The organism is Oceanipulchritudo coccoides, from assembly GCF_010500615.1.
Lineage (GTDB): Bacteria > Verrucomicrobiota > Verrucomicrobiia > Opitutales > Oceanipulchritudinaceae > Oceanipulchritudo > Oceanipulchritudo coccoides.
In genome coordinates this window covers 755,202-985,887 of sequence record NZ_JAAGNX010000001.1, presented here as the reverse complement: position 1 = coordinate 985,887, position 230,686 = coordinate 755,202, and the positions used below count along the sequence as shown (strand labels likewise).

Annotated in this window: 167 protein-coding genes, 4 tRNA genes and 1 other RNA gene (2 of these 172 only partly in view); 70 read left to right on the top strand and 102 right to left on the bottom strand. The window is 54.2% G+C overall.

Features of this window, described 5'->3' with window-relative positions; genetic code table 11:
- On the top strand, positions 1-605 hold the 3' end of the coding sequence (locus tag G0Q06_RS03875; protein WP_163962643.1) for an alpha-mannosidase. It extends 2,209 nt beyond the left edge of the window; the window shows 605 of its 2,814 coding nt (coding positions 2,210-2,814); the start codon falls outside the window, past its left edge; it ends in the stop codon at positions 603-605.
- A gap of 64 nt (positions 606-669) precedes the next feature.
- Positions 670-1,986 carry a glycosyl hydrolase family 28-related protein gene (locus G0Q06_RS03870; protein ID WP_163962641.1) on the top strand — a complete coding sequence of 439 codons (1,317 nt, stop codon included), beginning with the start codon at positions 670-672 and terminating at the stop codon, positions 1,984-1,986.
- Between the two features lie 25 nt (positions 1,987-2,011).
- On the opposite strand, the gene G0Q06_RS03865 is transcribed toward G0Q06_RS03870, so the two are convergent.
- On the bottom strand, positions 2,012-3,427 hold the full coding sequence (locus G0Q06_RS03865; protein ID WP_163962639.1) for a sulfatase: 1,416 nt from the start codon (positions 3,425-3,427) through the stop codon (positions 2,012-2,014).
- A gap of 9 nt (positions 3,428-3,436) precedes the next feature.
- Entirely contained in the window at positions 3,437-4,831 is a 1,395-nt protein-coding gene (locus G0Q06_RS03860) for a sulfatase family protein (RefSeq protein WP_163962637.1), read from the bottom strand.
- Positions 4,832-4,945: 114 nt separating this feature from the next.
- Here G0Q06_RS03860 and G0Q06_RS03855 point away from each other — a divergent pair, with 114 nt between their 5' ends.
- From G0Q06_RS03855 to G0Q06_RS03845, 3 genes are all read left to right on the top strand, one after another.
- A complete protein-coding gene (locus tag G0Q06_RS03855) occupies positions 4,946-6,943 on the top strand; it encodes a sodium:solute symporter family transporter (RefSeq protein WP_163962635.1) in 1,998 nt (665 codons plus the stop codon).
- A gap of 20 nt (positions 6,944-6,963) precedes the next feature.
- Complete coding sequence (locus G0Q06_RS03850) at positions 6,964-8,502, top strand: hypothetical protein (RefSeq protein WP_163962633.1); 1,539 nt, start codon at positions 6,964-6,966, stop codon at positions 8,500-8,502.
- Between the two features lie 83 nt (positions 8,503-8,585).
- The gene (locus tag G0Q06_RS03845; protein WP_163962631.1) at positions 8,586-10,373 is read left to right on the top strand and encodes a glycoside hydrolase family 99-like domain-containing protein; all 1,788 of its coding nucleotides are present in this window, start codon (positions 8,586-8,588) and stop codon (positions 10,371-10,373) included.
- A gap of 60 nt (positions 10,374-10,433) precedes the next feature.
- Here G0Q06_RS03845 and G0Q06_RS03840 read toward each other — a convergent pair whose 3' ends face one another.
- The 3 genes from G0Q06_RS03840 to G0Q06_RS03830 form a co-directional block, all read right to left on the bottom strand.
- Positions 10,434-12,728, bottom strand: a complete 2,295-nt coding sequence (locus G0Q06_RS03840; RefSeq protein WP_163962629.1) for a GH92 family glycosyl hydrolase — start codon at positions 12,726-12,728, stop codon at positions 10,434-10,436.
- Positions 12,729-12,805: 77 nt separating this feature from the next.
- Positions 12,806-15,361 carry a glycoside hydrolase family 2 TIM barrel-domain containing protein gene (locus G0Q06_RS03835; RefSeq protein WP_163962628.1) on the bottom strand — a complete coding sequence of 852 codons (2,556 nt, stop codon included), beginning with the start codon at positions 15,359-15,361 and terminating at the stop codon, positions 12,806-12,808.
- Positions 15,362-15,421: 60 nt separating this feature from the next.
- Positions 15,422-16,756: a sugar MFS transporter gene (locus G0Q06_RS03830; RefSeq protein ID WP_163962626.1), complete on the bottom strand. Its 1,335-nt coding sequence runs from the start codon at positions 16,754-16,756 to the stop codon at positions 15,422-15,424.
- 619 nt (positions 16,757-17,375) lie between these two features.
- Here G0Q06_RS03830 and G0Q06_RS03825 point away from each other — a divergent pair.
- The 5 genes from G0Q06_RS03825 to G0Q06_RS03805 all read left to right on the top strand — a co-directional run bounded on the left by G0Q06_RS03825 (position 17,376) and on the right by G0Q06_RS03805 (position 29,945).
- On the top strand, positions 17,376-18,158 hold the full coding sequence (locus G0Q06_RS03825) for a PEP-CTERM sorting domain-containing protein (protein ID WP_163962624.1): 783 nt from the start codon (positions 17,376-17,378) through the stop codon (positions 18,156-18,158).
- A 210-nt stretch (positions 18,159-18,368) separates the two neighbouring features.
- Positions 18,369-20,696 (top strand): GH92 family glycosyl hydrolase, encoded by a 2,328-nt coding sequence (locus G0Q06_RS03820; RefSeq protein WP_163962622.1) that lies wholly within the window; start codon positions 18,369-18,371, stop codon positions 20,694-20,696.
- 46 nt (positions 20,697-20,742) lie between these two features.
- Positions 20,743-23,349: an outer membrane protein assembly factor BamB family protein gene (locus G0Q06_RS03815; protein WP_163962620.1), complete on the top strand. Its 2,607-nt coding sequence runs from the start codon at positions 20,743-20,745 to the stop codon at positions 23,347-23,349.
- A 17-nt stretch (positions 23,350-23,366) separates the two neighbouring features.
- Positions 23,367-27,068 carry a glycoside hydrolase family 2 protein gene (locus tag G0Q06_RS03810; protein ID WP_163962618.1) on the top strand — a complete coding sequence of 1,234 codons (3,702 nt, stop codon included), beginning with the start codon at positions 23,367-23,369 and terminating at the stop codon, positions 27,066-27,068.
- Positions 27,069-27,149: 81 nt separating this feature from the next.
- On the top strand, positions 27,150-29,945 hold the full coding sequence (locus G0Q06_RS03805; protein WP_163962617.1) for a glycosyl hydrolase 115 family protein: 2,796 nt from the start codon (positions 27,150-27,152) through the stop codon (positions 29,943-29,945).
- A gap of 229 nt (positions 29,946-30,174) precedes the next feature.
- On the opposite strand, the gene G0Q06_RS03800 is transcribed toward G0Q06_RS03805, so the two are convergent.
- The 4 genes from G0Q06_RS03800 to G0Q06_RS03785 all read right to left on the bottom strand — a co-directional run bounded on the left by G0Q06_RS03800 (position 30,175) and on the right by G0Q06_RS03785 (position 34,698).
- Positions 30,175-32,880 carry a PQQ-binding-like beta-propeller repeat protein gene (locus tag G0Q06_RS03800; protein WP_163962614.1) on the bottom strand — a complete coding sequence of 902 codons (2,706 nt, stop codon included), beginning with the start codon at positions 32,878-32,880 and terminating at the stop codon, positions 30,175-30,177.
- 188 nt (positions 32,881-33,068) lie between these two features.
- The gene (locus tag G0Q06_RS03795) at positions 33,069-33,215 is read right to left on the bottom strand and encodes an SDR family NAD(P)-dependent oxidoreductase (RefSeq protein WP_163962612.1); all 147 of its coding nucleotides are present in this window, start codon (positions 33,213-33,215) and stop codon (positions 33,069-33,071) included.
- A gap of 92 nt (positions 33,216-33,307) precedes the next feature.
- Positions 33,308-33,799, bottom strand: a complete 492-nt coding sequence (locus tag G0Q06_RS03790) for a hypothetical protein (RefSeq protein WP_163962610.1) — start codon at positions 33,797-33,799, stop codon at positions 33,308-33,310.
- 116 nt (positions 33,800-33,915) lie between these two features.
- Positions 33,916-34,698, bottom strand: a complete 783-nt coding sequence (locus tag G0Q06_RS03785; RefSeq protein WP_163962609.1) for a YqjF family protein — start codon at positions 34,696-34,698, stop codon at positions 33,916-33,918.
- 205 nt (positions 34,699-34,903) lie between these two features.
- Here G0Q06_RS03785 and G0Q06_RS03780 point away from each other — a divergent pair, with 205 nt between their 5' ends.
- The 11 genes from G0Q06_RS03780 (at position 34,904) to G0Q06_RS03730 (ending at position 54,446) form a co-directional block, all read left to right on the top strand.
- Positions 34,904-36,697 carry a right-handed parallel beta-helix repeat-containing protein gene (locus G0Q06_RS03780; RefSeq protein WP_163962607.1) on the top strand — a complete coding sequence of 598 codons (1,794 nt, stop codon included), beginning with the start codon at positions 34,904-34,906 and terminating at the stop codon, positions 36,695-36,697.
- A 17-nt stretch (positions 36,698-36,714) separates the two neighbouring features.
- Positions 36,715-37,140, top strand: coding sequence for an EF-hand domain-containing protein (locus G0Q06_RS03775; protein WP_163963320.1), 426 nt, complete (start codon positions 36,715-36,717; stop codon positions 37,138-37,140).
- A 56-nt stretch (positions 37,141-37,196) separates the two neighbouring features.
- Entirely contained in the window at positions 37,197-38,978 is a 1,782-nt protein-coding gene (locus G0Q06_RS03770) for an alpha-1,3-galactosidase-related protein (RefSeq protein WP_163962605.1), read from the top strand.
- A 104-nt stretch (positions 38,979-39,082) separates the two neighbouring features.
- Complete coding sequence (locus G0Q06_RS03765) at positions 39,083-42,016, top strand: TonB-dependent siderophore receptor (protein ID WP_163962603.1); 2,934 nt, start codon at positions 39,083-39,085, stop codon at positions 42,014-42,016.
- 85 nt (positions 42,017-42,101) lie between these two features.
- Positions 42,102-43,802 carry a right-handed parallel beta-helix repeat-containing protein gene (locus G0Q06_RS03760; RefSeq protein ID WP_163962601.1) on the top strand — a complete coding sequence of 567 codons (1,701 nt, stop codon included), beginning with the start codon at positions 42,102-42,104 and terminating at the stop codon, positions 43,800-43,802.
- A gap of 22 nt (positions 43,803-43,824) precedes the next feature.
- Positions 43,825-46,497, top strand: a complete 2,673-nt coding sequence (locus G0Q06_RS03755) for a right-handed parallel beta-helix repeat-containing protein (RefSeq protein WP_163962599.1) — start codon at positions 43,825-43,827, stop codon at positions 46,495-46,497.
- The gene (locus G0Q06_RS03750) at positions 46,494-47,966 is read left to right on the top strand and encodes an MFS transporter (protein ID WP_338045112.1); all 1,473 of its coding nucleotides are present in this window, start codon (positions 46,494-46,496) and stop codon (positions 47,964-47,966) included. The genes G0Q06_RS03755 and G0Q06_RS03750 overlap by 4 nt, the downstream gene beginning before the upstream one ends.
- A 176-nt stretch (positions 47,967-48,142) precedes the next feature.
- Entirely contained in the window at positions 48,143-49,339 is a 1,197-nt protein-coding gene (locus tag G0Q06_RS03745) for an autotransporter outer membrane beta-barrel domain-containing protein (RefSeq protein ID WP_163962595.1), read from the top strand.
- 290 nt (positions 49,340-49,629) lie between these two features.
- Positions 49,630-50,772 (top strand): PEP-CTERM sorting domain-containing protein, encoded by a 1,143-nt coding sequence (locus tag G0Q06_RS03740; protein ID WP_163962593.1) that lies wholly within the window; start codon positions 49,630-49,632, stop codon positions 50,770-50,772.
- A 67-nt stretch (positions 50,773-50,839) separates the two neighbouring features.
- The gene (locus G0Q06_RS03735) at positions 50,840-52,546 is read left to right on the top strand and encodes a sulfatase family protein (protein ID WP_163962590.1); all 1,707 of its coding nucleotides are present in this window, start codon (positions 50,840-50,842) and stop codon (positions 52,544-52,546) included.
- A gap of 61 nt (positions 52,547-52,607) precedes the next feature.
- Positions 52,608-54,446, top strand: coding sequence for a right-handed parallel beta-helix repeat-containing protein (locus G0Q06_RS03730; RefSeq protein ID WP_163962588.1), 1,839 nt, complete (start codon positions 52,608-52,610; stop codon positions 54,444-54,446).
- Between the two features lie 55 nt (positions 54,447-54,501).
- On the opposite strand, the gene G0Q06_RS03725 is transcribed toward G0Q06_RS03730, so the two are convergent.
- The 3 genes from G0Q06_RS03725 to G0Q06_RS03715 are packed head-to-tail and all read right to left on the bottom strand — an operon-like array spanning position 54,502 to position 58,909.
- The gene (locus G0Q06_RS03725) at positions 54,502-55,965 is read right to left on the bottom strand and encodes a sulfatase family protein (RefSeq protein WP_163962587.1); all 1,464 of its coding nucleotides are present in this window, start codon (positions 55,963-55,965) and stop codon (positions 54,502-54,504) included.
- The gene (locus G0Q06_RS03720) at positions 55,952-57,574 is read right to left on the bottom strand and encodes a hypothetical protein (protein WP_163962585.1); all 1,623 of its coding nucleotides are present in this window, start codon (positions 57,572-57,574) and stop codon (positions 55,952-55,954) included. Before G0Q06_RS03720 ends, G0Q06_RS03725 begins: the two co-directional genes overlap by 14 nt.
- 12 nt (positions 57,575-57,586) lie before the next feature.
- A complete protein-coding gene (locus tag G0Q06_RS03715; protein ID WP_163962583.1) occupies positions 57,587-58,909 on the bottom strand; it encodes a hypothetical protein in 1,323 nt (440 codons plus the stop codon).
- 143 nt (positions 58,910-59,052) lie between these two features.
- Between G0Q06_RS03715 and G0Q06_RS03710 the strand changes: the two genes are divergently transcribed.
- Positions 59,053-60,144 carry a LacI family DNA-binding transcriptional regulator gene (locus G0Q06_RS03710; RefSeq protein WP_163962581.1) on the top strand — a complete coding sequence of 364 codons (1,092 nt, stop codon included), beginning with the start codon at positions 59,053-59,055 and terminating at the stop codon, positions 60,142-60,144.
- A 20-nt stretch (positions 60,145-60,164) separates the two neighbouring features.
- Here G0Q06_RS03710 and G0Q06_RS03705 read toward each other — a convergent pair whose 3' ends face one another.
- The 3 genes from G0Q06_RS03705 to G0Q06_RS03695 are packed head-to-tail and all read right to left on the bottom strand — an operon-like array spanning position 60,165 to position 64,563.
- Positions 60,165-61,724, bottom strand: a complete 1,560-nt coding sequence (locus tag G0Q06_RS03705) for a sulfatase family protein (protein ID WP_163962580.1) — start codon at positions 61,722-61,724, stop codon at positions 60,165-60,167.
- Positions 61,725-61,726: 2 nt separating this feature from the next.
- Positions 61,727-63,223, bottom strand: coding sequence for a sulfatase-like hydrolase/transferase (locus tag G0Q06_RS03700; RefSeq protein ID WP_163962579.1), 1,497 nt, complete (start codon positions 63,221-63,223; stop codon positions 61,727-61,729).
- Positions 63,220-64,563, bottom strand: coding sequence for a sulfatase (locus G0Q06_RS03695; RefSeq protein ID WP_163962577.1), 1,344 nt, complete (start codon positions 64,561-64,563; stop codon positions 63,220-63,222). Before G0Q06_RS03695 ends, G0Q06_RS03700 begins: the two co-directional genes overlap by 4 nt.
- A gap of 219 nt (positions 64,564-64,782) precedes the next feature.
- On the opposite strand from G0Q06_RS03695, the gene G0Q06_RS03690 reads away from it, so the two are divergent.
- The gene (locus G0Q06_RS03690) at positions 64,783-65,187 is read left to right on the top strand and encodes a hypothetical protein (RefSeq protein WP_163962575.1); all 405 of its coding nucleotides are present in this window, start codon (positions 64,783-64,785) and stop codon (positions 65,185-65,187) included.
- Between the two features lie 190 nt (positions 65,188-65,377).
- Here the strand turns inward: G0Q06_RS03690 and G0Q06_RS03685 are convergent, their stop codons facing one another.
- The 3 genes from G0Q06_RS03685 to G0Q06_RS03675 all read right to left on the bottom strand — a co-directional run bounded on the left by G0Q06_RS03685 (position 65,378) and on the right by G0Q06_RS03675 (position 69,890).
- Positions 65,378-67,993 (bottom strand): RCC1 domain-containing protein, encoded by a 2,616-nt coding sequence (locus G0Q06_RS03685; RefSeq protein WP_163962573.1) that lies wholly within the window; start codon positions 67,991-67,993, stop codon positions 65,378-65,380.
- 380 nt (positions 67,994-68,373) lie between these two features.
- Positions 68,374-69,297: a nucleotidyl transferase AbiEii/AbiGii toxin family protein gene (locus tag G0Q06_RS03680; RefSeq protein ID WP_163962571.1), complete on the bottom strand. Its 924-nt coding sequence runs from the start codon at positions 69,295-69,297 to the stop codon at positions 68,374-68,376.
- On the bottom strand, positions 69,294-69,890 hold the full coding sequence (locus tag G0Q06_RS03675; RefSeq protein ID WP_163962569.1) for a type IV toxin-antitoxin system AbiEi family antitoxin domain-containing protein: 597 nt from the start codon (positions 69,888-69,890) through the stop codon (positions 69,294-69,296). Before G0Q06_RS03675 ends, G0Q06_RS03680 begins: the two co-directional genes overlap by 4 nt.
- A gap of 282 nt (positions 69,891-70,172) precedes the next feature.
- Between G0Q06_RS03675 and G0Q06_RS03670 the strand changes: the two genes are divergently transcribed.
- The 3 genes from G0Q06_RS03670 (at position 70,173) to G0Q06_RS03660 (ending at position 73,499) form a co-directional block, all read left to right on the top strand.
- Positions 70,173-70,247, top strand: a tRNA-Arg gene (locus G0Q06_RS03670).
- Between the two features lie 17 nt (positions 70,248-70,264).
- Positions 70,265-70,705, top strand: coding sequence for an arsenate reductase ArsC (locus G0Q06_RS03665; RefSeq protein ID WP_163962568.1), 441 nt, complete (start codon positions 70,265-70,267; stop codon positions 70,703-70,705).
- Between the two features lie 79 nt (positions 70,706-70,784).
- Positions 70,785-73,499 (top strand): phosphoenolpyruvate carboxylase, encoded by a 2,715-nt coding sequence (locus G0Q06_RS03660; RefSeq protein WP_163962565.1) that lies wholly within the window; start codon positions 70,785-70,787, stop codon positions 73,497-73,499.
- Between the two features lie 9 nt (positions 73,500-73,508).
- On the opposite strand, the gene G0Q06_RS03655 is transcribed toward G0Q06_RS03660, so the two are convergent.
- From G0Q06_RS03655 to G0Q06_RS03610, 10 genes are all read right to left on the bottom strand, one after another.
- The gene (locus G0Q06_RS03655; RefSeq protein WP_163962563.1) at positions 73,509-74,102 is read right to left on the bottom strand and encodes a TM7S3/TM198-like domain-containing protein; all 594 of its coding nucleotides are present in this window, start codon (positions 74,100-74,102) and stop codon (positions 73,509-73,511) included.
- Positions 74,103-74,191: 89 nt separating this feature from the next.
- Positions 74,192-75,442, bottom strand: a complete 1,251-nt coding sequence (fabF, locus tag G0Q06_RS03650) for a beta-ketoacyl-ACP synthase II (RefSeq protein WP_163962562.1) — start codon at positions 75,440-75,442, stop codon at positions 74,192-74,194.
- Positions 75,443-75,511: 69 nt separating this feature from the next.
- Positions 75,512-75,769, bottom strand: coding sequence for an acyl carrier protein (gene acpP / locus G0Q06_RS03645; protein WP_163962560.1), 258 nt, complete (start codon positions 75,767-75,769; stop codon positions 75,512-75,514).
- Between the two features lie 37 nt (positions 75,770-75,806).
- Positions 75,807-76,553 (bottom strand): 3-oxoacyl-ACP reductase FabG, encoded by a 747-nt coding sequence (fabG, locus tag G0Q06_RS03640; protein ID WP_163962558.1) that lies wholly within the window; start codon positions 76,551-76,553, stop codon positions 75,807-75,809.
- Positions 76,554-76,613: 60 nt separating this feature from the next.
- Entirely contained in the window at positions 76,614-79,055 is a 2,442-nt protein-coding gene (gene pheT / locus G0Q06_RS03635) for a phenylalanine--tRNA ligase subunit beta (protein ID WP_163962556.1), read from the bottom strand.
- A 37-nt stretch (positions 79,056-79,092) separates the two neighbouring features.
- On the bottom strand, positions 79,093-80,133 hold the full coding sequence (gene pheS, locus G0Q06_RS03630) for a phenylalanine--tRNA ligase subunit alpha (RefSeq protein WP_163962554.1): 1,041 nt from the start codon (positions 80,131-80,133) through the stop codon (positions 79,093-79,095).
- A gap of 111 nt (positions 80,134-80,244) precedes the next feature.
- Positions 80,245-80,607 (bottom strand): 50S ribosomal protein L20, encoded by a 363-nt coding sequence (gene rplT / locus G0Q06_RS03625; protein ID WP_163962552.1) that lies wholly within the window; start codon positions 80,605-80,607, stop codon positions 80,245-80,247.
- A 69-nt stretch (positions 80,608-80,676) separates the two neighbouring features.
- Entirely contained in the window at positions 80,677-80,871 is a 195-nt protein-coding gene (rpmI, locus tag G0Q06_RS03620; RefSeq protein ID WP_163962551.1) for a 50S ribosomal protein L35, read from the bottom strand.
- Positions 80,872-80,992: 121 nt separating this feature from the next.
- The gene (locus G0Q06_RS03615) at positions 80,993-82,042 is read right to left on the bottom strand and encodes a hypothetical protein (protein WP_163962549.1); all 1,050 of its coding nucleotides are present in this window, start codon (positions 82,040-82,042) and stop codon (positions 80,993-80,995) included.
- Between the two features lie 273 nt (positions 82,043-82,315).
- A tRNA-Phe gene (locus tag G0Q06_RS03610) sits at positions 82,316-82,391 on the bottom strand.
- Positions 82,392-82,521: 130 nt separating this feature from the next.
- Between G0Q06_RS03610 and G0Q06_RS03605 the strand changes: the two genes are divergently transcribed.
- From G0Q06_RS03605 to G0Q06_RS03590, 4 genes are all read left to right on the top strand, one after another.
- Positions 82,522-82,598: transfer RNA gene (locus G0Q06_RS03605), tRNA-Pro, on the top strand.
- Positions 82,599-82,604: 6 nt separating this feature from the next.
- A tRNA-Gln gene (locus tag G0Q06_RS03600) sits at positions 82,605-82,678 on the top strand.
- Between the two features lie 101 nt (positions 82,679-82,779).
- Positions 82,780-83,961, top strand: a complete 1,182-nt coding sequence (locus tag G0Q06_RS03595; RefSeq protein WP_163962547.1) for an efflux RND transporter periplasmic adaptor subunit — start codon at positions 82,780-82,782, stop codon at positions 83,959-83,961.
- Positions 83,958-87,095 (top strand): efflux RND transporter permease subunit, encoded by a 3,138-nt coding sequence (locus G0Q06_RS03590; RefSeq protein WP_163962545.1) that lies wholly within the window; start codon positions 83,958-83,960, stop codon positions 87,093-87,095. The genes G0Q06_RS03595 and G0Q06_RS03590 overlap by 4 nt, the downstream gene beginning before the upstream one ends.
- A gap of 24 nt (positions 87,096-87,119) precedes the next feature.
- Here the strand turns inward: G0Q06_RS03590 and G0Q06_RS03585 are convergent, their stop codons facing one another.
- Positions 87,120-87,986: a PstS family phosphate ABC transporter substrate-binding protein gene (locus G0Q06_RS03585; RefSeq protein WP_163962543.1), complete on the bottom strand. Its 867-nt coding sequence runs from the start codon at positions 87,984-87,986 to the stop codon at positions 87,120-87,122.
- Positions 87,987-88,089: 103 nt separating this feature from the next.
- On the opposite strand from G0Q06_RS03585, the gene hpt reads away from it, so the two are divergent.
- Positions 88,090-88,644: a hypoxanthine phosphoribosyltransferase gene (gene hpt / locus G0Q06_RS03580; protein ID WP_238710243.1), complete on the top strand. Its 555-nt coding sequence runs from the start codon at positions 88,090-88,092 to the stop codon at positions 88,642-88,644.
- On the opposite strand, the gene G0Q06_RS03575 is transcribed toward hpt, so the two are convergent.
- The 3 genes from G0Q06_RS03575 to lysS are packed head-to-tail and all read right to left on the bottom strand — an operon-like array spanning position 88,641 to position 92,066.
- Positions 88,641-89,327 carry an ABC transporter ATP-binding protein gene (locus tag G0Q06_RS03575; RefSeq protein ID WP_163962539.1) on the bottom strand — a complete coding sequence of 229 codons (687 nt, stop codon included), beginning with the start codon at positions 89,325-89,327 and terminating at the stop codon, positions 88,641-88,643. The genes hpt and G0Q06_RS03575 overlap by 4 nt on opposite strands.
- Positions 89,324-90,565: an ABC transporter permease gene (locus G0Q06_RS03570; RefSeq protein WP_163962537.1), complete on the bottom strand. Its 1,242-nt coding sequence runs from the start codon at positions 90,563-90,565 to the stop codon at positions 89,324-89,326. The genes G0Q06_RS03575 and G0Q06_RS03570 overlap by 4 nt, the downstream gene beginning before the upstream one ends.
- A gap of 25 nt (positions 90,566-90,590) precedes the next feature.
- Entirely contained in the window at positions 90,591-92,066 is a 1,476-nt protein-coding gene (lysS, locus tag G0Q06_RS03565; RefSeq protein ID WP_163962535.1) for a lysine--tRNA ligase, read from the bottom strand.
- Between the two features lie 160 nt (positions 92,067-92,226).
- Here lysS and G0Q06_RS03560 point away from each other — a divergent pair, with 160 nt between their 5' ends.
- The 4 genes from G0Q06_RS03560 (at position 92,227) to G0Q06_RS03545 (ending at position 97,913) form a co-directional block, all read left to right on the top strand.
- Positions 92,227-93,153 (top strand): hypothetical protein, encoded by a 927-nt coding sequence (locus G0Q06_RS03560; protein ID WP_163962533.1) that lies wholly within the window; start codon positions 92,227-92,229, stop codon positions 93,151-93,153.
- Between the two features lie 49 nt (positions 93,154-93,202).
- The gene (locus tag G0Q06_RS03555; RefSeq protein ID WP_163962531.1) at positions 93,203-96,343 is read left to right on the top strand and encodes an alpha/beta hydrolase; all 3,141 of its coding nucleotides are present in this window, start codon (positions 93,203-93,205) and stop codon (positions 96,341-96,343) included.
- A 4-nt stretch (positions 96,344-96,347) separates the two neighbouring features.
- Complete coding sequence (locus G0Q06_RS03550) at positions 96,348-97,292, top strand: carboxypeptidase-like regulatory domain-containing protein (protein WP_163962529.1); 945 nt, start codon at positions 96,348-96,350, stop codon at positions 97,290-97,292.
- 144 nt (positions 97,293-97,436) lie between these two features.
- On the top strand, positions 97,437-97,913 hold the full coding sequence (locus G0Q06_RS03545; RefSeq protein ID WP_163962527.1) for a DUF456 domain-containing protein: 477 nt from the start codon (positions 97,437-97,439) through the stop codon (positions 97,911-97,913).
- On the opposite strand, the gene G0Q06_RS03540 is transcribed toward G0Q06_RS03545, so the two are convergent.
- Positions 97,892-99,004 (bottom strand): tRNA-queuosine alpha-mannosyltransferase domain-containing protein, encoded by a 1,113-nt coding sequence (locus G0Q06_RS03540; protein WP_163962525.1) that lies wholly within the window; start codon positions 99,002-99,004, stop codon positions 97,892-97,894. The genes G0Q06_RS03545 and G0Q06_RS03540 overlap by 22 nt on opposite strands.
- A 105-nt stretch (positions 99,005-99,109) precedes the next feature.
- Here G0Q06_RS03540 and G0Q06_RS03535 point away from each other — a divergent pair, with 105 nt between their 5' ends.
- On the top strand, positions 99,110-99,523 hold the full coding sequence (locus G0Q06_RS03535; RefSeq protein WP_163962523.1) for a PGPGW domain-containing protein: 414 nt from the start codon (positions 99,110-99,112) through the stop codon (positions 99,521-99,523).
- A 17-nt stretch (positions 99,524-99,540) separates the two neighbouring features.
- Here G0Q06_RS03535 and G0Q06_RS03530 read toward each other — a convergent pair whose 3' ends face one another.
- The 5 genes from G0Q06_RS03530 to ggt form a co-directional block, all read right to left on the bottom strand.
- Positions 99,541-101,391 (bottom strand): ABC transporter ATP-binding protein, encoded by a 1,851-nt coding sequence (locus G0Q06_RS03530; RefSeq protein ID WP_163962521.1) that lies wholly within the window; start codon positions 101,389-101,391, stop codon positions 99,541-99,543.
- A gap of 4 nt (positions 101,392-101,395) precedes the next feature.
- Positions 101,396-103,240, bottom strand: coding sequence for an ABC transporter ATP-binding protein (locus G0Q06_RS03525; protein WP_338045103.1), 1,845 nt, complete (start codon positions 103,238-103,240; stop codon positions 101,396-101,398).
- A gap of 84 nt (positions 103,241-103,324) precedes the next feature.
- Complete coding sequence (locus tag G0Q06_RS03520) at positions 103,325-104,095, bottom strand: DUF7901 domain-containing protein (protein ID WP_163962519.1); 771 nt, start codon at positions 104,093-104,095, stop codon at positions 103,325-103,327.
- A gap of 217 nt (positions 104,096-104,312) precedes the next feature.
- Positions 104,313-104,681 carry an RNA recognition motif domain-containing protein gene (locus G0Q06_RS03515; protein ID WP_163962516.1) on the bottom strand — a complete coding sequence of 123 codons (369 nt, stop codon included), beginning with the start codon at positions 104,679-104,681 and terminating at the stop codon, positions 104,313-104,315.
- 199 nt (positions 104,682-104,880) lie between these two features.
- Positions 104,881-106,536, bottom strand: a complete 1,656-nt coding sequence (ggt, locus tag G0Q06_RS03510; protein WP_163962514.1) for a gamma-glutamyltransferase — start codon at positions 106,534-106,536, stop codon at positions 104,881-104,883.
- A 100-nt stretch (positions 106,537-106,636) separates the two neighbouring features.
- Between ggt and G0Q06_RS03505 the strand changes: the two genes are divergently transcribed.
- From G0Q06_RS03505 to tyrS, 3 genes are read left to right on the top strand one after another with little or no spacing between them, the layout of a single operon-like run.
- Positions 106,637-107,047, top strand: a complete 411-nt coding sequence (locus G0Q06_RS03505) for a (deoxy)nucleoside triphosphate pyrophosphohydrolase (RefSeq protein ID WP_163962512.1) — start codon at positions 106,637-106,639, stop codon at positions 107,045-107,047.
- 49 nt (positions 107,048-107,096) lie between these two features.
- Positions 107,097-107,636 carry a DUF5069 domain-containing protein gene (locus tag G0Q06_RS03500; RefSeq protein ID WP_163962510.1) on the top strand — a complete coding sequence of 180 codons (540 nt, stop codon included), beginning with the start codon at positions 107,097-107,099 and terminating at the stop codon, positions 107,634-107,636.
- Positions 107,633-108,811, top strand: coding sequence for a tyrosine--tRNA ligase (tyrS, locus tag G0Q06_RS03495; protein WP_163962508.1), 1,179 nt, complete (start codon positions 107,633-107,635; stop codon positions 108,809-108,811). Before G0Q06_RS03500 ends, tyrS begins: the two co-directional genes overlap by 4 nt.
- A 7-nt stretch (positions 108,812-108,818) precedes the next feature.
- Here tyrS and G0Q06_RS03490 read toward each other — a convergent pair whose 3' ends face one another.
- Together G0Q06_RS03490 and G0Q06_RS03485 are read right to left on the bottom strand one after the other, a co-directional pair.
- On the bottom strand, positions 108,819-111,308 hold the full coding sequence (locus tag G0Q06_RS03490) for a YbcC family protein (RefSeq protein WP_163962506.1): 2,490 nt from the start codon (positions 111,306-111,308) through the stop codon (positions 108,819-108,821).
- 18 nt (positions 111,309-111,326) lie between these two features.
- Positions 111,327-112,724 (bottom strand): NADH-quinone oxidoreductase subunit L, encoded by a 1,398-nt coding sequence (locus tag G0Q06_RS03485; RefSeq protein ID WP_163962503.1) that lies wholly within the window; start codon positions 112,722-112,724, stop codon positions 111,327-111,329.
- 47 nt (positions 112,725-112,771) lie between these two features.
- Here G0Q06_RS03485 and G0Q06_RS03480 point away from each other — a divergent pair, with 47 nt between their 5' ends.
- Positions 112,772-113,677, top strand: a complete 906-nt coding sequence (locus G0Q06_RS03480) for a LysR family transcriptional regulator (RefSeq protein ID WP_163962501.1) — start codon at positions 112,772-112,774, stop codon at positions 113,675-113,677.
- Positions 113,678-113,686: 9 nt separating this feature from the next.
- Here the strand turns inward: G0Q06_RS03480 and G0Q06_RS03475 are convergent, their stop codons facing one another.
- The gene (locus tag G0Q06_RS03475; RefSeq protein WP_163962499.1) at positions 113,687-114,952 is read right to left on the bottom strand and encodes a glycosyl hydrolase family 17 protein; all 1,266 of its coding nucleotides are present in this window, start codon (positions 114,950-114,952) and stop codon (positions 113,687-113,689) included.
- 137 nt (positions 114,953-115,089) lie between these two features.
- Positions 115,090-115,479 (bottom strand): DUF4440 domain-containing protein, encoded by a 390-nt coding sequence (locus G0Q06_RS03470; RefSeq protein ID WP_163962497.1) that lies wholly within the window; start codon positions 115,477-115,479, stop codon positions 115,090-115,092.
- Between the two features lie 185 nt (positions 115,480-115,664).
- Between G0Q06_RS03470 and G0Q06_RS03465 the strand changes: the two genes are divergently transcribed.
- Positions 115,665-116,546 carry an NAD(P)-dependent oxidoreductase gene (locus G0Q06_RS03465; protein ID WP_163962495.1) on the top strand — a complete coding sequence of 294 codons (882 nt, stop codon included), beginning with the start codon at positions 115,665-115,667 and terminating at the stop codon, positions 116,544-116,546.
- Positions 116,547-116,646: 100 nt separating this feature from the next.
- Here G0Q06_RS03465 and G0Q06_RS03460 read toward each other — a convergent pair whose 3' ends face one another.
- From G0Q06_RS03460 to G0Q06_RS03410, 11 genes are all read right to left on the bottom strand, one after another.
- Complete coding sequence (locus G0Q06_RS03460; RefSeq protein WP_163962493.1) at positions 116,647-119,205, bottom strand: beta strand repeat-containing protein; 2,559 nt, start codon at positions 119,203-119,205, stop codon at positions 116,647-116,649.
- 250 nt (positions 119,206-119,455) lie between these two features.
- Positions 119,456-121,333, bottom strand: a complete 1,878-nt coding sequence (locus G0Q06_RS03455) for a sulfatase-like hydrolase/transferase (RefSeq protein WP_163962491.1) — start codon at positions 121,331-121,333, stop codon at positions 119,456-119,458.
- A 62-nt stretch (positions 121,334-121,395) separates the two neighbouring features.
- Positions 121,396-122,838 carry a sulfatase gene (locus tag G0Q06_RS03450; protein ID WP_163962489.1) on the bottom strand — a complete coding sequence of 481 codons (1,443 nt, stop codon included), beginning with the start codon at positions 122,836-122,838 and terminating at the stop codon, positions 121,396-121,398.
- 40 nt (positions 122,839-122,878) lie between these two features.
- Positions 122,879-124,447, bottom strand: coding sequence for a sulfatase (locus tag G0Q06_RS03445; RefSeq protein ID WP_163962487.1), 1,569 nt, complete (start codon positions 124,445-124,447; stop codon positions 122,879-122,881).
- Positions 124,448-124,459: 12 nt separating this feature from the next.
- Positions 124,460-125,845, bottom strand: a complete 1,386-nt coding sequence (locus G0Q06_RS03440; protein WP_163962485.1) for a sulfatase-like hydrolase/transferase — start codon at positions 125,843-125,845, stop codon at positions 124,460-124,462.
- 25 nt (positions 125,846-125,870) lie between these two features.
- Complete coding sequence (locus G0Q06_RS03435; RefSeq protein WP_163962483.1) at positions 125,871-127,331, bottom strand: sulfatase family protein; 1,461 nt, start codon at positions 127,329-127,331, stop codon at positions 125,871-125,873.
- A 28-nt stretch (positions 127,332-127,359) separates the two neighbouring features.
- Entirely contained in the window at positions 127,360-128,754 is a 1,395-nt protein-coding gene (locus G0Q06_RS03430; protein ID WP_163962482.1) for a sulfatase-like hydrolase/transferase, read from the bottom strand.
- An 8-nt stretch (positions 128,755-128,762) separates the two neighbouring features.
- Complete coding sequence (locus G0Q06_RS03425) at positions 128,763-131,945, bottom strand: glycoside hydrolase family 2 TIM barrel-domain containing protein (RefSeq protein ID WP_163962480.1); 3,183 nt, start codon at positions 131,943-131,945, stop codon at positions 128,763-128,765.
- A 37-nt stretch (positions 131,946-131,982) separates the two neighbouring features.
- A complete protein-coding gene (locus G0Q06_RS03420; RefSeq protein ID WP_163962478.1) occupies positions 131,983-133,413 on the bottom strand; it encodes a sulfatase-like hydrolase/transferase in 1,431 nt (476 codons plus the stop codon).
- A gap of 18 nt (positions 133,414-133,431) precedes the next feature.
- Entirely contained in the window at positions 133,432-134,970 is a 1,539-nt protein-coding gene (locus G0Q06_RS03415) for a sulfatase family protein (RefSeq protein WP_163963316.1), read from the bottom strand.
- Positions 134,971-135,145: 175 nt separating this feature from the next.
- On the bottom strand, positions 135,146-136,240 hold the full coding sequence (locus tag G0Q06_RS03410) for a substrate-binding domain-containing protein (RefSeq protein ID WP_163962476.1): 1,095 nt from the start codon (positions 136,238-136,240) through the stop codon (positions 135,146-135,148).
- A gap of 169 nt (positions 136,241-136,409) precedes the next feature.
- Between G0Q06_RS03410 and G0Q06_RS03405 the strand changes: the two genes are divergently transcribed.
- The 5 genes from G0Q06_RS03405 (at position 136,410) to G0Q06_RS03385 (ending at position 145,111) form a co-directional block, all read left to right on the top strand.
- Positions 136,410-138,440: a beta-galactosidase gene (locus G0Q06_RS03405; RefSeq protein ID WP_163962473.1), complete on the top strand. Its 2,031-nt coding sequence runs from the start codon at positions 136,410-136,412 to the stop codon at positions 138,438-138,440.
- A gap of 34 nt (positions 138,441-138,474) precedes the next feature.
- On the top strand, positions 138,475-139,977 hold the full coding sequence (locus tag G0Q06_RS03400) for an MFS transporter (RefSeq protein ID WP_163962471.1): 1,503 nt from the start codon (positions 138,475-138,477) through the stop codon (positions 139,975-139,977).
- A gap of 24 nt (positions 139,978-140,001) precedes the next feature.
- Complete coding sequence (locus G0Q06_RS03395) at positions 140,002-141,498, top strand: sulfatase family protein (protein ID WP_163962470.1); 1,497 nt, start codon at positions 140,002-140,004, stop codon at positions 141,496-141,498.
- Positions 141,499-141,521: 23 nt separating this feature from the next.
- A complete protein-coding gene (locus G0Q06_RS03390) occupies positions 141,522-142,997 on the top strand; it encodes a sulfatase family protein (RefSeq protein ID WP_163962468.1) in 1,476 nt (491 codons plus the stop codon).
- A 98-nt stretch (positions 142,998-143,095) separates the two neighbouring features.
- On the top strand, positions 143,096-145,111 hold the full coding sequence (locus tag G0Q06_RS03385; protein ID WP_163962466.1) for a beta-galactosidase: 2,016 nt from the start codon (positions 143,096-143,098) through the stop codon (positions 145,109-145,111).
- Between the two features lie 28 nt (positions 145,112-145,139).
- Here G0Q06_RS03385 and gnpA read toward each other — a convergent pair whose 3' ends face one another.
- The 9 genes from gnpA to G0Q06_RS03340 all read right to left on the bottom strand — a co-directional run bounded on the left by gnpA (position 145,140) and on the right by G0Q06_RS03340 (position 165,094).
- A complete protein-coding gene (gene gnpA, locus G0Q06_RS03380) occupies positions 145,140-147,293 on the bottom strand; it encodes a 1,3-beta-galactosyl-N-acetylhexosamine phosphorylase (protein ID WP_163962464.1) in 2,154 nt (717 codons plus the stop codon).
- Between the two features lie 187 nt (positions 147,294-147,480).
- Entirely contained in the window at positions 147,481-150,855 is a 3,375-nt protein-coding gene (locus G0Q06_RS03375) for a TonB-dependent receptor plug domain-containing protein (protein ID WP_163962462.1), read from the bottom strand.
- 184 nt (positions 150,856-151,039) lie between these two features.
- Positions 151,040-151,822 (bottom strand): PEP-CTERM sorting domain-containing protein, encoded by a 783-nt coding sequence (locus G0Q06_RS03370; protein ID WP_163962460.1) that lies wholly within the window; start codon positions 151,820-151,822, stop codon positions 151,040-151,042.
- Between the two features lie 341 nt (positions 151,823-152,163).
- Entirely contained in the window at positions 152,164-156,213 is a 4,050-nt protein-coding gene (locus G0Q06_RS14440) for a sulfatase-like hydrolase/transferase (protein ID WP_238710240.1), read from the bottom strand.
- Between the two features lie 154 nt (positions 156,214-156,367).
- Positions 156,368-157,360: a hypothetical protein gene (locus G0Q06_RS03360; RefSeq protein ID WP_163962458.1), complete on the bottom strand. Its 993-nt coding sequence runs from the start codon at positions 157,358-157,360 to the stop codon at positions 156,368-156,370.
- 155 nt (positions 157,361-157,515) lie between these two features.
- Positions 157,516-160,014 (bottom strand): hypothetical protein, encoded by a 2,499-nt coding sequence (locus G0Q06_RS03355; RefSeq protein WP_163962457.1) that lies wholly within the window; start codon positions 160,012-160,014, stop codon positions 157,516-157,518.
- Between the two features lie 32 nt (positions 160,015-160,046).
- Positions 160,047-162,551, bottom strand: coding sequence for a beta-galactosidase GalB (gene galB / locus G0Q06_RS03350; RefSeq protein WP_163962455.1), 2,505 nt, complete (start codon positions 162,549-162,551; stop codon positions 160,047-160,049).
- A gap of 42 nt (positions 162,552-162,593) precedes the next feature.
- Positions 162,594-164,024 carry a sulfatase-like hydrolase/transferase gene (locus G0Q06_RS03345; protein WP_163962453.1) on the bottom strand — a complete coding sequence of 477 codons (1,431 nt, stop codon included), beginning with the start codon at positions 164,022-164,024 and terminating at the stop codon, positions 162,594-162,596.
- Between the two features lie 77 nt (positions 164,025-164,101).
- A complete protein-coding gene (locus G0Q06_RS03340) occupies positions 164,102-165,094 on the bottom strand; it encodes a LacI family DNA-binding transcriptional regulator (protein ID WP_163962451.1) in 993 nt (330 codons plus the stop codon).
- A gap of 248 nt (positions 165,095-165,342) precedes the next feature.
- Here G0Q06_RS03340 and G0Q06_RS03335 point away from each other — a divergent pair, with 248 nt between their 5' ends.
- Positions 165,343-167,376 carry a sodium:solute symporter family transporter gene (locus G0Q06_RS03335; RefSeq protein WP_163962449.1) on the top strand — a complete coding sequence of 678 codons (2,034 nt, stop codon included), beginning with the start codon at positions 165,343-165,345 and terminating at the stop codon, positions 167,374-167,376.
- Between the two features lie 6 nt (positions 167,377-167,382).
- Here the strand turns inward: G0Q06_RS03335 and G0Q06_RS03330 are convergent, their stop codons facing one another.
- Complete coding sequence (locus G0Q06_RS03330; RefSeq protein ID WP_163962447.1) at positions 167,383-167,631, bottom strand: energy transducer TonB; 249 nt, start codon at positions 167,629-167,631, stop codon at positions 167,383-167,385.
- 290 nt (positions 167,632-167,921) lie between these two features.
- On the opposite strand from G0Q06_RS03330, the gene G0Q06_RS03325 reads away from it, so the two are divergent.
- Complete coding sequence (locus tag G0Q06_RS03325) at positions 167,922-169,466, top strand: glycoside hydrolase family protein (protein WP_163962445.1); 1,545 nt, start codon at positions 167,922-167,924, stop codon at positions 169,464-169,466.
- Positions 169,467-170,278: 812 nt separating this feature from the next.
- On the opposite strand, the gene G0Q06_RS03320 is transcribed toward G0Q06_RS03325, so the two are convergent.
- Entirely contained in the window at positions 170,279-170,971 is a 693-nt protein-coding gene (locus tag G0Q06_RS03320; protein ID WP_163962443.1) for a TonB family protein, read from the bottom strand.
- A gap of 69 nt (positions 170,972-171,040) precedes the next feature.
- Positions 171,041-172,153, bottom strand: coding sequence for an aldose epimerase family protein (locus tag G0Q06_RS03315; RefSeq protein WP_163962441.1), 1,113 nt, complete (start codon positions 172,151-172,153; stop codon positions 171,041-171,043).
- Positions 172,154-172,289: 136 nt separating this feature from the next.
- Between G0Q06_RS03315 and G0Q06_RS03310 the strand changes: the two genes are divergently transcribed.
- From G0Q06_RS03310 to G0Q06_RS03300, 3 genes are read left to right on the top strand one after another with little or no spacing between them, the layout of a single operon-like run.
- Complete coding sequence (locus G0Q06_RS03310) at positions 172,290-175,532, top strand: hypothetical protein (protein ID WP_163962439.1); 3,243 nt, start codon at positions 172,290-172,292, stop codon at positions 175,530-175,532.
- Positions 175,533-175,555: 23 nt separating this feature from the next.
- Positions 175,556-178,609, top strand: coding sequence for a dienelactone hydrolase family protein (locus G0Q06_RS03305; protein ID WP_163962437.1), 3,054 nt, complete (start codon positions 175,556-175,558; stop codon positions 178,607-178,609).
- A 33-nt stretch (positions 178,610-178,642) separates the two neighbouring features.
- Positions 178,643-178,990, top strand: a complete 348-nt coding sequence (locus G0Q06_RS03300) for an EF-hand domain-containing protein (RefSeq protein WP_163962436.1) — start codon at positions 178,643-178,645, stop codon at positions 178,988-178,990.
- A gap of 101 nt (positions 178,991-179,091) precedes the next feature.
- On the opposite strand, the gene G0Q06_RS03295 is transcribed toward G0Q06_RS03300, so the two are convergent.
- Genes G0Q06_RS03295 through galK form a run of 4 tightly spaced genes read right to left on the bottom strand, consistent with a single transcriptional unit; the run spans position 179,092 to position 183,217 of the window.
- Positions 179,092-179,982: an alpha/beta fold hydrolase gene (locus tag G0Q06_RS03295; protein ID WP_163962434.1), complete on the bottom strand. Its 891-nt coding sequence runs from the start codon at positions 179,980-179,982 to the stop codon at positions 179,092-179,094.
- Between the two features lie 30 nt (positions 179,983-180,012).
- Positions 180,013-180,990 carry a UDP-glucose 4-epimerase GalE gene (gene galE / locus G0Q06_RS03290; protein WP_163962432.1) on the bottom strand — a complete coding sequence of 326 codons (978 nt, stop codon included), beginning with the start codon at positions 180,988-180,990 and terminating at the stop codon, positions 180,013-180,015.
- Between the two features lie 25 nt (positions 180,991-181,015).
- Positions 181,016-182,029: a UDP-glucose--hexose-1-phosphate uridylyltransferase gene (locus G0Q06_RS03285; RefSeq protein ID WP_163962430.1), complete on the bottom strand. Its 1,014-nt coding sequence runs from the start codon at positions 182,027-182,029 to the stop codon at positions 181,016-181,018.
- A 6-nt stretch (positions 182,030-182,035) separates the two neighbouring features.
- On the bottom strand, positions 182,036-183,217 hold the full coding sequence (gene galK, locus G0Q06_RS03280) for a galactokinase (RefSeq protein ID WP_163962428.1): 1,182 nt from the start codon (positions 183,215-183,217) through the stop codon (positions 182,036-182,038).
- A gap of 112 nt (positions 183,218-183,329) precedes the next feature.
- Between galK and G0Q06_RS03275 the strand changes: the two genes are divergently transcribed.
- Entirely contained in the window at positions 183,330-184,475 is a 1,146-nt protein-coding gene (locus G0Q06_RS03275; RefSeq protein WP_163962426.1) for a XylR family transcriptional regulator, read from the top strand.
- A gap of 26 nt (positions 184,476-184,501) precedes the next feature.
- Here G0Q06_RS03275 and G0Q06_RS03270 read toward each other — a convergent pair whose 3' ends face one another.
- The 5 genes from G0Q06_RS03270 to G0Q06_RS03250 form a co-directional block, all read right to left on the bottom strand.
- Complete coding sequence (locus G0Q06_RS03270; RefSeq protein ID WP_163962424.1) at positions 184,502-185,320, bottom strand: hypothetical protein; 819 nt, start codon at positions 185,318-185,320, stop codon at positions 184,502-184,504.
- 24 nt (positions 185,321-185,344) lie between these two features.
- Positions 185,345-186,301 carry a hypothetical protein gene (locus G0Q06_RS03265; RefSeq protein ID WP_163962422.1) on the bottom strand — a complete coding sequence of 319 codons (957 nt, stop codon included), beginning with the start codon at positions 186,299-186,301 and terminating at the stop codon, positions 185,345-185,347.
- Positions 186,302-186,305: 4 nt separating this feature from the next.
- The gene (locus G0Q06_RS03260; RefSeq protein WP_163962421.1) at positions 186,306-187,232 is read right to left on the bottom strand and encodes a ParA family protein; all 927 of its coding nucleotides are present in this window, start codon (positions 187,230-187,232) and stop codon (positions 186,306-186,308) included.
- A 415-nt stretch (positions 187,233-187,647) separates the two neighbouring features.
- Positions 187,648-187,905, bottom strand: coding sequence for a GIY-YIG nuclease family protein (locus G0Q06_RS03255; protein ID WP_163962419.1), 258 nt, complete (start codon positions 187,903-187,905; stop codon positions 187,648-187,650).
- The gene (locus G0Q06_RS03250; protein ID WP_163962416.1) at positions 187,902-188,318 is read right to left on the bottom strand and encodes a YchJ family protein; all 417 of its coding nucleotides are present in this window, start codon (positions 188,316-188,318) and stop codon (positions 187,902-187,904) included. The genes G0Q06_RS03255 and G0Q06_RS03250 overlap by 4 nt, the downstream gene beginning before the upstream one ends.
- 241 nt (positions 188,319-188,559) lie before the next feature.
- Between G0Q06_RS03250 and G0Q06_RS03245 the strand changes: the two genes are divergently transcribed.
- The 3 genes from G0Q06_RS03245 to G0Q06_RS03235 all read left to right on the top strand — a co-directional run bounded on the left by G0Q06_RS03245 (position 188,560) and on the right by G0Q06_RS03235 (position 189,711).
- Entirely contained in the window at positions 188,560-188,838 is a 279-nt protein-coding gene (locus tag G0Q06_RS03245; protein WP_163962414.1) for a BrnT family toxin, read from the top strand.
- Positions 188,762-189,118, top strand: coding sequence for a hypothetical protein (locus G0Q06_RS03240; protein WP_163962412.1), 357 nt, complete (start codon positions 188,762-188,764; stop codon positions 189,116-189,118). Before G0Q06_RS03245 ends, G0Q06_RS03240 begins: the two co-directional genes overlap by 77 nt.
- Positions 189,119-189,189: 71 nt before the next feature.
- Positions 189,190-189,711 (top strand): hypothetical protein, encoded by a 522-nt coding sequence (locus G0Q06_RS03235; RefSeq protein WP_163962410.1) that lies wholly within the window; start codon positions 189,190-189,192, stop codon positions 189,709-189,711.
- A gap of 49 nt (positions 189,712-189,760) precedes the next feature.
- Here the strand turns inward: G0Q06_RS03235 and G0Q06_RS03230 are convergent, their stop codons facing one another.
- The 3 genes from G0Q06_RS03230 to G0Q06_RS03220 form a co-directional block, all read right to left on the bottom strand.
- Positions 189,761-190,567 carry an SDR family NAD(P)-dependent oxidoreductase gene (locus G0Q06_RS03230; protein WP_163962408.1) on the bottom strand — a complete coding sequence of 269 codons (807 nt, stop codon included), beginning with the start codon at positions 190,565-190,567 and terminating at the stop codon, positions 189,761-189,763.
- Between the two features lie 36 nt (positions 190,568-190,603).
- A complete protein-coding gene (locus tag G0Q06_RS03225; protein WP_163962406.1) occupies positions 190,604-192,376 on the bottom strand; it encodes an SLC13 family permease in 1,773 nt (590 codons plus the stop codon).
- A gap of 104 nt (positions 192,377-192,480) precedes the next feature.
- Positions 192,481-193,014 (bottom strand): GyrI-like domain-containing protein, encoded by a 534-nt coding sequence (locus G0Q06_RS03220; protein WP_238710236.1) that lies wholly within the window; start codon positions 193,012-193,014, stop codon positions 192,481-192,483.
- A 155-nt stretch (positions 193,015-193,169) separates the two neighbouring features.
- Here G0Q06_RS03220 and G0Q06_RS03215 point away from each other — a divergent pair, with 155 nt between their 5' ends.
- Complete coding sequence (locus G0Q06_RS03215) at positions 193,170-194,906, top strand: family 16 glycosylhydrolase (protein WP_163962402.1); 1,737 nt, start codon at positions 193,170-193,172, stop codon at positions 194,904-194,906.
- Between the two features lie 15 nt (positions 194,907-194,921).
- Here the strand turns inward: G0Q06_RS03215 and ahr are convergent, their stop codons facing one another.
- The gene (gene ahr, locus G0Q06_RS03210; RefSeq protein WP_163962400.1) at positions 194,922-195,926 is read right to left on the bottom strand and encodes an NADPH-dependent aldehyde reductase Ahr; all 1,005 of its coding nucleotides are present in this window, start codon (positions 195,924-195,926) and stop codon (positions 194,922-194,924) included.
- A 111-nt stretch (positions 195,927-196,037) separates the two neighbouring features.
- On the opposite strand from ahr, the gene G0Q06_RS03205 reads away from it, so the two are divergent.
- Entirely contained in the window at positions 196,038-196,529 is a 492-nt protein-coding gene (locus tag G0Q06_RS03205) for a hypothetical protein (RefSeq protein WP_163962398.1), read from the top strand.
- Between the two features lie 7 nt (positions 196,530-196,536).
- On the opposite strand, the gene G0Q06_RS03200 is transcribed toward G0Q06_RS03205, so the two are convergent.
- The gene (locus tag G0Q06_RS03200; protein ID WP_163962397.1) at positions 196,537-197,526 is read right to left on the bottom strand and encodes a 50S ribosomal protein L11 methyltransferase; all 990 of its coding nucleotides are present in this window, start codon (positions 197,524-197,526) and stop codon (positions 196,537-196,539) included.
- Positions 197,527-198,591: an SMP-30/gluconolactonase/LRE family protein gene (locus tag G0Q06_RS03195; protein WP_163962395.1), complete on the bottom strand. Its 1,065-nt coding sequence runs from the start codon at positions 198,589-198,591 to the stop codon at positions 197,527-197,529.
- A 159-nt stretch (positions 198,592-198,750) separates the two neighbouring features.
- On the opposite strand from G0Q06_RS03195, the gene G0Q06_RS03190 reads away from it, so the two are divergent.
- Both G0Q06_RS03190 and G0Q06_RS03185 read left to right on the top strand, forming a co-directional pair.
- Positions 198,751-198,975: an antitoxin gene (locus G0Q06_RS03190; RefSeq protein ID WP_163962393.1), complete on the top strand. Its 225-nt coding sequence runs from the start codon at positions 198,751-198,753 to the stop codon at positions 198,973-198,975.
- Positions 198,972-199,379, top strand: a complete 408-nt coding sequence (locus G0Q06_RS03185; RefSeq protein WP_163962391.1) for a PIN domain-containing protein — start codon at positions 198,972-198,974, stop codon at positions 199,377-199,379. The genes G0Q06_RS03190 and G0Q06_RS03185 overlap by 4 nt, the downstream gene beginning before the upstream one ends.
- A gap of 53 nt (positions 199,380-199,432) precedes the next feature.
- On the opposite strand, the gene G0Q06_RS03180 is transcribed toward G0Q06_RS03185, so the two are convergent.
- Together G0Q06_RS03180 and G0Q06_RS03175 are read right to left on the bottom strand one after the other, a co-directional pair.
- Positions 199,433-199,939 carry a hypothetical protein gene (locus G0Q06_RS03180; RefSeq protein ID WP_163962389.1) on the bottom strand — a complete coding sequence of 169 codons (507 nt, stop codon included), beginning with the start codon at positions 199,937-199,939 and terminating at the stop codon, positions 199,433-199,435.
- A 2-nt stretch (positions 199,940-199,941) separates the two neighbouring features.
- Positions 199,942-200,121 carry a hypothetical protein gene (locus G0Q06_RS03175; protein WP_163962387.1) on the bottom strand — a complete coding sequence of 60 codons (180 nt, stop codon included), beginning with the start codon at positions 200,119-200,121 and terminating at the stop codon, positions 199,942-199,944.
- A gap of 113 nt (positions 200,122-200,234) precedes the next feature.
- Here G0Q06_RS03175 and G0Q06_RS03170 point away from each other — a divergent pair, with 113 nt between their 5' ends.
- The 4 genes from G0Q06_RS03170 to G0Q06_RS03155 all read left to right on the top strand — a co-directional run bounded on the left by G0Q06_RS03170 (position 200,235) and on the right by G0Q06_RS03155 (position 203,599).
- Complete coding sequence (locus G0Q06_RS03170; protein WP_163962385.1) at positions 200,235-200,645, top strand: VOC family protein; 411 nt, start codon at positions 200,235-200,237, stop codon at positions 200,643-200,645.
- Between the two features lie 81 nt (positions 200,646-200,726).
- Complete coding sequence (locus G0Q06_RS03165; RefSeq protein WP_163962383.1) at positions 200,727-201,230, top strand: ATP-dependent zinc protease family protein; 504 nt, start codon at positions 200,727-200,729, stop codon at positions 201,228-201,230.
- Positions 201,231-201,270: 40 nt separating this feature from the next.
- Positions 201,271-202,524, top strand: coding sequence for a RimK family alpha-L-glutamate ligase (locus G0Q06_RS03160; protein WP_163962381.1), 1,254 nt, complete (start codon positions 201,271-201,273; stop codon positions 202,522-202,524).
- Positions 202,517-203,599 carry a succinylglutamate desuccinylase/aspartoacylase family protein gene (locus G0Q06_RS03155; RefSeq protein WP_163962379.1) on the top strand — a complete coding sequence of 361 codons (1,083 nt, stop codon included), beginning with the start codon at positions 202,517-202,519 and terminating at the stop codon, positions 203,597-203,599. Before G0Q06_RS03160 ends, G0Q06_RS03155 begins: the two co-directional genes overlap by 8 nt.
- Positions 203,600-203,604: 5 nt before the next feature.
- Here G0Q06_RS03155 and G0Q06_RS03150 read toward each other — a convergent pair whose 3' ends face one another.
- The 3 genes from G0Q06_RS03150 to G0Q06_RS03140 all read right to left on the bottom strand — a co-directional run bounded on the left by G0Q06_RS03150 (position 203,605) and on the right by G0Q06_RS03140 (position 206,939).
- Entirely contained in the window at positions 203,605-204,651 is a 1,047-nt protein-coding gene (locus G0Q06_RS03150) for a hypothetical protein (protein ID WP_163962377.1), read from the bottom strand.
- A 104-nt stretch (positions 204,652-204,755) separates the two neighbouring features.
- Positions 204,756-206,270: an ATP-binding protein gene (locus G0Q06_RS03145; protein WP_163962375.1), complete on the bottom strand. Its 1,515-nt coding sequence runs from the start codon at positions 206,268-206,270 to the stop codon at positions 204,756-204,758.
- Positions 206,271-206,939, bottom strand: a complete 669-nt coding sequence (locus tag G0Q06_RS03140) for a response regulator transcription factor (protein WP_163962373.1) — start codon at positions 206,937-206,939, stop codon at positions 206,271-206,273.
- A 143-nt stretch (positions 206,940-207,082) separates the two neighbouring features.
- On the opposite strand from G0Q06_RS03140, the gene G0Q06_RS03135 reads away from it, so the two are divergent.
- Positions 207,083-207,526 (top strand): hypothetical protein, encoded by a 444-nt coding sequence (locus G0Q06_RS03135; protein ID WP_163962371.1) that lies wholly within the window; start codon positions 207,083-207,085, stop codon positions 207,524-207,526.
- 22 nt (positions 207,527-207,548) lie between these two features.
- The gene (locus G0Q06_RS03130) at positions 207,549-209,069 is read left to right on the top strand and encodes an Lcl C-terminal domain-containing protein (protein ID WP_238710234.1); all 1,521 of its coding nucleotides are present in this window, start codon (positions 207,549-207,551) and stop codon (positions 209,067-209,069) included.
- A 64-nt stretch (positions 209,070-209,133) separates the two neighbouring features.
- Here G0Q06_RS03130 and G0Q06_RS03125 read toward each other — a convergent pair whose 3' ends face one another.
- Positions 209,134-209,901, bottom strand: coding sequence for a hypothetical protein (locus G0Q06_RS03125; protein ID WP_163962370.1), 768 nt, complete (start codon positions 209,899-209,901; stop codon positions 209,134-209,136).
- Positions 209,902-210,420: 519 nt separating this feature from the next.
- Between G0Q06_RS03125 and G0Q06_RS03120 the strand changes: the two genes are divergently transcribed.
- Entirely contained in the window at positions 210,421-212,091 is a 1,671-nt protein-coding gene (locus G0Q06_RS03120) for a choice-of-anchor J domain-containing protein (RefSeq protein WP_163962368.1), read from the top strand.
- Between the two features lie 61 nt (positions 212,092-212,152).
- Here the strand turns inward: G0Q06_RS03120 and G0Q06_RS03115 are convergent, their stop codons facing one another.
- The 4 genes from G0Q06_RS03115 to G0Q06_RS03100 all read right to left on the bottom strand — a co-directional run bounded on the left by G0Q06_RS03115 (position 212,153) and on the right by G0Q06_RS03100 (position 216,064).
- Positions 212,153-212,854 carry a pseudouridine synthase gene (locus G0Q06_RS03115; protein WP_163962366.1) on the bottom strand — a complete coding sequence of 234 codons (702 nt, stop codon included), beginning with the start codon at positions 212,852-212,854 and terminating at the stop codon, positions 212,153-212,155.
- 12 nt (positions 212,855-212,866) lie between these two features.
- The gene (locus tag G0Q06_RS03110; protein ID WP_163962365.1) at positions 212,867-214,483 is read right to left on the bottom strand and encodes a SulP family inorganic anion transporter; all 1,617 of its coding nucleotides are present in this window, start codon (positions 214,481-214,483) and stop codon (positions 212,867-212,869) included.
- Positions 214,484-214,596: 113 nt separating this feature from the next.
- Complete coding sequence (locus G0Q06_RS03105) at positions 214,597-214,968, bottom strand: rhodanese-like domain-containing protein (RefSeq protein ID WP_163962362.1); 372 nt, start codon at positions 214,966-214,968, stop codon at positions 214,597-214,599.
- A 64-nt stretch (positions 214,969-215,032) separates the two neighbouring features.
- Positions 215,033-216,064: an ARPP-1 family domain-containing protein gene (locus tag G0Q06_RS03100; protein WP_163962360.1), complete on the bottom strand. Its 1,032-nt coding sequence runs from the start codon at positions 216,062-216,064 to the stop codon at positions 215,033-215,035.
- 274 nt (positions 216,065-216,338) lie between these two features.
- Here G0Q06_RS03100 and G0Q06_RS03095 point away from each other — a divergent pair, with 274 nt between their 5' ends.
- Positions 216,339-217,160, top strand: a complete 822-nt coding sequence (locus G0Q06_RS03095) for a hypothetical protein (RefSeq protein WP_163962358.1) — start codon at positions 216,339-216,341, stop codon at positions 217,158-217,160.
- 71 nt (positions 217,161-217,231) lie between these two features.
- On the opposite strand, the gene G0Q06_RS03090 is transcribed toward G0Q06_RS03095, so the two are convergent.
- Positions 217,232-217,801, bottom strand: a complete 570-nt coding sequence (locus G0Q06_RS03090; protein WP_163962356.1) for a restriction endonuclease — start codon at positions 217,799-217,801, stop codon at positions 217,232-217,234.
- Between the two features lie 227 nt (positions 217,802-218,028).
- On the opposite strand from G0Q06_RS03090, the gene G0Q06_RS03085 reads away from it, so the two are divergent.
- Both G0Q06_RS03085 and G0Q06_RS03080 read left to right on the top strand, forming a co-directional pair.
- Entirely contained in the window at positions 218,029-218,880 is an 852-nt protein-coding gene (locus tag G0Q06_RS03085) for a PEP-CTERM sorting domain-containing protein (protein WP_163962354.1), read from the top strand.
- Between the two features lie 69 nt (positions 218,881-218,949).
- The gene (locus G0Q06_RS03080) at positions 218,950-220,068 is read left to right on the top strand and encodes a tetratricopeptide repeat protein (protein ID WP_163962352.1); all 1,119 of its coding nucleotides are present in this window, start codon (positions 218,950-218,952) and stop codon (positions 220,066-220,068) included.
- Here G0Q06_RS03080 and G0Q06_RS03075 read toward each other — a convergent pair.
- The 4 genes from G0Q06_RS03075 to G0Q06_RS03060 form a co-directional block, all read right to left on the bottom strand.
- Positions 220,065-221,339 (bottom strand): tetratricopeptide repeat protein, encoded by a 1,275-nt coding sequence (locus tag G0Q06_RS03075; protein WP_163962350.1) that lies wholly within the window; start codon positions 221,337-221,339, stop codon positions 220,065-220,067. The two genes, G0Q06_RS03080 and G0Q06_RS03075, sit on opposite strands and share 4 nt — an antisense overlap.
- Before the next feature lie 89 nt (positions 221,340-221,428).
- Complete coding sequence (locus G0Q06_RS03070) at positions 221,429-222,043, bottom strand: hypothetical protein (protein ID WP_163962348.1); 615 nt, start codon at positions 222,041-222,043, stop codon at positions 221,429-221,431.
- The gene (locus G0Q06_RS03065; protein ID WP_163962346.1) at positions 222,036-222,602 is read right to left on the bottom strand and encodes an RNA polymerase sigma factor; all 567 of its coding nucleotides are present in this window, start codon (positions 222,600-222,602) and stop codon (positions 222,036-222,038) included. The genes G0Q06_RS03070 and G0Q06_RS03065 overlap by 8 nt, the downstream gene beginning before the upstream one ends.
- Positions 222,603-222,651: 49 nt before the next feature.
- Positions 222,652-223,716, bottom strand: a complete 1,065-nt coding sequence (locus G0Q06_RS03060) for a hypothetical protein (protein ID WP_163962344.1) — start codon at positions 223,714-223,716, stop codon at positions 222,652-222,654.
- A gap of 119 nt (positions 223,717-223,835) precedes the next feature.
- On the opposite strand from G0Q06_RS03060, the gene ssrS reads away from it, so the two are divergent.
- Positions 223,836-224,019, top strand: a non-coding RNA gene (gene ssrS, locus G0Q06_RS03055) — 6S RNA.
- Between the two features lie 9 nt (positions 224,020-224,028).
- On the opposite strand, the gene G0Q06_RS03050 is transcribed toward ssrS, so the two are convergent.
- The 7 genes in view from G0Q06_RS03050 to G0Q06_RS03020 are tightly spaced (at most 56 nt apart) and all read right to left on the bottom strand, a layout consistent with a single transcriptional unit that may run on beyond the window.
- Entirely contained in the window at positions 224,029-225,054 is a 1,026-nt protein-coding gene (locus G0Q06_RS03050; RefSeq protein ID WP_163962342.1) for a Gfo/Idh/MocA family protein, read from the bottom strand.
- Positions 225,055-225,079: 25 nt separating this feature from the next.
- The gene (locus tag G0Q06_RS03045; protein WP_163962340.1) at positions 225,080-225,535 is read right to left on the bottom strand and encodes an acyl-CoA thioesterase; all 456 of its coding nucleotides are present in this window, start codon (positions 225,533-225,535) and stop codon (positions 225,080-225,082) included.
- A gap of 51 nt (positions 225,536-225,586) precedes the next feature.
- A complete protein-coding gene (locus G0Q06_RS03040) occupies positions 225,587-226,597 on the bottom strand; it encodes an NAD-dependent epimerase/dehydratase family protein (RefSeq protein ID WP_163962339.1) in 1,011 nt (336 codons plus the stop codon).
- Entirely contained in the window at positions 226,594-228,210 is a 1,617-nt protein-coding gene (locus G0Q06_RS03035; RefSeq protein ID WP_163962337.1) for a fatty acid CoA ligase family protein, read from the bottom strand. Before G0Q06_RS03035 ends, G0Q06_RS03040 begins: the two co-directional genes overlap by 4 nt.
- Positions 228,207-229,346: a 5-(carboxyamino)imidazole ribonucleotide synthase gene (locus tag G0Q06_RS03030; protein WP_163962335.1), complete on the bottom strand. Its 1,140-nt coding sequence runs from the start codon at positions 229,344-229,346 to the stop codon at positions 228,207-228,209. Before G0Q06_RS03030 ends, G0Q06_RS03035 begins: the two co-directional genes overlap by 4 nt.
- Positions 229,343-229,843, bottom strand: a complete 501-nt coding sequence (gene purE / locus G0Q06_RS03025) for a 5-(carboxyamino)imidazole ribonucleotide mutase (protein ID WP_163962333.1) — start codon at positions 229,841-229,843, stop codon at positions 229,343-229,345. Before purE ends, G0Q06_RS03030 begins: the two co-directional genes overlap by 4 nt.
- Before the next feature lie 56 nt (positions 229,844-229,899).
- Positions 229,900-230,686, bottom strand: the 3' portion of a protein-coding gene (locus G0Q06_RS03020) for a DMT family transporter (RefSeq protein WP_163962331.1). Its footprint extends 146 nt past the window's final position; 787 of the gene's 933 nt are visible here — the last part of the coding sequence; its start codon lies off the right edge, out of view; its stop codon occupies positions 229,900-229,902.

The following is a 230,686-nucleotide window of genomic DNA, read 5'->3' as shown; positions in this document are numbered from 1 at the left end:
TTCGTCCACAAGGGGTCTTTTGCTCTGTCAGTGACGACCAGTCGGGGCTCTCTATTGTCAACAACTGCCTGACGGAATTCCAGCTTCTGGACGATGAACGAAGGACCATTGCCCTGACCCTTTTCCGCGCGGTAAGAAACCGGATCTGTACGGAATCCCGGGTTTCCGCGGAATTCCCCGATCAACTGGGAAGCCAGATCCTGCAAACCCTTGAATTCGAATATTCCATCTGTCCCCACAAAGGGTCATGGATTGAGGGGAAAGCCTATCCCGAGGCGGACCGGCTCAACGCCAGACCCGCGGTTATGCAGATTTCCAGAAATGCCGCCGGGGACCTCCCCCACTCTGTTTCCCTTTACGAGATTGATAACGACTCGATCATCCTCTCAACCTTCAAGAAAGCGGAAGACGAGGAAGCCATTATTCTCAGGATTTTCAATCCAACGGCGACCAGTCAGAGCACAAACATTCGATTGGGCTTTCCAGTCAAGCAGGCCACGATGACCAACCTGAACGAAGTGGATTTGGCAACGCTACCGGTTGAAAACAATCAACTCTCCGTAACCTTGGAAAAGGGCAAGATCGTGACGATCATGCTTAAGTGAAATCAGAACTCATCACAAGAATCGTCCAAAGGATTGGACTGACAAAACCAGAGTAGAACATCCCATGAATAAAAGAAAACTTATTGCACACTTATTGATCCTCGTTTTGGCGGGCCTGCCCGGCTACGCCATTGGCTCGACCCCTCCAACGCAGATCAATGCGAAAGACTTCGGGGCCGCCGGGAACGGTGAAAAGGACGACACCAAGGCGATTCAAGCCGCCCTTCATGCGGCCGCCAAAGGTAACGGAGTCTGTTACCTGCCGGAAGGCCGTTATCGCCTGGATGGCTCATTGACTGTTCCGGACGGGGTGACCCTCAGGGGCTCCTATGAATCCATTCCACATCCACAACACCCCGTTGGGACAGTCCTCTATATTTACGGCGGAAAGGGAGACGAAAACGCCAAGCCGGCCATTACCTTGAAATTTAATGCGACCATCACACGCCTGATGATCCACTACCCGGAACAGCAGGCACCACCCAACGTCATTCCGTATCCCTGGACCATCCAGATCGACGGCGAAATGTGCCAGGTCGTCGATGTCGCCATGACCAATCCCTACAAGATGATTGATGCTGGAACCAAGGTTAATGAGCTGCACTACTTGCGCAATATTTTCGCCTGTCCGTTGAAGATTGGTGTTTACGTCGACCAATGTTATGACGTCGGGCGGATGGAGAATATCCATCTGAATCCCAACCTTTGGAAACGGATTGGCCTGGATCCCAAACTGCCTGCTCCGCCCGCGGATTATGAAGGTTCGGAAGACAGCTACTGGAACGAAATGCTGATTCCCTACCTCAAGGCAAACCTGATCGGTTTCAAGATCGGCAAGACCGACTGGGAATATATCAGCAACTGCTTTGTTATTTTCGCCAAGATCGGCTTTCTCTTTGATGACTTTGGCCATCGCCCTGGCAACGCACTTGTTGTACAGTCGGGCGGGGATGTTGGGCCGGTTGCCGTGCAGATCAACCAGGTACAACCCCACGCCGGGGTGCAATTTGTCAATTGCCAGTTCATGGGAACAGTCAAGATTGGTCCGGAGAACAAGGGTCCGGTAAAAATCTCCAACAGCGGATTCTGGGTGATCAAGGATACTCCCGAGCAGATTGTCCAAGAAGGGGCATCAACCCTCATCGTGAATGGATGTCACTTCTATAACTGGGATATGCTTGAGGAAGGGCTTCCCTGCATTCGGGCGACAAACGGGCGGATGATCCTGACAGGCTCCGAGTTCATGCAACCCTCCAAGAAACTGATTTCCCTCGAAGGCGATTTCATAGCCGGGACAATTACCGGTTGCCTCTTCAGGAATGATCAGATCTCCAACACTTCCAACGCGGAAGTGGAAATGTTTGCCAACGTCTTTGAGTAGCCAAGAGAGCAGGAATTAGACAATATCAATGGGCTTCTTGGTTTTTGATAAACCCCTCATACAGTAGCTGCTTCATGTGTTTGCGGACGTTTGAGTGTTTTTCCGATTCAGCGAGATTGTAGTATTCGCCGTCATCCGATCGTTTGTTATACAATTCGATGCCTAATTCACCCGTCTCTCCCCACTCGGTATACCGCCAGTCACGTGTCCTTACGCTCCTACCATATACCTTTCCCCTGTTCACTTGGGTAAAGGCGGCTTGCTTCCCGGGCAAATCCGGATCATCAAAAACCGGTCGTACGGATACACCGGACAATTTATGCGGGCTGTTCAGTCCCGTCAGGTCAAGGAGGGTCGGATAGAGGTCGACAAATTCAACGATGGCATCCGTTGAACGGCCCATCCCTTTTGTCCCGGGAACCCAGATTGCCATTGGTGCCCTTGCTCCAAGTTCATAAACAGTCACCTTATTCCACCAATCATGTTCACCTAAATGGTAACCGTGGTCTCCCATTAGAATAACGATTGTCGTATCCCAAAGATTCAGTTTGTCCATAGCAGAGAAGACCTTTCCGATCTGCGCATCCGTGAAACTGACACATGCCTGGTAGGCCCGCTTGAATTCCTTGCGCTCCTTGTCCGTAAAGCTGCTGAAATCCCTTTCGTTTGGGATGGCATGCCGAACTCTCGGTGATCGGTTATCCGGTTCAATAGCCAGTTTAACATCTTCCACCGGATAAAGATCAAAGTACTTTTTGGGAGCGATAAATGGATCATGAGGCTTGTGAAAACCAAGACCGATAAAGAAAGGTCGATCACGCTTTTCGTTCAGAATCTTAATAGCAGCCTTTGCAAGGAGCCCATCAGCCTGATCCTCATCATCGCCATTGGCGGCCAGCCATTGGCACCATCCGAGACGCCCGTCTGTCAAGTTCCTGCCTTCTCCAGTCTTGCCCAGTTTAGACGCATCTGGTCTTGCATCATAAAAGATATCAAAGGACTGGGGGTCTTCAAAAAATGTGACCTCTTGATCAGCGTTCAATCCAAGGTGAAAAATTTTTCCAAAGCCGGCCGTGAAATAGCCATTCTCGCGGAATATCTGGGGAAGGGTCACAACGTCCGGCCAGACTTTCCGAAGTGGAATATTGTTCGTCACTATTCCCACTTCGTTGGGTCGCCAACCGGTCAGCAGCGATGCCCGGCTGGGATTACAGACAGGGTACTGGGCATAAGCATTATTGAAACGCATGCCTCGGCTGGCCAACCGGTCGATATTCGGCGAGACCACCTCACCAACGCCATAACAGGATAGCTCCGGGCGTAGATCATCCACCATAATGAGGAGTACGTTTAAGGGAGCCTTCTCCTCGGCAGAAACCGGTATTAGAAAAACAAACCCGGACAGGAAAATGAGCGAAAGGAATCTGGTTGGACTGGTCATTATTATTTCCTATTTTCCGCGTTTGGGAAGCGCTTTCTCGAATGCCTCCAGTTGTGCCCGGTATTGTGCGGAGATTTGAGGAAATTCAGCAGCGAGGTTGTTCGATTCGGATGGATCTGAAGCGAGGTCGAACAACTTGAATTGTCCCCGCCGAAGGTGGGCCTTCCACTGCTCGTCACGCAGGGCGGACCAACCGGGTCGATCATTCCAGAACAGGGGTTTTCCACGTTGGACCACTTCTCCCATAACAGCAGCAGTCAGGTCGACACCGTCCGTCATGATTCCTTCAATACTCACGCCTGCCATATTGGTAAGGGTCGGAAGGAAATCCACTCCCCCGAGCACTGTGCTGTCATTCACCATGCCCGCGGGAATCTTTCCTGGCCATCGCAGGATGAGCGGGGCGTGAATTCCCCCGTCATGCAGGGATAATTTGCGGTCACGGTATGGGCCGGCAGAGCCGGTATTGTTGAGCAAGGTGGGGTGCTCAACATACCGGCCCGCCAGATCCTGGTTGACGATCGGCCCGGGCCCGTTGTCGCTTGTGAAAATTACGACCGTTCGCTCATCCAGATTCATATCCTTCAATGCCTTCATGAGCCGCCCAAGCTCCGTGTCCATCGCCGTAATATCGGCACAATAGGCGCGTACCGCTTTCTGTATGTCCCCGTGCTGGGCAACAAATTCGAGGAATTCCCGCTGCAGGGGATTCTCGAAATCGTTGATGTCCACGTCCAGATCCTCATAAACCGCGAGCATTTCTTCAGTCGGATCAATGTAGGAGTGGGTTGGGTAAAGCCACAAATTGATGAAAAATGGGCGATCACGGTTTTGCCCGGCAAACGCGATGGCTAAGTCAATATAACGCGCCGTCGTCTTCTCCCGGAAATGAGGATCATTGCGCTCTATTGGCGACCATGTCGGTCCATTGCCGTTGGTAATGAGCGCTTCATCAATTCCGTATTGCCCGGGAGTCGGGGCAGGCGCGTTTTTCCCTCCCAAATGCCACTTGCCAAAATGCGCTGTCGAGTAGCCAGCCCCCTTCAGGAGTGAAGTGAGGGAGGGCTTTTCAGGGGACAATTCCCGGTTGATATTGAAGCCCCGGGCTGGATAAACCCCGCCCATGATTGCCGCCCGGCTTGGCGCGCACCAAGCCCCCGACATGTACGCCTGATTGAAGCGCAGGCCCTCTTCAGCGAGCCGGTCAATGTGTGGCGTTCTGGCATAAGGATGCCCCGTTACCCCGAGGTCACCATACCCAAGGTCATCCGCCAGAATGAAAATGATATTGGGCCCCACCCCGGCTCGCCCATCACCCGGATCCGCCCCCAGTGTCCATAAAAAGGAACAGGCAAACCCCATCCACAGAATAATCCAGAATACCCTCTTTTTCCTTAATCCCATTTCATTCCTTTTTCCTTGCATGAAGTGGATAAACGTTTTTTCTACAAGCCTAAACTCCCTCCTGTGGAATTAAAAATTCCCAATTAAGAAAAGCCCTACTACCTTCAAATACTGATGCTCACACCTCTTGATTACACCATCATCGTTGTCTACTCACTAATACTCGTTGTGATGGGGGCCCTTCTGGCAAAGAAGGCAGCAGGCGGACTGGAGGAATACTTTCTCGGCGGTCGCAAACTTCCCTGGTATTTTCTTGGCTGTTCCGGGATGGCCAGTTGGTTCGATGTGACCGGCACGATGGTGATCACATCCTTTCTTTTCATGATCGGGCCGAAGGCGCTGTTCATTGGATTCCGCGGGGATGCGGTGTTGATCCTGATTTTCCTGCTTTGCTTCACTGGCAAATGGCACCGTCGCTCAGGAGTACTGACAGGTGCGGAATGGATGCAGTTCCGTTTTGGGCAAGGGCGCGATGCCGATGCCGCACGCCTTTTGACAGCTGTCGTGGCCATCCTTCCGGTAATCGGTTTGATTGCTTACTTGATGAAAGGAACGGGTTTGTTTCTTTCGATGTTCTTTCCCTTTCCACCCGAGGTCTGCGCGGGGGTTCTGATAGCCATAGCCGTAGTTTACACGATGATGTCCGGCTTTTACGGGGTCGTTATCAGTGATGTAATCCAATCCCTGCTCATTTTTGTTTCAGCATTGGTCCTTGGTGTTGTTGCCTTTACCCTGATTGATGGAATCGAATCGGTTTCGGCGCTTGCAAACTCGGTGAACGGGGTGTCCGACTGGGCCGGATCACTGCCACAGATGGAAATCACCTTTCCCCAGACTGCCAACGGCTCGGAATATGATGTTTACCGCTTTCTTGGGCTGGCTATGGGATTCTTTCTCCTACAACAAACCGTGTTTGGCCTCGCTAGTGGAGCAGATCCCAAATACTTCGCTTCGCGCTCTGACAAGGACGTCGGCAAATTGAACCTTCTCATTAGCGGGATGATTGCCATTCGCTGGCCCATGATGATCGGGCTCGCTGTGCTCGGGCTATTCCTGGTCAATGATACCTTTGAAGACCGCACCGTCATTGCTGAGGCCGCTCAGACAGTCCGCGCTTACTATCCGGACATGGACAAGACAAGCTGGCACTCGACCACGACTCAGTTGATCGCCCATCCGGATGAGGCCGACCCCACGCTCATCAGCAACTTGGAAACTGTTCTCGGGGAGGAATGGCGGGCCAAGCTTCCCCTCGTAGGCTATGAAGGAATCACTGATCCAGAGCGCATTTTGCCAGCTGTCATCCTGAGCTATGTCCCAGCGGGACTGCTTGGAGTCATTCTTGTGACAGCCCTTGCGGCCACCATGTCCACCTTCGACTCAACCCTGAATGCGGCTTCCTCATTTGTCGTGAAGGATATTTATCAACGCTGGATGAGGCCGAAAGCGGGGGACAAGGAACTGATCAGAGTTGCTTGGATTACAACCGTTGCTGTGGCAATTGTCGGCTTTATAGCCGGGCTGAATTTTTCCAGCATTAACCACGTTTGGGACTGGGTCCTCATGAGTTTGATGACGGGCCTGTTTGTCCCGAATTTCCTTCGACTTTACTGGTGGAGGATGAACGGCTGGGGCGTCGCCTTTGGAATGGCCTTTGGGGCTGTTGCAGCCATTTCTCAAACTATCTTCTTTCCGGATTTTCCCTACTGGGGCAAGTTTCTCTACGTCGCGATCATCGCCTTCACGGGGACTATTGGCGGATGCCTCATCACCAAGCCAACTGAAATGGATACCCTCGTTCACTTCTACAAAAAGACCCGACCATTTGGATTCTGGGGGCCCGTCCGGAAGTATCTTCTTGAGGAACAGCTCAGTTACATCGACTCCGAAAATACCCGGGATGTTATTTCGGTACCGTTTGCCTTTTTCTATCAGGTCATGCTCTTCCTGATACCCATGCAAATCATCATCCACAGCTTCACCTCATTGTACTGGAGCTTGCCCATCTTCGTTGTGGCCTGCCTGGGCATGTACTTCATCTGGTACAAAAATCAAAGACCCGACCGGGACATGGAAAACGAGCCAGATCTACGCGCCTCTCATAACCGTTAAAATTTAAAACACCTGTAACAATGAATTCTGTATCCAGACTTTCCCTTTTCCTGGCCTTCCTGACACTCGGGGTGTCCGTTCTAGCGGCAGCCCGAACCGCGCTACCCGGCGACGATCTGCAGGCTGTATTAAACAAGGGAAAAGACCTTGTGCTTCAGAAAGGGGCTGTGTACGAGATCACAAAAACGCTCCGCTACACCACAAAAGGGCAGAAAATTTATACAGCTGAGGCGATGTATCCATCGGAGTACGCGACCCTCAGGTTGGCAAGCAAGGACCTCATGATGCTGATCAGTGCGGGAGGCGCTGAAAACGCAATCCTTGAGCGTGTCATCTGCGATGGTGACCGATACAACCTCTCAGTCGTTCCAAAACCACGAATTGGCGGAGGCGGGCAACCTGCGCTTGTACACTTTGGTGGAAAGGGAGGAGATGGACAAATCGTTCGTCATTGTGTCTTCATTAACACGCGTACTTGGGCCACGCTTAAAATGCATGAAGGGGCTTCGAATATGCTGACCGAAAACAATTTGTTTTTTGGTGCTGGTGTGGATCCCAGGGGTAATGGCCGTGACCTGAATGAAGTTCCATTTGGCTGGGCTGACCTCATTTCCTGCGCGGCCTCCGACTCCATAATCCGCAACAACTTGATGATTGATCCAACCGATGTTGGGGTCGTGCTATACTGCGCTCCGGGAACCATCGTGGAAAATAATGTGGTTGCCTCGGTTTCCCGTGAGTCACTCGGTGGGATCAATCTGGTGGATGCCCTCGATTATTATAAAATCGAAAATTCAGAGAATCTTTTTGATTACCGGGGAGTCAAGGTAAGGGACAATTTTATCGATGCCTTTGGCGCACGTATCCACATGGGCATACCGGTGGGTTGTGTTGTCTGGGTCCCCCACTGGCGTGGCAGGATAACGACAGGCGGGGAAATCACCGGAAATACCATCACTGGAGGCGCCGGAGCATATGGCATTGTCGCGCATGGTATTCGTGACTGGAAAATCGTGGGCAACCACAGCACCGCATCCTATTCCGGGCTGGCGGAATATGGGAAGCATCCTAACCCGCCCGATGAACCAGGCGCATTCATTTATGATGCCGATAGTGTAGTGGATTGTGAGCTACAGCCGGAATTCGTTAAGAGCAAGCGCCATATCGAACATCTGCTTCGCACCCAGTTTGCTCCCGAAGATGCCAATGGTTACCAGATGCATGATTACGGGCATGAGGAAGTTGCCGCAGTTGTAAATGCGGCCTACCTGGAAATGCTCAGGAGAGCTCCCACCGAGTTTGAGTTCAACAACTCAGTCGAACTGTTGAGGAGTCGGCAAAGAAATGCCGATGGCCTGCGACGGCAGCTGATGAACAGTAAAGAATTCCGGGATCAGCATGGAGACATGTTTCCTGCAGACCTGCACCCCTTCCGCGTCAAACTCTGGTTCGATATCTGCGACCAATTGATGCGCGAAAACGGTGGCATGTACAAGGTCTCCAAACTCTATCAGGACGCCTTGGCCGCCCTGCATGCAGACACGCCGGTAAATAATTAATATCAGGCACGCCATTTGGTTTGAAAAGCATGTGAAGGCAGGGGGTTACCTTCCTCTGGATAACCGTAACCGGGATATCGAAATTGAATACAAAAAATATTGAAAAAACAGGAAGCACAGACCGGATTTATAGCTGGGCGACTATAATTTTTGCCTTGTTTCTCGTATGGGGAAACACTCCGGCAATTGCGGAGAAGACCGGGGTTCTCTGTTCTAACAACGCAACACCGGCCAGCTTGCATGAGCTCCAAATCGGGGCCTACTATTACCCATGGTATGGCTCGGATGGGCGGCATTGGAATGAGGGCTATTTTCGCGGTGATTTACGACCGCAACAACTCCCGCTTTTAGGCGAGTATGATTCACGGGATGAAGCGACAATCAACCAGCACATCGAATGGGCGAAAGATGCCGGCATTGATTTCTTTGCCCTTTCGTTTTGGGGAGAGGATACATGGGTCAATCAGACAGCAAAAAATTGCTTCACCAAAGCCAGCGCTTTAAAGGATTTCAAATTTACAATTTTGTACGAAACCGTCGCGGACAAGCTTCTCGTACCTTATAGAGTCAAAGGAGACCTGACCTTTGAGTTGGGGAATGAACTGGAACAAAGGTTTATCGACTCCATTGATTATTTGGCAGAAACCTACTTCAGCCATCCATCCTATCTGCGGATTGATGATAAACCCGTGCTGATAATCTATGTCACGCATCAATTTGCGGGGGATTATAAGGGAGCTATCCAACGACTTCGCGCAACCATCCGCGAAAAGCACGGTATGGAATTGTTTCTTATTGGAGATGAAGTGGATCCTATCAAGCCCCCTGTGGAAGACCGCATCGCCTGCTTTGACGCCATTACACCTTATATTCAATATGCCAGCCCTATCCAGACACTTCCCGATACCGCCTTAGGATATGCAGATGATGTCTGGATACTCCAGAACGCCCGGATGAAAAACACCCGCTTCAAAGCCATTTCTGATCGTTTGGGAATTGAATTTGTCCCCAACGCCTTACCGGGGTTCAATGATCGGGGAGTTCGTTTGGACGTTAACCATTACTACCTGCCCCACCGGCGAAATGCCCATGATCCTCGCAAATATGGCCTTTTTGAAGATTATCTGGACATGGCCGGAGAGTTTATGAATCCGGATTTCAAATTAATGATGGTCACCTCTTGGAATGAATGGCACGAGGACACTCAACTGGAACCTGACTCAGGGGTACCGACAAGGGAGCCTGCGACGCACACTGTCGGTTTGAATGTTGAACCGTACGGCTTTGACCTGTTGAACATCCTGAAAGAATTCAAAAACACTTATTCGGGTCCGAAATCACTGCCTTCAGTAAAGAAGATCAATATCACAGAGCTTTGCCTGGCCGTTAACGGGAACAAACAAGCTGGCTACATCGAACTCCATAACCCGGGAAGTGAGTCTGTTGATCTACAGGGAATGCGGCTCTGCCTCCGGTCCCGGCATGATAGCTTTGAGCGAGATAATTTCTATGTTAAGCTTTCTGGCTCCATCCCGGCGGGCGAAAACTACCTTGTCGCTACCCCTGCCGCACGTGATTTTCTTAAAGAAAAAGAGCAGCTGACTGTTGATCAGACAACGACCGCAGCAGTTTTGCCCAGGATTTCCATGAATAATGGACAAATTGCCTTGAGAGATCAGGAAGGTCGAATCGTCGATGCCTTTTCCTGGACGGCTGAGTCGTCGTTTGATGGGGATTACGTAGAAAAGGATAACTTCAAAATCGATACGGTACCAGCACCCAATCAATCAATAATCCGGCGGAGCCACAAACAAGACCGGAATAATAACGCGCTGGACTTCACGATCGACCTGAGCAGCCCAAAGCGGTGAAGCAATTACCTGAATCTGGTTTTTGCTGACAACAAGATTCAAACAGGCTGAGAACTAGTTCTAGTTAAGCTTTTGAAAATCAATCGTCCTCGAAAATGAATATGGTGCGTCTGCCTTAGCAATACCGCGTTTTTTATTAGGTTTATCGCCCATTTCAAATTCGATCACCCCACCCTGACGCAATTGTTCCAACGTAATGTAATTCCTGGTTGTGACCTTGCCGTTGACTTTGACGCTCTGGACGTAGCGGTTGGTATCGCTGTTATTCGGCGCATCGATAACTAGCGTTTTCCCATTCTCCAATTCGATGCTGACCTGTCGAAACAGAGGAGCCCCCAGAACCAGTTCTCCGGACCCCGGACAGACCGGATAAAAACCCAAGGCAGACCAGACAAACCAGGCGGATGTTTGACCATTGTCCTCGTCCCCACAATAACCGTCTGGCGTTGGGGTATACAAGCGATTCATCACTTCCCGAACCCAGTACTGGGTTTTCCAAGGTTCGCCCGCATAGTTGTAGAGGTAAATCATATGCTGGATGGGTTGGTTACCGTGCGCATAATTTCCGAATCCTGCTACCTGCATTTCGCGGATTTCGTGGATAACGGTGCGATAGCCTCCTTTATCAAACGCTGGGCCCATACTGAATATACTATCAAGTTTCTCGATGAATTTAGCGTCCCCCCCCATTAAACCGATCAGGCCTTCAATATCGTGAAAAACCGACCATGTATAATGCAGGCTGTTACCTTCAGTGAAGTCACCGCCCCAAGATATGGGACTGAAATCCTCATTGAAAGAACCGTCCCTATTTCGCCCAACCATCAGACCGTGCTCGGAACTGAACAAGTTCCGATAATTCTGGGAACGTGCAGCATATAGGTCGATCTCCTCTTTCGGGCGATTCAAGCTCTTTGCGAGTTGCCATATACTCCAGTCGTTAAACGCATACTCAAGTGTTCTGGCCGCACTCTCCTTCGCACTTTGCCGGGAGACGTATCCAAGTGCGTTGTAATCCTCCCATCCCTTTCTTCCCACCGATTCAACCGGCCCCTGATCATTGGCACCCTTGAGCATAGCCTCGTAAAGCCTTTCAATTGAAAAATTGCCACGGATACCGCTCAGCCATGCATCTGCCACAATAGAGGTTGAGTTGTTTCCAACCATGCAATTGCGGTGACCGGGAGTTGCCCATTCAGGTAACCAACCACTCTCATTATAACAATTCTCAAGCCCCTCAGTCATGATGGCGTTCATGGAGGGGAAAAAGGTGTTCAGGAGAGGAAAGAGGGACCGGAAAGTATCCCAGAAGCCGGTATCGGTGAAATAGTATCCGGGTTCCACCAAACCCGCGTTTGGACTATAGTGCATTACTTCGCCGGCTTCGTCGATTTCGTAGAACTTCCTCGGAAAAAGGGTGGAACGATAAAGGCAGGTGTAGAACAGCCGCTTCTGGTCGTCCGTTCCTTCCACTTTAAACCGCCCAAGGAGGTCATCCCAGCTCTGCCTGCCCTCGTCGCGTAGCTCCTCGAAATCGCTGGTATGAATTTCCTTGAGATTTCTCTCGGCTTGTTCGAAACCAATAAAAGAGGACGCGACACGAAAGTGAACCTCTGTTTCTGGTTTAGACGATTCAAATTGGAGAATGGCTCCAACATGTTCACCTTCCACTTCCAGTTTACCCACTTCTCCTCCCCAAGTTTCAGACCCGATGAAAGGGGTGTCGAAAGCAAAGACAAAGTAGTTTTTGAAGTTTTTAGCCACACCGCCAGCATTCTTGGTTGACCATCCAATAACCTTTGCCTCCTCAGGAAGCACCTTAATGTAAGATCCCTCATCGAAGGCATCAATAACCAGATAGGACTGATTCGCTTCGGGATAGGTCACTCGAAAGAAGGCCGCCCGGTCGGTGGGGGTCATCTCCACCGTGGTGTTATGGTCTGCTAAAAAGACACGGTAGTAATGGGGCAAAGCCGTTTCTGCCTTGTGCGAAAAGTAGCTGGAACGTTCCTTCTCGTGAAAGGTCTTTTGCCCTGTCACCGGCATGACTGAGAACTGACCATAGTCCCGAAGCCATGGACTCGGTTGATGCGTCTGCTTGATCCCGACAATCTTCATTTCGTCGTATGTATAGATCCAGCCGCTACCCATTTCCCCTGTCTGCGGTGTCCAGGTATTCATCCCCCAAGGGCGGCTGATCGCCGGGTACACGTTGCCTGCTGAGAATTCCCGCGAACTGTCTGTCCCCATCAGGGGCATGACCATTGAAGTGTAACTCGCCGCAAAAGCTTGACTGGTAAAGGTCAGTAGCAACGCCGCCAGATTCCATCCAATGGTCAATGAGTTCTTCTTCATGCTTTCGTTCTCCCTGAAGGCCCAAAGAGAACTACCAGAACAAATTTGGAACGATAGCTTATCAAAGTGCGATCCCCTTACAGTTCGGTCGTTACAATGATTTCTCCACTTTCGAATTGGGTGGAATGAGGAGCCGTCTTCTTTCTCCCGGTGACCTCCACACTGGAATAAACATCCTCTGCTGTTATCCGTGCAGGCACTCCTTTCACCCGCACAGTGATTGAGCCGGGCTTGCCGTCTATTCCGCGAACAATGGCGAGGCACTTCCCATTGAAAGCCCTGTATGTCGACCCGCCTTGCATGGGCGTAAAGTCGGTTGGATTACCGCTACCCAGGGCCACAAGTTCGCCTTCCCCTTCAACGGAAAACTCAAGCGTGCCGTTGAATGTGGGAACAAAACGCCCGGCATCGTCTACCGCATCAACGGTGATAAAGGAAAGATCCTCATAGTCGGCCCGAATTTTTTTCCGGTCAGCCGTCAGCTGCAAACGGGCTACCTCGCCCGCTGTATGAATTGCATTCTCCGCTATCTTTTCACCATTCTTCCAGGCGACAACTTTGACCTCCCCTGGCTCGTAAATCACATCCTCCCAGATCATACGATTCGTAAACTTCGCTAAAGATCCTGCATCGTGTCGACTGAAACTTTTTACCATTGTATTCCCCTCACCTTTGCGCCGCTTGCCGTGGGACTTTCCGTTCACGAAGAGTTCAGCTTCATCCCCGTTCGTGAAGACATGGATAGGAGTGAGTTTGCCTTCCCGCCCCGGCCATGTCCAATGCGGCAAAATGTGAACCATATCATAATTTGGTCGCCAAGCTGACTGGTAGTTATAAAAAATATCTTTTGGAAATCCGCATAGATCAATCAATCCGTAGTAGGACAGTGTTGAATCTTCTTCGTACGGCCAGGGTTCTCCAATATAATCAAAACCAGTCCATATGAATTCACCGGCCAAAGAAGGGCTTGTGGCCTGACGCATCAACTCCATATCGGGCGGCAATCCATAGTGGGGCGCTCGCATAACGTATGAGCAGGCTTGGTTTTCAGGACCGTTTAAATTCGGTTCACCATAAGGGAACCGGTAGTAACCCCGCGAGCTTTGGGTGGAAACCGTTTCCGTAGCGATCTGGGGCTTGTCCTTGAACTCGGGCCGTGCACGGAAGTCATTATACCAGTCCCCGAACTTCGTCGCGTAATTCCAGCCAACCACATCGACCGTATCAACAAAGCCATTTTCAACCGCATCTTTATTCAAATTGAAGCCAGCCGTCACTGGGCGCGTTGGATCGTACTTATGAAATTCATCCGTGATTTCCCGACTGAGTTGAGCCAGCTTCTCATGTCTCTGCTCGGGAATCTCGTTTCCCGAAGACCACATGATGATACTCGGATGATTTCGGTCCCGCCTGACAAACGTTTTAAGATCTTTTTCCCACCAATCATCCCAGTGCTTTGGTGTGTAACCTTCATCATGTACGCCCTTGGGAATCGTCCACGAATCAAAGAGTTCATTCATCACCAAAAAGCCCATACGATCACAGAGATCCAGCAATCCCGGAGCAGATGGATTGTGGCTCGTGCGGATCGCGTTGCATCCCATCTCGCGCAAAATCTCAAGTTGCCGCTCAGCCGCGCGAAGATTGAAAGCCGTTCCCAATGGGCCCAAATCGTGATGGTTATTGACCCCATAAATCTTGACGTGACGCCCATTCAAAAAGAATCCCTCATTTGCGTCAAATCTGAAGGTCCGGATACCAAAATTTGTCTCAAGCTCATCCACCCTCATTTCATCGATCTTTAGCTTGGTCACCAGCTTGTAGAGATATGGATTTTCAATATCCCAGAGATTCGGCTTTAGAACTTTTAGTTCCTGTTCCACCGATATTGTCTCACCGGCGCGAAAATCGGCAACACGCTTCCCTTGCGCGACGACTTCATCTTGCGAGTTCAGGATAAAGGCCTCCACCAATCCTTTCCCACTAAAACTGGCAGCACTGCTTATCTCAGTCTCCACATTGACAATGGCATAGTCATTCTGAACCGTTGGCGTTGTGATGAATACCCCGTCATGTACAAAGTGAGTCGGATTTGTTTTGATCATCCACACATCCCGATAAATGCCCGCACCTGTATACCAACGGGTGAATTTTTTAGTTAAATGCAATCGCACTAGAAGTTCATTCACTTCTCCCTCGCCGAATTTCAGGTACGGCAGCAAATTCACTGGAAAAGAAGTGTATCCATATACCCATCGGCCGACTTGTTCCCCGTTGAGATATATCGTCGCATCCCGCATAATGCCTTCAAAGTACAGACTGATCAATTTATCCTGATCCTCTTCAGGAAGAACAAATGACTTCCGGTACCAATACGTTCCCGGCAAAGGGTAATGCCCGTAGTTCTTCATTGATGCCCCCTTTACGGGTCTCTGACTGATGGCCCAGTCGTGCGGCAGACGCACCGGTTCCCAGAGTTGCTCTCCAGCCTCGCCGATCGTCTGAACCGTGAAGTCCCCCTTCATCATCTGCCAGTCTGCATTGAAGGATGTCCGCTCCCGGTCAGTGTCTCCATGACAGGCACACACTGAAAAAGCTATGGCTAATAGAAAGATGCTATATGATAGATTCATACTTATATTGTAGGTTGAAAATTATATCCAGGATAACCCGACTTCCTGGTCAGGTTTCGATTATGATTGGGTTTGTAATTGGTTACCGGAGCTCCGCGTGAAGCCATAAAACGCGATGTAGCCGTAGCACAATGCTGGAACAATAAAGGCGAAGACAAAGCCAATGTTATCGGCAAACAGACCAAATAGAGGCGGAAAGACCGCCCCGCCAACAATTGCTGCACACAAAACCCCCGAGCCCTGCGAGCGACTGTGGGGAAGACTGTTTGTGGCCAAGCTGAAGATTGTGGGGAACATGATCGAGTTGAACAACCCGATTGCCAACAGGCTCCACACGGCGACGAAGCCCCCGGAAGTGGCGCTGACGACACACAGCAGGGCCGCAATAACCGCATAAACCCCGAGCAGGATCGAGGGAGGGATGATGCGGGAAAGTCCCGCCCCAATGAACCGCCCGATCATCGCACCGGTCCAATAAAAGGCAACAAAGGTGCCGGCAATGCGCGAAGGATTCAGCTCCTCTATCGACCGGTTCGCGAGGGTCTCGATCCAGCCTGTGACACGCCCGCCTGACGACTGGACCAGTGCCGGTATGTCCATGTGAAGAAAGTAATTTACGATATAACTGCCAATCGTGACTTCCGCCCCAACATAAACAAATATTCCAAGTGCACCCAGCATCAACCCTCTATGCTGAAGAACAAATCCATACCCTCTCTGCTCGCTTGCTTCAACACTGGATCTGACTTCCGGAAGACGGATGAACAAAAACCCAACAGCGACAACAAGCAGAATCAGGCCCAAGGCTAAAAACGGGGCGCGGACGGCCTCCGCTTCCATGATCCGATAGGTCGTCAGCGCATCTGGCGTAAGTGCCGCTTGCTCAGTTTCTGCCATCACCTCCGTTCCAAGGATCATGCTCGCCGCCACCAACGGGGCAATGGCTGTACCGAGGGAATTGAATGCCTGAGATAGATTCAAACGACTGGATGCCGTTTTCTCAGGGCCAAGCGCGACAACATACGGATTCGCGGCCACTTGCAGCAGCGTCATTCCTCCAGCCAGAATAAAAAGGGCGAGAAGGAAAAGCGGAAATATGCGCAGGGAGGCCGCCGGAAGAAAAGCAAGGCAACCAATGGCCATCACGGACAGTCCGATAACAATACCTCGCTTGTAGCCCACCTTGGAAATGATCGATCCACCGGGAAGCGAAACCGTGAAATACGCTCCGAAAAACGCTACCTGAACCAGCCCCGCCTGGAAATAGGTCAGCGTGAACACATCCCGGAGCCTCGGGATCAAGGCGTCCACCAGAACCGTGATGAAGCCCCAGATGAAAAACAGGCTCGTGACGATTATAAAGGCGGCCAGATACGGATTCTTCGATTTTCTCATGCTTCGGTTCAATCTGCCGGGAAAAGGGGTTGGTTCTTGCTCCGCCGAAGAGGCGGATATTCTAATTGATATACTGGACGAGCGAACCTCAGAACTCCGGAAAAATCAAGTTAAACGTTTTACTTGTTGGTGGAATATGCCACCTTTCATGACTGGGTTACTCTGGATCTCCATGAATAATGGGGAAGTTGCCTTGAGAGATAAGGAAGGTCGGATCGTCGATGCTTTTTCCCCGGAGGATTGAGTCGTCGTTTGAGGGAGATTACGCAGAGTCGGACAACCTCAAACTGAAGGCGACTCCTGCTTTGAATGAATTAATGGCACGACAGGATCATCGCCTCGACTCGGACAACAATTCCCGCTACTTTACAATAATTCTCCGCAGCTCCCCCCCCCAAAAAAAACTAAGCCCATTTTAGTAAATCAGCCGCAGTCATCCACTTTTCCCCTCTTTTCATCGGCAAGGGCTTAATCAAATGCACTCTTGCTCGGCAAAGCTGCAGGCGTGAATCCACACGTTTATAAACTAAATATTCGGTGGTTTTCCATTTTTTTCTTGCCTTCATCCCATCTGCCAGAAAAACGTTTAACCGCACATTAGATATTTTGGCCACTACCCATGAATAATATAAAACAACTCCTACTGGTTGGTAGCTTGCTATCCACCATATCCTCCTACGCCCAAATTGTCGTCAATTTCGACGTGGACCTGAGCCCCGACGCACAAAGTTTTGCCGCCGCTGGTGCGGCCTCACTAGCCCTCAACTTCACGATTGATGGGTCCGGCAATATAGCGCTCGACGCGGTTGCGCTTGGGAGTGGTGGTGGTGCAGCCTCTCCCGCGAGATGGAATCAAGTAGATAATGCGACCGCGGGAACGACGACCGCCGCGGCTCTATACAATACCTCCTTCACACTGACCTTTTCAGGATCCGCTGCCCCAAGCCTTAATTTTCCGTCGTACGATAATGCCGGTTCTGGCGCTGTCTTAGTAACGCAAGGAGAAGGCAATGCCACAGCACTGGAAAGTGGTGAATTTGTCACATTCTCCGTATCGGGAACGGCAACCGCGGTCACTGGATTCTCCCTGGATTTGGCCAATTTCTCGTATGGTAGACGCCTTGCGAATGGAGGATCCTCTTTCGGGGTGGAGGACACAAGTGGCACGGTTATCGAGCAGTTGATACCCAACACATCCACATCAGGCACTATCTCTGGAATCGGCATCTCCCTTTCTGCCGGTGAAGACATGACGTTCCGCACAATTACCGGAAACGCCGGAGGTGCTGGCCTGAGTGGTTTTGAATTCTCCGTGTCAGCGGTCCCCGAACCCTCCACTTATGCGTTGATGGCGGCAATTGCCACATTTGGTTTTGTCGTCTGGCGGCGCAGGCAACGTTAAGAGGTCTCTTCGGCCAAACAAGGTTTATTTCCAAGCCGCACACAATTCCTGTGCGGCTTTTTTTATGACTCCCGACAGTTTTGCAATACTTTCAGGAGTGTCCGATTGACAGAAAGATTTCCCAAGAGAACCACATATTTTTGCAACTCTCGACCAGGCAGACCAAGTTTAGCCATACGGGTTAAACCTTTCATTCCACAATAGCACAAAATGCCACTGCGAAGTCTGAAACGAATTAATTTCTGTCTGGGAATCCTGCCGGTAGTAATCGGGGCCCAATTGTCTCAGGCTTCAAACGGTGTGGACCATGCCAACTTGTTTATTGGTACGGGCTATCATGGGCACACCTTCCCCGCGGCGACGCTTCCCTACGGGGCAGTGGCCCCGGGACCGGACTGCTCGGTCATGGGATGGCATGCGGCCTCCGGATACCATTACGACAAGCCGACGATCATGGGGTTCAGCCAAACTCACCTGAGCGGAACGGGACTCATCGAACTGGGTGACTTCATGCTCATGCCGACGGTGGGCCAAATACAACTCGAACCGGGAAAAGAGGAACAACCGGAAACCGGTTACCGTTCGCGCTTCTCCCATGATGATGAAACCGCCAATCCCGGTTATTATCAAGTCCGACTCACCGATTATGACATCAATGTTGAGCTCACGGCGACCACGCGCGTAGCTCTGCACAGGTACACCTATCCTGAAGGGAAGCAGCGACAGGTGGTGATGGATATGGAGCATCACATTGGAGTACCAAACTCAGTCAAGCATGCCTACCTGCGGGTCCACGATCCTTACACGGTGACGGGCTACCGGATCACCGATACCTGGTGGGCCAAGAGCCGGTTCATTTATTTCTGTTTGAAGTTCTCCGAACCAATGACGGGCCACAATATACATGACAGGATACGCAAATTGGATTATCCTAACATTCCTGAACAGGCCTCATCGAAAATGGTCGCAGTGTTTCAATTTGCTGAAAATTCGGACAAGCCTCTTCTGGCAAAAATTTCCGTCTCGCCGGTATCCATGCGGAATGCCCGTGAAAATCTAGAAACTGAATTACCGCACTGGGATTTTGAGAAGATCCGGCAGGCCGCGGGGGAAGAATGGGCAGCCGAACTTGGCAAGATCGAAGCCAGTGGTCCTGATAGGGAATTGGAGATATTTTATTCGGCCTTATACCATACCATGATCCATCCGGATATTAGTGAGGATGTGAATGGGGAATACCGGGGGATCGACAAGGAAATCCACAAGGCGGAGGGTTACACAAACCATACCGTGTTCTCGCTTTGGGATACATTCCGGGCCGTGCATCCCTTGTTCACAATCATACAGCAGGAACGAACCAAGGATTTCATCGCCTCAATGCTCGCACACCAGTCCCAGAGCGCCTTCAACATGCTCCCGTCCTGGTCGATGCACCATAACGAGAATTTCTGCATGATTGGTTACCACGCGGTGCCAGTGATTGTCGACGCATGGCACAAGGGGCTTGTCGATGCACCGGACGAAGTGGTCCTGAAAGCTGTTCTGGAGACAACCACACAACCGGGAGCGCCACGCTTGAAATTCAGGAACTACCCCCAGTGGTATGGACAACAGCACTACCTCAGGCTTGGATATTTTCCAGACGAGCTGACCCCGGCCGGGACTTCAATTACGCTTGAGCATGCTTATGACGATTGGACCGTCAGCCTGATGGCGGAGACCATGGGCAATGTGAAAGTCGCGAAGGAATACCAGTCGAGGGGACAAAATTACCGGAATGTCTGGGATTCCAAAACCGGTTTCTTCCGCGGAAAACTGGAGAATGGCAACTTCTTTGAGCCATTCTCCCCGCGAGCATACCACCGGGAGGATCACAATGATCGCGAATTTACGGAAGGAAATGCCTGGCAATATCTCTTCTTTGTGCCCCACGATGTATATGGCTTGATTGATCTTATTGGCGGCCCCGAGGAATTCAGCCGGAAACTGGATACCTTGTTTACGCTGCCCCCAAATGATGATGGTACTGCAGTCGGCGATGTGTCCGGGTTGATTGGCGACTACGCACACGGCAACGAGCCGTGTCATCACGTGGCCTATCTGTACAACTACGTTGGCCAGCCATGGAAAGCCCAGGAAAGGATCCATGACATTGCGAATCGGTTCTACCATCCGACCCCGGAAGGTCTGATTGGCAACGAGGACGCTGGGCAGATGTCCGCCTGGTATGTCATGAGTGCCATGGGCTTCTATCCCGTCAATCCGTGTGGTGGAATTTATGTTATCGGATCCCCTCTCCTCCCGGGCTTCACAATTAACCTGGAGAATGGGAAGCAGTTTGAAATAACGGCAAATGGTTTATCCGAACAGAATATCTATATCCAGTCAGTGCGCTTGAATGGGAATCCATTGAAGAATGTATGGATCACTCACGATTCCATTATGAACGGCGGTTCGCTGGAATTTGAAATGGGGCCGGAGCCAAGCAACTGGGGTGCTGGATCAGATCTGGTTCCGTTCGCGAGTGGGAAAATTTAAATATAATACACAGTTAGTCTATAATTCCTTACCCCACTGAATCCTCTTGAAGTTAAAGCGTTACCTGTCCCTGTTTGTCCTCGGATCGTTGGCCGCATCACCTTGCTTGCACGGCTTCCAGAACACCGGTGTTGAAGAGATCGATTCGACAAGGCAAAGTGTCTTGGAGACGCCGACCCACGCAGGGAATGCCATCCATCGGCAATCAGTCCTCTTTTCATGGATTCGGCACATGATCAACCGTGGAGTCGATTTGCAGAGCCTGCACGAAGAGGGATACGTGCTCGCCAAGTGGGGTCCGGTTCACCCGGAAAACTACCCTGTGCTGGACAAGGCTTACGGAAAAATGGAGGCCCTTCAGGATGAACCGGTTTTTATTCAGGAAATTCGGGGGCCGGAGAGTGCGCCTTTTTCAAACCCAACCGGGTGGCCGGTGTTCGGGGGCAGCCAAATGCAGTCCGGTCTCTCCCCCGACCCGGGCCCAATGACGGGTGAGATTGCCTGGAAATTTCCAAATGGGCATTCATGGTATGCTTCCCCCTCAGTGGAGAATGGGCGCGTTTATATCACCTCTCCGGGGATGCGGTCCCTTTTATACTGTCTGGATGAGGCCACCGGTGACGTGACCTGGAAGACCACACAGGATGGCCTGCAGATGTATTCAACGCCGAGAGGGGCCTCGAATGTTCTTGTCCTCAATGACCGGATAGTCATGCGGGCAACCAGCGGAAGCTGGGAGTTCACGGATCCAGTAAGGCACATTTTCCAGATCGATAAGGAAAGCGGGAAGGTATTGAATCAAGTCGATGCTGGCCGGATCGATTATCGCAGGGGAACTACTTCTGTAACGGGAAACGAACAATATATTGTCTACCCTTCCGGTCGCTTGGACCTCAAGAAGAAACCACCTACAACCATTCTCCAGGATACCGTAGTCGTCAAAAGAAACAATGGACAGCGCTGGTGGGAGTTCAGGGTCGGTCAATTGTTCGGGGAACTTGTTCTGCATGAAGAGCTGATATTTGCGGGCACGAATAAGGGACTCCTGTACGCTCTCAATTTGGAGGGCGGGAACCGTATTCATTGGGTTTTCAATGCCGGATCCCCGATCCGCACAACGCCCGCGGTGGACGCCAACACGGTGGTAACCACCACAGAGTCGGGATTTCTAGTCGCATTGGACCGGTCAAGCGGTACGGAGATTTGGCGCACCCAACTCAACGAGGGTAATGCCCGTGCTTTCCAACTGTTCTCCAGTCCGGTTATCCACAACGGCAAGGTTTTCATTGGTTCCGCAACAAATGAGCTCTATTGCGTTGATCTCGCTACCGGTCAACTTCTCTGGAAAGCAACCTCAGACGACTGGATCCGGTCAAAGCCCTTGGTCTTGGAGAACCGCCTTTATTTCGCAACGCTCAGCGGGAACGTTACGGCACTGGCTTTTGACAAAAATGGATTCGAAAAACTTTGGAGCAAAGGGACCGGACACCACCAGCTATTTGCGGACCTCGCGGGCAACGAAAATGGTATTCTGGCCAGCAGTTCCGAGCTGTATCTCTACTCATTAAATCCCCTTACCGGAGATATCCAATGGAAACAGAGCCTGATCGAGTGCTCATACGAAAACGGAGAAAGGATCCTCGCTGATATCGTTGCGGGTGGTGGCGATTTTCAAAGCCCGCCAACAGTCGCCGATGGCATTGTTTATATTGGCAGTCCATCACGCTTTGTCTTTGCAATGGACTCGCTGACCGGCGAGGAAATCTGGCGTTTTGAAACTTCAGGACAAGTGTCCGGGGCGCCAGGGGTACAGAACGGTCGGGTCTACTTCGGTCAGCAAGGCGGCAACCGCGAAATGTACTGTGTAGATGCCAAGACCGGGGATCCTGTCTGGTCAAGCAAGGTTGGCTGGGTGTGGACCTCCTGTATGCCTGATGGGGCTAAGGTCTTCACGGGAACCGTAGAAGGCGATATCATCGCCCTTGAACCCGATACCGGAAAACGCCTCTGGACTCACCAGACCAATGGCGGCATCTACCCTGCCCCGGCAGTCGATGACAAGCGGGTCTACACCGGTTCGTGGGATGGCAGTTACTATGCACTCAACAAGGAAACAGGATTGCTCGACTGGGCATATTCCTCGTTTGGAGGGTTGCCCGACTCGGCGGCAGGAGTCCTTTGGCAGGGCATGTTCATTTGCCGTACCAATCGTGAGTTGTGTGGTTTGGACAAGAATACAGCCAAGAAGCTTTGGGGCTTTTCGGATCCCCGGAAACACCTCGGTAATACGGTCATGAATGCCACTCCCTCCAACTCGGGAAATCGAACCTTTGTCTCAACTTCAATTGACCACGACGGAGCTGCTTTAGGAGCGACGCTCTATTGTATCGATAATTCGACTGGAGAGGAACTTTGGCACTACACGGGTGCGGGTGGATGGACCGGGTCTTCCTGCACGGAAAATACCGTCATCTGTGGCTCCTCGACCGAGCGTTTCGTGACCTGTCTCGATGTCGCCGGCAATCCTGACGGAACACCAAGGATTATCTGGCGCACCAGAATTGGTGGTATTCTTGAGGAAACGATTCCAGCAATTTCCGGAGATATGGCCTACCTGCTCTGCACGGACGGATACCTCTACGCGTTCCGGTAACAGGGGATGAAAGATTTATGAAAAAATATTTCTACCCGATCATCTTGGTAACCTTACTCGTCATTGGCACACTTTCATTTGCCACTGAGACGATAGATCCGTCTGGATCGAGTCTTCTGTTCGAAGATTCTTTTGAAGTGGATCGGCTTTCGGGTGGAACGTGGTCTACGTTCAATAACGGAGAATTTGTCGTTCAAGATGGGGTTCTCCGCGTGACAGATGGATGGGCGGTTGCCGGCGGATCCGACTTGAGCGACTACATGATGAAATTTCGCGCTCGAAGTCCCGAGGATGCTCGGCAAGTTCAGATCTGGGCTGGCTTCCGCCATCATAATCGTGATTTCCGGTATGTCGTGGCCCTCCGTGGGGGGGCAAACAACCACCTTTATCTCGCGCGTTACGGTGCTGAGGGATACGATAAGATTCTGGATCTAACACCGCTCGATTTCTCACCCGCTCCCGGGACATGGTACGACATTACGGTCGCTGTGATGAGGAATCGGATAGCCGTGTATCTCAACGGGGAAGATCAGCCACGAATTCTTGTCCATGATAATGAAGCCCCTATTTCGGCGGGTGGCATTTCCTTGGGAGGAAGTTACTTACCAACAGAATTTGATCAGGTTACGGTTTCCAAAATAGATAAATCCTTTTTCGATGGAGTAGAGAAGCACACTCCGGTCGAACTCGTGGCAGAACAAAGAGAAACAAAACGAAAAATGCAAAGAGCGGAATATCGGCCGTTTTATGTTCCGCTCCTCTATAATCCTAGAAATGAATTCCTGCTCAATGGGAACTGGCTCTTCATTCCCGATTACGAGTCGGAAGGAATGGATGTCTTTGCCAAGGATTACGATGATCGCAAGGCACATGTGATCGATGTACCCAACTTCTGGGTACCCTTTGCGGCCTGGCTCGAAGGGGAAACCATGAGCCGCGGATTGAACAAGGGCCAGAACGACAAACTTCACCGCATCGAAGAAGCACGTTGCAAGAAATACACCTTTGATTCCCTCAAGACACAGTCGGCATGGTATCGCCACTACATTGATTTCCCTGAAGATATTCATTCCAAGGAAGTGGTGATAGACTTCCAGGGAATTGCCCTCGTAAGTACGGTTTATTTTAACGGCGAGAAGATTCATGACCACATCGGCATGTACTCGCCCCAAAAAATCAATGTTACCGACCTGGTCAAACCGGGCCGTAATGTGATTGTCGTCCAGTGCTGGAAAAAATGGGAGGATGACCTCTCAGGCAATATATCCCCAATGATCGATCAAAACTATACCGACGCATGGAACATCATTGATGGTGAGGACGAGGTAGAAAAGTTAGATCCGGGAAAGAGTCACAAAGCTAAAAAATTGCTCCATCAGCATATTCCGCACGGGTTCTACAATAACAGTCCGGCAGGAATCTGGCGCGACGTGAAGTTGGTCATCACTGAAAAAATCAAGATAGACGATTTTTACTTTAAACCGTCGCTGGAGGGTGCGGAGATTGATCTTACCTACACGAACCATGGAGAAAAGGCAGAGGTAGTAACCCTCCACTATGAAATTAACAACAAAACCTCCGGGGAACGGCTTTGCGGAGGTATCGTCGAAAAAACGGTTTTGGATGCGGGGGAGAAGCGAACAACAACCTTTCAAACCCCGACCGTCGCACCAGAACTCTGGGCCCCGGGCGCTCCCAATCTCTACAGGATTTCATTCCAGCTGACCCGGAATAATGATGTCATTGATGAAATGACAGGTCAGGTCGGGTTTCGAACCATCGAGGTGGAGGGTGCGGAAGTCCGATTGAACGGAAAGCCGTTCTGGATCCGTGGTGCGAATCACACCCCTGGTCATATGAAACCGTATGATGAACCTCTTGCCCGCAAGTTTATGAAACTTGCCCTGGAACACAATGTCGTTGCCACCCGCACCCACTGCAGTCCGTATTCAGATATTTGGTTGGATGCGGCGGATGAGATCGGAGTATTGATTTCCTTTGAAGGTCCATTCCCCTGGTTGATGTTGCGTGACATGCCAAGCGATGAAGCCATCGAGATATGGAAAAGGGAAATGGGCGAATTGGTGAAGGCGAATCGTAACCGTCCTGCGGTATTCCTGTGGACCATGAACAATGAAATGAAATTCTATGTGAAAAAAGGACCGGATAATGAGGTCTTGGAAAAGGGCATCGCGTTATCAGAAGGAATAAAATTGGTTCGAAAGCTTGATCCGACACGCCCGGTCATTGCGGATTCTTCATATTACCGTAAACATGTGATGCGAAGTGGACGCTATGAGCGGATCATTCAAAAATATGATTTGGATGATGGGGATTTGGATGATCCACATGCCTATTTTGGGTGGTATAATAGAAGTTTCTTTCATTTCCAGAAAGGAGAGTTTGCTCGTGAATTTCACACGCCAGGTCGCGCCTTAATGGGGCAGGAAGTGTCCACCGGTTATCCCCGCGCAGATGATGCCTTGCCCAGTCGGTTTTATCTCTTCGATCATCAAACGCCCCAGACGACAGTGGGGAAAGATGCCTATGAGGAAAGCAATCCGGAGTTCTTTATCGAACGGCACAGTATGCTTACAAAGGGGTTGGTGGAGATGTTTCGCCGGGTAGAGCATACAAGAAGCAACGGGCTCATGGTCTTTGCCTTCCATACATGGTTTTATAATAACCATGAAGTGAATAGGATTTCGCCCACACAAACCGCAATGCGCCTGAAACTGGCTTACGAACCGATTCTAGCGAGTGCCGAACTTTTGGGGCGTCACCTCTATGCCGGAGATACCTTGACCAGCGATATTACGCTCCTAAACGGGGATGAATCTTTCCGTAAGCTTCATAAGCCCGTCTTACTGTGTCAGTTGGTAAGTGATGGCCGAATTCTTACGGAAAAAGAGCTCCCGTTTTCAGATTTGCCGTATTACCAAAGTGAGAAGAAGACCCTTACCCTTCTGATTCCCGAGGAATTGGGTGCAGATCGTCTTCATGCTATGTTAGTCTTACGAGTACTGGAAGATGGTCACCAAGTTTCAAAAAATGAATATGACCTCACTTTAGCTACCAGGCAATGGGCGCAGTCGCCAGAGCTTAAAGCAACGGGGCCTTACTACAGTATTGAAGGTGACACCCTCGCCCAACGCCTCGGAACGCATGTGGGTCTTTCTGTACAGCGCGTACCCACCGTTGAAAGTTTGGTTGGCAGAAAAGGAATCCTACTCGTTGCACAAGCGGATAAGATTTTTGATTATGATAAAATCAAGACCTTTGCGGAAGCGGGAGGATATGCAATTTTACTGAATAATCGCGAAAAGGTCATCGGGTTAGCCCCGGAATTGGTTCAAGCGTATACGCCCTTCCGACAGGAGATCGTCACGATGAACCGTAAAGAAAGTCCTGTCTTTTCCGGACTCCAACCTTTGGACCTCGCCTGGTTTTCTGACAACCGCAATGTCCCCTTTGCAGCCACCGGACGCTTCTCCCTGGACCGCTTTCACGCGAATGTCACTGCTTTGGCAGAAACCCTGGAATGGCACGGCTATCTTCAAACACCCCTTGATTATCGAGAAATTGGTGGCGTGCCGCTTTTTGAACTTAAATGTGGAGATGGAAAACTGCTGGTCAGCGAACTCCGCACGGATGCCATTGATCATGATCCGATCAATGCCCGCGTCATAGCCAACATCCTCAAATATAACTTTGAATAAGATGCAGTCTTAAGAGGGACCCTATCTTGGGTGAACCAAGTTGTCCCGATTTCAGTCACTCGTTTCTGGAAATTTTAAAAAATGAAAATTAAATTGTGGTTTATCAGCATCCTATTTGGTTCCGGGTTGGGCATTGAGCAGGTTCTGCTTGCAGAATCGAACTTCTCAATCTTCCGGTCGAACGTATGTGTTCCCATTTTATTCAGCACAAATGACTCTCCCGTAGTTGAAATAGCCGTTACGGCATTGGCAGGCGATATTTCGGCCATTACTGGAACCACACCAACAATAGGGAACAAAGAGCTTTCGTCATCGAGTGCTATTATTGCTGGAACACTTGGACAGTCAGAGTTGATCGACCAACTGGCAGCGTCGGAGAAAATCTCCACGGTCGCCCTTGACGGAAAATGGGAGACCTTCGCCATTCAGGTTATTGAAAAACCACTTTCAGGATTGGATCAAGCTCTCGTCATCGTCGGCAGTGACCCACGCGGAACAGCATTTGGCGTTTTCGAACTATCGAAGCGTCTTGGCGTATCCCCTTGGATTTACTGGGCGGATGTTTTACCCGATCAAAAGGAGGAACTAAGCATTTATTTGGACGACGTACTGATGGGGCCACCTTCCGTCAAGTATCGTGGTATCTTCTTAAACGATGAGGACTTCGGTCTCCGGCCCTGGGCAATGAAAAACATTGACCCAACTCATAATGATATCGGTCCCAATACCTATGCAAAGGTCTTTGAGCTGATGCTGCGTTTGAAGTCCAACATTATTTGGCCAGCCATGCACTTGGGAACTCGTGCTTTTTTTGGATACGAAGGGAACCGAGAGATGGCCTATCAATACCAAATTGTCATTGGATCCTCTCATTGCGAGCCAATGCTCCGCAACAATGTGGATGAATGGAACCTGACCTACGAGGATGAGTACGGAAATGAACCCGGTCCGTGGCGTTACGACACAAACAGAGAGAATATTCGGCGTTACTGGGAAGACCGGGTTATTCAGACCGAAGAGGATGACGTCCAAGGTGCGTTCACTCTGGGTATGCGTGGGATTCATGACAGTGGGATTCGCGGGGGAAAATCGGTGCAGGATAAAATTAAAATCATGAATCAAGTCTTTGCGGATCAACGAGCGATGCTCGAAGAACACAAAAGCGAAGCTCTGACCGAAATACCGCAGGCTTTTATTCCGTATGCAGAAGTGCTCTCTCTTTATCAGGCAGGAGCGGTCCCTCCCGAAGATGTCACCATCGTCTGGGCCGATGATAACCACGGTTACATCCGCAAACTTTCCAACCCCGAAGAACAAAAACGGTCAGGTGGGAGCGGTGTTTATTATCATTTATCCTACTGGTTTCCAGGACAGGATTGGCTCTGGCTGAGCAGCATTTCCCCCTCCTTGATCTCCTATGAAATGTGCAAGGCCTTTGATTATGGTGCGGACCGTATGTGGATCTTTAATGTGGGAGACCTGAAACCCGCAGAAATGGAGATTCAATTTGCAATGGACCTTGCCTGGGACATTAACGCGTGGCGTCCTGAACGTGCACCAGACTATGCTTTTAGTTGGGCAAAAGAAACTTTCGGACCTGTAGTGGCTCAAGAAATTGCCGATATTAAAGCAGAATACTATAGATTGGCAGCCTCTGGAAAGCCCGAGCATATGAATTTTGTTCAGCGCACAAAAGAGGAGTTTGAGGATCGGTTAACGGCCTACGAGTCGCTTCTCTCAAAAACCGAAGCGCTCCAACCCCGTATCCCCAAGCACCTGCAGGACGCCTATTTTCAATTAATTCTATACCCGGTCAAAGGAGCAGCCAAGTTGAATGAAAAAATCATTTCACTCGTTCTCAACGATCCCCCTTCGGCCGTTGAAGCATATGATGAAATCGCCGCTATCACTGAAATTTACAACACAGGTATTGCAGATGGAAAGTGGAACGGGATGATGGATGATAGCCCACGCGAACAGGCTGTCTTCCTTAAGCCTTCCCTTCTTCCTGGTCTTCGAATCGACCTAGCCGTTGACCTCATGAGCATTCAAGCTCCCATGACACTCAAGGACAACATGCTCTATGGGGAGGCCCCGGAGCGTTGTGATGAATCGACTGGTGGAAACGCTATCTATCGATTTCACTCTGATATCAAGGCTACTCGCATGCTGACTTTCTATCTCAAGTGCCCAACACCTGACGAAGATTCCTTTTTCGTCCGGATTAACGGGAAACTACTGGTCGCAAACAACATTAGCACGGGTGAGCATTGGCGCTGGAGAAACATCGGTTTGTTCGACTTGGAAAAAGGAGATAACACGCTTGAGATCATCCAGCGCGAACCCAATGCCAAAATAAAAGCCATACAGTTTGGAACACTCCCCGAGCAAATCCTTCCAAAGCAGATTCTTGTCAAAAAGCCAAATCCCTCCGTCACCCTGCCAGCAAGATCATTCACCATCGCCGATGCCAAAAATCTTCAACTTGTTCAAGGCTTGGGAGTTGAGGGAGCATCACTTTCACCCGTCAAGTTTACAGGCAAGGGGTGGACGCAAGCGGAAAACGCCCCATCTGCATTCACTATCGTTGATCTGCCAGCCGGACGCTTTGAGGTGAAAATTCACTGTGTTCCAACCTTCCCCATCCATGAAGGACGGTCACTTAAAATCGGTGTTCGCCTTGGGGAAGGCAGCTTCAAAATCGCTGACATGAACACACTCTATCGCTCGCCAACCTGGTTCGATAATGTCTTCCGCGGATACTCTGAGCAGATTGTCGTGGTAGATCAGCTACACCCTGGGCCGGTACAACTCACAGTAGCGATTCTGGATCCAGGCACAGCACTGAGTCGAGTCGAAATCGTGCCGATCAAATAGACCCGACGCCCTGTAAATTAAATAACCTTCAAACGAAGATCTGGCCTCCAAACCCAGACTGACCGGAAATTTTCAGGACCGCAAATACCTCCCTATCGCCTGTGTAGCCGGAAGTAGACTACCCCGTGATATGCCCGAGGCTCGAATTTTTTAAAGGGTAATGGACTGCTTTAATTCGAGCGAGCCGGAAGATGTCCTGATTGTGAGCGATCCTATTTTATTCAAGAAGTTATTCGATGGCATGGACGTATCCATCCCCGGCCAGCACGTATACCTTGTCCCTGTAAATGCAGAGGGTCGCTTCCTCCACCCGCTGGCCGAGCTTGTAGATCCAAAGCGGCTCGCCGGTAAAGGCATCCAGACAATAAAAGAGCGGAGTATTGCCCGACCCGATGTAGACCCGGTCACTGGCAATCGCCGGGGCGGATAGACCACCGCCATCCTCAAAAGTCCAATGGATCGCCGCCGTCTTGGAATCGACACAATATATACGGGATGCCGCCGGGACGCCTCGCAGTCCTGCCCCAACCCGGGCCGTGTAGTAAGCACGGTCCTTGAAGAAGGCCGGTGTGGCGTTGAAATTGGAAAAGTTTCCAGTGTGGGCGGGGTTCGAATTGCCGCGGCTGATAATCTCCCCGTCTTTCGCATTAAAATACATAAAGACACTGCTGTGGTGCGGCAAATAGATGCTCCCCTCAAAGGCAATCAGAGTTCCGGAATCAAGACCGATCCCGCTCCGTTTCCAGACGATTTCCCCGGTCTTCTTATCAAAGGCATAGAGCGTTCCACTCCATGAGCCAAAGTAGACCAGGTCTCCGTCAATCGCCGGTTCTGCCGGGACGGATTTTGCCGTTGGATACATCCAGATAATATTGCCTGTCTTTGCATCAAGGGCGACGCAGTAGCCGCTCACGGTCGGCACATAAACAATTCCATCGTCGTAGGCGGCCGAGCCCCAGACCCAACCGCCGGGAATAGTCTGCTTCCAGACAAGTTCACCCGTGTCGGCATCGACAGCGTAAAAGAAGCGCTCCCCACCCTGCTGACCCGCGAATACCTTGCCATCCCCAATCGCTGGCCCAACAGAGATCGCTCCGCCCATTTCGAATTTCCAGATCTCCTTGCCGGTCTCCGCGTCAACACTGAAGAGGAAACCCGCAGCGTTGCCAAAATAAACTTTCCCGGTAGCGGCCGTCGGCTTTGACTGATAATAAGTCCCACCTGAAAGGATATCCGTGAAGATACGCTCGCCCGCTTCATTCTCATAGGCATTGAGCAGGCTGCGCTTCCAGAGCAGATTCCCCTTCGCATCCAGTCGGCGAAGCCACAGGTCGCTGTCACTGACGAGAACAGAATTCCCTGCCACAACCAAGTCGGCATAAATTTGATGTGTGGAGACCTGTTGTGTCCACTTGGGAATACCCTCTTTGCTGAGACACGTTAATTGGCCGTCGACCGTTGCCACTACAAGCCCCTCTGAGGTCATTCCAGGTTTGGCGCGTATCCAATCAGAGAGCGCGGTTTGCCATTCAACCTTCCCGGTTTCCGCATCAACGCAGTAAATGTGTTTATTGGCGCTCCCGAAGTAGAGTTTGCCCTCGAAATACAGGGGAACGGTGAATTGCTTGCGCGCACCGGATTCCGGTTCGGAAATTTCTGTCTGCCAGACAACTTCGCCTGTGTGTTCACTCAGTGAATACAGGGTCCCTCCGTTTGACCCGAAGTAGACCTTTCTGTCAACCAGCGTGACCGACGTATTCACAGCACCGTTTGCCTTGAAGGACCATGCCACCCGCTGGCCGGCACTGTGATCCCATGTTGGATCCATCAAGGGGCTCCGCTCACCGGATAGATTGACGGCATACAAGTACCCATCAGTCGTTCCTTGAAAAACCAGGTAATCGGTCAGGACGGGTTCCGCCAGTACGTCGATATCCCCCACATTCAAGTCCCACAGGGTGCGATTATTATCGACGTCCGCACAAATCAAGCGGTTGAGGTTCTGGCAGATCGCCGGCGTGCCATAGATGTCGTGCACCCCGAATGGATAGACGGTATATTTGCCGTTGCTGGCGACGGGGGCGACTTGCGTCCGGTAGTCGATGTGACCGGCATACTTGCGGGCCAGCGTCTCACCTGTTTCCTTGTCGATGTAGACTAGATTGCGGGCCTGTCCTTCGTTGCCTCCGTGGCTATTGACCTCCCGGTAAATGAGTTTGTCCTCGAGAACAACCGGAGTCGACATGAGAGCGGGGTACTTATAAATGCCAAAGAGCGGATGGCTCTGTGTTGATTTCCAGATTTCCTCTCCTGTCTCCAAATCCAGGCAAAGGCTGGTCGTGTGCATGCCGGGTGAAGCCACGTAAACGCGGTCGCCTTCAACCACCGGTCGGGCATACCAGCCAAGGCCCACTGGAAATTTCCAGGCCAGCTCACCGGTCCTCGGTCCCGGAGCCTCCGTGTAGCCGGTGTTGTGCTTGTTCGCTTGGAACATCGGCCAATCCGCGTCCATGTCCCCACCCTCTGGAAACCCGACCGGATCGCCCTTGAATGGTTCGTGGATAGGTCCCTCCTCCTTCAATTTTCTGGAGATGCCCTCCAGCACCGCATACCCCTCATCGACAACGCCGCCGACTTTCCCCAGCGCCCGTTCCCTGACCAGTCCCGCTCCCCGGACGATCTGGGTCTCCAGCGCGTAATAGGCCTTGTCCGTGTCGAAAAACGAGTGCGTGTCCGCTCCCTGTTGCTGCAGGCTGCCCAGCCACACAAAGAGCAACACCGACCGCTCACGGTAATTCCCGGCGGTCGTCGGGTCTGCCACAATCTCCTTCCTCATCGTGTCGATATCTTCACTGCCACTCGGATGAAAGACCGCACTGAGGCCGGAATGGGTGGCCATTGCCAAAAGAATTGCAGTGATAGATAGGCTTTTCATGAGCAGGGCATACGGGGTTCACTCGTTATAGATTAAACGTTTATGCATAAATGCGCCGTTTCGACAAGGCTAAACGAAAAGCCATCCGCCTTTAAACAACCGGGCTCAAGCAAGAAAGGCAATTTGAAATACAATTCAATTTTGTAGCCATTTTAACGCTACAAAATACAACTGCAACAGGAGCTGATTCAAGTTTTCAGGAAACCGCCCACGGCCTCGCGGCGCCCGGTGATCACCACCGTCGCCCCATTCTTCGCCAACAGCTCCGCCGTCGCCCGGCCAATGCCCGATGTCCCGCCAGTTACCAAGGCGACTTTTCCTGTGAGTGTGCTCATATGCTGATTTTCTGCTGATTATAATTCAAGGGACCCTCCCCTTAGCAGTTGGAGGGTCCCTCCTAAAATGGGATATATTTCCGATTCGCAACCTAGTCCTTCATGGTCCATTTGCCGTGCCAGCGAATGACCTGGCTGCCGTCGGGTTGCATGGAAATGAGTTTGCTGGTGCCCCCGCCTTCCATGCCTTCGTACTTGCCGGAACCGCTCATAAACCCCCATTCGGAGCCACCTTCAATGCCTCGCCACCAGATGTACATGACGTCGCCGTCTGGATCAACGGTATGCAGATAGCCTGCAGTTGTGAGCAAATTGCCGTCTGCATCCATCACAAGGGTGCCAACGGCTGTCTGGGAGCCAAGGTGGAAGGGAACTGTTTCGTCATCACAGACGACCACCGACTTGCTGGTTTGGATAACGGTCACGGTGCCGTCAGGATGGGTCGTGGACTCCGAGTCCGTGACGATGTAAGTCGCGCTGCCACCGGCCTCATACGCCTTCGCGGAGAGAACGGCCGGAGCAGTGAAAAGGGCCAGCAGTGAAATAGCGGCAATGGATTTTGAGAACAGGGACGATGTCTTCATGGATATTCCTGGATTGAAGGTTATTTGATGAGCACACAGATCGGCGGAGGAATTGGGTCTGCCCGCCAGATGGCGCTCAAAAATGCTCAGTATATTAGAAAACCTTGTCAACCGCATTAGCAGGGCACCTGCTCCAGTCCGTAGACAGTGACATTCACGGATGGGGCCATGAGCGCATGATCGAAGGGGCGTCCCGGGTCGGCAAAGCCGTTCAGTCGGAACAGGTCGCGACTGAAGGCGGAGACTTCCGCCTTAAAAAGTGGATAAGGTGCATGATGCACACGACCCATGAAAAGCGACTGGCTTTTTTTCCGATAGGAAAACAACAGGTAGCGCTCGACGAGAAAGTGTTCCAGTGAACCCGGATCCGCGTGGCCGATGGAATCCCCCGCAGCGTAAGCAAAGCTTTGCTGGGGCTGACCTCTCCGGGTGGAGTGGAGCTCGATCGGTTTGCCGGGTCGCGTCTGCGCCGACATTTCCGCATACACATAGGGCAACGAAAACACCGTCTGGGCAATCTTGACCGCTATGGCCTGGTTGGCATCCAGCGAATAGAACCAGACCCCCGGCCGCCCGTGCCGGTCATGCACGTAGGTTCTTAAGTTGAGCTCAAGGAAGTTGGATAGCCCGGGAACCGCCGGACAGAAACGGGGCCTCAACCCCTTCATGAAGAAAGGCACTACCCCGAGCCATGCCTTGTTGTCGTACGTGTCCACATACAGTCCTGGTGGGAGAGTGGCCTGGATTGTCTCCGGAGATACCGCCCAGTGCAGGAAAAGAAGATTGGCCCATTGCTGGAACATCACCGGTGAACGGTTCTCGGGCCTGCGCGTCAGGGCAACACGTCCGGCAAGGTCCGGTGCTTTGGGCACTGAGGCATGTGAGGAATCAGAGGACATACCTACAACTGTTAGCACCGTCCAACCGGATTTGCAATCAGGGTCCAGTGAGCACGCCCCCTCAACTTGCCCCATGTTACGTATCAGAAGAGTTGCACAGAGGGGGACTGTCAAAGCAGTTGGATTTTGTTCTTTTACCAGATATGACAATATACCCCAGCGCCATTCTATGTGACCTTGGAATAAAAACGAAGACGGACGAAGCATGAACAGGCCGGCACTGAAAACCCTGAGCAAAGTCCTTATTGGATCCATTTGTGCCGCGATGGCCATTCCGGCATCCCTGAAAGCCGAAAGCGAAAGCAAGGCGGATATCCTGAACGTGGCGGACTACGATGTCCTTCCCGACGGCGGGGATTGCACCCCTGCCCTGAGGAAAGCTCTCGAAAAATGCCGGGAATCGGGTGCCACGACATTGCTTTTCCCTGAAGGCCGATACGATTTCCATCCGGATCTTGCCGAGGAGATTTACCTGTACATCAGTAACAACGACGAGGGCCTGAAGCGGGTCGTCTTTCCGCTGGTCGGCTTTGAGAACCTGAAGATTGACGGACAGGGCTCTGAATTTGTGTTCCATGGCTTTATCAGCCCCTTCCTCGTCGAGGACTCCTCAAACATCACCCTCACAAACTTCTCGGTGGACTTTGACCGCCCCTTCCACAGCGAGGCCATCATCATTGGATGGGATGAGGATGGAATGGAAGTTGAGATCCCCCAGCAGTTCCCGTATGAAGTCCGCAACGGGCTCCTGACCTTTACCTCCGGCGAGAAAGAAACGGGACCGCTCACAACGGTGAGCAAGGGAACGGTTTACGGTAGTGGCCACATGCTGGAGTTTGACACCGAAAAACGTGAGACCGCCTATATGGCGCGGGATTACTATTTCAAGACGACTGCATCCTACCCGGTGAAGAAACTGGATGGCCGCAAGGTCCTCCTGCGAATTCCCAATCTTGTTGGAACGCCGGGAAACACACTCGTTTTCGGACCCAACCACCGGAAACATCCGGGATTTGTCCTGACCCGCAGCTCGGACATCACATTCGAGTCGGTGACAATCCACCATGCAGGTGGAATGGGCATCCTGGGGCAGCTCACCCACAATATTTCGATCAACAACTGCAAAGTCACTCCGTCGAACGGGCGCATGCTCAGCACGACGGCCGATGCGACCCACTTTGTGAACTGCACCGGCTACATCAAGCTGACCAACAACCTGTTTGAGAACCAGAAGGATGACGCGACAAACATCCATGGCATCTACGCTCAAGTCACAAGGAAAACCGCCCCGAACCAAATCCTCATCCAATTGAAACACCGCCAGCAGCACGGGTTCGACTTGCTTCGCCCGGGGACTGAGGTGGAGTTCGTGACAGGGAAGAGCCTCATCTCCTACGGGCGCGGTATCGTCAAGGAATTCAACCGGATCAACAAGGAGTACATGCAGGTCACCCTTGAAGAAGAGGCCCCGGCGGAGCTCGTACCGGGGGATGCCATCGCGACTATCCGGGATTATCCTGAAGTCACCATTGCGAACAATATCATCCGGAACAACCGGGCCCGCGGCATGCTGCTTAACTGCCGGGGAAAAACTGTCGTGGAAAACAATACCTTTCATACCCCGGGCGCAGCCATCCTTTTCGAGGGAGATGCCTTCTTCTGGTTTGAACAGGGCGGTGTGACGGATTGCGTGATCCGCAACAACATTTTTGAGAACTGCCTCTTCGGCGTTTGGGGCAAGGCTATCATCGACGTCAAGGCCGGCATCCATGAGCGCAAGGAGGAGAGCCGGTACAACCGGAACATCCGCATCGAGGACAATACCTTCCGCGTTTTTGATGATACGCCCCTTCTCAATGTTTACTGCGTGGACGGCCTGACATGGAAAAACAACACCGTGGAAAAGACGGACGCTTATTCACCGACCCCGCGCAAATTCGACGCCTTCAACGTGACATACAGTGACAACGTCTCTATTGATACAAAAAACCCATATTAACCCATCACAAAAAAATTATGAAAGCAAAACGCACCATCATTGCCCTCCTTACACTCACCCTTGCCACTGCATCCCTGTCGGCAAACAAGAATGACCTCAACCGGGACAAGAGCATCAGCTGGGACGAGTTTGAAATTCTGCATAAGGCGCGGGCCGCCGAGAACGGAAGGGAATACAAAGAGCAGCAGATCAAATGGCTTTTTGAAGACAAGGATAGCGACGGGGACGGTGTCCTCAGCTACAAGGAATTCGGGGCCCATCCGGTAGACCTCGACCAGGACAAGTCCATTTCCTATGAGGAATTTGCCGCCATGCACAAGAAACGCGCAGAGCGCAATGGCCGCACGGCCAAGGATGGCTGGATAAAGGGTGTCTTCGAAAAGAAGGACCTGAATGGCGACGGTTCCCTGTCCTACAAGGAACTGGCCAAACCCATCAAGTAAGGGACCGGGATATTCTGAAAACGCCAAAAAAACTCCTTTGTCTTTGGAGCTTTTCCATGACCTGCCTCACCGGCTCTTTTGCCGGTGAGGTGGCTACCCTTTCATTCAGCCCGGGTGATGAAGATGCTACCGAGGTTGTGCGTGAAGCACTTGAGGCGGTTGAGGCAAGCCACGTCGTTCTCATCTTTGAACCGGGTCGATACGAATTCGGCAGGGACAAGGCCTCCGAGCAATACCTGGCCATCACAAACCATGATAACGGACTGAAGCGTGTCATCTTTCCAATGGATCGCTTTGAATCCGTTAAGATTGAAGGCAACGGGGCTGAGTTTATCTTCCAAGGGCGCGTCCTGCCCTTTCTTTTCAAAGGATGCAAGCGGGTTGAAGTGTCCGGTTTGACCATCGACTGGGACGTCCCCCTCTATTTCCAGGCCACCGTCAAGCAGGTCAATTCCGATGCAGGATGGATCGACGTGGAGCCTTTCAAGGAAGGCTTTTCATGGTCGGTCCGCAGGGAGAGACTGCTTTTTCCCGATATTGAAGGCTTCTCCTATTCGCACATGGGCGAAACCCTTGCCTTTGACCCGGCTCACCGGCGCGTCGCTCACGGTGCATGGGACATGCACCTCGACTCTCCCCGGGTAGAGCAGCACCCTGATGGGCAGCTGAGAATACATGCGCGTTCAAGGCACTACCCCGACGAAGGAAACGTGATCGTTTCAAAGGGAAAGATGGGCGAGAACCGCTATGCCCCCGCGATTTACGGAGTTCGTTCAAGCAATATCCTGATCAAGGATGTGACCCTCCACCATGCTCCGGGAATGGGATTCCTTTTTGAACGCTGCGACACGGTCACCCTGTCTGACTGTGGCGCCTTTGTCCGGCCCGATTCCAACCGAATGGTTTCTCTCCTCGCCGACGCGACCCACTTCTGCAACTGCAAGGGAGAGGTCCTTATCGAGAACAGCCGCTTCCAGCACATGCTGGACGATGGCACGAATGTCCACGGGGCATACGTGGTCGTGGATGAAGTCCTCGATGACCACTCGGTGCGGGTAAAGCTGATGCACTTCCAGCAGGCAGGCTTCCACTTTGCCGATCCCGGGGACCAAGTCTGGCTGATCCATGCGCCCGATCCATCCCGCGGCCAGCTTAAGACCGTTAACCGCTTCAGACAACTTAATGAAACGTATTCGGTAATCACCTTTGAGGAACCCCTTGGGAAATCCCTGAAGGACGGGGACCTGCTCGAGAACAAGACATGGAATCCTTCCTTCACCATGCGGGGTTGCACCATCAAGGATCACCGTGCTCGAAGTGTTGTCCTGAAAACACCACTACCGGTCCTTATCGAGGACAACACCTTTTCTTCCATGATGTCGACGATCTTCCTCCGGGGAGAATCATGGTTCTGGTTTGAATCAGGAAGCGTCGAGGACGTGCTCATTCAGAACAACCGCTTTGAATACTGCGCATACAGCGGCATGGAACATGCCGTCCTCAGGGTCACCCCGAGATTGGGCCGGCAGTTTGATGCCTCCTCCACCTATGACCGGAATATTCGCTTTGTCGGTAACCAGGTCCATACCTTCGGTAACCGCATCGTCTGGGCAGAGCGCGTGGAGGGCTTGGAAATTCTTCAGAATACCATCATGCAGACCAATGAGGCGCCAGTCCTTCATCCCGGTTCCCCGATGATTGAGCTCACCTTCTGCCGCAATGCGCGGATCGAGAGCAATACCTACGAGGGCGAAAACACGCACACCCTATCCACTGACGAGACTTCGGCTGCTACCCTCACCTTGATCGATAACGACGGGTTCCCTCAGCACCCCTGACCACGCAGTCGCCTGGTGTTACGTATCATTGATCCTGATTGCTCCGACCTGTGCAGGCGGGAAGGATCTCGTATAGTTTCCATAACTACCCAATGAATTCCATTATGAATCCCCAAAGAATCACCCCATTATTATTGATCCTTTCCCTTCCTGCCAGCGGCCTCCTGGCCCAGGAAACTGAACAGAAGGAGGAGGAAGTTGTTGAACTCAGCCCTTTTGTTGTCAGCGCGGACTCAGAAGTCGGCTACGTGGCGACAGAGACCCTTTCGGGCACACGCATCCGCTCGAACCTGGGCGAAGTGGGTGCTTCGCTGGATGTCCTCACGAGCGAGCTCCTCGAGGACATTGGTGCGAATGACGCCACCGACGCGCTGGATTTATCCGGCAATGTGACGACTTGGGACAAGAGCGGCGACCAGGATGCCGTGCAGAACCAGATCTGGTTTTCCAATCCCTATAATTCGCGTGGCTTCCTGAGCACCTCCGTCCTTGCGGATTTCTTTGAACTGGGCGTGCAGCCGTTGGACTTTTACAGCTTCACACGCCTGACCATTGCCAAGGGCCCCAATGCCGTGCTGTATGGTATTGGCTCTCCTGGCGGCGTGCTGAGCCTCGAGAGAAAGAAGGCGCGCTTCGGGAAAGACACAGTTGAACTCCAGGTACAGACGGATTCGGAGGAAAGTTTCCGAAGCACACTGGATGTGAGCCGTGAAGTCATCGAGGACAAGTTGGCCTTCCGTACGGGGGCGTTGTATTTCGATAAAAAGGAATTTCTCGAGCCGGCGGGCCTGCTGAGAAAAGGTGTATTCGGAACCCTCACCTGGCGTCCGAGCCGAAAGACCAGCGCGACCCTTTTCCTTGAAAAGGGGAACGAGAAACGCATTTTCCGCTACGGTTGGGTAAGCTATGACTGGGTCACTCCATGGATTGAGGCGGGAAGGCCGACATATGCCAACGTGGGCGATCCCCTTGACGCCAGTCCGGGCACCGGCCTCGATCGTGACGGGAAGCTGACCGTCCACGTCCAGGGCCAACCGGAAATTGAGGCAACCACCTGGCGGGGTATGGCCCGCGGGGAGGCAAATGAAATCCCCGGACATCCCGATATCAATGAGACCCGTATAAAGTCCTACACGGAGGACAACGCCATCTACGATGTCGAAGGTCTCCAGTTGATGGGCGACGGGCTCAAGCGTGACCTTGAGTGGCAGGATTTCATGGTGAACCTCCAGCATCAAATCCTTCCAAACCTGAACATTGAGCTGGCCTACAACCGGAACTGGACAAAGCACCGCACGGTGCAGGCCTTCCCGGGAGGCCAACTCAGAATCGATCCCAACGAAGTGCTTCCCAATGGAGCTCCGAATCCGAATTTCCTTTCCACCTATATCGAAACCACCCGCACGGAGGTCGTGGGGGCCCAGAATACGGCTGATACCTACCGGGCCACGGTCACCTATGAGCTGGACCTTCGGGACCGGAAACTATTTGGGCGTATTCCTGTAGGCCGTCTTAACCTGGTGGGCATGATCGAGCGTCGCGATGTCCGTTCGCTTTTTGCCGGATTTCGACGGGTCAATACGACCCCCAGCCTCCTGGGTAACTTTCCTGGAGACTTTCCCAATGATTTGCGCGACTGGTCCAACAAGCTCTCCACCAGAGCCTACATTCGGACCGATTTAACACCGGACGGGGCTTTCGCTATACCCTACTACCAGTCCAACTTCGATCTGATCGACGATCCCGGGGTCACCTCGGGCTGGATACGGCACACCTCTCCAAGAGATATTGATGAAGTTCGTGAAACCTATCTTCTGGCGGCTCAGTACTTCACCTGGCAGGCCCGGGAAGGGTATGAACGCCTGATCCTCACCGCCGGAATCCGCGATGACAAGTCGTCATCCCGCCGCACAACGTTTCCATTTGTTGATGGGAACATATACGCGGGAGAAAACTTCCGGGGGTCCCCATGGGATGTTGGTGACAAAATCCTCTACGACGGAACATTCAATTACGGAACCAAGGATCCCAAGGAAGTGACGGACGAGGACCCGACATCGACCTATTCCGTCGTCTTCAGGCTAAACCGGAACTGGATGGTCTTCTACAATTTTTCGGATGTCTTGATTTCCTCATCCGCCCTCTTCAAGGACATCTATGGAAATGCACCTCCGCCCACCCTTGGTGAAACCCATGATTTTGGCATTCGTGCCAACCTGCTGAATGATAAACTCAACGCATCCCTGACCTTCTTTGAGACATCAGCCGTCAACCAGCGCGAAAGCAATATTCGCGGACAGATGACGAACTGGATCAACGACATGTGGGATATAGTGGATCCATCCTTGATCATTGAGGAAGAACGCTGGGTCACCTTCCGTGACGACCAGTCAGAGGGATTGGAATTCAGCCTCGTCGGTAACCCGCTGCCGGGTTGGAACCTCCGCTTGATCGTAAGCAGGATCGAAACAACCATTGATTCACGTCTGCCCGTGACAGATCGGTATATCGCCCAATACCTTCCAACCTGGGAGGCGAATCGTGATGCGCCGCTTGATGACTCGGTGAGTTTCTCGGAATACCAAACCGTTGGCGATGCCATCGACCGCTTGCAGGCCTACGTAACAGACATCCACGCAACCGAGGGCATTGCCCCGCGTGTCCAACGGGAATGGAAGGTCATCCTGAATTCGGTTTACACCGTCCGCGAAGGCCCGCTGAAGCGCTTGGCGATCGGGGGCGGATTCCGCTGGCAGGATGAGGACGTGCTTGGCTTCGCCATTGACGAGAATGACATTCTGGATCCCAACCGCCCCTTCCGGGGCGAGGAGATTTTCGTCATGAATGCCATGCTCCGCTACCCGATTTTCCTTGGTTCCAAGACACTGGTCCTGCAGCTGAATGTGGACAACCTGCTTGACGACCGTGGGACCTTCCCTCGCCGGGCAATCGACGATTTGTCGGGGAATCCTTACTTCACCGCCCAGCAGATGAAAGCCCCCCGCTCCTTCACCCTGATGGCCACCCTCCGCTGGTAATTTGGATCGTCGAAAGGAAGTCGCCGGAATGCAGCATGCAGAGAAAACTGTCCGAACTCTACCAGACCAGGACAACCTGGCCTCTATGAGTGTCGAGCAGTTCGGGGTTGTCCCTGATGGGACCGACGCGACGCCGGGAGTGTTGGCAGCATTGCAATATTGCCAGACCCACAATGTTTCCTGTCTCGTTTTCCCCAATGGAAGGTATGATTTTTTTCCGGATTTCGCGAAGGACCTCTACCTTTACCTGTGCAATAACGATGCAGGATTGAAACGGATCGTCTTTCCGTTGATCGACTTTGAGGAGTTCACCATTGACGGACAAGGATCGGAATTTGTCTTCCACGGCCTGATCAACCCGTTTTTTGTATCCAAATCCTCATCCATCACCCTGAAGGAGTTTTCTGTCGATTTTGAACGGAGCTTCCACAGTGAGGGCCGAATACTCAGCGTCGACGATGAAGGAATGGACCTGCACATTCCGGAGCATTTCCCGTACAAAATCTGCGGCGGTCTGCTTCGATTTGTCGGGAATGATTCAGCCGTTGAATCTTCTAATTCCGCAGCAAGCAGGCTTGTCTACGGCAGTAATCATCTCCTCGAGTTTGATACCACTGAGCGGAAGACTGCATTCATGGCCAAGGATTACTATTTCAACGGAACGGCCTCCTACCCTGCCAGGGAAATTGGGAAACGGACTATACGCTTATCGATCAAGGGCCTCACGGGTAAACCAGGAAACACCTTGGTTTTCGGCCCCAATCACCGGAATTATCCTGCCTTCGTTTTAAATGAGAGCAGGGACATATGCGTGGAATCCATTACGATTCATCATGCCGGTGGAATGGGAATTTTGGCCCAACTTTGTCACAACGTCCACATCGACAAGTGTCGGGTGACGCCTTCCAAGGGTCGTATTCTCAGCACGACGGCTGATGCAACACACTTTGCAAATTGCACAGGTCTCCTGAGCCTTACCGACAACCTGTTTGAGAACCAGGGAGATGATGCGACCAATATTCACGGGGTCTACGTCCAGATCGCCCGAATGATCAGTTCACATGAACTTCTCGTAAGGCTGGTTCATCCCCAGCAGATTGGATTTGATTTCATCCACGAAGGGTTGGAAATCGAATTTGTTGATGGAAGAAGCCTCCAGACAATTGGTGAAGGGAAAGTCATTCGCAAAAAGCCGCTAAACAAGGAATTCACCCAAATTGTCCTCGAAAAGCCCATCCCAGAGGGATTGACAGTTGGCGACGCCATCGCCGCCAACCGGGATTATCCCGAGGTAAGGATCAGCGGGAACACGATTCGCAACAACCGGGCAAGAGGCATGCTCCTGAATTGCCGGGGCAAGACGCGTGTAGAAAATAACTATTTCCACACTCCCGGGGCAGCGATCCTCTTTGAAGGGGATGCCTCCTACTGGTTTGAGCAGGGTGGAGTGAGCGACTGTGTAATTCAGGGAAACACTTTCGACAACTGCCTCTTTGGTGTCTGGGGAAAGGGAGTCATAGACGTTCAGGCAGGTATCCATGAAAAACGGGAGTCCTCACGCTATAACCGGAACATAGTAATCAAGGATAACCGGTTTATCCGCGGCAACCAATCCCCGCTCCTTCATGCCTTCTGCGTGGACAATCTCCAGTGGCGGGACAATCAAATTGAAGCATCCCGAATTGATAATCCGGAAAGCCCGTTTATAATTTCATTCTGCAGCAACGTGTCCATAAAAGATGAGCTATATTGCGAAACTGACCCCTTGCCGAATTTAAATACCTAACCCTTCCCCCCCTGAACCTTTTATGATGTATCGCATCTTGACTTTTATAGTCTCAATTGCCGCGGCCGAACTTGGAGCCCAGACCGTTGTTGCCAGCTATGGCAGCGATTTTAACACCACCGGGGCCCCGACAGCAGGCTGGAGTTACCTCTGGAACGCTCCTGACGGCTGGGGAATTGGCGTTACGGGTGACCAGGCCAGCGGCTTCATAGGGGCACCCGCTTCCTATGTCCCCCTGATTCTTGCCAGTCCATCCTACACAGCGGATGGCGACCTTGTGGGCGGAAACAATCCTCCATCGGGATTTATGCGTCTCTCCTCTGGAGGGGGGCATCCCGGCGTGTCGGTGGGCGGTTCGAACATGAGGGACCGCTATGCCATCGCCGCGTACACAGTTCCCTCAAGCGGCCACTACGCCATCGCGAACAGCTTCATCACAATGTCGAACTCGAGCAGCAACGGCGTGGAAGTGCTCGTCTTTCCAGGCATTTCAGAGGCCGTCCTCCGACATGTTTCTGATCCTTTTTCCACCACGTCCTTTGACACCGAAATCGGCTACCTCGATGCGGGACAGACCATTTACGTCGCCTTTGGACCCAATGGGTCGGCCACATCAGATTCTTTCTCGATGGATTTTGATATTGTCCGTACGGACCGGCTTTCCTTCCGAGACCAGTTTCTGAATGGACTAGCTTCGGGAGCGGATGTTATCACGATCACTCCGGGTCGCTATTACGCCAACCCGTCCTCCACCTACGTGTATAGGGGCAACTTCAATCCCCCGACACCGGTAACCGTCATTGCTGACGGCGTTGAACTGATCAACCAGTCCGACAACCGAACGATCAGCCTTGTCAACTGTAACAACCTCACCCTTCGTGGCCTCTCCATTGACTATGACCCGCAACTCTACCGTCAAGGAACCGTAGAGAGCAGAAATTACTCCACCGGCACCTTTGAGCTCCGGCTCCACGAGGGGTATCCACAGACCCTCTCTACCACCGCAACCAGTGGCATTACCTACGAGCCGTCGAATCTGACGATGAAGCAGATGACGAATACCATCTATCCAAATGGTAATGTCACTGAAATCGAACCGGGCCTTTATCAGGTCAACGCCAATTTCAGCAACATGGATGTCGGAGATTTCGTTTCCCTGACGGTATCAGCAGGTATTCCGCACGGGATTTATCTGGAAAATTGTACAGGTGTTCGCCTTGAAGATATCGAGATCCATGGCGCGCCGGCATTCGCTGTACTGAGCGTAAACGGATTTCAAATCAGCCTCGAAAATGTCCAGATCACTCCGGGGGCGACTCCCTTGCGTGCCTCGATCCCTCGATTACTTTCCAGCAATGCGGACGGCCTGCACTTCAAGCACTCATACGGCGAGATCAACATTAACAACAGCCACACAGCGTACACCGGTGACGACGGCATTATCCTCACGACCGCCTACGCTCCCATCCTCGAGAAAAACGCCGCGAATGCCATTACGGTCGCCACAAAATCTTCGAGCGAAACTGTCGAAGTGGGTGACGAATTATATATTTATGATCCGGTCGCGGGAACAAGGGAAAGCGCCATCATCCAGACGGTATCGCCAGTCGCTATGAGCGAAACCGCTATTCGCGCAGAAATCAGCATTTTGTTCCCTGACGCAAACCTGACAAACTCGACTTTTGAGCAAGCCTTCCTCCTTACCCTTGATACCAACGTGACCACCGGTACGGGTGGTATAGTGGCCAACCGGTCAGGCGACAGCTCCGGTTCGGTCATATCGAATTGCACAATCGATAACACCCGCGCAAGGGGCATCCTCATTAAGGCTTCCAATGTAGTCGTCCGTAACAATTCCGTCTACAATTCCTTCCTGCCCGGCATCCAGGTTCGCCCGGACGCCTTTTACTGGATGGAAGGAGACTTTGCCCATAATGTGATCATCGAGGACAATGAGCTCACGCGCTGTTCCATTGCGAGAAGCAATGGGTACACTCCAATCTATGTCAGTGCGAGGGGCTTTAACAACTGGACGCCCGGAACCGGACACTCCAACCTCACCATCCGGCGCAACAAGATCACAACCCCTGCCAGTGGCGGCATATTGATCGAGTATGCAGACGATGTGAAACTTCGGAGCAACACCACTACCAATTCACATAATTTCACGAGCGCCTCCCCTTTCTATGATTCGGTCATCCGTCTTGAGCGGGTCAACAACGTGAGCATCTACGGGGTGAACCTTGTCTCCGGTATCAATGAGGCCAATGCCAACATGTCCGCCCTTATCGATACGGGACCGCAAGTGACCAACCTCAATGTTGTCGCCGGCCTGTTGCTTGATCAGGACACAGATCAGTTGCCGGACGATTGGGAAATCGATAACTTCGGATTTACATCCGTCGTGGATGCAAATGATGATACGGATGGCGACGGCCTTACGGAAGCGGAAGAATTTATCGCTGTGCTGAATCCTCTGCAGCAGGATTTCTTTCAAGCCAAAATCGGGATGTCCGGCGGACTCCACCTCAACTGGACGCCGAAAGCGAATCGCTTTGTTACTGTATATCAGAACGAAACCCTGGACACTTCCTTTTCCATCCTCGAACAGGATATCCCCGCAGAAGACGGAACATTCGATTTACCACCCTTGGTTGAGGGCAGCATCTTCTACAGGATCGCAATCACCGAATAAACCGAACACACGGAGACACCCCTATTAAACCCCACACAACACACGTCACCTCGCCGGAGGACAAGGTCCCCTTCTGGCGCAAGGCCGGATACGGCACTGGAATGCTGGGGTACGCCCTTTTGATCCAGGTCTACATGCAATTCTACAACCCGGTCTTTAACGATACACTTGGGCTGAGTCCGGTGCTGATTGCCTGGATCATTTCCGCTTCGCGTATTTGGGATTCCATTACTGATCCCTTGATGGGCAACCTCTCCGACAATACATTCTCCAAATGGGGGCGACGCCGGCCCTGGATTGCCCTTGGTGCCCTGCTCTGCGCCTTGAGCTTCATCGCCATCTGGTGGTTCCCGCGTGGCATGGATCCGTCATTCTACTTCTGGTGGCTCCTGATCTTCTCCCTTGTCTTTTACCTCGCCTTCACGGTCTTTTCCGTTCCCTACATCGCTCTCGGGATGGAGCTGTCACCCGATTATCACGAACGCACCAGTGTGATGACCACCCGGACGGTGATTGAACAATTCGGCTTCTTCATCGTTTCCAGCCTCTTCTTCCTCACTAGCCTTGAGGTCTTTTCCGACCGTGCCGAGGGCATGCGCTATAACAGCCTCTGGGTGGGCCTTGTTATCTTTTTCGTCATCATGGCCCCGGCCGTCTTCGCCCGCGAACATCCGTCCTTTCTTGTTGCGCGCAACAAGGATACCGAGGCAAAGGGCAAGCGGCTCAAGGTTCCCCTTGTTACCAGCGTTAAGGAAACCCTTTCCTGCTGGCCCTTCCTCAATCTCGCACTGATTACCGTCATCAGCTATCTCGGCGTCATCACCGTAGGATCACTCGGTTACTACGTTACCGTGTACCACCTCTTCGCCGGGGATAAGACCGTGGCCTCCGGAACAGTGCTGACCCTTGTCGGCTACTGCATCCCGATCTCGGCCATGATCGGGCTACCGCTGATGAACAGCCTTTCCCACAGAATCGGCAAACGCAACGCCCTCATTGTCGCCTTCGGCCTCACCATCATTGGGGCCGCCCTGCGCTGGCACTTGTATACCCCCGAGAATCCATACCTTTCCATGATTCCGACCATCCTCTTTGGAGTCGGAACGGCCGGGGCCTACCTCTTTATCAACGCCATGATTCCGGAAGCCGTCGATGCCGATGAATTGCGGACCGGCGAACGCCGGGAAGGCATGTTCAGCGCGGTCTATGGATGGACCTACAAACTCGGTGCCGCCCTCGCCATCCTCCTCTCCGGTTATGTCCTCCAATGGACCGGCTTTGATACCGCGCTCGGCGGTGACCAGGCCCCCGAGACCATCTACTGGTTGCGCGTCAGCTTCGCATGGATCTGTGCCATCGCCATGCTTGTCACAACCCTCCTCGCATTCACCTATCCGATCACCGAGAAAAAGGCTTACGAGATCCGACAGCAATTGGCCGAAGCGCGCAAGAATAGGCAACCGTCCTAAGGGCCGCCAATCCGCAAGCCTTCTGCACTGTCCGCTACCCGTTCCATCAGCAGCAGATGCCCGCTCTAAATGTTACGTATCAGACTGTCACGCCTATTGCCCTTTGTCTTTTTCCAGAGCGACCTTTGAATGAGAATCTGTTCAATCAATACACAACCTTATTAATGTAACATCCCATGAAATATCTATCCCTAATCACAACCTCTTGCCTTGTGCTTCTGGCATTCCAAACCTCCCAGGCCGTAGACTATTCCTGGGACAACGGTGAACCCGGCTCCAATGTGTGGGGTGATGCCGCAAACTGGAATCCCGACGGCGTTCCTACGACCAGCGCCGATACGGCCGGCTTCTTTGGCGGCTCAGACCTCGCGATCAACCTCGTTGCCGGAAGCTATACAATTAGCAAATACACTGACGGCTTCGGCGGTGAAGGATTTGTGCATACAATCTACGCCAACGCCGGTGGCAGCCTGACAATTGATGTCAATAACGCCGGAAACGCAGATGGCATCGTAAACGCCACCGGCAGTACCGGCGGCACACTCCGGTTCAATAACATCAATCTCAACGTCAGCAACTCGCTTGGCGGCATCACCTATTTCAAGAATAACAATGCCGCTGGCAATGTCATGCTCTTTGATACGACCAGCAATTTGACCGTAAACACCCTTGTCCAGATAGAGCAGGCCGCTGGCGGTGCATATCAACTGAATGGCATCCTGCAACCCAGTTTGGCGGCCATTCGAATCGCCTCGTCAAACGTTTCCTTCGGAGTTGGCCACAACAGCTCGACTTTCGGGCAGGATTTTGTTCTTCTTGGTGCCGCCAAGGTCGCTGTCGACGGCGGTACCGTTCTGAATTCGGGCCGGAAATTCCAAGTCAACACGAGCACTGCCGAACTGGAGCTGAATGCCGCCGACGCAATAAACGGCGCAAACATCAGTATCAGCGGCACCAATAACTTCCTCGTCGATGTAAATGCATCCCAGACAAACATGGGTGACATCGTTGATATTGGCGGAACGCTGACCATCGATCTGGCTCCCTCTGTCGGTGACCTCGCTTTCAACAACAGCTCATCCCACGAGGCAGCATGGGCCGGCGGTTCCGTTTCAATCGTGAACTTCCGTAACAAGGTCATCCGCTTCGGAACCGATGCCACGGGGCTCACTGCAGCCCAATTGGCTGCGTTCGGTGCAGGCTTCTTCCTCGATGCCGATGGCTTTTTGCAGAACAATTCATTCCCTGACCCCGTTGTCATCACCGTTTCCCTTGAAAAGAGCACCGATTTGATCAATTGGGAACCAGCCGATGAGGGTGACTTTCTGGTCTATCCCGGGGAAGAGCTGTTTTTCCGGGCACGGTTTGAGTAATCGGTAAATTCAACCTGTTATCCTCAGGAAAGGCGCCCACCCCTTTCCTGAGGGATAACATGAATCTTGACCCCCTTCCTCGTCACGAATTTTCCGGGTTTTATTCCCGGTCAAGGTAATGCTTCTCCGGCTGGAAACTTTCTTCAGAAACCGCCTTGCCGGAGTGCCCATTTATATCCGCCGAATGCTACGTAACATACAATTCCGCAGATCGCCCTTCTCTTTGCCTATCTTTGGACTTGAGTGGAAATCGAGTCACAAAGAAACCAATCCAAAGCTCCTAGCAAATCATGAATAGAATAACCCTTATCACAACCTCATCCATCCTTCTTTTGGCCTTCCAAACCTCCCATGCCTTAAGCTATTCCTGGGACAATGGTGAACCCAGCTCCAACGTGTGGGGCGATGCCGCAAACTGGAATCCCGACGGAGTTCCCACGACCAATGGGGATACAGCCGGTTTCTTCGGCGGTTCAGACCTGGCGATCAACCTTGTTGACGGCAATTACACGATCAACAAATACACTGATGGCTTTGGCGGTGCAGGGTTTGTTCATACATTGTACGCTAGCGCCGGTGGTAGCTTGACCGTCGACATCAATACCGCTGCCAACGCCGATGGCCTCGTAAACGCAACCGGCACTTCCGGCAGCACGCTTCGGTTCAATAACATCAACCTCACCGTGAATAACACTCTCGGTGGCATCACCTATTTCAAGAATAACAATTCCGCTGGCAATATCATGCTTTTTGATACGACCAGCAGGCTGACCGTAAACTCCCTTGTACAGATAGAGCAGGCTGCTGGCGGCGAATATCAACTGAATGGTATCCTGCAACCCAGTTTGGCGGCCATTCGAATCAACTCGTCGAACGTTTCCTTCGGGGTTGGGCACAACAGTTCAAATTTCGGACAGGATTTTGTTCTTCTTGGTGCCGCCAAAGTCGCCGTTGACGGAGGTACTGTCCTGAATACGGGGCGGAAATTCCAGGTCAACACGAGTAATGCCGAACTGGAGCTGAATGCCGCCGACGCCGTAAACGATGCAAACATTGTTGTCTCCGGCACCAATGCTTTCCTGGTCGATGTGAACGCAGACCAGAATAACATGGGAGACCTCATCGACATCGGGGGAACGCTGACCATCGATTTGGATCCTTCCGTCACCCTGCTCGCCTTCGATGACAGTTCCGCCTTTGAGTCGAATTGGGCTGGCGGCACTATCGCCATTACCGGCTTCCAGGAAGGGGTCATTCGCTTTGGAACAGATGCAAACGGACTGACTTTAAATCAACTTACAGCCATCGACGGCGGCGCATACTCCCTTGATAGCAGTGGCTTCCTGACAGCCGTTCCGGAGCCCTCCACCTTTGCCCTGCTGGCAGGAGGATTGGCCCTTGGCTTCATTATGGTGCGCCGCAAGCGCCGCTAAAACAATTGCTGCTTCCAGCTAAGTCCTTATTCAGGTTGACTGTCTTAACACTCAACAGGGCCAATCTATGTCTAATCTTCTAAAATCGTTACTTCCCTGCCTGCTGGCAACCGTATCCCTGCAAGCCGACCAGCCAAATGTTGTGCTGATCATGGCCGATGACATTGGAACGGGATGGTTTCCCTTCCATGCGGACCGCCTGCAGGTGAACGATCTCGAGCCGGAAATCCTCGCTTCCTACGCGGAAAAGCGGGGCCATCTGGGAGAAGTCGATCCGATCGAGCACATCAAGGCGGCGCGTAACTGCATGCCGTTCCTGGACAAGTTGGCCGATGAAGGGATCATCTTTGACAACTGTTTTTCCACAGCCTCCCTGTGCGCTCCGAGCCGGGCGGGATTATTGACCGGCACCTTCCAACAGGAATGGGGCGCTTACTGGAACCGGGATGTTGACGACTATGGCATACCAGCTGACCGGGTCGTCATGGCGGAGCCCCTGAAGGCGGCAGGGTACACCACAGCGATGATCGGGAAATGGCATGTCGCGAAGAAGGACCCTACACTCATCGAAAAGGCCTGGACCGAAGAACTGGGCGAATCCCTGCCGATTCCTCAATTCTACAAAGGCCGCTGGCCAGAATTGAGGAACATTCTTAAAGGATCAGGATACCAGAGCTCCTCCTTTCCCGGGCAACATCCCCTGGACAGGGGATTTGATTATTACTACGGCTTCAACAGCCACGACAGCAAGTATTTCGAGGCGGAGGAACTTTGGGAAAACCATGAGCGCGTACCGCCCCGTCCGCCCGGGGAGTTTTTGACCGATTTGCTGAGCGACAAGGCCACGCAATTCATCGATTCGGCCATGAAGGAGGACAAGCCCTTCTTCCTCTATTACGCCCCCATGACCCTCCACGGCGGGATTGTTCCCCCTCCAAAGCACTACAGCGAAAAGTTTGATACGGGAAACCGGTTCACTGACGAGTATGCCGGCCACATGCTGGCCATGGATGAGGGCATCCGCCAAATCTTCGCTGCCCTTGAGGCAAATGGCGAATTGGAGAACACCCTGTTCCTCTTCACGACCGACAATGGGTGCACGTTGTATGACGTGCCGCCCTACAATGCACCGAACCGTGGAGGCAAAGGGACCGGATGGTTTGGCGGATTGAATGTTCCGCTCGTTATCTGGGGAAAAAGCATCAAACAGACCGGCATCACTGAGGAGATTATCAGCCTGGCCGACTTGATGCCGACCATCCTCGACCATGCGGACGTTGCCATACCCGATGGCATAAGCGGCAAAAGCTTTATCCCTTACCTTACTGGTGAAGAGGAGGAAGGTCCACGCGATTTCCTCAACTCCGTAAGCATCCAGTCTTCACGCTGGTCATACTACTACGAAGGAAATGGTGAAAACAATACGCGCGACGGCATAAAGGCTCCCTTGTACGCCTGGCATTTTGACGGGACGCACCTCTTCATGCGCGTCACCCCCACCCGGGCCGGCTTGTATGAAAGCCTCCCGGACGGCCTTCCCGCCCAAGTTATGCTTTACGACACCAGTATGGACCGGCAGCAACGCTACAATGTGGCGGCCAAGCATTGGGACAAGGTTGAGGCAATGGACGAAGTCATGCGCGAATGGCTTGCCGGATTAAAGGAACCTGTCACCAGCCAACAGGATGATTATCACATGCTGTTGACCAAGGTTGAGAAAGAGCCCTTTATCCCCGAATCCGGAAGCAGCGGACCGGATAAATCAGTCCGCTAGTCCGACGTTCCGGACTTCGTCGTGATTCCAATTAGCGGGCTGGGTGAAGAAGCGAAAAACTATGAAAGCCAGCCTCAATAGCTTGATGGTATTTACAGCGTGCCTCCCCTTCCAAGCCACCGCGGCCACGGTGAATTGGGATCTGGCTGACTGGGGAATTTCCGAATCGGGATTCGACAGCGCCATCACAGCTGCGCATGACCATTTTTTGACTACACCGGATGACACGATCATCATTCACATACCTGCGGGAACCTATGACATTACCGGGGCTGATGGAAGAAGCATTGATCTTAGAAACGGCTACCTCCTTGGCCCTGCAGACGAAGGTCGGCTAATCTTTCAGGGTGCGGGAATGGAGGAGACCGTGCTGGTTTTCTCCGACACTGACACTACTCAGATTTACGGTAGAAACTTGGCGCACGTCACCTTCCGCGACATGCATATGACGCGGGCCCAGTATACAGTCAGCCAAGGCACGGTCGTGGCAGTGAACTTGGATGCGAACCCTGATTACATCGATCTGGAAATCCATGACGGCTTCCCCATGCCGGATGAGATTGTTCGCTGGTCGGCTCCGCAGGGATTGTATTTGCGCCGCTACACGGCCAGTAAGACAGACCCGCTCGTTATTACCGACGGAAAGAATGAACAAGTGAGATGGTCGGAAACCGATTCATACGCATTGTCCACGAGCCCTGAGGGAATTGTGACCTGGCGCATGGTCAGAGCCTTTGCAGGTGAATTTACCAATTATGAAATTGGCGAATACGTTGCCATCAAATCCAAGCACACCGGAAACACTTTCTGGTTCAGTGATTCGGATGACATTATATTTGAAAACATGAAGTGGACACATTCGACCCGCGGTGTTTTTCGCCAAGGAACCAGTAATGTGCGCTTTACCGGTTGCCGTTTCGAACGTTCACCGCCCATCAACGGGCAAACGCCCTGTCTGTCATCCCCCGCGGGAGGCCCACAAATGGGCCAGCCTTCACCTGATGCGGTGTCCACGAACATGGTAGTTGAAAATTGCTACATCGAATCGACCGGGGATGATTGTGTGGCCTTCTTCAATGTGAATGGCGGTGTTGTTAGAAACTGTGTCTTCCGCGACAGCTTTGCGCGGGGCATCCTGATGACAGAAGAGGCCAGCAATATTCGCTTTGAGGGAAACGTCATTGTTTCACGCGGCCCCATCGAAGGGGCTGGTGATGCTGGTGCAGAGGCGATTGCCCCTGCCCAACCGATCGGGCTTTCGCTGGTCGATGGCTCCGGTACCTGCCGGCTGAGCTGGGATGCAAACACAGAGCCAGACCTGCATTTCTACCAGATCTACCGGCAGCTGAATGGAGTCTGGTGGGAGTATGCCATCACAACGGATACAGTTTATAACGACCTCTGGGCACTGGACGGAATCATCCACAGCTATTACATCGAATCGGTGGATTTTTCAGGAAATCATTCAGTTGCCTCGGAAATCGTTTCAGAGCCCCCCGACTATGCGATCTGGATCAAGGGACATGGAGTGACCAGCCAGGATGCTCTTGAAACTGCCGATCTGGAACCTGATGGCTTCAGCAATTTCATGGAATATGCGCTGGGGGGTGATCCCACCATTCGGGATGCCTCAGTTATCCAACCTGCCTTCAAGATGACTGCTGAATCAGGTTCTGTTTATTTGGAATATGTTTACCGGCGTCGTCGAGATCATGTCTCTCGAGGGATCAACTATCGGGTGGAGGCGACTGAAGCCTTACTCCTCGAGGGCTGGGACACCGATCGCGTCAAAGAAACTGGCAGCGAGACTATCGGTGATGGGCTCTTCGAGAAGGTGACGAACCGTCTTTCAGTGGGTGAATCTTCGGCGCAGTTCATGAGGTTGCGCATCGGTCAGTGACGGCTACTTGTCCAGAAATTGTATCATCAACTGGAAGCGGGAGCGGAACTTAAGCTTAATTCCGGACTTCGTCGTATTCCGGATTAACGGCCTTGTCCCCCCACCGGTCAATGACCGCCCGGAGGGCGTTTTCCGATTCAGGGAAGCGACCCTTGTCATCAGTTTCAAGAATCCAGCGATTGAGAATGTCCCTGTGCTCAGCAAGGGCGACAGCATGCTCCCGTTTAACCGAATGCACGAGATTAATGGTCTCATGGGGATCTTCCTGCAGGTCGTAGAACTCCTCAGCAGGCCTTTCAGGCCCGGCAAAATGCGCCTGGATCTCGTTGAGTTCGCCCTGCTGATACAATTCCTCAAGAATCTGCATTTCCGGCCAATCGCTCCGGTAGTTCGGCTGCAGATAAGGGCGATCCGTCATGAAGTTGCGGATATACTTGTAGCGCTTGGAGGTAACCGCACGAATGCGATCAATGGTGAAATCGCAGCGGTCGCGGGCGGCAATCACGTAATCCCGATGAAAGCCATCCGCCAGCATGTCCATGCCGTGCATGTTGTCTGGCACGGGAATATTCGCCAGCTCAAGGGAGGTGGCGCTGATGTCAAGGGAGCTGACGAGATCGTCGCGGACCTTTCCGGCGGGTACCTTCGGACCAGCGAGAATAAACGGGACGCGAATGCTTTCATCATAAAGAAACTGTTTGTGTCGTGGCAGATTGCATCCGTGGTCCGAGAAGAAAAAGATGACCGTGTTTTCATACAGGCCGTCCCGCTTAAGGGCTGCCACGATTGTCTCCAACTCCTTGTCCAGCTCGAGGATTGTGTTGTAGTGATTTGCCGTTACTTCCCGGATGATCGGATGGTCCGGATAGTAGGGATGCACCTGGACATCCTCGGGTTTCACAACCGGTTCCGGATTCTTAAACTTCCCTCCTATTAACTGGATCTGCCCGAAGAAAGGTTGGCCCGGCTTGCGGCCGGTCCATTCGGTCCCGTTTTCGGCCCCCTTGAACCCCATTTTCTCGGCGTGCCGATGATAGAGTGTGTCCGGGTCGAAAACAAAATTGTAGTGAAATTTTCCCTCATTGAATGTGTAGTAACCCGCGGCACGGAATATCTCCGGCAGGGTCTTAACACCGAGATGGTTGGGGTCCCACACTTCCATCTTGTTCCCGCGGAACATGGAGAAGGAACTGTAGTGTTCGTGCGCCCCAATGGAAGTCTGGTACATTCCCGTGATAATGGCCGAGCGCGTCGGCGAACAGACTCCCGATGTCATGTAGGCCCGGTTGAAGCGGATTCCCTCACCGGCCAGCTGGTCAATATTCGGGGTCTGGATCACCGTGTCCCCGTAGCAACTCATCCACGCATTCGTGTCCTCGATGTATATCCAAAGGATGTTGGGTTGCCCGGGACTTTCAACGGGCTCCAGCAAATGGGAGTTGTATGCTGCTACAGCATTGATCGAAAGGAACACTGCGCTCCAGACGAATACCAGGAGCGTTCCCTTAGTTGATTTCATGATTTGTCTCAAAATTCTCACAAAACTTCACCTCGATGGCGTCGGTTTGGAGCGTGCCGTCCATTGAGCGGATCTCATTGGAAGAAACTTTCCCGTTTCGTACCGACTGGATGTTGACCGCGGGAAATACGCCGGTCTGGATCGAATTGTTGATCACATCAATATTCTCGTGTCCGGGATGCGGGCCAACGCCCTTAATCGAAATGGCTTCCCTGCCGGGATTGATGATCCGGTTCCCCTTAACGACCAGATTCCGGCTGAATCCCGATTCAAGCCAGTGGTACTCCGGTGAGATCTTGATGGATTGCATGTGGGTGTTGACAATGAGATTTTTACTGATTTCTCCTTCGCTTGCCTTGATCAAGATTCCCCGGGATCGCACATTGCCGAAGGTACAATTCATCACCGCAAATCCGTTTCCCTTCCGTTTAGTCGAAGCCATTACGCTGCCGGGCGGCAGGTCCACATCGTGGTCCAATTCAACCGAATAAACAGCTCTCATGCTGTTCTTAACCTTTTGGTTTAAATTGAGAGCGTTGAAAAAGGCCCGGTCCTTTGCGCTGACCTCTCCCTCCTTCTCCACGGAAATTACCACCGCATCCGGCAGGCGCTTGCCCTCAGGGGTGACAAGTTCCAACGGGTCACCCGGTTTCAGATGAAATTCCCTGTTCCCGAGAAGCCGCCACTTGCGGCCCTTTCCGCTCGCAACCAAATAGTAGTCCCCGCAAATGTTCACGCAGTCGTCAGACTGCCACATGGCTTTGCAGTTTACTATCTTTGGTCCGACTTCCGCATGCTTGCTGTGAAAGGCATCCGCATTCAGTGACCGCATGCGCCCTTCCCTGCGGTCAATGACACAGTTCATGTAGACTGATTCGGAAGAGGCGACTTCGAAGAACCCGAAACAAGGGGAACTATAAAGCGTCACCTCATAAAAGACCGTCCCCACTGAGTTTTTCGTGATGATCGCATGGGGAATGTAGGGCCCATTCAAGTGCTGCGCTCCAACAACAACGGTGTCGCCGATTTGCTCACCTCCATCCACGTGGGAAGGCAGACCAAAGATCCTGAGGCGCTTCGGGGAAAGGACTTCCAGTTGAAAGCGGTAATAGTTCCCGAAGCGAAGCTCACCCTCCGGTGTATAGACGGCATGCTTGAAGACATAGGCCTTGTCCGCAGGAGGAAAGCCATCCGTGATCTCAATAACGTGGGACTTCCGGTCCTCCGCAATCTCCACGATGCGGCCCTGTGTGAAAGGGAGTGGGTCGTAATCAACTGTCAACCCGACGATACGCAGGTTTTTGCAGTTTAAAATATTCACTGCCACCGTGGTCTCGGTGCAGACAATCTCCACATCGCGTGCGTCGATAGTCACATCCTTCAAACCAGCAAACCTAAGGTGTGATCCATTGACCGGTGCCAACTCATAGCGCCCAGCCGGGAGCTTGATCATCGTCTGTCCACTCTTCACCGCCTGGTCGATAGCCCATTGCAATTTATTCGCTGAGACCGGAGACGCCAACAGGAAGCAAAGAAGGCAGAGAACCAGAGTAACTGGACCCTTCTTGGCAGGATTAAAGAAAGGGAAGGAAAACTTGGGGTGTTGCACGTTTGGGCTTATTTAAAACAGAAATAACCAGGAAGCTGTCTCCCCCGAAATATCAAAAGGCAGGTAAACCCAATTTTCCAAGGTGGAACTGTATCCATAATCCGTGCCATCGACGACGGATATGTCCAGGGCCTCCAGATCATAGAAGTAAATCCAACCTCTTCCCCGGACACCAACTGCTTCGTCCATGTAGGTCCAACCGATATTCTCAATCCCGATGAAGGGCGCCGTGTTGACGTAAGCATTCTCGTCAATCCATGGACTCAGGGAAACCCATCCCTCTGCATCGACTTCAAATCGGGCCCAATATTCAAAAGCTGCCTCAGTAAGATAGCCATCGGGAGAAAGGCTGTAAATACCGCCATTAATGGCCGACAATTGCTCACTGGTGAGCCCGGCGCCATTTACTCCGAAGCGGATGGTATTTTCCTTGAAGCCCGTGATGGTCACGGTCCCCGTACCCCATTCACGGAAAAATGAGCTGGCAAAGTTGACTTTGGTCACAGCCGGGTCGACATCAAAACTGAGCGAACCAGTTGTCATAACGAATCCACCCAGATCCTCTTGGTCGGAATTAATGTCAACCAGCAGGTCATTTGATCCGGCAATTGAAAAGAAGGCCCCGTTCACCGAGTTTGCACCGTTGAGTTCGAGTTTGGTGTTGGTCCCGTTTACCTGGAACTTTCCCGCAGGCGCGAGGACTGTGCCACCGTTGATTTTCAGAACTCCGCCATTGAAGAAGACCACCGAGTTCAACTCGGTGCTGTCATGTCCCTCATTGAAAGTCGGGTTGTTTGATCCGATAAAGAGCGGACCTCCGCTCACCTTGCCATTGAATTCAATAAAACCGATGTTTCCTCGTGTTGTCAGACCCGTCGTGAGGATCAGATTACTGCCGGGATTGAAGCGGAAGACATTCGAGGCACTGTTCGAGTTGCGGATGATGGTCCGTCCCGCACCCGAGTTGTTGACTTCAATATTGCCGTTTACCTGAAGAAAATTTCCAGCATTGCCGGTCGCATTATCAAGCCCCTTCGTCTCGGCTGCGGAGGCAACGTCCACCGTCAGTGTGCCGGTTCCGCCAAGGGTTAAGCCGCCATCGGCAAATCCGTCCAGCAACGACCTGATGGTATAGTCCCCGTCAATGTCGATGCTGCGGTTTTCAGCTATGGAATGACGGGCTTCCTCGGATGCCGCCGGGACAGATCCCGTGTCCCAGTTCGCCCCGTCACTCCAGAGACCACCATCCGGGCCTATGAAATTCGCGGCATTTGCGCTCAGGGCAGCCATCAATGGCAGTGTGTATACAAGGATTTGTTTTGGGAGATATTTCATGAGTCAACTAGAGGTTCTTTATTGAGGTTGGGGAACAGGGTTCCATTAGGGAATTATAGAGTTATTCAAAAGGCTACGTATTTGCCATTGCAATCTTGATTCCGCTTTGGGAATGTTACGTATCACCCCAGGAGAAAGTCCCCATGAAAGTCCATTTAAGCGACATTGCGAAGAAAGTCGGCGTATCGAAGATGACGGTATCGCGTGCCCTGCGTGAGGAGCCGTCGGTAGCGGAGACGACGCGCAAGAAGATACAGAAGGCGGCGGAGGAATTGGGCTATGTGCCGAACCCGAAGCTTGCGCGGTTGATGTACGAGATGGCGCAATCGCGTGGGAGCCCGAACGTGCTCGGTGAGCTGGCGTACATCACGACGGACGAGACGGAGGATTCGTGGCGGAAGTATTACCACGAGAGCGGTTGCTACGAGGGAGCGAAGGCGGAAGCACAAGCTTACGGCTATAAATTGCTTCCGGTGTGGGCAAGAAGCCGGCGCTTTGGCAAAGGGAAGCTGACAAGTTTTCTATGGTCACGCGGGGTGGACGGCATCATTATTGCCCCGCTGGGGAAGGAAATGATCGGAAAGCAGCTGGATATCGACTGGGATAAGTTTTGCTGTGTACAGATTGGCGCGACCCTCTCCTATCCGAAACTCGATCTGGTCCGTCACAATCACTACATGGGGATGGCGCAGTCCCTGGCCGGGCTTGAAGACCTTGGATACAAGAGGATCGGCCTCTGTATTTCCTCGGTGACAGATATGCGTTCCTACCACCGGTGGACTTCCGCCTACCTTCATTGGAGAACCGTACGCCAATTCACGAAGCGGACCTTGCCGAGCCATTACTATCATTCGGGTAATGTGGACAGGCGGGCCTTCAAGGAATGGCTTAGCCGACACAAGATCGAGGCGATCATCTCAATGGATTCAGAATTGATGGAGACCTGCTCCAAGCTGGGCATTAAAATTCCCGAAGACCTTGGATTCAGCGTGCTGGACAAACCGGGGGATGAAAGTGAGATCGCCGGCATTGACCAGATCGCCAGGCAGATCGGCAGAAAAGCGGTTGATGACTTGATCGTCTCCGTCCGCAAGGGAGCCTCGGGCATTCCGGAGCATCCGATTCAAACAATTGTTGAGGGAGAGTGGCAGGAAGGGAATACCGTGCGAAGAGTTGGCCTGCCGGTCGATCGGCAACCGACAACGGAACTCGAAAATATCGAGGGGAGTTTCTAGCGGGTATTGAGCAGCAGGACTTAATTCCGGACCGCGCCCCCCAATTCCTCGCGATCCGATTGGCGTGCTGTGTTATCTCCTACTTCCGCGTCAAGCAGGGCCCGCAATTCCTGCACCTTGGCAGGATAAATGCGGGCGACATCATTTGCTTCCCCGGGGTCTTCGGGAAGATAAAACAAGGCTCCTGGTGGAGTAATTGTATTGGTATAGAATTTTCCGATACTCCCGCGGTTTGTCACGTCTCCTTCAGGAATGTACTTCCATGGGCCTTTCCGGATCGCCTCCATCTTGACACCCTGCTGGATCAGGTAATCCCTGCCATCCTCGGACTTGCCAAACAGGGCGTCCGAAAGGTTTTGGCTGTCCAATGCTTCCTCCTGGGGAAGTTCCGCTCCGGTCAAGGCTGCAAGGCTTGCCAGCAAATCGACCTGGCTGATCAGGGCATCCGAAAGTCCGGGCTCTACCGTTCCCGGCCAGCTCAGGATGAAGGGCATGCGCGTCCCGCCTTCCCATACACTGTATTTGCCTCCCCGCCATGGCCCGGCAGGCTTGTGATCCCCATTTAATTCCCTCGCGCCGTCATAATAGCCGTCGTAGAGGACAGGACCGTTGTCGCTGGAAAAGATGACGATAGTATTCTCCGAGAGACCATTCTCCTTCAGTGTCTCCATCAATCGACCGATGCTCCAGTCCATCTGCACGACGGCATCTCCACGCACCCCGAGGCTGCTTGAGCCACGGAAGCGCGGGTGAGGAATGCGGGGAACATGGTTTTCATGCATCGCATAAAAGAGAAAGAAGGGCTCCTCCTTGTTTTCCTCCACAAATTCGATGGCCTTGTTGAGAAAGACATCCGGCATTTCCTCGTCGGTCCAGCGGGCATCCTCACCACCACTCATCCAGCCGATGCGGCTGGTTCCGTCGACGATGGTCTTGGCATGCTGCTCGTCGGCCTGCGTTTTCAACATTTCCGGATGGGATATTCCGGTTGGGTCATCTCCCACGGCTTCCAGATAATTCACAGTAACCGGATCCGATGAGTCGAGGCCGACAATCCTTCCGTTTTCGATGAAGACGGAAGGCACCCGGTCACCTGTCGCTGCCATGTGGTATGAATAATCAAATCCGACCTCCTTCGGTCCCGGTGCAATCAGCTCATTCCAGTCAAGCGGCTCGGTGGGGTTTCCGAGTCCGATGTGCCACTTCCCGACCAGACCTGTTGAATAACCCTGTTCCCTCAGGACAGAGGGAAGGGTCGATTGGGTGATGTCGATGATAAGGGGAGCGTTGCCCGGAAGGATCACCGCATTCTTATTCCGGAAGGCATACCTTCCGGTCAGCAGTGAATACCTGGACGGCGTACAGGTTGAGGCGGTCGCGTAGGCCGAGGTGAAACGAATTCCGTTTACCGCGAGCTGGTCGATGGCTGGCGTGTCCACAGCGGTGGCACCATAACAGCCAATGTCGCCATATCCCACGTCGTCCGCGTAGATTATCACAATGTTCGGTAGCCTTTCCGCCAGGGAAGATACTCCCGCGAGGCAAAACAGGCAGGTAAGGGTCCAGATTTGTTTATTCATGGTCAGGTAAGGGTTTCTCCCCTTTGGGATAATTGGGTACGTAATTCAGAATGAAGGTCGTTTATCAGCGCATCGGTGTGCGCAGCGTCTCCGCGTTGAATCGGGCGGAGCTGGTGGGGATCCTCCTGCAGATCAAACAGCAAATGGTCACTCACACGGCCCAACGTATCCCGGCAATAGACAACTTCGCGCCCGCCCAGGTGTTGGCCGTTGAGATTCGTCACATAGGTGTATCGTTTGGTACGGAATCCGCGGAAATTCGCATAGCCGATGTAGGCCAGTTCAGGCTCTGCGATGGAGCAGTTGCCTTTCAAATAATCGGAATGGTCCAATCCGTCCACGCCGGTATGCTTGCAGCTCACGCCGGTCAAGCCCATCAAAGTTGGCAGTACATCCGGGCTGTTGAACAAGCGATCCTCATTGCCTCCGTCCAGACCTGGAACATAAACCGACAGCGGAACTCGGATCGACTCCTCAAAGCAAACGCCCTTCGTCATGAGTCCGTGCGAGCCGAGCATTTCGCCATGATCGGAGGTGAAGACGACAATCGTATCATCCTCCAGCCCTGATGTTTTCAAGTAGGCGAGCAAACGCCCGAAATCGGCATCAATCGCGCTGCAGGCACCGAGGTAGCCGGGGACGGCACCAAGCGCGGATTCCGTCTCTCCCGGCACATCCCCGCCTGAGACACGAACAGGCTGGATGTTTTGCCGGATGTCCTGCTCTGACAAATCCTTGTAGGGTTCTTCAAATTCAGTCGGTGCGTAATAGCCGTATCCGCCCTTCCGGTGACTGTAGGCGCCCGGCGTATGCCGCTTCTCCCCGAACCCGGGATAGCTCCCGTTGTGGGGCGGGCCAAATGAAAGCACCATGAAGAATGGAGTCTCCCGCGGCTCCTTCATGTACTCGATGGCCTTGTCCACTTCATGGTCCGGTTGCCATGCCTTGCCGTTGTCCACCATTTTCCCGTTGTCGTCGTATTTCAGACGAAAATGCGTGTGATTCTCAGTACGATACCAGTAATCAAAATCCTGCTTTAGAAAGTCCGGTGTTGGCTCTCTACGCGGGTAAGCTTTGCCGCTGAGGTGCCACTTGCCGATATACGCCGTTGAATACCCGGCATCCTTGAAGTTCCTCACAAGGATCTGGTCCGCTTGAACATGAGCCGCTTCGTTCTTCATGACCCCGTGGTTCTGGTGAAAGCGCCCGGTCATCCAGCAAGCCCGGTTGGGACCGCAGACAGGTGTGCTGGCAATGGCATTGTGAAAATTGAAACTCCGGGAAGCGAACGCATCCAGGCAGGGCGTCTGAACCGGATCCTGTTTCACAAATCCCTGTGCGTGATAGCGCCACTGGTCCGTCATGACAAATATGACATTCTTCTTGCTGCCGGCGAATGAGGAGTCTGTCGCCATGGGATGCCCGACCAGTTTCCCTCCCAGCATACCGCCCAATACGGTCGCTCCTGTCTTCTGAATAAAGTCTCTTCTGTTCATCATTTGTTGAATCCTGAGTACTGCATTACACCCATTTCTCTTTCCCAATCAACCAGCATCGCTTTCATCTCTTCCGTGCGCCCGGGAAACTCGCTTGATACATCGCTGCTCTCCCCAATGTCCGTATCGATCTTGTACAGCTCAAGCTTCCCACTGCGATACCCAAGCAGTTTCCAGTCACCATTGCGAACCGATGCATAGAGGTCCTCGTAGGCGCGGTAACCAAAAATGGGCCTTCCACGCTCCAGTTGCGTATTGTTACGAAGCACGTTTAACAACGAGACACCATCAACATCTGGATACTCCCCGGGATCGCCCCCGGCAATTTCCACCAAGGTGGGAAAGAGGTCTGTCGACTGGACAATACTGGTGTTTTTCACCGGCTCAGTCACCCCCGGCCAGTAAAACAGGAACGGCACCCTCGCCCCGCCCTCGAACAGGGTGTCATGCATCTTTCCCCCGCGAAGGGGTTTGTTCTCAAAGTAGCTCCCTTGGTCGGACAGGAAGATCAGGATGGTTTCATCGGCAATGCCCTTGCTCTCCAAAGCCCCCCGAATGCGCCCCACCGAGTCGTCCACGGATTTAATCATGGCAAGGTATTCAGCGTATTTCCCCTCGAATCCCTTCTTCTTGAAGTGCTCCACATAATCCTTCCGTCCAATGTGCGGGGAATGGACGGAATAATACCAGAAGCTCAGCATGAAGGGCTGCGGCTTGTCATAGCTTTCAATGAAACCCACCGCCGCATCGGTCAGCTTGTCGGTCAGATAAGCACTCTCTTCTTCCTCGAAAACTTCCGAATCAGGAAAATAATCCGGATAATAGGAGCCGGGATGGCCGCGATTGGTTGTCCCGATCTGGCTATCGAAACCCTGCTCAACCGGATGGTATGGCTCGTGCCCGAGATGCCATTTGCCGATAAACTGGTTGTAGTAGCCAAACTCCTTCAGGGCCTCCGCATAGGTGATGTGCTCAAGCTCCATCCAGTTGCGTGAAGGAACCTGGGCAGGATCAGTTTTCCAGTAGCTGAATTCCTCCTCCGGTCCCCCTGAGATGTGGCGGACCAGTCCCAGCCGGACCGGATGCTTGCCGGTCAACAAGGTGCCCCGGCTCGGGCTGCAGGTGGGCGTCGCAATCGTGCACTGCTCAAAGTCCATCGCCTCACGGGCCAGCTGATCGATGTGGGGTGTCTCCACCACCCCGGGATTGCGATAGCCAAGATCCGACCAGCCCAGATCGTCCACAAACAACAGGACAATGTTTGGGCGACTTCCTGCAAAAGCTATCTGACAGCAGCCAAGGATCAGCGGAACCAGCAGCTTACAGGAGTATGTGGGGATCATTCTCACCAATAAAATCAGTATCGATTGAGGCACAAGCGCTTGTCCATGCAGATGACGGGACCTTGTTGTTACGTATCACCATCCGCCCAGTGCAAAGACAGACAGGAGAATGGATTGGGTCAGGATTTTCATAATCGTTAGGTGTTTCCTCCATCGAGGCCGGGACAGCCACTTCCCGGATTGACGGAGGGGCGCGTGCTTGTTAGGCTTTGGGGTACCATGAAGCTTAATCCACTTATTTTGCTGGTTGTCGCCTGCGTGCTGATGGGTGGCTGTACCACGACTGTTCCGACACGTTCGGGACACACCTCTTCCGGTGTCGACTTCGGGACGCCGGTTTCCCAGATGGAAGCCGAGCAACTTGCCGGGGAATGGCTGAGCGAAAACCTGAATATGGAGTCTCCCAAGTACACATGGGGCGACCTCCGTCTGGCCTCCGAGGGAATCCCCTATCCGAGTCGTCCAGAGCGCGCTTACGGTTACGAGCTGCGGGGACGGGCCGAGGTGATCCACGGATACTGGACCTTTGTTGGCGGACAGCCCTACTCCTTCCTGATCAATTCGGGCAAGCTCGTTCTTGTAAGGCAGCTGCAGCCGGACGGCCAGTGGGTGCAGCTGAATTAGCAAAGGCCAGAATAAGAAGATTTTGTAGCGATGTTGTCATGCGCCTGAGTTAGCTGGAATAGGCCGATTTCGCCGAACAGGGTTACAAATCCGGGTTACAAAAAAAGCCCTGAACCATCGATGATGGCCCAAGGCTGAAAGTGTCACGACAGGGGTGGCTTTAGCGGGGCGTCCCCTGCCCTTCCGTCCCTCAATCCCCGAAGCGGAAGAACTTCTTCCCGGGACTGGGGGCTGGCAAGGTCACGCTTGAGGTTTCACCCGTATCAAACCAATTGATCAGGTCGTCACTTTCCTCGACCCTCATGTTGATGATCGCATCACCGCCGATGATTTCAATCATCGCGCTGCCCGGGCGCAGGTCGGCGATTTCGGATAAATAGTACAGGGAATAGGAAGCCGGAGCCGCGAGGACCTGGTCGACGCCTTGGGTGATGCCCTGAGTAATGCCTTCTGCCTCTCCCACCGAGAGAATCGCGGAGACATCGGTTAACGGATTCCCTGTCAAATTAAAGCCTATGGTGTCGGAAACACCGTCACCATTTGAATCGGAATCCAATCGGTTGGAACCAAAGCAAAAGACTTCATCAAGATCAGTGATGCCGTCCCCGTCGCTGTCGATCGGATTAAACAAGACGGTGCCAAGCGCCTGCACCTGCACCGGGGTGGACTTGTTAGCCGTCGTCCCGTCGCCCAATTCGCCAAAGGCGTTGTATCCAGTGGCCCAGACCGTCCCGTCGCTTTTCAGGAACAGGCTGGTGCCAGCCGAGGCGTCGATGGAAATGACATCGCTGAGCACATGCACCGGGGTCGATTTGTCGACGGTCGTCCCGTCGCCCAGCTGGCCCTCGAAATTTCTTCCTGCGGCCCAGACGGTCCCGTCGTTTTTCAGGAATCGGCTTCCATCGCCCCCGGCGGCAATGGAAACGACATCGCTTAGCACCTGCACCGGGATCGATTTGTTGGCAGTTGTCCCGTCGCCCAGTTGACCGCGAGTGTTTCTACCAGTCGCCCAGACCGTCCCGTCGCTTTTCAGGAACAGGCTATGGCTTCCCCCGGAGGTGATCCCTTTCACATCGCTTAGACCCGGCACCTGCACAGGAGTCGATTTGTCTAATAGAGTCCCATCTCCCAACTGTCCCCAGAAATTTGATCCCGTGGCCCAGACCGTCCCGTCGCTTTTCAGGAAGAGGCTGTGAGCTTCGCCCGCGGCGATGGAAATGACATCGCTGAGCACATGCACCGGGGTCGATGTGTCGGCTAAAGTCCCGTCGCCCAACTGGCCATTGCCATTCCATCCGGTGGCCCAGACCGTCCCGTCGCTTTTCAGAAAAAGGCTGTGCCAATACACTGCTGAAATGGCAACGACATTTGTCATTCCACTCACTTGGACCGGAGTGGTCCTTTTAGTAGTGGTGCCGTCGCCCAGCTGGCCGTAATCATTCCTTCCCGTGGCCCAGACCGTCCCGTCGCTTTTCAGGAAGAGGCTATGGTCACTCCCGGAGGTGATCCCTTTCACATCGTCAAGACCCGGCACCTGCACAGGCGTCGATTTGTTGGCAGTCGTCCCGTCGCCCAGCTGGCCGAAGAAATTTGATCCTGTGGCCCAGGCCGTCCCGTCGCTTTTCAGGAAAAGGCTGTGGATACCCCCGGCGGCGATGTAAATGACCTCGCTGATCACCTGCACCGGGGTCGATGTGTCGACTAAAGTCCCGTCGCCCAGCTGGCCGTTGACATTCAATCCCGTGGCGCAGGCCGTCCCGTCGCTTTTCAGGAACAGGCTGTGGGAGTTACCTGCAGCGATCGCTACAATATCGCCCAGCACCTGCACCGGGGTGGGTATGTTGACGGTCGTCCCGTCGCCCAGCTGGCCTGAACCATTGTATCCGGTGGCCCAGACCGTTCCATCGCTTTGTAGAAAGAGGCTATGGTCGTTTCCTCCAGAGATGCTAACAACTTCGGCCACTTCGCTAACCTGAACAGGGATGCTTTTGTTGTTGTTGGTACCGTCGCCGAGTTGGCCATAGAAATTATTTCCTGTCGCCCAGACTGAGCCATCACTTTTCAGAAAGAGGCTGTGAGCACTGCCGCCACTGATTTCCACGACATCTGTCATTCCACTCACCTGGACCGGAGTGGTCCTGTCAGTCGTGGTGCTGTCGCCAAGTTGGCCAAATACGTTCCATCCTGCACCCCAGACGCTTCCATCGCTCTTCAGGAAAAGGCTGTGGCCGTTAAATCCAGCGATAGCCTTAACATCAGTCATTATCTGGACAGGTGTGGACCTGTTGGTCGTGGTGCCGTCACCGAGCCCCCCAAAGAAATTGTAGCCGGTAGTCCAGACGGAACCGTCAATTTTTAAAAACAGGCTGTGAAAGAAGCCTGCTGCTATTGACTTCACACCCGTCATTACCTGAACAGGGGTCGACTGACCGGTCATCGTGCCGTCGCCGAATTGACCGAACCCATTGTCGCCTGCGGCCCAGACGGTGCCATCACTCTTCAGAAACAGACTGTGGTAGAAGCCTGCAGCAATTTCCGTAACATTGGTAAGTCCGCTCAGCACCACCGGGATAGACTTGTCAGTGTAGGTGCCATCGCCGAGTTGGTCATATAGATTGCTCCCAGTGGCCAAGACTGTCCCATCGCTTTTCAGGAGCAGGCTGTGGGAGCCACCTGCTGCCGTGTCGACCACCGGATTGGGAACCGTCAAGGTCTCTGCGGTCAGCAAGCCGGTGGGCAGCAGGCAACACGTCAAAAGCACGAGAGAAGTGAGGAAGCGGAGGGTCGGAACTTTTGGTAAGTACATGGAATTCCTTTCAGAATAATAACTAAAGGAATCGGCATGAATTACCTAATCTAATGACTTTAATTAAAAATATTTACGTAAAAGACCCCCACCACGAAGTCAAATCGATTTCCCCCACCTTTATATCGCGGCTCCGTTTTCGGATTGCCATGGCCCGCGCCAGCTCAATTCTCTTCACTTTTGCAGCAGGGATTTACCCTGCTGGCTGCCTGTCCCCATAGTTCAATGGATAGTACCGAGGCCCTTGGCCGCCATCCTTCCAATGGTTTCCTAACACGAAAGGGGTGTTTTTGCTGGGATTGGCGGGCGTGAGCTGGAATGGTCTCATTTCGGAGCGCCGGGTTACAAAAGAGAGTATTTTTTCCCTGTTTCCAGATGTCTCACGGTACCCGCTTGAGTAGTTCCCAACCGCGGCCAGAAATCCAATGCTTCTCACTGATTGATGCCTCGGTGATGACCGGCATGAGAAAATCCGAAATCCGCGTAACAATTTCTGGAAGCTGGGTGGATTGATCTAATCGATTCTTTCTGAGAAATGCGTTCCATTGAGTCTGACTTTGAGGATTTTCTGAAAAGCCTTCTGACAACCCCACCGGAATGCCAACGGGCAATTCTGTTTTGCGCCTTCTAAATGTCTGGTGAATCGCCTCCCGAAGCTCCTTTCCTGAGTAATGAAATTTCCGCGACAAGTAGTGTATGTCGTAGTAATCCTTCATTCGCGTGTTGCGGAACTCAAGTTCAACCATTGCCTGAAATTTTTCGGCTATCACCGTCTCAGTGGGATATGCCCTGATTCGGGGAGCAGAAAACTCAAGCACCGGAGGGAATTCGGTCCACCCCGGTTCAGGGTATACCGAATCCCCCAGGCCGACATCAATCTGTAGCGGTACTCGTCCATTTCCCAAGTAGCATATCAGCTTGACCCGCAAACCTCCATAGGCGTTCGCTTCGCGGATTTCCTCAACGGTAACGGATTCCGGATCAAAAAACAATCCGTCACCGGAAACAGCCGTTGAGCAGACCTCCTTGAATATCCGCTCCAGCTCGCTCCGGTCATGCCGGGGAATGAATAACAGATCCAGATCCTTGGTTGGCCGATGCGGATGCTGCTCCCAGAGCACAAAGAGCATGGCGCCTTTGAGATAGAAATCTCGGCCGTAGGACGATTTTGAGAGCCGGTACAACACCCGTTCCATGACAAACCGGGTTAGCAGCGCATTGAAATCAAGCCGGTTATTCCGGGCATAGTTGTTCAGCCGCTGCATTACCGATGCAGCCAAGTTCTTGACCGGGCCTTTGCTCACAATATCGCCTCCAGGTAGGGAGTTATAATCTTCTCCACACGGCAAATCCGCGCATACCGATCCAGCTCTTTAACGGTAATCCGCTTCATGCGCCAACCTTCCCGGAGTGCCTCGACCGCTACATCCAGACCAAACTTATTCCGGTACTTGAAGCAATCAGCAACCGTCTTTGCCTCATTATATACCCGAATGGGAAATGGCCCTTCAATCTTTTCAATGCCTTCTTCCAGCGCACTGCCGGAAAAGCGAACGATGCGAATTGGCGGATAATCGACCTTGGGCATCCTGGCTTTGCGGTCGATCGCCATCCACACCTCATGGGGGTTCTGGGTTCCGATTTCATGGTAGGCCAGCGCTGAGAGCAGGCATACCACCCCGCCGGGAACTTTCTGGCAGGCCAGCGCCAGACTGTAATGTGGTGGGATGTCTGCTTCAGAATGCATGTACACGCCACGGGTCTGTTTGATCGCTTTCCCACGCTTCTCAAGCTCGCTGAGATACGATTTCGGAAATCCCATCGGGACAAGATCGGCGACCCGCAGAATGCCACGCTCCTTCAGTTCTTGTTCCAGTTCTTCAAGACGACTCTTCATTTAACTATAGTAGACACTTATGGTAAATATGCCGACTTTAGTTAAAATACCGAAGGATGCAAGCCTATCTATAAAGTGACAATACACGGAAATAATCCCATGCTGAGTTTGTATACCACACTAAGCTGCCATTCGAGATTTTCTCCCTTGCCTGTCCCTCCTCGCCTCGCATAAATGGCCCATCTGTTCAATCCACTGGAACCCTTCCTTGAGCCACCAGGTTACAATAACGGGTTACAACAAGAATTGGATGAATTCCACAAGTAATTGATAAACAACAACGTCCCCATAGTTCAATGGATAGAACAATGGTTTCCTAAACCGTAGATCTGGGTTCGATCCCCAGTGGGGGCACCATTAAACCGATTTACTCCATGCCAAAAACGAAAGTCCTGATCCTTTGTACAGGAAACTCCTGCCGAAGTCATATGGCAGAGGGCATCCTGCGGCATGCCGCCGGGGATATCGTGGAAGTCTTCAGCGCCGGATCCAAGCCGGCGGGATATGTCCACCCGATGGCCATTGAGGCGCTGAAGGAAATCGGGATTGATATTTCCGGGCACAGCTCGAAGCACCTGGACCAGTATTTGGACGCGGGTATCGACACGGTCATTACGGTCTGTGACCATGCCAATGAGTCCTGCCCGGTTTTTCCGGGGAAGATCAACCGCTATCATTGGGGATTTGAGGATCCGCCAAAGGCGGCCCGGCCGGGCGAGAGCGAGATGAATGCCTTCCGGCGAATCCGGGACGAAATCCACAAGGTCTTTGAGGCGTATGCCGCAGGGCTGCGCAGCAGCATTGTCCACGGCTGAGCCATCCGGGGACAACAAGACCCGGCTTTCCTGAATCGTGATTTGACTGAGCACGGAATTTGCATCCATTAATGCGTGTATGGCGGCAAGGAGTGGAACATGGGAACGCGTCCTCAGGGACGGAATTGCAAAAATCGATCAGGATTACAAATTCCTCATCGACTGTCTACGGGAGGTGCTGGAAAGCCTTGGTCACAAGGATTTGGTTCCCCTGTTGCCGGGTTATCTGAAAGCCGGCGAGGCGGGCCCCCTTCCCGAGCGCGGCGCTCAGGCCATCTCGATTGCCTTCCAGTTGCTCAACCTCGTGGAGGAGAATGCCGCCCAACAAGCTATCCGTGCCCGCGAAATGGCGCTGGGTGAGAAGCACCAGTCGGGCTTGTGGCCGCATTACCTGAAGCAATTGAAGGCCTCAAAGGTCGGGGCAAAAAAGATTCTCGGGCGTATTGCGCAGCAATCAATTGAGCCAGTCCTCACGGGGCACCCAACCGAAGCCAAGCGCTGGACGGTCCTCGACCAGCACCGGGAGCTCTATGTCCTTCTCGTGCAATTGGAGAACCGGATGTACACCGACAACGAGCGCTTGCGCATCCGGGAAAAGATCAAGGCCGTCCTTGAGCGTCTATGGCGGACCGGCGAAATCCTCATGACTAAACCGGATGTCCGCTCGGAGCGCCTCAACGCACTCTATTATTTTCGTGAACGCTTTCCGATTATCCTTGAGCAACTGGATGACCGTTTCCGCTGCGCGTGGGAACAGAGCGGCTACGCACAGCGGTCGCCATTAAGCGTCTCCGATTACCCACGACTACGATTTGGCTCATGGGTCGGAGGTGACCGTGACGGCCATCCACTGGTTACCGCGGAGGTCACCCGGGAAACCTTGCTGGAGCTCCGTACAAGCGCTCTTGAGGTCCTTGACAGCCGCCTGAAGCGGACCCAGGGCCGTCTCGGGCTATCGAGCTTTGTCCAACAGGTGCCACTGATGCTGGAGGACCGGATCAAATCATTGCGCAAGGCCTGCGGCCCGCTTGCCGCTGAACGGCTTGAGCACCACCAGGAAGAACCCTGGCGCCAGTTGGTGATCCTGATTCGCGCCCGCCTGCCCCTTTCCGGCAATGCGGGCATCGAATCCCAGTACACGATGCCTTCCGAGGTGCAGGAAGATGTGGATATCCTCGATGCCTCCCTGCGCGAAGTGGGGGCCAATTCCCTTCTCCGTGAAGATATCCTTCCCCTGCAGAGGCTGATCCAAGTCTTTGGCTTTCACCTGGCGAGTCTCGATGTGCGCCAGAATAGCGCCTTTCACGACAAGGCCGTGGCCCAGTTAATGGAGGCCGCCGGACTGGACGGCTCCCGTTTCTTAAACGGCACGGAGGCAGAGCGTATCGAGTTTCTCAATACAGAGCTGCAGAGCCTGCGCCCCTTTGTCCGGCCGGAAATGGAACTGGGCCCGGAGGCGCGGAATGCGGTCGATACTTACCAGACGCTGTATGCCCATTACAAGGAATACGGCGATGCGGGGCTCGGCGCCCTGATCGTCAGCATGACCCGCTCGGTCAGCGACTTGCTCGCGGTCTACCTGCTCTGCCGGGAGGCCGGCCTGATGATCAAAACTGAGCAGGGTCCCGCCTGCCTGTTGCCCGTTGTGCCTTTGTTTGAGACGCTGGATGATCTTGAGAACAGCTCCGGCATCATGGACACCTTCCTTGCCCATCCAGTTACCCGGGCCAGCAAATCCAACCGGCAGATGATCATGCTCGGATACAGCGACTCCAACAAGGACAGCGGTATCCTCGCCAGCCAGTGGGCACTCCAGGCCGCACAGGAGGATTTGCTCAAGACCGGTAAACGCCATGGTGTGGAAATCCAGTTTTTCCACGGACGCGGAGGCACGGTCAGCCGCGGAGCTGGTCCAACCCATCGCTTCCTCGAGGCGCTTCCAGAAGGCTCCCTCCTCACGGGTCTGCGCGTCACGGAACAAGGGGAAACCGTGGCCCAGAAGTTCACCAATTTCCGGACAGCCACCTACAACATGGAACTGCTCATGGCCGGCACCACCGGAGTCTCCCTCCTCAATCTCAACCGGAAGCCGTCCGATGACCTCAGCAAGGTCATGAGCTTTCTTGCAAGTTCAAGCCGTCGCACCTACGAAGCCTTTTTACAGGATCCCGACTTCATCACCTTCTACCGGCAGGCAACGGTCATTGATGTCCTCGAAGTCAGCCGCATCGGCTCGCGTCCGGCCCGCCGCACCGGCCAGATGAGTCTGGATGATTTGCGCGCCATTCCCTGGGTCTTCAGTTGGACACAAGCACGGTTTTATTTCCCGGGCTGGTATGGTGTCGGTTCCGCCATCGCGGATTTGAAGAAGCAGGAACCCCGCCTCTACAAGGTATTGTGCGAAGGCTACGCCGACTGGCCTTTCCTCCGCTATGTTTTGTTCAACATCGAAAGCGGCCTTGCCAGTGCCAACCCAAAATGGATGAAAGCCTACGCGGAATTAGTCGATGATGAGACAGTTCGACAAAAACTGATCCGCCGGATCATCCGCGAATACAATCGCACTGAACGGGAAATTGATACGATCCTTGGTGGCGCTTTGAAGGCCCGGAGACCGCGTTTCCACAAGACATTAATTGAACGCGAGGACGACTTGGATATTCTACACGCAGAGCAGATCCGTCTCCTGAAGGATTGGCGCTCCTGCTCAACGGATCGTGAACGGAACGCACGCCTCCCTGCCCTGCTCCTTACCGTGAACGCCATCGCCAGCGGACTGCGGACGACCGGGTAGACTCTGGGACTATTTCGCCCCCCGTCGCTGGATCAGGAAGCCCAGCAGGCCAATTCCCAACGCGGCCCCTGCAACCGTCAGATCCATGTCAAGAATCAGCGTCCAGTCTTCGCCATCCTGTATCGCTTGGTGGATGGTCTGCCCGGTTGTGAAATACAAGACACTGAGCACTAAAAGGGACGCTCCCAACATCGCCGAGGCCAGCTGGATCATCAAATTGGTGACCATGGTCGCGATAAAGGCGGCAAGGATACAAGCCACGCCAAGAATCGACCATTGCATCCAGATATCGAACCCCTGGACCCATGGCATCAGGCTTGTTGCCGCGAAAAGCGCACCCATTGTAGCCACAGCAAGGGAATAGAAAAACAAAGCCAGCACACCGCCAACAATGGCCCCGATGACCAGACCGCCAGCCGACCATAAAACCGGTTGCTCTCCATACTCAAACCCTGCCCAGGCCAGTGTCGCCGCCCCGGCCACGGCAAGGATGGAAATGACAATCAACTTGAACAGTCGATAGCCGAAAAAACAACTGATCAGGCCAAGAATGCCCGCTCCTCCATACACGAGGGGCAAATAGTAATCCGGTATCTGCGGCATGGATGAATAGCCTGCGATCAAAGATTTATTAGACAATCCTAAAGCAGGGCGTCTTGAGGCCGCCTGAAGCGGGAATCCCACCCACGCCCTTAGGCCTCGAATCCCTTGAAGGCGATCGTCGCGTTGTGTCCACCAAACCCAAGGTTGTTGCTGATAGCCACCTTGACGGGGGCTTCAATCGCCTTGTTGGGAACATAACTCAGATCGCATTCCGGATCCGGGTTCTCGTAATTGATGGTCGGGGCAATCTTGCCCGTGCGGATTGATTGGATGCAGGCAATCGCTTCAATCCCTCCGGCAGCACCCAACAGGTGGCCCGTCATGGATTTAGTCGAGCTGATCTTCAAGCTGTGCGAATGCTCGCCAAAGACCGCCTTGATGGCCGCGCTCTCCGTCTTGTCATTGTATGGAGTGGATGTGCCGTGGGCATTGATATAATCCACGTCCGTTTCCGCCAGTCCCGCATCCTTCAAGCAATTGCGCATACAGGCCTGCAGACCGCGTCCAGAGGGATCGGGCGAGGTAATGTGATAGGCGTCGCACGTCGCCGCATGCCCGACCACTTCACAAAGGATATTGGCACCGCGTGACTGGGCGTGTTCAAGCGTCTCGAGGACAAGGACCCCTGCCCCTTCACCCATGATGAATCCGTCACGTTTTGCGTCAAAGGGACGGCTCGAGCGGGTGGGCTCATCATTGAAACTGGTGCCCATGGCCTTCATGTTACAGAAGCCGGCATAGCCAAGCTGTGTAATGCTTGCCTCGCTACCGCCCACGAGCATGACATCAGCTTCTCCGGCACGAAGAATGCGCAGGCAATCCCCGATGGCATGGCTGCCTGTCGCGCAGGCACTGACAACTCCGTAATTGGGCCCCATGGCCCCAAATTCAATTGCCACGACTCCGCTGGCCATATTGCCGATCAGCATGGGAATCATGAACGGCGACACCTTGCGCGGACCCCCATCAAACAACCGGAATGTCTGCTTTTCAATCGTGTCCAGGCCACCGATCCCCGACCCGATAATACAGCCGAAACGGACCGGGTCGGCCAGATTCTTCACATCCAGATTCGCGTCAGCCATCGCCATCCGGCTGGCGGCCATCGCCAGCTGGGTGTAGCGGTCGTTGCGCTTGGCATCCTTGGGATCCATCCAGTCAGCCGGATTGAAGTCAACAACCTCTCCCCCAACCTTGCACTGGAAGGAGGTCGCATCGAAGGCCTCCACCTTGCGGATTCCGCTCCGTCCGGCAACCAGGCCATCCCAGAACTGTTCAACATTATTCCCTAATGGGGTGATCGCCCCCATTCCTGTTACCACAACGCGTGTCTTGTTCATACTCAAATCCGGATATAGAAAGAGGCCTCGAAAGGCCTCTTTTAAATTTAACTGATTGGTTTGATCGCCTTAGCTTTCAGACTTGCCCTTAATAAAGGTAATGACTGCCCCGACAGTCTGTAGCTTCTCAGCTTCAGATTCCGGGATCTCTCCATCAATCTCATCTGAAAATTCCTCTTCAAATGCCATTATGAGCTCAACTAAATCAAGCGAGTCAGCGCCAAGATCTTCCTGAAAGGAAGCCTCCGGAGTAACTTGCTCTTCGTTTACGTTGAGCTGGTTGACAATGATGTCTTTAACGCGATCTTCGATGCTCTTATCTGCCATGGTTGTATTTAGGTAAAAGTTAAGTCTCAAAAGTTCTTCACATCACCATTCCCCCGTCAACTGTAAAAGTCTGACCGGTGATATATCCTGCCTCTTCAGAGGCTAAAAAAGCGACCATATTGGCAATGTCCGAGGCTTCGCCAAGGCGTTTTAGCGGAATTTGCTGTAAAATCGCCGAAGTGACCTCCTCGTTGAGGACTTCCGTCATGTCCGTCTTGATGAAACCCGGAGCGACCACATTGGCGGTGACATTCCGCTTGGCGTACTCACGGGCAAGGCTTTTTGTGAAACCGATCATCCCGGCCTTGGCCGCTGCATAGTTGGCCTGTCCGGCGTTCCCCATCAGGCCGATGACTGAACCGATGTTGATGACACGGCCCCAGCGCTTGCGCGCCATGGCCTGCATGAGGCCTTTGCTCCAGTAAAAACAGCTGTTCAGGTTGGTCCGTAAAACGTCGTCCCACTCTTCATCCTTCATCCGCATGAGCAGCATGTCGCGCGTGATCCCCGCGTTGTTGACGATTATGTCAATGGCCCCGTGCTCCTTCAGGATCGCATCCGAAAGGACTTGCACGGCTTCTCCGTCACCCACATCGACGGCATGCGACTCGGCGGAATGCCCGGCGGCCTTGATTTCTTCAGCAGCAGCCCCACAGGAAGCGGGATTCTGGCTGACACAGACAACATGCACACCTTGCTGGGCCAGCTCCATGGCAATGGCTTTGCCGATGCCACGACCAGCTCCCGTAACGAGGGCTTTGCGGTTTTCAAAGGTCAATTTCATGCCCAAAGAAAACGGGATGAAAGGGCCGGGTGGCAAGCTAAAGTGGTCCAGTCGACCAACCTAGCGCCGGACGCTCATATCCTCACGGTCATCCAAATCACTCTGGATGCTCTGGAAGACCATATTGACTTCCTTGTCCGTCAGCGTGCGCTCGAGATTGCGGAAAATCAATTTGCAGGCGATGGACTTGTGCCCTTCGGGTAATCCCTTCCCGGCGTAGATGTCAAAAACCTCCACCGATTCAAGGATCAGCCCCTCCGTCAGTTGCTTTACCGTAACGCTCCTCAGCACCTCCTCAACCTTGCCCGCTGGCGTGCTTTCCGGAACAACCAGAGCAAGGTCCCGGATAGCCGGCGGAAAGAGGCTGAAGGGCTTGTAATTGGCACGGTTGCGCGGCTTTTGGAGGTATTCCGGAAGAAAGACCACTTCTCCAGCCAGCACCGGGCTTTCAATATCCCATTCGCGGGTCATCCCGATATCCAGCAAGCCAAATCGCGCGCCATATCCGCTTTCCAAGGCACCTGTTTTCGCTGCATGACCGGACTGCCAGGCGGCCTCCCCTTCAACCGGCTCAATCTGCCAGGAGTTCACCAGAATCCCCGCCTCTTCGAGCAAGTCGGTGACAATGCGCGTGCTGGTATAGTAGTCCGGCTTGTTGCCTTCCTTCCAAGAGGCTTTGCCCTCCTGGGTGATGACAAAACCGACCGAAAAGACTTCGTAGACCGTCCCTTCGAATTCGCGGAAAACCCGCCCGCACTCAAAGAGCCTGCAGGCTTCGTTATGCCGGGCGGCATTCAGTTTCAAACAATCCAACAAGGCCGGGATGATGGACGTGCGCAAGTGCGAGGCATCGCTGGCAAGGGGATTGGCAAGGGAGAGGTCATCCGATGGTGCCTCGCCATTCCAGCGGGTCATTTCCTTTTCATCCCTTAAGGAATAATGAACTGTTTCCTGGAATCCTTTACCCGTGAGGAGCGACGTTGCCCGCCGCTGGTAGACCGGCACCGCATCATCTTCCCGCAATGTCACCGTCGCCTTGACGGTTCCCTCAGGGATGCGGTCTGACCCGAACATGCGGACGACTTCCTCCACCAGATCAATCGGCCGGTAGAGATCAAGACGGTAGCTGGGAATGCCCACGCGGAAGACAACCTTGTCGTCGTCATCCTCGCTCTTTGAAACATCGAGTTCCAGACGGGACAGGGAAGCCTCCATTTCGTCATCGGAAATCTCAAATCCCAGCTGCTCGCGCACCCAGTCGGGTGACAACTCTACTTCCCGCTCCGTCAATGGCGGTTCGCCTGCCACGAGCTCCGGACCCAGCAATTCACCACCGGCAAGCTTTATGATGAGGTCAAGGCAACGCAGGGCAGCATATTCGGCACCCTTCGGATCCACACCTCGCTCAAAGCGGTAGGAACTGTCCGTCGACAAGCCCAGTTGCTTGCTTGTCCGGCGGACGGAAACCGGATTAAACCACGCTGCTTCAAGAAAAATATCCTGTGTGTTGTCATCCACTTCCGCATCCACCGAGCCCATGACTCCGGCCACCACAAGCGCGCGATCAGCATCCGCAATGACAAGATTCTCAGGCTTTAAAACGCGTTCCTTGTCATCGAGCGTGACCAGCTTCTCGCCAGCATTTGCAGAGCGGACAATGATCTTTGATCCGCGAATCTTCGAGACGTCAAAGGCATGCAAGGGCTGGCCTGTCTCGTGCAGGATATAATTGGTCGCATCGACCACGTTGTTAATCGGACGCAGACCGATGGCCGTGAGGCGCCGCTTGAGCCATTCGGGGCTATCACCGACAGCCACCCCACGGAGGTTGTAGCCGCGGTAATGCGGGCATAATTCGGGCTCCACGGATTCAAGGGTCTCAACGAGCTTTCCTTCCTTCGCCTCGGATGGATTGACCTGAAGCTCCGGATAACGCAAGTCGCGCTTGAACCAGGCCGCCAATTCACGGGCAATACCGATATGGCTCAAGGCATCCGGCCGATTGGGAGTGATCTCGATGTCGAAGACCGAATCGGGTTCAGGATACAGCTCATTGACCGGCGTCCCAATCGCCGGGCGTGCTTCCAAAATGGCAATGCCGGCATGGTCATCCCCGATTCCCAACTCGCGTTCCGAACAGAGCATCCCGTTGGACACCACGCCGCGGAGCTTGCTCTTCTTGATCTTGAAATTTCCCGGCAGGACGGATCCCGGCAAGGCGGCAATCACGCGGTCCTTTGCGCGAAAATTCTTGGCGCCACAGACGATGGTCTGGAGCTCCCCGGTCCCGACATCAACCTCACAAACAGACAAGCGGTCCGCATTGGGATGCTTATCGAAGGAAGTGATCTCACCCACCACGACATGCTCCAGCTGGGCCAAACCCGCTTGGCTGATTCCTTCCACTTCAAAGCCCACCATTGTCAGGGCATGGCTGATCTCCTCGACCGAGAGGCCGGATAGATCAACATATTCATTCAACCATTCTAAACTGACTTTCATTGGATCCTGTTCCTTAAATTAGCTGTTGCAGGGTGCCTTATTTAAACTGCGAAAGCAGCCGGACGTCGTTCTGGTAAAGGTACCGGATATCGTCGATGCCGTAGAGCGTCATCGCAATACGCTCAATTCCAAGGCCGAAGGCATAACCGGTCCACTCCTTGGGATCATATCCCACTTCCTCGAAAACCGCCGGATCAACCATTCCGCATCCCATGATCTCCATCCACTCGGAACCCACTTTTCCGAGGTGACGGGCCTTCAGGTCGACTTCAAAACTGGGCTCCGTATAACTAAAGTAATGCGGGCGGAAGCGCGTCTCCGCATCCGGACCCAGCAGTGAGCGAAAGAGATAATCCAAATCAGCTTTCAGGTCACGGATAGTGACCCCGCGGTCGACGTAAAGGGCCTCGATCTGGTGGAAATTGGCCGAATGTGTGGCATCAGCGGTATCACGCCGGAAGCAGCGCCCGGGCGCAATGATGCGGATGGGTGGCTTTTCTTCAAGCATGGTCCGGATCTGCACGCTGGAGGTATGGGTCCGGAGAAGATAGCGCTCGTCCGATTGCTGGGAGATATTCCCAAACGGCGTTTGCTTTTTCACATAATACGTATCCTGCAAATCCCGGGCCGGATGATCCGGTGGCGTGTTCAGCGCATCAAAGCAATAGTACTCCGTTTCCACTTCAGGTCCGTCAGCCACCACAAAGCCGATCTTGCGCAGGATGCTGACAATCTCCTCGCGAACCTGCGTCAGCAGGTGGCGGGTCCCTTGTGGCAATTCCGGGCTGGGCAGGGTCGCATCGACCGGAGGACCGAGCCGTTGGCTGAGGGCTTCCTGCTCAAGGCGCTGCGTCGTGCTGTCCCAGATTGCCTGCAGCTTCTGCTTGTACACATTAATCAACTTGCCGGCCAGTGGACGCTCCTCCACCGGCAATTTGGCGATTTGCTTGCTCAAGGCCGTGAATTGGCCCTTCGGTCCACTAATCTTTGCCTTGAATTGCTCAAAGTCGGCTGCTGAGACGACGGCCCCAATCTCCTTTTCGACCGCCGCAATAATAGTTTTCAGTTCTTCTTCCATTTCTCTTCTCCAGAATTTCAAAAAAAATCCGCTACCGGAATAATCCGGAAGCGGAAGCTGGTAAATTAAACTGCCAAGTCCGTTTGCTGGCAAACGGTGATCCCGGGGGATCTAGGCGGATGTCAGCGCGCTCTGCGCTTTCTCGACAAGCGCCTTGAAGGCGACTTCATCGTGAATGGCCATCTCAGACAGGGCTTTGCGGTCCAGCTCGATTCCGGCTTTGTTCAGACCGGCGATAAATCGGCTGTAGGCCATTCCGTGCTGGCGGCAAGCGGCGTTGATGCGAACAATCCACAACTTGCGGAATTCGCGCTTTCTGGTTCTCCGGTCGCGGTAAGCGAATACCCCAGCGCGGTCGGCCGCTTGCTTGGCATAGCGGTAGAGACGGCTGGCATTTCCGAAGTATCCTTTGGTCGTGCGTAAGGTACGCTTGCGACGCTTGCGGGATGCGGCATGATTTTGTGCTTTAGGCATGTTGGTTTCTTTATATTTTGGTGGCTGCCGGGTCGCCAAATGTCACCCGGTCGAGCCGCGTTACTGTCTTTAGAACTTGTTCGGGCAACCGATCTTGACGATCTTGGCTACTCCCGGGGAGCAGCTACGGTCCTGCCCCATGCGACGCTTCTGCTTAACAGTCTTGTTACGCAGGAAGTGGCGCTTGCCGGCAGAGCGACGAAGTACCTTACCGGTACCGGTCACCTTGAACTTCTTAGCAATGGATTTGCGTGTTTTGATCATGGGAAAAGAGAGGAAAGAAACGGGCTCCAGCGCCCTTGTAAAGTCAATTCCTCAAAATACTTGAGGAAAAGAAACGCCCCACCGTGAAGTGGGGCGCCTTGTGACAAAATATATTGGGCGATCAGGTAGCCGGATTTCGGAAATTATTGGTGACCCAGCCACTGCCATTGTTGCTCTGGAATAAGCCACCCCAGGTACTCTTGGTGTAGATCCATCCCAAAGTCGGGCTGTAGAACCAGTAAGCATCCTCAGATGGAACAGACTGGTAGAGGTACATCCAACCGAAGGAGGCTTGATAGACCCAAGGCAGATTCAATGTCATGAATCCCATGTAATAGGAGTAGGCCCATTCCGCATTGGCGCCATACATGTATCCCAGCGAGGTCATGGACCATTGGCCAACAACCAGTCCGCCGGATATGACGGAATCGGAGATGTCCGGAATCCCATCCAGATCCACATCAGGAATGCCGGTGAGCTGGATTTCAAAGAGCAGGGACTCGTACGCTGCTCCAGCGGTCATGTTGGTAACCGTCCCGTAAAAACGGCCCCCATCGCGAAGCAGGGTCGTGCCGGACAATTCGTAAGTGACCGGACCGCTTTTCGTCAGCGTAAAGTCATCGAGCAGGATCGTGTCTTCATCTACGACCTCATAACCAGCTGTGCCATTAAACTGTTCCAGACCCTTGGTCAGGGACAAATCCAATGTTCCGGAGGCATAATCCCCAGGTCCTGAGGAACCCCCGACGGAGGTTTCCGGAAATGTGAGGTCCATCCAGCTTCCCGCCCGCTGAACAACACCAACAATGGGAGAAGCGACGGTTCCCTGGGGAAGCGATGACCCGGATGGCATCTGGAGAAAAAGCACTCCAGCATCCTGAGTTACTCCAGTATTGACATTGATTCCCGTGTAAGGGCTGGCGTAATTGAGCGTGTCGGGCTCCAGCGGGGAAAGGCTCTCAATCAAAATGTGTGTGCTCTCGTTTGTCCCCGGAGCAGGAAGAAGCTCACTGACGAGCAAATTCAAATCAGAGCTTTCCGTTATTGTGAATCCGCCTCCAGGCGCACCAAACCCGTCAATTGAGACAGTCAGTTGGTCCGCATACAGGGCCGGTGGGGAAAGCGCCAAAGCAAGCGCAAGGGGGGCTATACAGCATTTGTTAATAATCATTTGAAAACTAGGTGGAATATTGGAATTAGCCTCTAAATAACCAGCACGAAGTCCATCTCGCAAGAAAAATTGTCAATCAAGCAGATTTCGGACAAATCGCGGCGAAAAGCGGTCTGCGCAGGTGACCTTTACCGATTCAATTGCCAATTGCCTTGGCCACAACAAATGGAACATCCACCCAAATAAAAAGTGGTGGCCAGACCCAGAATTGAACTGGGGACACAAGGATTTTTCCCGCCATGCGGGACTCACCAACTGAGGCGATCCTTAAAGTGGTGGCCAGACCCAGAATTGAACTGGGGACACAAGGATTTTCAGTCCTCTGCTCTACCAACTGAGCTATCTGGCCCAACACAAAGTCCGCGATATAGAAGAAGCTTTTTTCATTCGTCAATCGGGTTTTCCAAAAAAGTTACGCAACGTCTTTTTGTTTGACGGTTAAAGCCATGTCGATACCGCTAATTCCCTTGTTAATTTGTCGGGGCGTAGCGCAGCCTGGTAGCGCGCTTCGTTCGGGACGAAGAGGTCGCAGGTTCAAATCCTGTCGCCCCGACCAATTTACAGGCCCGTGGTGTAACGGTAGCACAGAGGATTCTGGTTCCTTCAGTCGGGGTTCAAATCCCTGCGGGCCTGCCAAATGAATGAATTTGCTGGAGTTAGACCTTCAGGCGGTCTCCCAAAACGCGCCACTATTCTGTTTACGGAAATAAAGTAGACGGGTATAAATGCCCATACTGATGAAAATTTCCAACAAATGGCTGAAGATCATTCTTCCTCCCCTTGTCATAATAGGGGCGCTGCTCCTCTCCGCGATCCTCGTGGCATTAAAGCCCGAACAAGAGCGCAAGGAGCCGGCACCGGTTCACCCGAAGATTGAAGCGCACTCAGTAGTGGGAAGCAATGAGCCGATCGTCCTGAACTCGGAAGGAACGGTCCGGCCACGCCAGCAAACCCGCCTGACATCGCGAGTCTCCGGCCACATTGAAGCGGTATCGCCCGACTTTTATGAGGGCGGTTCCTTTCAGTCGGGTGACATTTTGTTGCGCCTTGATCCCCTTCCCTACAAGGGCGCGTTGGCGGAGGCGGAGGCCCGGTTAGCGTTGGCGGAAGCCACTCTGGCGCAGGAACGCGAAGCGTCCGAGCAAGCCCGGTTGGACTGGGAATCCATTGGATCCGGAGGTTCCCCAAGTCCGCTAGTCTTGAGAAAGCCACAACTGATGAAAGCCGAGGCCGAATTAAAGGCCGCCAAAGTTGCGCTGGAAGTGGCTCAAGTGAATCTGGACTACACGGAGATCCGTGCACCGTATGATGGCCGGGTGGATGCCAAATTCGTCGATGTGGGCCAAGCCATCACTGGCCAGGCCACCATTCTTGGTGAAATCCATTCCTCCAATGCACTGGAAGTTCCGGTGCCTCTTTCGCTGGAGGATTTTTCCTTTATCGGGAATCCTGAAGCCAGCGAAATAGAACCGTCCAAGGCGATCCTCTCCATTCAGATCAATGGAATTGAGCACCAGTGGAACGGATTCATCGAACGCACCTCCGCTTCCGTCAATTCGCAATCGCGCATGATTACGGCGATCATCCGGGCGCAGGCTCCCTTTACCAGCGAGAATGGGATGAAGCTCCGCCCGGGGATGTTCGTGAAGGTCGAAATCCAGGGCAAGGAACTGGGCAAGGTTCTCGAAATTCCCCGAAATGCCTTGCATCCCGGTGACATCGTTTACCGCCTCACCGAGGACAAGCGGCTCGAATCAAGAAAGGTGGAGATTCTCTATACAAACGCTGAATCAGCAGTGATTTCCGGGGGTATCGAAGAAGGCGACCAAATATGCCTCACTCCGCTTCTCTTCTTTGTCGAGGGAATGCATGTGCAGCTTGCCGGGGATAACCTCGAAACAGAGGGGTCCGGACAATGATTCGCTGGTTTGCCCGCAATGGTGTCGCGGCGAATCTGGTCATGCTCATCATCGTGGTCGGAGGCGTTGGGGCCCTCTTCAGTATCAAGCAGGAACTCTTTCCTGAGTTCTCACTGGATACGGTGGTGGTCCGCGTCCCGTATCTTGGCGCGGCCCCGGAGGAAGTGGAACAAGGGGTAATCCTTCGAGTTGAGGAAGCCGTTCAGGGCGTGGACGGCATCAAGGAAATTCAGTCACGGGCCTCGGAAGGCTATGGCCAAGTCAGTATTGAAATCTCGAAAGGGGCGGATATCAGCCGGGTCAAGGACGACATCAAGGCCCGGGTGGATGCTATCACGAGTTTTCCCGTGGAAACAGAGCGGCCCATTGTCGAGGAACTCCTCCTGCAACGCGACGTTGTATGGGTTTCCGTTTACGGGGATACCTCCGAGCGGAACCTGAAGGAGATGGCGGAAAAGGTCCGGGATGACATCACCCGCATGCAGGGCGTCTCACAAGCCTTTGTGCAAGGTATTCGTTCATACGAAATCTCCATTGAAGTATCGGAATTTTCACTACGTAAATATGGCCTGACATTCGACCAGGTGGTGCAAGCTGTTCGTCGTGGATCACTCGATGTTCCGGGCGGATCCATCCGAAGCGATGGCGGGGAGATTCTTCTCCGGACAAAGGAACAGGCCTACAACAGGAACGAGTTTGAAGGCCTTGTCGTGAAAACCCAACTGGACGGCACACGGGTCCTTCTTCAGGACATTGCCAATGTCGTGGACGGATTTGTCGACGACCCGGTCATCACGACCTTCAACGGCAAGCCAGCGGCACTGGTGCTGGTACGGGAGGTCGGGCGCGAAAGCCCGCTCGTGATCTCGGAGCAAGTCAACAAATACATCGAGGAAGCGCGTGAAAGCTGGCTCCCGGAATCCATCTCCCTGGATGCGTGGGGGGATTCATCATACTACTTGCGCGGTCGGTTGAACATGCTCATCGAAAACGGCCTCATCGGGTTTGTTTTGGTACTGCTCTCCCTGTCGCTGTTCCTGCGTCCATCGCTGGCCTTCTTTGTTGCGATCGGAATACCCGTGAGCTTTCTGGGGACCTTTCTCGTTGCCCCGTTTGTGGGTATTTCCGTCAACCTGATTTCCCTCTTTGCCTTCATCCTGGTCCTGGGGATTGTCGTTGATGACGCCATCGTGGTCGGGGAAAGCGTTTTCAGCGAATTCCAGAAAGTCGGCCCCGGGGTGGAATCGGCAATCCGAGGGACGCATCTGGTTTCGACACCCGTCACCTATGCGGTGCTGACAACAATGGTCGCATTCCTGCCGGTTTTCATGCTTCCCGGACAGCTCGGCAAATTCTTTGCCGCCATCCCGATGGTCGTCATCCCCACCCTTTTCTTTTCCCTCGTCCAGAGCAAGCTGGTACTGCCTTACCATTTATCTCTCTGCAAGGTGGGGGACCGTAAGCACCGTGACCAGCTTAACGTCTTTTCCCGCGCTCAAAGATGGGTTGCCGACGGCCTGGAATCCTTTGTCCATAAAATCTACCGCCCCACCCTTGCGTGGTGCCTTGAGTGGCGCTACCTGACCATAGCCGCATTCGTCGGCTTTCTCATCTTGATGGGCGGCCTGACGAAAGCCGGCTGGGTCAAGTTTTCACCGTTCCCGAATGTCCCCAGTGACTTCATCGCCATCAACCTGAAGCTCCCTGAAGGAACCCCGATTGAGCAAACCCAGGAGGCGCTCGACAAGATTGGCCGGTCTCTGGACGAGATTGTCGCGGAGGACATGGAGGCCGGCAAATCTGATCCCATCAAGCACTTTGCCCAGTTCATCGGCTTTGGCGCAGGACAACAGGGAACCAACCTCGGCTTTTTCTTTGTCGAACTGACGAAGTCCGAGCTGCGCGACTCGGATGCCGAGCAAATCTCCAAGCGCTGGCGCGAAAAGATCGGCACCATTCCCGGAGCACGGGAACTCACCATCAGTGCCTTTGCCGGACCCCCAACTGGCCTGCCGGTCGACATCCGCCTCACCGGGCCCGACTTTGAACAGCTGCGGATCGCGGCCAAGGAGGTCCGCGAAGAGCTAGCCGAATTCCCAGGGCTTTTCGATATCCGGGACACATTCTCCGAGGGAAAGCGGGAAATCAAGTTGAAGCTCAAACCCTCAGCAGAGTCGCTTGGTATCCGTGTCGAGGATCTTGCCCGCCAGGTGCGGGCGGCCTTTTACGGGGCGGAGGCACAGAGAATCCAACGGGGACGGGACGACATCCGGGTCATGGTCCGCTATCCCTACGAGGACCGGGTTTCCCTGGCCAATTTTGAAAATATGCGCATCCGCCTTCCGGGAGGAACGGAAATCCCCATCAACGAGGTGGCTGAATTGGAAATCGGGGAGGGCTTTCCGACCATTACGCGGATTGACCGGCAACGGGTCATCAACATCCAAGCGGACGCCGACAAGTCGGTCGCTGACTTTGCGGCTCTTAATAAAGCTCTTTACGATAGCGGTGGCGGCTCCAAAAGCGTCCTCGAGGAGATTCAGGAAAAGTATCCCGGTGTCACGCTGGTGAAGGGAGGCGAAGCGAAGGACTGGGAGGAAACAAAGGCATCCCTTCTTGGCGGAGTCATCCTTGTCATTTTCATGATCTACGCACTGTTGGCCATTCCTTTCAAAAGTTACCTCCAGCCGCTGATTGTCATGTCGGTGGTCCCTTTCGGAATTGCCGGGGCGGTTCTGGGACACTTCCTGACTTTCCAGACCCTGAGCCTACTTTCGATGCTTGGGATCATCGCCCTCTCCGGTGTGGTTGTGAATGATTCGCTCGTCCTCGTCGATTACATCAACCGCCGCCGGGAGCATGGTATGGATCTTATGGATGCCGTGCGGGAGGCAGGCATTGTGCGCTTCCGGCCGATTCTTCTGACCTCTCTGACAACCTTTATGGGACTTGTCCCAATCTTGCTGGAACGCAGCCTTCAGGCGCAATTTTTGATCCCGATGGCCACCTCACTTGGGTTTGGCGTGCTCTTTGCCACCTTCATCACCCTGCTGATGGTCCCATCCATTTACATGGTTCTTGAGGACGCCATTCACGCCTTCAAGCGCTGGCTGCATCTGGTCAAGTCCATCTAAGCCTCTTCCCCCGGGATAAGGAGATTATTCGTATTGGGCAAGGACTGCCCGTTGCTCGGGTTCGGGCACCGGAACGCAATCGACTTCAGCAAGGGCAGCCGTCACGGCATCCGAGTAGATAATTTGCAGAAGTGTGCTAAGTGTTGAATCATCCATGCTATCCGCAACAACCAGGTAAAAAGGCAGCCGCAGGGGATAATCGCCGAAGAAAATATTGTCCCGACTGGGCGTGTAGGCCTGGCTGCCTTCGTCCGCCTTGATGGCCAACGCCTTGACGGGCTGCTCACCAATCTGGATTGCTGGAGTAAGCGCCAATGCTGAGGCGTCTGCAATGACTGCGTTGACCAGCGAGTCATTATCACCAGATAAAAAGCGCAGATCGACATTATAGGACGAACCCTGCATGACCAAGGCATTAAAAAGCTCCAAAGTCAGGGCATTCTCACGGCGCGAGGCAATCAGGCTGATATTGCGGTCCTGCCATGCCGGGGCATCGGTAAAGGAAGACCACTTGCTTAATTCTCCGCCCTCCTTGAAGAGATCGCTCAGCTGGGAATAGGTCATTTCCGTGACAGGATTCACGCTATTCACAAGGAAAGTGACTGTCTGGTAACCAAGCGGAAAAACCCGCAGGGAATTGGCATCCCGCCCCGCATCGGGGATGGCCAGGAGGCTTGCATCAACGGTACCGGCGGCCAGATCCCGCTGTCCCAGAAGGGATCCGTCAAATTGGATCTCCACATCCAATCCAGCGGCTTCGAAGGCAGCCAACAAGGTGCTTTCCATCTCTCCCTTGAACAGATCGGAACCGGATATGACCAGAGCCTGACTTGGCAAAGCCGTTAACAGAGAGGTTGTTGCGAAGGTGGCTAGGAATTGAGTCAATTTCATTTACTTAATGTATTGAAGGGTCAACTCGGCTCTGGCAACCCGTTTCATGATTGATTTGACAAGCCCCCAACACCCCCCACTTTGTGCTCCTTTGGTAGCAGCGATGTTTGAAGATCTTGAATCAATATTGGTCACCGAGCAGGAAATCCGCGAACGAGTGGCAATTCTCGGGCAGGAAATCACGGAAACTTACCGTGATGCAGATGAATTGACGGTTATTGCCATCATCAATGGCGCACTCCTCTTTACCGCCGATTTGATTCGTCAAATTGACATGCCGGTCCGTGTGGACTGCATGCGGGTCTCCAGCTACAGGAACAACACAAGCCCGGTCCAGGAGCCGGAGATTATTGACATGCTCCGCCTGGATCTCCGGGACCAGCATGTGCTCATCATTGATGATATCCTCGATACCGGGCACACCTTCATGCGGGTTGTGAAGGAGATCAGCAAACTCAAACCGGCAAGCATCCGATTTGGCGCACTCCTCGAGAAGGAGGGGCGTCGGGAAGTCGAAGCCCACCCGGATTTTGTCGGTTTCAGCATTCCGGACCAGTTCGTGGTCGGCTACGGATTGGATTTTGCCGAGCGATACCGCCAACTCTCCTGCATTGGCGTCCTCAAGTCGGAGCTGCAGAATCCGCCGAGCTGGGCCTAGGCCAGATTCCCGTCAACGAGGCGATATTGCTTCTGTGCCCGGGCCGCAAATCCGGGATGATGCGTGACCAGCACCAACGCCGCCCGGTGGCGATCCACAACAGTCAGCAACTGGTCAATGACGCGCTCAGCCGTGTGCTCGTCCAAATTTCCGGTTGGCTCGTCCGCTAGAAGGATCTTTGGTTGGTTGATCAGGGCACGCGCGATGGCGGTCCGCTGGCGCTCCCCTCCGGAGAGTTGCTCCGGACGACTCTCCAGCCTGTCCTGAAGTCCCAATTCCTCTAACAATTGAAAGGCTCTTGACCGGGCCTCCTTCATGGAAAGACCCGCAATGCGCGCGGCAATAAGGACATTCTCGAGCAGGTTCAGCTCTGGAATCAAATAAAATGACTGAAAGACAAATCCCAGGAATTCGGACCGCTTTTTCGGCCGGCGTGATTCAGGAAGCCCGCTTAGCAATTGGCCATTCCATGACACATCTCCGGCATCCGGCATCTCGATCCCGGCGAGCAAATTGAGCAAAGTACTTTTTCCGCTACCGGATTCTCCACGAATGCTGATCGTTTCCCCCGCTTCAATGGACAGGGAAACCCCTTGCAGGACTTCAATCTGCCGATGGCCGCTCTGGTAGGATTTTTGCAGGCCTGTCGCTGCGAGGACGGAAGTTCCAGCCAGTTCGCTCATTGCTCAATCCTCAAGGTTTCAGCTGGTTTTAGACGGGCTGCACGCCATGCCGGGAGCAGGCTGGCAAGGGTTGCAAGGGCAGTGGCAAGGAGCCCGATACCCGTTATTTCCCGCACATCAAAGTCCACCGGCAGGTTGGCAAAGTAATAATACTGGATCAGGGTGTCTCGCGAGCCAGTCAACTCCGCCAACAGGTTGATGATCGGGTCTCGGAAGGACAATGCCAGCAGCGCCACCCCGATGCCGAGTGCCGCGCCAAGGAGCCCGATGAAAAAGCCTTGAAAACAATACAGCCCGAGCACTCCTGTGCGGCTCCCGCCGATGACCGCCAGCAGGCCGATTTCGCGGGTCTTGCGCACAACGGTCAGGAGTTGCGCGATGGCAATCGCGAAGGCGGCCACAGCGACAATGAAGAGGTTCAGGAAGAGCATCATTGTCTTCTCCAAATCGAGTACCCACAGGAAGTCGGCCCACTTTTCCTTCCAAGTGAGGACTTGCTTGCCACTGGAGAGCTCCGCCTCCAGCTCGCTGGCAACAGCAAATTCATCCGCATCATCAACGAGCCGGATGGCCACTCCATGGACGGCATCACCAAGTCCATACAAGTCCTGCATCGTCCGCAATGTACAGAGGATGCCGGGCAGGAATTCCTGATTCCAGTCAATGCTGTAAATGCCGGCCACGGTCAACTCGCGGGGCAGGACCACTTCGTCTGATTGTAGTCGCTCAATCATGACAGGGCTGAACACCTCGATATTGATGCCAACCCAGACTCCCAACTGTTGGGCAAGTGACTGGCTGATCAAAACAGTATCGTCATAGAGCTCGTCCAGCGAGCCCGCGGTAAGATAGGGACTGATGGCAAAGACAGGATTCTCCTCGTAGGAAAGGCCATAAATTGCCGGAAATACGGGCACATTGCCACTGCGTGCCATGACAAATCCGCGCGCGTACGGCGTCACTTGTACCACATCCTCCCGCTCACGAATGGCATCAGCCAGGGCATAGCCGCCTTGAAAAGGATAGCCTCCTTCAGTGACATCCAAGTGACCGGATGTATCGATAATCCGCTCGCGGTGGACTTGTCCAAAACCGCCCATCACGCTCTGCACAATGACCAGCACAGCCACGCCGAGGGCCACCCCGAGAACGGACAGGAAGAAAAAGACGGACCCCAACCGGCGGCCGCTTGGCGCCAGCTGCCGCAAGGCAAGATACATGTACCAGGGCAGTCTCATTTCCTGCAAACAGTCCGGAGTGGAATTACTGGTCCTTGGGGATTGGTTTAAGTGAAGGAAAGAGAATCACGTCGCGAATACTTGGTACACCGGTCAGCATGATGATCAGGCGATCGATCCCCACACCCATTCCACCTGCCGGTGGCATGCCATGCTCAAGCGCCAGAAGGAAGTCCTCGTCAATTTTCTGCTGCTCCTCGCCGGCCTGCCGTTCCAGCTGCTGGCGCTGTACTGCCGGATCATTCTGCTCACTGTAGGCCGGGGCAATTTCCTGCCCGTTAATGCAGAGTTCAAAGACTTCCACGGTGTCAGGATCGTCAGGCGAAATTTTCGCCAAGGGCACAAGCTCCTTGGGAACATGTGTGACGAAGGTCGGCTGGATCAAAGTCGGCTCAATGCGCTTCTCAAAGACAGCGTTGGTCACCTCAAAATCCTCGCGGTTGGGATCCACCTCGATTTCCTCCTCCTCGCACCAGGCCAGCTTCTCCTCCTTGCTCCGGCTGAACCATTCCGGGTCACCGGTCTTTTCAATAATCAAGTCCTTGTAACGGGCTTCCCGCCACTCACCACCCAGCTCAATGACGGTCTCGTCGTAACGGGTGATTTTTGTTGTCCCAAGCACTTCCTCACAAATCGCCTGCACCATTCCGTGGATCAATTCCATCATGCCCCGGTAGTCGCTGTAGGCCTGGTAGACCTCCAACATGGTAAATTCAGGATTGTGACGGCGCGAAAGGCCCTCATTGCGAAAGTTGCGACCAATTTCGAAAACCCGGTCCATCCCGGCGACCAGCAGGCGCTTTAAATACAACTCAAGGGCGATGCGCAGGTAAAACGGACAGTCAAGGGCGTTAAAGTGAGTCGTGAAAGGCCGGGCTGCTGCCCCACCCGCCTCAGAAGTAAGGATGGGCGTCTCCACTTCCGTGAAATCCTTTGATTCGAGGTAATTGCGGATGCAACGGATGATCTTGCTCCGTGTCTGAAAGACTTTTCGCGAATCTTCGTTACTGATCAGATCGAGGTACCGCTGGCGGTAGATCTGGTCATCATCCTGCAGGCCGTGCCACTTTTCCGGCAAGGGCCGCAGCGACTTGCTGACAAGGGAAAACTCCTGCACGCGCAAGGTGATTTCGCCCGTCTTGGTCTTGAACAATGTCCCCCGCATTCCAATGAAATCACCCAAATCAAGCGACTTCTTGAAGAGATCGTAGGCTTCCTCGCCGACAATGTCCTTCTTCATGTATATCTGAAGGGTTCCAGCGCGGTCGAGAATACGGGCAAAGCTGGCTTTACCCATTTTCCTGATGGCCACAAGGCGCCCGGCACAACTGACAACGGGGCTGTTCTCCTCGTCCTCAATCCATGCTCCTGCTGCCTCGGCACTCGTATGTGTCTGGTCCCAGTTTGTCCGGAAGGGATCAATCCCCTTACCGCGTAGTTCTTCCAGCTTGGCCTGGCGTACGGCAAACTGGTCGGATGTTTCGATTTGCTGATCCTTCATCTGAATCAGCCAAGTTGGGTGCTTTTATCTATCATGGCAACCGGTTTTCCCCTTAGGGACAGACACTTTTAAAATTGCCCCGAAAGCCGGGCTCAAAACACCTAATTTTGACCGTTTATACGCCTTGGAGCATTTCTCCCGTAACTTCATAAACTTCCTTATGAATGCCGCCCTGACCGCCCTTAATGGATTTCTACTCGCTCTCTCATGGTATGCGGAACAGGGAACGACTTACACCGTGCAGACATCCGGAAACCTGGTCGATTGGATGACCTTGCCCTTTGTCTTTACCGGCCGGGACTCCATTGAGTCCCTTGCGCTTGAGGCAAACCCGTCTCCCGTTTTCACCCGGATCCGGTCCAATACAAATGGTGACACCAATGAGAACGGGCTACCCGATGTCTGGGAGCAGCAGACTTTCGGCCGGCTCGATATCAATGCTTCCAGTGACCCGGACGGGGATGGATTGAGTACTTACATTGAATGGCTGAACCAGACCGATCCACTCGATTACTACAATGGCGACCAACCAAGCATCCACCTCTCCTGCGGAAGCGAATGGCTTGTTCGAGCAAATCAGCTCTCCACCCAGTCCCTCTCCCTTTCCCTGCTGGACAAAACCGGGCGGCCGATCGTAGGCGCGCCGGTCTGTCTTCGTCTGCAGAGCGGAAGCGACGGGCTTCTACAGAAAGGAGATCCTGTGAGTTCAGCTGTTCCCGAGATGCTTGCCTACACGGATGATCTGGGACGACTCCATCCAAGTCTGCATGCCATTCACTACGCGGCCAGCACGCTCCCCGATCAGGATGAAGTCCTGATTATTGAAGCAGGTAAGGCTTCCGCGGAAATCCGGATTCATGTCATTCCGGGCGAAGGGAATGGGCCCCCGCGTGGAATCATGCGGACCGTGCTGGCTAATCAAACCCTCTTCACCTGGAAGGGCGACGCCGCCGATGCCCTCTCATTCCGCGTGGAGGAAAAGGCAAGCTCCGGGGATTGGATCCCTGTTCTTGAGCTGACTGATCAGGAAATACCCGATGCTGATCCGCAAACAGGCCTCTACGCCTTTTCCAGCACCGCTCCCTGACGCCCTCACCGTATCCAGAAATTTCAAACTGTCTTCTCCTCAAAGCCCCATGCCCCGATACACCGTTTTGATCATCACTTTCTGCCTCCATTGCGCATCAGTTGCGGAACTACCTTATGGACCCATTCGCGCTGCGTATGAATTTACCTACGGCGACGCCTACTCCGCGGCAGTAGAACTGCCAGCTTACCGGATTGTCGACCTGGGAGCCGGTATCACGCCCGTGTCCATCAACGATTCCATGATGATCCTGATGTCCACAGATGACAAAAAGCTCATCCAATGGGGTGGCGGGGAGCGATCCATCATGAATGACAACTTCAGGTATTCAGACTGGGCCCGCCTCAATGAGGAAAAATCCGTCGTCACCACCAGCATGACGCCTGAGAATGAATTTGAAATGCGCTTCTGGCTGGAGGGAGACGCATCTCATTGTCTTGTCGAAAACGAAGACTGCCTGCCCTACCCGCCCTATTACTGGTGGCCTTATGCCTTTAATGATCAGGACCAACTGGTTTTACACCAGGAAGCTGAATCCGGTTTCTTTGCCTTTGCGCCCTACACGCTCCGTATCGAGACCGATCTGCTCAACCTGCGATCCGGCACATGCGAGGAGCTTTCGTCATATGAATATTATATCGATGAGAACTATGACCTGCATCAGGGCGGCATCCTGTACACGGTGAATGACATCAACAATTACGGCGAAACAGTCGGCGAGGTCTACTCGGACAGTGCTTTCTCGGACGACTCTGGCATCACCTACTACCATCAGGATCAATATTTCGCACTCAACAAGGAGACCGTCCTCGACTTTGAACCGCTCCAGATCACGGACATGGGAACGGTTCTGGGCCGTTCCCTCGGGCCGCAATTCGGTCTGGTGATTCTTGATCAATTCGGGCAGCGGTCGATAGGTCCTGTCCTGACCGAGCTTGAATCCGTGGTGCCCTGCATCAGCAACCCACTCGACGGGCTGGAGGAAATTGTCATTGAAAACCACTACTGGAAACGCATGTCGGAAACGGACTTCTCAGGCAGGCCCACCGGACAGCCATCACCTGACTTCTGGGAGGGCAGCATTGATAACCTGATCATGGATACGGGGTCATGGGCCCAACTCAAGGCAACCTGTATCAGTGCAAGCGGAAGGATTGCAGGTACAGGCCGCTTCTTTGACTGGGCCACCTTCCAATGGGAAGATCGCGGCTTTCTCTTGATGCCCCAGCTGCTCGTCCCCGATTGGGACCGGAATGGAACGATTGATATTACGGATCAAAAACAGGCGGCAAAGAATTTCCCGTGGTACTTCTGGGTGAATGACGATGATGATTCCGGTGACCTCGCCCGGTCATGGGCAGATGACATGCCGGAATCCGCCGATGCGGACTGGGAGTCCCCCGGCGTCGACGGATTACGGGATGTGGTCGACTTCTTTCCGGTGCACTTGGACATTCAGGACTTTCTGGCCGCCGTCGAAAACATCGATGATGTGGAAGTCAGTCTTTCCCAGGCCGATGCCGCGCTCAATTTTGTCTACACCAGCCTTTTGCCGGAAGAGATGGGAAAGATTCATGAATCCCGCCTGGAGACCGGTTTTGGACCCCTTTTCTCATCTCCTTTGGAGAGCGCCGAGGTGCAGGCCATCTCCTCCCAGGCAACGATACTGTCAGCTGCATTTATTCGCCGGATCCGGGATGAGAACCGTGGTGTTCTCCTGATGGAAGGGGCTCATCCATCGACTGAACCACTTGTCATGAATTACCACTACAGAGGGGATCTGGTTTTCTCATGTGAGCTCCCATTATCCATTTCTCCAGTCGGGGAGATGTTCCGGGTTGCCAACTTGCGGAATGTCGATCCGAAATTCTCACAGGCTGATCCCGGCCCCTGGCCCACCGATCTGGGCGAGCCACCCAACCTGCCCGATGCATATCTGAGAAGCTTCAAGGACAGCCTTCCCACCCTTGTGCATATCCATGGCTACAACTGGGGCGGAGATCAGGCACCGGCAGCTCATGCGGAAATTTTCAAGCGCTTTTTCCAGACAGGCTCCTGTGCCCGTTATGTCGGCGTCACTTGGTTTGGCGATGAAGGGACGCTCGAGCTCATTGGCACATCCTTTGACTACAATGAGAATGTCATCAATGCCTTCATCACGGCTGGCTACCTGCCGGAGGCATTGGCAACCCTTGCCGCACCCCTCACTTCGGTCTTCGCACACAGCTTGGGGAACATGGTCGCCTCCAGCGCCATCGTTGATCATGGATGGAATGTCCTCAACTACTTCATGCTCAATGCCGCTGTCCCGACCGAGGCCTACCTCGGAGAGCAGGAGGATCGCCGCAAAATGGTCAATCCGGATTGGAAAGACGAAGGGTCAGACCAATCGGATTATCCGGAATTCCTCATGCCGTCCTACTGGTCAGCCCTCTTCCAGCCGGATGATCACCGGTCACTGTTGAGCTGGAAAACCCGCTTCGGCGGCGTTTCAGGGAATACAATCTGCCATAACTTTTTCTCGACCGGGGAAGACATCCTCCGTTCAGGCAATGGCGATCTGCCCGCACTCTTTGAGGATATCTGGAAGACCGAACTGATCTGGGTTTACAATGAAATGGTCAAGGGAACGAGTACCCTGGCGACAAGCCTGACCGGCGACGTTCACGGTGGCTGGGGTTTCAACTTTTCCCACATGGACTGGATCAACCCCGGAGGGGCGGCACATCCTCCCGCGGGGGAATGGATCCGGATGCTCCCGGCAGAAGCAGCCTTGATCGATCCGGAAGAGCTGATCACAGAGCCATTTTTCAGACCCTTTTCCAGCGGTGATTCCGATTTTCCGGATTGGTCAGATGGTTCATGGCTTTATGGGAACAAGGAGGAAGCCAATGCCCACCTGCCTCCCGCTTCCTTTGTTGGTGCCTCTCCCAATGCCATCAAGAATCACGCGAAGATTCTGGCCGAGGGGTTGCCGGCCCATTCCGCACCAGCTGGTTCAAACAGCCTGCCAAAACTCCCCCTGCTTCTGAACTATGATCTGGATAAGGTCATCCGCCAGGCCCTCTTCTGGCCATTTAGGAGTCCGGCGGAGAAACAGGACCGATGGCTCCACAGCGATTACCTGAATCCTGCCCTGCCCTTTGTCGCCGAACTTTACCGAATCTGTGTTAAATCCATAAACCCGTAAATACATGAAAATCCCGATACTCTTCACAACTATTCTAGCCCATATGGTCCTCGTTGCCCAATCCCCCTCCAACTTGCCAAGCCTTGAGCTGACAACAGTGACGTTTACCGTTGTAGACCCGGCAGGCCAACCCGTTGAAGGCGCACGGATTGAAGCATCGCGCTACGGGCCGGGCAATGCTGAAGGAAAGACCGATGAAAGCGGGCGTGTCTCCCTGCAACTCTCAAAGGGTCGAAGCCTTACCGTGTATGTATCCAAAGATGGATACTACAAGACCGGCGGAGAGCTGTTTCGCGGTGGACTTTATAAAGGTCCGGAGAGAAAACTGATTCCACGGGAAATCGCTGACGCCTATACGATTGAATTGAAGCCGGTCCTGGATCCGGTCTTCATGCAGCATCGCCGGATCAGGGGAAACGCCCCCGCGGTGGACAGACCGGTCGGATTCGATTTACGGGTCGGTGACTGGGTCGGGCCGCTTGGAAAAGGCGTGACGGAAGACATGTTCTTTCATTTCCACGATGTCTATGTTGATGGAGAGACGTTTGCCGGAACGATGACAATCACCTTCCCAAACGAAGGCGATGGAATCCAGGCCTTCCAGGCGGCGCGTCCCTTTTCAATGGAATTTGGCAGCAACCTTGCCCCGCCCAACAGTGCTCCCCTGGATGGCTATGAGGCGCGGCTCTCCTACTCCATGGCACATCAGGAAGGCGATCCCTACCAGAGTTATCAGGAGAAGGATCGTAACTACATCCTGCGAACCCGGACTAAAATGGATGCCAGCGGCCGGATACTGGAAGCCTGCTATGGCTGGATCCAAGGCGAGATTGAGTTTGATCCGCGAGGAGATGAGGGCCCGGAGCTTGTTTTCAGCTACTTTTTCAACCCGGATACCGATCCGGATGCCCGATCCCTTGAATATAACCTGCACAGGCCCCGCAAATAGCTGGTGGCAGTGAAGCCTAAAGTTTGGTTGATTCCACCAAGAGTGGATTGAAACGGGAAATTGTTTAAATTCCTAACTTTCTATTAACCAATGCTTTACAGGTATTCACCTTCATTGTGGCACGGAACCTTCTAGTAGAATTGCATGCTATCATTGATTCTTGCCACCAGCCTGATTGCCCTTGGGCTTCTGGGGACACTTTTGCCCATCCTTCCGGGAACCGTCATCGCGTTTTCCGGTATTGCGGTTCACAAACTCCTTCTCGGGGAAGCGTCTGTCTCGTGGGAGTTTGTCGCCATTGCGCTGGGAATAACGCTTCTCACCCTTGTGATTGACGCATGGTGCACATGGTGGGGAGCCCGCCGCTTCGGTGCCTCATGGAAAGGGGCCCTTGGGGCGGTCCTGGGCGGGATCTTCGGGCTGCTCTTTTTCAGCCTGCCGGGCTTGATACTCGGGCCCATCGTCGGGGCTGTCCTGTTTGAACTGCTGGACAACCGGTCCGGACCCGAGGCGGCCCGCGCTGGTGCGGGAACAGTCGTTGGAGCCCTGATCGCGTTTGTCCTGAAAATCGGGCTCACCACCGGAATGGTCGCCGCCTTTTATATTTCCCTCATGGCCTGATCATATGCCGGAGCCAGTTCGCTCCAGTCATATTGCCTGAGTTGGCCGCTGAGTGGACACGGCTTCCGCCAGTCGCCGGAAGTGATCAAGTCCACAAGCATTTCAATGGCGTCTGATTCCGTCTCAAAGAAAACAGGCGCGTCCGCAAAATGCTCCGGATAGGCAAGCCGATTGGGCAGGACGGGGTGGCATCCACAGTAGACTGCTTCGACGACGCTTCCCCCGAAAAAATCCTGGATGGCCGTAACAGGGAGAATGTCCGCCTCCCAGAGCCAATGAGCATAGTCCGAAGCACTCTCGACAGCACCCAGATGGAGGACGCGGTCACCCAGGCGCTTGATCTTCTCCATAATCCCCTCGTCTGCCTCTTCGAGTTTCTGCCCGAGCAGGGCGATCTTGAACGGAATTTGCCGGTTCTGGAGCTCCAGGAGAATGTCCATGAATCCCTGAGGGCACTTGTCGAATTCCCAACGATGATTCCAGAGGAGCAAGGGTTCCCTGTTCACTGGTTTGTCCTGCCCTGGCTTGAGCTGGTCCAGTGCGTGCAGGTCCATGCCGAGCGGAAGGGCGCGTGACTTTTGTTCGATGCGCGCGATCGTCTCCATGTTCTGATGGTCCGGAAAACGGCCAAGGAATGCCGGGAGGGATTCAAGGAATGAGCGCCGATGGAATTCAGAATTAAAGAAGACTGCCGAAGAAGCCAGGGCAGTTGTGTAATTGATATATCCGTAATGCAGGTCACGCCCCGCTTCCCTGTCGGTATCGGATGGGGAAAGCGGATAAGAGATCTGGTTCTCATGAAAGTAGCTTGCCACGGGAGATTCAATCCCGGCTTCCCGTGTCAGGGAAATGAATACAGCGACATCCATCAGGTCATTCGCAAGGATCAGGTCATACCTTTCTCCTGACTCAATCAACTGGCCGGCAAAACTCACCGCGGCCCCGTGCATCCGCCATTTCCAGTGCCGGGGCGGAAGGGACAGGATATCCACCCTGTGACTGGAAAACCGCTTGTATTCATCCGCCCAACGACGATGTGAGCCACCATAATAGGGCTCAAGAAGGCAGATTTTTAAACAGGCACTATTCATTGAAGGCATTCCGCTTAGAGGATGGACGCATTGGTGTCCAACAAATGCCACCGGAAACCTGTGTTTCGATTGCCTGAACAGGCTGGATGAGCCATACTATTAAGCATGGGGATTCTGGATTGGATCAAGGCCAATGAAGTTCTGCTCAGCTTGCTGGGGGCTGCCAGCCTGCTCATGTTCCTTGGATCGCTGCTGATGATACCAATCATTGTCGCCTACATACCGGAGGACTATTTCCTTCGTCTAAAACAGAATAAATTTCCCCGCAAGCCGCTACGCCAGATTGGTCATATCCTGAAAAACCTCATGGGCGGGATTTTACTTCTAGCGGGTATCTGCATGCTCCTTCTCCCAGGACAAGGAATCCTGACCATGCTCGTCGGAATCAGCCTGCTTGATTTCCCGGGAAAGGCACGGCTGCAAATACGTTTGGTCCGCCTGCGAAGGGTCCGCAAATCAATTGCCTGGATCCGGCACAAAGCCGGTCGCAAGCCGCTGATTCTGCCAGATAGTGACTAAGAACCAGAGGGGATCGGCTACCCGCCCACGCGGTCCAGGACACTGGCCTCGGTTTCCGTACGGAACTGCCGCGTGTAGAGCGCATAATACGGGCCCTTGCGCGACATCAGTTCCGAATGGGATCCGTATTCAAGGATTTGACCACGTTCAATAACGAGGATCTTGTCGGCCGAGCGGATTGTTGAAAGCCGGTGAGCAATAACAAAACTGATCCGCCCATGCAGGATCGCGTGGAGGCCAGCCTGGATAAGCGCTTCGGTTTCGGTGTCGATGGAAGAGGTTGCCTCATCCATGATGAATATCTGCGGATTCGCCAGAATGGCCCGGGCAAAGGAGACCAGCTGCTTTTGTCCGGTGGAAAGCCGGTTGCCGCCCTCGCCGACATCCGTCTCATAGCCATTTTCCAGCTTTTCAATAAAGGCGTGGGCATTGACCAACCGGGCCGCTTCCTCGATTTCCTCCTGCGTTGCATCCAAGCGCCCGTAGAGAATATTCTCCTTTACGGTTCCGGCAAACAAGTGCGGAGACTGAAGCACAATCCCCAAGTTGGATTGGTACCAATCAAGGGAACGTTCACGATACTCAATACCATCAATATAAATTCCGCCACCGGTTGGTTCGTAGAAGCGTGCAAGCAGGCTCACAATGGTGCTCTTGCCTCCGCCGCTCGCCCCGACAAGGGCAATGGTCTCACCGGGATTGATGAGGAAATTGAAGTCCTCAAGTATTGGCTCGTCCTCCTTGTAGGAAAAACTGACGTTGCGGAATTCTATCTGCCGGATTGTTTTGGAGTGGCCATCCTCCGCCAGCGTGGATTCAGGGGCGCTCGCCTCGCTGGTGCTGAGCCGGGAGAGGACCGCGTCGCTGTCACGAATCTTGGGCTCCGTCGCCAGCAGGCTCAGCACGCGCTCCCCAGCCGCTTGCGCACCCTGTAACTGGACAAGGATTGCGGCAATCTGGTTGATGGGATCAAAAAACTGACCGGAATAAAATATAAACGCGATCAGGGTCCCCAAGGTAAGGGATTCCGCCAGATAGTCCCCTCCCCCGATCCAAAGGACCAGACCCGCGGCAACACTGCCGATCGTCAGGACAATCGGAAGGTAAATGGCCGACTGGATCGCGTTCAGGACGGAATAGTCGTACATCTTATCCGAGAGTGTGGAAAACTCCTTCAGGTTGGTCTCTTCGCGCACGAAGGTCTTGGTTGTTTTCAATCCTTGGATTCCCTCGCTGAATGAGGCTGTGATAAAGGAATTGTACTGCCGTGTCTTCCGCGAGCTCAGGAGAAGCCGCTTCTGGAACCATGAGCTGATCATCATCAATGGCGGGACAACGCTGAGGACAAGCAATCCAAGTTTCAGGTTCAGGGATAACAGGATCACCGAGATGGCCAGAATAAGGCTGCTCGCCCATACCAGATCCAGAAAGCTCCAGGCAATGATTCTCGAAAGCTTGTCACAATCACTGGTCAGCCGCGATATCAACCAGCCGGTGGGCCGGTGATCAAAGTAGGCAAACTCAAGCTCCTGGAGCCGCTTGAAGGTATCGCGTCTTATATCGTGACTCATGTGATGGCTCAAGCCGCCAGCAAGAATGATAAAACCCCAGACGCCCAGGACAAGCGTCAGGGCCAGCCCCATGTACGCCGAGACATAGGGAAGCACACTGAAGCCTTCTTCCATGCTGGAGACATCGTCGATGGCCCAGCGGGTCACGAGGGCAAAGCAGGCTTCACAAGTGGCAATGGTCACCGCAAGCAAAGCAATTCCCACCAGAAAGCGCTTGTATGGGTAGGCATGCCGGAGCACCTGATGCCAGAGCTTCCAGTCGAGTCGGTTATGAAATGTGTCTTCTTCGAGATGCATGCCGTCAGTTCTTCATTGTGAAGGGTTCCATCCCTCCCGGTTCCTCCTTGTTCTGGATGTGCCAGAGGCGGCGATACAAACCGTCGCTGCGACAAAGCTCTTCATGAGTACCTGACTCGACGATTTTCCCCTGGTCCATGACGATCACCCGGTCGGCATGCGACAACGTCGACAAACGGTGGGCAATGACAATTGTCGTCATCTTTCCATGACGCTTCCGCAAGGCATCAAGAATGATTTCCTCGGTCTCGGTGTCGACCGCACTCAATGCGTCGTCCAGCAACAAGACCGGCGCCTCGCGCAAGAGCGCCCGGGCAAGGGCGACGCGTTGCCGCTGGCCGCCAGACAGCGTCACTCCACGCTCGCCCACCAAGGTCTTATAGCCGGAAGGAAAGCTGTGTATGGTTTCATGAATATGGGCCATCTGGGCCACCCGGGTAATTTCTTTCTCACGGGCGGATGGACGGCCGAGCCTGATATTCTCAATGATAGACTTGGAAAAGAGAAAGGGTTCCTGCATGACTGTCGCGAATTGTTCACGACACCAGATCCGGTCCAGCTCCTTCATTTCAACACCATCAAACTGGATGCTCCCGCTCTGGTAATCATACAGGCGTAGAAGCAAATGAATCAAAGTGGACTTCCCGGATCCGGATGGGCCGAGTATGGCAAGGGTTTCCCCGGGCCTGACTTCAAAGGAGACCTTCTCCAAGGCGACCTGCCCTTCCTGGTGGGAGAAGGTTACATCGCGTGCCAAGATATGGCCGCGACCGGTTGGAAGGCCATGATCAGGCGTCCCTCCCTCCTCAGCCTCCTCAAGGATTTCCTCAATGCGCCCGATGGCGACGGTTGATTTACCCAACTCAGTCAAGGTTCTCCCCATCTGGCGGACCGGCCAAAGGACGAGGTTCAGCAACATGATGAACGCAAAGAGCGTCCCCACAGTCAGTGAACCAGAAGAGATAAAGTGTAGTCCAATTCCAAGGACAAGCGCGTTTTGCGACAAGGCGACAAAGTCCGAAATGGACCAATAGATTGCCATTAAGCGGATGAGGCGCAGCCCAAGATCGCGGTAATTCTGGTTGGGCCCACTGAATTTCTCTATTTCGAAAGCCTGACGACGAAAGGCCCGGACAACGCGCAAACCGGTCAGGTTCTCCTGTACCACGGCCGTCACTTTGCCCTCCGCTTCATCAAAGAGCTGGAAGAGGTAGCGAACGCGCTTGATATAAAAATACCCGAAGGCGATGAGTGGTCCAATCAAGGCAAAGCTGACAGCGGCCATCCGTGCATCAATCATGAACATGAGCGGAATCGCCGTTCCCATCAGAATGAGAGCATGACTGACCTCCACCACTTGCGTGCTGATGGCCATCCGTAGGGTTTCCACATCAGAGGTGCAACGCTGGACGAGATCACCCGTCTCAGCCTTGTCGAAAAAGCGCATCGGAAGGCGTTGCAGGTGACCATAAAGCCGGTTTTTCAATTTCCGGGCGATCCCGTCAGATGCCTCGGCGGCAAGCTTCCCCTTCATGAAATTGAACAGGCCGGCCCCGCAGGTCAGCCCGAAGATCACCAGACCAGCCGCCCAGAGATGACCAGCCAGCCAGTCCTGCTCGACGGTCCTGCGGAAAAAATCCACCACACGGCTCTGACCGGTCCCGCTCTGGAGGGCATAATCAATGGTCCCGCTGGCGACCAGCGGTACGAGAAAGCGCAATCCGGTCCCCGCCAGCATGCACAGGATGGCCAAAATGAACCGTGTCCGGAATCCAGCCATGAGCGACCAGGCAATCCGGATGACCTCCCGGACAGGGCGCGTGTTTGAACTGCGATTTTCTGAATCCACTCCTCTTGCCTTCAAAAAAAACGGTCCGGACCTATCCAGACCGAACCGATTTTTTTTAACTGTAATGATTAGGTCAATGCCCAACTAGCGCAGTCGACGTTTGAGCAAAACCAGTCCTGCAGCAAGGAATCCAAGAACCAGCGCAGCCAGTCCCGGCTCAGGCACAATCACAAAGGCCTGCTGCAGGGAAGTTCCGGTTAGTGGATCAAACAATTCCTCCCACAAATCAGCCGGAGGCAGGAAGGAAACAGAATCGTCATTCCATGCATCCAGTGAAGTCTTCCAACCAAACTCCAGCCCCTCGGTCGTGATGACGTGAATTTCCAACCAGTAAATGGTGCCTTCCTGCTGAATAAACTGAGCGTTCGGATCAATCGAAACGTTGTACTGGAAGTACTCGGAATGATCGCCGGGAAGGACCAATCCTTGCTGTGGATCATACCAGCCCTGTGGACTCGGAAGCTCGTTGCGTATACTTACCAGAGCAGGATCATGATCGGAGGTCTGGTATTGCCAGAGGAAAAATGACTCAGGGTGGCTGTAAGGCAAATCCACCCCAGCCGGTACGTCCGGGTAGATGGTTAACTGAATATTCTGAAGATCCAGCAGCGGATCCACAAAAACATCACCTCTCCAAGACCCCCAGAAGTGAATATCCGTGATCGGACCACTTTGTGTGCAGAGAAAATCATCCGCCACAAAGTTATTCTGGCTTACTTTAATATCCCATCCGACTGGATCCGGTAATTGTGGAAAGTGCATCTTATGCACGTCTCCCACCATCCAGTCAGCTTGCAAGGTTCCACACAATATAACCAGTGTGGAGCCGATTATTACCCGTACCATCGCATTCATCCGTATACCCTTCGTTGAGTTAGTGCGCGATGAAATCTAATAATCCCATTGCCTGATGGAGACAAGGGATCAATGGGGGGCCGAGCGGTTTATTAGTCCCGCTCGGGTATGGCATGATGGAGCCTAATTGGGAATGGAAGACGCAAAAAAAGGAGTATTCGGTTACCCGAATACTCCTTTTGATTATTAAAGGCTGATTAAGCCTGAACCGGAAGATTTAGCGATAACGCTGACGGCCACCATCGCGACCACCAAAGCCGCCACGGCCTCCGCCGCCGCCACCACGCTTGAAGCCACCGCCTCCGCCGCCGCCTCCGCCGCCACCGAATCCACCGGACCGGGGCTTGCGCTCTTCAGCTTCGCGGACGCGCAACGGGCGACCTTGCAGTTCGTTATCGTTGAGGCCCTCTACAGCAGCCTCAGCTTCTTCACGGTTTGGCATTTTAACAAACCCAAACCCACGGGAGCGGCCAGATTCGCGGTCCATAATGACCCGAGCTGACTCTACTTCACCGAATTGTGCAAACGCCTCATTCAGGTCTTCGTCCTGAACTTCATAGGCTAGATTTCCTACATATATATCCATTTAATCTACTCTAACTAAGATGCGCACCTTTTGAAACGGCTCCAGCAGGCGATGCGCATCCTGCGTGAAGCAACTTGATTATTCGATCGATGGGCCCCACAGGGTTCCGTTTCCGGACTCTCAGAATTGCCTATTAATCGACTGAACGCCATTAGATGCAGGAAAGAGCCCGCCCTGCAACTGTAATAATCAGCTTTATTCAGTATCCGGCCGCCTGCCCATCCTTGCGGCTTTCACTGGCTCCGGCATAGACGCCGGTTTCCGGATTCCGCCAGATGGCCTGATATCCCCCAAACTGGCCGCTCCCCGCTTCCAGGCAGTGGCCACGATCCTTGAGAGAGTCGATGACTTCCGGGCTAAAACCGGTCTCAAGGACCACAATACCGCCATTCTCCATCAATCCGCCCCGCGGGTTGGAATCACCGGAATGGACCACCCGTGGTGCATCACCAGCCTCTTGGAGTCCCAGTTTGAAATCAACCAGGTGACAAACAATCTGGGCATGGGCTTGCGGCTGGGTATCGCCTCCCATCACCCCGAAGGCGCAGAGAGGCTTTCCTTCCCGGGTGATGAAAGCGGGAATAATCGTGTGAAAGGGCCGTTTACCGGGCGCATAGACGTTGGCATGGCTTGGATCCAAGGCAAAGGAAGCACCACGGTTCTGGAAGCCAAACCCGAGTCCGGGCGGGCAAAGCCCTGACCCGATTCCCCAGTAATTGCTCTGGATAAAGGAGACCATGTTGCCCTCAGAATCCGCCGTACAGAAATATACCGTATCCCCACGCTTCAGCACTTCAGGATCCGGGATGACCGATGGGGCCGCCTTGTCCATCATGATTTGCCGGCGCTGGGATGCGGCATATTCCTTTGAGAGCAAGCGCTCCAAAGGAACATCGAAAAAGTGCGGATCGGCGTAGCAGCGGGCCCGGTCAGCAAAGGCCTGCTTTTTTGCCTCAACAAAAAGGTGAACAAACTCAGCCGATCCGAATCCCATCCCGGCGAGGTCGTAACCTTCAAGAATGTTGAGCATCTGCAATGCGGCCAAGCCCTGTCCATTGGGAGGTAGCTCCCAGATATCGTAGCCGCGATAATTTGTGGAAATTGGATCCACCCATTCGGACCGGTGCCCGGCAAAGTCCTCCTCGCGGAGGAATGAACCGCTTGCTTCCAGAAAGCCTGCCATTTCCCGGGCCAGTTTGCCGGTATAGAATCCGTCACGCCCCTCGCGGGCCAGGAGTCGGTAGGTTTCCGCCAATGCAGGATTGCGCCAGACCTCTCCCTTGGCGGGGGCCCGTTCACCATCCACGGTGAAAGTGTCCAGAAAGCCGGGAAAACTGGCGCGCAACTCGATGCTTTTATTCCAATAATAGGCAATGACCTCAGAGACCGGAAAACCCGATTCAGCATACTCAATGGCCGGGGCAAGAACCCTCTCAAAGGGGAGATGTCCGAATTTCTCGTGCAGGGTGAACCAGCCATCCACACATCCGGGGACAGAGACGGAGAGAGGGCCCAACATGGGGATGTGCTCCTGCCCGGTCTTGCCAAGAGCCGACCGCATATCGTCAAGGCTGGCACTGCGCGCGCTGCGTCCGCTTCCGTTCAGCCCGTGAAGGGATTGTGACTTGGCATCCCAAACAATGGCGAACAAGTCGCCACCGATACCGCAACCGGTGGGTTCCATCAGGCCAAGGCAGGCATTGACGGCAATAGCGGCATCCATGGCACTGCCGCCTTCGCGCAAAATTTGCAGGCCCACCTGGGTGGCAATGGGTTGGCTCGAGGCCACCATGCCATGTTGGGCTAACACCTCACTTCGGGTTGCAAACGCCTTTCCTGAAATCCGATCTGCCATGCGAAAAGGATGCCTTGGAATTCATCTTTCGCAAGGTCCAACCCGTGAAAGAAAGGCTTGGCATCAGGATGGGATCCCCAAGCATCAGGCCCAACCCGAAATGGAATTAAAGCACCTCAAAGTCGTATGTGGAATTATTGTCCACAAGGACCGGATCCTCGCTACCCGCCGGGACCCGGGCCGGGCCTTTCCCCTGCTCTGGGAGTTCCCCGGAGGCAAGATTGAGGCAGGTGAGTCCGGTGAAGAGGCATTGCATCGGGAACTTCTGGAGGAGTTGTCCCTCAAAGTGAAGATTGTTCAGCCGCTGGAACCGGTTGAGCATCGGGAGAACGGGCATCATCTGATCTTAATTCCATTCCTCTGCAAGCCAGCACAGGAACAAGCGCCTGTCCTTCATGAGCATGTGGAAATGCGTTGGGCCAATTTACAGGAATTGCGCAGGCTTGAATGGGCCCCGGCCGATATCCCAATTGTCGAGACCCTCCCCCAATTCCTTCAATCCTCCAGTTGATTGCCTCCTCAATTTGCATTTTTGGAGAAGCCGCATACACGTTTCCTCCATGACAGAGAGCTACACATTTCATGTCCCGCTGAAGGAAATCTGGGTCAAAGCCGTCAAGCTTTACCAGGATGGCAATCGCGACAGCAGCACCTATTTCAATACTGGGGAAACAGCCTTTCTCGAATCAATCGGCCACACTGCCCAGGAGGTCTTCGACTTTGCCGAGGACTTTGTGAACGGGGGCGAGCCTGATTTTGAAACCTTCCTGCTGGTCGCCTCACTGCGCCGATTCTACTTTCTACACGTCATGAAGGGCGATAAGAGCGATGTTGTCGTCGACACGGGAGACCTCCCGGCGAAAGATCTCTCGGTGGCCGGAATCGACTGGTTGCCGCGGATCATGCCCAAGGCACGGGCCAAGCTGCGCGGGGAGATGTCCGACGATTTGATGTACGGCTGCGGCGGTGACCGGAAGTTTTTCAAGGCCAACAACCTGCATCCGGCCGAATTCCTCGCTTTTGTCATGCAAAATTTTGATAACGACGAGGCGATTATTGACTTCGTGGCCAGCGGTTCGAAAACTGCTGCCCATTCATGAAGCCAATTGAGTTGATCAAACAGAACGCGGAGGCCCTCTACGGAGAGGAGCAACTGCTCGAGAAGCTGGCCACCGGGAAGCGCCTGAAAGTGAAACTGGGTGTGGATCCCACGCGCCCGGACCTGACTTTCGGCCACATGGTGGTCTTCAACAAGCTCAGGCAGTTCCAGGACCTCGGCCACGAGGCCATTCTCATCATCGGGGACTTCACCACCTTGATCGGTGATCCATCTGGCCGGTCCTCCACCCGGCCGGTCCTTACCGAGGAGGAAATAAAGGCCAACGCGGAAACGTATGTCAATCAGGCCTACAATATCCTTGATCCCGACAAGACGACTGTGCGTTTCAACTCGGAATGGTTCAACGACATGTCATTCAAGGATTGTCTGGGCCTCGCGCGCAAGATGACGGTGGCCCGCATGCTTGAACGGGATGATTTCTCCAAGCGCTTCGGTTCCAATACGCCGATCTCGATCATTGAATTCCTGTATCCGCTGGTTCAGGGCTACGACTCGGTAATGATCGAGGCGGATGTCGAGCTGGGCGGAACCGACCAGACTTTCAACTGCCTCGTCGGGCGCCAGCTCCAGAAGGAGGCCGGGCAATCCGAGCAAGCCGTATTGACCCTTCCACTACTTGTTGGAACCGATGGAACCAAGAAGATGTCCAAATCGCAGGACAACTATATCGCCTTTAATGATTCTCCCAAGGAAATGTTTGGTAAGATCATGTCGATCAGCGATGAGGTCATGTGGGACTATTACCATCTCCTCCTCCTGAAGGCGGATGAAGAGGTCAAGGTGCTCAAGGAACAGCATCCAATGGAGCTCAAGAAACAACTGGCATCAATCCTCACTTCCATGATTCATGGCGAGGGGGTTGGCGAACACGAGCGCGGTCAGTTTGAACAGGTTTTCTCGCAGAACAAGCGACCGGACGAAATGCCGGCCTTTAACTGGGATGAGCTTGCGGATGAGGAATCACAATCGCTCTTGAACCTGCTTGGCAATTCCAAGCTGATCCAGAGCAAGAAGGAGGCTCGGCGCCTCATCCAGCAGGGTTCGGTCAAGGTCAACGATGTGAAGGAAACCGATCCCTTCAGCATGCTCAGCAGGCCTGATGACCCGATGGTGATCCAAGCCGGCAAGCGGATCTTCCTCGAGATACGTCCCTAGAAGGGTTTCAGCCTTTCCGGGATTGGACAGCTGGATGCCAGCCTTCTGACCCACGCCGGGAGACAGGAGTTTCCCCTTCATCAAGCTGGTAGAGGTGTATCCACTTGTTCATGACAAGTTGATGAACAACCTCGTGGTCTTCAATGACCTTGTCGATAGCTTCCCTTGGGGCCTGGATAAACACACTCAACCGGACAGGCTCGTGAATCCACTGCTTGCCATCATGCAGGGATTGCAGGGAAAGTCCCGTCCGGAGGTCGCCCCCATTCCCGGTGAAAACCCCGATTGTCCCGCCAACGACATTATGCAGGACCTTGTTTCCGCTCCCATAGCGCTTGTTGTCCACAGTGGAGGCGTAATACTGCATGTTGATCCAATGGGTGACGATCATCGGGGCTGTCATGATCAGCTCAAGCACTTGAAAGCCCGAATCACGTTTCCAGTCGTAATCATGAAGAAAGGACCGACCAGCAAGATCGAGGTGGGCCGTTCGTTTGCGGGGGGCGACAATAAAGCTGGAATTGTTGGCCAGTCCCCATTCCGGTCGGACTTCCGACCAATCACGGCTGCGACGACGATACTTGCCGAGCAAGCCGGGTTTTCCCGCCGGTAATTGAAGGCTTTCAGCCCGCTCTGCCCGTGCACGGTCCCCGGCCTCTTTCAACCAGTGCTCAAGCTTCTGGACAGATTGGACCCATTGGGGACCGACTTCATCAAGATCAAACAGGCGGACCTCATCGGTTGTGGTGTTGTGCAGGCCAGCTATGAATCGTGTCGACTCAGGAATGTGGATTGCCTCCTTCTCCAGCCCGGAACGGACAGATGGTTCATTGAGAAGCGCGGCGAGCACCCGCGCATTGACTTCCCCGGTCTGGCCGCAGCAGGCGCCACAATCAAGCCCGGCTGCATGCGGGTTGTTATCACTCTGGCTTCCGTGACCTGTCAGAAGCACAAGTTCGGGAAAATCTTCGGTCAGGGACATGGCTCGAAGAATCCGGGCGGCAAGGGCCACGCGTCCGGAGATCTCTTCTGGACTGCCGTTGCCAACCAGACGCGGCTTCAATTGCGCCGCCTCACGCTCACGCAGGCCCTTGACAGCCTGACTGGCGGATCCGCCGAGCAGACCGTCCTTGATGAGCTTGAAGGCGTACAGGAGACCGGCTGCCTCGACGTAGGAGAAAAACGCCGTGCCGGCCGTTTTCAGATGCCCGGCTATGGAGCTCCCGATCAGTCGCTTGCGTCGCTTTCCGGCAATCGTATGACAAACTTCATCGCCTTCGCTGCAACAATCCCCAGCCTTCAATACCGGGGCAAGTAATCCGGGTAGTTGTGGTTTCACTACATCAAGGCCCGCGCCCTGGTAACTCAAGGGCAGCCCGAAAAAGCCGGCAAACCCGCCTGTGCGGATGCGTGGATCGACTTGTTCAAGGGCCCGCCTGAAAACTTCTGAGCGCACATCAATACAGAAGAAGGCGCGCAGCTCCGGTTTAATTTCATTGCTTGACTTGGGCACAGGCAGGGAAAGGCGGTTTACGAGCTGCTTCTGAACGGAAATTTCGAGTGCCCTCTGCCATATCCAATCCAGCTCCTGAGACTCGCGGCACATCGGCTTGAGGGCTTTCCATGACTCAACATTGCCCAACCATCCATAAGCTAATCCCTCCTGCTCAGCGTGTCGAAGAAGCACCCATTCCCATGCAAGGCGAATCGCCAGCAAGCCGATCAGATGGTTGCTGCTTCCCTCATGGGAATTGTCAAGGCGGTCCTGCCAGCGCAAGTAAGCACACCAGGAGGCCCAGCCGTTGATACTCAACAGGAGCGCTTCCAGGTAGTCCTGTTTTGCGGCGCAAGGAATCTCCAGCGCATCAAGGCTCTGTGCAATCAGCTGCTCAGGATCCATTGGCAAATCCTCAAAAATGGAGCCAATACCCGAGACGCCCATCAACAGCCCGATACCCCGCTCATGTCGAACCATCTCAAGCCAAGTGGCATAAATGTTCGATTCGGTCGACATTCCCCAGCTCGCCTGACCCCGGTCGAAGTATGCCGCGCAAAACTGGCTCATCTGGTGGGTCACTTCATTCTGCCACGACATGTTGTGCTCAAGGTCCCGTCGCATGTCGATGAAATGAGTCATCAAGCGCATGCTGACAGTAAATGACGAAGTCTGCAGATGGGCGGAAAGCTCATCTACCTTCACGCCGATTCCGCATTCCCGTGCAGCAGCCAGCAATTCAGATTGCCCGATGGTCCCGTCATTCCACTTCGCCCGATAATATTTGCGCGGCATCAGAAAGTTGGTCCCTGAGAAGAAGGCTATCTGATTGGAACACTCTTGAAAGGGTGTATCAATCCGTTCCCACCACGGGTTCACCGCAATGAACTGATCCAGTGGCCAGACCGGGGCAATCCGCTCAACGGCCGCCTTCGCTGCTTTTAGGGAATCGCTGTGGCGACTGGCCTGATTTGATTGATTGAATTTGTCGGAAATCTGCATGAATCGAAATTTCGAAAGTTATGACCGGGCTTGAGGCCAGATGCGAAGCGTCAGGAAGGTGAAAATCTCATCAAGATAAAGTCCGTGATAAAGCAATGCGTGCAGGCGCTGGACTGCCGGCGTGCGAGGATTCAAGCGAATCCACATCAGCAACCCATAGGTCAACAGAAAGGCTACCAAAACAAAGCCGACCGCCACAGGAGATGGTTTTCCGAGCGGTATCAACGGGGCATACCATTGAGCGAACAAGTGGTGCCAGGTAAAATACAGGCCACTCATGCCAATCGATATCCCGGCAAGGAGTGCCCATGAACGGAACTCGCGCAAGGCCAGCCCCTCGGCAAGCACCGTGGCCGTGGCCACGGCAAGAATTGTTCCGATTGCCCAGATTGCTGGCTCGTGGGCTGGACTGACACCAAATAGCCAAGCCACAAGTGTGACAAGGACTAGTGCAAGCGCCAGGGCCCCAACCCAGTGGACTGGACGGGATTCCTTGCGGGGATCCACGGAGAGCTTTTGCAGGGTTTCCGTGACCGTCCTCCCTGCTCCAAGAAAGGACCATGCCTTGTACAGTGAATGTGCTACCAGATGCAGAAGTGCCAGGGAGTAGGCACCCAGGCCACACTCCATCAACATAAAACCCATCTGTGCACAGGTTGACCAGGCAAGCATCACTTTGATGCTGATCCGGGTCATCATGATCATTCCGGCAATGACCGCACTGGTCGTGCCAAACAGGATCAGGAGCCACTGCGCCAACTCAACTTCCATGATAAGCGGGGAAAAACGGATCATCAGAAAGCCGCCAATATTGATGACGCCGGCATGCAGAAGCGCTGAAACCGGAGTTGGGGCCTCCATGACCTGGATCAACCAGCCGTGAAAGGGCAATTGCGCACATTTGAGGACTGCTGCCAATACAAGCAGAATAGAGGCTGTCTGCACAGAGCCGGGCAAATTGCCCGTCATGCCGGTAATCTGACTCAGGATGATCCCAAGATCAAAAGTCCCGAACTGCATCCCCAGTAATGCAAAACCACTCACCAGGAAAAGGTCCCCGGTTCGGCTGATTAGAAACTTCTTGTGCGCCGCCAGCATCGCCGCCGGCCGCTCGGGATAAAAGGTCAGCAGGCGGTGCAGGCAGAGGCTGGTTCCAATCCACGCTCCCGCCAGCAACATCAGGTGGTTCGCTGAAACCAGCACCACCACGCAGCTGACCGTGCCCAGAAACCAGCGGGTGAAACGTCCCTGGCCGGGATCACCGGCAAGATAGTTCCGGCTGTACCGGAATATGATTAAGGCGATCAGGCCGATCAGGCCGAGCATCGTCACGCTCAGGCTGTCCAGCCGGATCAATCCCCATAGATTTGTTCCATCCATTTCCATTGAACGCCTACTATAGGGAATAATTGACATTAAGTATAATATATTATTTTGTTTATTTGGTTCTATTTTATCGAACTATGAGACGGCTCAATTACCACCACCTGCACTACTTCTGGATGGTTGCCCGGCAGGGCAAGCTCACCGAAACCGCTAAATTGCTGAGCATCTCCCAATCGGCCCTCTCGATGCAGATCCGGCAGCTCGAGGAAGACCTTGGACATAAGCTCTTCCACCGGAAGGCGAGGAAGCTTGAACTGACCGAGGCCGGACAGATCGCCTTCTCGCATGCCGATGATATTTTCCGCCGCGGCGATGAACTGAGGACCCTCCTCGTCGAGGGACAACAAACGGACCTTCAGCATGTCCGTATTGGTGCCGTCGCTACACTTTCAAGAAATTTCCAAGAGGCCTTTGTCCGCCCGATCATTGACCGCGAGAACGTCCACCTTGTCATGCAATCCGGGCGGTTGGAGGAAATGCTTTCCCGTCTGGCCACCCACTCGATCGATCTCCTGCTTAGCAATGTTCCTGTGCAGGGAGACGAGGAACATCCCTGGCGAAGCCGCCTGATCGCGCGCCAAGCCGTGAGCGTTATCGGACGAAAGGAAAAGCGGAAGCGGGCCTTCAGGCTACCGGAGGACCTGCACGACTGCCAAGTGCTCCTGCCAGGTCAGGGAAGCGAGATCCGGAATGCCTTCGAACTTCTTTGTGAGCAATGGGAGGTCCATCCGCGGATCCTCGCGGAAGTCGATGACATGGCCATGCTGCGCCTGCTGGCCCGCGATTCAACCGCCTTCGCGATCATGCCCAAGGTCGTTGTGCGCGATGAAATCAACAGCGGTTTCCTGGTCGAGCATGCCACCCTTCCCGGCGTATTTGAGAATTTCTACGGGGTCAGGGTACGACGCCACTTTGAATCGCCCATCATTCGTGAACTGATGCGCCGACCGGCTGAGGACTTTCTTAACCCGGATATTGAATGAAGCCGCTCGCTACGGAACGAACTTAAAGATGACAGGCGCTTCCACTGTATCAAGAAGTCGGTCCATGTCTCCATCGAACGTCTTGGTGACTGGGTTTCCGTTACGCCCCAGGCCTTCAAAAACACCGGCATCAACCAGATCCCAGATGACTGCCTTGGCCTGACCCTCGTTTGTAAAGAGTCCGAAGTGGCTTTCTGATCCATCGGGGGTCGAGCTCTTCCATGGCTCGTTGAAGGCTTGGAAGTAAAAACAGCTGATGCCGGCGGAATCCGTCCATTCACGCATCGCATCATGAAATAGCTTGGACGTGTATTCATCGGCAACCTTCGTGCCTTCAGGTCCGTAGTGCGAATCGTCGCGTGTCGCCCATCCGGTCTCCCCGATATGGATCTGCTTGTGGATCCCGTTCTCCGTCATGTAAGCGCGGGCTGCCTCCAGCTCGCTTTTCTGGTGGGCGATGGATCGCGCGACAGCGCGCTTGCGCTGTTCAACAACAGGCAAACCAGCATCGCCTTCAACAGCCCACTCGAAGGTCGGCTTGTAATAGGAATCGTGGAAAGCATAGGTGTGCAGGGAAACATAATCAACAGCGCGCAGAAGCTCCAAAAGGTCGTCGTTGTGATAACTTTCCTCTCCACCAAGGGCTGCCCAGTTGTCCGATGTCGTGATCCACAAATCCTTCGAAAGTCGCCCGTCCGCGCGTGCCTCGCGCAAGACATTCACCCAATTCAGGATAATTCCCGGGGCCACATGGTGCGGCTGCCAGGTCACCATGGCCTCGTTACCGACGGCAATGATTTTCACTACCTCCGGATAGGCCTGAGCCAGCTCGATCGCCCGCTCAATCTCGAGCCGGTTAAATTCCGTATCGCCACGGGAGTGGTCGGCACTGTCACTGTAGACGCCTGCACATTGGATCCATGCCCCCAGCATTACATACATCTCAAAATCAGGATCCTCCTCCCGTAATTCCTCGATCGCTTGTAAGGTGTGCGCCACCTGCGGATACCTCTGGGTGTTGTAAGTCCGGAAAATCCGGATCCCCATCGCATGGATCAGGCGCAGATCCTCTTTCAGTTCCTCCACAGTGGAGGCAAGCTCATCTGAACGCTCTGTGGTCCGCCAGGCGGAAAAACTGATCGCCCGGTAGTCAGGATTGCCAAGGATTTGCGCTGCTGTTACTTCAGCCCGGTCGCTCCGTCCGGAAGTGGCACAACCTCCAAAAAACAGGCATGCCAGCGCTAACAGGGTAAGATATAATAAGGAGACTTTCATGGCTTTTGTCTTATCGGATTCAGAGACAAAACTCGTCCCCAAGCCCGATTTTCGTCAATACAATAATCTGCGATTGCGTGCAATTATTGTGGGAGGTTAATATCCCGGTTTACCGGTTGTTCCGGACAAATCCTGTCTTAGCCCAGTGGATTCGGCACCTGTGAGGAATGATGGTGCAGAATCGGCGCTTCCTTGGACAGGTCAACAATTATACTGAAGCGCGCCTCGAAGGCCGTCTCTTTTCCGTGAAGCAGAAAGTGCCAGGTATAGAGGCCACTGACCGAATGCAGGCTCTCACATAGTTTCTGTTTGATGAGCGGATCCCTGCTCAAGTCCACCCTTAGGCCTTCGCGGCTGCTCAGTTTCTCAAAGTAGCCCCGAATGCCTTTGGGCCTGCCAAGAAAGCCAGCGCTGAAGGTCGGCTGAAGGATGGCCTCCCTGTTGTATAGAGCCAGGACGCCTTCCGCGTCACCGGCATTCACCAGATCCAACCAGGCGTGAAGAAGGGTTTCCGAGGTATCAAACATGGTCATAGCGAGCTTGCCCGTTTTCTACAGTTAGATTGGAAAGGGTCAAGGCCCCAGGATTCGAGATTCGCGGAAATAATTGGAAAACCTTCAGGACAGACTCTTGATCAAACGCCAATCAATTTGGACATGTTGAAAATGTCATTGGCGTTGCCTTTGAAAAGAGACCCATCACGTTTAAGCCCATGAAGATCACGCCGGAATCAGCATCAATCGGCTTCATTGGGCTTGGGGTCATGGGGCGCAGCATGGCGGCCAATCTCATGAAGACGGGCTACCAACTTCACGTGCACACGCGAACCCGGGACAAGGGACAAGCCCTGATTGAAGCGGGGGCCCAATGGCACGATTCGCCAGCCTCGCTGGCACGAGTTTGTGACGCGATAATCACGATTGTCGGCATGCCGGAAGACGTCGAATCGGTCTATCTAGGCAAGGATGGACTTATTGCCAATTCCCGCCCAAGGACGCTGCTCATTGACATGACAACGTCCAGTCCCGCCCTTGCAAAACGGATCTTTGAGACCGGTCAGGAGAAGGAGCTGGCCTGTCTGGACGCGCCGGTGAGTGGGGGGGACATTGGGGCCAGGAATGCGAAACTTTCCATCATGGTCGGAGGGGAGGAAGACGCTTTTAATACCGCCCTGCCCCTGTTTGAGACGATGGGGGCAAATTGTGTGCGGCAAGGCCCCGCGGGGAGCGGCCAGCATACCAAAATGGCCAACCAGATCGCCATTGCCTCCGGCATGCTCGGGGTCTGCGAGGCGATGGCTTATGCAAAGCAGGCCGGACTCGACCAGGAAACGGTCCTCAAGAGCATTGGTAGCGGAGCCGCGGGGAGCTGGTCCCTGAGCAACCTCGCCCCGCGGATGATCGCGGGTGACTTTGCCCCCGGGTTCTATGTGAAGCACTTCATCAAGGACCTGCGGATAGCCATTGAATCCGCAAAGGACCTGGGCCTCGAGGCACCGGGGCTCGAACTGGCCATCCGCATGTATGAGAAACTGGCCGCAGAGGGAGGCGAGAACCTTGGCACGCAGGCGCTGTATCGGCTCTACCAGGGTTAGTGAGTACGGATTGAATTTCATTCCCTCTCAGATTGCAAAAAAGGGCCCGATCATTTACGACCGGGCCCCGTCAATCCAGATAATCCAGGTGGAAAGAGAATTATGGGGCAAGCGAGATGACGGTCACACCCACTTGCCGATAGAAGATTTTTTCACCCGGAGCAAGGGAACCGACATTGGCCGTGATGTCCGCGCCGGCACCTGTCCATGTCCGGTTAAGCGATGTCCACGGAGCCGCTAAAGTTGCGCTGGACTCGACGGAATAAACCCGGCCAAGTTCACCAAACCAGCCAATTTGAAGAGTCCCTGCGATATCCTGTATGGAATCGATGGATTTGGTATCAGCTGTGTCGTACGTGATCGCGAAGGCTGAGTAGTCGCCCGGTGTTTGTGCAACGCCATCAATGGTGATGAGTCCGGCGTCGATAAAGCCCTGCAAGTCGGTTGTGTAGTCAAGGCCGGCATTGACGACAACCAGTTTGCCCGTGCTGCCAGCTGGGAAATTAAAGGCATGCGTGCCGCCATTCGTTGTGTAAACGAGGCTTGAGCAAACAGCCGTCCCGCCGGAAAGATTATAGGTACCGCCACCGTTGTTGTTGGAGCCTACACCAAACTGGAAGCCAACCGAGGGAACGCCGACTGTTCCAGCAGTCTGATTGAAGATCCCATCGCTCTTGCGCCCGAGAAGCAGGCTCAGTCCGCCAGGAATAAAACTACCACTGGAATTCCAGTTGATCTCCGTGGCAGGCTGGCCGGTGTCATCCCGTCCAAGGGCAATCGCTCCACCAGCTGTCCAAGTGGATGCTCCGCTGAACGTGATCAGCGCGTTGTCGAGGCGAAGACCCGCTGAATCGTAGTGGGCATTTTGAATGAAGTTCGTGGTGATACCGTCAAGTATGCTCAGGTCTCCACCGCCTGTGACAACCGTGAAGCTGCTACCAACTTGAGCGGTATCTCCTGAAACAGGAACGACTCCACCAACCCAGTTAAGGGCGGAAGCCCAATCGTGGTCCTCGACAAACACACCAGGATTGCCGATTGGATCTGGTTCAAAATCAGGTGCCAAGTCATTAAATACGATCGGTGGGGGCCCGGGGAATCCGGCAAAACTAATGGATGTTTCAGTCCCCGAATAGACAATATTGAAAAGGGCGTAATTCCCGGGATACGCGGCCCCGTCAACCGTGATCTTGCCCGAGTCAATGAAGCCTTGTAAAGCTGCCGTGTAATCCGCTCCGCCGTTTGCAACGACAAGGGTTCCTGTGCTGCTCGGGGGGAAATTAAAGGCGTGTGAACCGAGATTCGCGGTGAAGACCAAAGTCGAAGCACTTACCGTACCGCCCCAAAGATTATATGTTCCATTGCCGGAATTTCCGGCCCCGGATCCGAACTGAAGGGGGACAGTGGCCGATCCGACTGTGCCGCCAGTCTGGTTAATTGTCCCGTCGCTTCCCTCACCAATCACGAGTGCCGTCGGCGTGAATGTTCCCGTTGAGATCCAGTCAAGGGTTGCTGATGTAGCCCCTACGTTTTTTCCAAGTGTGACAGTCACCCCGTCGTTCCATGCGGATCCCTGACTAAAGGTGACAACCGCATCGTCAAGATCGATTCCCGACGAACTGAGAATGGCTGTTCCTGAAATATTTGTAGTGACACCGTCAAGCACATCGACATCGCCGCCACCGGTCACAACCGCGTAGGCCAATCCGACATTCGCAATGTCACCTGTTGTCGGCACAACGCCGGAGTCCCAATTCAACGGGCTTGTCCAAAGGCTGTCCGCCACTTCCCCGTCATTGAAATTGACCGGTGCGGGACCTGCATATCCTGACAGGCTAACCGTTGTATCGGTGCCTGAATAAGCGATTGTGAAAGCTGAGTAATCACCGGGCGTTTGCGCGACTCCAGCAACTGTGATGTTCCCAGAATCGATAAACGCTTGGATGGCGTTCGTATAATCCAGCCCGAAGTTCGAGATAATCAGCTGGCCTGTGCTGCCGCTGGTATAGTTGAAAGTTTGAGCTCCAAGGTTTGCCTCAAAAATCAACTCGAGACCGACCGCGGATCCGCCCGATAGATTATAAGTTCCAGAACCAGAATTGAGAGCACCTGTCCCAATGCGGATCCCGACCACGGGATCACCGACCGTCCCAGTTGTCTGGTTAAGTGTGGCATCATCAACCCGCCCAATAAGCAAATTTGTGCCACTCGGGGTTAATGTCCCCGTTGAATCCCAATTCACGATAACCGATGAAGTTGCTCCATCACGCCCAAAGGCAAGGCCACCAGAGGCTACCCAGGATGAGGAATCACTAAAGGTAAGGACCGCATCATCCAGTCGAAGGCCCGCACTTGAATAAGTCGCGCTTCCCGAAAAATTCGCAGTCAGCCCATCCAGCAAATTGAGATCGCCTCCACCTGTTTCAACCAGGAACGTCCCACCCACATTCGCCGTGTCACCAGCAACCGGCAGCCCGTTGTCCCAGTTCAGGGCAGATGACCAGCGGTGATCCATTACAAAGACACCAGGATTCCCGATTGGATCCGGCTCGTAGTCCGGCGCAAGGTCATTGAAGTTTGTCGTGACTTGCCCAACCAGGGGCTGGACAAGGAATAAAGCGGCGCAAAGGCCAACCATCGGGGTAAACGGGTTTTTCATGATTTTTGAGTAGGGTTGGAGAATGTGGTTCGTATTCCCACTGAACAACAGCCGGAACAGTTACATTTACGCAGGTACAAATACGGATAGTCAACAATATTTTTGATTTTTGTCTGATTAAACAAACAGATATCAGATTATAAAGTAAAACGGGCACACAACAGCCTTGGCACAGTAAAAAAGAGCCCGTTTCAGAGGTCGACGGGGAGCTTGTTTCAGACGCGCTGTAGCGCTGGAAACCTGAAGGGAATCAGTCCTTGTTGATGTAGGCGAAGCGGCGGGTCACATTGGACTGCCGGTGAGCAAGCCATTCGGCCGGGACCCATCCCGGGTCGAGCTTGAAAGTGTATCCACGGCCGGAATCGTGGAGCAATGTAATCGTGTTCAGAATCAGGGCGGCCTCCTCAAGCGACTTGGCCTGCTTCAGGCAATCGGTCAGGACAGGACGAGGATCCTCAAGACCGGTCAGCGCGAGGAATTCGGCGGACCGCATGCGGACAAGATTGTCTGGGTCGCCTGTTGCCATTTCACGGGCCCTGCCAGCAAATGATTCCGCCTCCGTGCCAAAGCTGCTGCAGGCGATAAGGGCCCAATAGCGTTTCAGCGGATCCTTTGACTCCAAAGCCCTGGCAAGGCCCTTACGCGCCTTCTTGAATGGCTTCAGGCTGAGATCGGCGGTGCCCACGAGGCGCGCAATCTGCTTCTTCTTGTTCTGCCCGTAGGCGCTGGGATCGTTGGCGGCTTCCGCAAACAATACCGGTTCGGGAATAAAACTGAGATCGGGCATGGACTTGACCTGCTCCTGCAAGGCCTCCCGCATCGATTTCAGGACTTCCCGGTATTTCCGATCGCCGGCCAGGTTCTTCAATTCAAAGGGATCCTGGTCGAGGTCGTAGAGGGCTTCCACCGGGCGTGCCTCAAAGAATTGTGCCTGTTCGGAGGTCAGCTTGCCCGCTTTGTAAAGCTCGCGCCATTCTTCATAGGCCAGCATCTGGAAGCGGTAATTATTCTGCAGGCCGTCCACATTGAACGGCTGGTAATTACGCATATATTTGTACTGACCTTTCCGGATGGCGCGGACCATGTCATACTTCTCGTCGAAGCGGTCGGCATAACTGAAAACCGTGTCGCGGGACTCCAGCTCGTCATGATTGACGCCCTTGCCGAGGAAGGGAAGGCCATCCATCTGCCCGGGAACGTCAACACCGGCAAGATTCAGGACGGTCGGGGCAAGGTCAACAAACTGGACAAAACCGTCCACACGCGTTCCGGCCTCGACCGGAAACAGGTCCTTCCACTTTTCCGGGACATAGACCACCATGGGCACATGCAGCCCGCGCTCATAAATGTACCCCTTGCTCCCGGGCAGAACCCCGCCGTGGTCGCCGTAATAGAAAATGATCGTCTCCTCCATCAGGCCGTCCTTTCTCAACGCCTCTATGAATTCCCCGATTTCCCGGTCCAACTCCATGTGCAGATCCCGGTATCTGGCGTTGGTGTAACGGAAGGACGCCGTATCCGGATGTATTGGAAAAACAGCGACAGTCTCCGGATCGGTGACAGTCGGCTGCGACTCCATCTCTTCCCTTTTGAAATGTAGCTGTCCCTCATGAGTTGCCCCGTAATTCTGCACATGAAAAAAGGGCTGGCCGGGCTTCCGGTTGCGGTAGGAAGCCTTTCCGGATGAATCATCCCACACGTCGTTTCCCTTGATGAAGTTGTAATCCTCCTTGCTGTTGTTGGTCGTGTAGTATCCGGCGCGTCTCAAGTAGGCGGGAAACATCTCCAGGCCCTCCGGCAGCGGGACGAGCACGGACCTCCGGTGAAACTGCGTGAACACGCGCGGCCCATAGCACCCGGAGATGATCGAGCTCCGGGCGGTCGAACAGACCGGGGAATTGGCAAAGGCATTGTTAAAGACAATGCCCTGTTGGGCCAAACGCTCCACATTCGGCATGGGCGCCCCACCCTCGTCATACAACCGGAGGTAATGCGTCGAATTGTCCTCGCTTACCAGCCAGACAATGTTGGGCCGTTGGCTTTCAACCGTTGACGCCTGAAGAGGATTTGCAATGAGCGCTGTAATGAGCACGGCGATCATCGGCAAGATTTGGCAGGGTGTTTTCATAATACGGTCGGAAATGATCTCGAGTATTCTATTGGGGTGTGGACGTCTGTATCACGAATGGCTTATTTTCTTTGCGGTCTATCCGCGCTGGAGACTATGCTCCACTCTTGGATCTCGTCAGTCCAGAGCGGCGCTTCTTCTTTCGGAAGAAAGGCCGACATGCGCTCCTTGACGGAGGCAAAATCCGGATTGTCGGCGAGATTGGTCCATTCATCCGGATCATCCAAATGGGCATAGAGCTCCTCGCTCCCGTCGAAGTAACGGATGTAGCGGAAATCTGTATCGCGAATGGTGTAGTTTCCCCTGCCCCATGTGCAAATGGAAGGGCCGGCCACCGGGGCAGACGGATCCTTCAACTGCGGGACCAGGCTGTATCCATCCACGTATTCAGGAGTCTTGTTGCCGATCAGCTCGGCGAGCGTTCGGTAAATGTTGATCAGGGAAACGCCGTCCTTGACGGTCCGGCCTTCATCCGCGCAATGCTCGCGGGTATCCCAGATGATGAACGGGACGTGTGTCGTGTCTTCCCACAGGGCGAACTTCCGAAAGTGTCCCTTTTCCCCAAGCGCATACCCGTGGTCGGACCAGAGGACAACAATCGTGTTATCCGCGTACTCGCTCTCCTCAAGCGCCTCGAGAACTCTTCCCACATTGTAGTCCACCCATGAAATACAGGCCAGATAAGCCCGACGGACCCGGTCCCACGCATTGTCCTGGTTGAACTGATTATTGTCCCGGCGCTTGATGAAGGACTTTCCCACCCACGGAATATCGTCAATGTCGTCCTCCAGAATCCGCGGAGGATCAACCGGATCCGGGTAGAGGTCGAAGAAGTCCTGCGGAGCAAGGAACGGCAAATGCGGTTTTACAAGTCCCACCGCGAGGAAGAAGGGCTTCTCGTGCTTTTTGGAAAGCACCTCCACCCCGTAGGTCGCAACCTTGTGGTCGGGATGTTCCTCGTAGGGATTCAAGGTCGGCCCAAAGGAGGTTTTAAAGTCCCCGCCCACCTGGTAAAGCTGCTCCATGTCCATTTTCAACTTGTGTCGCGTCGGCTTGTGATAGTCTGACCACTCCTGCGGAAACTCCCTTGATCCGTGGTGGATCTTTCCCGCACCAAAGGTCTCGTAGCCATTCTCCATCAGGAATTCCGGAAGGCTGGTATACTTCTCAATCAGCTCGTCGTGGATGGAGTGTCCGTAGAAGGCATAGAGGCCCGAGTTGAATGGCTCCACGCCGTAGAGGATGGCATTGCGACTCGGAGAACATCCGGGGGCCGGACACTGGGCATTGGGAAAGTTCACGCCCTTCTTCGACAGGCTGTCCATGTTCGGCGTGATGGCCTGCGGGTGCCCGCCAAGAAAACCAGTCCAGTCGTTCATGTCATCGATAGCGATCATCACGATGTTGGGCGGCCCGCTGGCCTCTGCAAAGGCAAGTGTTGAAAGACCAAGGAAAAAGGCGGCCCCTATCGCACTCTTAAGGTTCAATGTAAGCTGTTTTTTCATGATTCAATTCTTTCGAATAGGTGTTACAGGAAGGGGAATTTCAGTCGGTTGATCGCAGGCTTAGCATCTTCTCATGCAGGGACTTCTTCAGGTCCTCGTGCTCGGGAAGTGTGGCCAGATTGTTCCATTCATATGGATCGTTGTTGTGGTCATAGAGTTCTTCATCGCCATTGTTGTAGCGGATGTAGCGCCAGCGCTCAGTCCTCAGTGACCAGTGCTGCCTGTCGGGATTCCATTTGTCGTCGCCTTGGAGGCCTGCCCAGATCATCGAAATCGCGGCCTCGGGGCCTTCCCATTCACCGCAGGCTGGATCTTCAAGGAACGGCCGGACACTGAAGCCATCCAGAGGCGCTCCCTCGTCATTCTTGCGCGTGTCGCCCTCAAGACCGCAAAGGTCAACCAGGGTCGGATAAAGGTCGATCAGCGAAATTGGCTGCCCGGCAACCCCTCCAGCCTTCGCCACGCCAGGCGCCCGGACAATAAAGGGGACCCGGGTGCTTTCCTCCCATGGGGAATTCTTGAAGAGATAATCCTTTTCACCCATGTTCCAGCCGTGGTCGCTCGTCACGATTATGATCGTATTCTCCTTCAATCCACTGTTGTCGATGGCGCTGATGACCTGCCCGATACAGTCGTCGACAGCCTTTACCGAAGCGAGGTAAGCTTGTGTAAAGGCCCGCAAAGCGGCATCAGTTGTCGGGTAGGACTCGTTGAGGGTGCGGAAATATTTAAGGCCTTTCTGGTTGTCATCAAATACATCTTTGTAATGGGTATCCTCGGCATCACCCGGCTTGACCACTGGCAGGATGATTTCATCCTGGGGGAACATGTCGTAGTATTTCTTCGCTACATGCAGGGGTGTGTGCGGGCGAATGAAGCCCACGGCCAGGAAAAAGGGTTTACCATTCTCGTCCTCCGCAAAGTCGCGAATGCGTTTCTCCGCCCAGACGGCGTTCCGCTCATCCGGTGTCAGGTCCTTCTTCCCATCCTCCAAGTAGTGGAACGGGGTGACATCCTTGCCCCACTTGCCATAGATCCAACCACTTGTGGGATCCTCATCATCGGCAAATGGCACATCCTCGAGGGCGGCAAATGATCCATCAACAGGTCCGTTCCCGCCAAAGGGCATTGGAACGGATGGATGGGCCACCCGGTCGGTCCCATTGTAGGCGAATGGACCGTAATCGGTATCGTGGCCAAATTCACTCCAGACATCACGCTTTGCATGGTGCATCAACTTGCCGGAACCGAGCACGTGATACCCGTTGTCGCGGAAATGCTCCATGATGGTCTTGGAGTTTTTAAGAACCGGGTTCTCAAACCACTTGTTCCAGAAGAGATTCCCCGAGGTATGCGCGTAGATCCCTGTCAGAAAACTTGAACGGGAGGGAGCACAAACCGGGTTATTGCTGTAGGCGCGTTTAAAGGCGACCCCTGAATCCGCAAGACGGGCCATATTCGGGGTCTCCGCTTGGGGATGGCCGCCAAAGCCGGTCACATAATCATTGAGGTCATCACAGACGATGAGGACAACATTCGGATGATCCGCTGCGGCGAACGCCTGGAGGATTGATCCAAAAAGAAGGGTGATAATAAGGAATGCTTTCATGATTTTATAATTCTATTTGTTGCGGTTTCTCTGCCAGCTCTCCGAGTGGATCAGCCCAAGGAAACGGGGATCCATCAATTCCGAACTCCATTCAAGACGCATCTCGTCCAGCTCTTTTGCAATGTCCTTGTGTGAGGAAAGGATATTGCGCTGTTCCCCGATATCCTTCTCGAGATTGAAAAGCAGCGGAGCCTTGTCCGGTCCGGGAATTACCAGTTTGAAATCATCCTTTCGGATTGCGTAGCGTTGCTGGTCAAACTTCCTCAGGTAGATTGCCTTGTGCGGCGTACAGGTGTTGTCTCCGGTCAGGAACGGCACCAGGTTCACACCGTCAAGGGGCCGCTCGGGACTGACTGGGGCCTGAGACAACCCGGTGATCGTCGCGAAGATATCCAGCGAGCTGACAGGCTTGTCGTAGGTCTTCCCGGAAGGAACCTTCCCAAGCCATTGCATCGCGAAGGGGACGCGGAAACCGCCTTCCCAGGCATCACCCTTTGCTCCCTTTAAGGGCGTGTTACGGGAGGCGTTTTTGGAAATCGGACCTCCGTTGTCTGAAAGGAAAAAGACCAGCGTGTTCTCCTCCAGCCCGTTCTCGCGAAGAGTGGTCAGGACACGCCCTACCCCGTCATCGACAGCGCTCACCATGGCGGCGTAGGTCCGGCGCTTCTCATCCTTGATATCGGAAAATCTCGCGAGGTACTTTTCAGTCGCCTGAAGGGGAAGATGCGGGGCGTTGTAGGACAAAAACAAGAAAAACGGCTTGTCCTTGTTCACAGAGACAAACTCAACCGCCGCATCCGAAAATTCATCCGTGAGATATTTGGTCGGCGCAACCGCCTCATGGTTCCGGAGGATCCATGTCCGGTAGCTCTCCTGCTCATCCGTGGCAGAATAACTGTCCTGAATAACCAGGTCCTCGGGCATATACCGGTGACCGCCTCCAAGGTGGCCGTAAAAGAAATCGAATCCACGATTCAGCGGATGCAAGTCCGGATGCGCGCCCAGGTGCCACTTGCCAACGATCCCAGAGGTGTAGCCGACCTTCTTCAACACGGTCGCCATCGTTTCCTCCTCAAGGGGGAGGCCCATATTGGGATCACCCGGTTGGTATTGTGGATTTCTTTCGAACCCGAAGCGTTGTTGGTAGCGACCGGTCATGAAGCCTGCACGGCTCGGTCCACAAACGGCATAGGAAACATAGCCGCTGGAAAAACGGACTCCCTGGTCGGCTATGGAGTCAATGTGCGGAGTGGGGATGTCTGTACATCCGTTAAAACCGACATCGGCATAACCGAGATCATCCGCCATGATGACGATCAGGTTGGGTTGATCAGCCGCCTCCATGGAGAAAGCGGCAAGGCACAGGCTCAGGCTGGGAATAAGGAATTTAGGATTCATTGGTTTTCCTGTTAACAGTTTTCAATTAGTCAAATTTGAGATTGTTCTTTTTTAGAGCCGGTTCCTTGAAGGCTTTCATTTGGGTGACCAGTGAATTCTTGAGCCGTTCACCGATTTCCTTGTAGTCTGGATTTCTGTAGAAGTTAATCAGCTCGTCCGGATCTTTCTCAAGATCAAAGAGCCAGGGCTTCTCACTAGGTGAGATGACCAGCTTATAGCGATCATCCACCGCCGCCACCCATCGGCTTCCGGCATTGGTGATATAGACAATTCGGTCCCCGGTTGATGCGCATTCCGGTCCGAGCAGCTCGGAGGATCCGTTCAAACCGTGGAATTCCCTGCCTGAATCAACCCCCATGATCCCGAGGACTGTCGGGGCGAAGTCAACCGTACTGTAAGCAGTATGGACCAGCTTGCCCGGCTTGATCTGTCCGGGGTACTTTATAATGAAGGGAATCCCGGCCGAGGTTTCCCATGGCGTTCCCTTGTTGTGCTTGGCATGCTCGCCCATCGAGTCGCCGTGATCCGAAGTGAAGACAACTATCGTGTTCTTTTCCAGGTCATGATCTTTTAGATACTTCAGAATTTTTCCGACGTTATCGTCGATGCATTTGACCATCCCGAAGTAATCCGCCATCTGTTCCTGCTTGAGTGTTTGAGCAGAATTCTTTCCGGTCACCGAGCTCCATTTGGGGGAACTTTTCAATGCAGCCCTCAAAGTCCTGGGCTCTTCAAACTTGAGGTGTGAATACATCGAGTCGTACGGTTCCCTGACCGAGTTGGGGCCATGCGGGTCAGGCAGGGAGAGCATCAGGCAAAACGGCTTTTCCTTGTCGCGATCGATTATTTCAATGGCCTTGTCGGCGAGAAAATCGGTGGCGAAGGATTTGTCCGTTGCCGTGGAGATATCGTACCGGTAGCGCTCGTTTTCCGGATTGTAACTGCCGCCGACTTTTGGCCCGTCACCTGTTTCCTCAAAAAGCTTCCAATGACCGCGGTTGAACATGTACCGGTTATCTTCAAACCCGAACTTGCGTGCAGGTGCCCACCCCGGCTTGGCATCCCCGTCAAGATGCCACTTGCCGATATAAGCGGTAGCGTAGCCTCCGTCCTTGAGGATTTCGGCGAAAGTCACCATGTTGTCATGCAGGGGCATGTCGTTTCTCGCGGAGCCAGTGGCAACCGGATACAACCCGGTAACAAATGACGCCCGTGAAGGCGTGCAGACCGGGGAAGCGGCATAAAAGCTCGTGAACAAGGCACCATCCCTGGCGATGGAATCGATATGCGGAGTATCCACCTTCACCCCTTTTCCCCAGACGAAGGCCTGGTCTTCGGGCAGTTGGTCGCGATAACATCCGAGCGTGCGGAAATTGTGCTCATCCGTGTGGATGATCAGGAGATTGGGCTTCGTCGAGGAGGCGAAGGCATTGGAACCGGGCATTGTGGCCGCTCCAATGAGCAATATGTTAAAGAGCGATTTCATAATTGTGTCTTTCAAGGTTTGAGTGGAATCAATCCCACCAGTTATAGTTGTTTGCGGGAAAGGCCAACGGCTTCAATTGCGCCTCCCAATTATCCCAAGCAGTCTGCAGTTCATTCTTTTCCTTCTTCATCGAGGAGGAAAGGTCCGTGCTTTCCACCATGTCACGGGCAAGGTCATACAAATCCGCCTTCTTCTCCTTGGTCCTGGAACGCACCAGCTTGATGTCGCCTTTGCGAATTGCCCAGTCGTCATTCTGCAGTGTGCGCCAGAACAGCTGCTCATGCGGCCTTTCCTCTTTCTCCCCGGTCAGGAAAGGAATCAGATTCACGCCGTCAAGCGGCCGCTCGGAAGATACAGGAGAACCGGACAACTCCGCGATTGTTGGAAGAATATCAAGTGAAATGACCGGGTGGTCGTAATCAACCCCGGCTGGAAGGTGGTTTTTCCACTGAATGGCAAACGGGACACGCACACCGCCTTCGAACAGGGAGGCTTTCCAATCGCGCAATGGAGTGTTGTCCGATGCATTCTTCGAGGATCCCCCGTTGTCCGAAAGGAATATGATAATCGTGTCCTCCATCAATTCCTTCTCCTCTAGTGCATTCAATAACAGCCCTACCCCGTCATCCACGGCGCTGACCATGGCGGCGTAAGTGCGCCGTTTCTTGTCCTTGATGTGCTTGAATCGTTTGAGATATTTTTCCGTCGCTTGAAGCGGCGCGTGTGGGGCATTATAGGCAAGATACAGGAAGAAGGGCTTCTCAGAGCAGGCCTGCCGCTCGACAAAGCTCACCGCCTCCCGGCTGAATGCGTCTGTGAGGTATTCTGTCTCCTCGACCCGCGTATGATCACGAAGCAGTTTTGTCCTGTACCATTCCCACTTTTTGCTGACTTCAGAGAGGTCGTTGAGGGTCAGCTCGCTCGGGAAATACTGGTGCCCACCAGCGAGGAACCCGTAGAACTCATCAAAACCGCGGTTCAGGGGATGGTTTTGCGGATGTGATCCCATGTGCCACTTGCCGATGATCATGCTTTGGTAACCGGTTGGTGAGAGCACTTCGGCAATGTTCTTTTCCTCGAGGGGAATGCCGGCATGGGGCACTGATGGGTCGATCGTCGGATTTCGCGTGAACCCAAAGCGGTCCTGGTAACGCCCGGTCAGCAATCCCGCCCGGCTGGGTCCACACACGGAGTAGCTGACATAGCCGTTGGTAAATCGGATTCCGTTGGACGCGATCGTGTCAATATGAGGGGTCGGTATCTCCGTTCCACCATTGAAACCGACGTCATTGTAGCCTTGGTCATCCGTCAGGATGACAATCAGATTGGGGTTCTTCGCGAAAAGGGGCTGAGTTGCCAGAAGACCCAGTCCCGCAAGACAGAGCAGTGAACGTGGCAGGTGTATATTTAAGGTGTTTTTCATTGTCTGGATTAATCGGGCTGGATGGGTTCGACGTAGTAACTGTATCGATAAGATTTATCCTCGAGACGGTATTCGGGATGGCAAAGCTGTCCCCAGCTGTTGTCACCGCCCACGCCCATCTGGGCGTGGTCAATGTTCAAATAAACGCAATCCGGCTTCGGAAGCTGCCAGCTGTATGCCTTGCTGCCAATGTCTGCCTTGCTGAAGTGGGAAATATTACAACTGAGAAGATCATCACCAAGGACGCGCAGCCCAAAGCCTTCCCTGTCTTTCACTTCAATCCAGCGGACATCCACTTTGTTGCCGTTTTCCTGCGGCTTGGAATACTCAATCCAGTTTTCACGGACGGTCGTCGAGTAAATCCCCACGGGTTCCCAGCGACGATCGGAATAAGTCGGATCAGGCCCGCGGCCATACCACCTCACAATATCCATTTCCTTCGGCAAAATCCACTCGGTTCCGATCCGCGGAATCATTGGCAGGACTTGGTCAGTCTTATACGAAAAATCGACTTTGATGCGTCCACAGGGAGCCACTGTGTAGACGAGGTCAACCTTGGCACTGCCATCAAGGACATCTCCCTGAAACGAGATCCGAACCGATCCATCAGCTTTGTCTTCAAGAACCGCATTCTTCGGGGACCAGGTATCCATTGCATTCAACCAGATCCGGCTGGGCTCGAGGGCAACACGTTTTGGATTATAATCCCGTCCACTTTCCAGAAGTTCAGCGCCTCGGTCGTTATCGGTCGGGGCGCGCCAGAAATCAGGAAGAGGTCCTCGCTCGATCAAATCCACGCCCTTGACTGTCCAACGGGTAAGGCTCCTGTCCCTCTTGCTGAAGGAGAGACTCCAATCCTGTCCGGACACGTTAATCGTATGCCTGTCATGATTACTGATCAGGGAGGATTCCGCAGCCTCAGGCATGGGAACTGACCACTTGCCACCGAGTTTCATTTGTTCCCAGGCAAGTTCATAGCCGATGTCCCACCATGGGCTTGCCTCTTTTGTCCTGAATGATAGCCGGAGCCATGTTTCCTCTTCCAGGTCCTGCATGCCCACAGCATCGGGAAGTGGAATTTGCGTGCTTTGGCCGGCACCGATGAAGGGCAATTCGAGGATTCCGTTTTCCACAGATCTCCCTGCTTTCAAAACCGACCAATAAAGGACAAACTGCCCGGACAATTCCAGGAAATCATACCTGTTGAGGATCGAGACGGAGAGACCGTCAGGGGAGAGCACTGCCTGTACAGGTTGCTGGAAATGCTTGAGGGCGCGCAGACCGGGATGAACGGTCCAGTCCGAGCTGATCAGGCCGTTCATGCAGAAATTGTTGTCGTTGTGGATGCCCAGCCGGTTTTCCCACCAACCTCCATAGGCGAAGAATTCCGTCTCACCCCAAGGCCCTATTATTCCGTAGGGAATCGGTTGGCGCAGCCCCTGGTCCATCCAGTCCCAGACAAATGCCCCTGCGATGCGCGGGTTGGTCCAGATCTTGTCCCAGTAAGCATCAAGATTGCCATTACTGTTGCCCATTGCATGGGTGTACTCAGCCAGCATGATGGGCCTTCCGGGACCCCAGTAATCAAGGGTTTCCTCAAAATCCTCCGCGACGAGATACATCCTGGAAATGATATCTGTGCCGACTCCCTCTCCCTGCGGATGAGTGGAGTTTTCGTAATGAACAATTCGTGACGGGTCGCGCCGGGAAGCCCACGCATAGCAGGCATTCGTATTGGGCCCGTCTCCCGACTCATTTCCGAGCGACCACATGACTATTGACGGGTGATTGAAGTCGCGCTCGACCATGCGTTGCACGCGGTCAACGTGAGCCTTGCGGAATTCCGGATTCAGGTTCATCCCGTTTTCGCTTCCCCGACCGAACCCATGGGATTCAATATTCGCCTCGTCGATCACGTAGATTCCATACTTGTCACACAGGCTATACCATTCAGGGACATTCGGGTAGTGGGAGGTTCGCACGGCGTTGATGTTGTGCTGCTTCATCAGCTTGATGTCCCGCAACATGCTTTCCGTATCCACCACATGGCCCATGTCCGGATGGTGCTCATGGCGGTTTACCCCCTTCAGCTTGACGCCAACGCCGTTGACCAGGAACTGGGAATCGCGGATTTCCACACGCCGGAAGCCGATCCGCTGGGCGACTGCTTCCTTGACTTCCCCCGACTCGCCAGTGACGGACATAACCAGCGTGTACAAAAATGGATCTTCCGCGCTCCATGGGCGCACGCTCTCCAACTCAATTGAAGCAGCAGCCTTCCCCCCCTCGTTCTCAAGGCTCATTGCAATCGCCGGAATCGTACCTGATGGATCGATCAACTCGAGGAGGAGATCAGCCTCACCGGACAGAGAGGCCCCGACCGTCAGCGTCCCCGACCCGTCAGAGAAGTCGTAATCACCAACAACATTGAAATTCCTCAATCCCTCGCTTGTCCCTTTCCACAGGTAGACATCGCGGTAAATTCCGCTCAGCCGCCAGAAGTCCTGGTCCTCAAGAAGGGACCCATCGGAAAAGCGGTACACTTCGACCGCAATATGGTTCGTTCCCTGTATCAGGTATTCCGATACATCAAACTCGGCCGGCGTACGGCTACCCTGACTGTACCCCACCCTTTCGCCGTTGATCCACAAATAAAAGGCGGAATCCACTCCCTCGAAATGCAGGAATACCGGCTCTTCAGCGCAGAGGGATCCCCACCATGATTCCGGCAATTCAAAACTTCTTCGATACGAGCCGACCGGGTTCCAGTCGTGCGGGGCCCTGAACTCATCGGCAGGAAACGGGTATGGGATATTCGTGTAGATGGGAAGACCGAACCCTTCCGTTTGCCAATTGCCGGGGACCTTGATCCGGTCCCAATCCGCATCCGCATATTCGGGAAGAAAAAACCCATTAGGTCGTTTGGCTGGAAATGGAGACCACTTGAATGCCCAGCTACCGGAAAGGGTCATGTAACGGGAGGAAGCTTTCGGGTGATCAATATCCCCAAGCGCAGACTCCCTGTCGGGAAAGGGAATAAAGGTCACGCGCGGGGCTTCCGTGTTCACCTGGATGACTGCCGGGTTGTCCCACTCCGGGCGTACTTCGCCAGCATTGACGCCATTCTGGCATGAAATTGCCAGAAGGGATAGCAGGATGGCTGTTGGGTTGGGTAACTGGAATTTTATCATGGGGGTAAGTGTTCGACTCAGAATGGGAGTCCGGTGTTCAGGGTGCCTTGGACTTCCAGTCCATTTTCTGGTCGGGGTTCAAGTATCGTGGCTGTTCGTTGTCCATCAGGGCGCGATGAATCTCATAGGTGACGCTGCTCCAATCCTCTCCCTCCAGCCACAAGGGAACGACTTGTTCGCGATCCCATGCAATCAGGGATTTCTTCATCAATTCAAACTCCAAAGGATGGCTTTCACGAAGGTCCACGCTCTCACCCAGATCAGTCCCTAGATCATAGAGGCGGTAGCCGAAGCCCTCCAGCCGGATGAGCTTGAAACTGCCATGCCGGGCAGCTGCCATCCGGTCTTTCCGCCAGAAAAGCATCTCATGGGGGGGGCGCTCCTCCTCGCCAAGCAGGTAAGGCAGCAGATTGACTCCATCGAGCGGCTTACCGGGGGTCTCCTCAAGTCCGGAAACGGCGAGACAGGTGGCCAGGACATCGAGGGAACTGCTGAGCAGGTCAAACCTTTGCCCCGATGGAATGGTTCCTTTCCAGCTCACGAGAAAAGGCACGCGATGACCACCCTCGAACTTGTTCCCCTTCCACCCCTTGAGCGGATCATTCCGTGACTGGTTGTTATGCATCCCGGCCCCGCCATTGTCGCTCAGGAAAAAAATCAAGGTGTCTTCCATCAATTCCTTTGATTCAAGGAACGTCATGATTTTCCCGACATTTTCATCTAGGGACCATGTCATGGCGGCCAGCTTCTGGCGCGGGTGATTCGCAAACCTTTCAAGGTCAGCCTCCTTGGCCTCCATTGGCGTGTGCACGGCATTGTAGGACAGGTAGATGAACCAAGGCTGGTCCACGGTGCTGTCCATGTACTCGATCGCCTTGTCCGTGAAGACGTCCGTCAAGTAGCCCTCAAAGTCAACCTGCGTGCGGTTGTGGAGGATCGCCCGGTAATTCTCCGGCTGGTCAGCTCGTGTATCCGGGAAATAACTACGACCTCCTTCGAGAAACCCCCAGAAATCATCAAATCCGCGGTTGTTCGGATGATACATCGTGCGGTTGCCGAGGTGCCACTTCCCGATACAAATACTGCGGTAACCAGCGGCTCCCAGAACGTCCGCCATGGTCGACTCAGCCGGATCCATCCCCGTGTCGTCGGGCGGGACATTGCATTCGTGGCCAAATCGCTGCTGGTAGCGACCGGTCATCAGCCCGGCCCGCGAGGGGCTGCAGACCGTCGCCGTGACATGGGCATCCGTGAAGATGGTCCCCATTGAGGCCAGCCGGTCAAGGTTGGGCGTCGGAATATCCGGCGATCCCATGAATCCAAAGTCATTGTAGCCTGCGTCATCGACCAGGATCACGAGCACATTCGGCCGCGTATCTGCCTGCACTGCCGAAATTGCCAGACAGAGGGTTGCCAGTCCCGCCAACAACGGCTTTGAGGCTGCATTATTTAAACAGAATGGTCTCATCGTGGTTTATCTCTATTCTCAGGGTCGTTCAATCGCTCCTCCCATCAGGTCCGCTTCCTTGTCATCGTGACCAATCCCGCCCAGCTCACGCTCGAGAAGCGATTTCATTTTCTTCACCTTCTCGGGATACAACCCCGCGAGGTTGTTCTGCTCGCCTGGGTCTTCCGGAAGATAATACAAGAGGCCGGGCGCGGAAATACTCTGCTTGTCTACAATGCCAATTTTCCTGCGGTCCCTCATGACTCCCTTCGGGACATATTTCCACGGCCCATCACGGAGGGATTCAATTCCAACTCCCTGCTGGACCAGATACTCCCGCCCGGTCTGAGACCGTCCAGTCAGGGTCTCGATCATATTCAAACTGTCACGTGCTTCCCCTTCCGGGACTTCCGCGCCAGCAAGGGCAGCAAGGCTGGCCAGCAGGTCAACCTGGCTGAACAGGGCATCCGTCACTCCCGGCGCGATTGCTCCAGGCCACGAAACAATAAAGGGCATGCGGGTCCCACCTTCCCACGCACTGTATTTGCCGCCACGCCATGGGCCCGATGCACGGTGGTCGCCATTCATCTCATAGGCTCCATCATAATACCCGTCAAAGAGCACCGGCCCGTTGTCGCTTGAGAAAATAATAAGCGTGTTTTCTTCCAGCCCGAGCCGATTCAAGGTTTCCAGCAGAATTCCAACCCCCCAGTCCATCTGCACAATCGCATCACCGCGTACTCCCAACCCGCTTGAGCCGCGAAAGCGTGGGTGCGGAATTCGCGGGACATGGTTTTCATGGGTCGCATAATACAGAAAAAAGGGATTCATCTTGTTCGATTCAATGAATTCAACCGCCTTTCCCAAAAAAATGTCCGGCAATTCCTCATCGGTCCATCGGGCGGAATTCCCCCCGCTCATATATCCGATCCGGCTCGTCCCATCAACGATTGTATAGGCATGCTGATAGTCGGCCTGGTTCTTCAACAGCCCGGGATGAGTGTGGCCTGTCGGGTCTGTCCCAACCGGGTCCTGATAGCTGACTTCAACCGGGTCCTCCGCATCCAAATCCACAATCCGCCCGTTCTCGATATACACACTCGGTACTCGGTCACCCGTCGCCGCCATGTGATATGAATAGTCGAATCCCACTTCTCGAGGGCCAGGCGCAATCTCCCCGTTCCAATCCAGCGGCTCACCCTGCCCGCCAAGGCCAAGATGCCACTTTCCAACCAGCCCGGTCACGTAGCCTCGACTCTTTAATAACGAGGGTAGCGTGGCTTTCCCGGTGTCGATTATCAACGGCGCGTTGCCACGCAAAATGTGCGCCTCCTTGTTCCTGAAGGCATATTCCCCGGTCAGCAGGGAATAACGGGATGGGGTGCAGGTAGAGGAAGCCGCATACGCCGATGTGAAGCGTAATCCGCCTTTAGCAAGCAGGTCCAGATTCGGCGTGTCCACACCCGTCGCACCGTAACTCCCAAGGTCCCCGTACCCAACGTCATCCGCATATATCACTATGATGTTCGGCGACCCCACTCCCAAAAGCGATGCGCATCCAAACAGCCACAGGCCCATCCCAAAACAGCATTCCCAGGTCACTTTCTTCAGATTCCTCCCCTTCACTCTTTCTCCTCCATACGCGCATTTTCCTGTCATCCGTTCGCTACGCAACTCTAAACTTTATTCCGTAAGAGTTTAGTTTTGGCCGGCGGACGACCATCAGCTAATGTGCGGCAAATCCCATTTTTCCCTATCCGGAGAGGCGTTCAATAAGGAGCGGGGCAACCCTCACCAAGGGGGATTCCCCCTCAGACGACTCCGCAATCTGCCCGACGCGGGCAATGGCCATCTGGGCAATCTTATCCATATCCTGCTGGATGGTGGTCATCGGCGGACTGGCCATACCCCCCATCTGTGCGCCGTCATACCCGATGAGCCGGAGCCCCTCAGGAATGGACACATCCATGAACCCAAGCACCTCGAGGAAGGTCACGGCGAGCCGGCCGTCGGTGACAAAGAAGTCACTTTTCGGGGGGTGCGACTTCAGGTAATTCTGTATGTTCAGGGCAACCTTGAAATTATTTTCATCCCATTCAATGGGCGCGACGGTCAGGGAGTCCTCGGGGCGGCCAGCTTCGAGCCAGGCCAGACGAAAGCCATCAATGCGGGCCTTGATCCTCGGATTATTCTCAGACCCGCCGAAGTGAGCGATACAAATGCTTTTTGATCCCTGAAGGATGAGGCGTTCGGCTGCCATGCGCCCACCCTGATGGTGATCGGTGACAATATTCGCAAAGTAGCGGTCGCTGTAATCCGCATCGAGCCCGATCACCGGAACATCGAAGCCCTTGCTGTGCTTCAGGAGTGCGCTGCTGCTGCGACTGCCAATCAGCAAGGCATCACAATCTTTCCAGATGGATTCCGGAGGCTCCTCCTCAAGCGGGAGCAGATTGATCTCAAGTTCCAGATTGTGATAGTCGCACTCCTTCTTCAAGGCATCCGCAAGGCGGCGAAAACCGGAGAAATAAATGTACTTGTTTCCCGAAAAGACCGCGCGTACCCGCAGGGAGCGCAGAATCTCCGTGTAAACGTCATCCGAGACTAAATAGCGCTTGTTTGCCTTCGGACGGACCCACTTTTCCTCCTGCAAGACCCGCAAGGCACGCCAGACCGCATCACGGCTGATATCCAGGTGTTCCGAAAAGGCGCGAATCGGCGGCAGCAATTCCCCTGGCTGCATTCGATGGGAGCGTATGTAATGTTTGATCTGCTCGCTGGCAAAATCCCGCCGGTTCGTCTTTGTTGTCACCTGTTCAGGGCGGTTGCTGTCGATCGGATTATTCATATGTCATAAATGCTGAGAAGTTTCAGACAAACACAGTTTAAATCAGACAAAATGGCAAGATTCTTGTGCGCAATCTTTTCTCTTGCAAGTTGCGACAGAATTCAGACTAATTCTTGGCTCAATCGCCGTGCCTACCTATCCCCGAGGGGATCAACAATACCCTTTCCCAATGCGTAAAATCCATCTGACCCTTTCTATTCTTGGAATCCTGAGCCTTTCGGCGATACCTGCGGCAGCCGGTCACACTCCCCCAAAAAGCGGCGGTGACCTATGCCTCAAGGAACTGTCCCCGGAGCGCTATGAGGTGACCCTGAGAGGCGAACAAGGGGAAGGGAGAATTTTGTTTGATTTCCAAAAATCTCCGTTGGATTTGTCTGATTTCTCCCATATGGCGACCCAATTGGAGAACCTTACGGGTACTGAACTGGATATCCGTCTGCACGCGACCAGCGAGAAGGAGAAAAACGACCACTACATCAACGGGCGCTATTTTGTGGCGGGTGGCGAAGACCGCTTGATGAGGATCCTGATCAATCGGGATTATTTTCCTGAAGACCATCCTTGGACGAAAACATTCGGGCGGATCCGCGGCCTCCCTGGTGGGCACCAGAGCAACTGGCGATACCTCGATCCCTCACAAATGAGAAGCGTCGAACTGAAGATATCCTGGAAGGGGTTGACCGGCGAAATAAGGACAGTTCACCTCTCCACACCCCATGGATCCGGTGCTTACACGACGGACAAGCTCACCCCTGATGACCTCCCGCAACCGCTCATTGATTCAATGGGGCAATTGATTGACGGGAAGTGGGAGGGCCGGGTGACCGATCCTGACGAACTCACGGCTGACGGGAAACGTGATCTTGAAAAATTCACCGGTCAACCGGTGCTAAAGGGATTATCCGAGTATGGTGGATGGATGGACGGGCCCCGGCTCACTGCCACCGGACACTTCAGAGTCGAAAAGGTCGATGGCAAATGGTGGTTTGTTGACCCCGACGGATACCTTTTCTGGTCGCTCGGGGTGACTGGCGTTGGAGGAGGGGCTATGACGCCGACTTCCGGGCGCGAACACTTTTTCACAAAGCTCACGGGAGCGGAATTCTGGCGCGAGGAAAACTTCAAGCGCGGATATGATTTCACCCTGGCCAACCTGCACCGAAAATACGGGGCCAACTGGAGGGAAGCAAACCAGCAAGTGACGTTTGGCAGGATGCGTTCCTGGGGGCTGAACACGACCGGGGCGTGGTCAGTTGAATCGGTTCTCGGCCACGGGATGGTGCCCTACACCCTGATCCTCCACCCTCGCCTGCAGGAACTGGGGAAACTGGACAAGATACCAGACCCATTCTCGCCCGAGTTCCAGAAAAGCCTGGTGAGGGATGTGAAAGAGGCGGCGAAATCCTACGCCGGAGACCCTTGGAACCTGGGCGTGTTCATTGACAACGAGCTCCATTGGGGAAGGGGCATCCAGGTGGCCCGGGAGGTCATTGGACTGGATTCATCCGTACCCGCCAAGAACGCCATGATCAACCTCTTCAAAAAGAAGTATGGAAAAATTGATTCACTAAACACAGCATGGGAAACCAACTACAAAAGGTTCAAGGAGGTCGGTGTTTTGCCCAAGGAAAAGGAAACACCAGCCTACCTGCAGGATCTTGCCGAATTTTGTGATCATCATGCGGATACCTATTTCTCCCAATGCAAGGCTGCCTTGGAGGAATTCATGCCCGGTCACCTTTATCTGGGTTGCCGGTTTCACGGGGCAATCTACGACGGAAAAAACCCGATTGTCCAGAAAGCCGCCTCCCGGCACGTGGATGTGATGAGCTACAACATCTACAAGAATTCCATCCACGACATCGAGACCACTTCGGAGGTGGACCGCCCGATCCTGATCGGGGAATTCCACTTTGGCACTGGCTCCCACGGTGTATGGGGGTCCGGATTGGTCCCTTGCGACTCATTGGAGGACCAGGCCAGACTGTATAAGACATATGCCATGGAAGCGGCAGCCGATCCAAACTTTGTCGGGGTCCACTGGTTCAAGTGGGCCGATCATCCCACAACAGGGCGCTACGATGGCGAAAACTACCGTATTGGATTTGTCAACATTGTCGATCGCCCGTACAAGACTCTCACCGAAGCGATCAGGGATGTCTCCTCGCATATGTATCCGCTTCGCTATTCAACTGAATAAGCCATCCCCCAGCCTCCCCAACCCACATAAACCCATGCCAGACAAGACCCCTTCAGAAAATAATCCGCTCCCTCAACCGACTGCGGCCGTTTCATCAGATACTCCCGGCGCAGCATCCCCGGAAACAAAGGAAGTCAACGTTGTTCCATTCCGCGAAAAGGTCCTTGTTGGGATGGGGGGCATGACCATGTTTCACGGGAATACCACCGTCAAGGCGACGGCGATGCCCTTCTTTAACATGATCCTTGGCGTGAACCCTGCCCTTCTTGGGCTGGCCCTCGCCATACCACGTATCTGGGACGCTTTTACCGACCCCATCATGGGTCGCATATCCGACCGGTTCCACTCCAGGTGGGGAAGGCGGCGTCCCTTTATCGTGCTGGGTGCCATTTTGATGAGCCTTTCCTTCGGGATGATCTGGATGGTGCCCACAACATGGAGCGAAGGCGGAATCATGGCCTGGTTCCTCATTGCCTCCCTGATTTTCTATACCTGCTTCACTATATTCGCGGTCCCTTTCACCAGCATGACGTATGAGCTCACGCCCAATTACAACGAGCGAACAACGGTCATGGGCTATGTCACCCTGTGGACGAAAGTATCCGAATTCACCTACCAGGGCCTGATCCCCGTCGCGGGAATGCTGGTTGCATGGGGACTTTTCGGAACCCAGGTAAACTCAATCCGGGCGGTCATGTGGGGCGTGGCCATCCTGATGATCCTGGTCTTTGGCATGATGCCCGGAATCTTCGGCCGGGAACGCTACTATAAAGTGAAGGTTAAAGAGGAGGCTCACCTCGTTAAACGGATAGGCTTCTGGAAAACAGTGGGCCAGACTTTCAGTAACCGGGCCTTCGCGGTGCTGATTTCCCTCACCCTTCTGCAGATTATCGCCGGCTTCTTCGGAAGCACCCTCGATTACTACCTTCTCGTCTACTACATGTTCGACGGGGATATTGTCACGGGCTCCCTCTGGAAATGGTATTTATCCATGGCCTACGCGGTGTGCGGATTTGGCGGAATCCCCGTCATCCTCTGGCTGAGCAAGCGTACCAGTAAATTAATTACACTCCGTATTGTCTATTGTCTTGTTATCTTCAATGGAATTGTCCGCTGGTTTGTCTACAACCCTGGCAATCACCATTTCATCTTTGTCGACGCGATTTTCGGTTCACTTTATTGGATCGCAGTCGGAACAGTCATGCAGTCCATGATGGCTGACATCTGCGACGACGACGAATTCAAGCACAACGAGCGCCGTGAGGGAATGTTTGCTGCCGTTTTCGGCTGGGTCACAAAAGCAGCTGTGTCAGCCGCCATGCTCATCGGCGGTGTCTCCCTGGTCATGGTCGGGTTTGATTCCGAACTGGGCGGGAACCAGACCGCCAGCACCTTCCTCGGCATGCGCCTCGTAATGGTCCTTGGAGGGATGATCCCGAACGCCACCGCACTCGCATTATTGACGCTTTATCCAATTACAAAGGCCAAGGCTGAGGAAACTCGACGACAGCTCGAGGAACGCCGGGGCAAGGTTTAATTCTATAGAAAAGGAACAAATCCGATGAAACTGTTGAAATCATTAACGATCGCAGCCTTTTGCCTTCTCTCCGGGAGCTTGTTTGCGACCTCGCTGCCCAATGTTGTCTTCGTCTTTGCCGATGATATTGGGCCGGGAGACATCGCCTACTATCACCGCCTGCGAACCGGAAAGGAGCCGATCGTCCCGACCCCGAACATGGACGCCTTGATCCGTGAAGGCATCCGTTTCAGCGATGCCCACTCCTCGGCGGCCCTCTGTGCGCCTTCCCGGTTCAGCGTCATGACGGGCAACTACCCTTTCCGCTGCTACAGCCAGTATGGAGTTTGGGGTGTGCAAAGAAAAACCGGAATTGATCCGAAGTACACAACAGGTGCCCGTATAGTTAAGGAAGCCGGCTACAGGACAGCCTTTCTTGGCAAATGGGGCCTGGGAGGACGCCTGTTCAAGGAGGGAAGTGACGAACTGTATGACGGATGGGGGCTGGACGGGGCCGATATCTCGAAGCTCGCCATTGCTGCCAATGATTACGGATTTGATTATTCACTTGAGCTGCCTCAGGGGATCCAGGGAGAACCTTTCGCCTTTTACGAAAACAAAAAATGGATGCCTCTCGGGGAGGATTCCATTCTCACTCAGTTAACACCGGTCCAGACGATGTATTACATCTCGCGCAAGGAAAAGGACCGGGCCGGCAGAGGCGACTCCAACTGGGATCCTTCCCTCGCAGGAGAAGTCCTCACAAGCAAGGCGGTCAAGTTCATTGAGGATCACCGGAAAAACCACCCCGATAAACCGTTCTTCATGCATTACAGCACGCAGGCCGTGCACATCCCCCATACCCCGCCAGCAGAGCTGGATGGAGTGAAAATCGCCAACTCCACACCGGGTGTTCACGGGGACATGGTCCGGGAACTGGATGTCCAGATTGGCATCCTTCGTCGTGCCTTGGAAGAAAACTGCATGGCCGAAAACACATTGTTCATCCTGACTTCCGACAATGGGGGCCTTGTGCCGGATCCTGCCATGGAGAAATTGGGGTATGATTCCACCAACGGGTTTCGCGGTATCAAGGGAGGCATTTATGAGGGCGGACACCGCGTGCCATTCATCGCGGTTTGGCCAGGAAAAATTAAGCCGGGAACAGAATCCTCGGAACTCGTCGTGACGCATGACATTGTGGCTACACTGGCAGCCGTATCAGGGCAGGAGCTGGACACATCGAAGGTCCTGGATTCCAACAACCTCGCCCCCCTCTTCCTTGGCGAACCGGAGGCAAAAGGACACGACTTCCTGCTTCATCAATCCGCCACGAAAAACAACTACGCGATCCGCGATGAAAAATTCAAGCTGATCGTGAATGTCAAAAACCAGAAGAGCTTCAGCGACTTCAGTCCCCGGGCGCTCTTTGATATGTCTGACAATGTACTTGAGGTTGAATCCAAGAACCTCGTCAATTCCAAGGAACATGCCCCGGTCGTTAAACAGCTGATGGCAACCTTGGAATCGGCCGTAAGGTAGCCATAATCAACTACGCCCAGGGAATGAAAAAACCAAACTTCATCATCATCTATGCCGACGACTTGGGGTTTGGAGATCTCGGTTGTTACGGGGCATCCGGCATCCCCACCCCGAATCTTGATAAGATGGCACAGGAGGGGCAGCGCTTCAACAATGCCTATGCCACAGCTGCGACCTGCACGCCTTCACGATACAGCCTGCTGACAGGGTGCTATCCGTGGCGTAATCCAAGGGCGAAGATATTGCAGGGCGACGCCCCGATGATCATCGGGAAGGACGAGCGCACCCTGCCGGGCACATTGAAGGAGGCTGGCTATAGATCTGCGGTGATTGGCAAATGGCACATTGGCCTTGGGGACGGGAAAATCAATTGGAACGGGGAAATCCATCCCACCCCGCTGGATGTTGGATTTGATGAATCCTACATCATGGCTGCCACAAACGACCGCGTGCCCTGTGTCTATGTGGACGGGCGCACGGTCGAAAACCTTGACCCGTCCGACCCGCTTGAGGTGTATTACGGTGGCGAGAATCCCTTTCCGGAAGTTCCGACCGGAAAAGACAACCCCGAGCTGCTCCGGATGAGCCACAGCGATGCTCAACATTACGACACCATTGTCAACGGTGTTGGCCGGATCGGTTTCTGCCGTGGAGGCAAGGCCGCCGAGTGGGATGACGAGACCATGACCGACATCTTCCTCGAGCGTAGCAAGGATTTCATTACACGCAACAGGGACAATCCCTTCTTTCTGTATTACGCGCTGCACCAGCCGCACGTTCCCCGCATTCCCAGCCCGCGCTTTGCCGGGTCGACCGAAAAGGGTCCCCGCGGGGATGTCATTGCCGAGCTCGACTGGTGTGTGGGGGAGGTTCTGGCACACCTGAAAGCGGAAGGCATTGATGAGGACACCATCGTTGTCTTTTCCAGCGACAATGGGCCAGTGATCGACGACGGGTATCTCGACCAGGCCGGCGAACTGTGTGGTGACCACAAGCCGGCCGGGCCTCTGCGCGGGGGAAAATACAGCCTTTTCGACGGTGGCACCCGTGTCCCGATGATCCTCCGGGCCCCGGGGAGAGTTGCCCCGGGAGAGAATTCTGCCCTGATCAGCCATGCCGATTTCCTTGCGAGCTTCGCCACAATGGCGGGGGTGACCATTCCACGGTCCGAGACGGCGGACAGCCTTGACATGAGCGCGCAGCTGCAGGGGCTCGAGCCGGTTGGCCGGGATAATCTCGTGACGGAAGGGTTTGGCACCAAGACCGTGGTGCGCCAGGGCAACTGGGTCTACATTCCACCCCATGAAGGACCGCCAATGATGGAATCGAAAGGGATCGAAACAGGCAACCTGATGAGCCCGCAGCTCTACGATCTCGGGACCGATATCGGGCAGCGGGCAAATGTGGCGGAAAAACATCCCGACATCGTCGCCGCCCTTGATGCCCTTCTGGAAGAAATCCATGGCGAAACCATTCCCGACGGACACAGAAATGCCTGATAGAGAAACAAATAGCCGGAAGAGGCGATTGCCAATCCCTTAGTCCCCTTTTATAACGCAATTTGAATCAGCAAAAATCCTAACGTATCGACCCGATTATGAAAAAGTTCGTGCTTCCCAATCTGTATTTCGGCGGCGACTACACGCCCGAGCATTTCCCGCGGGAGGTCATGCTCGAAGACATGCGCCTGATGAAGAAGGCCGGCGTCAACATCGTCACCATCAACGTGTTTAGCTGGGCACAGCTTCAACCGAATGAGGACACATGGACCTTTGAGTGGCTTGATGACATAATGGACACGCTCGCCAAAAACGGCATCTTCGCCGACCTCGGAACGGCCACGGCCTCGACCCCTGCCTGGATGGCAAAAAAGTATCCGGAGATCCTGCCCGTCGATGCCAACGGGATCCGCTACAATCATGGATCGCGTCAGACCTTCAATCCAAACAGCCCGAAGTACCGTGAGCTGAGCCATATACTTGTCAGAACAATTGCTGAGCGCTACCAAAAGCACCCGGCCCTGGCGATGTGGCATGTCAACAACGAGCTCTCACAGCTTGTGAATTATGACTACAGCGAGATCACCGCCCGCAAATTCCGGGATTGGTGCAAGGATCGCTTCGGGACCTGCGAAAACATGAACCGAAAATGGGGCCTGCATTTTTGGGGAAACAACATCTACGAATGGGACGAGCTGATGCCGCCGATGAAGACGGCCCATCAGGTGAATACGAGTCTGCTGCTCGATTGGAAACGCTTCACCAATGAATGCTACATGGAAGTCGCCCGTGAAGAGATCAAGATCCTGCGCGAGATTACACCGGACATCCCAATCACGACCAACTTCCTGTACGAGTTCAAGATGCTCGATTACTTCGCCTGGGCCGACCTGATTGATTTCATTTCCGTCAGTTCCTTCCCTGACCCGAAGATAACGAACCACCCGGGTGAGGCCGCCCTCAGCCATGACATCATGCGCGGACTCAAGGACCAGCCATTTGTCCTGCTCGAGCAGGCCCCTAGTCAGGTCAACTGGCGACTTGCCAACGTAAACAAGAAGCCCGGTGTGATGCGCCTGTGGAGCCACCAGGGAATGGCACACGGCTCGGATAGCTTCCTCTTTTTCCAATGGCGTGCGTCTGTCCATGGATCCGAGAAATTTCACTCGGCAATGGTCCCGCACATCGGGGAGAACTCCCGCGTCTTCCGTGAGATGTGCCAGTTCGGAAATGAACTGCCCGGCCTCAAGGAGGTCGTCGGGGCAGACGTGCAGGCAGAGGTGGCCATTGTCATGGATTACAACAATTGGTGGACGGTTGAGTTCACCCCTGGCCCAACAGCCTTGCTGGATTACCTCCAGATGTTGAAGGACTACCACTACCCGCTCTTTGAACAGAATATCACGACGGACATCGTTCCCTGTGACCGCGACCTGAACCGGTACAAGGTGGTCATCGCTCCACTGCTCTACATGGTGAAGCCCGGCTTCAAGGAGTCAGTTGAGAAATTTGTCTCCGAGGGAGGAACCTTCATCACCACTTTCTTCAGCGGGGCAGTGAACGAGTTCGACGAGGTATTCGAGGGCGGCTATCCGGGTCCACTCAGTGACTTGATGGGCCTGAAGGTCGAGGAATTCGAGGCCATGAAACCCTATGTCAATAACAGCCTTGTCATGAACGGGACACTGGAGGAATTGACAGGTGAGTTTGAATCAAGGTTGTGGTGCGACATCCTCCAACTCGGCACAGCCCAGCCGTTGGCGGTATACGGTAGCGACTTTTTCAAAGGCACACCGGCCTTGACCGTGAACGAATTCGGCAAAGGCAAAGCCTACTATGTCGCCACCATGCCGGAGCACGGGTTCCTGCGGAATTTCCTCAAGAAGGTCTGCGCAGACCAAGGGGTCTCACCGGTTGTCGAGGCACCCGACAATGTTGAGGCAGTCGTTCGTTCAAAGGATGGAGAACCGTTCCTTTTTGTAATGAACCACAACTACGAGGCCGTTGAGGTGACTCTGCCCGAGGGAACTTACATTGACCTGCTGACACAGGAAAAACTGACTGGGACGATCTCCATGGAGTCCGTCCAGTCAGTTATCCTGAAAAAGGTCTGATCAGTAAATCTCCGGGTTCCGGAGTTTCTTAAATCTTCACCCACTTCATCTCGTATGGATCAAGTGAGATTTCCTGCCCGTTCCCGTCGCCATCATAGAGGGTCGTTTTCTGTGCGTCAGCAGACTGGTTGGTCACTGCGCAATATCCCGCCTCGACAAAAGCTGCGCATTCCGTGGCAGGATTGGAGGTGTTCCAGCGCGTGAATTCCTTATCCTTTCCAGCAGCCCAATACAGGGCGCGCTGAACCAGGCGGATGTTGTCAATGCTCAGCGTGAAGCCCGCCATGTAGACCGACCGGCCCTTGCCAAAGCGGTTGGCTGCGAGCGTGATATTGTCACCTTTGGTACTCAGGACTTCCACCTCGGGGTTTGCCGCATAGGTCACCCCGGCCAGCTCACCGAGATCAACCGTGCCATTCACATCCGCTGTAATGAAGTGCTGGGATGGGCGCTTTCCGGTAATGACATTATTGCTTCGAACATTCGACGGAGTGGAACGCCAGACGCCGAGGACATCCTCAAGCTGCAGGAGGCGTCCCTGATGCTCAATCGCAGTTGGTTCGCAGACTCCAAAAAAGCCCCCTCCGCCCGCAATGAAGGCGCGTACGGTTTCGACCACCTTGGGATCTGTCCAGTAAGTCCCGCCGCTCCAGGATGATCTGGCCTTGCCGTAATTGATCAGAACGGATGTATCCTCTGGCAGACCATCCTTCTTGAGTTCATCAAAACTCATGAAGTGGACATCCACCTGAAGTCCGGAAAGAGCTTCCAGAAATCCTCCGGATGGCCAGTCTTCCCCGATCATCCATGAGCGGAGTTTTCCCCATGCGGTCACGATCACCACCTTGCCGGGCATGGCATAGGCGGCCCCCTTGTCAGCATGATCAAGAATCTGGCGAAACTCGTTTGCAACGACCTCAACGGAATCCAGAAACTCCGGAAACTTGACGGCAAGATTGAGGTAACCTCCGTAGCCGATCCGGTCCACGCCCTTTCTCAACATGGCCCGGCGTGCCTTGGCCCAGTACTCCTTGCACTCGCGTACGGGATCTCCGCCCTCCCCGACAAACAATGGTTCCCCAACCAGATTGACCGGGAAGAAATAGGGGTAAAAACGGACTTCCTTACTGATCGAGGTCGGGGCGTCCGACATGCGGCGGAGTTCGGTCCCGTTGATCACCGGATTGACCAGTCCATCAAAGCCCATGCTCTCAAAGCGCTCCCCGTAAGGCTCAGTACCAATCCAATGGTCGCAGAAAAACATGACTGCCTTTTTGCCGCGGGCATGGACTTTCTCCACCCATTCGCGGGCAAAATCGGTCGTGAACTCGTTTACGAAATCGACCCAGTCGCGGTAGGCCTTCGTTGGCAGACGGTCCGTGGCATTGTAGTAGCCAGCATCGACGAGATCCTCAGAGCGCAGACGGTACCCCTTTTTCTTTTCAAAATCATCAAGGGCCTTCGCGGAAATACAGTCACGATAGCTGCACCAGTCCTGCCAGCGGGTCTCCAAGGCCTCGTTTTTCACGATGGGGAACTGGTAGGCCACTGAGGTGAATCGCACGATGTCCGTATTCGGATGCTCGTCCAGCCACTTGTCCAAGTACTCGAGCAGGTGCGCCCGGGTCTCCGGCTGGTAAGGATCAATGCCCAGCTGGTGCGGGCTCGTCCAGTTGTTCGTGATGTGGTTGTACATCGAGGTGCTCTCCCAAATCTGGAAAACGAGGAAATTGACCGTGTAGACATGCCATGGGCTCGCACCCGTTATGGTCACAGTGCCGTCCGCCGCGGAAAGGCTCCATTTCGAGGGATCGACGACCTCCCCGGTTGTCCGGTCGATGACATCCCAGTACTTTTTTGCATCGTTTACCGTATCCAGCTCAAACTGGTCCTTGCTGTACCCGCTCATCAGGTCGATCACCAGCGTGTCCGCTTCCGCCGTCCGCGGGTCCGACATGAGATACTTCTGTTGGCAGTGATGCTTATGGGACCGGTTCCAATCCTGGTCGGCCCGGATCATGCAGAGGGTGGACAGAATATCAAAGTCCAGCTCCGTGATTTCCGGTGATAACACCGTCCCATCGCTGTCGCGAATGGCGTCTGCCCCCCACTTTTCAGCGAGTTCGAGGGTTTCCTTTTCCATGCCCGCTTCGGCGGGGAGTGTGAATCGTCCGTTTTTCATTTGATTAATAATTTAAAGAAGGGGGTTTATCTACATTGATGTTCGGAGCAATAAAAGATTAAAAATACATCAATTTTCCCCATTCAAGAAAGTTAGTGAACTGTCTTGCAAACAATTTTCAGACTCATTGAACCGTTAAAAAAAGCCCGCCGGAAAACTCCCGGCGGGCTTGAAAAGATTCTAAAGACTAGAACCGGAAGGAGTTGGAGATGCTCCACGTCCTCTCCGGAGGGATCCGGGCCGTACCAATACTGCCATCGGCATTGGCAATAATCGGAATCAGCTCATCATCCGCAAAGGCGTTGCGGACATTCAGGCGGACGGTCCAGTCGATCTTCTGGCCAAAGGCCTTGAAGGTCGTGCCGTACCCGACTCCGAGATCGATGCTCAGTTGGTCATCCCCGTAGTACGGATTGTCGACATCCCCAATCAGACTGCCGTCCAATCCAGTAATCAGCGGATACCCAATCCCGATTTTATCCTGCCAGCGAACCGCGCCCGTGACGTTGAATCCTTCAAGGAATCCATCCATGAAGCGGTAGCGTGTGACCAGGTTGACCCGCCATTTGCGGATTTCCGGGGTCTTCTGACCGGAAAGGGCCGCCTGTGTGATATTCTGGCGCACGGTAGAACTTCTGTACTGCTCCATCCAGGCACCGTCATTTGAGTTGGGCTGGCGGTGGATATTAAGGAGATCCCCATTGTAGATGGAACCAGCCCGCTCCAGCCATGCCTCGGAAAAAGCCACTTCCTCCTTTGCGATACTGGCCAGAACAGCCTCGTTCTTGGCCGCATTGAGGGAGATTCTCCACGCGCGGGTTGGATTCCAGACAAGCTCGTATTCCCAGCCTTCAGAAACCACATCGCTCAGGGAAGCAACCCCCGTGACATTGTCTGCTATGTAGGCGAAGGAGTCACCCGTGCCTTCAAACCGTGGTTCAAAGTTGTTCTCGGGGCCAATGTTGGCCTGCATGCGCAGGGGAATGGATTCATAAAAGGCCCGTGCTACCTCCTCGAATGTCTGGAAGGAGTTGGGACCGTTCGACCAGGCCAGGCCGTCTTCATCAAGGGGATCCAGCGACGGATCCTGAGGAGTGAGGCCTTCATTGTGGGCATTGACCATCCGGTTGATCATCGTGTTGATATACCCGAAGGGATTATCGATGGCCACATCACCACGGACATTCACGTTGTTGATCGTTGTTTCGAAGCGGTTCACGCGGAGGTCCAGCTTGCCATCAAACAAGCTCAACATGATTCCGTATTCTTCTGTCTCCGCATCCGGTGATCCGACTTCCTCGTTCCAGACATTGCGGCGCTGGCCAACGGGATCGAAGTTTTCGGAGGTATTCCAGTAGAACCGGAGATCCGAGTCAAACGGCAGGTCGAAGAGGTAGGCTTCCGGGAATTTCACGACAACGCTCTTCGTCAAGCTCTCCTTGGTCTGGGAGGAGGCCGGGAACAACCGGAAGTCGGACATGTCCAGATTGCCATCCGCAAGCGGGCTGGGATCCGAGGAAGTGAAGGCATCCGAGGAGTCTTCACGCCATCCGAAGAGGGTCACAATGTGGTCGTCGAGGAAGAAACTCTGCAGGGCGAGTGCCACGGATTCAACCTCTTCCCGCTGGTCGCGCGCCGTTGTGAGGATGCGTTGCGGAGTCGAGGTGCCGGTGACAAACTGCCGGGCCTCCGGATCCCATACCCGGAGGGTGTAGGTCTGGCCGATGACTGGACGGTTTGAAGTAATTGGCGTGAGCCGGACATCTTCTTCCCTTTCAACACCAACAAGGGAATCCCCAATGTAGAAGGCCCCATTTACCCGGAGTCCTGCTCCCTGCCCGGGAACTGCACCAAGGATTGTTTCCATGTCCAGGTCACCACCGGCCCAGGTGCTGGAATAGCCACGATTGCTCGTGAACTGGGTCGTTTCAAAGAAGAGTCCGGACAGAGTGTGGCGTCCCAGAAGACGACCCAGCCATGAATCAGAATTGGTGAAATCCTTTTTCACAAAGGCCGAGGCTTGGAAGGATTCAAACTCGTCCACGTTGGTCTGGTCGCGGAAAGCGTCACGGGTCACGATAAAGGGACGGCCGTAATTCGGATTTGGGATAAACTGATCCTCAAGCGCTCCACCGGTATTGAAAGCATCCGTGCGCACGGAGAGAATGGAATTTGTATCGATGGAAATTTCATCCTGCCCGCGAACCGGCAAATCGCGCATCTGTTCGAAATACTGGTAATTGTAGGCAATCTCAAAGCCGGCGTTTCCATTCATCAGCAGCTGGTCCATGCGGATATCAACGGCCTCGAAGTCCTGCGCCCGGCTGTCAAATTTTCCAGAGATCAGGTTTTTGTAGAAATCAAAGATCTTGCGGTCGAACAAACGCGTGCGTTGAAAACCGTCATCCTCCCCATTGCGCCAGAGGTCACCGGTTGAGCGAAGCGCTCCGCGGGGACTGCCCGCTCCACCGGGAATGGTCCCTTGGTGACCCTGAATACCGGCCAGGTCGCCGGGAAGGTTCATGTTTGCCTCAGGTGAGCTTGGATCGGCGAAGACAAGCGCTACGTTCCGGAACAAGGGGAACCCGGGAATCGTCAGATTGTTGGCAATCTCGTTTCCGTCTGCATCAAGGGTCGTGCGCGTTGCACCATTGTATGACCAGTACGGGGCTTCGTAGGGTTCACCATCCCGGGGATCCGTTCCCGGAAACCATGACTGCATGCTCCAGTCCGGCGTCAGGGTAGTCGGGGGAATTCCCTCGATCTGGCCGAATTCCGCGTTGGCACGGATTGTCGTGGCGCCCCAGAATGCCTTAGGGTTGTTTTTGCGGAGCTTCACTGTAGTGGCCATGTAAATACGGCGGTCTTTCTCAAAGGCCGGCTCCTGGCGGAAATTCCGGTCCTCATGCATCGCGTCGATCCGGAAGGCCAGGAAGTCGTCGATCAAGACGCGGTTCCAGTGGAATTCCTCACGGTGCGAATTGTGCTCGCTGTAGCGGAATTCAATCCGGGTCGAATCCCTGAAAACGGCCTGCTCCAGAGCAGCGTCGATAATCCCTCCTGCGCTGCCGATACCGGCGAGGACCGCGTTCGGTCCGCGGCTGATTGTCACGGAGCTGAAATTGTAGCCGTCCGACGGCAGAGCGGACTCAAAATAGTTTCTTGTCCGGGTCGCGTTCGACAAGGCCCGCACACGGTTGATGGCCGAGGGGTTCCCTCGCACTTCATCGTCGTTGCGGCCAGAGATCGACGAGTAATTCCCGTCAATTCCCCCGCCCTCGGTCGAGGTCGTGTAGGTCAGGATGTCCTCGATATCGGTCGCGTCGATGTCTTCAAGAAATTCGCCAGTGTAGACCGATACCGCCGCGCCGACTTCCTTCAGCTGCGTCTTCAGGCGGGTTCCCGCCAGCGTGTTGGTCGCCATGTAGCCGACATCTTCAGAGGCCTCGACCACAAAGGGACTCAGCTCAATTATGTCTTGTTCATCCGCAGTCGCGTCTTGCGCATGCAGAAAAGTACCCAGCAGGGCACCCGGGATTAACGTCAGGAGGATTTTTTTCATTTTAATTTGGGGTTTGGTTGTGGAGATTAATCAGCCGAGCTTCCGAGCGGTCCTGACCTTGTTGATATCGGCAATTACTCGTCCGATAAAGCCATTTGAAATAAACTGGAATTTCTTAAAGGAAAGGGACCCGGCCGTTCCACGACCCGGCCCCTTATTTAAAGCGATGGAAACAGAGACCTGATCAACCGCTGATCACGCGTCGGCGAATCATCACGAATCCAAGCGCCAGGATACCAAGGCTCAAGGCGTAGGTCGAGGGCTCGGGAACGCCGACCGCCAAGGTGTTGCTCGTGATAATCCAGGAATCAGCTGCGTCTTTAAGGATGCCGGTACCAAGCAACGAAGCAAAATCGAAGGGTGATCCAGCGTTGGTGACTGTGAGTAGACCTGTGCTTCCTGCGGTGAAGTTGAACGTGCCGTTAACAATCCCGAATGTGCCTGTGGTCACATTTCCACCGGAAAGCGTATAAGTGCCAACAATGGTCCCGCGACCAATGGCCAGCGACGACGGGGCGACAACCCCTGCACTCTGGCTGAGCGTACCCGTGGCATCACGGCCGACCGTCATGACACCGCTGGATAACGTTCCGGCAGAGTCCCAGTTCAGGGTACCGACATCCGCAACAGTACCTCGACCAATCTGAAGCGCTATTCCGGTGGTGAGATTACTCGATCCCTGGAAGGTATGCGTGGAATTTGCGATGCGAACGGCTGCCGTCGTGTTCAAGTGGGAGTCGCCCGACCATGTCACTGTTGTGCCATTCAGCGAAGTCGCCAAAAGTGTCGTAACCGTTCCCGTGGGAACAATGCCCGGATTTCCTGCATTGTCGGGAAGGCCATTGTCCCAATTTCCAGCAGTGTTGAAATCTGTATCAACCAAGCCGGTCCATGTCGTGACCTGCGCGGAGGCGATTTGAAGAGCAGCCAGGCAAAGGCCGGCCGTAAGGGTTTTTCTATATTTCATTTGTCGATGTAGGGTTGGAATGAATCCGTGAGGAAAGTCTCAGAATCAATTTCGATGCTTGCACAACAGTTACGGCTGTCAAGGAACTTTCGCTATTTCAGGCAAAATTGTCTGTTTTTTGTCTGCATTAACATGAATAATAGATATTGTCCTTATTTGATCCCAAAGCCCCTCAGGGGTTTTACGAAAAAAAATTCCCCTCCAACGGGAAGGAAACTCTCTGAGTTTTGTCTGTTAAAGAGAAAGGCCCGACCAGTTTGGCCGGACCTTCCTTAACTCAATCCCAGAGCTAACCTCAATCACTTAGTCAAAAAGGGAATCATGTGCCTCGAAGCAGGGAACTACTGACCGATGACGAGGCGGTAGAAAACGGAAGTATCGGGACCGCTTGGCGGATCAAGGAGGGCTTCCTCTTCCAGGCCGGTGCCGATGATGGGGCCCGGGAGGGGAGTCCATGAACCGGGCTGAAGATTCGGACTGGTCTCGATGGTGTAAGACCGGCCACTTTCGGCGAACCAGCGCAGAAGGAGGTTGCTGCCATCCGGCGAGAATTGCTGGATGACGCCGAGCATGAGGGTGCTGAAGCCGATGTTGTCGATATAGGAGGCGCCGGAACCGGAGGCGTTGGAAACGGAAATCCGGAAGACGGCGGATTGTCCACTCTCGAGGACAGTATCGGCAAGGGAACTGGCGAGGACGCAATCAAGATCCTGGAAATCGGTACGGTCAGCGGCGACGACCGGCTGGTTAAGGAGGGAACCGACCTCGACCGGGCCCGCGTCATCGAGATCACCCGAGAGATAAGTCGCCGTGACATTGGCCGGGGAGCCAACCTCGTCGCGATTAAAATCGAGCCAGAGATTCTCCAGCATCAAGGGACCCCCGGTCTCGTTGAGGATGCTGACATCGATAAAGTCCCCGTCAAAAAGGGCGAAGGCGCCTGCCGTGGTGGGGGCGACCGTGTTGTAGGTCCCGTAGGATCCGTCGGTCGATCCGTGGATGGAACTGGAGCCGGCAGTGGTGGTCAGCTGGGCGTTGATCCCGCTGATACTGACATCCGGGAGCAGGCTACCCGAGTCCCATGCGGTGGTGAACGGGGCAAACTCCCCTGCCACATACAGGTCGACGGCAATTTCATCCATGTAAATGGAAGACGCAAGGCTACCACCGGCTAGGCCGTAGACGAAGATCTTCTTGATCTCGCTGACCCCATTCTGGATTGTGCCGGAAGCAGTATATCCGTCGAAGTCGACGGTCACAAACTCACGGGTCAACCGCACCTTCAGTGGGCGAACATTGGCATCGTACTGGTCCCAGCCGCTGACCCCGTCGGAATTATCGCGCGGGGTGAAGGGAACCGGCGTATCAAAGGCTGCGCCATTCAACAGCGTCCCGACATTGGTGCCTCCCCAGGTGACGCTGGCAGCAACGGTCCCTGTACTGTCCTGAAACTCGACCCGGATGCCGTTGTTGGGCGCCTCGTTGATGTTAAGAAACTGCGTGTAGACCTGCATCAGGGTCGTGGCGTCGAGGGTGACGGCCACGTCAAGCGTAAGACCAGCCAGAAGCTCGTCCGTCGTTGGCGAAGCGGCGACCGTAATGTCGAGCGAGTGGTCGCCCTGGTCATTCGGATCGTTGTAGGAGCCGGCAGGATTCAAGGTCCATGTCCCCATGGTCGGGCTGACGTAATTGCCCAAGCCCGTGACGCTTCCGTCATCATTGGGGGTCAGGACATTGATCATGCTCTGGTTTAAAAGAGCTTCCGTAACAGCGCCACCCGGCAACTGGTCAAAATATTCTTCACTGACATCGGTGATACCGAGGAAGACCGGATCAATCAATCCGGTAACCCATGTATCGCGCAGGGCGAGCAGCTCGGCAAGGCGGGTCGGGTTGGATCCGGCGAGATCGGTGTCCTCATGAACGTCCGTCGCAATGTTAAAGAGCTCATTGGAGGTCCCCTGCTTGACGAACTTGAAATCATCATCGGCGCTGATCACCGCATAGCGTTGCTGCTTTTCCTTGCGCAAGTATACCTCGTCGTGCGGAAAACCGGGCTCGAGACCGGACAGGAAAGGAACGATGTTCACCCCGTCGAGCGGGCGTTCAGGATTCGTCGGGGCACCCGCAATTGCGGCAATCGTCCCAAAGATATCGAGCGACATGACCGGATCGTCGAAGGTGATTCCCTGCGGAATTGCTCCCGGCCAACGCACCGCGAAGGGCACCCGCATACCGCCTTCATAGGCGTCGCCTTTGTCTCCTCTCAAGGGATCGTTATTCGCACCGGTACCGATTTTCCCCCCGTTGTCGGAAAGGAAAAAGACAATAGTGTCATCCTCAAGTCCGAGGGTGTTAAGCGCATCCAGAATAAGCCCGATGCCGTCATCCATGGCGCTGACCATGGCGGCGTAGGTCTTGCGCGGGTATCCGGAGACATCGGTCAGGCCAGGGAAGCGGTCAAGGTAGCGCTGAGGCGCTTCCATCGGGGAGTGTGGCGCGTTGTAGGCCACATAAAGAAACCATGGCGAGGCAGCATTCTGCGTGATGAAGTCGACCGCCTGGGCTGAGAACTCATCGGTCAGGTACCATTCCTGCCCGCCGGGGCCGACATAAGTGGAAGGGTCGATCGGCGTATGGTCGTCAAGGATCCAGGTCTGGTAGCTCTGGGGCTCATTCTTCGCCTTGTAGGAATCCGGCATCGCGTATTGGTAACTGCCGTTGTTGGGATTTGTCAGGAGGTACTTGTGAGATCCCCCAAGGAACCCGTAGAATTCGTCGAATCCACGATTGAGCGGATGACCCTCCTCGGTCGATCCCACGTGCCATTTGCCAATGGCCCCGCTGTGGTAGCCCACCTGCTCGAGGGACTCGGATATCATCATTTCAGAATGCGGAACAGCACCCTGCGGATCGGCGTATTGCGGATTCCGCTCAAATCCAAAGCGCTGCTGGTAGCGGCCAGTGAGCAGTCCGGCCCGGCTTGGACCACAGACAGAATAAGACACATAGGCCCGGGTGCAATTGACCCCGAAGTCGGCAATGCGGTCAATGTTGGGAGTCGGGATTTCGTTATTGCCCGTGTTGAAGCCAACGTCGGCATATCCCTGGTCGTCACTTAAAAGGACGAGTAAATTCGGCGCACGATAAGCAATGAAGCCAATGTTGTCGATAAAGGCCGAACCGGATCCGGATGCTCCGGAAACAATGATGCGGAAAGTCGCGCTTTCCCCGTCATCGAGATACGTGTCGGAAAGTGAATCCGCTAACACGCAATCCAGATCGTGGTAATCAGCAAGGTCGCTACCCAGTACACTTTGTCCCACCAGCGAGCCGACACCCGTTGTGGCGTCATCCAAATCCCCGGAGACATAGCTCACGGAAACATCCACCGGCGCATCAGCTGTGCGGGGATTGAAGTCCAGTAAAATACGGTTCAAGTAAACCCGCCGTCCAGCATTGTTGCTCAGGACAATATCCAACGACTGGTTGTTCGACAGCTGAAAGGCTCCACCTGTGGCCGGCGCAGCCGGGTCAGCAATCAGCGATCCATACGATTCATCGTCCGATCCGTTGCTTCCATTCGTCAGGATTGTCCCTGAGAGGGTTGAAGTCACCCCGACAAGTGCCGTCTCCGGAGTGGCCGATCCGGAAGTCCAGGTGATCGCCGGTGCGGGAATGGACGAAGCCGGGGGCTCAGGCGGCGTCGCCACGGTCCCCGTAAAGGCCAGGTTGTCGATGAACAGGGAATCATGCGCACCACCCAATCCACCAGATGCCTTGATCAAAATCTCAACGGTCTCCCCAGCGGCAAGGTCGTGGTCCGCCAGCAGGGTCAGGTCGATGTCCGCATCAACATAGTCCCCTCCGCCAGAGCCAACCACGGAGGCAATCGGTCCGTACGATGCAAGCGCTGTCCCATCCGCAATGCCAAGGCTCCCGCTGACATAGGTTACGTCGATGTTCGTCGGCGGGTTTACCCCGTCCGGCTCTCGATCATAATCAAAGTGCATCCCCGTCAAATCAACCACAGCGCCCGTTCCGTTGCTCAGGGTGATCCGCAGCTCGCTGCGCAGGACGTTGCTCGTCTCCGTCGCCCACGAGGCAATGACACTCGGCAGGCTTCCAGCCGGTATCGCCACCGTTCCAAAGGTGTTATCCGTTGATCCATCCCCTCCCGGGGTGTTGTTCCCCGTTCCGTTGCCGTTGCTGATCTGCCGCGTAATGCCATCCGCGACTCCGCCAAAGCCACTCACCGAATAGTCCGGGCTGCTGTCCGTTCCGGTCCCGTCGTCGTTGCTTGGCGTGTGCCAGCCGACAAGCACTTCTCCCGGCAAGGTAAACGGGATCTGGGTTAAGACAAAAATCAAAAGAGTGGGGCGTATTTTCATGACAAATCAGATGAGGGTCGAAGGAGTTCCGCGAAAAGCCACTAAGCATCCGTAACTCTTCCGGCTGTCAAGGAACTTTTTTTTGCAATTGATAAAAGAAAGGCGATTCGCCCACCTGGGTGGACGAACCGCCGTAAAAGGAAGGAGTTACTGCTCAGGGTTTAGTAACATACATCCAGGACCCCTGCGGGGTGACGTAGGATTCAGGGAGGTAGAGCCAGTTATCGAGACTGTAGCTGTATGTCCAGTCCGGGAGAGCGACATTCAGGGTGCCGATCCATCCCATGGTATCGACATTGCCTTGATCATCGACCTCATAGCCGGCCCAGAGGACGGGACCGGAACCATCGGACAGCTGGATGCTGGTCCCGACGCCGGCGGTGTAAGTGATAAGGAAGCCGGAGTAATCACCGGCGGTCTGCACCTGGCCACCAATGGTGATGTTGCCTGCGTCGATAGCGGCCTGCAGGTCAGCGGTCGCGTCCGCAAAGCCAAGGGCGGCATTGGAGATATTGACGACCCCTGTACTGTCGACAGTAAAGTCCAGGGCGCCTCCTGCGGCCTGAAAGGCGAGCGTACTCGTCTCCACTGCCCCTCCAGCAAGCGTATAGAGCCCGATGCCGTCGTTGGTCTCATTGGCAAGATTCCCACCGATGAGAACATCACCCACTTCGACGATTCCTGCGGTCTGGACCATGGTACCGTTGGCCTTTCTTCCTACAAGAAAGGGGGTGCCACTATTGGAGAACGAACCGGTTGAATTCCAGTTCATGACGGAAAAGGTGTCATCTACAAGGTCACGCCCGAGGGCCACAGCGCCGGTTGTCTGCAAACTGCTCGAGTCTTCGAAAGTGATGATGTTGTCATCGAACCGGAGCCCGGTGGCTGTCCAGACGGACGCCCCGGAAACGGTGACGATCGTGGAGTCCATCAGGTTGAGGTCCCCTCCACCGGTGGTGACGGCGGCGTCCTGAATGATCCCCGGATTATCCCGGGTCGGGAGTCCTGCGCTCCAGTTGGTCGGGTCGACCAGGGCGCCACTGGTGGCACCGGTGAAAGTCGTGACTGCCGAGGCACTGGTTGCGCCAAGGAGAAGGGCTGTACTTGCGCAGGCGAGCAAGGTCTTTGAGCGGGTATTTTGAATCATGAATTTCATAAATGGAGAATATTTACATTTTTAGGGGGTTGAACGATGAGGGACGACCAAGCAGGAAACTTGATTCCCACAATGAATCTAAAATATCAGACAAATTTGCAACAAAATTCTTTCAGGAATTACGCAACAAATGTGCAAGAGGGCATTCATGGACTGATGAGACGGACCCTGAAAAAGTCGGCGGGACCATTGAGGGCTGGAGCGAAGGCATGCTCAAGGCCGACCTCATCGTGCTGCGGGGAAAAGCTGTCCAATGGCGACCAGGCACCATGTGGGGTGAAAGCGTGCTCGAGGATGAAGGTACGACCACGGATTACCTGTGAAGCGGAAAGGGTGAGGGTGAGAGGTTTGTCGGGATCGCTGGTCAGGCCTATTCGCGGAGGGCTGGTGGAGAAATCAGGAGAGCCGACCACGAGCAGGGCAGCAGCTTCGGGAGCGAGACGGGTTGTTTCGCCGGACCCATCGCCTTCAAGAAGATTGGAATTCTCCTCCTGGACCATCAATTCAAGTGAATCCTCGTCGAGCGAACGGAAGCGGAGGACGGCCGGGTCGCTGTCGTTCTCAGTCTGGATGGAGGCGATGAACCAAGGTGGCGACTCAAACCTTTCCTGAAAGGCCACGGTCCTCCAGTCATGAACCATCTGTGGTCCGGTGGAAAAGGAATGGAAGGCAGTCTGGTGAAGTATCCCGCTTCCCATGGCGACGGCGATGTAGCTGGCCTCAGCGTAGGGATGTTCTCCATCATTCCCCGTGACCCGGTCCGGGAGCATTTCCTCCTCGCTGAGTCGCAGCTCAAAGCGGTCGGTGGCGATGTTACGGATTCGCGGAACCACGGCAGTGTCACCATTGTCGTGTATCTGCAGGAAAAGGCTGGGTGCTTCGCGGAAGGGACGCTTGAAGCGATGGGGTTTCCACCAGAGATGATTGCTCTCGAGGAAGCCCGCCTCCCAGACAATACCCCCAATCTGATGTCTCCCCTCGGGAATGGCGATCCAGTTAAAGGACTCATTGGAGGCATGCCTACCATCGAGGTATTCCCACTCGGAAATGCGGTATTCAAAGCCAGTAGCGGTGACAGTGCGGACGCTGACCCAGGCAGGATCCGGCCCGTTGTCGCTGAGGGGGCCACAGACCACGACGGGGGGAAGATTAAAGGGCCGCGCGAAAACAACGCCTCTCCAATCACCCCGACCGGAGCTACTGGCCGTTACCGTGCCGGTTTCCATCCGGTATTCGCTCCTTTTCAAGGTCAGGCGGGAAAAGGACCAGGCGGGAGCAGTGAAAGTGATGAGTCCTGAGGGATCCATTTCAAGACTCCGGGAATCAAGTACCGGGTTCCCACTGATATCCCGGTTCTCCGCCGAGTAGGAGACGATGGAGATTTCGTCTGCGGAAAATCCCCCTGCATCCACGGAGAATTCGGTATCAACTGCCCCTTTGAGAAGCACATAGATTGTCAATTGCTCACCGCAAGGACTGGCCATCGCAACGACGGGATTCCGTTTATCCGATGCGGATGACGCAACCACATGGTGACCCGCCACGGGGGAGATCAATCGCAGGACATGATAGGTCGGGTTTGTCTGGTCTTCTTCAAACACCGAGCGGTAATTGCCCAGGGATCCAGGACCGAGCCAGCGGGCCGGCCAGATGGTGGAGGCATCCAATCCCGCTTCCACGCATTGCAGGAGAATTTCCGCATTCATGAGGCTGATCTGAAAACGGGATGGCCAGTCGACCGGATCATCGGAGCTAAACGGGCCAACATTCCACTCGAGCATTCCCAGTTCGATATGCCCAAGCCCCCGGGCCGCAAATCGTGCTTTCATATCGAGAATATTCTCGAGGTAGGACTTCTCGTTGAAGACATCGTTCATGGAAAGGGGTGTTTTGCCTGTCCATGCCGCCCATGTCACATTTCCCCAGTTCCAGTAGCCATGGAAATCAATCATGTCGATGTTCTGCCCGGCGATATCGAGCAGGGTCGCATACGATGAGCTCCATTTGTGCTTCCAGTTGGCGACAATTTTGATCTCCGGGTCAACTGCCCGCATGGCATTGGCATAGGCATTGATGTAGTTGCCATATTCAGCCGCCGTCATGCCACCCGGAATCCGGCTTATATCATGATAGCTTTCGTTCCCGACATACCAGTACCGGACCGCATCGCCGCGCTCGAGGGCGTGCTGGACGAAGGCGGCGGCCTCCGCAATGCCATCCTCGACACGGTTGTAGACATGGCCCGAGTCCACATTCACGCCGACAAGCGGTTGCCCGCCAACGGAATCAAGACGATCCATATATTCGGCGTAGCCCATCCATGCCGAAGCAGGCTCGGGCGAGGAATTGCCACCCGGCGCCCAGGTGTCCCGCCAGCCGACCCCGTTGGGATCGGCCCAGTGGAAATAGTCCGTCACCTCTCCGCCAGGATAGCGGATGAAGGAAATGCCCAATTCCTTGTACTGGTCGATAAGGTCACCAGATTCCCATGGCGCATCATCCTCATGCGAGTAAACCACGTTCGCGCCGAGGATGTTGTCCCCCACCCGACGAAGAAAACTGTCCGGCTGGATCTCCACCATGACTTGGGAACAGGCGACACTGGTGGCAGCGAGGCTCATCATCGCAATCGCATGCCCGTCCATTATAAAAATCCAGATTATGTAGTCAAAAACGGTTACATGTTGGAATCAATGGTCTCGATGGAGAGCTCGGCGGGTTCCAGGCCGGGACTTGTCACGCGCAGGGTCGCCGTGCCCGGGATCCCCTTCGATCCCCTCAAAATGACGAGGGCGAGCCCGTTGAAGGCCTTGCGGGAAGGCGTGAAAAAGGGGGTCCAGTCCGTGGCATCCCCGTTGTCAGCGGCGACAAACTCCCCCGCTCCAATCACCTCGAATTGCAGCTCCGGATCAGCGTCGGGAACTAAGCGCCCTTTGGCGTCCAGTATCTCGACCTTGAAGAAGGCCAGGTCCCGTCCGTCGGCCGTCAATCTGGACCGGTCCACGGAGACTTTCAGCTGTGCGGCTTTCCCGGATGTCTCCCGGGCGGTGGTTGCCCATGGCTCGCCTTCCTTGTATGCGATCACCTTCAATTCGCCTGGCTCGTAGGCGACATCGGGCCAGATTAAACGGTATTCGCGTGGTCCCTTCCGCTTGCGACCGAGCGATTTCCCATTGAGGAACAATTCAGCCTCATCCCCATTGGTGTAGACATGCACCGGGGTGATTTCCCCTTCACGCCCTTTCCAGTTCCAGTGGGGAAGAACATGCGCAACAGGATGATCCGGACGCCAGCGTGATTGATAGAGATAGAACCGGTCCTTCGGGAAGCCGGCGAGATCGATGATCCCGAAATACGAGCTGCGGCTGGGCGCGCCTGATCCAAGGCGCTCGAGCTCGGCCATCAGGGCCTTCCGGTCGTCCTGGTCGGAAAAATTCAACAGGTTTGTGGAGTCCCTGTTATAGGGCGTAGGCTCACCAAGGTAATCAAAGCCGGTCCAGACAAACTCGCCTGCCAGCGCGGGGTATCGGTCCTGCGAATCGAATTCAATATCAGGCCGGTAGGCCCATGGAGGCGCAAACCAGTCATACGAACTGACTTGGAAATCAAAAAAGCCGCCGTTCTTGGCTTCATTCAGCGGGAAAAAGTATTCACCCCGTGAACTGACGCATGATGAGGTCTCCGCCCCGTAGGCTGGCTGCGTCGGGTTCACCCTGAAGTGAGTTGCATAATTGGGTGACTTCGCGGCGACCGCTTTGTAGTTATAACCCGCTACATCAAAAATCTGGGCGAAGCCGTTGATGATCGCCTCCCCCTTGCTCATGCCTGCGGTTGCCGGGCGGGTTACATCCTCCTCCCTGGTTAATTCTACCAGCCGGTTCGCCCGCTCGAAGCCCCCGTTTTTCCCGGATTGTTCCCGTACCTCGTTCCCGAGACTCCAGGCGATCACACTCGGATGGTTCCGGTCACGCCTCACCCAGTTGCGGAGATCCCGTTCATGCCACTCCTCAAAATCGCTTCCATAGTCAGCCCGTGTCTTGTTCAAGGCCCATGTATCGAAAAGTTCATTCACCACGAGGAAGCCCATCCGGTCGCAAAGATCCAGCAACCCCGGGGCGGGCGGGTTGTGGGCCATGCGGATCGCGTTGCAGCCCATCTCGCCCAGAATCTCCAACTGGCGCTCCGCCGCCCGGAGGTTGAAGGCCCCGCCAAGGGCGCCAAGGTCGTGGTGCTGGCAGACGCCCTTCAGCTCAACCAGCTTGCCGTTCAGGAAAAAGCCCTGGTCAGAAGTCCACTTGATCGTTCGGATCCCGAAAGAGCTCCTCCATTCCTGGTAAACGGTATCCCCGCAAAGAACTTCGCTTTTGCACGAATACAGGACCGGTGATTCAATTCCCCATAACTGCGGTGAGGAAATCAATACAGTGGCCTCTTGAACCTTGGATTTTCCCTTTGGAACCCTGACGGGATCAGTGACCACCGAGGCAACCTGCTTCCCGTCCGGCTCATAAACCGTATGCCGCAGCCGAACTTCCGCATCAGAGCAAAGACGATTGAAAATGGTCGATGAAATCTCCACCCGGGCGGAATCCACGGCCACCTCCGGGGTCGTGATGAAGGGGCCCCATTCGTCGAGGGTAACAGCCGCATGCCGGACCAGCCAGACGTCCCGGTAAAGGCCACCCCCGGGATACCACCGGGAGGATTCCCGCGGATTGTCGAGGCGGACGGCCAGGATGTTTTCCCGCCCCTGCATGAGGGCCGGAGTCAGGTCGATGAAAAATGTGGAATATCCATAGGCCCATTCGCCGACAAGCTGACCATTGAGCCAGATTTGTGGATGCGACATGGCTCCTTCAAATTCAACAAGCAGGCGTTCGCCTGGTTCCAGTTCCGGCCCGGGGAAGCTTTTCCGATACCAGCCAATACCATGCCACGAAAGTTTGCCGGTCCGGTTGGGCAGGTCCGGCTGAAAACTGCCTGCAACTCCCCAGTCGTGGGGAAGGTTGAGGGATTGCCAATGCTTGTCCTCAAGATTGGGCTCCTGAAGTCCAGCGGGCTCCTCCCGGGCGGATTCGAATCGGATAAACTTCCACTCCTCGGAAAGGCGCATGCGGGCCTCCGGAACACCGGCGGCAGATGTCCAGACGGGAATGGATCCGGCACTGACTAGAAGACTCATTATGATCTTTTTCAGAAATGGGGTTTGCATAAGGGAAAAACGCTACCTGACAAGGTTGAAGGTGTCGCGGCTCGCCTGCGATTGAGGCAACCCGGCAAACGGATAAAGCGGGCTTGGCGTGCGAGCCTCGTTCAGGATCGCCGCCATCTCCGTCACAACCAGCGGATGCGCCGAGGCCACATCCGTGGTTTCAAATGGATCCGACCCGAGATCGTAAAGCTCAATGGCGGAACCTGCACCATAGCGGACCGCTTTCCAGTCCCCTTTTCTCACGGCTTGTCTGAAGCCCCCGTCGCTAAGCCGGCGATTCCAGCCGTCCAACTGGAGCTCCCAGTAAAGATATTCATGGCTTTTCTGGGGCTGGCCCAGCATCTCCGGCATAAAGGATATGCCATCCCCGATGACCGGGCTCCCACCGGAAACTTCCGAAAAGGTCGCCATGATGTCGCAGAAGGCCGCCAGGTGCGTCGATAAGGAGCCTTCCTTGATGTGGTCCTTCCAAACCGCAATTGCGGGGACGCGAATCCCTCCCTCATACAGGTCGCGCTTGTATCCGCGCAATCCGCCCGAACTGTCGAAAAAGCGGTAATCGTGACCGCCTTCGGAGTGCGGGCCGTTGTCACTCACAAACAGGATCAGGGTATTGTCCAGCTCACCCTGCTCTTCCAGCTTGGCCAGAAGCCGCCCAACCTGCTGGTCGAGCATCGTGATCCGCGCCGCATGACGCCGGTCCACTTCCTTCCAGCCACAGTCAGCATACATCTCCCTGTCCCGGATCACGTTCTCCCGCGTGTGCGGCGTCCGGTAAGACATGAACAAAAAGAGCGGCTTCTCCCGCGTGCGACCGTCAAGATATTCCAGAATCAGGTCCGTCCGGAAGGAATCTATGCAGTCGTTCTCCCGCCAGTCATACGTGACAGAGCGCTCCTTGTTCCCGAAATAATGGATATCCTCATCGTAGGAATACCCCTCAAAGCGCGAGGGCCAGTTTGGCTGGACCGCAAAGTCAAAACCGCGCGCAAAGGCCCAGGTCGTCGGATCATCCGGATCATCCAGATGCCACTTCCCGATGAAGGCCGTCTCGTAACCACTCCGCTTCAGCATCTCTGCCAACGTCTCTTCGTCCTTCCTCAAGGGAACCCGGCTCCACTTGCCTCCACCATAATACCCCGAGTTGCCCCGCACCGTCGCATGTCCACCGTGCTTGCCCGTCATCAGGACCGACCGTGAGGGTGCGCAGACCGCCGCTCCCGCATAGAAATTTGTGAACCGCATGCCAGTCGCTGCCAATCCGTCCAGCACAGGCGTCTCGATCGCTTCCTGCCCGTAACTCCCCAGCTCCCCATACCCAAGGTCGTCCGCCAGCAATAACACGATGTTTGGCGCCTTAGCCGATGCACTTGCCACCAGACAAACCGCCATCACGATCCCGGTCAGCACAACCCCTGCTCGTTGTCTGGAAAGGTTACTCATACACTCAGGCCGTAACTGTTTATTAATGGATGGCAAACAATTCCGCAATTTCATGGAAAAGAATCCCTTTCCTCCAGTTAGACAGATTCGCGCTCAATGAGCTCGACCGGGAAGAGGACCTGACGGGTCGGCACTTTTTGTCCTTCAGAGAGGGCCAGGACCATATCGGTCGCCGCCTCCGCCATCTTTTTGATGGGCTCGTCGATGGCGGTCAGGGGCGGGGTCAGGAACTTGGAAATTTTCTCATTTTCCCCGCCGATGACAGCGAGGTCCTCTGGTATTCTGAGGCGCATGACATTCTTGATAACATGGAGGGCTTCAATCACTTCCATGCTGACACCAGGGACAAAGACGGCGTCGGCTTTCTGCCGGACGAGGCGGCTGACGATCGAATACAGACTCTCGCCAGCAGGAGCAAGGGCGAGGAGCCGCTCGTCGGCGGTTCCTCCAAATTGATTGATGCCGTCCCGGAAGCCACGCAGGCGTTCCTGCATGGGATCGGCCTTGTGGGTGGCGATGGCGAGGCGTTTGCGACCTCTCTCAAGGAAAAGCTTGGCGGCCTGAAATCCGGAGGCGTAGTGATCGGAGGAAACAACATACTGCCTGGAATCGGCGGCAAAGTTATCGAGGTAGACCACAGGCACGCGGGATTCCATTTCTTTGAGGAAGTCCTTGAGCTCGGGCCCCCAGGTAACGGCGATGATGCCATCAAAGAAGGATCCCGAAAGAAGGGTCCGGGGATCGGACGGGACGATGATGCCAACCCCCTTTTTGGCCAGGGCGAGGGAAATGTTGGCCGTCATGGCGGCAGCGTAGCCCACCACATGATCCCGGTAAGTCGGTTCGCTGATGATTGCAATCTGGTGAATCCGGACTGCCGCCTGAGGCTTGAGCCCGATGCGGTGAGCCATGTCGAGGATTCGCTCCCGTGTTTCAGCGCTGACCATCGGACGGTTGTTCAAGGCCCGGCTGACCGTCCCTGTCGACACCCCCGCCATTTCGGCAAGGTCGTAAATGGTGGGGCGGCTCTTCTTCGAGGACCGCGTTTTTTGAGGATTATCCGCGCACATGTGAGTCCCTAAATAAGACAGTGAATTCAACTTGGTCAATATATATGCAACACTTGCGATCGGGAATCGCAAGGTTTCGAGAAGGATGGCATGAATTTGCACAGCCTGCCGGCTACCTCCGTTCGTAACTTTTTCGTTTGTATTACAACAGAACTTCACTTAAGGAAACGAACGAAAGCCGGCACAGGCTCTTGCTGCCGCCCAATTCTGAACGAGAACTCCCCAATACAACCATACAAAACCCCATCATGAGCATCCTTGACCTGATTGTATTCTTCGCGTTTGTCGCGGCTGTTGTCTCCATCGGGCTATATAAAAGCCGCGGCGAGGACCTGAAAGGCGAACACGCTGCCAGTGACTATTTCCTGGCTGGCCGCGGACTGAAGTGGTGGCTGATCGGCTTTTCGCTGATCGCCGCCAACATCTCCACCGAACAATTCGTGGGGATGTCGGGCAACGCGGCGAGCCACATTGGCATCGCGATTGCGAGTTACGAGTGGATGGCGGCAATCACGCTGGTCGTGGTGGCTTTTGCCTTCCTCCCCTATTTCCTGAAGGCGGGCATTTACACAATGCCGGAATTCCTGGAATACCGCTACAATTCGGGGGCCCGCATCATCATGGCCGCGGGAACGGTATTCATTTATTTACTACTTCTGGGAGCGGTCACATACTCGGGTGCCCTCACCATCCGGACAATCGCGGCTGAGCGCGGCGTCGATATTTCGCTTCAGCTGGGCGCGCTTGTGATTGGTTTGATTGCGATGATCTACGTCATCGCCGGTGGGCTCAAGGCCTGTGCGTGGGCCGACCTTATCCAGGGCAGCGCGCTCATCATCGGAGGCGGTATCATCATGTATTTTTCCTTTGGGATGCTGGGCAGCGCCGAATCGCTGGCAGGCATTGCCGATGTGAAGACCGGCGAGGTGGTCATCCGTACTTTTAGTCCGGAAACGGGCGCCTTTGCCCGCTTCATGGAGCTGAACAGTACTCGCCTGAACATGTTCCTGCCGGCGACCGACAGCACCTTGCCATGGACGGCCCTGCTGCTCGGCCTCTGGATTCCCAATTTCTATTACTGGGGACTAAACCAGTACATCACACAACGGACACTCGGCTCGGCCTCGCTCGCTGAAGGACAGAAGGGCATTGTCTTCTCGGCCTTCATGAAGCTCCTGATCCCGTTTGTCATCGTTGTTCCCGGCATCATGGCCTTCAATCTGTTTGCCGGCAACATGCACATTGCCGCTGGCAAGGATAACGGCCCGGTCCTTGCAAAGTATCTTGCCGCCAACCCGGCCAGCGCAGTCGTCAGCGTGGAAATGGCCCCCTCGGTGGAGCAATTGGCTTCGATCCCTGACAGCCGCTATGTCCTGGCCGTCTACCCGGATCTCGACAGCGTCAACAGTGCAAAAATGCTCAACGGGCACGTGTTCCCGCTCAGCCAGGATCAATTCAATGCGGCTCAGGCCAGCGTCTCCGCAGCGGTCGTCTTTGAGAGCGACGACTACGCTTTTGCCAGCGCCAATCCAGCCCTGGCGGCTGAGCTTGCCGTCTACAACGAGACAGTCAGGGCATCCAATGCCTCTGTATCCACGGAAAAACTACTTGGATACAAATACGACACGGCCCTCGGACAGCTGCTCTCCAATGTCCTCCCTCAGGGAACCGGCCTCCTCGGCTTTGTCCTCGCGGCTCTTCTTGGAGCGGTTGTCAGTTCACTTGCCGCCATGCTGAATGCGGCCTCGACCATTTTCTCGATGGATATCTTCAAGCAGCACATCAACAAGAACGCCTCCCAGAGAACGATTGTCGTGCTCGGCCGGTCCAGCGTGGCGGTCTTCGCGGTCATTGCCGTCGTCCTTGCCCCGATGCTGGGAAATCCCAAGATCAGCAACAGCATCTTCACGGTCATCCAGGAAGGCCAGGGCCTCATCTCCCCGGGCATCCTCGCGGTCTTCGCCTTCGGATTGCTGTTTCACCGGGGACCCCGCATATGCGGTGTAGTCGGCCTCCTAACCAACATCATCGCCTACCCGGCCCTGAAATTTGCCGCGCCAGACATCAACTTCCTCAACCGCATGGCAATCTGCTTTTTCCTATGCATTCTGGTCATGGGAATCATCACCCTCATCAAGCCGCTGGATAAGCCGATTGATTTCAAGGCCAACAACGCCGTTGCCCTGGAAGCCTCCAAAGGGGCCCGGATCGCCGGCATCGGAGTCGTTATCCTGACCTTGATGCTCTACGTGGTCTTCAGCCCGATCGGCATTGCCGGTTGATTGAGCCTACTCGGAAAACTCGATGACGTAAAATTCCTCCGCGTAGACGGGCTTGCCCTTCAAGGTCGGTGGATTGAACCGGAACTTGGCCGCATGAATGATCGCCGGGACCATGAATTCCTGGTGCTCGATCTGCACGACCTTCGGATTAACTGCCCGTCCCTCGGGTGTAATCGCATACTCGACACGGACCCTGTCGCTCAGGCCGCGGCCCTTCAGGTTTTTGGGATACGCGCCCCGTAGTTCGTCGCACACACCTCCGTCCCCTCACAGCTCCTTAAATAATACCCATTAATCCCACTGAATGCCATAATTTTTACCTCCGCCCCATGCCCGAATGGTGGCATCATCAACAGCCCCAAGGCCCATTTCCATCCGTTTTTCCAGCTTCCCTTTTCATCATACTCTCTTCATGCAAAAGATACATTTATTACGCAACAATTACATTTTGGCTTGTCCTCACTTCCCGGCAATTCAAGATTCCTGCCTCAAACCCCTCTCTTAAGGGAGAATCCACCCTATAACCCTGACCCTTGAGTTCAAACATGAAAATGTTGTTTTACAAACAAGTCTTCCGCCAGAGCTGGCGCGATCTTTCCCTTGCCACAATGGCGTTCCTTTCGGTTGTTTCGGTCGTGGAAGCCGCGACGATCACGAACGACGTTCAGTGGTATGATGACCGCGGGATTGAGATCAATGCCAGTATGGGCCAGCACATTACGATTGTGGGCGACACCTACTATTGGGTCGGCAGCAATCCCACTAATGATTCCATCCATCTGTATAAATCCAAGACCTTTGGCAGTGATGACTGGACGTGGGTAAGGCGCTTGGCCAAGTCGTCCGAGGGAACGAAAAATGTGACTCTTCTTTATAACCCGAATACCGACCGGTACGTCTTAATCGGGAAGGGTATCTGGTTCTATGAAAGCGATACCAACGATGTCGAGGGCACCTATACTCAAATCACCCCCAAGGTGAATTTGACGCCGCGACACCCGGGGTATGTTGCCAATGATACCTTCACGCACTATGAGTCGGGCGGCATGTCCGCTTATCGTGAAGGCAACCGGGCCTTTATCATTGTCTCGATGAAATGTGCGGAACTCGACGACCCGACTGGAGGTTCAACCCGCTTTGTCGATATCTTTGAATTGAACGAGCAATTCACGGGCTTGAAGCGCGACGCCAGCAACAACATCCTCCCTCCGATCGTTTCCGATCAGGTGGAGAAACAGCGCGAGGCGTTCTGGTTGTTCAAGAGAAACAACATTTACTATATGTCTTTCGACGGGGTCGGCGGTTGGATGGGGTCTGATTGCTATTACCGAACCGCTCCAGCTTTGGAAGGCCCCTGGTATCCGACCTATACTCCCGACCCGAACGATGCGCCCGCAGAGATCCAAATCGGGATGAATCCTTTCCGTCCACTTGGCTCGGAAGCCAACCGGATCATGCGCTCGCATGCCTCGCAGCATCGCTGGATCATGAAGATTGGGGAGCAGTGGGTCTATGGCGGCGACCGCTACCCGCTTCAGGAGGTCACCTCTCATCCGGTCGAGAAGGGGCGCGTCATCATGTGCCCGATTGACTGGGACGAAAACGGCCACCCGACCGTGCGCTGGGAGGGTGAAAATACAACCGACCGGAGCCTGCAGACGCCATGGTCGTGGGAGATTGATGGCGAAATCAAACCCTTCCGCGCTTGGGCCAATCTGAACAATGTCGAGAATGGGCCCGATAGCGTCGGCGACAAGGAAGGGGACGAAGATGGCGACGGCCTCCTGAACCTCATGGAGTTTGCCCTCGGCGGGAATCCGCTCGTCGCCAGCGAACCCGATATCCTGCCGACTTTGGTGGCGACTGAGAATGGGATTGAGTTCCGCTACCGGCGGCGAAGCGCGGCCAACCCCGGAGTGTCCTATATGCCGCAGACTTCTTCCACCCTCCTCAGTGATTCTTGGGTCGATGCGCCCGAGCTCGAAATCGGGACGGAAACCCTCGACGAGATCTTTGAGCGAGTCACGGCCGAAATTTCGGTGCCCACCGGAGCCCCCGTCTTTATTCGATTGGAGGTCTCAGATCAATAGTGCCCAGCAACCTTCGATGAGGCTGGTCTGGGTCTTCGCCTCGCTTTTGCTCCCCGTCCTCGTAGCGGCGCAAGGCAATGTGATCGGGAATGACACCGTTTGAGGCGACTCTCTTAATGGTAAATTCCAAGATCGATGGTTTCGATGGCAAAATATTCGAGCAAATATCACCCCAAAGAAAGCCTGCGCCTGTGTGGGAAATGGAGAAATCCAGATATCTCTCAAACCGACAGGCCTGTAGAGGGACCCCACGTTAGTGTTCTACAATAAAAGATTCCTCAAATACCCCCCCGGGTATCAGGCAGCTTTCCTTTGATAGACGTTATGCATGTCCCCACAGCCGGTCCAGTTCTGGCGAGTTCCGCATGATGTTCAATAGCTTGCGGATCACCAACCGGGATCACGGTGCTGGGGATAGACTTGGCATTTCCCATGCCCATCATTTCGCTGGACCCGCTTTAGATGGAGCAGCAGGTCCTTTACCTGAATTTAGACGAAAAGATGCCAAATCTTCCAGGAGCTTCATTTGTTCGTGCCTAAGCATGGGGGTTATCCGGGCGAGCAGCCAGATCAAGCTGAACGAGGCGATAGTCCTCCTCTTCAAAGGACTTCATGAATCCAAATTGGCGATCCGCAAGCCACTCGGGAGGAACCCAGTCACGGTCCGGGGTAAGGGAATAGCCCGGTAACGCTTGAGCGGATCCATCACATCCAGTGTCTTCTCAATCTCGTTCTTTTCCTACTCGAACGGTTTAAGGCTGAGGTCGGCGACATTCGTCAACTGGCCGATCGGCATTGCCGGTTGATCGGGTTTACTCGGAAAACTCGATGACGTAAAATTCCTCCGCGTAGACGGGCTTGCCCTTCAAGGTCGGTGGATTGAAGCGGAATTTGGCCGCCTGAATAATCGCCGGGATCATGAATTCCTGGTGCTCGATCTGCACGACTTTCGGATTCACCGCCCGGCCCTCGGGTGTAATCACATACTCGACACGGACCTTGTCGCTCAGGCCGCTGCCCTTCAGTTTTTTGGGATACGCACCGGTCTTGCTGTTTTTTCCCTTCGGCTTGATCCGCTGGCCGAGATCCTTCTTTGCGCTGTACACCGTGTCCGTCAATTCGTCGAGATTGACGAATACCTTCCGTTTCATGGCAGCGTTCAGCTTGTCCTCAAAGGGCAACTTGAACTCGATCGGGATGGTCACCGTCTGGCTTACCGGTACGCCGTCCTCCGTCGCCGGGGCAAAATGCCAATTTTTCACTTCGTCAAGAGCAGCCTCCCCGAAGGCGGGATGGCTCGCGGATTGGATACTCGCGTCCATGACATTGCCCACGTCGCCAATGACGACCCTGATCCTCGCAACGCCCTCTTCGCCCTGCTCCTTGAGCTCCACCGGGTATCCGGGAGAGCCTCCCTGCAGCAGCTTGACGCTGGTTGAGGCGCCCTCGATGGAGAGGCCTGCGATTGTCATCAATAGAAGGGTACCGAGTGCTCGTCTTGCCATTTTTTGTGTCATTGTGGTTGTCTGCATAATGAATTGTATCCGTGGGATTTCAAAAGTCCGCCTGCCCGGCTACTTCGCTCCGAATTTATACACCGTCGTGCTCGAGTAGCTTTCACCCGGCCGAAGGATCGTGTCGGGCCAATCTGGATGATTCGGACTGTCCGGCAGGTGCTGTGTCTCCAGACAAATTGCCTCGCGGGCCCCGTAAGGCCTCCCGGATTTCCCTTTCAGCTGTCCATCAAGATAATTGGCCGTGTACACATGCAAGGTTGGCTCATCCGTATACACCTCAAGAAAGCGCCCGCTCTCCGGTTCATGCAGGGTGGCCGCCAGCTCCAGCTCAAGCCCAGTGTCCGGAATTTCCCAACTGTGGTCATATCCACGTGCCAGAATCAATTGTTCGTGGTCCAAAACAATGTCCCGCCCGATCCGCTTCGGTGCGCGGAAGTCAAACGGGCTGTCCCCCACTTTCTCCCAGCCTCCCAGCGGAATACCCGTTCCGTCCCTCGGCATGTAGCTCTCCCCGGGCATCGCCAGCATATGATCCAACACCGTCCCACTTCCCTCCCCAGCCAGGTTGAAGTACGCATGATTGGTCAGACTTAACGGCGTTGCCTTGTCTGTCCTCCCCGTGCAGGCGATCCGGAGCGCATTGTCCTCTCCAAGCGTGTAAACCACTTCCACAAACAGGTTCCCCGGATACCCTTCCTCCCCGTCAGGTGAAAGATAACTGAACTTGACCCCGTTCTCCACGACTTCCGACTCCCACACCACTTTGTCAAAGCCCTTCTCCCCGCCGTGAAGGTGGTTCGGTGCGCGATTCACCGACAGCTGGATTTCTTCCCCGTCCAGCATGAATCGCCCCCCGCTGATCCGGCCCGCCGTCCGGCCCACCATGCAGCCCAGATATGGTCGCTTGATCCCGTTGATGTAGCCCTCCACCGAGTCATAGCCCAAAACCACGTCCGCCTTCTCACCGACCCGGTCCGCCACAACCACAGAAACAATCCGCGCCCCATAATTCGTCAGACTCACCTCGGTCCCCACCAGATTCCTTATCTTGAACGCTTGAATCCCACTGAAATCCTCGACCTTTACCTCCGCCCCCTGTCCCAGGGAAGGCAGCAGCACCAGCCCAATCGCCCATCTCCATCCATTTATCCACCTTCGCTCCTTCACCATACAGCCCTTATGTAAAAGATTATATATTTACGCAACACTTACATTTATTCTTGTCTTCCAACTTGGGCAAATCAAGATTCTCCCGTCCACCCCCTCTCTTCCTGGAGAACCACCCCACCACCCTAATTCTTGATATATGAAGCTAGCCCAAAGCCTGATTTTATTACTCTCAACAACTGCTGCAGGCGTCCTGAGTGGGCAGAGCACCTTCCAGCCCTACACCACACAGGGGGAAAACCTGATCCATGTGCGGACGGCGGACTTTGATGCAGTGGGGGCGAAGGATTATGTGGTGGGTATGACGGTGAACGGGAAGGTGATCGCCTTTGACCGACCGGCCATCTCGGATCCGGAGGAGAACAACCAGCTGTGGCAATATACTCCGCCGACGAGTTTTGGCATCATGCTAGCGACCGGGGAGGCCAACAGTGCCAACCCCGGGGAAGAGGTGCTTTTACCCGGAACAGACGGCCACCTGCGGATCCTGTCCAGGGACGGCGTGCTGCTGGGCGACTGGACGCCACAAACGGGGACCGGATTCCCGGGAGCGCTGTATTCGGCGGACACGGGCAAGAACAGTGCCGGGGAAATCCGGATCGTCACAGGTGGAGTGAATGGCCGGATCTATATACTTGCCGAAGACGGAACAACGGTGGGAACGATCTTCCCCCCTTCGACAAGGAGCAGTGTTCCGGGCGTGATACGGCGTGTAGTGGTGGGCAACTACGACGGAATCGGCGGGGACGAGGTCATTTCCTTTTACGACGAGTTGAATTTCAGCGGGGGAAACTACTTTGAGATCACGGATTTGGACACGATGGAACGACCGGCCTACTGGGGCTCAAACGGGCTGAATTACAACAACATCCAGGAGGCATTTGGCTGGACCGACAAGCAGTTGCCATGGGCCTACGACATGGACGGCGACGGGGACGACGAGCTCGTCGCCCACTGGGGCGTTCTTCATCCGGAAGATGGTGCGCGAACCCGGCTCCTTTCGACAATGCTCCCTGCCGGGGAAGCCTTGGATCTGGAACTCCACTACGAAAATGTTTCCGAGACCACCAATACGGGCAAATACCTCCTGCAACAGGGTGTTCCCGGCGATTTCAGGGATTGGAACAATTATCCCGGGCCGGAAATGCTGACCATTTACGGGGATGATTTGTATCTGGTAAATTATGACACGCGAAACAGCGTCGACCTGAACAGGTTCCGGGTCTTCCGTCCGACCGATCACGGATACGCACACACCCTCTATCACTTCACCGACGGGGCACGCCTCGAGGACCGCAACGGCGGGCTCGACAAGATGATTCTTGCAGGGCCGCCAAACGGGGATGATCACTTCTATCTTGTCGACCTGTCAACGGGCCAGTGGACAACGGACGCCAAGACGATCGATGGCCGGGGCGTCTTAAGGGAAGTCCGCGATGCGCTGGATGAACTCCACGCGGATATTCAGAATTTTTCCGGCACAGAGGCAGTCGCGGGAAAACCGATTTATTACATCGGTACCATGAACGGCTCCATGGGATGGCGTATGACAGAATCGAATATCCGCTCGCGGGCCAACTCGATCCGCAACGCCGTCCAGGAATGGCGCGACGAACTGGGTGGAGTTTCCGGATACCAACCGGAGCGGGTCAAGTTTGTCTCCTCAATCGGGGACATTGACGGGTTAGTGGACCGGATGACCAACAACGGGGCGATCGACCTCCGGCAAGCCCTCACTGACTTCAGTCGGGCCCTCGCTGAGCGAAAGGTGCACTTCATGTTTATCGTCGGGCACGGGTCACGGATTTTCATCGACCCGGAAACGCTCGCTGACTGCTTCGAAGCTTCCATCTTCGAGGGAGAAACCTACATGCTGGCCCGTTCAAAGGAGCTCCGGGAAAGCACCTATATCGATGAATATATTCCCCACATGGACGCCCTGCTCGCCCGCTCCGCGCAACTCGGAGTGGCCCCGCCCTATTTCATGCTGTGTGGCAAGGGGGCCATTTTTTCCGCACTTGCACCGGACAAGGCCAGCGCCCTGTTCCCCGCCTACAAGGATGTCCTGACCCTCGGGGTCGAGAACTCAAACGTCACAGTGCCCGACCTGAGCTTCGCCGAGCGAGTGGGACTGTGGCTCAATGGTGACGTGGAGAACTGGGGCTGCAATTCGATTGGGGACAACCTTGCCGCCAACCGGGTTGTCGAGTTTGGCGGCATGCGCAATGGCCATGTCGTCTTCCGGCACTTGTTTTCCCAGTATCTGATGGGCGCCAATTCATTCAGGATCACCTCAATCATCAACCGGGACAACCCGATGTATCTGCTTGGAGACACCAACGACCCCGCGTTGAAGTGGAGTAACCCTTACCGTCAGGGCATCTGGAACTTCCTCCGTCTGGTGGAAAGCGGTGTATATCCCAACTCGCCTGAACGCGATCAGCTCAAGGGCCTCTCACCGGTCGCGGCAGCCCTTCACGATCCGAATTTTATCCGTCTCCGTGAGCAGAGCATCAATCACGATTACTACAAGTATGCGCCCCCAGCCAGGAATTATGTCATCAATCGGCTGGCTTGCTGGGACGCCTACACGGATGTTCCCGATGTCGACGGGACCGCCATCCTCCTCAATGCAAAAAGGCGCTGGGATAACCTTCTCCCCACCTCGCCCAGTGGATTTTCGCCGATCGTTCCCTATGCCACGCGGGCAGAGCTCGAGGCTCTGCCATGGTGCAACCGGGCGTATCAAACAAATGGCGACACATGGAGCGAATTTGCCAGTCTGGAAGAGGCCAGGGACTCCATTATGAATGAGCTGGTGACCCAGCGCGGCAACCAACTGTTTTACGTGGACAACGAATGCTTCTGGCAGGTCACACAACAGAAGGACGACCCGGACACCTACTTTGTCGCGCTGCTGGATTCGAACTTGCTCACTCCGACAAATCGCACCGTGCAATTGAAACTCGGCAGTACTCAAGGAAAGTGGGAAGTCTTCGACCAGTTCGGTTCACAGGAGGTCCCGCTCGGCACATTGGAAAGCAGTGCCGATGCAATTGCCATCAATATTCCGGCGGGAGCCGTGCGGATCCTGACCGTCAAGAGACCCCCTCCCCCACCCGTCTTCGCCACCGGATTTATCTGGCACGATGACAACTGGGCTTACAATGCCGATGCCGGTTCATGGTTTTATTTTTTCGGAAATTTACAGGCCCGTGAGCTGTCATCAGGAAATGACTACAATTACACGGATACTTCCGGATGGGCCTGGATGGAATTTCCATGGATCTACGATTTTGAAAGCGGGTCCTGGTCATACATTTTTGGAAACCGCTGGGTATACGACTTCAGCTCGGCTGAAACGGTCCTTTTGAAGCAGTAAGTTTACATCCAATCCCGAAAACCATGAAAATTCGCCACCTCACCTCCCAGGGAATCTGGGCCATGCTTCTTGCCTTGGTATCGGGTGTTGCCGCCCAGGCTGCCCTTCCCTCAATCCTTTACCAGACCGAGACAGTCTACATCTGGACGGGACAGAGCGACGAGCTGACGCTCGATGTTCCCAACAATGTGAATTACACTTACCAATGGTATGCGGGAACCAAGGGTGATACCTCCCAGCCAATATCCGGGGCAACCCAAATTGGATACACCACCCCGAATTTGACGGAGACCACCAACTACTGGGTGCGTCTGACCAACAACGACGGTTCTCTCGACAGCGAGACCATGACAATCATCCCGGTCAACTCGGTGGCGGACCTGCCACGGGCCGAGCAGATGATCATCAAGCTGCCCGACGGTGTGAATATCGACACATCCAAAGTGGCGGACAAATTCCTCCTCTATCTTCCGCAGACCTTCGATGCATCTCCTGAGCTGCCGCTTCTCATCCATTTGCATGGTGCGGGAAACCAGAATGAGCACGTTTCGAAGTTGCGGGTAAATCAGGGAACTGAGTTTGAGCCCGGCAATCCCTTCCAATTGATTGCCGTCAGGCCCCGCTCCAATGGTGGATGGAACCTCTCGGAGATGAATCTGCTTCTGAATTACCTGAAGACAGAATTCAAAGTCGACGAAGACCGGGTCTATGCATCGGGCTACAGCATGGGTGCCGCCGGTGTCTGGCGCTGGACCCTCAGCGAGCTTGAAAGCGGACGCAACACCTTCAGCGCTGTCGGCGTGATGGCCGGCAACACCGGAAGCTACGACCGCTCGCTGGCGCTCGCCATGACCCAGAACCATGTCCCCTTCTGGATCTTCCACGGGGACCAGGACCAGACCGTCAATATCCGGCCCGCCAAGGAAATGAGCGAGTATCTGACCCGCTCCGGATCGGAAGCGAAGTTCACGGTTTTCCCGGGATTCACGCACGGCATTGCCGGGGAGCCCGCCAAGATCGGGGATGATGACTTTCTCAAATGGATGGTTCAGCAAAGGCGGCGCGACCGCAGCCTCCCTTCCGAAAAAATCCTCAGCCTCAATTTCTATGAAAGCGCGGTCAATGCACAGTTGATCGATTCCTCGGAATCATTCGGAGTTGAATCACTCGGCACCCTTGCCGGAAACTGGAACAACACCACTGGAACGGCATCAGCGGGATCCTTGATACTCGACGACGGCTCAACCAGCTCGGTTGAGCTCAGCACGATCCAGCCAGAGGGTTCAAGAAATTTTAACGCTGGACCGCATTCGCCCATGGAAGCCGGTTTGAACCGGACGGCATCGACATCCGGGCCGGTAAGCGTCACTCTCAGTAACCTGAATACGGATTTTCCAAACGGGTATTACGCGATTGTCTACCTGACCGGGGAAAAGCCCACCTATGAATTCCCGCTTGATACAAACGGGGATCCCATCCCCGACGGGAACGGAAAGTCCTACGTGATCAACAAGGCGACCCCCGGAAACACCGGGGCAACGATCACCGACGGCGCCTCGACCTTCTATTTCCAGTCGCCTGACCTGATGCACAGTTCGCTGGTCAGGTTAACAGACCCTTCACCGGTCTTTCACTACTTCAACTATCCTTTGCAGCGGACCAGCCAAACGTCGCCGCCGGCCGCTGATTATCCGGAAGCGACCTTTGTCGTCTTCGGGCCTTACAGCGATGATGCGGTTACTTTTACACTGGATAATATTGCTGGGGAAGACGCAGCCATCGGAGGGATTCAAGTCTTCGACCTGGCCGCCCTACCCTTAAGCCCCGATCCGGCGGAATTCTCCGCCGTGCCGAACCCTGGCAGTCCGAATGAGGTCACCATGTCTTCCGTCACAGGCCTGACAAGTGTTGGCACCGTTGAATACTTCTTCACAGAGACGACGGGTAACTTCGGCGGGACAAGCAGCGGATGGCAATCCAGTATTGACTATACCGATACAGGACTGCTTCCCCAGACGACATACGCCTACACCGTGACCATGCGTGATTCCCTCGGCAACATAACGGCCGCCTCGGATTCCGTGGTTGTCACCACACCCGGTTATGAGTCCGCGAGTTCCCCCATACTCCTCGCATGGCATACCCCGGATGAGGGCACCAACCCGTCCACCCCCGACACCACACCGGATTATGTCTTGCCGGGGATTTCCGGCTCGATAGCCGGGGGCAAGGAGGTCAAGACGAATGCCAACTCCACTGACGATTCATTTGGCACCCTTCCTTTCCCGGACAGCCCGTTGACGGCCAATGCCGTCAAACTCCAGACCTCCAACGCAGAACAAAGCACCCTTACCCTTACCATCACCAACAACACGGGTGGCGACATTGTCCTCGATTCCCTTCGCTTTGACTACAGCCGGGCGTTTGCGCCAGCCGCAAAGGACATGGATGTGAGCTACCAATCCGGTGACCTTGATTTATCGGGAACGCCTTCCGTGTTTTCATTCATCGGCAACACCGGGGATGTCCTCGGCAACACCGGGGACTATGCCGACGTGGATGCGGACCTGACGGTGCTTGATGACTACACCCTCGCAAATTCCGAGAGCGCGACTTTCCAGATCGTCATCGCGAATGCAGACAATACCACCAGCGCATTCAACATTGACAACATTGCCTTTACCCAGGCCGCTGGATCCGACATGGATGGGGATGGCATTCCCAATACCATCGAGGAAAGCTGGGGACTCAATCCGGACCTGAAATCCGACGGGGCCCTTGACCTCGACGGGGACGGGCAAAGCAACTACTCCGAGTATGTCGCGGGAACACAGGGAGATGATCCCTCAGATTTCCTGAATTTGCTCCTTTCATGGACCGGCGCAGGCCAGTTTGAAATCAGTCCTTCCATCGAAACCGGTGGGCGCCTCTACATTCTCGACTACTCGCCGGACTTGCAGGGCATGTGGCAATCGATCGACGCACTGGACAGCGACGTGGTTAGCCCTGTCACATTTCAAGTGCTGGCAGCTTCCGGCGCGGATTTCTTCAGAATTCGCATCATCAAAAAACCCTGATCATTTCAACAAACCAAAAAAGGATAACACAAAATGAAAAAACTAATGACCCTCGCAGCCATCGCGCTGCTTTCGACAAGCGTTAACGCCCAGGAATGGAGTTTCTTTGATGCCTTGGACAAGAATTCGGATGGGCAGGTATCGGAATCCGAATGGATGAACCGGGACAAAAAACAGGCGAAGAAAAAGGGGAAGGCCTTTGATACCGAGGCATCAATGGCAACCTTCAAGGAGCGCGACGCAAATGGAGACGGCGTCCTTTCCGAGGACGAAGTTGGCGGCGCTACCGCCAAAAAAGGCAAAAAGGATAAAAAGGGAATGAAGGACAAGGCCGACAAGAAAATGAAAATGAGCAAGAAAGACAAGATAGGCGACAACTAGAAAGTTGCCCTGCAAGAGCTTTTCTCCTTTAAATAGAATCGTTTAAAAACAAACCCGTCACCAGTACTGGTGACGGGTTTTTCGTTAATCACCCTGATGACTCAAAGACTGTGAAGGAAAGGCATGAGCGCCTGCAGCAGGCGTTCCTTCTGTTCGCGTCGGACATTGTGCCCAGCGCTTTCGATGTGCACAAGCTTGCCATTCTTCAGATGTGCGGCGACCTGCTCGTTTTCACGGCGGAGCTTCTCCCCTGCATCCGCCTTGAGGATCAGCGTCGGGCAGGTGATCTTTTTGAAGAGGTCACTGGTTGAAGGACGGTCCTGGGAGAAAGTACGGTAAACGAGATTGGGATGATGACGCTGTTTGGAGGCCGCCCAAATGCGGATTTCCGCTTCACCCCAGGAAGGATTTTGTTTCAGGCCGTGTTCAACAATCTCATCGTAAGTCTTGTTGTTCTGTTCCAGTATCGTGGCGGCGCGCTTTTTGAGATCCTCCTCGGATACTTCCCCACTTGAAAGCGGAGACCTTCCCACGAGGCGCGGGTCCTCGAGAATAATCGCCTTGGGGACATCCGGGTAGCGTGCGGCAAACCAGGCAACGGAGGCGCTTCCCATTGAATGTCCCATGAGAATTGGATTCTTGAGCTCAAGGGCCTTGATCAAACCGGCAAGATCCTCGACCTGGGCATCCGCTGGATCTGACCGGTTGGGCGCATCAGACAAGCCGTGCCCGCGCGCGTCAAAAAGGATCAGGTCAAACTGATCCGTCAGCTCCACGGCCAGTTGGGTCCAGCACAAGCCATCGTCGGAAAACCCGTGGGCCATGACCATTACCGGCTTGTCTCCTCCTGTCCGCCAGTAATGCAGACGTATCCCATTTGCCATGACATACCCTTCGGTCCATCCGGACGGCGGTTCCGGCGGACCGGCTACAAGGAAAGCAGGAGGAATAAGCCAAAGAGCGGCAACAAGTTTAAGGAGTATGGATTTCATGATTGGTGCAAAGAGGGATTGTCATTTACTTTACCCGCCATATCCATCGGGATGGGCGGAATGCCACTTCCAAGCGGTCTCGATGATCGACTCGATGTCGGTGAACTTGGGATTCCAACCCAGTTCGGATTTGATCTTATCCGAACCGGCCACGAGGGTTGCCGGATCACCGGCGCGGCGCGGCGCGATGTCGGCCGGAATGGGATGACCCGTAATCTTCCGGGCGGCCTCGATGACTTCCTTGACCGAGAATCCCTTGCCATTACCGAGGTTGTAGGTGCGGTTTCCGGCATCAAGGGATTCAAGCGCCAGAATATGGGCGGAAATCAGGTCCTCGATATGAATGTAGTCGCGGATGCAGGTGCCGTCGGGCGTATCGTAATCGTCTCCGAACATGAAGACCTTTTCACGCTGCCCCAGAGCAACCTGCAGAATGATCGGGATCAGGTGCAACTCGGGATCATGATCTTCGCCATGCAACTCCGTTGCGCCGGCCGCATTGAAATAGCGGAGGCAAGCAAACTTGAGCCCCTTGGTAATCGAAAGCCAATGAAGGAACCGTTCGATGATTCCCTTGGATTCACCATAGGGACTGCCCGGAATGATCCGCTCGTCTTCCTCAATCGGCATCTTCAGGGGATCGGCAAAGAGGTTGGCCGTGGAGGAGAGGATGATTTTCCCCACTCCATGCGCTTCCATTGCCTTCAGCAGGTTGAGCGCATTGACGACATTGTCATTCAGATAAAGAAATGGCTCCTGCATGGATTCGCCAACAAGCGAATTGGCGGCAAAGTGCATCACGGCATCCGGCTTGAATCCGGCAATGGCCGCCTCAATCTGCTCATACTGGCTAAGGTCACCCTCAATGAACGAGGCCCCTTCGGAAACCGCCTCCTTGTGACCCTGCTGGAGATTGTCGAAGACCAGGACATCATACCCCTCGCGCAGGAGAATCTCCGTTGCGACGCTTCCAATGTATCCGGCCCCACCTGTTACTAGTACTTTCATTGTTCTGTTTCCAATTTGGTTGTTGTTAAAGTTTAACTTCCCGCAGGCGATCCGCCGCGGTTTCCGGTGTGATATCACGCTGCGGCTCAGCCATCATCTCAAACCCAACCATGAATTTCTTCACGGTGGCTGACCTCAAAAGTGGCGGATAAAAATGTGCGTGCAGTTGCCAATGTTCGCCAGCCGACCCATTGAACGGAGCACCGTGCCAACCCATCGAATAGGGAAAGTCACATGAAAACAGGCCGTCATATCTCTGTAGTAATTCCTTCATGACAACAGCGAGAGACTCCGCTTTGTTTGTCGTTAACTCGGTCATCCGACTGATCTTGAAACGGGGAAGCAAGAGCGTCTCAAAGGGCCATGTCGCCCAGTATGGCACAACAACGGCCCAATCGTCATTCTGACAAATCATGCGCTCCTTGCGCTCGATCTCAAGCTCGACATAATTCAAGAGCAACCGGTCGTGATGATTCCCGAAATACTCCCGCTGGCGGGCGTCCTCCTGAAGGGGCAGTGTGGGAATGGCATCCATCGCCCAAACCTGGCCGTGCGGGTGCGGATTGGAGCAGCCCATTATCGCACCCTTGTTCTCAAAAACCTGAACCCACTTGTATTTTTGTCCAAGCTCGGCGGTCTGCTCTTTCCAGGTCTGAATAACCCGGCAGATGTCTGCAGGCTCCATCTTGGCAAGCGTGAGATCATGCCGTGGGGAAAAGCAAATAACCCGGCAGGTGCCCTGCACATTGGCACAGCGGAGGAGATGGTGCTCGGAAGCATCGTCCGAAGGATCTTCATTCAGAAGGGCCGGAAAATCGTTCTCAAACACATAGGTCCCCTCGTAGGAGGGGTTGTCGACCCCGTTGGCCCTGCGATTGCCGGGGCACAAGTAGCAAGATGGATCGTGTTCGGGGCGCTCTTCCTTGTGGACTTCCTCCTGTTGGCCCAGCCACGGACGGGTTGCCCGGTGCGGTGAACAGAGTACCCATTCCCCGGTTAACTGGTTGCGTCGACGATGCGGTAAAAGTTCCTTGTCCATGGCTTTTCAGACTCCCGTCTTGAAGGCGTGCGCTGAGGTCTCAGGCGTCGTCAGGAAAATCTTCGGTGCGTGTTTGAAGCGTGTGCTGAAGGCGGTGGAAATCAGGGTCGACACGTTCTCAGCAACTTCTTCCCTGACAAGGGCAATGCAGGAGCCACCAAATCCCCCGCCGGTCATCCGGCACCCCGCAACACCCTCAAGGGGTTGTGCGATTTCCGCGATATAATCCAACTCGTCGCAGCTCACGCGATAGTCATCTCGAAGGGACGCATGACTCAAGTTCATTTGCTTGCCGGCCTCCTCGATGTCCCCTGCGGCAAGGGCGGCCACCGCCTTATGGGTGCGGTCGTTCTCCGTCACGTTGTGTCGCACGCACTTGCGCATCTCTTCATTCAAGGACTCGTTGGCAAGCGTCGCGTCCAGTTCCTCAATGGCAATGTGTCGCAATGAGGAGACTCCAATTATTTCCGCGGCATCATGACACGCTTTTCGGCGCTTTGCGTACTCGCCGTCAGCGAGCTCATGGGCCACTCCGGAATTGATGATCATCAGGCGCCAGCCGTCTGCCTTGAATGGGGCCTGCTCGAAGGTTTCGTTCTCGCAGTCGAGGAAAAGCAAATGACCAGCCTTGCAGTTGAGCACTGCCGCCTGGTCCATAATCCCACATGGCACACCCGCATATTCATGCTCGGCATGCTGACACAACTTGGCGAGTTCAAAGCGGTCCATTTCCCCACCACAAAGGGCCAAGGCAGCCAATCCGGTGGCCGCTTCAAAGGCGGCACTACTGCTCAAGCCGCCGCCGATCGGAATATTGCTGTCAAAACAGGCATCAAATCCCGTCAGGTCATTCCCGGCCCCGATTATCCCGGCAAGAACCCCACGCACATAACGATCCCAACCGCGGGACCGGCCGGGGGCAATCTCATCAAGGGTGAATTCCACCCGGCCGTCGTAGGTCGCCGTGGCCAAGCGTACCTCCTTGCCCGATCGGGCCTTTACCGCCATCACAAGAAAGCGGTCAATCGCCGCCGGCAGCACCCAGCCGCCATTGTAGTCGACGTGCTCACCGATCACATTTACCCGGCCAGGGGCGAAGGCGACGATCTCAGCGTCGTCTCCGAAGTTCATCTTGAATTGTTCCCTTACATTATCAATAAGGCCTTCAGCGGATTGAGGTATTTTCATATAATCGGTCAATTTGTAAAATTTATTGTTTGCTTTAGAATAAGCATATCACAGTCTTATACTTGGAAATTAGATAATATTCTTCCTAATTTTTAATAAATCAGGTCAGGTCATGAAGCGCGTTGCCATCCTAGTCGAAACCGCCCTTGCCTCGGGGCGGAATATCCTTGCCGGGATCAGCCAGTACATCAGGGAACATGACGACTGGTCCGTCTTTCATCCCACCGGATACATGGGCGCAACCGACATCGCCGGACTGGTGGATTGGGATGGGGATGGCATCATCGCCCGCATTTCCGATCCCGCCATCTTGAAGAACCTGAAAGCGAAAAATACGCATATCGTCGACGTTCTCGGAAATGTCCAAAAATCCCCATTTCCCTTAGTCAAATGTGATGACCGGAAAATCGGACGAATGGTTGCGGAACATTTCATAGGCAATGGCCACCGCCACTTTGCCTTTCTGGGATTCAGTTCTGAACGATGGTCCTTTGAGCGTCAGGAAGCCTTTGGGCAAAGTCTGGAAAAGGAACATGGCCAAGTGAGCCTTTGTCACCTCAACCCGAGACACCAGGGACCCGCACACTGGCACCGGAACCTTGATCACGTGGCCTCGTGGGTTGAGGGCCTTCCAAAACCATGCGCCATGCTGGTTGCCAGCGACCAGTTTGGACCCCTCGCGATGAAAGCCTGTGAGCGTAGTGGAATTTCAATACCGGAGGAGATCAGTATTGTCGGCGTTGATAATGACCAGTCCTTTTGCGAATTGTGCCGGCCCCAGCTCAGCAGTATTGAACCGAACCACACACGGGTTGGTTACGAGGCTGCACGATTACTCGATGCGCTCATCACGGATGAACGCACAAGTGAAACCTTGCTGGAAACGCCTCCCCTCTCCCTTTATACGCGTGGGTCCAGCGATACAATGGCCGTGAGTGATCCTGCCTTGGTAAAGGCCATGCGATTCATCCGACAGGAAGCCTGCAACGGGATTTCCGTTGATCACGTTGCGGAATCCGCCGGTGTTTCCCGCAGTGTGCTCCAGCGTCGTTTCAAGGACCAGCTTGGACGCACCGTCGGTGACATTATCCTTTCCGTAAAGCTCAGGCGCGCCCGGGATATGCTGGCTTTCACCAAGATATCCATTCCTGAGATTGCCGAGCGGAGCGGCTTCAATTACCAGGAATACCTGAACTACATCTTCAAGAAGCATCTCAGCACAACGCCGGTCCGTTTCAGGGAAGAGGCAGGAAGATAATCTCAATCCAAATTGGCGTCACACAATTAATACGCGGCGCGCTTAAAATCAATCGGTCCATCGGAAGTATCGGCAACCGGATTCGGCTGAATCCTTGCGGGTGCAGAGGATGTGTTATCCGCTTCTGGCGCATTGTCCTGGTCATGCTCCTCCTGCTGAAGGCGTGTCTCCCACTCCTGAAGGGTCTGTGCCTTGTCGAAAAGCGTGTTTTCGCTTTGCTCGATAAAGGCCTCGCGCTCGCGAAGGAAAGCGACCTGCTCGGAAAGCGACTTATGCGTGACATCATCGTAGGAAAGCGGGCCATCCTGATCGGCATCGGCGGAAGGCGCAGCAACTGGAGCAGCTGATTTCAGTTCTTCCATTTCCTTGCGAAGAGCGGCAATGACCTGATCCTTCTCAATAATCACCTCGTTGGCTTCACCGAGTGCGTGTCGTGTTTCCTTGAGCGACTCGTCGAGGGCGGCGATACTTCCATCCTTTGAAGTACTCGCAAGGCGCTTGGCGAGAACCGCCTCGCGGTCATTCAATATCCTTTCCCTGGCATCGAGGAGGATCTCCGTCTCGCGTACTGCACGAACCCGCTCGTCGGCCTCTGCCCGAAGCTTGGCCACCTCACGCTCACGATTGCGCAAGGCATCCTCTTCCGCCTCAAGGGAGGCGAAGCACTCTTCCACCCCAAGATCAATCAGACTGTTCCCAGGGCGCTTGGTCGGATGCGTGCGCTGAAGAATGGCATCAATTGAAAGCCCGGCATTGGGATTCATCTGCTTTTTTTGCGCTGCAGGACGCGGATCCGGGAAATCAACGAATTCGGGAGGATTGGATTTTGCTGCTGTAGTAGACATGTTTATAGGGATAAGGAGTTGGCGTCAGTTAAGAAAGCGTCCGAGCAAGCCCTTTGACTTGGGCTTCACATCGAGTGCCGCAAGGGCAATCGCGATGGACAAGCTTTCAATATCAGGATCACGCAGGGAGACAAAGAAGCGTACGCGAGCGGCCTCTCCGGAATTCACAGCATGTCGCAATTGCTGTGCTTCATCCGGCATGAGGTCCATGCGCTTCTTTACCGCCAGTTTTAATTCACCAATCAGGCCTTGAACCTCCTGCTTGGCGAGCGGCGTGGCATTCTGCCACGATGCTCGTGTAGTGGAAATTTGATACGCTTCGAGCAGACTAGCAGCCTTGTTGTCGCCCAACTGGCGTGCCATGTGGCCAATCGCCTCAGCAAGAAAGAGTCCCGGCTCATCTTCCCGGATGGGAAGAAACACCTTGAGGACCTTCTTGTCCTGTTGCGTCAGCGCATTCAGCAACAGGCGATAATCCCCGCTGATGATAACCGATTTGGCGCTCTTTTGTGCAAACTCAACAAATTGGCTGATTGTATGAATACCTTCTGAGCGGCAGAGGGAAAGGGTCTCGCGGGTGAAGTTGGCCAGCTCGACGGGGAAGTCCAGGGGAACCTCCATCTGCTTTAATGCCGATGTGGCGTCACTTTCCATGTGAGCAACCTTGTCCAAATGATTGACCATGTCCGAGAACGGATCGTCAAGGGACTGCGTTTCCTTGAGAATCGAGTAAAGCAGCGGAAGGCGGTTTTCCTTACCGTAGAACTCGGTCATCTCAAGCAAACTATCCAGGGTATGGCCGGTATACTTGCCCGGGGTCTCGTTCTTGCCCCGGATAGGCCATTTCGCGCCCATGTTCTGGGCAAGCTTGCACAGGTTGGTTTTTGCCATCACCGAGTCTTGGAACAGAAAGCGTAGCTTGTCCCATTCTTCAGCGGTAAAAGGTACTTTTTGTCCAGATTCCATTGTTGTTGTGTTCATCGGATTAAGCAGTTTCGGCGTGGTTTAACTGATTGACCGGGGCAACAGCCAGCCCGGCCAGGGATTCGATTTCACGGGTAAGATTCTCGTAGTCATCCACGACTCCCTCCGTCCCAATGGCATTTCCAATACAAAGGACCGGCAGTCCAAGAGTGACCGCACGACGGACAACAATCGCATCCCGGATCATGGAATTAAAGATGCGGGTCTTCGGCGAAATCTTCTTCTGGTTCCGGAATTGATTAATACGGAACTGCATGCGCATCTTCGGCACCTCGATGTCAGTCATCGCCTTGATGCTATTGAAGATGATCCCGTTGATCATCGCCGGGTTGCCCATGCCCACGCTACGGAAGCCGGCGGAGCGCTCGTTGAACTGGACCAGTTTGCCCGTCAACAGAGTGAAGCCGATCAAGCTCAGGGCATCCGGGTTGGCTGGTACGATCACTTCGTTGGCGCAAAACAGGCCACACTGGGAGGCACGCAAGACATTCGGCGGGCAGTCAAAAAGGATATAGTCATAATCCGCTTCCATCTGCTGAAGCTGTTCCCAGAATCGCACAAACACGGGTTCACCTTCCGGTGGAGTGTATTCGTGCTCAAGGTCAATCAGGTCAAAAGTGGTCGGGAGCAGGTCCAATCCGGGAAGGATCTTTTCCCCGCCGCGTTCCTCAACCACATCCTTGACGACAATGTCCTTGAGGGTTTGCTCACCCGGTTGGAAGATTGAATAGACGGACCCCTGGCCGGTCGTGTTCAATTCATTCCACCGCTCGACCCGCATCAACCAGATGCTGGTATTTGACTGGGCGTCGAGGTCCACCAGAAGGACCCGTTTGCCGCTGTTCGCAAGGCTGGCCGCAATGTTGACAATGCAACTGGTTTTGCCGACGCCGCCTTTGTAATTAATAAACGCAATTTTTCTAGCCATAAGTAGTATTCTCCTGTGTCACTTCAGACAAAGGCATTTAAGGCGGCAGAGCATCATGTTTTTCCGGATACCTCAGTTATTCATAAATTTTTATCAATTGGGGCCCATGGAACAATCGGGGTATTGTTGCTCTTCGCCGCCAGCAGGTTCCCGGCACATGGAAAAAACTCTATTTTCCGGCATGCTTAGCCGGTTTGGTAACAGATTGTTCCTAATTGACGGTAATTCTTCCACCGATGCCCGGATTGACGGCCCTATTGGGAATGTAAATGTCTTTTGACAGCATGTGCCTATAAATATCCCGGCGATCAAATTGGAAAACAGGCACTGACGCGGCAAATGCCACTGCCATGACCAAGGGCTTGTCCAAGACCAGCAGGCTGGGCGACTACTTTCCTGTCCCTTAATTTATCCCTTAATTTATCTGCCTACGGATGAGTTTTTCCTTATCCAGCTTGCTCAATTGTTTAATCCGCCACTCTTCTGCCATGGCCTCTGACCGTGTTCCGAGAGCTTGGGTATACACCAGTTTCAGCGGCGCACGCCCCCGGACATATTTAGCGGCTTTGGGCCCTTGCGATTGATGCTCCGTGAACCGGCGCTCCACATCGATAGCAACGCCCGTATAAAGGGAGTTATCCGCACAACGAACAATGTAGACACTCCACTTCATTGCCGGGAATCTTCCACCTGACCATCGACATAAAACCAAAGGCCCTTGCTTCGGCGAAAACGTGATACCTCATGATGAGTGGAACGCTGGCCGTCCTGTATATAGAATGCGCGGAATTCAACTTTCCCGATCTTGTCATTCTCTCCACCCAGCCAGGTTGTGACCACTTCCAATCCGATCCAATTAATGGAATCATAAGTCGACTTGTAGGAATCCCTCAAATCAGCTTTCCGGGCTGCGGGAAGAGTGGTCTGAACGAGGTAATCAATTTCCCCAATGACATAAGCGCAGTAACGTGACCGCATCAAGGCCAGCGCAGTCGGCGCTTTGGATACCCCTAAGTGATAGCTCCTGCAACAATCCGCATACGCCAATCCGCTCGCACAGGCGCACAATTTTATTCCGTCTGTCATTTCCCGAAGAACAGTAGGCACCTCATCTGATGGAGAAAAGCCTGAATCCCGCATCAGGGAATCCAACCATCGAGGGCCAGGCTAAATGCCTGAGGTCCTCTGATCCAATGATAACGGCACATGGTTGAATCAGATTGGGCCAGATACCTGAAATCGGGCAATTGAACGACTTGTCACCGTAGCACCCCAATAAATCATCACGACAGGCTTCGGGGCCTTGACAGCGCATCTTGATTCCGCAATGTCTAATTTCAAGAAATCCAAATACGACCCCGTGAGAAGCGTATCCAACCTGGCTCGACACGGCATCGACTTTAAAGAGGCCCAGCACCTGTGGGAGGGTGTGTTTGTGGAGAACAGTTTACCCTATGCCATGGAACGGCGCTTCATGGTAACAGGTCCTATCAACAACAAATTCTGGAGCGCCATCATCACCTATCGTCATGAAGTCATCCGCATCATTTCGGTCCGCCGCGCCCGTCAGAAAGAAACTGCCCGATGGCACAACCATCACCCTTAAGCGTGGCTTTGTCAGCAGTCTGGACGGAAAGCAGACCATTTCCCTGAAGGAATTCGACCGACTCTTTGACGAGGGCTCGGACGAAATTGACGCCTTCATTGACTGGTCAAACACAAAGGTCGGACACGGTGGACGACGCCCCGGCGCCGGGCGCAAACCAACCGGCCGCCGGCAATACACGATCCGTCTTAAACCAGAGGCACATGCCCGTTTGAAATCCAAGGCCAAGGCTCGCCATCAGACTCTTGCTGAGCTGATCGAGAGCATGGCGGAAAATTGACCAGCCCGCCAATTCCCCAACACCAAATCCCTTTACACCGCGACCTCGGGCTGTTAAAAATCTAAGTTGCAATGAAGCCACCCAGCACACTCCAAGCCAGCCTGCTGGCAGTTGTCCTGCTCACGGCAGGCTGCGAATATGAAGTCGCTCTGTCCGACCCGATGGGGCTTCCCATTGATGAATCTGTCCTTGGTACATGGACCAAGCTAAACGAGCACGGTGAAGTCGGCCGCAATCCCGATCAGATATCGATCTATGCATTCGACGAAGGGGAATATCTGGTTGTTGCCCATGGCCGCGATCCGATTTACTTTCGCGCTTATCCGATCCTCATCAACGATATCCCCTGCGTGCAAATGAAGGTTCTGGCGGACTATGATGAAACTCGACATTCCGAGACAGAGGCGGAGGAAAATGGAAAGCTCTATATGGTCGTCCAGTACACCATCGAGGAGGGGAAACTCGTTGTTTCATCGTTTGATCCAGAAATCATCAGCCCGGACATTACTTCCACGGAGAAATTGATGGAAGCCGTCCATGCACATTCAGACGACCCTGATCTCTTTGGGGAAAGGGATACCTATATCCGTTAAATGACAGGCTTCACCACTCTACTGAGCTAAAAAGCAGCTCGGATTCCCCCTACTCGACCAGCCGCATCGTCTGGAGATTTTTACCCTCGATTTCCTCGGCGCGGGCAATGAGCTCGTCGAGATCATGTTCGGATGAATGGATATAGCGGCCGGTCAGGGCATCCGCCTTGCCGGAAGCGAGAGCAACGCAAAGCTCAGCGGGCTTCTCAATGGGAGTCCATTCAGCATCGGCAACAAATTCCTCCGGAATATCCTTGGTCATTTCGGTCCGGACCAGACCCGGACTGATGGTAAAGACTGCGATCCCGTGTTCCTTTAGAGCGACAGCGAGGTTGTCACCCAGACGGACCAATCCCGCCTTGCTGCAGCTGTAGGCGGAGGCCACGGGATAGGGCCAGAAGGCCATGTTGCTGCCTACCATGATGATTCGGCCCCGCTTGCGCTCGATCATATCTGGAATCACCACCTTGGAACACAGGTAAGGACCGCGGAGATTCACTTCCATAGTGCGCCACCAATCCTCTGTGTCCAATTCCCATGGCGCACCCGACTTGCCGGAGATTCCGGCATTGTTTACCAGCAGGTCTACATGACCGTTCACTTCCAGAATCTCGCGAAAGGCGGTGGACACACTGACCTCGTCGAGAACATCCATCTGGACGGTTGAGCAGAGACCTCCCTCGGAAGCGATCAATTCGCGGGTTTCCTCCAGTTGGGAAAGTGTCCTGGCAGTCACAACGACACGGGCTCCCACAGCGGCCAACTGTCTTGCAATTTCACGGCCAATCCCACGGCCACCTCCTGTGACCACGGCCACCTGACCGCTCAAAAATCTTTCACTCTCATTATTTGTCATGGCAGATACTATACACGAAACCTCGGGAAAATCCCCTTAAAACGGCCAGACCCAAGGGATAAGAAAACAAGCAATCACGCCGACCAAAAGATTCAGCGGAAGACCAAAGCGAATGAAGTCCTTGAAAGCATATCCACCGGGCCCGTAGACAAGAAGATTCGTCTGATAGCCCATGGGGGTTGCCATCGCCGTGGAGGCAGCAAAGGCCACCGCCATGACAAAGGGTTTCGGATCAACATTCAGTTGCTGGGCAAGGATGACCGCCAACGGGGCCATCAAGGCGGCTGCCGGCTTGTTTAAAATCAAGAGGCTGAGCCCGCCAGTCATGATGTAGAATATCCACAGTGTGGCATGGGGCCCAAGGGAACCAACCGCGGAGACAAGTTGGCTGGCGATAAGGTCGAGGGCTCCGGTCTGGCCCATGGCATCGCCAAGGGCAATCATGCCAGCAATGAGCACCAGCACTGGCCAATCCACAGCCCGGTAGACCTCACGCGGTGTCAATAGTTTCGCAAGCAGGACAACGGCGACACCACCCAGCGACAAGACACTGATCGGAAAGACTCCGAGGGAGGCCAGCAGGATGATCGTGGCAATCGTCGCAATGGCAATGGGGGCCTTATGCCGTTCCTCGCGCTCCTCGTGCACGCCTTCAAGAAGGATGAATTCATTGCTGTCCCGCAAACGGGATGCTTCCTCAATAGAACCCCGGACAAGCAGGATATCACCCAATTTCAGTTCAATCTCGCCAATCTCCCTCTGATGATGGCGGCCACGCCGCTGGATCGCGAAGATCGATACTTCATATTCCTGGCGGAAGCCGATGGCGCTGCAACGCTGTCCGATCAAGTTGGAATCAGGCGCGATCATGAGCTCGAACAAGGTCATTTCGACACGCTTAAAGTCCCCTACCTCCGGTTTCAGACCGGGCGTGATGGTTACCGAGTGCTGCCGGTCGAGTTCAAGAATTTCATTCAAGTCTCCACGAACGAGTAGGATGTCCCCCAATTCAAGGGGCGTGTCGCGCCCAAGGCGGCTGATCTGCTCACCACGGATCAGCTCGACTACAGACACGCGTGATTTGCCAAAAGGTGTCTCGCCCAGTGTTTTCCCGATTAAATTTGATTCCCGGGCCAGCTGCACCTGCGTGACATATTTCTTGGCAGCTTCCGGATTGGCCGAAGAAGCGATCGTCACGCGATCCGGTAACAGGCGGAAGGACAGAAAGAGCAGGTAACCCATTCCGGCAAAGACGATCACGATGCCAACCTGCGAGAATTCAAACATGCCGATTGCGCCCTGTCCAAGGCCGTCTGAAATGGAGGAGACAAGAATGTTGGAGGAGGTACCAATCAGGGTGCAACTCCCGCCAAGCATTGAGGCAAAGGAAATCGGCATGAGAAACTTTGAGGGGCTCATCCCGACTTTTGCACTGACCGTCAGGACAGCGGGGATGAAGACAAGAACCACCGGCGTGTTGTTGATGAAGGCTGACATCACACAAACAGTGACCAACGAGAAAACAAGGAAACGCATGGGGTTGCCCCGGGAATAGTCCGCTAATTTGCCACTCAGAGCGGAAACCATCCCGGTGCGTGTCAGCGCGGCACTCAGGACAAACATGGCCCCGATCGTCACTACGGCTCGATTGCCAAAGCCGTGGAGGAGGTCGTCTGGCTGAAGGACATTTGTCAACCCGAGCAAGACCATGACAAGCAACCCGATCAGGTCGTGCCGGACGCGCTCAGTCACAAAGGCCACGACCGCAAGAGCGAGAATCAGAAAGACTACCCAGATTTCAAAAGTCATGGCAGCCGATACCTAGCCAAACGGCGAGACCCGGGTCAAAGGGATTATTCTAAAGGAAAAAGACTTCGTACAAACCAGGGGCTGGTCCCATTTTCAAAAATCTCTTATCGGCGTACTTCCACCTGCACTTCAAACTTCTTGAAGGGACCGGGAACAAAAGGGCCATTCCAGTATACCGCGTAGGGTTCACCCGCAATTTCAAGGTCTTCCCTTTCTTCAATCCACTGCAATAGCTCTGCCCGGGCCTCCTCGAAATTTGATTGGGAGTAACCACCACGCTTCCCGATTGCCGCCACCGTCCGCTCCTCAACATCGATCACCTGCACCTCGTCATTGCTTTCATCCGCTTTCTCGATCTGGTCAGCGGCCACCCAGAAAATCATTGTCCCCGGCTCAATGCGCGCCTCGACGGGTGTCGTCATTGAAATGTCGTGCGACTGGATGTAACGGAAAAGCGGCCTGAACAAGCTGTTCGATTGATTGAAATAGTCACCCTCGCCCTCGCAAACCAGCAGGCGGCCTGCCGGGAGGGTCTTGACTTCGATAACCCCGGGATCCGTCCGGGCAAAGGCTTGGTCGGCTGCGTGAGTAAGTGACATCGTGAAGAGAAAAATGCAGAAAATGGCTGAAGAGCGCATGAAACATGCTATTCAGGTTTCATCAATTTGCAAAACAACCACGACTTTGCTAGCCCCCCCCTATCAATTCACTTGAAAAAGCTAGAGACATAGGCTCCATTAGTAGGGATAATCTAACCCCTCATGGCTTTCGGCCTGTCAATCTTCCCTCAAAGATGCTTCATCATTCCCTCTCGCGCCTCCTGACCTTATGTATTGTGCACGGCCTTGCCGTATGTGCGACATCCTTCGCCGAGCCTGTTCTCATCTGGTCTGATGAATTCGAGGTGGACGGACTCCCGGATCCGGAAAAGTGGGGATACCAGGACGGCTTGGGATACAACCGGGAGCTGCAGTTCTACACGAGAGAGCGCATGGAAAATACGCGGGTGGAAAACGGCGTACTGGTCATTGAGGCGCACAAGGAGGACATCCCGGTCAACCGCTTCGGACTGACTGCCCCCTACTCTTCAGGCAGGCTCTTTTCCCAGGGACGAGGCGAATGGCAGTATGGCCGATTTGAAATTCGGGCCAAGCTACCAATCGGACGGGGAACATGGGCCGCGCTGTGGATGTTCACCGCCAAACACGCTTACGGGCGCTGGCCCAGAAGTGGGGAAATCGACATCATGGAACATGTCGGCCATGAAATGGATGCCGTCCACGGGACCGCCCATATGGCCAATGCATCCGGTGCAGGTGGCGTGGGCTACACGGCCACCATCGAAAATGTGGATACGACTTTTCACGACTATGCAGTCGAATGGAGTCCCAGCGAAATCAAATGGTTTGTCGATGGGGTTGAATATTACACATATGAGAATCCCCAGACCGGCTGGGAGGACTGGCCTTTCGATCAGCCTTTCTACCTGATCCTCAACCTGGCGGTCGGTGGAGATTGGGGAGGTTCGCAGGGAATCGATCCGGACATCTGGCCGCAGCGGATGGAGGTCGACTATGTGCGGGTGTACGATTTGGGTGACACGCCAAGTCTCAACAACGACTTGGATGAATTACCGGATGCGGTTGATCCGGATGACGATAATGACGGACTCAGCGATCTCGAAGAGGCCAATCTCAAAACAAATCCATATCTGTCGGACACAGACGGTGACGGCTTCACGGACAAGGAAGAGGTCGACGGGGGGAGTCATCCGAAAAGGTCGTTATCAACTCTGGAGAACAGGAATGAACTGATATTCAACACGGACTTTTCCACCGGGATCTCTCCCTGGCTGATGCAGACAAGTCTATTCTCGGATACGGGCGAGCAGATCGCCATCCTTCAATCGTGGCGGGGAGCGTCGGATATATCAGCCTATGTGGACACGACAAGCGGCACAAACATCACCTTCAATCACCATGAGGGAACGAGAAGCAGCGCGAGAACTTCCAACCTGCTCTTCCAGGACACCGAACTCAAGCCAAGGATTGAAGGATTCTTTCTGGACTTCTCGCCCGGTGATATCGTGCATTTTCAAGGTACAGCAAGTTCCTTGAGAAGTGATGAAACTGTCACTACGGAAGCAGTTATTTTCGTTTACGATTCCAATGGAGCTCCCCTTCCCGCATCTGTCTCAGTAGCAATTGATTCGGTGAGCGGTGATTTTAACCTTTCGACCACGCTTGAGGCTGGCCCTGTCAGCGGCGTCCTCACCGGTTTTGCAATCAGAACCCCGAAGGATTCAACCGGCTCGATCACCTTTTCCAACCTTTCCGCTACAGTGGAGAAGGTCACGACTTGGGCCAACTGGACATCCACAGACGGTTCGAATGTCGATACCGGCGATTGGCTGGGATGGATTTACATCAAAGAAGCACCATGGATCTGGAGCCATGCCCTCTCAACATGGATTTACCTTCCCGAAGACCATGTCACCGCAAGCGGTGCATGGACCTACGTGGCGAAATAGCCTTGGGGAATATTGCTATTCGCGCTTGAGCACAATTCGGTACCGTGCCTTGCCGCTCTCCAGATGAGCAAGTGCCTCATTCACTTTTGACATGGGGAAAGTTTCCACGATCGGCTCAATCCCGTGTTGCGCGGCAAACTCGAGCATCTTGGCAATCGTGGCCGGGCTGCCCACCGGCGAACCGGAGATGGAACGCTGAGCCATGATCAGTCCGAAGACCCCAATATCGAGTGGCTCAAGGGTCGCGCCGACAAAGTGCAGTCGGCCCTTTGGCCGCAAGGTGGAAATGTAGAGATTCCAGTCCAGCTTCACATTCACCGTGGAGAGGATGAGGTCAAACCGACCAGCTGCCGCCTCAATGGCCTTCGGGTCGCGCGAATTGATCACATGATGGGCACCCATCTCACGGACCTCATCGGCCTTGCTCTCACTTGAGGAGAACGCGGTCACTTCGCAGCCCCACGCATTGAGAAACTTGAGGGCAATGTGGCCCAGGCCGCCGATGCCGATAACCGCAACCTTGTCAGTCGGTTTCACACCATACTGCACGAGTGGATTGAATACGGTGATACCGCCGCAAAATAGCGGCCCCGCGGTTGCGGGATGGATTCCCTCCGGCAGGGCAACGACGCTCGTGGCATCCGCGCGCACCTTGTCCGCAAACCCGCCATGCCGTCCAACAATCGTACCCTCCGCCGTACTGCACAAATTCTGGTCGCCGGTGGAGCAGGATTCACAGGTCTGGCAATAGCCCGAATGCCAGCCAAGTCCGACCCAGTCGCCCTTTTTTAAATGGGCCACATGCGATCCAGTCGCGGCAATGCGCCCGGCCACCTCATGCCCCGGGACAAGCGGATACTGGCTCATTCCCCACTCGTTGTTGATCATCGAAAGGTCCGAATGGCAAATGCCACAGTATTCGACGTCTATCTCGACTTCATGCTCACCGAGAGGTCCCGGATCATAGGAAAAGGGTTTCAATTCGCCTTTCGGCTCGGATGCGGCGTATGCGTTAATCATGCCCCTATTAAATCCTTTTCACCTGGATTGGCAATGCCGCACCGACAATTTCCCCTTGTGAAGCAAGCGACTTTTCCTGTATACCATGGGGCGTCAAAAACACCTTTTCCCATGAAGAAAAAAATCACTTCCTCCGACGGCCTTCCTCTCATCGGTCTCTTCCTTTCCCTCATCATCAGCGGGTGTGCCACATCATCCAGCGTGGTGACAGGCGAGACGCGTGAGGCAATCGAGACCGATACTGTCAAGGTCTACCAGACTGCACCCAAAACCTACGGGGAAATTGCCCTCTTGGAAGCGAACAGCAAGCGATCGATGGAATTTTCCGACCAGGGAAAGATTGATGCAGCCATTGCACGCTTGAAGGAACAGGCCGCCAAGCTTGGGGCCAATGGCATTCTTGTCACCGAGATCACCAATGCCGAGGGCGGGGGCATCTCAATCGGGGTTGGAACGGGTAATTATTCCGGCAATTCGGGTGTCTCAGTCGGAGCCGGTACTTCGACAGCGACAACATACAAGATTGTCCGTGGAATTGCCATCCACGTGATCGAGGAAGGTGATGAAGTGATTGAGACAGCGTCCGAGGAAGAAACCGAATAGCTCCACCCTACTCCGTTAAGTCGTCCTCACCCTCGTACATGCAATCACGGTATTGCTCAGCGGTGTAGAGGGTTTGCTCCCAGCGCCAGGAATCGCGGTTCGGCCAGCCTTTGTCGGCGCCGATTGTCATCTCGATTACTTCACCCGGCTTAACTGCCATTTGCTCAGTCCGTAGGATCGTGAATCCCCAATGCGGGGCTCGACCCTTATCAAGCGGGTTTGTCGACAGAATAAGGTCGTCGTCGACCAGTGCCTTGAAGTAGACCGCGTAGCCGTCCATCCGCCCGGCTTTAACAACCGGCAAGCCCATGCTCCATTCCATCGGCAAATCGCTGCGACGGAGCGTGTTCAAGTCAATTGTCATGAGCGGCGTTGGTTCGCACAGGAAGTGGCTGACGAGCGAGGTATCGCTCATGGAAAACTGGTAGTACTCCGGATTCTCCGGACGGAACTGATCAAGCGCCTGAAAATCAAATCCCTTCACGTTCAATTCCCAAATAAAAGGGACCCTTCCATGCCCGCTGAGTTGGACAGGCTCACAATAGAACTCAAAGCGCGCCGGCCAGACTTGCCCGTCCTTCTTGAGAATTCGGTCACGCAGATCAACAACGTTCGCGACCATGTCCTCATCGAAAAGGCCGTCTCCCATCTGTTCATGAATGATCGCGTCAACCGGTTCATCCACGGAAAAATCCCGGCTGTGCATATCGAGAAACTCCACATTCCCGATCTTGTTCTGCTTGGCCAAAAGGCGTGCATCCTCAATGATCGTCGAATGATCAAGGGCATACACCTTGGAGGCTCCCTGCCACGAGGCGAAGGCCGCCAGGATGCCGGTTCCCGTACCGAGGTCCACGACACGGTCTCCTGCTCGGATCTTCCGCCGGATCATTTCATGATAGAAATCCATCCGGGGCTGGTCCGCCAGCATCCGTTCCTGTTCTGAATACTGGGAGAAGACGTGACGGTTATCCTCCGCGTAGCTGTCCTTCTCCATTTAGCGCTCCAGACGAATCAGGGCCTTGCCAAGATTTGAAACGTAAACCGGTCCGCCATCCGGCGAGAGAATCATTCCTGTGACAAGACCGGGAGCCGGGCTCCAAAGCTCCGGAATCATAAGATCGAGCCATGGTGTGCCATCTGCAATGCGCTGGTTCGCCTCCTCGATCAATGCTTCGCTCTCAGGTGATGAAATTCTAAATACATTTTCAGTCACTCCCGTAGCCGGATCGTACACAAAAATTCCGGTCAGCATCGGAGAGGCAATCCAGAGGCGCCCCTCACCATCCAGTTCAAGATTGTCAGGAATATTGATCTCGGTCGCGACCGTCTTCTCAGTGACTTGACCGGTCGCGACATCGATCCGCAAGCGCAAGACTTTGCTTCCCATGCATTCGGCGACATAGAGAAACCCGTTCTCCTCATCAAGGGCCAGTCCGTTGGCGAAGTATAATCCGTCCACGACCTTGACCGCCTCACGCTGCCCGTCAGCCCCAGCTGGTGGAACATAGAAGACCGCGCCATCGGGCTTGCGCACATCAACAGTGCGAAACAGCCCCATTTTCCCCTCGTTGGGAAGATTCTCTGTCGACTGGGAGAACCAGATCCCGCCCTTGCTGTCCAAGCGGGCCGTATTCACACCAAAGGTATGCTGGTAGACTCGCTCCGTTTCCTCGGTGGCAATTTCCACTTGATAAATGCCACCCCGGAAGACATCAGCGACAAGCATATGCCTTCCATCCGGCGTGAGTGAGCTGCCGTTGACGCAGCCTTCCACTTCGGGCGGATTGTGGACGTAGCCCGCCTCCGCAAACTTCCCAAAGGGCCGGCTTGTTCCATCCGCATTCACCAGGCGCAATCCGCTTGTCTGGTCAGTCACGATCAAGCGACCGTCCGCCAGCACCACACCGTCTTCACAGCGGTTCAGGGACTGGTCCGCCGGAAAGACCATCTCCGGGGAAAATGTCCAGTGAGGCAAGGGAGTCGTATCCTGGTCGCTCGGATTGCAGCCGGCCAGCATCAAAAATGATCCGGCTAGAAAGGTCAGAATGAATAACTTCATGATTTTGTTGTTGGATAATCCAGCAGACAACCCAGAGCATCAACCAAATTCGGATCGCTCACAGTCGTCATTTTTGACCGGATTTATTCGTTGGTTCATCCACCTGATTCATTTTAACTCGATGTTGACTTTACTCCGAAAAGTATAAACTGTATATACATGCGAACGAAGGTTTTCAAATCGGGCAATTCCATGGCCCTGCGCATCCCGCGAAAATTCGGGGCCAAGGAGGGCGAAGTCACGATTGAGCGCGTAGGCAACCGCTGGCTCGTGGAGCCGCACATACCGGAGGAATGGCCCAAGGATTTTTTCCGGAAAATCCGGATAACTGATCCGGACTTCAATCGCCCGGAACAGGGGGATCACCGCGACTTTTCAGGATGAAGTACCTGCTGGACACAGACACCTGCGTTGCCTTGTTGCGGGGTGATGCGACTGCAACCGCACGGGCGAGACAGCTCTCCCCGGCCGACCTCGCAGTTTCCTCGATTACCCGCTATGAATTGCATTTCGGCGTGATGCGGTGCTCGTCAAAACGTCGGAAGTCTGAAGCAAAAAAGGTCAGCGTGTTTCTGAGCCTCCTGCATGAGATCCCTTTCACGGATGAGACTGCTGAAGTGGCCGCAAAGATCCGATTTCAACTTGAAGGAAAAGGCCAGCCCATCGGCCAAATGGACACGCTCATTGCGGCAACTGCCCTTGAAGCCGGGCTGACGCTTGTGACTGGCAACCTGCGCGATTTCAGCCGCATAAGCGACCTGAGCGTGGAAAGCTGGATGGACAAATAGATATCCACTGACACACGGTGCGAAAGTCTATGACTCTCGAATGGCTGCCTGCCCTACTCGATCAATTCCTCGATTAGTTCACGGTAGGATTCGCGCCAGACCATTGGGTTCTCCAGATAGATGCTTTTCATCCAGGTGCGTTGATCATCGAGTCCGATTTTCAGCTGTGTACACAGGGCATCCCATGACTCCTGGTCGATAAATCCGGACTGGTACTGGAAGTAGACGTTATCGTGACTTTTAAGGGCAATGATGGCCCCGATAAGGCGAACAGCCAGTTCTTCGACGGGTTGAGCAGAAGCCCATGCCTTGAGATCCTCCGGGATGCTTGGATCCGCAAGCATATCGCTCAGAATGTCTGTCCCAATGGCATGCAGGGCCGGATTACTTTGCAGGATGGATGTATAATGACTGCTGGCGGACTCAAGCCGTGCCTGGTACTGCGCGGCAATGGCAATCTCCTGCGACTGTTTCAACTGAAGACCGACAAAGACCAGGGAACCGATCACCCCGAGCATGCCGATGATCTGGATCCAGTTGTTTAGTTTCTCCCACTTCATCCTCAGCGTACTTTCGAAAGCAGGGCGGTCATCATCAGGCCAATACCCAATCCGGCAATGATGCAGCCGACAAAGACCAGCGGAGATTGCTGTAGAAAGAAAAAGCCTACACCAACTCCGAGAAGGACTCCTCCGCCAATGGCCCATGTGCTCTTGTCATTTGAATCCTTTGAATCATTCATTTCATTTATCTCCATTCTGGATTTGAGCCCTGCTACCGTAGACCGGTACGTGAACTTGGGTAAGAGAACTAATCACTTGAAACACTTCTTGCAAGTGGTAATAAACTCAAGGCATGAAGCGTGTCATTGGTATCGGAGGAATATTTTTCAAATGCAAGGATCCCAAGGCCATCAACGCCTGGTACAAGGAGCACCTGGGGTTCAAGGTGAATGAGTATGGCTCGCTCTTTCAGGGGCGTGAATACGATGAGCCCGAAAAGGAGACTCTCCTGCAATGGGCCCCTTTCAAGGCAGATACGGATTATTTCGAGCCATCGGAAAAACCTTATATGTTCAATTACCGGGTGGAGAATCTCGAAGGGCTTCTGCCGGTCTTGAAGGCTGAAGGCGTCGAGGTTGTGGGAGAGATGCAATCCTTTCCCTATGGCAAGTTCGCCCATATCATGGACCCTGAAGGCAACAAGATCGAGCTCTGGGAACCCATCAACGAGGGACTTCAGGGGGAACTTGAGGGCCAGGGCTGATTAGACATCCAGAACAACTCCGCAATTTGAGCGATAACATTGGACAGCGGCTTGAATCCGCATTTACTCGTCCAATAGAGTATGCGCTCCAAATCTAACCCAAAACCACCCAGTTCCGAGAAGCAGCGCCCGGCCTTGCCGGTCATCGGCTGGCGCGAATGGATTGCCCTTCCGGAGTTCGGAGTCAAGTGGATCAAGGTCAAAGTGGACACCGGGGCAAGGTCCTCGTCTTTGCACGCCTTTGATATCCATTCCTTTAAGAGGGGCGGCCGCGAATGGGTGCGTTTCCAGATCCACCCCGTTCAGCGTAAAAGCCTCAAATCGGTTGAGGTTGAGGCAAAGGTGCTTGAGTACCGCTCCGTCCGGAGCTCCAGCGGAAAGGCCAGCCTGAGGCCGGTCATCATTACCAATATCGAACTGTTTGGCATTACCCGACCCATTGAACTAACCCTCGCCAGCCGGGATGAGATGGGTTTCCGGATGCTCCTTGGACGGGAGGCCATTCGGGGGCGGTTCCTCGTTGACCCGGGCAAATCCTATTTTGCAGGAAAACCAAAGCGCAAAGTAAAATCTAAAAAGGCGTAACGAATTTTCGCTACATTTTAAATTCCAGAAGAACAAACATATGAAACTTGCCATCCTCTCATGCGGTCCAAAATGCTACAGTACTCGCCGACTGCGGGAAGCGGCCGAAGCACGCGGCCACAAGGTCAAAGTCCTCAACACGATCAAATTTGCCATTGATCTCGAGCAGGGCGAACCCGATCTCTATTATCGGCAAAAGCTTCTCTCAAATTACGATGCGGTCCTTCCGAGGATTGGAGCATCCATCACCTATTTCGGGATGGCCGTTGTTCGCCAATTCGAGCAGATGGATGTATTCTGTGCCAATTCCGCGGCGGGAATTGCCACTTCACGCGATAAATTGCGCAGCCTGCAGGTGCTGAGCCGCCATCACGTGGGGATTCCCAAGACGACCTTCGTCCGGGACAAGAAAGATGTTCTTCCCGCGATCAAGCGAGTCGGCGGGGCACCCGTTATCATCAAGCTTCTGGAGGGAACCCAGGGGATTGGTGTCCTTCTTGCCGAATCCGTCAAGGCCGCTGAGGGAATCATTGAATTGCTGCAAAGCCAAAAGCAAAACGTTCTTATCCAAAAATTTGTCGCAGAGAGCAAGGGTAAGGATATCCGTGCCTTCGTCGTCGGGGATCAGGTGGTCGGGGCCATGCGGCGTGTCGCACAGGGTCAGGAATTTCGAAGTAATGTACACCGGGGCGGCCTCACTGAACAAGTGGAATTGAATGAGGAATACTGCCGGACCGCGATACGTGCAGCCCAGATCATGGGACTCAGGATTGCCGGTGTGGATCTTCTTGAAGGGAAAGACGGGCCACAGGTAGTCGAGGTCAACTCGTCCCCCGGACTGGAGGGAATTGAACAATGCACGCAACTGGATATTGCCGGTGCTGTTATCGATTATATTGCTGCGCAGGTAGACTTTCCTGAAATCGACATTCGTCAGCGACTCACCGTGAGCCGCGGATACGGTGTAGCGGAAATCCACATACCGACAGGCTCTACATATCTCGGGAAATCCATCAGTGAATCGGGGTTGCGCGAAAAGGATATCAATGTCCTCACCCTGTACCGCGGAACCACCGTTATTCCAAACCCGCGTTCCGAGCGGATCCTGGAACCCGGAGACCGACTTCTGTGTTTCGGCAAACTGGAGCTGATGCGGGACCTTGTCCCGCGCAATACGCGCCGCAAACGGCGTCCTGCAGTCCAGGATCTTCCTGAATCGGAGATCCATGCCGACCACTCTGAGCCAGCTATAATTAATCCGCACCAGGAAGACGACGAGAAGAGCCATGCCTGATCAGAGAGTTAAGAAACCAGTCGACGAGTGGTTTGGGGAGAAGATCCTCCCGGGCGAATCGCGCAATATCGATCTCCCTGTCAGCGAGAGCTACAGCAGTATGACGGTGCGTATTCCCATCCATGTGAAACGGGCGAAGGAACCCGGTCCGGTTGTTTTTGTCACGGCTGCCCTGCACGGGGACGAGATCAATGGCACGGGTGCTGTGCGGCAATTGATTCAAGATGAGGCGTTCCAACTGACACGCGGATCCGTCATCATGATCCCTGTTCTCAACATACTCGCTTTTGACAGGCATTCCCGCTACCTGCCGGATCGCCGCGACCTCAATCGCTCCTTTCCCGGTTCGGAAGGCGGTAGCCTCGCCGGCCGAATGGCACATTTGATTTTCGATGAGATAGTCGCACGAAGTGATTATGGGATCGATATCCATACGGCATCCATCCGGCGAACCAATTACCCAAATGTACGCGGTGATCTTAGCAGACAACAGGTCCGACAACTGGCAGAAGCTTTCGGGGCCGAAATTATCATCAACGGCAAAGGACCGGAGAAAGCGCTCCGACGCGAAGCCTGCCGCGCCGGATGTCCAACCATTATCATGGAGGGTGGCGAGGTCTGGAAGGTTGAGCCGGGTATTGTCGAGTCGGCGACTCGCGGGATCAGGAATGTTCTCCGACATCTGGAAATGCTTGATGGGGAAATCCAGAAGCCCATCTACCAGGTCATTATAGAGAAATCCAAATGGATCCGGGCGGAAAAAGGCGGCTTTCTCCAATTTCACGTTCAGCCGGGGGAATTGATTGAAAAGGATCAACCGCTTGCCACCAACACAACCCTCCTTGGAGACAAGCGCAACACGCTGCACGCACCATTTGATGCAGTTGTCATTGGTATGACCAGCTTGCCCGCGGTAAGTCCGGGAGAGCCCATATGCAATCTGGGCATGGTCCCCGAAGGCACCCGCCTCAAAGACCTGCAGCAGCTTCGCTCAGGCAGCACGGGACTGGGCCATCGGGTCTCCAACCAGCTGGCCTCGAATGTCCTTGTTGTGGATCACCCGGATTCGGAGTAGAAGAACTACGATCCGGAAACAGCCAGATCCAGATAGTCGTTCAGGATAAAGCTCCAGAATATCCGGGAACCCTCGAGATCGAAATAGTACAAGATTTCCCCACGGCTGTCACTGTACATGAACGGGTAGAATTCCGAGCTTGTCCAGAACCAGCCCGCTCCCGGCAAGTATAGCCAGAGGTTTGTCAGATCACCGTCACAGTAGGCCCAGGCAAAACCATGATGCCCTATCCACGGAGAGTCCGTGTCCGGAACCCAGAAGGAGCCCAAGCCTTCAGCCTCCCGCCAGCCGTCACCCGTGTTCACGGTGGCCGACCAAAGGGCATCCACACCAGCCGTCGCCCATGGGACATTTGTGTCTGTCAGGATGGCAAAGAGCCCCAACGGGTCCCCGCCGCTTGTCGTGTCAATCTGTACCTTGACGGTCCCGACATTCCGACCCAGCCATAGAATGAAGGGTTGCTCGCCCCCGGAAAACAGCCTGAGCTTAATTGTCTCGACCGGACCCAATGACGTATCGACAACTTCAATACTATCCACTTCAACGGCATCCGGCACTTCTCCGGTACTAAGGTCTGCAGTGAAATAATAGGTATTTCCGACGGTAATCATTCTAGGAAGAATCTTTGCCGGAGTGTTATAGACTTCCTGATCCTCATCCTGCAGCACCCCGTTGAGATAAATCGCCCCGATGCGGGAATGAACATAGAGCCCGGTTGAATCAAGCCGCAACTCAAGGGTCTGCACGACTGAAAAGGACATGGTGAAAATGCTGTATTGGGCCTGACCCCAGCCCTCAAGAATCATCTTTTGCGTCGGCGACCCATGAAGGACACTTCCCTCCGAGGTTGTGATATCAAAAATCACATCCGGTGCCAGAACCACGCCCGAGAATGTCAGGCTTCCCTTTCCTTCCATTTCCCAAGTCTTCCCTGAATCCAATATCAGGAAATCCCCGATGTCTACGGTCTGTGCATTAACAATTCCAAATCCAAATATCCATATACAGGTAGCCACGAGGCCGCCGAAGAGTCTGTGTATTCCGCGTTTCATCTTAATCACCCTGATCGGTTTGAGGTTCGTATTCAGGGGGCCGTCGTAAGCGCTTAGTATTCCTCTATTCCTCGGGTCTGGCAACTCTATTCGGGCCTGTCCGTTCAAGAGGAAACGGGAATATCCAAGCGGAACGCAATAGCGTCCCGATCATTCCGCTGCAGGCTCAATTGCCCATCGTGAACGCGGGCAAATTCGTGCGCCAGGGACAATCCGAGTCCCCGCCCATCGATTTCGGGATTCCGGGATGGATCGGCCCGGTAAAAGCGGTCGAAAAGGCGATCTGCCTGATCCACAGGGATTATCTCGCCTGCATTGGTGATCTCCAAGCGAACAAACTCCCCAGACTCGGACAGGGCCACCCGGATGAAACCGTGCGGGCGATTATACTTGATGGCATTGGAAAAGAGATTGAAGACACACTGCCGTAGAAGGCTGTAATCCCCTTTAACGTGTAAGCTGGGAGCCACTTTATGATCAATGGTCAGCTCGGGGGCCATCACCTCAACATCCTGGAGAATTTCGAGAATAAGCCCGGAAAAATCCACCTGAACAGGCGTGAATGGCAAGCGACCGCTGTCTGCCTGGGACAAAGTCAGGAGTTTGGCAATGATGTCCTGGAGTCGTTTTGATTCCTCGAAGGCAGTCGCCGCCTGCTGCTGGGCAAGGGACTCCGGCTCAGCCGATTGGAGAAGTTCATCAAGATGGCCCTTCAAAATCATTAAGGGGGTGTTCTGCTCGTGTGCGGCGTCCGCGCTGAAACGCCCGGCCTGTTCAAAGCTCTTTTCCAGGCGATCCAACATCGCGTTGTAGACCTTGATCAAGTCGGCAAATTCCTCTGGTTCGTTTAAAGCATCCAAGCGGATATCCAGGTCCTGCGCGGTGATGCTGCTTGTGGCGTGGATCAGTCGCTTCACAGGGGCGATTGCACGCCCTGCAAAAACCCATGCCGCAAGGCCGACAAAGACAAGGGCCACGGGAACCGCCATGAGCAAGGCCTTTGAAAAGTCTGCCAGTTCCTCTTCAACGGCAGCAAGGCTTTGCACGGCCACAAAAACCCGTACGCCGTCGGAAAAGCCCAATACCCGCCAGCGTTGATCATCGACTTCAACCGAGTCAAAAACAACCCGGTCAAGGCGGGGTCCGGCAGCAATTGGAGGAGGAGCGCCTGGCGGGGGCTGCGGTCTCCAGGCGGATCCCTCCCGTCCCAGTCGATCAGGTCCAATCCGGGGTGCCTCGGGAAATTCCATTCCCTGTGCCACATATAGATCAACAATTCTCCTCGATAGATCCCCGGAATCCAGAAGGTCCGGCCAATTTCCACTTTGATAGGTCCGGCCATCATTGAGATCGCGAAAGGAAAAGGCTGCGGCTTCCCCATCAAGCTGAACCTTGGTCATCTCGAGCTGACGCGGGCGAGGCCCCTGTGGATGAAAAAGTGAGACAAACGGCAGGCCGTCCTTCAACGCGGCTGAGGTCAGTTCCGCATCAAACCGTTTGTAGTTGGAAATCCTTACAGTCGGCCAGAAGACGACGATGAATATGCCCAGCGAGATCCCGCTGACGAGGATCATCAGCAGGACAATTTGCACGCGCCAGGTTTTTGGTCTTAAGCTCATTCAACCCTTTCTGATGCGATACCCCACTCCACGCACGGTTTCTATCAAGCGCGGTTCAGCCTTGTCGACTTTGGCCCGTAACCGCTTGATGTAGACGTCAACAAGATTTGTGTTCGGATCAAAATCATAGTTCCAGACTGTCTCGAGGATTTGAGTGCGCGTGTAGACGCGGCCCGGTACCCGCATGAGAAGCTCCAGAAGATTGAACTCCCTGGGTGTGAGCTCCACTGCTTCAGATCCTTTTTTCACTTCCCTTGTACCCAGGTTGATCGTCAAATCCTCCACTTTGACAAGATTGAGAAGGGCTCCCGAGGAACGTCGAAAAACAGCCCGGAGCCGGGCCACCAACTCATCTATGTGAAACGGCTTGGGCAGATAATCATCAGCGCCAAGATTGAGCCCCTGTAGGCGGTCCTCAAGGCCACCGCGGGCCGTGGCGAGGATCACCGGTGTATTGATCCGCTTTTCGCGCAGCTCCTTCAGGATACTAATCCCGTCCTGACCGGGGATCATGATATCAAGGACAATCGCATCGTAGGGGGTCTGGAGAGCCATAAGGCGCGCATCAGAACCGTTTGCTGCAGTGTCGACGTTGAATCCCTCCGCTTTGAGGCCTTTTACCACAAAGCTTCGGATCTTCGCCTCATCCTCAACAACAAGCACCCTCATGCTCAATGGTCTAAAAGCGTAAACATCAGGGAGCAAGTTTTAGAAAATGAATTTTTTGTCATCTAACCGTGCCCGGTTTGTTCATTTTTGTCCTGTAGGATGCCGCTGTTGATTAAAACAAAAAAACAAAAAAAGGAATAACAATGAAACATATCAGCATTCTGCTGGGTGCTCTCGCCCTCAGCACCATTTACTCCCCTGCTTACGGGCAACGCCAGGGACCGGAAAATCGACCCCAGCCACCGTCCGCGGAAGAAGTGGCGGCACGGATTGTCGTCGATTTCGACGCCAATTCGACTCTGGCGCTTGATGCAGACGAGTTGACGGAAGCATTGACCTTCCTTCATGAAAATCGGCCGCCACCGCCGCGTCGTGGCAAGATGGATACAGACCGTCCACCCCGGCCGGAACCGGATCTTGCCGCAATGGCCACCGACCTGGTCATGGCCTTTGATGTGGATGGAGATCAGCAGCTGTCTGAATCCGAACTGGTGGAAACCTTTACAGAGCTCCACAGCCGACGGCCCGGCCCGCCACCACATCGAGAAAGTCTTGGACAGGGCGACGACGCTAATAGAAAATACTGACCCCATCAACCGGAACGGAACCATGAACTTCATTAAGTTATCCGCACTCAACACACACTCGGCCAGACTGGCCCTAATCGCCTTCTCGCTCTCAGCCTCCCTGCAGGCTGTAGAGGGATGGTTTTACAATAGCGAGTTGCCCTATCTCTGGTCGGCGGAAAGCGCACAATGGTTGTCTGTTCAGGGATCCGATTCCGGCTTTGTTGTCTACAATTCGTCGACCGGTTCCCATCAGGGCCGGTCGGCGCTCGGCAATGGCTGGTACTATGCCAGCGATGCCTATTATCCCTGGATTCATGAACTGGAATCCGGTGCATGGTTGCACCTTTCACAACCGCAGAAACACATCGAGATGATCAACCTCAACACCTCGCGGTTGGATTACTTCGGTGAAAGCCATCCCTCGGCAACACTGAAGTATCCGATCGTGGATACGGCCCAGGTCAATTGCTATAACAACACCGGCTTCGCCATTAGTCCGCCTGAAAAAGGAGAGCCCCTTTACGGGCAGGATGCCCAGTATGACACCACTCAGCCACGTTACCGTGATAATGGGGACGGAACCGTGTCCGACCTGATAACCGGACTGATGTGGCAGCAGGATTACGTGGAACAGAAGTTGACCTTTGCCGAGGCATCATCCGGCGCTTCCAGTTTTGCACTGGCGGGTTATGATGACTGGCGCCTGCCCACCATCAAGGAATTGTGGTCAATATTCCAATACAGCGGCGTCACCGGCTTCAGCGCTGAAGGCTCTATTCCCTACATCGATACGGAATTCTTCAATTTTGCGTATGGGGACACCAGCTCCGGTGAGCGTTTCATTGATGCACAATATGTTTCCTCGACTGAGTATGTAGGCACGACAATGAACAACAATGCGACCGTCTTCGGCGTTAACTTTGCCGATGGCCGGATCAAGGGATATCCAAGCACCCGGAAGCTGTTTGATGTCAAATATGTCCGCGGCAATACGGATTACGGGATCAACAATTTTCAAGACAACGCCGATGGCACAATCACCGACCAGGCAACTGGGCTCATGTGGACGAAGATCGATAGCGGCCACTTGCAGGCAGGCCAATTCGGCGACGGCACCCTGAACTGGGAACAAGCCCTCGAGTGGGCGGAGGACCTGGAATATGCCGGCTATGACGACTGGCGCCTGCCCAACGGAAAAGAGCTGCAAAGCATTGTCGACTACACAAGAGCTCCCGAAGCGTCCGACCCTTCCCGGCGCAGGGCCGCCATTGATCCCATCTTCCAGATCTCAAATGAACAGGCCTACTTCTGGACCAATAACTCCCATGTGGATGGACCCAACGCCAAGAAGGCCGCATATGTCTGCTTCGGCCAGTCCCTTGGTTACATGCAGGATTCCTTCGGCAATTACCAGTTGATCGATGTCCACGGTGCCGGGGCTATCCGTAGCGATCCCAAAACCGGGGATCCGGATGACTACCCGACCGGGTTTGGTCCGCAAGGAGATGATATCCGCATTTACAACTATGTACGGGCGGTTCGTGGCGGCTTGATTGACTGATTATTCAAAAAGAAAAGGGGGCTCAGTAAGAGCCCCCTTCATTAAGACAAAACTTGTCCTGCCTTTACTCTTCGTGATCAGGAAGCACGGACAGCTCGGGATGAAAGCGAATGATGTAGCCTTCAGTAGAATCAATGGATCCAATCCACTTCTCGCCAGCAGTCTTGAGGTCTTCCTCATCCATGACGCGTGCGAAAAACTCCCTCAGATCCTCATCCGGTCCTTCCATTGCCGCATAATTGGCAAACGGGAGGGCAAGGACAATCCGATTGGACGGGCCGCCACTGACAGTCTTGGCGAAGGAGTAATGTACATCGCGATCATTCTCCTGGATGGCCTTGTGATACATCTTGGCCGACTCGAAAAACGCTTCCATCGTCCCCGGTTTCAAATCGTACCAGTAGACATCAATTAAATTTGCCGATCCGGGCTCCGTCGGCCAATCAGCGATTCCCGCATCCTCCATGATGAGACTCGTGGTCGATCCAACGTGCGGGGCCACATGCTCGTTCCACTCAGCAGAGGCTGTGGCATTGAACTCCTCGTAGGCGTCCCAGCAGGACCAGCCATGATTTCCCGAGCGGATGACATATTTTCCAAGCTCACTCCCAGTAACTGTCTGGTAGACAGACCATGCCCAAGGGTCGCCAGCTTCTTTCCGCCAGGCCGCATGCTCTTTGATCTTCTCATACAAATCAGCTTCGTGACCCATCTTGGCCGTTATAAAATAAACCTGGGCTAGGTTTTGTTCCTCAGCATTCAGGATCTGGCTGACAAATCCGATGCAGACAGCCATGATCAGGCCAAGACGATTCCATTTACCGTTTCTCATATTTAATTTCTCCAATACTATTGAGGGGTGTCGTTATTAATACTCTGTCTCCTGGTGAATCCAGACGGCAAAAGGGGGGCGGCATAACCGTGGCCAATACAGGCCGGGACTACCCGAATTATCCCGTTGATTGAGCAAATGGGTCAATTTCAATCCCGATAGGCGCGCTTCGTTCAAGCAGTAATTTAAGCTCCTTATGCCTTGTAGACGCCAGATTAGATAAGCTTTCGATATTCAGGTTCATGCCTTTAAATAAGTGCTTGAGCCATCAAAGAGCTGGCGCGCTTCAGAAGGCGATCATGTGCACATTTACACTTCTTTCGGCCCAATCGGGCCAGGGCCTACCCTCCATCTCCAAGCCTTGTGAATAACATTTTTCTAATCGTCTCACTATCGGGTTGATTTCTAACCAGACATGCACAATCCTTGAGACAACAAGTAGGGCTTTTTACCTATTTTATGACTATTAACAAGTAAACCTCTCAATCACACCGTAATCTCAATAAATATCACTATATCATGAAGACTTCTCTCAAGATACTTGGCCTCGCCCTCATCGGCATGGTCACCATAGCTTCTCAGGCCACGGCTCAACCATTCCTGATTGCCTCCGATAATTTTGACCGGGCAGACGGATCGCTAACCGGCAGCACTCCCAACCCAGGACCGGGAAGCGATTGGACCAGCCACAGCGGAACATTCGGTGATCTGCTCGTCACCAGCAACCAGGCTGTCGTTCAGCATGGCGTACCCTCAGAGGATACTCATGTTCTCTTCACTGCGCAGAGCACGGGTCTACTGACTGCCACATTTGATATCACGGTAAATGACGACGCCGTCATTGGTGGCACCGATTTTGAGTATTTCGCCCACTTCATGACGGAAGGATCCTTTAATTTCCGCGCACGCGTGGACGTTCAGGCACCAGCCGATCCCCTTACTGGTGACTACACGCTTGGAATTGCCTCTGGCAGCAGCACTGCCGAGGCCACCCTTACCACCGACTTCAGCTTCAATACGCCCGTTTCTGTAACCTTGGAATTTAATCTGGATACAGGTATTGCCTCCTTGACGGTCGGAGCAGAAACGATCGTCGGAACTGGAGTCTTTTTGGGAGAGAACTTGGACTCCTTCGCTCTGCGGCAGTCTGACTCATCCAACAACGAGACGATTCTAGTCGATAATCTGGAAGTTTATGGAGACACGGCACCCCCGCCTCCTCCAGAAATCCTTATTCCTGAATTGACCCCATCAGTGACCGGAACGGACTTGGATATCACCTTTGATACGGAACTCGACGTTTTCTACCGCCTGAAGACTTCAACCATTTTGAACGGCTTTGCGGATGTTCCTGGGCAGGCTTTGATTGGAACTGGGTCACCAGCAACATTCACCGAGACAATCCCTTTAGCAGGCGAAAAGGGTTTCTACCGTGTCGAGGTCCTTGAGACTGCTCCCGCACCCGAAATACTTGGCCTTTCCAAGGTCTTTGCCGGTGTCGGCGAAACGGTTACGGTGACTGGAAACGATTTGGAACTGGCTTCAGCTGTCACGATCAACAGTACTGCGGCAGGGTTCACCCAATCCGGAGGCGCTCTCGATGTGACGGTTCCAGTTGCTGCAGGTACCGGCTTTGTAGATGTAACGAATTTGAGTGGTACCAGTACCTCTGAATTTGTCGTCGTTACAGATGTAGCTGGTCTTGTCTACCAACAGGAATTCACAACCGGGTTGGATGACTTCACTATTTTTGATGTCGCAGGCAGCCTCACGTGGACATACAATACTGCTGGGGTTGAAAACTACATGGAAGGAAACGGATTTGCTTCCGATGGTCCTTCAGATGACTGGTTGATCTCACCAGCAATTGATCTGAGCATCCTACAGAATTGCTATCTGCTACTTGGGCACGAGCGTCGCTTCAGCGGGCCCGTCCTGGTTGTCCAAGTCTCAACAAATTACGCTGGCGGCGACCCGACACTTGCTACATGGACCCCGCTCCCCGTAACTCTTGACACGGGCACAAGCACGGTGACTCACAGCGGGGCAGTAGATCTCTCCGCTTTCGATGGTCAATCCGTCCACATTGCGATTCAATATACGGCAACAGCGCCAGGTGCTGGTGGCGGTGCCCGCGATCGCATCCACTACTTCGCTGTTGGCGGCGATCCTGTTCCTCCAGCGTTTTAATCTGTATCCAGATACTCACACTCTACACAAAAGGCCTGCCGCGATTGCGGTGGGCCTTTTTTTAGGTCATTGCGCTGTCATTCAGATGGAAGAACTCTTCCGTGGGAGATGTTTGGATGTGGAGTTCGCCCCCATTGATGGGGTGAGCGAGCTTTAGGGAGATTGCCGTCAGGAGGAGCCGATGACAATTAAACTCATCTCGAAAGAAGCGGTTCTGTAGCCCGTCTCCATGGGTTGTGTCCCCGATTATCGGGTGCCGTAGGTGCGCCATGTGCCGGCGGAGCTGATGCCGCCGGCCGGTTTCCGGTCTCAATTCAATCAATGAAAATCGCGCTGTCTGGTATCTCCCCAGCGGTTTGTTTACCTCAAATCGCTTGAGCGGCCGGTAAGCCGTGACGGCATCCTGAACCTTCGGGAGCGTATTCTCTCCCCTGCCCTCCTCTTCAAGGACAAGCGGATAATCGAGGCGTCCTGCCTCCGTGACCCATCCACGGACAAGTGCAAGATAGATTTTCTCCACTCCTCCTGAGGCAAAGACCTTGTTTGCGGCTGCAAGGGCCTCCGGACTCAGTGCGAAAAACAAGACCCCGCTTGTCGCCTTGTCCAATCGGTGACAGGGATACACCCTGCGGCCGATCTGGTTGCGCAGGATCTGCACGCACGCCTGTGATTCGGATTGATCAATCTGGGTCCGGTGGACCAGCAGCCCCGCCGGCTTGTCCACCGCAATGTAGTGATCGTCCTGATACAGGATTTCCAGCATGCCAGGATCCCTCTAGTGCATTTCGTCCGGAACAGTCACATCCTCAGGAGTTGAACGCATTCCCCGCAGGCGGGCAACCGTATAGTCAGGATCATCGGGCAACACCTCGACGTCCACCATGCTCCCGGCCTTTTCCAGCATCCGGCGGCAGTCTGCGGACAAGTGACGGATATGCAGCGTCTTGCCGGATTTACGGTATCGTTCCCCAAGCGCGTTGATGGCCTCCAGCCCAGACATGTCGCAGACCCGTGCATGACCAAAATCAATGACGATATTTTTCACATCGGAGCTTGCCTGGAAGCGGTCCATGAATTCCCGGACAGATCCAAAATAGAGCAAGCCCTGAAGCGCATAGATCTTCTCCTCTGGGGTTTCCTTTTCAATCGTGACAAAGACATGCTTTGAGCTTTCCCAGGCGAAAATCAGGGCCGACAGGATAATCCCGACAAATACCGCCGTGGCCAAGTCGTGCAGGGTGACCGTGACCAGAGTCACCGCGACAATGACGATTATCTCCGAGAAAGGGACCTTTCCGAAGGTCTTCAACGATGACCACTCAAAGGTCCCGATCACCACCATGAACATCACCCCGACAAGAGCGGCGATCGGAATCTGCTGGATGACAGGACCGCCCGCCATGATAAAAAAGGCCAGCGCCAGGGCAGCGGTGAGACCGGATGCGCGCCCGCGCCCGCCGGATTTCATGTTGATCAAGGATTGTCCGATCATGGCGCAACCGCCCATTCCCCCAAAGAGGCCGGAAAGGAAGTTCGCCCCACCCTGCGCGATACACTCCCGGTTGCCATGGCCGCGTGTCTCCGTGATTTCATCAATCAACTGGAGAGTCATGAGCGATTCGATCACGCCCACCATGGCCACGATGAAAGCTGTCTTCAGGATGAAGGACCATTCGGTTCCCCAGGCAATCCCGGTCGGGAGCGAAGGGAGTGGAAATGAGCCAGATAAAATACCATTGGGATTACCCGGCGACTGGGCCAACACATTGGATACGGTGGCCGTGTCCTTGAAAAAGAAAAAAGCGATCAGGCCAACCACGACAATGGCAGCGAGGGAGGAAGGGACAGCCTTTGTCAAAATTGGCAGGAACTGAATGATCAGCATCGTCAGGATAACAAGGCCGGCCATAATCATCAGCGGTGCACCGGAAAGCCATTCCCCGGTCTCCATGTTCTGGAATGAAGGAAACTGAGCCATCAGGATGACAATCGCCAACCCGTTCACAAAACCAATCATCACTGGGTGCGGGACCAGACGAATAAAACGCCCCAACTTGAGCACCCCAAGAAGGATTTGTATCAGGCCGGCCAGCATGATAACGGCAAAGAGGTATTGCAGCCCGAGGCCATCCCCAAGTGCATCCCCATGCTGGACAGCCTTGCCTGCCACAACCGCGATAGCTCCAGTCGCCCCCGATATCATTCCCGGCCGTCCGCCGGCTGCCGAGGTGATGAAGCCCATGAAAACCGCCGCCCAAAGCCCCACCAAAGGATCCACACCAGCGGCAAAGGAAAAGGCAATTGCTTCCGGAACAAGAGCCAAGGCAACGGTCAGTCCGGATAAAATGTCGTCCTTGTAGGACCCGCTCGTTTTTCTGAAAATATCAAACATACCTGATTAGATTAAAAAAAAATGCGCACGAGGGTGCACATTCTCTTGGGCGGTTAAGGACTATTCTCAGGAAATGTAAACCGTTAAGCTGGGAAAAGTAGCGGAGGCAGCTATCAACGATTAGCTTTGGTAGCCTGCTCAACCTTTTTTGCCCGGCTGAAGCTACCGACATTCCAGACCTGCTTGTACCCCATTCGCTGGAGCTCTTTCATCGCAGCGGCTGAACGGGCTCCACTCGCGCAATGCAGGAGAATCTGCCGGTCCGGCTCAAGGCCTTCCTTCTGCAGGTCAGCGGCAACAAAGCCCATCGGGATATTGATAGCCCCGGGTATACGCTGAGAAGCAAATTCGCCGGGACTTCGTACATCGACAAGAGCCGCGCCGGCCTTCAGTCGCTCGGCAGCTTGGTCAACGGGAATCCAACTGAGCCGAGGCAGCAAAAAGACCACCAGGGCCAGGATGAAGATGAGGGCAATCCATTGCATAGAGAAAGGAGTGTTGACCGCCGGAGGGATTTGGCAAGCTCCCTCCGGCAGGCCTCAACACCGCTTATTCCCGGCGAAACCGTGAGCGTCGGGACGGCCGCGCGATCGTTCCCGGGAGCCGGCTCGACTGGCGATGCGATTCCGCCTCGTCGACAAAATATGCCATATGAACCCAAGCATCATCGACTTCCAAGCCGGAGCCGACAATGGAGTCGCTGACAAACCGCCAGTCGGTTCCCAGCGCGACCGAATCAAACGGATCGCCCTTGATGGCCGCACAGCGCTCAAGAAAGGCTTTGGCCGCCAACAGCGCGTTCTGGTCCGGATCGGGCTTATCGGTTTTCCCCGGTGCAGAGCTCGCTTGCGGATCGCGGCGGGCGGCAATCGCCTCCATGGCGTAGCTCTTCACAAGCTGGGAATGCAAAACTTGATACACCTGTTTGCGGGAAATCAAATCCAGGCCAACCGGCTTGTTATTGATCATGGCTAAAAGGCCAAACTGACCCTCCTGCACGGGAATTTTCCCGATGGCGCTTTCCAAGTCCGCGCGCATCTGTTCATAGGCATCAGACATGGCACTTGTCGCGGAATAGCTACCCACCTTTGCATGCAGCTCATCCACCTCGTTCCATACCTCTCCCTGATCCGATGTGTAGTTGGCCATCGAAGCGAGCGAGGCCGATACGGAGCGCGTTTTCTTGCGGCGGGCCTTCGCCGGCATGACGGTCTTGCTGTGGGAGAACGTCGGCGAATCATAGCTCCAGCGGCCACTTTCCGTGCAACTCACCGGAATGACGGTTCGGCTGCGGGCAGCCAACAGAAGGGTCGTGTTAACGATCCGGTTCTGCTTGGCCCCCCGCAGCTCCTCCCCGTCAAGCAACAGAACACAATGACTGGAGGGATTTTCCACCAGAAGGTTCGGGACCGCCCCATCATCGCTGACTTCCTTGACGACCATTCCATGGTCCTCAAGGGCCTCCGATGAAGAGATGTATTCAGGCCCCCCGGTTTGCGACAGATACAAGGGAAAAAGGGTCAGGTTCTGCACGGTGACAGGTTCGCGGACGTCAATGCGGTTGATGGGATGTTTTGTCATGATGGTGGTTCCTTCCGTTTTCGGGTTGATACTGTTGCTTTTGTGCGTGTAGCGATCGCCACAAGCACATCACTTTAGCACCCGGGGTCGGACATCCTTGGTCCGATGCAGTGAAAAGACCCAAATATTCTAACAACACGACACCTTTCGATGAGCCTTTGGGGAAGAAATCCCATGGCTATCCAACCCACAATAAATATTGGCGCCAGCGCAGTAGTCGAAGCACGGCAAAAGTTTGACAAAGGGGGTTCCGTTGAATTTACGAGCTTTAACCGTGAATTCTGCCGATCACATCGTCCCTTCGACAAAATGGTCCCAAATTGCCTTCTGGACCACGGTTGCTGTATTGGTATTGTCATCCGTTATTCTTGTCCTCAATCCGTCGCTACTGGAAATTCTAGCGTGGGAGGACGGACCGGTTGAGTATTCGGGTTTCATTTTCCTCGCCCTGACCGGGTTCATCCTTGCCCGCGCTGGATACCGGGCGACCCGATTACCGGGTTATCACCGACTCAAGGGAATGGTTCTCCTGTTTGCCGGCCTAGGGTTTCTGCTAGCCGCTGGAGAAGAAATCTCATGGGGGCAGCGCCTGATCGGATTTGAGACACCGGAACCACTTGCCAAAGTCAATGAGCAGCAGGAATTCAACCTGCACAACATGGAGAAGGGTTTGGTAGATCACTCTGTTCGGTATGGGATCGCCCTCTTCGCCGTCGCCGGTCTGATCTTCCACGCGACACAATCCAGACGCTTCCTGGGTTTCCGTACTCCAGACCTGTACTTGGTGCATGCCTTTCTCCTTCTGGGCGTCTACCAGAATTTTCAGGCGATCGACAAACCCTTCTACATCAGTGCCATCGCCCTCCTGTTCTCACTGCTCTACTTGTACACCAAGGGTCACCGCAGGTCTGCCGCCATCCCGGCTGTCGCCATACTTCTGGGCTGCTTGCTCACCTTTCTGAACTGGTCATTTCAGGCAAGTCTCGGGATTAACACTCCACCAGAGATAAGGGAAGCCCTCTTCCCGATGATCTGTTCGGCTTATGCCCTTTGGTTGGCTAGCGATCCCGAAGATCAATTACCGCAGGAAAGTTAGGAACCTCAGATGAACGCCCGAGTGTAGAATTCTTCTATGCTCTTCGGAATCAGGCTGAGGGCAGCTTTCGCCTAATTCATATAGGTCACATTGCACCTGGGGTAGTTGCTACAGCGCCAGAACCCACCAACCTGATTGTTGGCATGAATCATCGGCTTGCGACACTGTGGACAACAGGGAGCGAGGAAGAAAATCTTACGCGCCAGGGATTCAATCTCTCGGATTTCCTCAGCCTTTAGCTTTAATATATCATTCAGGAGGACCCGGACCGTAATCAGGTCGAAAGACTTCCCCTTGGCATAATCGAGGGCATCTCTAGAAAAGCCACTACGGGTGAAGATAATCCCGTTTTCAACCCCCATCATCTTCATCCGTTTCTCCAAACCAGATAAATCCCCAACCGTTATTTCCCGGTTCCAGGACTTGAAGCATTTCGCATAGGCCAAAATTGTGTTGTCGCCTTTCTTCTTGAGAAAAAACCGCTGGTTCTTCCCAGTCATCTCTTCTACCTCAAATCCCAGCTTGCGGCAGAATAGCTCGCAGACTTCCTTCCACCGGTTACAACACAACCGGTACAGCTCCTTTTCCGTCAAACTCGTGACCGTTTCCTCAACTTCTGGTGTGTGTGCTAATGTTTCCATGATGCGTCTCCCCCTGTGAATATGTATCCGATAAACGCTGAGGATAACGAAAAATTTCCGTGCGTAATTGTCAATTTTACAATTCGATAAACCATATTTTGACCGGTTATTAACAGAGCCCGCACAATATCCTTACAGAGCCGCGAGCTTACTAAGGATTGACAGAGATCGTGAATGCCCTAGATTAGGGTCTCTTCCTCATATAACGCATTTACACAACCCAGACCATGAACACACGCTGCACTCTCCTTTCGCTCAGTCTTCTCCTCTTATCCGGTGGTTTTCTATCGGCCCAAGTCCCCACTGCCTTTATTACCGACCGTCTTGGCTACACGACAACAGCCACCCGATACAACAGCCTGGCTGATTTACAAACCAAGACAAATCCGGTGGATTTTGTTACCATCGGGGATCGGGACATCCGGTTTTTCACTGTGGATGGGAGTCCAAGCGTGAACCAGATTTACGGATCATTTTTCTACTCGACCGATCCGAGCGGAAATCCGGGCGTAGGCAATACCTCAGGCAATAACGGCCCCGGGTTCATGCAGATCTATGATACTGATTTTTCGACCGTCGACACATGGAGCATGGCCTTTGACGGGTTTGACGGCACGTATTGGACGGAAGCCAACCTGAAAATTTCCGGCTCGGATGACGACCAGGCCCCGACACCCTCGCCAGCGCGCTTTTCCATCTATAACAATGATAACGATATTGGGATCTTTCACAGCTACAACCTGGACGTCACCGTCTCGGGACTGCAGGGCATCGAAGCCCTGCCCGGCGTGATTCAAGCCACCAATCAACCCACAGGTGTCACTGGCACATTGAAGGCTGTTTTCCAACTGACAGAGAACAACACTTCTCCGGCCGATCAGGGATTCTACGATATCGAGATGACTTTCAACATGAACAATTGGGCCTGGGACAACCGAGACAACCTCACCTATCCCGCTGATGGATTCATGAACAGTGTGTTTATCGCTCCACCAGTCCCTGAGCCGGCCACGATTGGCCTGCTTTCAGTTCTGGGCATGGCAGGGATTCTTGTTCTGCGCCGCCGGTTGAAGAAATAGATACCGGAGCCATTTCATTCGACACAAGCCCACGGAACCGTCTTCGTGGGCTTGTTCGTTTCTGGAACCATGAGAATCAAGACAATCCGCAAAGCTCTCATTGGTATTGGCCTGCTTCTATGTGCAGCCGTACTCCTCGGGTGGTTGTTCCGTTCACAGATCCGTGATGTCTCGAACAAATACCGGTCGGAACGTCTTTTCGCGCAAGCCGAGGCGGCCTTTCTTGAAGAGGATTGGGCGAACGCCACCCGTCTGGGAACTGCCGCCCATTATCTGGACACAAGAAATTCCCGCATTGACCTGCTGGTTGCCCGAGCCCTCCTGAAACAGCGGGATCCCTCATCCGTAGTCTGGTGGGAACGCGTTCTGGATCAACCAGATCTGCCAGTCGACGAGCTCCGGACCGTCACCCGGGCCATCCTCAGGCAAGGTAAGGTGGAAGTCGGACTCCCTTTCCTGAACCGGCTGGTTCAGGCAGACGGCGATAATCCGGAAACACAGCGGCTGTGGCTTTATTCTTTGGCGCGGCAGGGAAGAATGGGAAGCGCAGAAGCATATGCGGAACAAGTTAATCTCCCGATAACCGGGCAGGAGCCTGAGCCAAGTTACGAGGTTGCCAATCTATCCCTTGCGGTGGCGACGGCGGATGCCGGGGAAACAAACAAGCTGGCCTCTCTTTTATCTCGAAAAGGTGAATGGGCTCTTCTCCAACAGCTCATGGAAAGACAGCTGGCTGAAGATCCGGACAATCCCGAGTATCTTGTGAAACTGATTGGAGCCTATTACTATGCAGGCAATCCAACTCCGTTGGCTCCACTTGTTGAGCGCCTTGCCCCAAGATCTCTGGAGACCCAGCCAGTATGGGAGAGTTTTGTCTCTTATCTGCGCTTGCTCATCGACGGGTATGAGGCAGAGCACCACCAGCGTCTGGAATCCCTGCTTGCGAGCTATCCAGAGATCTTCGAATACAGGCTTGTCCTGGGATTGTCCTTTCTCCTGAACGGCCAGCAAGGATTAGCACAGGGACTTGCGCGCGACATGCCGGATGTGCCTCTCTCAACGGCTCGGCACCTGCGAGTGTTGGCGATGCTTCTGGGCATGCCCGGGGACGAACTTCTCCGCCCGGAAGAACGGGATCAGCTACTCCCACGAGAGCGCTATTTGATGAGTCTTCACGGCGTGAATTAGAAGGCCTCAAGTAAATCCAGCTCAGCAGGAAGTAAATCCTCCAACGGAATGCTGTCCCGTATTCCGTCAGCCACTACAGATTGTTCATTGGCTGCCAGGACACATGCATAAACTAGCTTGATCCGCGTATCGGGAACAGTCAGGTCGAACGGCACTTCCTCAAGAACTTTCAAGGCTTCCTTCTCCTGCTTGGAGACGAGCAGGCCAAGCATCAAGGTCGTCCTGAATTCAGGAACCATCGGCGCACCGGCCACCAGCTCCCGCGCTGAACCTAGGGTCTGCGCCGCATTTTCCCCAGCCAGGAAACGGTAATAACAATACTCATTCAGCAAGCCTGGATCATCGGGGGACTTTTTGACCAGGCCTTCAGCAATTCGCACCGTTTCCACCAAGATCCCCTGCTCTCTCGACAGATCCAGCAGCTGATTCAATTCACTCAGGGAAAATGGGACTCCCGCCATAAATGCGTAATAGAGCGCCTTATATGCCTCAGTTGGGCGGCCCTCTTCAATCGCGGCTAAGGCGAGTGGTTTCAATTCGTGAAAACGATCGGTTGCTTTGGCCTCCTCCATCGTGAGGCTCAAATCCTCTGCCGAAGCCGTGTCACTATTTTCCACTACAGGATTTGTTGCTTCCTCCGCACCCGCCAGACGCAAGCGAATGAGCTCACGTGCCTCGCCGGAGAGACCGGGATTGTCCGCCCTGAAAACGGAAAGGCTTTCGAGTCGGGCATGGACAGTCTGTGTCTCTTCCGGAAGAAGGGGAATCCGTTGATTCACGAGAAGGGTCAACCCTGCCCGCTCAATAATATCAGCATCATCTGAATCCATGACCCCGAGAAGCAAATGCTTGCCACGTATCCAGTTGGCAACGCTTCCCGACTGGACAAGCAGATTGCCCAAATTGTAGTTCACAAGAGCATTTTCCCGGTTCCAGACATAGGCATTTTCCAACAGCACAAGTGCGGTCTCGATCTCACCCGCCAAGGCTGCAACAACCCCTTGTATTCCCAGGATATGCGGATCATCAGGCAAAATTTCGACGCCGATTGACAAGAGTGTGAGCGCCTTTTCAGATTGGCCCTTCTTCAAGCTGGCATACACCGCCGCACTGATCGATTCCCCAAGTCCGGAAAGTTTGCCTGCTGCAAATTCTGACCGGGCCGTTTCAGGCGATTCGATGAATTGCGCCACAAGCTCGTTATCCAACAGGGCGAATAAAATAGATGGAAAACCGATAGCAATGAAGAGGATGAGTAAACGACACTTCATACAACATCTTCATCCAAACCGTATTCCGGGATATACCAAGCCAAAAGGATCAGGGGGACGGGCAAATTCTCCCGGGAAGGCCACGTCCCCTAAATGGATTTGGTCACGCCGTCTTTCAAGGAGCGCAGGTTTTCATTCACCCGTTCGGCATAGCGGTCTGGAAGAAAACTGTCCGCCATGTATTGGATAGCATTGGTCATGTCTGCTGCCAGACGCTCTTGTTCACGCAACATGGGCTGAACAACCAAATCACGCTTGACCGATTGTAAGAGCAAGCCAGGCAGATTGGTTTCAACAGGGGAAACAGCGACCTCGGCCGGTGGAGTCTCAACTGTTTGAATGCTTTCAACCAGTACAGGCGTTTGTTCGTCTTCTTCAAACGGGTCAGGCATGAAAATCGTAAGTGAAACAAGAAGAACTGCTGCCGCAGCTGTTGCCCAAAGCGGAAAGATCAACTTGTTTTCGGTCGGCTGGCGCGCCGCGCTTACCTCCTGCTTGCCAAGGGTTTGATCCAATTGGTCGACCAGCGATGAAGGAATGGATTCTCTCCGGCCTTCTCCACGCAATGCTTCCGTGAACTGATGCTCCTTCTTGGACTCCTCTTCCAGAACCTCCCGGGAAACAAGTTTGTGCACGAGGCGCGGTACAGGTCGTCCTGTGATTTCCGAAAATGCAATGAACTGTTTAGCGATCCATTTATTCATGATTTGTTTCCTCCTCGATAAGGGTGTTGGCAGGCAAGTGGCGCTTCAAGGCGGAGCGGGCCCGGAACAGCAGGACTTTCACATGTACTGTGGTGAGTCCCATCGCAACCGCTGTCTGCTTGAGGCTTAAGTTCTCTTTGTAATGGAGCAAAAGGACCTGATGATACTTTGGCTTTAGCTTTCGGGCCTGACTCCAGAGCTGCTCCACACTCTCCTCCACATCAAGGCATTCACGCGGATCGGGAGCAGGGTCAGCATGCCCATCCTCAAGCAGTTCGTGCAATTGCCTGCGCTGGCGATAGAAGTCAGCGACTGTTCGCCGAGCGATTGTGAAGAGCCATGGAGCAAACTCCCGTTCAGGATCAAAACGCCCGAAATTCTTTTGCGCCCGGATAAAGGTTTCCTGGGTCAGGTCCGCAGCATCTTCCGCCGTCGGCGCTTGCCGAAGGATGAACCGATAAACGGGCTCATAAAACTGCCTCGCAAGCGATGAAAAATCTGGCTTACCACGGGCTGCGTATAAGTCGCTGGCTGTCTGAACCATTGCCAAGCTCATCATTCGTTTTTCATTTTTTCAAGACCAGGAAATTCCTTTCCGGAAATCTTCCCTACTCTGCCGGTGGCACACTTTCCTCTACGGGCGCCTCATCAGCGCTTTCTTCGAGTTCTTGCTCCGCAGCGGCAGCCTCCGCCGCCTCAGCTGCCTCTTCCGCCTGTTTGGCGGCAATCAAATCGGAAATCATCCCAATCCAGGCTTCTGCCGCCTCGACTGGATAGGCCAGCTGCAGGTGGACATTGGCGTCTTCACGGAGCGCCTTTGCCGACTGGATAAGCGCCGCCAAATCCGGGTTGCCACTCTGGGTAATTGACATCAAGGCAATCATTCCCTGAAGGACGTCATGCACCTGGGTTGCGGTCTTGATACTATCCGTTCCGAGGGAGACGAATAACTGCAGGAGGTCACCAGATTCACCCAACTGAAGGGAAACCTGTTTGGTCAGCTGAAGAATCCTCGCCTGCGCGGGCAATTGCTGCAGGCCATTCAGTCCTTCAATGAAAGCACCGACATAGATTCCTGAATCCTCACCCAGTTTGTTTGTAGTAAAGCGCTCTTCCAACGAGAGGTGTGCTTGCTCTCCTCCTTCAACAGACAGGTAATTTTCCAGCGCAACCTGGGACTTACCAATCGCAATTCGCGAATCCTCAAGAAATATCCCTGAGAAATCTTCGCCTTTCAGCTTGAGAATCGAGTTGTCTCCAACCTGCACTCGCTCGATAGCCTCTGGTTTCTCCAGTTCCATTCCGGAGACAAGCCCGCGGAATACCTGCATCAATTCCTCTGTTCCTTCAAGAACGAGGACCCCGTCCACCGGGCCAGCGCCACTCTCAAAGTCAGGCATTGTGCCGAAAGCTGTCAGGCTGCGGATGCCATTGATGGCCAGAACCGGATTGATTGGGACTTCGGGCCCCATATTAGCCTCACTGATTGCAATCAGTTCCTCAATCAAGAGGGCTCCCGAGCGGGTCGCCCGGAGCTGGTCAGCATCGATATGGACAAGCCACTCGACATTTTCAGGGATCTGGTTCTCGTTCACGCCCCCTGCATAAAGTACCTCCGGCAAGGTCGGGGCAGCAATGGCAAGAAACCAGGCAATTTGGAATTTAATTTTCATATCACCCCTATATTCGGGCAAATCCGGCGGAAGGTTACAAAAAACTTTCAGAATCGAATATCGGCCAAAAGCATTTGACGCAGCCCTTCCGCCTGATTCATAGTATGGAATTCATTTTAAGCCCTCTGGGGTGTGCGAAGCGATTTCTGCAGCGCTCTTCCCTGATTCAACATCACCGGGAGTTCCAAAGTCCCGTGGCTGTCATGCCGTAAACCGGAAGACAAAAGCGGGAACAGGGGCACCCACCTATTCTTACAATAGGATAAGAGCTAGGATTTCCGTTCCGGCACCACCGGAGGGCTTTGTTTTTCCTCAGGAATCCACCAGCAGTGCACGGCCTTCAGCCGCACTTCGCGTCGCAAGGGCCAGTATTTCCATTGTCCGCCGGCTCCAATCAGGCGTTATGACCAATTCAGCCTTCCCGGACAGGGCGGCAGCTATGTTCAGATAGTACTTTTCGGTCTCCGCTGGACGATTCTTTCCCCGTTTGATCGTTTTTTCGTCACCACGAACTTGAACCAACTCAAACTCGTTCTGGGTCATGAAATATTTGCCGGCCGTGCCGGTAAACACGACCTCCCCCTTGGGTGGTTCCGAATCCAGATGGGTGATCCGCAAATTCAGCAAAGATCCATTGGCAAAGCGGACAATGGCCGTCAGTTCGTCCTGATTGGTATCCTTACCCCACTTAGTCTGCCAGACCCCTTCCTTTGAAAAGGCGCTCACCTCAACCACTTTGGAATTAATCACCTGAAGTGCATACTCAATGAGGTGCACGCCCCAGTCGTAATGAATCCCTCCCGAAATACTGCGACTGGATCGCCACCAGTCGCCGGGTTGGCTGAATCCACCCATATGCGCTTCCACCCGAAACACTTCACCAATTTCATCCTTGTTCCGGATACGATCGACTGCCTCCAGGATGCAGCCATCCCAGTGGCGATTGTGATAGACAGACAATAAAAGGTCTTTGGATTCTGCCACGGCAATCATCCGGTCACATTCTTCGAGCGTGATTGCCATGGGCTTCTCGCAGACCACGCTTGCCCCGGATTCAAGGCACTTCATGGAGAGTTCTGCGTGTGTATTGTGCGGCGTGATGATTGTTACAAGGTCCGGCTTTGCCTCCTTCAGCATACTGCCTATTGTCGTGAAAATCTGGATACCCGGAAAGTCGCTTTTGGCAACCTCCAGCCGCGATGCGTCTATTTCCACCACGGCGACTGGCTTCATGCCGGCGGCCTGCATCTGGTCGAGATGGACCTTGCCCATATTGAAGGCACCGCCGTATCCAATAACCGCACAACGGATATTACATTCCTTCTGGAAACCCTTCATGGAGGAAGAGCCTTGGTCAGGAGACCTAAATCTGTCGAGCCTGTTTTGCCATCAGGCAGGCGCTCTCAACCAGATCGATAAACCTGTCGGTCCAGAAGACCGGTTTGTGATCCTCGCAGTTGACCTTGCAATTCACTCGGGTGCCCCGGCAATAAACCCGCTCAAGATCCGGACTGCGGATTTCAAAACCCATGACTAACTTGGCGGCGCGAATCCTCTCCGGCCAAAGGACCACTGTGATGTCGCATACTCCCTCAATGGGAAAGAGGTATTCAACCTCCAGCTTGCGTACGACCAGGTACATGTCCGGAAAATTCCGCCAGTCAAAGCGGGGTGCTCCCAGAACCGCCTCCATCCAAGCCTGTTGGGCCCGCTCAATGAAGACGAAGTATCGGGGATGGTGCAGGATCATCTGACCGTCCAACTGATCGTAGTAGGTCTCTGTCTCAAAATAGAAATGTCCGGGAAGTCGGGCTGCCATAATACCTTTTAGATATTCGCTTAAGAAAGGAAGTCAACGAACCGGGGTCGATCATGCCTCTTCTGGCGTATTCCCCTCCAACCAGGCCTTGGCGTAGCAGTCCATCCCCTCCTCAATCGGAAAGTCTTCCGGACGGTAGCCTAGCTCTCGGCGCGCAGCCTCTATGGAAAACCAGTGGCTCTTGGCCAGCTCCACAGCCACGAAGCGCGTCATCGGCGGAACCGACTGGCGCTGGGCAAGCGCCCAAAGTCCTTCGCAGACGGCTCCGATCCGGTAGGCAGCGGAAAGGGATATCTTCTTTTGCAAAACGGGAACATCCACTTTGCGCAGAAGAGAATTGATCCACTCCCACAAGCGGACCGGCTCACCCTGGGAAATAAAATAGGGCCGGTTCACCGCGCTTGGCCTATCCAGAGCCTCGAGAGCGAGCAAATGTGCCGCGGCCACATTCTCTACCCGGCTGATATCAACCCGGTTATTTCCGTCACCAATGATACGAAGGCGCCCCGCCCTGCTTCGCTGGATGACTTTTGGAAGCAAATGGGGATCGCCAATCCCCCAGATCAAATGTGGCCTGAGAGCGATTACCTTGCCGTGGCCACTTCTCCCCCACTGCAAGGCATGTTCCTCTGCGAGTGCCTTGCTTTCCGCGTAATGACAGAGCCAATTGCGTCCGTACGGGAGCGATTCATCCGCACCCTCGAAGGCCTCCCCGTTAAAGACAACACTGGGCGTGCTGCAGTAGACCAGTTTCTGGATTCCCTGGGCCTGCATACAGTCACAGACGTTCCGGGTGCCCTCGTGGTTAATTTCAAAAAAATCCTTCCGTAAACCCCAGACCCCGGCTTTGGCGGCTGTGTGGACAACGGCATCACATCCCTGCAAGGCCCGGGTGAGGGACTCACGTTCCCCAAGGGAACCGCGAACCACTTCAACCCCGCGTGCCTCAAGCTCCGGATGAGCTCTGCGCTGAAAAGCCACTACCCTGTGACCTTTCAAGAGAAGGCCATCCACAATATAGCGACCCAGAAAGCCACCGCCGCCAGTCACAAGGATTTTCATTTTTCCTGAAAGCGTTTGCTGAGGGTGAGCCGGTGAATCTTTGCATTATGGCGCACATCCACCGGAAATGAGGAATAGAAAAATACTTTCTCAATAGGACGCGTCACCTCATGGTCCTTTGCGACCTTGAGAATATCCCACTCGCTGGGTTTCATCCCCTTCTCCGGCTCAATGACAATTGCCGGCACCTGGCAGGGTGCCTCGCCCAGTCCAATCAAGGCGGAACGACTGACACCGGGGATTGTGTTAAAAATGCCTTCGCATCGGTCCGTATACATCGGGCCTTCCCGTGTCATCACGCGTTCGGCAATGCGGCCGCAGAACCACAATTGTCCGGAGGCATCAAAATATCCCGCATCTCCCATGCGATGCCAAAGGCGCCCTTCCCCATCCCGTATCTTGGCCCGCGCGGTGGCCTCAGGAAGGCCGTCATAAGACTTGGTCACGCTGGGACCGGTGGCGATAATCTCGCCGATTTCGCCTGCAGGGAGCAGTTCCGCCTTCTCAAGCGTGGCAATTACCGAATCCGTGATACGGATTATTTGTATTTGTACTTCCGATACAGGTTTTCCGACGCAGGTGCCTGCCCCTGATTGAACCGACTGCTTCGCTTCACGCAAAATGGTCTCCCCGTCGACCGCACTGACCGGAAGACACTCCGTGGCACCGTAGGGCGACCAGATCCGGGCGTTTGGAAAATGTGGTTGAAGGCGGCGCACAAGCTGCGGCGGGACCGGAGCACCGGCCATAAGGATTCGCCGCATACCGGGAAAGGTCTGACCTGTCGTCGCCGCGTAAGCCGCGATTTTCTTCCACAACACCGGGGAGCCAAAGCTGTTGGTCACACCACACTGGTTGATTGCCTGAAGAATTTTGGCAGGTTCGACTGTGGCTGGCTTTCCGGGGTTCAACTCCGGGACAACCGTCGTCATTCCCAGAGCCGGATTAAAAAGGGCGAACACTGGCAGCATGGGCAGGTCCACCTCGCCAGGCTCAATGGAGAAGGTATCACGGATCAGCCGGACCTGCGCATCAAATTGACCGTGTCCGTAGCATACGCCTTTTGGAGCACCGGTTGAACCGGAGGTAAAGAGGATCGCGGCCAGCTCGTCGGGGCGGGTCTCCTTGATCGGATAATCCTCAGCCGAAAAGGATTCATACCACTTCTTGAATCCGCGTCCCACCACGATGCGGTGTTCCACCGAATGGAATTTGCGGTAAAAGAGGCGGCTGATCCATTGTGCCAGGGGAACCCCCAGGATTGCCGCCGGGCGTGTTCTCTCGACACAACTGAGAAAGGACTTCAGCCCCATTCCCGGATCGATCACCACTGGGACTGCACCCACTTTAAAAAGGGCGAAACAGCAACGGATGAGATCACTACCGGGTTTCACCATCAGGAGTACCCGCTGGCCCGGTCCGATACCGCTTGCGCGCAGCCCATGAGCGACTTTGCCGGATTGCACCTGCAACTCCGCAAAGCTCAACGACTCGTAGCGAATCTGTCCGCCTTGAATGCGACCATTGGGCGCCATCACGGCACAGCCTTCGGGTTGCTCACGGGCCCGCTGAAGCAGAAAGCGCGCAACATTGGCCGAGGAATCACCGCTCATCGGATTGCCTCGTACAATCGTTTGTCACATTCAATAGCACGGGCGAGGCAATCTTCCGGATTGTCACCCAGAAATGTGATGTGCCCCATCTTGCGACCCGGACGGGGTTCCCCCTTATCGTACAAATGCAGCTTTGCCTGCGGATCCTCGAGAATTCCTGCCCAGTCGGGCGGACCGTTCTTCCAGACATCACCCAGAACATTGAGCATGCAGGCAGGCGTGTGCTGCTGCGCGGATCCCGGGGCAAGGCCACAGACCAGCCGGATATGCTGTTCAAACTGGCTCGTCATGTGGGAATCAAACGTCAGGTGGCCCGAATTATGCGGGCGCGGGGCCATCTCGTTGACCACCCAGCCGTTGCCAGTCAGGAAAAGCTCCACGGCGACCAGCCCGACAAGGTCGAGGCCATCAGCAATGCTCAAGGCAAGCTCCTGCGCCTGCTTCTCGAGGACAGCACTCACACCAGCCGGGCTGACAGATGTGAAAAGGATATGATTGCGATGGGTGTTATGAATTAATGGATACACACAGGACTGCCCTTCTGCGTTTCGACCGCAGATTACAGAATACTCGCCGCTGAATTCCACCCATCCTTCAAGGACTGCCGCGTGGCCTTCGTAGGCAGACCAGACCTGTGCAAGATCCATCCCCGGATCAATCCGGACCTGTCCCTTCCCGTCGTATCCAAAATCCGCTGTCTTCAGGACTGCGGGCAATCCGATTCTTCCAATTGCCTCCTCAAGTTCAGGCAGGCTCCTGACAATCGCAAAGGGCGCGCAGGGAATCTTGTTATCCTTCAGAAACTGCTTTTCGCGCCCGCGATTCTGGCACACTTCAAGGGCCAGTCGCCCCGGAAACACCTCCACCGATTCAGCGAGTATCTCCAGTGAGCGGGCAGGGATATTCTCAAACTCAAGGGTTGCCCGGTCAACTTGTCCTGCAAAGGCCCGGAGGCCATCCGGGTCATCATAGGCCGCCTCCACCTGTTGGTCGGCAACCATTCCGGCGGCACTGTGGGAACTGGGCTCAAGGACTATGAAACGGTATCCAAGTTTGCGCCCGGCAAGGATCGACATCCTGCCGAGCTGCCCGCCGCCAAGCATGCCGATGGTTGATCCTGGCAAAAGGGTCTTCATGCCTCAGGCAACTCCATGGCCTCCACCTTCGCCCGAAGGCCTTCCCGGTAAGCTATGAGACGGTCGCGTAGGCCTTCATCTTCAAGGGCAAGAATTGCCGCGGCACTGAGCGCGGCATTTTTAGCCCCGGCCTCCCCGATTGCCAGAGTTGGAACCGGAATTCCTGCCGGCATTTGGACAATTGAAAGAAGCGAATCCATCCCACTGAGGGCACGACTGCGGACCGGGACCCCAAGGACCGGAAGGTGCGTCATCGAGGCAGTCATTCCGGGCAAGTGGGCCGCCCCACCGGCCCCGGCGATAATCACCTTCAAGCCGCGGTCGGCCGCTGTGCGCGCATATTCCACCATCTTCTCAGGTGTCCGGTGGGCGCTCACGATGTTCTTCTCATAGGAAACGCCCAGATCATCGAGAAGGGCCGCCGCCTCCTGCATGGTTTCCCAATCGGAAATACTTCCCATAATGATTCCCACCCGTGCCGATTCATTATCCTTCATACCTCCAGAACTAAGCGCAGCCTTTCAGGATGGGCAATCCCTTTTGCGCTACCGGATCAGCTAATCGCCAGAAGGATGACCCCGACCACACTCACAAGGGCACCAGCAACGGCCCGCCCACTGGGACGATCTCCTTCAAGGAACCATGCCATCGGCATGACAACCAGCGGGGTCATGGCAATGATCGGCTGGACAATGGCACTGGGTGTCGTGGCTAGTGCCCATTGAAAGCAGATAATCCCGAAAATCGGGCCTGCGGAGGCATTGAGAAAAACGTAGCTCAGCTTGCTCTGGAGGGGCGCCTTTCCATGCTCGCCCCTCGGAAATGTACGCCAGGATCGGATGATCAAACTCATCAGGTAAAAAAGCAGAATGACCAAAGCGCCTCCAATCAGGCGCTGATATCCCGTAGTGGCCCCCATCCAAAGGCTTTCGGAAATGCTCTGGGTCTCTGTCCATGATCCAGCGAGACGAGCCGATTCATAAGCCTTCCGACTGAGGACAGCGCCAAACCCCTGCCCCACAGCAGCCAGCAATCCAAAAGCAATTCCGGCAATGAAGGTCGGCAAATCAGCGGAAGGAATGTTCTTTGGCGCGAGGGCGACAACGATTCCGCACAGGATGATGCCAATCGCCAGAATCTGCGTCAGACCGATTGTCGTGCCCATCCAGGCCCATTCGGTAAGCCCCGCAATCGGGGCGGCTGCACACTGGGCCATAAGCAGGGTCAGCCGCGATCCAATTCGCGGCAAGGCATAGAAAACCCCGATATCCCCAAATCCAAACCCAATGACCCCACTCAGGAAAAAATAGACAAACCCTCCACCCCCAAGGCCCTTGCCG

What these genes read in the sequence shown, in the direction of transcription:
- G0Q06_RS03870 (WP_163962641.1), top strand. Translation starts at nt 670, where the DNA reads ATGAATAAAAGAAAACTTATTGCACACTTATTGATCCTCGTTTTGGCG.
- G0Q06_RS03865 (WP_163962639.1), bottom strand. Translation starts at nt 3,427, where the DNA reads ATGACCAGTCCAACCAGATTCCTTTCGCTCATTTTCCTGTCCGGGTTT.
- G0Q06_RS03860 (WP_163962637.1), bottom strand. Translation starts at nt 4,831, where the DNA reads ATGGGATTAAGGAAAAAGAGGGTATTCTGGATTATTCTGTGGATGGGG.
- G0Q06_RS03855 (WP_163962635.1), top strand. Translation starts at nt 4,946, where the DNA reads ATGCTCACACCTCTTGATTACACCATCATCGTTGTCTACTCACTAATA.
- G0Q06_RS03850 (WP_163962633.1), top strand. Translation starts at nt 6,964, where the DNA reads ATGAATTCTGTATCCAGACTTTCCCTTTTCCTGGCCTTCCTGACACTC.
- G0Q06_RS03840 (WP_163962629.1), bottom strand. Translation starts at nt 12,728, where the DNA reads ATGAAGAAGAACTCATTGACCATTGGATGGAATCTGGCGGCGTTGCTA.
- G0Q06_RS03835 (WP_163962628.1), bottom strand. Translation starts at nt 15,361, where the DNA reads ATGAATCTATCATATAGCATCTTTCTATTAGCCATAGCTTTTTCAGTG.
- G0Q06_RS03830 (WP_163962626.1), bottom strand. Translation starts at nt 16,756, where the DNA reads ATGAGAAAATCGAAGAATCCGTATCTGGCCGCCTTTATAATCGTCACG.
- G0Q06_RS03825 (WP_163962624.1), top strand. Translation starts at nt 17,376, where the DNA reads ATGAATAATATAAAACAACTCCTACTGGTTGGTAGCTTGCTATCCACC.
- G0Q06_RS03820 (WP_163962622.1), top strand. Translation starts at nt 18,369, where the DNA reads ATGCCACTGCGAAGTCTGAAACGAATTAATTTCTGTCTGGGAATCCTG.
- G0Q06_RS03810 (WP_163962618.1), top strand. Translation starts at nt 23,367, where the DNA reads ATGAAAAAATATTTCTACCCGATCATCTTGGTAACCTTACTCGTCATT.
- G0Q06_RS03805 (WP_163962617.1), top strand. Translation starts at nt 27,150, where the DNA reads ATGAAAATTAAATTGTGGTTTATCAGCATCCTATTTGGTTCCGGGTTG.
- G0Q06_RS03800 (WP_163962614.1), bottom strand. Translation starts at nt 32,880, where the DNA reads ATGAAAAGCCTATCTATCACTGCAATTCTTTTGGCAATGGCCACCCAT.
- G0Q06_RS03795 (WP_163962612.1), bottom strand. Translation starts at nt 33,215, where the DNA reads ATGAGCACACTCACAGGAAAAGTCGCCTTGGTAACTGGCGGGACATCG.
- G0Q06_RS03790 (WP_163962610.1), bottom strand. Translation starts at nt 33,799, where the DNA reads ATGAAGACATCGTCCCTGTTCTCAAAATCCATTGCCGCTATTTCACTG.
- G0Q06_RS03785 (WP_163962609.1), bottom strand. Translation starts at nt 34,698, where the DNA reads ATGTCCTCTGATTCCTCACATGCCTCAGTGCCCAAAGCACCGGACCTT.
- G0Q06_RS03780 (WP_163962607.1), top strand. Translation starts at nt 34,904, where the DNA reads ATGAACAGGCCGGCACTGAAAACCCTGAGCAAAGTCCTTATTGGATCC.
- G0Q06_RS03775 (WP_163963320.1), top strand. Translation starts at nt 36,715, where the DNA reads ATGAAAGCAAAACGCACCATCATTGCCCTCCTTACACTCACCCTTGCC.
- G0Q06_RS03770 (WP_163962605.1), top strand. Translation starts at nt 37,197, where the DNA reads ATGACCTGCCTCACCGGCTCTTTTGCCGGTGAGGTGGCTACCCTTTCA.
- G0Q06_RS03765 (WP_163962603.1), top strand. Translation starts at nt 39,083, where the DNA reads ATGAATCCCCAAAGAATCACCCCATTATTATTGATCCTTTCCCTTCCT.
- G0Q06_RS03760 (WP_163962601.1), top strand. Translation starts at nt 42,102, where the DNA reads ATGAGTGTCGAGCAGTTCGGGGTTGTCCCTGATGGGACCGACGCGACG.
- G0Q06_RS03755 (WP_163962599.1), top strand. Translation starts at nt 43,825, where the DNA reads ATGATGTATCGCATCTTGACTTTTATAGTCTCAATTGCCGCGGCCGAA.
- G0Q06_RS03745 (WP_163962595.1), top strand. Translation starts at nt 48,143, where the DNA reads ATGAAATATCTATCCCTAATCACAACCTCTTGCCTTGTGCTTCTGGCA.
- G0Q06_RS03740 (WP_163962593.1), top strand. Translation starts at nt 49,630, where the DNA reads ATGAATAGAATAACCCTTATCACAACCTCATCCATCCTTCTTTTGGCC.
- G0Q06_RS03735 (WP_163962590.1), top strand. Translation starts at nt 50,840, where the DNA reads ATGTCTAATCTTCTAAAATCGTTACTTCCCTGCCTGCTGGCAACCGTA.
- G0Q06_RS03730 (WP_163962588.1), top strand. Translation starts at nt 52,608, where the DNA reads ATGAAAGCCAGCCTCAATAGCTTGATGGTATTTACAGCGTGCCTCCCC.
- G0Q06_RS03725 (WP_163962587.1), bottom strand. Translation starts at nt 55,965, where the DNA reads ATGAAATCAACTAAGGGAACGCTCCTGGTATTCGTCTGGAGCGCAGTG.
- G0Q06_RS03715 (WP_163962583.1), bottom strand. Translation starts at nt 58,909, where the DNA reads ATGAAATATCTCCCAAAACAAATCCTTGTATACACACTGCCATTGATG.
- G0Q06_RS03710 (WP_163962581.1), top strand. Translation starts at nt 59,053, where the DNA reads ATGAAAGTCCATTTAAGCGACATTGCGAAGAAAGTCGGCGTATCGAAG.
- G0Q06_RS03705 (WP_163962580.1), bottom strand. Translation starts at nt 61,724, where the DNA reads ATGAATAAACAAATCTGGACCCTTACCTGCCTGTTTTGCCTCGCGGGA.
- G0Q06_RS03700 (WP_163962579.1), bottom strand. Translation starts at nt 63,223, where the DNA reads ATGATGAACAGAAGAGACTTTATTCAGAAGACAGGAGCGACCGTATTG.
- G0Q06_RS03695 (WP_163962577.1), bottom strand. Translation starts at nt 64,563, where the DNA reads ATGATCCCCACATACTCCTGTAAGCTGCTGGTTCCGCTGATCCTTGGC.
- G0Q06_RS03690 (WP_163962575.1), top strand. Translation starts at nt 64,783, where the DNA reads ATGAAGCTTAATCCACTTATTTTGCTGGTTGTCGCCTGCGTGCTGATG.
- G0Q06_RS03685 (WP_163962573.1), bottom strand. Translation starts at nt 67,993, where the DNA reads ATGTACTTACCAAAAGTTCCGACCCTCCGCTTCCTCACTTCTCTCGTG.
- G0Q06_RS03675 (WP_163962569.1), bottom strand. Translation starts at nt 69,890, where the DNA reads ATGAAGAGTCGTCTTGAAGAACTGGAACAAGAACTGAAGGAGCGTGGC.
- G0Q06_RS03665 (WP_163962568.1), top strand. Translation starts at nt 70,265, where the DNA reads ATGCCAAAAACGAAAGTCCTGATCCTTTGTACAGGAAACTCCTGCCGA.
- G0Q06_RS03660 (WP_163962565.1), top strand. Translation starts at nt 70,785, where the DNA reads ATGGCGGCAAGGAGTGGAACATGGGAACGCGTCCTCAGGGACGGAATT.
- G0Q06_RS03655 (WP_163962563.1), bottom strand. Translation starts at nt 74,102, where the DNA reads ATGCCGCAGATACCGGATTACTATTTGCCCCTCGTGTATGGAGGAGCG.
- fabF (WP_163962562.1), bottom strand. Translation starts at nt 75,442, where the DNA reads ATGAACAAGACACGCGTTGTGGTAACAGGAATGGGGGCGATCACCCCA.
- acpP (WP_163962560.1), bottom strand. Translation starts at nt 75,769, where the DNA reads ATGGCAGATAAGAGCATCGAAGATCGCGTTAAAGACATCATTGTCAAC.
- fabG (WP_163962558.1), bottom strand. Translation starts at nt 76,553, where the DNA reads ATGAAATTGACCTTTGAAAACCGCAAAGCCCTCGTTACGGGAGCTGGT.
- pheT (WP_163962556.1), bottom strand. Translation starts at nt 79,055, where the DNA reads ATGAAAGTCAGTTTAGAATGGTTGAATGAATATGTTGATCTATCCGGC.
- pheS (WP_163962554.1), bottom strand. Translation starts at nt 80,133, where the DNA reads ATGGAAGAAGAACTGAAAACTATTATTGCGGCGGTCGAAAAGGAGATT.
- rplT (WP_163962552.1), bottom strand. Translation starts at nt 80,607, where the DNA reads ATGCCTAAAGCACAAAATCATGCCGCATCCCGCAAGCGTCGCAAGCGT.
- rpmI (WP_163962551.1), bottom strand. Translation starts at nt 80,871, where the DNA reads ATGATCAAAACACGCAAATCCATTGCTAAGAAGTTCAAGGTGACCGGT.
- G0Q06_RS03615 (WP_163962549.1), bottom strand. Translation starts at nt 82,042, where the DNA reads ATGATTATTAACAAATGCTGTATAGCCCCCCTTGCGCTTGCTTTGGCG.
- G0Q06_RS03595 (WP_163962547.1), top strand. Translation starts at nt 82,780, where the DNA reads ATGAAAATTTCCAACAAATGGCTGAAGATCATTCTTCCTCCCCTTGTC.
- G0Q06_RS03590 (WP_163962545.1), top strand. Translation starts at nt 83,958, where the DNA reads ATGATTCGCTGGTTTGCCCGCAATGGTGTCGCGGCGAATCTGGTCATG.
- G0Q06_RS03585 (WP_163962543.1), bottom strand. Translation starts at nt 87,986, where the DNA reads ATGAAATTGACTCAATTCCTAGCCACCTTCGCAACAACCTCTCTGTTA.
- hpt (WP_238710243.1), top strand. Translation starts at nt 88,090, where the DNA reads ATGTTTGAAGATCTTGAATCAATATTGGTCACCGAGCAGGAAATCCGC.
- G0Q06_RS03575 (WP_163962539.1), bottom strand. Translation starts at nt 89,327, where the DNA reads ATGAGCGAACTGGCTGGAACTTCCGTCCTCGCAGCGACAGGCCTGCAA.
- G0Q06_RS03570 (WP_163962537.1), bottom strand. Translation starts at nt 90,565, where the DNA reads ATGAGACTGCCCTGGTACATGTATCTTGCCTTGCGGCAGCTGGCGCCA.
- lysS (WP_163962535.1), bottom strand. Translation starts at nt 92,066, where the DNA reads ATGAAGGATCAGCAAATCGAAACATCCGACCAGTTTGCCGTACGCCAG.
- G0Q06_RS03560 (WP_163962533.1), top strand. Translation starts at nt 92,227, where the DNA reads ATGAATGCCGCCCTGACCGCCCTTAATGGATTTCTACTCGCTCTCTCA.
- G0Q06_RS03555 (WP_163962531.1), top strand. Translation starts at nt 93,203, where the DNA reads ATGCCCCGATACACCGTTTTGATCATCACTTTCTGCCTCCATTGCGCA.
- G0Q06_RS03550 (WP_163962529.1), top strand. Translation starts at nt 96,348, where the DNA reads ATGAAAATCCCGATACTCTTCACAACTATTCTAGCCCATATGGTCCTC.
- G0Q06_RS03545 (WP_163962527.1), top strand. Translation starts at nt 97,437, where the DNA reads ATGCTATCATTGATTCTTGCCACCAGCCTGATTGCCCTTGGGCTTCTG.
- G0Q06_RS03540 (WP_163962525.1), bottom strand. Translation starts at nt 99,004, where the DNA reads ATGAATAGTGCCTGTTTAAAAATCTGCCTTCTTGAGCCCTATTATGGT.
- G0Q06_RS03535 (WP_163962523.1), top strand. Translation starts at nt 99,110, where the DNA reads ATGGGGATTCTGGATTGGATCAAGGCCAATGAAGTTCTGCTCAGCTTG.
- G0Q06_RS03530 (WP_163962521.1), bottom strand. Translation starts at nt 101,391, where the DNA reads ATGCATCTCGAAGAAGACACATTTCATAACCGACTCGACTGGAAGCTC.
- G0Q06_RS03520 (WP_163962519.1), bottom strand. Translation starts at nt 104,095, where the DNA reads ATGAATGCGATGGTACGGGTAATAATCGGCTCCACACTGGTTATATTG.
- G0Q06_RS03515 (WP_163962516.1), bottom strand. Translation starts at nt 104,681, where the DNA reads ATGGATATATATGTAGGAAATCTAGCCTATGAAGTTCAGGACGAAGAC.
- ggt (WP_163962514.1), bottom strand. Translation starts at nt 106,536, where the DNA reads ATGGCAGATCGGATTTCAGGAAAGGCGTTTGCAACCCGAAGTGAGGTG.
- G0Q06_RS03505 (WP_163962512.1), top strand. Translation starts at nt 106,637, where the DNA reads ATGGAATTAAAGCACCTCAAAGTCGTATGTGGAATTATTGTCCACAAG.
- G0Q06_RS03500 (WP_163962510.1), top strand. Translation starts at nt 107,097, where the DNA reads ATGACAGAGAGCTACACATTTCATGTCCCGCTGAAGGAAATCTGGGTC.
- tyrS (WP_163962508.1), top strand. Translation starts at nt 107,633, where the DNA reads ATGAAGCCAATTGAGTTGATCAAACAGAACGCGGAGGCCCTCTACGGA.
- G0Q06_RS03490 (WP_163962506.1), bottom strand. Translation starts at nt 111,308, where the DNA reads ATGCAGATTTCCGACAAATTCAATCAATCAAATCAGGCCAGTCGCCAC.
- G0Q06_RS03485 (WP_163962503.1), bottom strand. Translation starts at nt 112,724, where the DNA reads ATGTCAATTATTCCCTATAGTAGGCGTTCAATGGAAATGGATGGAACA.
- G0Q06_RS03480 (WP_163962501.1), top strand. Translation starts at nt 112,772, where the DNA reads ATGAGACGGCTCAATTACCACCACCTGCACTACTTCTGGATGGTTGCC.
- G0Q06_RS03475 (WP_163962499.1), bottom strand. Translation starts at nt 114,952, where the DNA reads ATGAAAGTCTCCTTATTATATCTTACCCTGTTAGCGCTGGCATGCCTG.
- G0Q06_RS03470 (WP_163962497.1), bottom strand. Translation starts at nt 115,479, where the DNA reads ATGTTTGATACCTCGGAAACCCTTCTTCACGCCTGGTTGGATCTGGTG.
- G0Q06_RS03465 (WP_163962495.1), top strand. Translation starts at nt 115,665, where the DNA reads ATGAAGATCACGCCGGAATCAGCATCAATCGGCTTCATTGGGCTTGGG.
- G0Q06_RS03460 (WP_163962493.1), bottom strand. Translation starts at nt 119,205, where the DNA reads ATGAAAAACCCGTTTACCCCGATGGTTGGCCTTTGCGCCGCTTTATTC.
- G0Q06_RS03455 (WP_163962491.1), bottom strand. Translation starts at nt 121,333, where the DNA reads ATGAAAACACCCTGCCAAATCTTGCCGATGATCGCCGTGCTCATTACA.
- G0Q06_RS03450 (WP_163962489.1), bottom strand. Translation starts at nt 122,838, where the DNA reads ATGAAAAAACAGCTTACATTGAACCTTAAGAGTGCGATAGGGGCCGCC.
- G0Q06_RS03445 (WP_163962487.1), bottom strand. Translation starts at nt 124,447, where the DNA reads ATGAAAGCATTCCTTATTATCACCCTTCTTTTTGGATCAATCCTCCAG.
- G0Q06_RS03440 (WP_163962485.1), bottom strand. Translation starts at nt 125,845, where the DNA reads ATGAATCCTAAATTCCTTATTCCCAGCCTGAGCCTGTGCCTTGCCGCT.
- G0Q06_RS03435 (WP_163962483.1), bottom strand. Translation starts at nt 127,331, where the DNA reads ATGAAATCGCTCTTTAACATATTGCTCATTGGAGCGGCCACAATGCCC.
- G0Q06_RS03430 (WP_163962482.1), bottom strand. Translation starts at nt 128,754, where the DNA reads ATGAAAAACACCTTAAATATACACCTGCCACGTTCACTGCTCTGTCTT.
- G0Q06_RS03425 (WP_163962480.1), bottom strand. Translation starts at nt 131,945, where the DNA reads ATGATAAAATTCCAGTTACCCAACCCAACAGCCATCCTGCTATCCCTT.
- G0Q06_RS03420 (WP_163962478.1), bottom strand. Translation starts at nt 133,413, where the DNA reads ATGAGACCATTCTGTTTAAATAATGCAGCCTCAAAGCCGTTGTTGGCG.
- G0Q06_RS03415 (WP_163963316.1), bottom strand. Translation starts at nt 134,970, where the DNA reads ATGGGCCTGTGGCTGTTTGGATGCGCATCGCTTTTGGGAGTGGGGTCG.
- G0Q06_RS03410 (WP_163962476.1), bottom strand. Translation starts at nt 136,240, where the DNA reads ATGAATAATCCGATCGACAGCAACCGCCCTGAACAGGTGACAACAAAG.
- G0Q06_RS03405 (WP_163962473.1), top strand. Translation starts at nt 136,410, where the DNA reads ATGCGTAAAATCCATCTGACCCTTTCTATTCTTGGAATCCTGAGCCTT.
- G0Q06_RS03400 (WP_163962471.1), top strand. Translation starts at nt 138,475, where the DNA reads ATGCCAGACAAGACCCCTTCAGAAAATAATCCGCTCCCTCAACCGACT.
- G0Q06_RS03395 (WP_163962470.1), top strand. Translation starts at nt 140,002, where the DNA reads ATGAAACTGTTGAAATCATTAACGATCGCAGCCTTTTGCCTTCTCTCC.
- G0Q06_RS03390 (WP_163962468.1), top strand. Translation starts at nt 141,522, where the DNA reads ATGAAAAAACCAAACTTCATCATCATCTATGCCGACGACTTGGGGTTT.
- G0Q06_RS03385 (WP_163962466.1), top strand. Translation starts at nt 143,096, where the DNA reads ATGAAAAAGTTCGTGCTTCCCAATCTGTATTTCGGCGGCGACTACACG.
- gnpA (WP_163962464.1), bottom strand. Translation starts at nt 147,293, where the DNA reads ATGAAAAACGGACGATTCACACTCCCCGCCGAAGCGGGCATGGAAAAG.
- G0Q06_RS03375 (WP_163962462.1), bottom strand. Translation starts at nt 150,855, where the DNA reads ATGAAAAAAATCCTCCTGACGTTAATCCCGGGTGCCCTGCTGGGTACT.
- G0Q06_RS03370 (WP_163962460.1), bottom strand. Translation starts at nt 151,822, where the DNA reads ATGAAATATAGAAAAACCCTTACGGCCGGCCTTTGCCTGGCTGCTCTT.
- G0Q06_RS14440 (WP_238710240.1), bottom strand. Translation starts at nt 156,213, where the DNA reads ATGAAAATACGCCCCACTCTTTTGATTTTTGTCTTAACCCAGATCCCG.
- G0Q06_RS03360 (WP_163962458.1), bottom strand. Translation starts at nt 157,360, where the DNA reads ATGATTCAAAATACCCGCTCAAAGACCTTGCTCGCCTGCGCAAGTACA.
- G0Q06_RS03355 (WP_163962457.1), bottom strand. Translation starts at nt 160,014, where the DNA reads ATGGACGGGCATGCGATTGCGATGATGAGCCTCGCTGCCACCAGTGTC.
- galB (WP_163962455.1), bottom strand. Translation starts at nt 162,551, where the DNA reads ATGAGTCTTCTAGTCAGTGCCGGATCCATTCCCGTCTGGACATCTGCC.
- G0Q06_RS03345 (WP_163962453.1), bottom strand. Translation starts at nt 164,024, where the DNA reads ATGAGTAACCTTTCCAGACAACGAGCAGGGGTTGTGCTGACCGGGATC.
- G0Q06_RS03340 (WP_163962451.1), bottom strand. Translation starts at nt 165,094, where the DNA reads ATGTGCGCGGATAATCCTCAAAAAACGCGGTCCTCGAAGAAGAGCCGC.
- G0Q06_RS03335 (WP_163962449.1), top strand. Translation starts at nt 165,343, where the DNA reads ATGAGCATCCTTGACCTGATTGTATTCTTCGCGTTTGTCGCGGCTGTT.
- G0Q06_RS03325 (WP_163962445.1), top strand. Translation starts at nt 167,922, where the DNA reads ATGAAAATGTTGTTTTACAAACAAGTCTTCCGCCAGAGCTGGCGCGAT.
- G0Q06_RS03320 (WP_163962443.1), bottom strand. Translation starts at nt 170,971, where the DNA reads ATGGCAAGACGAGCACTCGGTACCCTTCTATTGATGACAATCGCAGGC.
- G0Q06_RS03315 (WP_163962441.1), bottom strand. Translation starts at nt 172,153, where the DNA reads ATGGTGAAGGAGCGAAGGTGGATAAATGGATGGAGATGGGCGATTGGG.
- G0Q06_RS03310 (WP_163962439.1), top strand. Translation starts at nt 172,290, where the DNA reads ATGAAGCTAGCCCAAAGCCTGATTTTATTACTCTCAACAACTGCTGCA.
- G0Q06_RS03305 (WP_163962437.1), top strand. Translation starts at nt 175,556, where the DNA reads ATGAAAATTCGCCACCTCACCTCCCAGGGAATCTGGGCCATGCTTCTT.
- G0Q06_RS03300 (WP_163962436.1), top strand. Translation starts at nt 178,643, where the DNA reads ATGAAAAAACTAATGACCCTCGCAGCCATCGCGCTGCTTTCGACAAGC.
- G0Q06_RS03295 (WP_163962434.1), bottom strand. Translation starts at nt 179,982, where the DNA reads ATGAAATCCATACTCCTTAAACTTGTTGCCGCTCTTTGGCTTATTCCT.
- galE (WP_163962432.1), bottom strand. Translation starts at nt 180,990, where the DNA reads ATGAAAGTACTAGTAACAGGTGGGGCCGGATACATTGGAAGCGTCGCA.
- G0Q06_RS03285 (WP_163962430.1), bottom strand. Translation starts at nt 182,029, where the DNA reads ATGGACAAGGAACTTTTACCGCATCGTCGACGCAACCAGTTAACCGGG.
- galK (WP_163962428.1), bottom strand. Translation starts at nt 183,217, where the DNA reads ATGAAAATACCTCAATCCGCTGAAGGCCTTATTGATAATGTAAGGGAA.
- G0Q06_RS03275 (WP_163962426.1), top strand. Translation starts at nt 183,330, where the DNA reads ATGAAGCGCGTTGCCATCCTAGTCGAAACCGCCCTTGCCTCGGGGCGG.
- G0Q06_RS03270 (WP_163962424.1), bottom strand. Translation starts at nt 185,320, where the DNA reads ATGTCTACTACAGCAGCAAAATCCAATCCTCCCGAATTCGTTGATTTC.
- G0Q06_RS03265 (WP_163962422.1), bottom strand. Translation starts at nt 186,301, where the DNA reads ATGAACACAACAACAATGGAATCTGGACAAAAAGTACCTTTTACCGCT.
- G0Q06_RS03260 (WP_163962421.1), bottom strand. Translation starts at nt 187,232, where the DNA reads ATGGCTAGAAAAATTGCGTTTATTAATTACAAAGGCGGCGTCGGCAAA.
- G0Q06_RS03255 (WP_163962419.1), bottom strand. Translation starts at nt 187,905, where the DNA reads ATGAAGTGGAGTGTCTACATTGTTCGTTGTGCGGATAACTCCCTTTAT.
- G0Q06_RS03250 (WP_163962416.1), bottom strand. Translation starts at nt 188,318, where the DNA reads ATGACAGACGGAATAAAATTGTGCGCCTGTGCGAGCGGATTGGCGTAT.
- G0Q06_RS03245 (WP_163962414.1), top strand. Translation starts at nt 188,560, where the DNA reads ATGTCTAATTTCAAGAAATCCAAATACGACCCCGTGAGAAGCGTATCC.
- G0Q06_RS03240 (WP_163962412.1), top strand. Translation starts at nt 188,762, where the DNA reads ATGAAGTCATCCGCATCATTTCGGTCCGCCGCGCCCGTCAGAAAGAAA.
- G0Q06_RS03235 (WP_163962410.1), top strand. Translation starts at nt 189,190, where the DNA reads ATGAAGCCACCCAGCACACTCCAAGCCAGCCTGCTGGCAGTTGTCCTG.
- G0Q06_RS03230 (WP_163962408.1), bottom strand. Translation starts at nt 190,567, where the DNA reads ATGACAAATAATGAGAGTGAAAGATTTTTGAGCGGTCAGGTGGCCGTG.
- G0Q06_RS03225 (WP_163962406.1), bottom strand. Translation starts at nt 192,376, where the DNA reads ATGACTTTTGAAATCTGGGTAGTCTTTCTGATTCTCGCTCTTGCGGTC.
- G0Q06_RS03220 (WP_238710236.1), bottom strand. Translation starts at nt 193,014, where the DNA reads ATGCGCTCTTCAGCCATTTTCTGCATTTTTCTCTTCACGATGTCACTT.
- G0Q06_RS03215 (WP_163962402.1), top strand. Translation starts at nt 193,170, where the DNA reads ATGCTTCATCATTCCCTCTCGCGCCTCCTGACCTTATGTATTGTGCAC.
- ahr (WP_163962400.1), bottom strand. Translation starts at nt 195,926, where the DNA reads ATGATTAACGCATACGCCGCATCCGAGCCGAAAGGCGAATTGAAACCC.
- G0Q06_RS03205 (WP_163962398.1), top strand. Translation starts at nt 196,038, where the DNA reads ATGAAGAAAAAAATCACTTCCTCCGACGGCCTTCCTCTCATCGGTCTC.
- G0Q06_RS03200 (WP_163962397.1), bottom strand. Translation starts at nt 197,526, where the DNA reads ATGGAGAAGGACAGCTACGCGGAGGATAACCGTCACGTCTTCTCCCAG.
- G0Q06_RS03195 (WP_163962395.1), bottom strand. Translation starts at nt 198,591, where the DNA reads ATGAAGTTATTCATTCTGACCTTTCTAGCCGGATCATTTTTGATGCTG.
- G0Q06_RS03190 (WP_163962393.1), top strand. Translation starts at nt 198,751, where the DNA reads ATGCGAACGAAGGTTTTCAAATCGGGCAATTCCATGGCCCTGCGCATC.
- G0Q06_RS03185 (WP_163962391.1), top strand. Translation starts at nt 198,972, where the DNA reads ATGAAGTACCTGCTGGACACAGACACCTGCGTTGCCTTGTTGCGGGGT.
- G0Q06_RS03180 (WP_163962389.1), bottom strand. Translation starts at nt 199,939, where the DNA reads ATGAAGTGGGAGAAACTAAACAACTGGATCCAGATCATCGGCATGCTC.
- G0Q06_RS03175 (WP_163962387.1), bottom strand. Translation starts at nt 200,121, where the DNA reads ATGAATGATTCAAAGGATTCAAATGACAAGAGCACATGGGCCATTGGC.
- G0Q06_RS03170 (WP_163962385.1), top strand. Translation starts at nt 200,235, where the DNA reads ATGAAGCGTGTCATTGGTATCGGAGGAATATTTTTCAAATGCAAGGAT.
- G0Q06_RS03165 (WP_163962383.1), top strand. Translation starts at nt 200,727, where the DNA reads ATGCGCTCCAAATCTAACCCAAAACCACCCAGTTCCGAGAAGCAGCGC.
- G0Q06_RS03160 (WP_163962381.1), top strand. Translation starts at nt 201,271, where the DNA reads ATGAAACTTGCCATCCTCTCATGCGGTCCAAAATGCTACAGTACTCGC.
- G0Q06_RS03155 (WP_163962379.1), top strand. Translation starts at nt 202,517, where the DNA reads ATGCCTGATCAGAGAGTTAAGAAACCAGTCGACGAGTGGTTTGGGGAG.
- G0Q06_RS03150 (WP_163962377.1), bottom strand. Translation starts at nt 204,651, where the DNA reads ATGAAACGCGGAATACACAGACTCTTCGGCGGCCTCGTGGCTACCTGT.
- G0Q06_RS03145 (WP_163962375.1), bottom strand. Translation starts at nt 206,270, where the DNA reads ATGAGCTTAAGACCAAAAACCTGGCGCGTGCAAATTGTCCTGCTGATG.
- G0Q06_RS03140 (WP_163962373.1), bottom strand. Translation starts at nt 206,939, where the DNA reads ATGAGGGTGCTTGTTGTTGAGGATGAGGCGAAGATCCGAAGCTTTGTG.
- G0Q06_RS03135 (WP_163962371.1), top strand. Translation starts at nt 207,083, where the DNA reads ATGAAACATATCAGCATTCTGCTGGGTGCTCTCGCCCTCAGCACCATT.
- G0Q06_RS03130 (WP_238710234.1), top strand. Translation starts at nt 207,549, where the DNA reads ATGAACTTCATTAAGTTATCCGCACTCAACACACACTCGGCCAGACTG.
- G0Q06_RS03125 (WP_163962370.1), bottom strand. Translation starts at nt 209,901, where the DNA reads ATGAGAAACGGTAAATGGAATCGTCTTGGCCTGATCATGGCTGTCTGC.
- G0Q06_RS03120 (WP_163962368.1), top strand. Translation starts at nt 210,421, where the DNA reads ATGAAGACTTCTCTCAAGATACTTGGCCTCGCCCTCATCGGCATGGTC.
- G0Q06_RS03115 (WP_163962366.1), bottom strand. Translation starts at nt 212,854, where the DNA reads ATGCTGGAAATCCTGTATCAGGACGATCACTACATTGCGGTGGACAAG.
- G0Q06_RS03110 (WP_163962365.1), bottom strand. Translation starts at nt 214,483, where the DNA reads ATGTTTGATATTTTCAGAAAAACGAGCGGGTCCTACAAGGACGACATT.
- G0Q06_RS03105 (WP_163962362.1), bottom strand. Translation starts at nt 214,968, where the DNA reads ATGCAATGGATTGCCCTCATCTTCATCCTGGCCCTGGTGGTCTTTTTG.
- G0Q06_RS03100 (WP_163962360.1), bottom strand. Translation starts at nt 216,064, where the DNA reads ATGACAAAACATCCCATCAACCGCATTGACGTCCGCGAACCTGTCACC.
- G0Q06_RS03090 (WP_163962356.1), bottom strand. Translation starts at nt 217,801, where the DNA reads ATGGAAACATTAGCACACACACCAGAAGTTGAGGAAACGGTCACGAGT.
- G0Q06_RS03085 (WP_163962354.1), top strand. Translation starts at nt 218,029, where the DNA reads ATGAACACACGCTGCACTCTCCTTTCGCTCAGTCTTCTCCTCTTATCC.
- G0Q06_RS03080 (WP_163962352.1), top strand. Translation starts at nt 218,950, where the DNA reads ATGAGAATCAAGACAATCCGCAAAGCTCTCATTGGTATTGGCCTGCTT.
- G0Q06_RS03075 (WP_163962350.1), bottom strand. Translation starts at nt 221,339, where the DNA reads ATGAAGTGTCGTTTACTCATCCTCTTCATTGCTATCGGTTTTCCATCT.
- G0Q06_RS03070 (WP_163962348.1), bottom strand. Translation starts at nt 222,043, where the DNA reads ATGAATAAATGGATCGCTAAACAGTTCATTGCATTTTCGGAAATCACA.
- G0Q06_RS03065 (WP_163962346.1), bottom strand. Translation starts at nt 222,602, where the DNA reads ATGATGAGCTTGGCAATGGTTCAGACAGCCAGCGACTTATACGCAGCC.
- G0Q06_RS03060 (WP_163962344.1), bottom strand. Translation starts at nt 223,716, where the DNA reads ATGAAAATTAAATTCCAAATTGCCTGGTTTCTTGCCATTGCTGCCCCG.
- G0Q06_RS03050 (WP_163962342.1), bottom strand. Translation starts at nt 225,054, where the DNA reads ATGAAGGGTTTCCAGAAGGAATGTAATATCCGTTGTGCGGTTATTGGA.
- G0Q06_RS03045 (WP_163962340.1), bottom strand. Translation starts at nt 225,535, where the DNA reads ATGGCAGCCCGACTTCCCGGACATTTCTATTTTGAGACAGAGACCTAC.
- G0Q06_RS03040 (WP_163962339.1), bottom strand. Translation starts at nt 226,597, where the DNA reads ATGAAAATCCTTGTGACTGGCGGCGGTGGCTTTCTGGGTCGCTATATT.
- G0Q06_RS03035 (WP_163962337.1), bottom strand. Translation starts at nt 228,210, where the DNA reads ATGAGCGGTGATTCCTCGGCCAATGTTGCGCGCTTTCTGCTTCAGCGG.
- G0Q06_RS03030 (WP_163962335.1), bottom strand. Translation starts at nt 229,346, where the DNA reads ATGAAGACCCTTTTGCCAGGATCAACCATCGGCATGCTTGGCGGCGGG.
- purE (WP_163962333.1), bottom strand. Translation starts at nt 229,843, where the DNA reads ATGAAGGATAATGAATCGGCACGGGTGGGAATCATTATGGGAAGTATT.